This is a genomic window from Polaribacter staleyi (genome assembly GCF_038024045.1).
Taxonomy (GTDB): domain Bacteria; phylum Bacteroidota; class Bacteroidia; order Flavobacteriales; family Flavobacteriaceae; genus Polaribacter; species Polaribacter butkevichii.
Genome location: NZ_CP150665.1, coordinates 1,441,787 through 1,672,472, shown reverse-complemented (window position 1 = coordinate 1,672,472; position 230,686 = coordinate 1,441,787). Strand labels below are relative to the sequence as shown.

The following is a 230,686-nucleotide window of genomic DNA, read 5'->3' as shown; positions in this document are numbered from 1 at the left end:
AGAAGATAATTCAATCTTCGCTTTTTCTGCAGCTTCTTTTAAACGTTGTAAAGACATTGGGTCTTTACGTAAATCTAAATCTTCGTCAGCTTTAAACTCTTCTGCTAACCAGTTAATGATTCTTTCATCAACATCATCACCACCTAAATGTGTATCACCGTCTGTTGCTAATACTTCAAAAACACCATCTCCTAATTCTAAGATAGAAACATCATGTGTTCCACCACCAAAATCAAAAACAACAATTTTTTTATCGTCGTTAGACTTATCTAAACCATAAGCTAATGCAGCAGCAGTAGGCTCGTTTATAATTCTTTTTACTTGTAAACCTGCAATTTCACCAGCTTCTTTTGTAGCTTGTCTTTGCGCATCGTTAAAATATGCTGGTACAGTAATAACTGCTTCAGAAACTTCAGTTCCTAAGTAATCTTCAGCGGTTTTTTTCATTTTTTGTAACACCATTGCAGAAATTTCTTGAGGCGTATATAAACGACCATCAATATCTACTCTAGGTGTATCATTATCTCCTTTTACTACTTTATAAGGAACTCTTGTTGCTTCTTGGGTAGATTCAGAAAATTTGTTACCCATAAAACGTTTAATAGAATAAACTGTTTTTGTAGGGTTTGTTACAGCTTGTCTTTTAGCTGGGTCACCAATTTTACGTTCTCCTCCTTCTACAAAGGCAACGATAGATGGGGTAGTTCTTTTTCCTTCTGCGTTAGGAATTACAACTGGCTCATTACCTTCCATTACAGAAACACAAGAGTTTGTTGTACCTAAATCAATTCCAATTATTTTACTCATAATAATCTATTTATATTAGTATTTTAAATTCAATTTTACATTTTACTACTAGTCAAATGGTGTGCCAACTCCTTTTTGACTAGGAAATGTCAGTTATTTTTTTTATTTTTTTTAAATTGATGTGACATTATGACATAAAATGTATCTAATATATTGAATAGGAAGAATATTAGAAATGATTTTTTATTTTCTTATATTTGGATAGTTCTATTCTAAATGAAATAAATCTAATATATTTAAAAAAAAAATCATGAGTAAATTTGACGAGAAAGTAGCACAGTATTCTAAGTTTATGGACGAGAAAGGTTTAAAATACGATTCAGACTTATTAAAAGCGGTAACAAAAGGATTGGGACCGTCTATTTATAAAAAAGATGCAGAAACAGTATCTGGTTCAGATGCTAAAGAATTGGCAACAGTTAAAAATAATTTTTTAATTAAAAAATTAGGTTTAGCAGACGGACCAAAATTAGATGAAGCAATAGATAAAGTGGTTACTGCAATAGGTAAATCTGAAAGAAATAAATATAGAGCTGTAGTATATTATATGCTTGCAGTTGAATTTGGTAAAGAATCTATATACAAATAAGATATCTATTATATTTTTCATAAAAAATCCAGCTCATTGAGTTGGATTTTTTACATTTACAGCGATTTTTACTTTAAACCTTACGGATGTCGCAATTTATTAGTGTTTTTGATATGCTTAAAATAGGTGTTGGACCTTCAAGTTCTCATACACTAGGTCCTTGGCGCGCAGCCGAACAATGGATTTGTCAATTAAAAGAAAATAAAAAATTTCATTTAGTTGATGGTATTCAGGTAGATTTATATGGTTCTCTTTCTTTAACAGGAAAAGGACACGCAACCGATTTGGCTATTCAGTTAGGTTTAACTGGGGCAGATCCAGAATATGTGCCTATTGAAACTATTGGAGATGTTATTAATGACATTAAAAATAATGAACTTATCTCTTTTAATGGCGAAAAAAATGTGCCGTTTTATAAAACATCTATAGTTTTTAATAGAGAGTTTTTGCCTTTTCATGCAAACGGAATTACTTTTCGTGGTTATTTTAAAGGAGACGAAATTTCTACTCAAACGTATTTTTCTATTGGAGGTGGTTTTATTGTACAAGAAAATGATCATTTAGTAGAAGAAATAGAAATCAATAAAAAGAATTTTCCTTTTCCTATTAATAGAGCTATTCAATTAGAGGAATATTGTGAAAAAGAAAATTTATTAATTTCGGACATTGTGTATTTAAATGAGTTAGAACTTAATTCTGCTGAATTTATTGATAAAGAAATTCATAGAATTTGGGATACTATGTTAGAATGCATGTATACAGGCTGTCATACCAAAGGGATTCTTCCTGGAGGTTTAAATGTAAAAAGACGTGCTTTTGATACACATCAAAAATTAATAAAAGATACTAGTTATACAAACCCGAAAGAGTGGATTACTGCTATTAGAAGTACAGAAGTAAAATTTAGAGAAATTTTAAAATGGGTAAGTTGTTTTGCCTTGTCTGTTAACGAAGTAAATGCAGCTTTGGGTAGAGTAGTGACTGCGCCTACAAACGGAAGTGCAGGTGTAATACCGGCTGTTTTAATGTATTATATGGTGATAGAAAATCACGATGCGGATTTTAATCAGGTTAAAAAATTCTTATTAACGGCTGGTGAAATTGGTAGTATTTTTAAGAAAAATGCCACAATATCTGCAGCAATGGGAGGATGTCAGGCAGAAATAGGAGTGTCTTCTGCAATGGCAGCAGCTGCTTTAACTGAGTTGTTAGGTGGTACAGCAGCCCAAGCTTTATCTGCAGCAGAAATAGCCATGGAACATCACTTAGGTTTAACTTGCGATCCTATTGGTGGTTTGGTACAAGTACCTTGTATTGAGCGTAATTCTATGGGAGCTATAAAAGCGATTCATGCCGCAGAAATGGCGTTAGAAACAAATCCAAAAGAAGCCTTGGTACATTTAGATAGCGTAATTGATACCATGTGGGAAACCGCTAAAGACATGAATAAAAATTATAAAGAAACTTCTGAAGGTGGTTTAGCAGTTACAGTTAGAATTGTAGATTGTTAGTATTCAGTATTCAGTATTCAGTGGCAGTGGCAGTGGCAGTGGGCAGTAGCAGTTAGTTTGTAACTGAAGACAGCCAACTGCTATTGCTAACTGCCAACTTTTTTAACGTGTAAAAACCAAATCATTTCCAGAAGATAATTCTTCAGAAAAACGATATTTATCAACATTAAAGCCTTTTAAGTCTTCAATCGTTTTTACGTTATTGTCTATAATATAACGTACCATTAGGCCACGAGCTATTTTAGCATAGGTCATAACAATTTTATATTCTCCGTTTTTAAAATCTTTAAAAATAGGAGTAATCATTGGTACTTTTAAAACCTTTTTAGGAATCACTTTAAAGTATTCTGTACTCGCTAAATTAACTAGTAATTCGCCATCTTCTAATTCTTCGTTTAACGCATTTGCAACCGTATTGTCCCAGAATTTGTATAGATTTTCTGTTTTACCAACTTTTAATTTGGTTCCCATTTCTAATCGATAAGGCTGAATTAAATCTAAAGGTTTTAAAATACCATAAAGGCCAGATAAAATTCTTAAGTTATTTTGCAATAATGGTAATTTCTCCTCAGCGATAGAGTTTATGTCAATTCCTTTAAAAACAGCACCTGTAAATGCGTAAATTGCTTGTTTTGCGTTTTCGGTAGTAAACGGTGTTTGCCACGTTTGATTTCTATCATAATTTAAGGCAGACAAATCATCAGAAATTTTCATTAAATCAGATAAATTCTTCTTAGAAAGTGTTTTTAGTTTTTTATTTAGTTTTTCCGACTGGTCTAAAAATCGAGGTTGTGTATGTAAACTTGTAGGTACTTTACTTTCAAAATCTAAAGATTTTGCTGGAGATATAATGATTTTCATGTCTTGTTATTCAGAAATAATTAAAGTATAAATGTACAAATCATTTAGGCTGTTTAAAATATATTTTAAAAGTTATAAGTAATACTGCTATAAAAAATTATAATAGAATTTATGTGATTGACAATGCGTTTTAGAGATTTGTTAAAAAAGGTTGCATCTGTTTTTATAAAAAAGATATAGGTTAACAGCGGTTATTTAACCTTATTTTTTATTAAAAGAGATATTATTTTTTCTACACCAAAATTATCGTTACTCTCTGTAGTATAATTGGCTATTTCTATAATGTCTTTATGTGCATTTTTCATAGCAAAACTATAGGTTGCTTCTTTTAGCATTTCAATATCATTATGATAATCTCCAAAAACAAGTGTTTGTTCTTTTGTTATGTTTAATAGCTTTTGTACCTCTCTTAAAGCAGTACCTTTATTTGCTTTTTGATCTGAAATATCTAACCAGTTTTTACCAGAGATTTTAACTAACATTTCGTTTTCAAAAGATTTTACTTTTGGGTAAATAAAGTCTTCGGAAGAGGTAAAATGATAAATAGCTATTTTTAAATATTCTTCAGAATCTGCAATGGCCATTAAATCGTCTACAATTTTATAACTGCTATAGTATTCTTGAAATAGAGTTATAAACTCGTTATTGTTAGACTCTATAAAGGCACAATTTTTTCCGCACAAAACAATATGTGCATCCTTAATAGTTCTTAAAACAGGAATTAGAGTTTTTATTTTCTCGGCAGCAAGTGAGTTTAAAACTAATACTTTGTCTCCTTTTTTTGCGATGCCTCCGTTTTCTGCAATTACAAAAATTTCATCTTTTATAGGGGCTAGTTTGTGTACAATACTATTGTATTGCCTTCCGCTTGCCGCACAAAAAATAATGTCTTGTTTTTTTAATTGTTCAAATAAATCAAAGAATAAGTTACTTACTTTTCCTTCAGAATTTAGTAGCGTTCCGTCCATGTCAGAAACAACTAATTTTACATTAGATAAATTCATTGTAATCTAAATGGTTAAAAAATTATAAGATTTTTTTAGTAGAATTTCTTTCCACCAAATCAGTTTTAACTACTATGGTTTCGTGTTTTTTCTTAACTTTAGATTTGTCTTCTAATCGGTTAATTAGCATTTCTGCAGCTGTTGCTCCCATAATTTCTCCATGCTGACTAACAGTTGTCATTCTAGGGCTAGAGTGTCTTGCTAAAATTCCGTTAGAAAAAGAAATTACAGAAAAGTTTTCAGGTATTCTATGTCCTTTTTTAATGGCTATTTTCATAGCTGCAATGGCAGAAGATTCATCTGTAGCAATAACGCTATCTATGGTGTTGTTTTTAAAAATTGGTTCTAAAATTTTTTCATAATTTTTATAGTTGTCATCTATGTTTATGATTAGATTTTTTTCAACTTTAATATTAAAATCTTCTAAACCTTTTAAGTATCCTAATTGTCTTCTTCGTCCAATTTCTAAATTATTCATGGTAGATATAAAGGCAATGTTTTCATGACCAGATTTTACTAAATAAGAAACGGTGCTTCTGGCACTATCAAAATTATCAGTAACTACTTTGTCGCACTTTAATTTATCGGCAACTCTATCAAACATAACAATTGGCGTATCGTTATCTAGAACTTCTTGAAAATGTTTAAAATCTCCTTTAGAAATTGTTTCTTCTGCAAGCGATAAAATAAAACCATCTATACTTCCATTAGAAAGCATTTCAATAGTTTCTACTTCTTTTTTAAAAGACTCATTAGAAATGCACGAAATAATTTTATAACCTCTATCGTTTGCTACTTTTTCGATACCGTTAAAAACTTGGGCAAAGAAATAGTTTAACATATTCGGTATGATAATTCCGATGGTTTTTGTTTGTCTGTTTTTTAAGCTAAGTGCATTAAAATTAGGTTTGTAATTTTTTTCTTTAGCGTATTTTTGAATTTTTTCTTTTGTACTTACACTGATTTCATAACTGTCATTAAGAGCTTTAGAAACAGTAGAAATAGAAACATTAAATTCTTTAGCAATGTCTTTTATGGTAAGTCTTTTCATATATAAGTCAAAAAAATTAATGTCTAAAATACAAAATTCTCGGAATATAATAGCGAAAATTGATTATTTTACAATTTTATAATATTGATAGTTTTTTTTGAGCTCATAAATAAGAACTCCATAAAGTATAAAGTACTCTAAAGCAACAAACCACAAGTTTTCTTGCCAAGGATTGTTTGCATACGCTTGGTAGCTAAAAATAATAACAAGTGTCCAAATAACAGGAAAACGGTATTTTGTAAAGACAGATAAAATTAAAGGAGTTGCCAAATACCAAGGATGTATTGTGGTTGATGTAAAATAATAAAAACACAAACCAAATAATAATGCTGTAATTAATTGAACCATCGATTTATTTTTTCTAAAAAAGGTAATACTCAATAAAAATAAAATGGTTAAAATTGGTGCTATTTTTCCGATAATAGCAATTTCATTATAACCTCTAAATAGGTAACCGATTTCTCTAAAAATATAATAAAAACTCGCATTAAATTCAAAGTTTCTAAACCATAATCCCACAGAATTGGCATAGTTATCTATAAATTCTGATGAATAAAAAGGAAGAAATAAAATGATTATGGTTGCTAAAGTAATTGCATAAAAAGAAATTAATTTAATAATTTTTTTAGGCTCTAATTTTAAACCGATCCATGTAACTTTATGGGTATTGCTATTACTAATTGGTTGAACAAACCACTGAAAAAATAAGGGCAAAAACAATAAGGGAATTAACTTTACAGAAACGGAACAGGCTAATAAAATAGCTGCCCAAACCCATTTTTGTTGATGTAGCTTGTAAAGACTCCAAATTAAGAAAAATAACATTACAGGTTCAAAGTGTAGATTGCCTGTCATTTCTATAATTATAAAAGGATTTAGAGCATACCAAAAAATATTTTTTATAGGTAAGTTTAATCGCTCTAATAATTTTTTTCCAAAATAAAGAATACCGATGTCTGCTAAAATAATAATGCTTCTTAAAACTATTACAGATCCAAAAATACTTTTGCTAGCAAACAATGCTGCAATTAAAAAACAAAGCTGATTTATTGGTGGGTAATTGGTATAATGACTTCCGTTCATTTCTCCCATACCGTTATACAAGTTATTGGCATCTGCTATAGGATGAAGCCCTTGTTGAATAAAAGTTTCTGGTAATGATAAATAGGGGTTGAGGCCTTCTAGAATCATGCGTCCATCCCAAATAAATCTATAAAAATCTTGAGATAAATTAGGAATTGCGAAAAGGAAAATCAACCTAAAAAGAATAGCCAAACCAATTAAAGTAGAGGTTTGTATGGTTTTACTTTTTATCAAAAAATAAGCACAACCAAAAAGAGCAAACCATAAAAACAGTAGTTTATTAAATTCTGTTCTCTCTAAAAAATAAGCAAAAATAAAATAAGCTATTGTACCAAATAAAATTAGTAAAGCGTCTTTATATTTTTTAAAAAATAACATTAGGCTTTAGAAAATATTGATTTAAAAAACACATAACTAAAACCAATAAAAAGCATAAAATGGAAAGGAAATAGACCAAAATCGCCACCTTGGTTACCAACAATAAACGCACTGTACATTCCAAATACAAAGTAAATAGCCAATAAACCTTCTAAAACTACGTGGATAGATGGTTTTTTCTTGATGTATTTATTGCTTTTCCATCCATCTTTTAAACCATTAATGTTAAATTTTGGTGTACGAATAAATTCACTTTTTTTTCCTAAATGTCCTTCTAAAACAGCAATTGTATTGTGTAAAGAAAAGCCCATTGCTATAGAAAAGAAGGTGAAAAAGGATCCAATATATTTTATAAATCGTACAAATCCACCGCCATAAATATTTTTAAACATGTACCAATAACACACAAAAAATATTAATGAACTAATTACAAAAAAGCTCATTACATAAAAGTATATTTTTAGGTGTTCGTACTCATTTTTAATGTATAACATAGGTACGCTTAAAACTGCTACCAAAAATATACATGTAAACATAGAACTATTTAATAGATGCAGTAAACTATGAATTTTTGTTTTAAAAGAAACGTTTTTGCTTGTAATAACACGTTTCATCATTTTCTGAAAATTCTCAGCACCTCCTTTGTTCCATCTAAATTGTTGAGATCTAGCAGCACTAATTACTACCGGTAACTCTGCAGGAGTAACTACTTTTTCTAAGTATTTAAATTTCCAGTTTTTTAGTTGGGCTCTATAACTTAAATCTAAATCTTCTGTAAGTGTATCACCTTCCCAATTACCAGCATCATAAATACACTCTTTTCTCCAAACCCCTGCGGTACCATTAAAATTGATAAAATGACCTTGACTATTTCTACCTACTTGTTCTAATGTAAAGTGTGCGTCTAAAGCAAAAGCTTGAATTTTTGTAAGTGTAGAATAATTTCTGTTGATATGTCCCCAGCGAGTCTGAACCACACCAATTTCTGGATCTTTAAAATACGGTACAGTTTGGTATAACCAATCTTTTTGAGGTAAAAAATCGGCATCAAAAATAGCTATAAACTCGCCTTTTGCAATTTTTAAACCTTCTTTTAAGGCGCCTGCTTTAAAGCCTTGTCTGTTAGTTCTTCTGATATGTTGAATATCGATACCTTGCTCTTGAATTTTTTGAACCAAGTTTGCCGTAATTTCTACAGACTCATCTGTAGAATCATCTAACACCTGAATTTCTAATTTTTCTCTTGGATACTCTAATTTAGCAATGTTTTTTAACAAACGATCCATCACATACAATTCGTTATAAACGGGTAATTGTATGGTTACAAAAGGAATTTCTTTTATAATTGAGAAATCAAATTTTTCTGAATCATCGATTTTTTTTCTTGCTTTTAAATAATTGAAAAGCAAGTTTAATTGCGCTAATGCATACATAAAAATAAGCACTAACGATATTGAGTAAATTAATATAACTATGTATTCTATAACCACTACTTAAAACTGTATTTAAAAATCCAACCTAATATTTTTATACCTGCAAAGATACTGCCTTTTACTGTGCCAGATACTTTAGAAATACCAATTCTGTTTCTGTATTTAACAGGAATTTCTATATAGCTCAACTTTTGTTTTAATGCTTTTAATTGCATTTCTACAGTCCAACCATACGTTTTGTCTTCCATATTTAAGGCTAACAATTTATTGTATTTGATAGCTCTAAACGGACCTAAATCTGTAAATTTTGCTCCAAAAAAAAGTTTCATCAAAAAGGTAGCTAACCAATTACCAAAAACTTGTTGCGGAGTCATAGAACCATTTTCTCTTAATTCCTTAACACGAGCACCGATTACAAAATCGGTATTGTTATTTAAAATAGGATGAACAAGTTCAGTTAATTGTTCTGGATAATCAGAATAATCACCATCTAAAAAAACAATAATTTCTGGTTTTGTTTTTTGTTTGCTGATGTAATCCATTCCTTTTAAACAAGCGTAACCATATCCTTTACGATGTTCTTTTAAAACGGTAGCACCTGCATTTTTTGCATTAATTTCTGTATTATCGGTAGAGTTGTTGCTAATTACAATAACTTCATCAACAATTTTAGGAATATCATTAATAACATTGCCTATAGAGTCTTGCTCATTATAAGCAGGAATAATAACTTTTATAATTGGTTTTGTCATCTTAAATCATTGAGACTGTTTTCACTTCTAAACGATGAAAAGTCTGTCCATTCTTTTATTTTTTTGCCCTCTTTATATTTAGAAGCTTTTATTAACTTTTTATTCTTGTAGATTAAACAATATCCATTTTTTTTATTGTTCTCTAATTGACATTTATGGTTTATAATACCTTTGTTATCATAAAATAACCACCAATCATTTTTAATTCCGCTTTTAAAATGACCTTCTTTCTCTTTAATTGAATTTGGGCTGTAAAAATACCAATATTTAGTCTCTAAACCATCTTTAAAATAACCTTCTTTTTTAATGTTTCCATTTTTATAATAGAATTTCCAAAAGGCTGTTTTTTGTTTATTTAAAATCCATCCTTCTTCTTTAAGTAGCCCGTTTTTATAATATTCTTTATGATATTTTTTTTGACTGAATGATATCAAAGAAAGAAAAAGGAAAGAAATAAGAAGGAGTTTTTTCATGGTTTTATTTTATGCTTTAACAAGCTCAGTAAGATATTTATATTTTAACTTGTATTAAGTTTTAAATTGCCAACTGAAATTGTAAACAGAATATTACTTCTTGTTCACTAAATCCATTAAATCAACATCGTTACCTAATAAAATTTCTGTTGGATTGATTCGTCCGTCTTCTGGTCCGTTTTCTAATTTTAAAACTCCTCTTGGGCAAACTGCAGAACAAACTCCACAACCTACACAACTAGAACGTACAATGTTTTCTCCTTTCTGAGCGTAAGCTCTAACGTCAATTCCTTGTTCACAATAGGTAGAGCAGTTTCCACAAGAAATACATTGTCCTCCATTTGTAGTAATTCTAAATCTAGATTTAAATCTTTGTACAAAACCTAAATATGCAGCCAACGGACAACCGAATCTACACCAAACTCTGTTACCAAAAATTGGGTAAAATCCTGTACCAATTACACCTGCAAAAATAGAACCGATTAAGAAACCATAAATATCTTGTATGGTTTGGGTTTTAATACCAATTACTTGGTCTGCGCCAGAAAAGAAAGTGTATAAAGCAAAACCTGTCATCATTAATACAAAAACCAAAACAGAGTGAATGATAATACGTTCTGCTCTCCAAGAAAGTAACGTTTTACTAGAATTTTGCCTGTATGGATCACCTAAAGTTTCTGCTAAACCACCACAACCACAAACCCAAGAGCAGTACCATCTTTTTCCGAAGAAATAAACCATTACAGGCACCACAACAATTGTTAAAACAATTCCCCAAACTAAAATAAACAGTCCAAAAGCACCACTAGCAAGTAGTTCCTCTAGATTCCATCTAAAGAAAAAATCATAGTCTAACGGAAAAGCATTTTTAAAATCGTACCAAGGTTTTTCGAAACGAACTAAAATTTCTGGAATTAAAAAAGCAAATACTATTTGAAAAAATAAAACAGAAGTTGTTCTTAAAATTTGATATTTATTATGACGGTATTTTATATACATTCTAATTGCCATTACAGTCATAACTGTACAATATAAAAATCCATATAAAAACCATTGACTTGCAGGGTTTCCGCTAAGAGATAAACTAATAGGTTCTACCAAATACACCCAATTTACTATGTAATCTGGATAAAAATAAAGCAGAATGTAAAAAGTAACTAAAAAGATAAAAGTAAACCAACCAATCCACCCACGGTTTGTTGCGGCACTTAAAAAGATTCCATCATTTTTAATACCTGGTTTACCAAGTAAAATTACATCTGGTACAATAAACATTAGTGCACCAATTATACCTAAACCAAAGGTTAAAAACCAAGCCAAACCAGTATTGTCTGCAGCAAATCCTTTAGCAGCTTTTTTAGCAAGTGTAAAACTTAAACTGTGTGGTTTTCCAAAGATTTTATACTGAAATTGTTTTCCTTTTGCGTCCCAATTTTTTTCTGAATCATATTTAGCAATTAATGCATCATAATGATTATTAGAGGCTTCATAGGCGCCTATAACTGCACTAGAAAATTGAAAAATATTTAAAGCCTCATCAGTAACGACTGCTTTAGAAAGTTCATCTTTTATAATTTCGCTTTTGTATCCTTTTTCTTTAATAAAAGTATCTAATTCTGGTTGTGTTAAATTAAAAGAGCCTGTAAAAATGGTTCCTATAAAGAACGTTAATCCTAATAGAAAGATAATTAATCCTGTTTGTTTTATAAGTTTCAAAATAATGATGGGTATTATATGTTTTTATTGAAAGTTTTTTATGAATGTGAAAGCTTAATTAGTGACTAAAAATCCTTTTCCAGCTTTTCTTTTTTAATTGAATATTTGTATTATTCTCTTGATTGAATTTTGCTACAATTTCAGCTTCATGTAATTTAAAAAACTCTGGATCAAAATTAGCATCAGACAAAAACTCTAAAACATGTTCTATAGATTTATTTTCTGTTAACCATTTATCAAAAATTTCGTGGCGCATTCTAATTCCGAAGGTATTTATCCCCAAGAATAGCTTTGTGTTTTTATCAAAAGAAATGGTAATACATTTATGCTCGTTAGGGTGTTTCCACTGAAAATAAGCTTCGTTTTCTTTCATGCCTTTTTTACTAAAAACCCAACCATAAGTTTGGTATTCTATATCTAAAAACTTTGCAGAATTAAACCAATGTCCTGGTTTGTATGCTGTTTTATTACCGCAAATTGTTTGTGCCAAAGTTTCGCCCATCATTCTTCCCGTGTACCAAACAGCTTCAATATTTCTACGTTGTCCAATAGCTTCATGTTGCTCTGCACAATCACCAATAGCATAAATATTAGGGATGTTGGTTTCTAAAAAACGATTTACTTTTACACCACGACCTAATTCTATACCAGATTCTTTTAGAAAGTCTATATTTGGAGCAACACCAGCTGTTAAACCAACAACATTACACGGAATTTCTTCGCCTGTTTCTTCTATAATTATAGATTTTACGCGACCATTTTCATCAGATTTAATTTCTTTTAAATTGGTACTTAATCGTAAATCTATATGATGTTCCTTAATATGGTCATTAATCATTGCAGATTCTTGTGCTGGTAAAACCCCATTCCAAAAACTATCTTCACGTACTAAAAAAGTAACAGGTATTTTTCTGCTTCTTAACATTTCTGCTAATTCTATACCTATTAATCCACCACCAATAATTACAGCTCTGTTACAAGCTTTATTATTTGGAGCATATTTTTCTAACTTTTCTAAATCTTGTTTATGGTACATGCCCATAACGCCCTCTAAATCTTGCCCTGGCCATCCAAATTTATTTGGTTTAGAACCCGTTGCAATAATTAAACGATCAAAAGAAAGTGTTTCTCCATTTGTAAAATCTAATTGCTTTTTATCGGTATTTACATTTGATACCAAACCTTCTTTTAAAGAGATTCTGTTTTTCTCCCAAAACCAATTTTCATAAGGTTGCGTATGTTCAAACTTCATGTGCCCCATGTACACATACATAAGAGCAGTTCTAGAAAAGAAGTATTTAGTTTCTGCAGAAACAATGGTTATTTTGTTATCAGAATTTTTTCTGATATGTCTTGCAGCTGTAACGCCAGATATTCCGTTACCGATAATTACAATATGTTCCATAGTTGATTGATTGTTGAGATTCTGTCGAAGCTAAAGTTAAGAACTTAATTAATAACCTTGAATTTAATTGAATTTAGAATCATTATAAATAAAAAAGAGATTAGTAAGTATCTATCAATAGATTAGACTTATCTAAAAATTTTTATCAATAAATAGAATCAACCAAGTAATGAAGAAAAAAATATCAAAAGCTATTTTAGCAGCAGTTTTAGTTTTAAATTTAAGTGCCTTTGCTCAAGAAGAAGACACTTCTAAAAGTAATATTCAAACCTACACACCTTCTAAATTATTAAATAAAGGACAGTGGGATATTAAGTTTTTTAATGGTTTGTATACCCAAACAAGATCTGCCAATTCTAGTGGAAAAAGTTCTTTAGATGCAAGCGGACGCTCTAACTTTTTTACAAGTACTTTAGATATTTTTACAGGAGTATCAGACAACAATCGTTTAAATGTTGGTTTGTTATTAGAGTATAGATCTAATACAAGAAACGGTAAAAGTGCTACATCTGTTTTTAGTTTAGGAAACGATGTTAACTCTAGAAAAGGACTTTCTTCTTTTGCTCCTGCAATAAAATGGCAGCCAATTGAAAGTGTAGGTAATTTCTCTATACAAAGTGCTTTTCATATCCCTATTAATAAAGAAGAATCTGATGGAAATGGTGTTTATTTAGATCAAACGGCTTATATGTTTCAAAATAGATTTTTCTACGATTATACTTTACCAAGCGGAAAATGGCAATTGTTTACAGAATTAGCAACAGAGTATAACTTTGGGTCAGAAGATAGTTTTGCTAATAATACTTTTGTAGTTGCTCCGGGTGTTTTTATGAGTTATTTTCCGTCAGATAAGTCTACCGTTTTAGGTTTTGTACAACATTCTCAACGTTTTGGAGATTTTACACAAGATTATACCGCGTTAGGTTTTGGAGGAAAATATCAATTAAATAACACTTTAAATATTGAAGCTTTGTATAGTAAATTTGTTAGAGGAAATGATACCGGATTAGGACAAAGTTTTAACATTGGTTTAAGAGCTTTGTTTTAATAAAAAACTATTTTAGGGGCTTTATGAAAACATCTAAACTCCTTTTTTTATTGCTGATATTCATACAGTTATCGTGCAATAGTCAACAGAAAAAAATAAACGGATTAAGTTTTGTGGCATCTAGAGATAAAATTGATACCACACATACCAATTCGGTTTTAAAGGCACAAGGCAATTATGTTGCATTGATGCCTTTTGGCTTTATAAGAGATTTATCATCACCAAAAGTACAGCACAATACAAGTAGGCAATGGTTTGGTGAAACCAGAAGTGGTTTATTACAATATGCCAGCGAATTTCAGAAAAATGGTGTAAAAATCATGGTAAAACCTCAAATTTGGGTTGGTCATGGACAATTTACTGGGCATATAGAAATGGATTCTGAAGAAAAATGGGCTGTTTTAGAAAAATCATATTCAGAATTTATACTGGCCTACGCAAAATCTGCCGAACAAATTAATGCAAGCATCCTTTGTATTGGTACAGAATTAGAAAAGTTTGTGATGAACAGACCTCAATATTGGTTAAATCTTATTAAAGAAATCAGAAAAATATATAAAGGAAAATTAACCTATGCTGCAAATTGGGACGAATACAAACGTGTACCTTTTTGGGATACCATAGATTTTATAGGTATTGATGCGTATTTTCCCTTAAGCGATAAAAAATCACCAACTTTAAAGGATTTAGAAAATGGCTGGAAGCCTCATAAAGAAGAAGTTAAAAGTGTTCAAAAAAAATATAACAAACCCGTTTTATTTACAGAATTTGGGTACAGAAGTGTAGATTTTACAGGAAAAGAACCTTGGGATGCCAATAGGGTAGAAGGTAATGTAAATTTACAAGCACAAGTAAATGGTTTACAAGCAATACATAACCAATTTTGGAAAGAAGATTGGTTTGCTGGAGGTTTTGTTTGGAAATGGTTTCATAGACATGATAAAGTTGGTGGAGTAAATGACAATAGATTTACACCTCAAAATAAGCCAGCAGAATTAGTACTTAGAAAGTTATATCAGCAAAAATAGATTTTTAAAAATATGACGAATATCCTATGTAATTCTATATTTAGCCTTTAAATTTGTATTCATAACCTAAAAATTCACCATTATGAAAAATATAATTGTACCAGTAGACTTCTCAATTCACTCTGAATATGCCCTAAAAACAGCTTCGTTATTAGCTAAAAAGCATAATGCTACTTTGTACGCCTTGCACATGTTAGATTTGCAAGATGTATATTTATCAGAAAGTGAAAATTACCAACAAGAACAAGCTATCTTTTTTTTAAAGCTTGCAGAAAAGAAATTTAAAGATTTTTTAAAGAAAGATTATTTAGCAGAGGTAAAAGTGGTACCCATCATCAAACGTTTTAAAGTTTTTAGCGAGGTAAATGTTATTGCGGAAGAAATAAAAGCAGATTTAGTGGTAATAGGTTCTCATGGAGCAACGGGGTTAAAAGATTTCTTTGTAGGATCTAATACAGAAAAGGTTGTAAGATATTCTAAAGCACCGGTTTTGGTGGTTAAAAACGAATTGCTAAACGTTGATTTTGAAGATATTGTAGTGGCTACAGATTTTTCTGAAGAAAGTATTCCTGCTTTTAAAGACTTGTTAAAAGCGTTAGATTTTTTAAATGCACGTAAGCATATTTTATATGTAAACTTGCCTAATGAAGAATTTAAAACAACCTCGGAAATGGCTTTATTGGCCAATAATTTTTTAATGAAGGCAGAAGGGAATGTAGATAGAATGATAAATGTAAATTATGTTTGTGATAGAACGATAGAAAAAGGAATTCTCAATTTTTCGAATGCTGTTGGTGCAGATTTAATTTCTGTAATTACACATGGCAGAAAAGGATTATCTCATATTTTTGCAGGAAGTATTACAGAAGATATCGCAAATCATTCTACCTTGCCAATTATGACTATTAAAATTTAAGAATACATGACCATTAAAAATTTGTTGCTTACCATTTTTATTGCTTTTTGTCTTTTTTCTTGTACACAAGATACAGATATTACCGTACCTAGAAATTTACAAGAATATATAGAGGCCTCATCAAATAATTTAGGAGAAACTTTTGCCTATGCAGCCAGTGCTGATGGTGATGCAAGTACTACTTATATTTATGTAGCGCCAGAAGAAGGAGCAACAGATATTAGATATTATGAAGCAGATAGTTTAAATATAGATGATGTGCTAGATTTTGTTAATTATAGAAGGGAAAACGTAACATTAACAGAGGTTTTTGATGGAAAATTACAACGATTTACCAGAACAGGAGAAGATGAAAACTGGTGTTTGGTTACGTATTTGTTAGATGGAGAATTGTATAAATCGAACCCAATTCGTTTAAAGAATGCAACAAATCCAACAAGTTGGACAGACGAAGTAACGATTAAATTTCCAGAGACATTAAAACCAACATTCACTTGGTCTGATTTTGGTGTTACCGATAATGCCATTTATTTTGAAGCAATTTCTAAAGAAGAAGATGATGCATTTGTTTCTGGCACGTATACTTTAGATGCAACATTTCAATACTTTGATATTTCTAATGTAGAAATTAATATCAACACACCATTAACTCCAGATGATTTAGTAGAAGATACCGAGTATCTTTTTACCATGATGGCAATTAGTGCCGACAATTGGGTAAATACTGTAATCGAAGAAACATTTATTCCAAGAAATTTACAAGAATATTTAGATTTTAATTCAGAAAAAACGTTAGAAAAAGCAACGGCCTTTGCAGCAAGTGCTAGTGAATCTGAAAGTCTTTCATATATATATTATGATCATTTAGTGGGAGCTTCTGATATGCGATATTATGAAACCGATGATTTAGATGTAGATGAAAACGATTTTTCTCAGTATCGAAGAAAAAACTTATCAGACGGAGCTGTTTATGGTGGTGAGCTTAGAAGGTACTCTAGAACAGATACAAAAGAAAGTTGGTGTATTGTTACTTTTGTTGTTGGTGATAAATTATACAAATCTGCTCCTGTAAAAATTAAAATTGTAAACAGACCTACAGAATGGTTAACAGATATTACTATCGATTTTCCGGAAACCTTAAAACCGAAGTTTACTTGGGTAGACGGAAAGTATAAAGAAAGCACCAATTATTTACAGGTCATTACAGATAGTGGAAGTACCTTTTTGTCTGGAACATTTACAGAAGAAAATACATTTCAATATTATATAGATACTAATGTAATTGCTAAAATAAACCTAGAAACTCCGGCAGATTTAATTTTTGATGACGAATATAATGTAACTGTAATGGGGATAAGTGAAGATAATTGGGTAAATTTGGTTATTCAAGAATCTTTTATAGTAGAATAGTGAATTTTAAGAACAGCTTTTTTTTTCTTTTTTTATCCATTTCATCATTGTTGTTCTCACAAGAGAATACAATTGTTGATGTTGAAATTAAAGGAATAAAGAGGATCAATGAATCATTTATTCATAAGCTGATACAAACAAAAAAAGGAATTGTTTTAGATTCTGCATCTATAGAAAAAGACATTATTCTTTTAAAAAGATTACCCGCTGTTAGTCATGCTTATTATAAAGTGGTTCCTGAAACAGAGAATCTTTATAATGTTCGTATATATATCGAAGAAAACTTTACAATTATTCCAGCAGTTAATTTTTGGACTACAACAAATCAGCAGTTTTCTTATAAATTAGGATTGTATGATTATAATTTTTTAGGAAGAAATATCACCTTTGGTGGATTTTATCAAAACAACGGTTTCGATTCTTATGCCATTAATTTTAAGGCCCCAAATTTATTTTCTAGAAAATGGGGTTTAGCATTAAATCATCAAAACTGGAAAAGTGAAGAGCCTTTGTATTTTGGAGAAAAATCGGCAAACTATTTATATAATAATATTTCTTTTGAAGTCTTAGGGTTGTATCAAATCAATTTAAAAAACGAATTAAATTTCGGTGTTAATTTCTTTAATGAAAAATATCAATATTTATCTGGTGATACAGATGCATCAATACCTACAATTCCTATAGATTTAGATAAAGCATTGTTTAAATTGGTCTATAATTATGATGCTTTAGATTATTATTATTATCAATATGTTAGTGGTTTTAAAAGTACATTGTATGCACAATATGTTGCTACCAAAAATAATTATCAGAATAGTTTTTTTATTGCTTGGAATGATTTTTTCTACTATAAAAGAATCGCAGAAAAAGGAAATTGGGCAAACAGATTGCGTTTTGGTTTATCATCAAATCAAAAAACACCATTTGCACCTTTTGCTTTAGATAATAATGTGAATTTACGTGGAGTAGGGATTTTAGTAGATAGAGGTACAGGTAGTTTTGTATGGAATACAGAATATAGACATAGTATTTATGATAAAAAATGGTTAACAATTCAGACCAATGTTTTTACAGATTTTGGTTCTTGGAGAAATCCAGGAGGGCAATTAAATGATTTTTTAAAAAGTGAAAATGTAAGGGTTTATTCTGGTTTGGGTTTGCGTTTTATCAGTAAAAAAATATACAACGCTACTTTTAGAATAGATTATGGTTTTCGGGTTTCTAACAATCCGGGGCAATCTAAAGGAGGTTTGGTTTTTGGTATTGGTCAATATTTTTAATCTAAAATTAATATAACTTTCCTGCATCTTAAAGATAAAGACTTAATTTTGCAAAAAACATAAAATTAAGATGAGAACTTTTGCAATTGGTGATATTCATGGTGGATTAAAAGCGTTAATTCAGGTTTTAAACAAACTAGAATTAAAAGAAGGAGATAAAATTATTTTCATGGGAGACTATGTAGATGGTTGGAGTGAATCTGCTCAGGTTGTTCAGTTTTTAATCAATTTATCAGAAAAATTCAATTGTGTTTTTATCAAAGGAAATCATGATGTTTGGTGTGAAAATTGGTTAAAAGATTCCAACGATGTAAATCCTTCTTGGTTTTTACACGGAGGTAAAGAAACTATAGAGAGTTATGAGGGCTTCTCTGCAGATGAAAAACAACAACATATTCTCTTTTTCGATAATTTACCATTATACCATATAGATACAGAAAATAGATTGTTTTTACATGCTGGTTTTACTTCTATGCATGGAGTAGAAAGAGAGCAATTTGAAGCATTATTTTATTTAGATAGATCTTTGTGGGAAATGTTATTGGCAATGGACAAAAACATAGGGAAAGATTCTATCTTTTATCCTAAAAGAATACAACACTATAAAGAAATTTACATTGGGCATACGCCAACAACCAATTATAATGAGCCTTATCCAATGAATATTGATAATGTTTGGAATGTTGATACAGGTGCTGCTTTTAAAGGAAGAGTTACTGGAATTAATATTGATACAAAAGCATATTTTCAAAGTGATAATTTACCAAGTTTATATCCTAATGAATTAGGTAGAAATAAGTAAGACAACGCTTATTGTTAGTATCTCATAAATATAAATCCCGAAACAATCAACAGATTATTTCGGGATTTAAAACATTGAATTTTTAAATAAAATATTTTATTTACTTTTCTTAGGATGTACTAAGGTCATTTCATCAATTAAGTGAGTTGCACCAGCATATTTATCAACAATAAATAATACATATCTTACATCTACCATAATATTTCTACAAATTTCTGGATCGTAGTTCATATCACTCATGGTTCCTTCCCAAACTCTATCAAAATTTAAACCTATTAAGTTTCCTTCTGCATCTATTGCAGGGCTTCCTGAGTTACCACCTGTGGTGTGATTTGTGCCTAAAAAGCAAACAGGAACTTTACCGTTTTTATCTGCATATTGTCCGTAATTTTTTGTTTTGTATAATTCACGTAATTTTACTGGAACATCAAACTCATAATCACCAGGAATGTATTTTTCTATAACTCCATCTAAATAACTAACAGGATTATAATAGACAGCATCTCTTGGTGAATATCCTCTAACTTGACCATAAGTTACACGTAATGTACTATTTGCATCCGGAAAATAACGTGCATTTGGCAACACTTCCATTAAAGCTTTCATATAGGTTTTTTGTAAAGCTACAATGGGTTCGTTTTTTAGTTGATACTCTTTGTTAATAGCATTGTAAAATGCTTCAATCATTGGTTTTGCATATTGATATGCAGCATCTTTATTTAACTTTTTAAGCACTTTTTTTGCATTGCCATCAAATAAATTTAAAGCAGCATCTAGGTGTGTAAAAGCTGTTTTATCGTAAATATTTGCATCAGCATTTTTATTAAAAAAAGGCATTACGTTTTTAAAGACACCTTTATCTACACCAACATCATAATTTTTATGAATCCCTTTTAAAGTGTTTACAATAGACGCTTTTGCTTTATCAAAAGAGGTTGGGTTTTTAGTAATGGCTTGTTCAAATTGATAGGCTCTAAATGTCATAGACATTAACTCATTTGTAACTAAAAAGACTTCAATAAAATTTCTCCTTTTAATATTTATAGGAGCAAAATCTTTATACAATCTATCAAATTCAGGAAGAATAGTACCATATTTCTCTAGTAAGTTTTTTTCTGCTAAAGCTTTTGTAAATGAAGCTTCAAAGGCTTGCCTTTTTTCAAAAGCATCACTTTTTTTGATACCTAAGTTTTCTCCAATCCATTTTTTCCAAGCATTTGCAATTCTCGCCTGTTTAGATGCATATTTAATACGAATAGCATCACTCGATTTCATTTTAGCATCAATTACCTTTAAAGCAGCTTCTCTAATAGCAATGTTTGTTGGGTTGTATTCTTCTGTAATGTGTTTTATAGCAACAGCAGGTAAGTATTCATTTGTTGTTCCTGGAAAACCAAAAACCATTGTAAAATCTCCTTCTTCTACACCATCTAAAGAAATAGGTAAAAAATGTTTAGGTGTATAAGGGACATTGTCTTTACTGTATTTTGCAGGACGATTATTGGCATCAGCATAAATTCTGAACATCGAAAAATCTCCTGTATGTCTAGGAAAAACCCAATTGTCTGTGTCGCTACCAAATTTACCAATATTTGTTGGAGGTGCACCAACTAAACGAATGTCTTCGAAGCGTTCTGTAACAAATAAAAAGAATTGATTTCCTTGAAAAAATGATTTTACTTTGGTTTGTTGCCAAGCTTCTTTGCTGATAGTTTTTTGTAAAGCATTACTGTTTTTTGTAATGATAGATTGTTTTTCTTTTTCAGTTAAAGAATCATTGATGTCTTTAAGAACCTTATCTGTTACATCTTCTATACGCACAATAAACTCAACATATAAACCTGGGTTTGGTAGTTCTTCTTTTAGGTTCATAGCCCAAAAACCATCTTTTAAATAATCGTTTTCTAAAGTAGAATGAGCTTGAATTTGACCAAAACCACAATGATGATTTGTTAATATTAATCCTTTAGGAGAAATAATTTCACTTGTACAACCTCCATTAAAATGCCCAATAGCATCTTTTAAACTAGAATTGTTAACATCGTAAATGTCTTTAGCACTTAATTTACTTCCTAAAGAAGTCATTTCTTGTTCATTCATTCCTTCTAAAAGCGAGGGAATCCACATACCACCTTGTTGTGCAAAAACTTGTACAGAAAGGAGTAAAAATAGTATTCTTAGATATTTCATATTTATGATTTTAAAAGGGGATAAAAATACAAAAAGGGTTACTTTTTACCTAAAGGATATGCTTCTTGTTCAATAAAGTTTTTCGGAAATTTTTCATCACCCTCAAAACCCAATTCGATGTCTCTACCAGAATACGGAATGTAATTTGTTTTAAAAATATAATCCCAAATACTTAATGTAATTCCGAAGTTTACACCATTTTTTCTGTCTTCTGGCAATTCTTTTACGTGATGCCAAATGTGCATTTTGGGGTTATTTAAAATATATTTTAACCAGCCATAATCCCAATTAATATTTGCGTGGTTTAAATGCCCTATAAAAATGTTAAAAAAGTGAACAAAGGCTACATCTTGTGCAGAAAAACCACCAATAATTGCTAACGGAATGTATTTTAAAGAGTTGTAAACTACAGGCTCCATCCAGTGATAACGCAAGTGTGCGGCAAAGCCCATTTCTTTTACTGAGTGATGTACTTTGTGGAAATTCCAAAGAAATTCAAAAGTATGAAGCAATCTATGTGTCCACCATTGTACAAAATCAACCACAATAAAAAAGATAAAAATACGAGCAAAAAATGGTAGCTTATTAATTTCTAACAATTGAAAATTAGCAATAGATAAACCTACCAAGCCTAAAATGTCATTAAACAATTGGGCTGCCGAATTAGACAACGCAATAAGTACAATTAAATTTAATAAAAAGAAATTAAAAAACATGTAAAACGTGTCTAACCAAAAGTCTTTTCTAAATAAAGATTGATTTTTTCGCCAAGGGAAAATAGCCTCTAAGCCCCAAACAACCAATGAAATAATAATTAATCCGTAGAAATAATTCTCCCAATTCAATTCCATTAAAACGGACTGTTTTACGTAATTCCAATAATCGGAATAAGAGTTTTTTATAATGTCTAGGTATTTGTTCATTTTACTTTATGTTGATGAGAAATCTTCTTCAGGTTTTAAAAACCTGAAGGGTCTGAACTTTATAATTAAGCTTACAACACCTTAATGACCTCTTTAAATAATGCAATCATTTTAGGTTCTGCTTTACCCGCAATGGCAATAATTTCTGAAATATCTACAGGTTGTAAATTTTTTGGGTCACATTCATCCGTTAAAACAGAAATAGCAGCACAAGGTAAGTTTAATTGTTTGGCAACAATAACTTCTGGTACAGTACTCATGCCTACAGCATCGGTTTCTAAAATTTGCAACATTCTATATTCTGCTCTGGTTTCTAGTTGAGGTCCTAAAACACTCGTGTAAACACCCTCGTGTAATAAAATACCTTGTTCTTTGGCAATTGCACTAATTTTAGCGTTCATTTCTTTAGAATAGGGTTCTAACATATCTGCAAAAATATTACCAAAATTATTGGCTCCTTTAAATGCTAAAGGAGAACTTCCTTGTAAATTAATATGATCGTTTATCAGCATTAAATCTCCTTTTTTATAAGTAAGATTAATGGCTCCTGCGGCATTAGAAACTAATAAGTTTTTAATACCTAAACCGTGCATAGTTCTAATTCCGTAGGTAACTTCCCAAGCATTGTAACCTTCATATAAATGAAAACGGCCTGCCATAACCACTACTTTTTTTCCGGATAATTCTCCGTAAATTAATTTACCAGAATGAAACTCTACCGTTGCCACAGGGAAATTTGGAATATCAGAATACGAAATTTCTTTTTCAATTGAAATTTCATCAACTAATTTACCTAATCCTGTTCCTAAAACAATTCCTATTTCTGGATTTGTAACTCCGTTTGATTTTAAAAAATCGATGGTTTCTTGTAATTGTTGTTGCTTCATGTTTATTTTTTTGTCATTACGAAAGAGGTACGAATGAAGTAATCTCACTATTAATCATAAGATTGCTTCGTGTCCTTGCAATAAGGTTTTTTACTGTATGACTAATTTTTGTGTTTTAGATTTTCCATCAATATCAATTTTAACCAGATAAATTCCTTTGTTAAAAGAAGATACATCAATGGTTTTTTCTGATATTTTAGCTTGATGAAATACTTGTTTTCCTAAAACATTAAAAATACGAATTTCAGTAGAATTACCATCAATATTTGAAACCTGAATTTTATCTTTTGTAGGGTTTGGATAAACTTTAATTCTATCAATAGCAAAAGAATCAACATCTAAAACACTACAACTAGAAGTTGTAAAATTATTAAAAGTACCTAAATCCCAAAAGTGATCAAATTGTAAACAGTAAAAGAAAACTTTATCAAATTTTGTGATGTCCTTTCCAGCAGGAATAGCAACGGTAAAGGTTTGTTGACCATTTGATTGTGTCAAACCAATTTCAAAATGATTTAAATTTGAAATTAATGTTGTCGCTAAATCGGCATCAGAAATTCCATTAGATGCTACTAAAAAAGCTCTAACATCTGGTCCGGAAGCAGTATTATAGTTGCTCGCTAAGTTTAAGGTAATGGTGTTGTTTGTGTTTAATATAAGTGAAACATCTCCAGAGATATTATAAGCAGGAGTAGATGGATTGTTTCCAAAACCGCTAAGATACTCATTACATTGAGCGTAGGTTTGTGAAAATATTAAAGCAAAAAATAAAGAAAGTAATGTTGTTTTCATATAAAACTATTTAGGATTAATAAACGTTGACATAATTTCTGGAATATCTAAGATATCCTCATATACATCTATGTCGTTTTTTAGTTCTAATAATTTCACAGATTGCTTCTTTAAATCGTTTAAAGTATCTTGTCTAACGGTTTCTGTACCCCATTTTTTATTTTTAAAAACGGACGAATGCAAAGAATTCATGCCTAAAAGATAATAACCACCATCTATTGCAGGTCCAATTACAACCTCATTTTTATCTAATGCTGTAAATGCTTTTTCTATGTTTTCTGATGATAAATCGTACAAATCACTACCAATAATCATTACTTTTTCATAACCAGCATCAAATCCATTTTTAAACGCATTTAGCATTCTAATACCTAAATCCTCTCCAACTTGTTGGTGTTTTTGAAAAATATTTGCATCCCAGATATCATTTTCTCTAATTTTTACGGAATAATAAACCGCTTTGTCAGAAGAAACTTCTGATGAAACATTTTTGGTTCTTTCTAGTAAGAATTTGTAAATTTCTAAAGCAGTTTCATCTCCAACAGTTTTGGCTAAACGTGTTTTTGCTTTTCCTAATTCAGGATTTCTAGTAAAGATTAATAATAGGTTTTTATTCATTTTTTTTAATTTTGTCATTCCGAAATGAGGAACGATTGAGGAGTCTTTGAATTGAAAATAGATTTCTCCTATTGTCGAAATGATATTTGTGCTTTTTAATTGAGTTGGTATTGAATACTTCAACTGCTTACTGTCACTCTTTTAATAAACTTTTTCTCCTCTTTTCAACCATTTACCCCATTCTTTATTAAAAGCGTGGACTCTTTCTGTCGTATTACCCAAGGTATCCATTACTTTAAAATTGTTGTTTTTCCACTCGAAAATTCCACCGTATAGATTAAAAACATTGGTGTAACCTTCTTTAATCAATTTGTCTGCAACAATTTCAGAACGAATTCCAAGAGAGCAATACACTACAATTTTAGCATTCTTATCTGTTGGTAATTTCTCTAAAGTTTCATTGATATTAAAATCATCGAAACCAACAAGAATTGCATTTTTTAAATGACTAACGTTATATTCTTGTTCTTCTCTAGCATCCAATAAAATAGCTTTTGTTGCTGTTAAAGTATCTACAGAAATGTATGGAACATTATTTTTGTTGAATTTATTCAGTAATTTATCTAGTTTCTTTTGTGCAGAAACGGTAGAAGATATCAGTAAAAAAAGGATGCATATTTTCTTCATTTAAGTTTGTTTTTTTTAATTTTCACAGAAGTCGATCAAACACTTCAAGTTAATATTCCACTTTTATAATTGAATTCCGAAGCCTTGTAAACCACTTTCTATAGGTGGTAAAATTTCGGTATTATCCCAGATTCCTGTAATAATGGTTCTAGAATATTCTTCGGGTAGTAAACCGTTTTGCATTAATTTACTGGTTAATTTATAATTGTAATCTAACGTGTAATGTGTAAAGTTAAAGTTTTCTTTAGAATCATCTAAAATAGCATACCAAACAGATGGAGTTCCGTTATTTGCTGGCATTCCTATAACTCCAGGATTTAACCAAAGTTGTTCTTTTTCTTGTTGATAAAAAGGCAATCCACAATGGCCAGCAACAATTACATCGCTATTTGTCGCTTCAAAATTTGGTTGTTTTATTGCCCAATCTGTAGACTTAAAAATAAATTCTGACACATTAAAATAAGAACCATGTACTACAGTTACTTGCTGTTTAGCATATTCAAAACGGATATTATTAGGTAATGTTTTTAGAAAATCTAAAGAGTTTTCAGACAATTTACTTTGTGCATACGGATACCAAAGTTGAGAAAAACCATCGCAACGAGAACCTTCTCTAAAATCGCAACCACAGTCTTCTGCATTTTCTCTTAACTGAATTTCTACATTACCAACAATGCTTTTTGCGCCCCACAATTTAAATAATTGTACGGTTTCTTCTGGTTGTGCACAGTAACCCACAATATCTCCAGTACAAAAACAATTTTCTGGACTGATATTTTCTTTTTCGGCAATTTGTTTTAAAGTTTCTAAAGCTTGTAAATTGCTGTAAACTCCACCAAAAAGTAAAGTTTTACCTGATATTTTACCTAAATCGGCTATTTTTTGATCCATGTTGGTATAAAGTATAAAATGATACAACTTAAAATTCCCCAAATATTTACCCACAATAAAGAGGCGTATTTTCCTTCTGTAAAGATGAATGCTTCTGGGAAAATATCAAAAATGAGAAAAAATCCGAAAACTAATCCGCAGAAAACACTTAAATAGAAACTGATTCTTGGCACTTTTACTTTCCAAAATATAAAAATAGGAGTGAGGCCAATAACCATGGTTCCAGAGATTGTAGTTGCCGATAAAATTTCAGCATTTAAAAACACCGGAATTGTTCCTAATACAGCAACGATAATCATGGTAATTCTTCCGAAGGAAACCGTTTTTTTGATGTTTAAATCAATAGCGATTAGCTTAGAAAAAGACGAGAATGTAGAATCTAGAGTAGAGGCTGCAGAGGTTATCATAATAAAGTTAATGACTAATAAAATAACCACTCCAAACGCTTTACCAACTTCTACAGCTGCTTGTCCAGACATTCCCTTTGTTTGCGCATACACACCAATTAAACTGAATAACACGATACAAATTGCGCCTAAACCACTTGCCCATAAAAAGCTTTTCCTTGTTACTTTTGGGGATGAAATAAAACCTCTGTCGGTTAAAACAGGATCGTGAAAAGGGTAACTAAAAGATTGTATAATTGCAGCAAAAAAGAGGTTTAATCCGAGTTCGAAACTCCAAGTTCCTGAACTAACAATTTGTGCAGTAGAAAAATCATCCGTAGTAAAAATTGTTCCTAAAATAATGAGCAATAAAACAGAAAATAATACCATTTGTATGACGTCTGTAAAAATAGAACTACTCAATCCGCCTTTTAAGGCGTAGGATAATGTTAGTAAAGTAAAAACGATAATTGCCCAATAATAACCGCTAGTTCCTTGCGCTCCAAAGTAACTACCAATAACCATGGTGTTGCTCCAAACTTCATTAAAAAGACGAAAAGCAATCAATACCGAAAAGATTGCCATGGCGTTTTTACCAAACTTAGTTGTTAAAAAATGATGAATACTTTTAAAATTTCCTTTGGTTCTTAATTGATAAATAATAATACCTGCAACGGCAAATGATAGGTAATAACCAGCGTACGCTACACCACCAACCAACCCAAAAGACAAACCTAAATTTGCTGCATTGGTAATGCTTTTCGCAAAAATCCAAGAGATAATTAAGCTCCCGGTTAATACCAAAGTATTGGGCGCTTTCTTTTTGTGTACAGCTTTAAAAAACTGATCTGTGGTTTTTGCGAGCGGCGATAAAAAGTACAAGGTTACACTTGAACAAATTATTAAAACCCATTGCCAATTAATTACATCCATATTTTTCTATTCGTTCCACCAAACTTTTACGTCTAGACTGTTTCCGTTTGTTGCTGTTTCTGCTACTTTATAATTCTCTATATTTAAGGATGCTGCTTCCGCAGGATACGGCATTCTAACAGGAATTACACCGTTATTTAAACTTGCAGATATTGATTTTAAAGCAGGAAAACCTGTTCTTCTATATTCTACCCAACCTTCATATCCGTTAATAAGAGAAGCGATCCATTTTTGAGTGATAATTTGTTCTAAATGTGATTTTCCTACAGTATTGTAATTCGCATTTAGAGTTAAATACGTTGCAGGTAAATTGGTGTTCCAATATTCAAAAGCTTGTGTAACGGCAGTATTGTATAATGTTTCTGCATTTGCTGTAATAAAGCCTTTTTGGGCAGCTTCTGCTAACAAGAAATTCGTTTCCCAAGCGGTCATGAAATTAGCATCTAATGTAGAGGTGTCTTCTCTAAAAATGGTTCCTGCTAAAGAATAATCAGACAAAGCAACTGATGTTGATGATGCGTCAATTCCGTTTAATAAACCATTAAATTCATTAGAAGTAGCATTAGAAAAAGGTCTGAAAAAGGTTTCAAATCTAGAGTCATTTAAATCAGACAGAATTTCATCCATAGTTTCAGAAAGTACAAAATTATTAAAATCACCAACTCTTAATTGTGCCAATCTAAAACTGTTTGGTTCTGAGTTTGTAAAATCGAAAACTGCATTTTCGCTATTATTTTTAATGTAATTACCTTCTGTAAAAATCGTTTGTAATTGAGCAGCAACATCTACTTTACCAGAAATACGCACTAAATATTTAATTTTTAAAGAGTTTGCAAATTGTATCCATGAGTCTAAATTTCCATTATATAAAATATCGCCCTCTAAAGGAATAGAACCAGCATAGGCATTTATAGCAGCAATTCCTTTGTCTAGATTATCTAAAATTCCGTTTTCATTTTGATAAATGTCTTCTTGTAAATCATATTTAGGAGTAACCGTTCCTTCAATTCCGTTAAAGGCTTCAAAGTAGGGAACATCACCAAATAAATCTGTTAAACCAGCAGCCATATAGGCTTTTAAAATTAACGCAGGACCTTCATAAACTGCAAAAGCAGGTGTTTCTTGAGCTTGCTTTAAGATGATTTCATTATCACGCAAATTTGTGTAAAATATTGGCCAAGGATTTCCGCCCAATTGCGGACTTTTTAAATCGTGTCTGTCAAATAAATTAAAATCTAAAGCGGTTCTGTGTTGTGCTAATAAATCTCCAGCAACAAAACCTTCATAACTCATATTTTCGCCAAAGTCGTAAATAACTTGTCTTAACAACAAACTTGGTTGCACAGCAACAGGTGCGTTTGGGTTGGTATTTAAATCTTCAAAACCATTGGTGCAACTTGTAGCTATAAAAACAAAAATTGCAATTGTATATATAATTTTTTTCATTGTCTTTTTTTTAAAAATCAAAACCTATTTTAAAACCTAAACTTCTGCTAGAAGCATAACTTAAATCTTCAACTCCACTAACAAAACCATTTCCTTGAACGGCTAGTTGTTCAGGGTCAAAATGTGGATTTTCGGTAATTACAAATAAGTTGTTTCCAATAAAAGAAAAGTTCATTGTAGAGGTGTTTCTTAAGCCTAAAAAACCTTCGTCCAAATTTAATGTGTAGCCAATAGAGAACTGACGTAACTTTAAATAAGAAGCATCATAAATATTATTTTCTTCGTGATTTCTGTCGTAAAATTGTCTGTAATAACTTTCTGCAGAAACAGCAACAGCGTTTGGTTGCCCGGTATTTACATTTACACCTTGTGCAATAATTCCTTCAGTTGGTCTGTTTGCCGTTTCTGCTAATTGACCGCCAACGTTACCTAAAGCACGTGTTCTAGAAACAATTTCACCACCTTGTCTCCAATCGAATAAGAAGCTTGCGTTCCAATCTTTATATTTAAATGAGTTGTTCCATCCTAAAGTAAAATCTGGATTGTAATTACCAATTTTAATCAAATCATTATCGGCAATAAAACGGCCATCATCATCTAAAAGAAATTGACCTTCTTCATTTTTTTGATATCCTGTTCCGTATAAATCTCCAATTTGTCCGCCTTCTTCTACTTGAAACCAAACAGTTTGGTTTGCGCTATCGTAAATTCTACTATAGGCCAAGGTTAAACGTCCATCATCTTGAGGTAAATTATGAATAACAGATTTGTTGGTTGCAAAGTTAAAAGTAGTATTCCATTTAAAATTAGACGTTTTAATAGGTGTTCCTCCTAAAATAATTTCAACACCGGTTGTATTTACTTCTCCGCCATTTACAACTTGTTGGTTGTAACCAGATGAAATAGGAATTGGTAATGAAATAATTTGATCTTTAGTCGTTGCATTATAATAGGTGAAATCGATATTTAAACGGTCTTTAAAGAAGCGTATATCTGTACCAAACTCATACGAAGTAGTTAATTCTGGTTTTAGATTTGCATTCGGAATAAAATTTTGATTACTAAAAGTTGGTTGTCCGTCAAAGGTTGTTTGTGATACAAAAGCACCCGATGTTTGATACGGATTGGTGTCATTACCAACCTGAGCAATACTTGCTCTTATCTTAGCAAAAGAAATAATTGATGGTAATTTTGTGTAGTTTGATACAATAAAACTTGAAGAAATAGATGGGTAAAAGAAGGATGTGCCGTCTACAGAAAAAGGAGTTGCCAATGCACTAGACCAATCATTTCTTCCTGTAATATCTACATATAAATAGTTTTTATATCCCAGTTTTGCAATTCCGTATAAAGAATTAATTCTCTTTTTAGAATCGAACTGAAAAGCTTCGATAGGAGATGCAGCGTTGTTTAAACTAAAAATTCCAGGTTGTGCTAAATTGGTAGTTTGTAATTGTTTTGTGGATGCTGTTTGGTCTAATCTATTTCCTCCAAAAGAAGCATCAAAAGAAAAATCGCCAAAATTGTCTTTATAATTAATTAAGAAATCGGTATTTATTTCTCTGTAAAAAACATCGTGTTCTGCATAAGCTCCGTTTTGAAAACGATTAGAACTAAAATTCCGTTTAAAGATTCTTTTTTCTGATGAATAATCCATTCCGGAACGTAAAGAAACACTTAGTCTATCTGTGAATTTGTGGTTGATAGCAATATTACCAAAAAGACGATCTCTGTTAAAAGAGTTGGTGTTTTCATTTAATATAAAATACGGATTATCGAAAAAAGTATAATTAAAAGAATATTGTTGTACACCTTCTAAACCTGGTTGCCAATAGTTTTTTAAGTTATTAATATCTAAAGATCTTGGTCCCCAAGCAACCAAAGAATAGTTTACATTTTCGCTTCCATAACCATTTGCGGGTCTATTATCGCTACTAGAATTTACATAGTTTAAAGAAGTAGCAATTTTTGTTTTTTCAGTCGGATTAAAATTCATTTTTAAAGCCGCTGTTTTTCTGTCTAGATTTACACCCGGAATGATAGATTCGCTATCTAAATTGGTTAATGATAACCTGTAAGAACCTCCAGAAAAAGTATCTGTAATAGATATATTATTAATAGTGGTAACACCTGTTTGATAAAAATCTTTTAAATTATTTGGGTTCGATTTAAATAAAGTTGGAGTAATCGATAGGTCATTATATAAAGCAGTATCTCCACCACGAACAACTGTTCCGTCTGGTAAAGTTACAGGAGAATCAAATTGCGGAATTAAGTTTCCAGCATCTAATTTTGGTCCCCAAGAATAGGTAATATTATCACTTGTTCCGCCACCTAAACCATCTACATATTCAAAAACACCGCCTTGTCCTTGTCCGTATGTATTTTGGAATTCTGGCAAACGAAAAGCAGTATCAAACGTAATCGAAGAATTGATGCTAATTCCCAATCCTTTTTTCTTGCTACCGTCTTTTGTTTTAATCACAATAACTCCGTTAGAAGCTCTTGTACCATACAATGCAGCAGCACTTGGTCCTTTTAAAACAGTTACAGACTCAATATCATCTGGGTTTACTTCCATAGCGCCGTTTCCAAAATCTATTTCTTGAAAACCAGCTGCAGCTTCATTTGTAAAGTTAAAAACAGTGTTGTTGTTTATCGGAGTTCCATCAACCACAAAAAGCGGATTGTTGTTAGAGAAAGAAGCTTCTCCTCGAATGGTTATTTTTGATGATGAGCCCACTCCGGTTGCTCCCTGAGAAATAGTAACTCCGGCTAATTTACCAGATAAATTATCTAAAAAGTTAGGCGTTTTTACTTCTGATAACTCTTTGGCTTTTATTTCTTGAACCACATAACCTAATTCTTTTGTCTTTCTATTTACACCTAAAGCAGTAACAACAATTTCATTTAAACTAGTTTCTAATTCAGTAAGTTGAATGTCAATTTTTGTTTTATTTTCTATTTTTATTCTTTGAGTTTTATAGCCTAAAGAACTAAAAGTTAAAAACTGATCATCCTTTAAAATAGTAATAGAATAAAACCCGTCTAAATTAGAAGTTGTACCATTTTTGGTTGATGAAGAGATACTTACGTAAGGTATTTCTTTTCCTGTATTTTTATCTGTAATGGTACCTGTAATTGTTGTTTGCGAAAAACTGATGCTTGTAAACAGCAACAAAATCCACATGTAAATGTGTTTCATTTAGTGATAATTTTTGTGTAAAAATATTTTTAGCCTAAACTGTTGTCAGTTCGAGCGGAGTCGAGAATCATTTTATTTAATAACGAAATCTTATAACTGTGTTAAAAGAGATCTGTGTTATTAATAATAATTCTGAAAATTTATTACGCAAAAATAATTGGCGAACCTTTATTAAAGTTCTTAGAAAATGAAGTTTGTAGTGTAGAAAAATCAACTTTAAAAAAAGCGATTTTAATTGAGAAGAATACTTTTTGTAAAAGTTTTAAGATTGATAAAGGAATCGCTTTAAAACTATCTAAGATAAATTGAATATCTTCCTTTGAATCAATATCATTTAGCAATTCTAAAAACTGAATTTCTAAATTTTTACTAGTTGCTATGCTAGCAATACTTTTGTGCAAACGATTGGTTTGCCAAGGTAATTTGATGAAACTTTCTTTATCAAAATGAGCTTTTTGAATTCCCATTAAATAAAAACCTCCATCTCTAGAAGGGCCTAAAATTAACTCTTTGGTTTCTAGTTGTTGTAAAGTATCAATTAAATGATGTGTTTTTAAATGTGGCGTGTCATTACCAATGGTAATTACGTTATCAAAACCTTTGTTAAAAACACCTTGAATAGCATTGGAAAAACGGTCTCCAAAGGAAGTTCCTGTTTGTTGTTTTTCTGAAATAAGAAAATATGCTATTCCAGATTTTTCTACCAATTTTAAGGTTTGTGCATTTAGTGCAGAAAAAACATCCGCAGAAAGAAACGATTTTCTTTCTACTTCTTTTTCTGCAGAATTTGCAAAAATTAATATGGCAGTTTTTTTATTCATAAATTACGCAACAACTCCTTGACAGCTACTTCCTGCGCCCGCAGTACATCCGTAACAATGTTGGTTGATAATAATATTTCTGTCTTGTAATAACTCTTCATTATAGTCAGAAACATGTTTTACTTTACTTGCAACTTTTAAGTTTAGCATCTGGTTAAAATCGCAATCGAATAACCAACCATCCCAACTAATTGAAATTGTGTTTGTACACATTACGTTTTCTACAGCTGTCGGATTGTATGCATCTAATAAAGAATGCATGTAATCTTCATAATTCTCTGAAGCGATTAAATAATCTAAGAAACGACTAATTGGTAAGTTTGTAATTGCAAACAATTGATGGAAGTCGATGTCGAATTCAGATTTTAAAGCCTTTTTAAAATCGTTCTGTAAAGCCATTTGATCTCCAGGTAAAAATGCCCCTGAAGGATTATAAACTAAATCTAATTTTAAGTCAGAACCTTCTAAACCATAACCAATAGCATTTAATTCTTGCAATGCTTTTATCGATTTATCGAAAACACCATTTCCACGTTGTTTGTCTGTTTTTCCACGCGTCCAGTGAGGCATAGAAGAAACCATATGAACTCCGTGTTTTTTAAAGAACTCTGGTAAATCGTAATATTTTTTGTTGGCTCTAATAATTGTTAAATTAGAACGTACAATAAAATCTTTAATTCCTGCTTTGGCAGCTTCTTCTACAAACCATCTAAAATTAGGGTTCATTTCTGGTGCTCCACCAGTTAAATCTAACGTATGCGCTTCTGTTTTTTTTATAACATCTAAACATTGTTGCATGGTTTCTTTGGTCATAATTTCTTTACGATCTGGACCCGCATCTACATGACAATGTTCACAAACTTGGTTACACATGTAGCCTAAGTTTATTTGTAGAATTTCTAATTTTTTAGGACGTAAAGGAAAATGACCTGTTTCTTTTATTTTTGCTGCAAATGTTGGTAATTCTCCGTTTGCGAAAATTCCGCTAGAAAGAATTTCCATTTGACGAGACGTATTTGCAATATCGTTATTTCTTGCTTTTAATGATTTTGTAGCCATATATTAATTCTGTCAGGTCGAGCGCAGTCGAGACCTAAATATTACCTCTCGACTGCGCTCGATGAGACATTTATTTTATTAAAGAGCTTTTCTCAGTAAAGGCGATTCACTCCAATTTTATTCATGAGATCCTTCGTAAAAAACTCAGGATAAGCGATCTCTAAAATTTTGCTAAAAAGCAAAATTCACTTAAACTTATAGATACCCACTTTCGTGGGTATAAGCGATTCACATAATTTTTGCTGAAGAGCAAAAATTGGTTCTCTGCTTACATTTCTAATTTATTTACTTTATTCATCATTTGAACTCCATGAACTAAAGTTGCGCCACTTTTAATTGCAGCTCCAACATGAATTGCTTCCATCATTTGTTCTTTGGTTACACCACGTTGTAAAGTGTCTTTTGTATAAGCGTCTATACAGTAAGGACATTGTTCTGTGTGGGCTACGGCTAAAGCGATTAAAGATTTTTCGCGAGCCGTTAAAGCGCCTTCTTCAAAAACTTTTCCATAATAGTCAAAGAATTTGTTTCCAAGTTCTTCGTTCCATTCTGTAATTTTACCGAATTTTCTTAAATCGGATGCGTCATAATAGTTTTTAGACATTGTTTTGTTTTATTTTAAATGAAAAATAAAAGTACTATTTTCCGTTTAAAGTCCAATCGTATTTTAAGTAACTAATTTTAGCTTTTGGACTAATTTTAGTTTCTGAGTATTTATTTAAAAAGTCGATAACAGACCCTTTTTTGGTGAAGTCTACTTTAAACCAATCGAAAATTGAAGAAATTTGAACTTTCTTTTCAGAGATTTTATTTCTAGAACTGTCGTTCACAAAATCTTTCATTAATTGCTCTAAAGTTGCTTCTACATTTTGTTCTGTAAAAGCTACATTTCCTAATTTAGGACAAGAACCAGAAGCACAATTTACACCTACATGAATTCTTGCATCAAATAAGTTTTTACGTAAAATTTCATGTTCAATATGATCTAGCGTATATGTTTTTCCACCCACTTTTGCAAAAGGAATTTTCCAAGCAGTTTTTCCACCTTGTTTGATATCTGTAATGCTTTTTAGCGGATAATTTTCTAAAATAATTTTGATAGTATATGCGTTGTAAGCATTGATCCAAAATGCTTTTTGTTTATTTTCTGACCAAGAACTCGCTGGTATCGTTTTTTCTAAATAAGAAAGGTAGTTGTCTAGTTTAGCTTCATCGCTTTTTAATGATTTGTAATCTACAACGCCGCTTTTGGTAACGTGTTTTTGTAATAAGCTGTTAAAAATGGATGTTTGTGCATTTACTTGCGATAAAGTAAAAATAGCCACTAAAGTTAAAAGTATTTTTTTCATTGTATGTAATTTCTATAGGTATAGACGAAACCTTTTTAAGTTGATTACAAAAAAGAGTTCGAAATTAGTTAAATTAGAGTTAAAGGAGGTTTTTGTTGCTTTAAAATGGTGTAAGTTATGTTGTTGTTTTTAGTTTTAAAGGAAGTTTCTTAACAAGTTTAGCCCCGATTGAAGCAATTGTTTGAGCTCTTTTTGTTTTTACAAAAAAGCGAGTGTGTAAAGCGGGATTAGCTTCCAATAAAAATGATTATTTTTGCCAATAATTAAAAGAATAAATAGTTACAAAAATACATATTTTATGAAAGCATATATTTTTCCGGGTCAAGGAGCGCAATTTACAGGAATGGGATTGGATTTATACGAAAAGTCTGCATTAGCGCAAGAATACTTTGAAAAAGCAAACAAAATTTTAGGATTCTCGATTACAGATATTATGTTTGAAGGAACTGCTGAGCAATTAAAAGAAACGAAAGTTACGCAGCCAGCAATCTTTTTACATTCTGTAATTTTAGCGAAAGTTTTAGGAGATTCTTTTCAACCAGAAATGGTTGCAGGACACTCTTTAGGAGAATTATCTGCTTTGGTTGCTAACGGAGTTTTAACTTTTGAAGATGGATTAAAATTGGTTTCTAAACGTGCTTTGGCAATGCAAAAAGCGTGTGAATTTGCACCTTCTACCATGGCAGCGGTTTTAGGATTGGCAGATCATATTGTGGAAGAAACCTGTGCAGAAATTGATGGAGTAGTGGTTGCAGCAAATTACAATTGTCCTGGACAATTAGTTATTTCTGGTGAAATTGCTGCTGTTGAAAAAGCGTGTGAAGGTTTAACTGAAAAAGGAGCAAGAAGAGCCTTGTTATTACCTGTTGGTGGTGCATTTCATTCGCCAATGATGGAGCCTGCAAGAGCTGAATTAGCTGCTGCAATTGAGGCAACTGAATTTAGCAAGCCTATATGTGCTATTTATCAGAATGTGGTAGCAAAAGCGGTTACAAGTCCAGATGAAATAAAAGAAAATTTAATTGCTCAATTAACTGCGCCAGTAAAATGGACGCAATGTGTACAAGCAATGATTGCAGATGGTGGAACTGAATTTATTGAAGTTGGACCAGGTAAAGTATTACAAGGTTTAATGCGTAAAATTGATAGATCTGTTGCTGCTAGTGGAGCAAGTTTACCTGAATAGGTTTTAATAGATTACTTATAAATTAAAAAACGAACTCGTGAGAGTTCGTTTTTTTTATGTGTTATTTTGAGGTTTCGTTAACGGTTTAGCTATGAAAAGTTGCGATTAAAATGAACGGCTATTTTCCGAAGGAAAATAGGAGTTTACAAAAATGCAACAAACTTTGGTTAAGCTAAAATTAAGCAATTTTTTTACACGGTGTTACAAACAGTTTATATTTCATATTCAATTCCTAAACTGAAAATTGAAGGTTTAATTGCATTGTCTCTTTCAATAAGTCCAAGAAAAAATTTCGTATTTATTCTCACTTTTTCAAGTATTTTATAGCCTAAACCCAAATTAAGCCCAAAATCAAATTTGTCATAATTCGTGTTATTATTTTGGGAATTATTTCCTTGGTTTAGCTCAAAAGGATCCTTTGTAGTTTCTTGTTTTCTATTTACCACATAACCTAATTGAATTCCTCCTTCTAAATTAAATTTATCATTAATAAAGTATTGTAAAATAATAGGTAAAGAAATTACAGATTCATTTATTGTTTCCTCAATATCACTAACACCTATATGAATTCCATTTGAGTCAGATACTGAAATATCTTCGAATACTCTTTTTGTTCCTTGGTTAGAAAAAAGTAATTCAGGTTGTATTCTAAATTTTTCAGAAATTTTTATATTTGTATAACCTCCAATATAAAATCCGATTTTTCCTTGATATTCTACAATTCTGGAATTCCCAACATACACATCTGGTGTATATTTTGACATATTAATTCCTGATTTTAAACCAAAATTTATTTCAGTCGTTTGAGCATTTATTGAAATATTAGCTAATAATATTAAAATAATCAAAAAGTTTTTTTTCATTTATGATTTTCGTTTTTAATTGTTTGTAACTATATGAATATACAATCGTTTCAATGTTTTATATTCGAAGTAGTTTAGCCCCTTAATAGTTCGGAGTGATATTTTAAATTTCAAAACTAATATATTTGAGATATGAAATACAAGAAATGGACATTAGAACAGAAGTTAGAAATTCTATCAGTTTCAGAAGAAATAGGTATTGTAGAAGCCTGCCGAAAATACAGTGTAAGCACTGGAACATTTTACAGTTGGCGAAAGAAGTTTGAGCACAAAGGAGAAGCAGGTTTGAAGGTAACTTATGATACCAAGAGTAAAGAACTTAAAGAGGCAGAAGAAGAGAATCGAGTTTTAAGAAAATTATTAAGTGATAGAGAAATTGAGCTTGAAGTACAACGAGAACTTTTAAAAAAAAAGTTTGGAACGTCCGATCCAAGAAAGATTTAGTCAATGCAATTTATAAAAAATATAAGTGTAGCAAAACAAAAATCCTAAAAATGGTAGGTATTGTAGAGAGTAGTTACTACAGAGAACCTAGTGGTGGTAAAAAAGGAAATAAGCCAACTAAAGAAACTTTTCATAAGACCAAAGGCTTTGTATTACAAAACGATGTAGTTGCAGCTATAAAAGAAATTTTACAGCATGAGTTTATAGATTGTGGTTATCGATTAATGACCAGCTATTTAAAAAGAGAGGGGTACACTATAAATCATAAAAAACTATATAGAATTATGAAAGAAGAAGGCTTACTCAAACTAGATAATAGGATAGATAGAAGTGGTTCAGGACGCAAGTTTGTAAAGTTCAGAAAAGTTCACACTTCTAAGCCCTTAGAATGCCTGGAAATGGATATAAAAATGGTTTGGATACCAAGTGTAGGAAAGAATGCTTATTTACTCTCGGTCATAGACGTTCATACTCGTAGAATACTAAAAGACTATTTTTCTTTTACCATTAAACAGCATCACGTTATTACATTACTATCTGAGTTGTTTCAAGATTATGATTACCCCAATAATGTAGTTATTAGAAGTGATAATGGAAGCCAATTTATAGCTAAAAGAGTACGTGAATACTTAGGTTTAATCGGAGTACAACAAGAATTTACACACATTGCAACACCTGAGGAAAATGCACATAAAGAAGCGTATCACGGAATATTAAAAAAAGAAGTTTTTAAAAGGTTCGACTATCAATATTTTGGTGAAATAGAGCAAATATTAAAACGATACGTGAAATTTTATAACAATAGAAGACTTCACGGATTGTTGGGACGTATAACCCCAATGGAAAAATTGAATACAGATAAACATCTAATTATGATGAAAAATTTAACAGCTTAATTAATAATCGAAATTTAAAAGATTACTCTTGTTTTATAGGGGTCAAAACACGAAGTTAACGAAGTTAGGTTTTTAAAAATTTAGAAACAAACTAATTTTTTTGTTGCTGATGTTTCTAAGGATCTGTTTCTTTATTTTAAAACTATTTATTAATTGAAATGGATTTATACTTCTTTCCTTGCCAAGTATTTATCGCTTCCATTTTTTTGTCAATTTTAGCAACCATTTCAAAGTTTTTTAGTCCGTTCCATTTTGGTGCTATTAATAAGTCAATAGGGGCTTGACTGATAAAACGTTCTATCACAATATCGGGTCTTAATAATGCTACGAATTCTGTGATGAATTGAATATAGCTCTCTTGAGTAAAAAGCTGAAAATCTTCTGGGTTTCGATTGTATTGAGAAGCCATAATCGATTTTTTCACAATTTGTAAATGGTGTAATTTTAAGGTGTCAATAGGTAGTTTAGAAATTTCAATAGCGTGGTTTAATAAGTCTTCTTTGGTTTCTCCTGGTAAACCCATAATTAAATGGGCACCTAAATGAAAACCTCTGTTTTTACATTTGTTAAAAGTAGCAACTGTGTCATTATACGTATGGCATCTGTTTACTTTTTTTAATGTTTTATTTAAGGTGCTTTCCACACCGAATTCTAGAGAAAAAAAATGCTTTTTTGATAGAAAAGATAGGTAATCGATAACTTCATCAGAAATGCAATCGGGTCTTGTGCCAATAACCAAACCAATTACATTTGGCACGCTTAAAGCCTCGTCATACATTTGTTTTAACGATTCAAAATCTGAATAGGTATTTGTGTATGCCTGAAAATACGCTAAGTATTGTTGTGTTTTGTATTTGGTAGCAAATCTAGAAATTCCTTCTTCTAACTGTTGTTTTATACCTTTGGTAGGTTGGCAATAATCTGGGTTAAAGGTGTTGTTATTGCAATAGGTGCAGCCTCCGTAGCCTTTAGATCCATCTCTATTAGGACAAGAAAACCCAATGTCTAATGATATTTTTTGAACTCTTTCGCCGAAAGTTAATTTAATAAATGATGAATAATCTAAATAGCGTTTCCCTGAAAATTTCATAAAAAATACCTTTAAGAAATAATATAAATAATAAGGTTATTGAAAGAAAGTATGCTAAAAAAAAACTCCAATTTTAATAATTGGAGTTTTTTAGTTTTGAATTTATTTTTGAGCTAATTGCCATTTCCATGAAGACGCTAATGCTTCTTCTAGAGTTTGTTCTGTTTTCCAGTTTAATTCTTTGTTTGCTATGGTAGTATCTGCATAGGCAGCAGTAATATCACCTTCTCTTCTTGGAACAATTTTATAGTTTAATGGTTTTCCAGAAGCTTTTTCAAAAGCTTTAATTACTTCTAAAACAGAACTTCCTTTTCCTGTACCTACATTAAAATACTCAAATGCTTTTTTGTTATTCTTTTTAATTAGACGTTGTAAAGCTGCAATATGTGCTTTTGCTAAATCTACTACGTGAATATAATCACGAACTGCAGTACCGTCTACAGTATCATAATCATCACCAAAAACAGATAATTCTGCACGCATTCCTGCAGCTGTTTGTGTAATATAAGGTATTAAGTTTTGAGGAACCCCTAAAGGTAATTCTCCAATTTTAATTGATGGATGCGCTCCAATTGGGTTAAAGTATCTTAAGGCAATAATATTTAAACCGTGTGCTTTACTAGCATCTCTTAAAATTTCTTCACCAATTTGTTTTGTGTTTCCGTAGGTAGATTCTGCAGCTTTTACAGGTGCGTTTTCTGTAATAGGCAACTCATCTGCTTGCCCATAAACGGTACAAGAAGAAGAGAAAATAAAATTGTCTAATTTTCTGTCTCTCATTTCTTGCAATAAATAGATAAGAGAACCTAAATTGTTTTCATAATAATCTAAAGGTTTGTGCATACTTTCACCTACAGCTTTAAATGCAGCAAAGTGAATAATTCCATCTACTTTGTTATTATCAAAAAAGTTTTTTACATCACTTTTAATTCTTAAATCAATTTGATGAAAATCTGGTTTAACACCTGTTATAGAAGTAATGTTATCTAGTACATTGATAGATGTATTAGATAAATCATCAATAATTACTACTTCAAAGCCTTCATTTTGTAACTCTACTACTGTGTGAGAACCAATAAAACCTAATCCTCCTGTTACTAATATTCTTTTCATTATGTTGTTTTAGTTAACGAAATCTAAAATCGTTTTTGTTATAAATGTTAGTTGTTCTTTATCTAGTTCTGTATGCATTGGTAAAGAAATTACAGTCTTTATCAATTCGTTTGTTACAGGGAAATCACTTTCTTTATAACGGGCGTCAGCATACGCTTTTTGAGAATGCAGTGCAACTGGATAATAGATTGCATTCGGAATTCCTTGTTCTAACAAATGTTTGTGTAAATCATCTCTTTTGCCATTTGTAATTTGTAATGTATATTGATGAAAAACATGGCAATCACAAGTGTCACAGATTTCTCCACAAGCACTTGTTGTTGGCGTAATAATATGTTCTGAAACAGAAAGTGCTTCGTTGTAAAAACGAGCTGCATTTCTTCTTGCTTCACAATAAGTGTCTAAAAGTGGTAATTTTGCTTTTAGTACTCCAGCTTGTATAGAATCTAAACGAGAGTTTACACCTACTACATCATGATAATAACGTGTGTACATACCGTGATTTACAATTCCACGAATGGTATGTGCTAATTCATCATCATTGGTAAAAATGGCTCCACCATCACCATAACAACCTAAGTTTTTAGAAGGGAAAAAAGAGGTTGTACCTACGTTTCCGATAGTTCCTGCTTTCTTTTTGGTTCCGTCTTTAAAGGTGTAATTAGCACCAATTGCTTGTGCATTATCTTCAATTACAAAAAGATTATGCTCTTTTGCAATTTCTAAAACAGCATCCATATTTGCTACTTGTCCGAATAAATGAACAGGTACAATGGCTTTAGTTTTTGGAGTGATGGCTCTTTTTAAAGCTTCAATATCTATGTTGTATGTTTCTGCATCTACATCTACCAAAACTGGTGTTAATTTTAACAAAGCAATTACTTCTACAGTTGCAGCAAAAGTAAAATCAGCGGTAATCACTTCATCACCTTGTTCTAAACCTAAACCCATCATTGCAATTTGCAATGCATCGGTTCCGTTTGCACAAGGAATTACGTGTTTTACGCCTAAATATTTTTCTAAATCTGCTTGAAACTCATGAACCAAGGGTCCGTTGATATATGCTGAAGTATTTAAAACTTGTTCTATAGAAGTATTTACAGCTTCTTTTATTTGTTGATATTGACCTTGTAGGTCAACCATTTGAATTTTTTTCATATAAAAAATTTTGCACCTCAAAAATACAAAATGTCTTTCATTTTCTTTGTAGTTATCCGTAAATAATAATTCTGTTATCTTTGATAAAAATCAATTTTATGAAGTTTTTAAGACGTTTTTTAAGAATTCTGTTAATTCTAGTTGTATTGCTCGCAGTTTCTGTTTGGTTGTACTCTAAAACATATCATCCAAATTATTCAGGAGAATTAGAATTGAAAAACCTTTCTAATGAAGTAACCGTCTATTTTGATGCTATTGGAGTGCCGCATATTAACGCTCAAAATCAAAAAGATGCCTATGTTGCTTTAGGGTATTTGCATGCGCAAGATAGATTATGGCAAATGGAATTAATGCGAAGAATTGCTGCCGGAAGATTGTCTGAAATTTTTGGAAAAGATTTGGTAAGGGTAGATCAATTTTTTGGAGGATTAGGAATTGAGGAAGCTGCAGAAAAAACCATTGCTGGTTTAGATAAAACGGCCGATTCTTATATTTTAACGCAATCTTATTTAGATGGTGTAAATCAATTTATAGAAGAAGGAAAAACGCCTTTAGAATTTACTTTAGTAGGAGTAGAGAAAGAAAAATATACTATAAAAGATATTTACAATGTTTTTGGATACATGTCTTTTAGTTTTGCGGTTGCGCATAAAACAGATCCTTTATTAACGGAAATAAAAGAAAAATTAGGAAGCTCTTATTTAGATGAAATTTTAAGTGCTAATAGTGAGTATTTAACCATTAACAGAACAAGTGTACCTACAAAAATAGAAGCGACAATTTCTAATTCTGTAGCTTCTATTATGGACGATTTACCTGTGTCTCCTTTTATAGGAAGTAATTCTTGGGTACTTGGGGCAGAAAAAACAAAAAACGGAAAAGTGATTTTTGAAAATGATCCGCATATTGCGTATTCACAACCTTCGGTTTGGTATCAGAATCATATTAAAACACCCGATTTTGAGATTTATGGATTCAATATTGCCTTGATGCCGTTTCCTTTGTTGGGACATAATAGAGACTATGCGTACGGATTGACCATGTTAGCGAATGACGATTTAAATTTTTATGTGGAGGAAAATAGCCCTGATAATGCTTTAGAGTATAAAACAGTTGATGGTTTTAAAGCGTATGAATTAAGGAGTAAAACCATTTCTGTAAAAAATGAGAGAGACACTACTTTTCAAGTAAAAGTAAGTCAGCATGGTCCTGTAATGAATGGTTTAATAGAGCATGTAATAGATAAAAGACCTATTGCTATGAATTGGATTTATACACAGTTGCCAAATGAGATGCTAGATGTTTCTTATGGTTTGGCTCATGCAAGTTCTATGAATGATTTTAAAAAATCGGTTTCTAGAATTCATGCGCCTGGTTTAAATGTAATGTATGGAGATGCTAAAGATAATATTGCTTGGTTTTCTTCTGCTAAATTGTATGCGTTAAGAGAGGGTTTGTCTTCTAAAACATATTTAAATGGAGCTTCTGGAGAAGATGAAATTCTTGAGTATTTACCCTTTGAAGAGAATCCGAAAGCAATTAACCCGAGTTGGAATTACGTGTATTCTGCCAATAATCAAGTAGATTCTGTGCGAGGTAAATTGTATCCAGGTTATTATCAACCTCAAGATAGAGCTAGAAGAATTGTAGAATTATTAGATAAAAAAGATGATTTTACAAAAGAAGATATTGCGAATATGACGTATGATGTAACATCGGCTACGGTGCCAGAAATTATTTATAGTTTGTTAAAAAGTATCGATAAGTCTATTTTAACAGTATCAGAGAAAAAAGCTTTTTCAGTTTTAGAGAAATGGGATGGAACGTATGTAAAAACGGCAGTTGCACCAACAATTTACAATCGATTTTTATATGAATTTTTAAAAGAAACCTATCAAGATGAATTAGGTGGTAGTTTCGAGTTGTTTATCAATTCTCAATTGCAAGATCAGGTTTTACCAAATCAAGTAAATAGAGAGAATTCTGTTTGGTGGGATAATATTGCTACAAAGAATAAAGTTGAAACTAAAAATGAAATTGTTCTAACATCCTTTAAAAAATCTTTTGCTTTTTTACAAAATCAGTTAGGAGAAAATGTAGATGATTGGACTTGGAATCGTGTTATTTCTGTAGAATATGAACATGCAATTGGTAAAGCAGGTGGATTGTTGCGTACCTTTTTTAATGTTGGTCCGTTTGAAACTATTGGAGGGAATGAGGTAATTAACAATCAGATTTTTAAACTAGATAGCACAGGGTATTATAAGGTAACTGCGGGGCCATCAACAAGAAGAGTTGTCGATTTTTCTGATATCGAAAATAGTTTGGCAATTATTCCTACGGGTCAATCTGGAAATAGATTTAGTGAGTATTATAAAGATCAAACTCAAAAGTATTTAGATGGAAAGTTTGTGAAGATGAGACTGAATCAATCTGAAATTGAAGCAAGTGAAAATGTGTTGATTTTGAAGCCTAAGGAATAATGATTATAACTTTGTTCTTTGTGGGTAAAGCGTTTTTATGCTTTTGTATGTCCGTTTAATATTTTCTTTAAATCATTTATTGATTTTTCTTTTTGACTATTGAATCCGTAATTAATCAATCCAATTCCGAAACCAATCATAATTAAGGGAACAATTAAAAATAAAGGGTTAATTCCTTGGTTTATGACTCCAATGATTCCTGTAATGAATGCAAAACCAACAAAAGTCAACCAAAATAGCATAAATACAATTACAGAAGAGTGAATTTTTAAATCTGCAACCAATCTAGTTCCGTTGATACTCGGTAGAATTTGTCCTTTAATTTGAGGTAGAAAAGAATTTCGCTCAGTTATAATTCGCTGTATTTTAAAATTATCTTGTTCAAAGTTTCCTTCAAACAATTCCTTTTTTTGAGGTTGGTTAAAACTAAATTTAAATATTTTTTTTGGTCTAATGTTTTCTGATAATATTTTTCTAGCTTCTTGCATTGAAAGAGTCGTTACTATTTCAATTTTATCAGATGGAATGATCTTCATTTCTGTTAAATGTTTACCAATGTTTATTATCTAAAGGTTTAGACGTTGTTTTACACTTTTAATAATTCTGGTTGTATAAAATTTAAGTCCACTTTAATAATGCCTGTAGTTTTTTTAATTTATCAGTGTATGGAGCATATCTAATTGTTAGGTCTAGCCAATTACCTTTGGTAACCACACCTTTGCTATGAGAAAAGGTTTCGAAAGTTAGTTTACCATGATAACTACCAATTCCACTTTCTCCTACACCACCAAATGGCAATCTGTGATTTACAAAATGTACAGTTGTGTCATTAATTGTTCCTCCACCAAAAGAATATTTTGCAATCATTTTTTTAGTGATTTTTTTATCCGTAGAAAAAAAATAGAATGCAAGTGGTTTATCGTATTTAGAAATAATTTTGTCTATTTCTTCTTCAGATTCATAAGAAATTACAGGGAGTATTGGGCCGAAAATTTCGCCTTTCATTACCTCGCTATTTAGAGAAGGTTCGTTAATTAAAGTAGGAGCAATAAATAGATTTTCTTTGTTGGTTGTTCCTCCTGTTAAAAAACTTTCATTTTCTAACATTAAGGCAAGTCTATGAAAGTTTTTTAGGTTTACAATTCTTGGGAAGTCTGTTGAGGTTTCGGGGTTTTCTCCATAAGCTTTTATCAATTCGTTTTTAAAGTAATTAACAAATTCTTCTTTTTTTGATGTGTGTATTAATAAATAATCTGGCGCAATACAAGTTTGTCCTCCGTTAATAAATTTACCCCAAACAATTCTTTTAGCAGCTAATTTAATGTTAGCTGTTTTGTCTACAATACAAGGGCTTTTACCTCCTAATTCTAAGGTAATAGGAGTTAGGAACTCTGCAGCAGCCTTTGCTACAATTTTCCCTACAAAAACACTTCCTGTAAAGAAAATATAATCCCAACGTTGTGCTAATAATTTTGTAGAAACTTCAACGCCACCCTCAATAACTGCAACTTGTTTTTTATCAAAAACGGCTTCAATTATTTCTTTGGTAATTGCACTTGTGTTTGGTGTAAGTTCAGAGGGTTTTAAAACAACGGTGTTTCCTGCTGCAATTGCGCCTATTAATGGGGCAAAAGCTAATTGATGTGGATAGTTCCAGGGAGCAATTACTAAAACGGCTCCATAAGGTTCTTTGTGTATTTTTGCCGAAGACGGGAAGTTTAAAAGGGATGGTAAAACACTTTTTGGTTTTGCCCAAGAGGTAAGTTTATCGATTGTCATTTTTAATTCAGACAATACAATAGAGGTTTCTGTTAAAACGGCTTCATATTCAGATTTTTTAAAATCATCGTACAATGCTTTTATAATAGCAGGTTCTCTTTTTATAAGTTCTTTTTGTAGTTTTTTTAAACACTCTTTTCTAAAAGAAATATCTTTTGTTTGTTGTGCTGCAAACTAATTTCTTTGCGCTTGTAAAATATTAATTATATCCATAAATTATATTTCTTTTATTTATTACTAAAAACTAACAAGAAGAGCAGAATGCAGGTAAAACCTGATAAATGTATAAAGTGTAAGTAGTTATGGGTAAAGAATTGGTTAATAAATGCTTTAGCTCCTTCATAAAGAAAAATTAATTCTTTAAAGATAGCAATTAGTTACAAGCGTTCCAAATAACTTCTTTAGGTGTTGGAGCTGTAATGTTGACTTGTTCTTTGGTTACAGGGTGTATAAACTGAATTCTACGGGCATGTAAGTGAATACTTCCGTCTTTATTGCTTCTGTCAAATCCGTATTTTAAATCTCCTTTTATAGGGCTACCAATATTAGCTAATTGAGATCTAATTTGGTGGTGTCTTCCTGTTTCTAAATCTACTTCTATTAAAGAGTAGTTGTCTAGTTTTTTAAGAACAGTATAATGTAGAATGGCTTTTTTACTTCCTTCAATTTCTTTAGGATATGCGGTAGACTTATTATTCTTTGGGTTTTTTCTTAAGAAATTAATTAAGGTAGCCTTTTCTTTCTTCGGATGATTTTTTACAACAGCCCAATAAGTTTTGTGAATGGTTTTCTCTCGTAGCATCTTGTTAAGGCGCTCTAAAGATTTAGATGTTTTGGCAAAAATAATAATACCAGAAGTGGGTCTGTCTAATCTGTGTACAACACCTAAATACACGTTGCCTGGTTTGTTGTATTTGTCTTTAATATATTCTTTTACAACATCACTTAAAGGTTTGTCTCCTGTTTTATCACCTTGTGTAATATCGCCTGCGCGTTTATTTACAATGATAATATGGTTGTCTTCAAATAAAATTTGTAGATTTTCTTTAGTAGAATGCATTCAAATTTTATTTAAAATCTTTAGCAACATCTTGATTTACCCCATCAATAAATTTTAAAAATTCTTCTCTACCTAATCCTGTATTAGAAGAGGTGATAAAAGAAGTAGGAAGCGTTTCCCAAGAGTTTAGTAATTTCTTTTTATAAGAAGTAATTTGTTTGTTTATTTTAGAGCTTCCTAATTTGTCTGCTTTTGTAAAAACAATGCAAAACGGAATTTGGTTTTCTCCTAAAAATTTCATGAATTCTAAATCGATTTTCTGAGGATCGTGTCTAGAGTCAATTAAAACAAAAGTACATACCAATTGCTCTCTTTCTTTAAAGTAGTTTTCTATAAAAAACTGAAAAATAGTTCTTTTCTTTTTAGAAACTTTGGCGTATCCATAGCCAGGTAAATCTACTAAAAACCATTCGTCATTTATTTTAAAATGGTTAATAAGTTGTGTTTTACCAGGTTTTCCAGAAATTTTAGCCAAATCTTTACGTTCCATTAACATATTAATTAATGAAGATTTACCAACGTTAGAACGTCCAATAAACGCATATTCTGGCATTCTTTCTTTAGGAGCATTTGTAACATTACTGTTGCTCATTACAAACTCTGCAGATCTAATTTTCATAAAATTTATATATTTCTAGCAATAAACCATTTGTGAAGGACTTTGTTAAATTCTTCTGGTTTTTCCATCATTGCTGCGTGTCCACATTTATCTAACCAAAATAAGTCTGAGTTCGGTAAAAGTTTGTGAAAATCTTCTGCCGCTTCAGGAGGTGTAACTCCGTCTTGTTTACCCCAAATTAAACATGTTGGATGTTTCATGGTTGGTAAATCATTTGCCATATTATGTCTAATTGCACTTTTGGCAATAGATAAGGTTTTTAAAGCTTTCATTCTGTCGTTTACAGTACTGTAAACATCGTCTACTAATTCTTTGGTGGCAATTGCTGGGTCGTAAAAAACTTCTCTAGCTTTTTGCTCTATGTATTCGTAGTTTCCTCTTTTAGGAAAACTATCTCCCATTGCTTTTTCATACAAACCAGAACTACCTGTAAGTACTAAAGCACTTACTTTTTCTGGGTATTGTTTTGTAAAATATAAAGCAATATGTCCTCCTAAAGAATTTCCTAAAAGGATGGCGTTATTTATGTTTTTATGTTCTAAAAACTCCTTTAAAAACTTTGCTAAGTTTTTAACATTGGTTTTTAAAAGGGGTAAGGAGTATAAAGGTAGCTGAGGGATTAAAACCTTGTATCCATTATTAGAAAAATGATCAAATGTTGAGTCAAAATTACTTAAAGCTCCCATCAATCCATGTAAAATAATGATTGCAGGTCCTTCTCCGGCTTCTGCATATGTAAATTTCCCCTCCGTTGTTAACTTGTCAGTCATTAATTTTTTTCAATTGGCTTAAAAGCAAATGTAATCCTTTTTTGTGAAATAGGTATCGTTTTCGTAGACTACTATTTTTAAAATAAACAGTTTTTAAATGCAATGATTTGTTAACAAATACGTTATTTATTAACAATGTGGTAAAAAGTGGTAAAAAGTGGTAAAATTTACATATTTTTGATGTCAATTAACAATATACTAGAGTGATAAACCTAATTGGGACATATGAGTGTAAATCAGATGCTAAGGGGAGATTGATGTTTTCATCAGCCTTTAAAAAGCAACTGAGTTCTGTGTTACAAGATGGTTTTGTGGTAAAGAGAGCTGTTTTTCAGCCGTGTTTAGAGTTGTATCCGATGCAAGAATGGAATTTGATGATGCAAAAGATTAACAAGTTAAATAGGTTTAATAAAAAGAATAATGATTTTATTAGAAGATTTACGGCGGGAGTAAAAATGGTAGAGCTAGATGCGACTGGAAGAATTCTAATTCCGAAAGATTTGTTTGAGTTTGCAGGTATTAAGAAACAGGTTGTTATGTCGTCATCTGTCAACATTATTGAAATTTGGGACAAAGACAAATATGAGAAAGCCATTGATGATGCTGCGGATGATTTTGCAGATTTGGCAGAGGAAGTAATGGGAAATACAGAATTAGATGAATTATCATAATCCGGTTTTATTGCAAGAAAGTGTAGATGCGTTAGCTATTAAAGAAGATGGTATCTATGTAGATGTTACGTTTGGTGGTGGAGGTCATTCAAGGGAAATTTTGAAGAGATTGGGAGAGAACGGAAAGTTGTTTGGTTTTGATCAGGATCCAGATGCTTTGGCTAATGTTATTGATGATGAGCGTTTTGTTTTGATTCCAGAGAATTTTAGATACATCTCAAGGTTTTTAAGATTTCATGGTGTTAGAAAGGTAGATGGTGTTTTGGCTGATTTAGGGGTTTCTTCTCATCAGTTTGATGAGGCGGAAAGAGGTTTTTCTACGCGATTTGATGGTGACTTGGATATGAGGATGAATCAAAAATCTAAAACATCAGCAAAAGAAATTGTTAATAAATATTCTGAAGAGAAGTTAGCGGAAATATTGTTTTTGTATGGAGAGTTGAGAAATTCTAGGAATATAGCAAAAACGATAGTTGAAAAAAGACAAGAAGAAAAAATTGATACTAGTTTTCAGTTAAGACAAGTTTTGCAAAAATATTTGCCAAAAGCAAAAGAACATAAAATTATAGCGCAAATATTTCAAGCAATTAGAATAGAGGTAAATGAGGAGTTAGATGTTTTAAAAGAGTTTTTAGAGCAAATGCCTAATTTATTAAAAGAAGATGGTAGGTTAAGTGTTATTTCTTATCATTCTTTAGAAGATAGATTGGTAAAACGATTTATAAGAACGGGTTTGTTTCAGGGCGAGTTAGAGAAAGATGTTTTTGGGCGAAGTAATGAGCCAATGCAGAAAGTAGGGAAATTGATAGTGCCTACTCTGCAAGAAATTAAGCTGAATAATAGGGCTCGTAGCGCTAAGTTAAGGATAGCAACTTTAAAGAAATAGGATGTCTAAAGTTAAAAAAGGGGTGTATGATTTTCTGAGAGGAAGTTTTCTTACAGATGATGCAGCTTTTAGAAATTGGCGAATTATTCTTTTTGTGGTTGGTTTGTTGTTGATTATGATAACAAGTGCGCATAAAGCGGATAAAAAAGTTATTCAGATATCAAAATTGAATAAAAAGAAAAGAGAGTTAAGGGCAGTGTATGTAGATACTGGTACTATTTTGATGAGAATGAAAATGGAATCGAGTATCAGAGAAAAAGCAAAAGCAAGAGGTTTGGCGCCTTTAAAGTCTCCTCCAAATAAAATTAAAGTAACCATTAAAGACTAATAAAATTGGCAACTCATAAAAAAAGCATTCTTACAAAATTCTACCTGGTGGCTGCTTTTATGACGCTTTTTTTGTTGGCGATTGTGTTTCGTGTATTTACAATTCAGCATTCAGAAGGAGATAAATATAGAAAGCTTTCTACAGAGTTAACTATTAGGCAAGATACTGTATATGCAAATAAGGGAAATGTGTATGCGGCAGATGGAAACTTGTTGGCGACATCGATGTCTAAGTTTACTATTAGAATGGATGTGGTTGCGGTAGATAGTCATGTGTTTGAAAAAAACATTGTAGCGTTGTCTAAAAAGCTTTCTGAAATGTTGGGGAAAACTCCAGGTTATTATCAGCGTAAGTTAAGAAGTGCAAAAAAGAGGAGAAATAGGTATTTGCTAATTGCAAGAAATATAGGGTATACAGATTATTTAAAAATAAAGCAATTTCCAATTTTTAATAAAGGAGTTTATAAAGGTGGTTTTATTGCAGAGCATAAAACGGTAAGAGCGCATCCGATAGGTAAAATTGCAGAGCGTACTATTGGGTATGATGATTTTAGGGGAGAAGCAGGTATAGAAGGTGCTTTTGCTGATTATATGCAAGGTGAAAATGGGTTGAGGTGGAAGCAGAAAATTGCTAAAAATCAATGGAAACCTATAAATGATGTTAATGAAAAAGAACCTATAGATGGTCATGATATTATTACGACTATAGATGTTAATATTCAGGATATAACGCATCATGCGTTGTTAGATAACTTAGCATATTTTGAGGCAGAACATGGTTGTGCAGTGGTTATGGAAACGGCAACAGGAGAAATTAAAGCAATTTCTAATTTAGGAAGAACGTCTAAAGGAACCTATTACGAAAAAAGAAATTATGCGGTTTGGGAGAGTCATGAGCCGGGTTCTACTTTTAAGTTGGCAAGTTTAATGGTGGCTTTAGATGATAAAGTTATCGATACTTCTACAGTGGTAGATACGGAGAAAGGTAGAATCTATGTTAATAATAGAAAGGTAGAGGATTCTCATAGAGGAGGTTACGGTAAGATTTCTGCGGCAAGGGTTTTAGAGGTTTCATCGAATGTTGGAGTGGTAAAGATTATAAAAAAGTTTTATGATAAAAACCCAGAGAAATATTATAATAAAATAGCTGAATATGGTTTTACAAAGCCTATTGGTTTTCAAATAAAAGGAGAAGGGAAGCCTTATGTTCCGAATCCTAAAGATAAGGAATGGAGTAAAATTTCTTTAGAGTGGATGGCTTGGGGTTATGGGGTTTCTGTTACGCCAATGCAAACATTAATGTTTTACAATGCGGTTGCAAATAATGGGGTTATGGTAAAACCAAGATTTGTTAAAGAATTAAGAAGAGAGGATAAAACAGAGAAACTTTTTGAAACAGAGATTGTAAATCCTAAAATAGCTTCAGATGAAACTTTAGCGAAGTTGAAAAAAGTGTTAGAAAACGTTGTAACTAAAGGTACGGCACATAATATTTATTCTCCTAACTTTTCTATGGCAGGTAAAACAGGGACGGCAAAAAAGTACATTCCAAAGCATGTAGATGAGAAAGGTAAAACAGTATTTGGACATTATTCTACCAAGCATTATGTAGCGTCGTTTGCAGGTTTTTTTCCTGCGGATAAACCAAAATATTCTTGCATTGTGGTAATTCATGATCCAAAGAAAGAGAAAGGATATTATGGTGCAACTGTTGCGGGGCCTGTGTTTAAAGAGATTGCACAAAAAATTTATACAACTACACCTATAGATAATCAGTCTGTAGATGATAAAATAGAATTTGCGTCGATTGAAAAGCAGTATTTAAGTTTTGATAAAAAATTAAATAAAGAATATCATGAAATTCCGGATGTTAGAGGGATGTCTGGTATGGATGCTTTGGCGTTGTTAGAAAATATTGGATTAAAAGTGCAGGTTTCTGGAGCGGGAAAAGTGAAGTCTCAATCACTGCGAAAAGGAGAGAAGTTAATAAAAGGACAAACAATTATTTTAAAACTTTCATAAGCTGAAAAATTTAAAAGACATATTATATCAGGTTGCTATTCATCAAGTATTTGGACTTACAGATATTAAGGTGAATTCTATTGTTTTCGATTCTAGAAAGATTGAAAAGAATGCTGTTTTTGTTGCTCAAAAAGGAGTTTCAGTAGATGGGCATTTATATATAGATAAAGCAATTTCTTTAGGAGCAATCGCAATTATTTGCGAAGATTTTCCTGCGGATAAAAAAGAAGGAATTACTTATGTTCAGGTGGCGGATGCAAATGTAGCATTGGCTATTATGGCGTCTAATTTTTATGACAATCCATCAAAAAAACTTCCTTTAGTGGGGGTTACAGGTACTAATGGTAAAACAACAATAGCGTCACTTTTATATCAATTATTTAAAAAAGCGGGTTATAAAGTTGGTTTACTTTCTACTGTTAAAATTTTGGTTGATGAAACGGAGTTTAAGGCAACGCATACAACACCAGATTCTGTAACTATCAATAGTTATTTGGATAAAATGATTGAAGCTGGAGTAGATTACTGTTTTATGGAAGTGAGTTCTCATGGAATTCATCAAAAAAGAACAGAAGGATTAACTTTTGCAGGTGGAATTTTTACCAACTTATCGCACGATCATTTAGATTATCACAACACGTTTGCAGAGTATAGAGATGTAAAAAAATCATTTTTCGATTCATTGCCAAAATCAGCTTTTGCGTTGACAAATATTGATGATAAAAATGGCGACTTTATGTTGCAAAACACCAAGGCTAAAAAGAAAACATACGCGTTAAAAACAATAGCAGATTATAAAGCGAAGATTTTAGAAAAACAATTTTCTGGTACACTTTTAAAGTTAAATGATACTGAGGTTTGGACAAAGTTAATTGGTCAGTTTAATGCTTCTAATTTATTGGCAATTTATGCCACGGCAGAATTATTAGGTTTAGAAAAGTTAGAAATTTTAACAATTATAAGTCAGCTAGAAAATGTAAGCGGACGTTTTGAATATGTTGTTTCCGAAGACGGAGTTACGGCAATTGTAGATTATGCGCATACGCCAGATGCTTTAAAAAATGTATTAGAAACCATTAATGATATTAGAACTGGTAACGAAAAATTAATTACAGTTGTTGGTTGTGGTGGTGATAGAGATAAAACAAAAAGACCTAAAATGGCGCACATTGCTTCGCAATTAAGTAATCAAGCAATTTTTACGTCAGACAATCCAAGAACAGAAAATGCGCAAACTATTTTAGATGAAATGGAAGTTGGTGTTGCTGCAGAAAATTATAAAAAAACATTGTCAATTTTAGATAGAAGACAAGCCATAAAAACAGCTTGTAAGTTTTCTGAAAATGGAGATATCATATTAATTGCCGGAAAAGGGCATGAAAATTATCAAGAAATAAACGGAGTTAGAACTCATTTTGATGATTTAGAAGAAGTAAGAAATTGTTTCAACCAATTAAAAAATAATTAAGAATGCTGTATTATTTATTTCAATATTTAGAAAGTGTAATGGATTTTCCTGGTGCAGGATTGTTCCATTTTATCACATTTAGAGCTGCAGCAGCTTTTATTTTATCCTTGTTAATTTCTACCATTTATGGTAAGCGAATTATAGATTTTTTAAGAAATCAACAAGTTGGTGAAACAGTAAGAGATTTAGGTTTAGATGGTCAAAAACAAAAAACAGGAACGCCTACAATGGGTGGTGTTATTATCATTTTAGCAACATTAATTCCGGTTTTATTGTTAGCCAAATTAGATAATATCTATGTCATTATTTTAATTATCACCACAGTTTGGATGGGGTTAATTGGTTTTTTAGATGATTATATAAAAGTTTTTAAGAAAGATAAAGGAGGTTTAAGCGGTAAGTTTAAAGTTTTAGGTCAGATTGGTTTAGGTCTTATTGTGGGGTCTATGCTTTATTTTAACGATGGAGTTACTATTAAAGAACAATTGCCAAAAGACCAACAAATAGTAAATAAAGAAGGCAGAAAAATTGTTTTTGGAGAAGCTCATAAATCAACAAAAACAACAGTTCCTTTTTTAAAGGATAACGAATTAGATTACTCTAAAGCATTCAGTTTTTTAGGGGATGGTTATGAAAAATACGGTTGGATTATTTTTATTTTTATTACTGTTTTTATTGTAACAGGGGTTTCTAATGGAGCAAATTTAACAGATGGAATAGATGGTTTGGCCGCTGGTTCTTCTGCTATTATTGTAATAACGTTAGCTGTTTTTGCGTGGGTTTCTGGTAATATCATTTTTGCAGATTATTTAGACATTATGTTTATACCAAATTCGGGAGAAATGACAGTTTTTATATTGGCTTTTGCTGGGGCTTTAATTGGTTTTCTTTGGTACAATACATATCCTGCTCAAGTTTTTATGGGAGATACAGGAAGTTTAACTATCGGTGGAATTATAGCTGTTATTGCTATTGCAATTCGAAAAGAATTATTACTGCCAATTTTAGCTGGAATATTTGTAGTAGAAAACCTATCGGTAATTATGCAAGTTTCTTGGTTTAAGTATACTAGAAAAAAATACGGAGAAGGAAGAAGGATTTTTAAAATGTCTCCGCTACATCACCATTATCAGAAATTAAGTTATCACGAAAGTAAAATAGTTGTCCGTTTTTGGATTGTTGGAATTTTACTGGCAGTATTTACAATTGTAACCTTAAAATTAAGATAAATGAAACGATTGGTAGTTCTTGGTGGAGGAGAAAGTGGTGTTGGTGCAGCTCTTTTAGGAAAACAAAAAGGCTATGAAGTCTTTGTGTCTGACAAGGGTGCTATATCAAAAAAATATAAAGAAGTTCTTTTAAATAATAAGATTGATTTTGAGGAAAATCAACATACAGAAAGCAAAATTTTAAATGCAGATGTCGTTGTAAAAAGTCCTGGAATTCCGGATACCGTTGCGTTGATTGTAAAGTTGAAAAAAAATTTGATTCCTGTTATTTCAGAAATTGAATTTGCAGCTAAATATACCAGTGCAAATATTATAAGTATTACGGGGTCTAACGGTAAAACAACCACCACATTATTATTGCATCATATTTTAAAAAATGCAGGTTTAGATGTTGGTATTGCAGGGAATATTGGGGATAGTTTTGCACAACAAGTTGCAGAACAATCGTATGAAAATTATGTGTTAGAATTAAGTAGTTTTCAATTAGATGGTATTGAAGATTTTAATAGTCATATTGCTATTTTAACCAATATTACACCAGATCATTTGGATAGATATGAGTATGATTTTAATAAATATGTAGCCTCAAAATTTAGAATAACAAAGAATCAAAAAGAAACCGATTATTTAATTTTTGATGCTGATGATGAAGCAATCAATAATTGGTTAAAAGAGAATAAAACAAGCGCAAAATTAGTTCCGTTTTCGCTTGAAAAAGAATTAGAGTACGGAGCTTATGTCAAAGACAACAATATGATTATCAATATAAATAAAGAAAAAATTAACATGCCGTTATCAACTTTATCAGTAAAAGGAAAACACAATACTAAAAACGCAATGGCGGCAACAATGGCTGCACAATTGTTAAAAGTAAGAAGACAAGCAATTAAAGAAAGCTTAGAAGATTTTGAAGGTGTAGAGCATCGTTTAGAAAATGTTGCAAAAGTTAAAGGAGTAGCATTTATAAATGATTCTAAGGCAACCAATGTAAACGCAACTTATTATGCCTTAGAATGCATGGATAAAACAACTATTTGGATTGTTGGTGGTGTAGATAAAGGAAATGATTATAATGATTTATTGCCTTTGGTTAGAGAAAAGGTAAAAGCAATTGTGTGTTTAGGTCTTGATAATGAGAAAATAAAAAACACTTTTGAAAACGTTGTTGATATTATTGTAGAAACTGCCGGAGCAGAAGAAGCTGTAAAAGTTTCTCAGAAATTAGCAGAAAGAGGAGAAGCTGTTTTGTTATCTCCATGTTGTGCAAGTTTTGATTTATTTGAAAATTATGAAGACAGAGGGCGTCAATTTAAAAACGCTGTAAGAAGTCTTTAAAAAGTGTAATTGTTTATTCGTTTAATTGTGTAAATGTTGGTAATTAATTTTTGAAATGATTATTCAAATCTTTCTAAAAACTAAAAACTAAAAACTAAAAGTTATAAAGTGAAAACCATTTTTAAATACATAAAAGGAGATCGAACCATTTGGGCAATTGTTGCTATTTTGGCTATATTCTCATTTATGCCGGTATATAGCGCAAGTACAAACTTGGTTTATGTAGTTGGGTCTGGTTCTTCTTTAGGATATTTGATGAAGCATATTCTGTTATTAATTATGGGGTTTGCTATTATTTATGGAGTACACAAAGTACCTTATAGATATTTTTCTGGTGGTTCTGTAATTATGCTTCCTGTAATTATCTTTTTATTGATTTACACATTGTCTCAAGGAACAACTATTGGGGGGGCAAATGCAAGTAGATGGATTAGAATTGGTGGTATTGGTTTTCAAACATCTACCTTGGCAGGTTTGGTTTTAATGGTCTATGTAGCAAGATATTTATCTAGAAACAAGGATAAAATAATAAGTTTTAAAGAAAGTTTATGGCAGTTGTGGTTGCCTGTTGCAGCTATTTTAATGTTAATTTTACCAGCAAACTTTTCCACATCAGCCATTATTTTTGTAATGATTTTAATCTTAACTTTTCTAGGAGGATATCCGGTTAAGTATTTAGGTTTTATAATGGGAGCGGGAGTTGGTTTGTTGTTGCTTTTTATTTTAGCAGCAAAAGCTTTTCCGGATGCCATGCCAAATAGGGTGCAAACTTGGCAAAATAGAATTGAGAGTTTTTCTGATAATGAAGGTAAAGAAGCGTATCAGGTAGAAAAAGCAAAAATAGCTATTGCTATGGGGCAAACCTTTGGTGTAGGACCTGGTAAGAGCATTCAAAAAAACTTTTTACCTCAGTCTACATCCGATTTTATTTATGCAATTATTGTAGAAGAATACGGTTTGGTTGGTGGTTTTTTAATTGTGTCTATCTATTTTATTCTGTTGTTCAGAATTTTTGTAGTCATTAGAAAAACAACTACAATTTTTGGCACGTTATTAGTGTTAGGAGTTGGGTTGCCTATTATTTTTCAGGCATCCATAAATATGGCGGTTGCAACCAATTTATTTCCTGTAACAGGGCAAACTTTACCATTAATAAGTAGTGGTGGTACTTCTATTTGGATGACGTGTTTTGCTTTAGGAATGATTTTAAGTGTAAGCGCATCAAAAGAAGAAACAGAAGAAGATATTTTAGATGATAACCCTTTAGACATACTTCATGAAGCACTCGATTAACATACTAATTTCAGGAGGAGGAACAGGAGGACACATCTATCCTGCAATTGCAATTGCAAACGAATTAAAGTTGCGTTATCCAGATGCAAAATTTTTGTTTGTAGGTGCAAAAGATAAAATGGAGATGGAAAAGGTGCCGCAAGCGGGGTATGAAATTAAAGGATTGTGGATTTCTGGTATTCAAAGAAAGTTAACTATAGCTAATTTATCGTTTCCTTTTAAGTTGATGAGTAGTTTGTGGAATGCATCAAAGATTATTAGAAAATTTAAACCAGATATTGCTATTGGTACTGGTGGTTTTGCTAGCGGACCAACATTGATAATGGCAAATAGAAAAGGAATTCCGACGTTGATACAAGAACAGAATTCTTTTCCTGGAATTACGAATAAATTATTAAGCAAAAAGGCAAATAAAATTTGTGTTGCTTACGATCATTTAGAACGCTTTTTTCCTGCGGATAAAATTGTAAAAACAGGAAACCCTGTTCGGCAAGATTTGCTGTCAATTCATGCCAAAACAGCAGAGGGTAAAGCTTTTTTTAAATTAGATGAAAGTAAGAAAACGATTTTAGTTTTAGGAGGGAGTTTAGGAGCTAGAAAAATAAATCAACTGGTAGAAACAAACTTAGATTTCTTTAAAAAACAAGGAATTCAGGTTATTTGGCAATGTGGTAAATTGTATTTTGAAGAATACAAAAAGTACAATGCAATAGATGGTGTACAAGTATATCAGTTTTTAAATAGAATGGATTTTGCGTATGCCGCATCTGATATTATTATTTCTAGAGCAGGTGCAAGTTCGGTTTCAGAATTATGTATTGTTGGTAAGCCAGTTATATTTATTCCATCGCCTAATGTGTCGGAAGATCATCAAACTAAAAACGCAAAGTCAATTGCAGATAAACATGGTGCAATTTTGTTAAAAGAGAGTGAGTTAGAAACGTTTCCAATCGTTTTTGAAACATTGATAAAAGATCAAGGAAAACAAGATCATTTAGCAGAAAATATAAACGAATTAGCGCTTCCGGGTGCAACAACAGATATTGTTAACGAAGTAGAAAAATTATTAAAAAAGTGAATTTAAACAATATACATAACGTCTTTTTTGTCGGTATTGGTGGCATAGGAATGAGCGCAATTGCCCGTTACTTTGCTACGAATGGAAAAAAAGTGGCTGGTTATGATAAAACTCCTTCTCAAATCACTTTAGATTTAGAGGAATTAGGAGTTGAAATTCATTTTGAAGATGCTGTAAAAAATATTCCTATTTCATTTTTAAATACCAAAAAAACATTGGTGGTTTATACGCCTGCAATCTCTAAAACTAATGTAGAATTAAATTATTTTTTAGAGAATGATTTTTCGGTTTTAAAAAGATCAGAAATTTTAGGAAGAATCACAGAAACTACCTTTTGTTTAGCTGTGGCAGGTACGCACGGTAAAACAACTACTTCTGCTATTTTAGGTCATATTATGGCAGAAGTAAATGCAACTTCTTTTTTAGGAGGAATTGCAGAAAATTATAATTCTAACCTAATTTTAGGTGAAGATAAAATTAGTGTTGTGGAGGCAGATGAGTTTGATCGATCTTTCTTAAAATTGAGTCCAAATATTGCTTGTGTAACTTCTATGGATGCAGATCATTTAGATATTTATGGAGATGCAGAAGCATTGAATGAGTCTTTTGTAGAGTTTGCAAACAAAGTTTCCGGAACCTTAATTGTTGCAAAAGGGTTGCCTTTAAAAGGATTAACGTATGCAGTTAATAAAGCGGCAGATTATGCGGCTTTAAATTTAAAAATTGAAAGCGGAACATATGTTTTTGATGTGAAAACACCATTATCAGAAATTAAAAATATTGAATTTCATTTACCAGGGCAGCATAATGTTATGAATGCTTTAGCGGCTTTGGCAATGGCAGATGTTTATGGGATATCATTAGAAAACATCAAACAACGTTTGTCTAGTTTTAAAGGGGTTAAGCGTAGGTTTTCTTATAAAATTAAAATAAATGATTTTGTGCTGATTGATGATTATGCACATCACCCAACGGCAATAAATGCTGTAGAAAGTTCTGTAAGAGAAATGTATCCGGATGAAAAAGTGTTGGTTGTTTTTCAGCCTCATTTATTTTCTAGAACAAAAGATTTTATTGAAGATTTTGCCTTGGCGTTATCTAAATTTGATGAAGTGTTGTTGTTAGACATTTATCCTGCAAGAGAAGAACCGATCACTGGAGTAGACTCTGAATGGTTATTAAATAAAATTGATTGTAAGAATAAAAATTTAACTAAAAAAAATAATTTAGTAAAAGATATTAAGAATTCATCGGCAAAAGTAGTGGTAATGTTAGGGGCAGGAGACATAGGTGTGATGGTTAATGAGGTAACAAATGAACTTTTAAAAACCACCAATAGTTATGATTAATAAGTTTTTAAAATATATCTCTTTCCTTTTATTGATAGTGGTTTTGGGGATTTTATATAGTTTTTCTTCTGCAAGAAATTCTAAGAAAAAGGTAAAAGATATTGTGGTAGAATTTGAAGCTGGAGAGAACCATTTTTTAACACATGCTATGGTTAATAAATTGTTAATACAAAATGATTCAACTGTGAAAAACCAAGCAAAATCTGTGATAAATTTATACAGTTTGGAAAAAATGGTTTCTAAAAATCCATATGTAGCACATGCAGCTGTATTTTTAACCATTGGGGGTACCTTAAAAACAATCATAAAACAGCGAGCACCTGTTGCAAGAATTATGAATAAAAGTGATTCTTATTATATTGATAAACAAGGAGTAAAAATACCTTTGTCTGCTAATTATTCGGCAAGAGTACTGTTGGTTTCTGGGGTTAAAAAAGAAGAAGAAATTAAATGGATATTACCATTAATATCCTTTATTTTGCAAGATAGTTTTTTGCAAAAAGAAGTGGTAGGAATTGAGAAATTTGATGATGATGATTATCAATTGGCCGTGAGAAGTGGAGATTATAAAATCGATTTAGGTAAATTAACCGAAATGGATGTAAAATTTAAGAAGTTAAAGGCGTTTTATAACAAAGCATTTAAAGATAAAACGATTCAGAATTATAAAACGATTAATTTAAAATATCACAACCAAGTTGTGTGCGCAAAATAAATCAAAATGGAGAACAATAAAATAGCAATTGGTTTAGATATTGGTACAACCAAAATCGCTGCAATGATTGGTCGCAAGAACGAATATGGTAAGATTGAGGTTATTGGTATTGGTAAAGCAAAAAGCTTAGGTGTAAAACGTGGTGTTGTAAGTAACATTACACAAACCATACAATCTATTCAGCAAGCGGTAGAAGAGGCAGAAAGTGTTTCTGGTGTTAAGATTGAAGAAGTTGTTGTGGGTATAGCTGGTCAGCACATTCGTAGTTTACATCATAGTGATTATATCACTAGAAATAATGCAGATGAAGTAATTGATGAAAACGATATTGAAGATTTAGTAAATCAAGTTCATAAATTGGTAATGTTACCTGGAGAAGAAATTATTCATGTATTACCACAAGAATTTAAAGTAGATTCTCAAGCAGACATCAAAGAGCCAATTGGTATGTATGGCGGTCGTTTAGAGGCTAATTTTCATGTAGTGGTTGGGCAAGTTTCATCCATTAGAAATATTGGGCGTTGTGTTAAAAGTGCAGGTTTAGGTTTAAGTGAAATTACGTTAGAACCTTTAGCATCTGCCTCTGCAGTGTTAAGTCAAGAAGAAAAAGAAGCAGGTGTAGCGTTGATTGATATAGGTGGTGGAACAACAGATTTGGCTATTTTTAAAGACGGAATTATTAGACACACAGCTGTAATTCCTTTTGGCGGAAACGTAATTACTGATGATATAAAAGAAGGTTGTTCTATTATAGAAAAACAAGCAGAATTATTAAAAATAAAATTTGGTTCTGCATGGCCAGGAGAAAATAAAGAAACAGAAATAGTTTCTATACCTGGGTTAAGAGGCAGAGAACCAAAAGAAATTACGCTTAAAAATTTATCTAAAATTATACATGCAAGAGTACAAGAAATTATAGAGCATGTGTATTTAGAAATTAAAAATTACGGTCATGAAACTGCAAAAGGAAAATTAATTGCAGGAATTGTATTAACCGGTGGAGGTGCACAATTAAAGCATTTACGTCAGTTGGTAGAATACATAACAGGCATGGATGCAAGAATTGGATATCCAAATGAGCATTTGGCAGGGGAGTCCGATGAAATATTATCGAGTCCAGCTTTTGCTACAACAGTTGGATTATTGATGGAAGGCTTAGAAAAACAAAAGGCCAAAGAAGAAAAAGAAGTGGTAGAAGAGGTTATAGAGGAAGTTGTAGATGAAAGCCTAGAACAAATAATAGAAGAAAAACCACCGGTTGTTGAGGTAAAACCAACACCAAAACCAAAAAAGAAGTCGTTTTTTGAAAAGTTTACAGAAGGATTAAAAGATTTCTTAGACAACGCAGAGTAAGATTAAGAAAAAAAGAGAGAACAAAAATTAAAAAATAATAATAAACAATATATCGGTTATTATGAGCGCAGAATTCGATAACATTTCATTTGACATGCCTAAAACGCAATCTAACACAATTAAAGTAATTGGTGTTGGTGGTGGTGGTAGCAACGCAGTAAACCACATGTTTACGCAACAGATTAAAGGAGTAGACTTTGTAATTTGTAACACAGATGCACAGGCTTTAGAAAATAGCCCTGTTCCTAATAAAATTCAATTAGGAGTAAGCTTAACATCTGGTTTAGGTGCAGGAGCAAATCCAGAAGTTGGAGAGAAAGCTGCTAAAGAAAGCATGCAAGAAATACAGCAAATGCTAAATACCCAAACAAAAATGGTGTTTATTACTGCTGGTATGGGAGGTGGTACAGGTACAGGAGCCGCTCCAATAATAGCCAAAATAGCAAAGGATATGGATATCCTTACTGTAGGTATTGTTACCATGCCTTTTGCTTTTGAAGGTAGAAGACGTTCTAAACAAGCTCAAACAGGAATCGATCAATTGCGCCAAAATGTTGATTCTTTAATTGTTATTAATAATAATAAACTTCGTGAAGTCTATGGAAATCTTGGTTTTAAAGCCGGTTTTTCTAAAGCAGATGAGGTATTATCTACTGCTTCTCGTGGTATTGCAGAAGTAATTACGCATCACTATAAGCAAAATATTGACTTGCATGATGCTAAAACGGTACTTTCTAACAGTGGAACTGCAATTATGGGTTCTGCAAAAGAAGAAGGCCAAACGAGAGCTAAAACCGCTATTGTTAAAGCTTTAGACTCTCCGTTATTAAACGATAATAAAATTACAGGAGCAAAGAACGTGTTGTTGTTAATTGTATCGGGTACAAATGAAGTAACGTTAGATGAGATTGGAGAAATCAATGATCATATCCAAGATGAAGCAGGTTATGACGCTAACATTATTATGGGGATTGGTGAAGACGAAGAATTAGGAGATGCTATTGCTGTAACAATTGTTGCAACAGGTTTTGCTGCAGATCAGCAAAGTACCATTACCAATACAGAAGTTAAAAAAATTGTACACACTTTAGAAGACGAACAAAAAGCAACGTACGATTTTAGTGAAAAAACAGTTATAAAAGCACCATCATTAAACGAACCTTTAACAAATAATGTAGAGCAAAAAATTGTTCATACATTAGAGGAAGAGGTTGTAGAGCCAAAACCAAGCTTGGTTAGAACAACTAATGAAATAGCAAATATGTCTGTTGTTTATGATGAGATTCCATTAGAAACTATTTCTGAAGAAGATTTTGTTATTACAGATGTAACTCCGGTTCAAGAAAAACAAGTAACTGAAGAGCCTAAAGCAATGCAACCTAATTTGTTATTTGATTTGCCTTTAAATCCAAAAGCAGAAGTAAAGGATACAAAGGTAAATGAGATTGAGGTTTTTGAAGAGGAAGAAGTTGTTTTTGAGAGAAAAGAAGTAGAAAAACGTTATGTTTTAGAAGATTTTGATGCAAAGCCAACTATTGGTAAAAGTTCTGGAATTGTAGAGAGAAAAGTTGTTGAAGAAGAAATTAAGTTTGAATTAAAAACGAGAACTCCACAAGCAGAAATTAATCAAATAGATACGCAAAGTGAAGAGGTTTCTCCTTTAGATTTAACAATTACAGAATTGCAAAAGAGAGCCGAAGAACGACGCAAAAAAATGAAAGGTTTCAACTATAAGTTCAATGATCAAATGAACAAAAATATAGATGAAATTGAACGTCAACCTGCATATAAAAGATTAGGTGTTAATTTAGATATAAATAGTCCTATTAGTAATACAAAAACATCTATTAAGCAAGATGCAGATGAAATTGGTTTAAAATCGAACAATTCATTTTTACATGATAATGTAGATTAATCACTATATAAAATACCCTTTTATAGATTTACAGCCACACCCTTTATAGGTGTGGCTTTTTTGTTTTTTATGTAAAATGAATTCGTCATTTTAAAACACCAATTCATCTACACTTTTAAGTTAATAGTCTTAGTTTGTGATGTTAAAAAGTTGTATCTTAATACCTTTACATAAAAATACGAATTATGATAAAACAATTACATCCCTCAATTGCCAGAGTTTTATTCTTTTTAGTGGTTATTTTAAGCATGTCTATAAGTGTACAAAATGAACCCTTTAATTGTGATTATAATGCATACTTGTTTCAAAGAAATGATATTTATGCTTTAGATTTAGCTTCAGGAAGCTCTTATCTTGTAAGAGAAGATATTACAGAAGGTTCGGTTAACGCGGTAGGGTATAATCCTGCGGATGGCTACATCTGGGGCTCATTAAGTTCTCCTGCAAAAACAATTGTAAGAATTGGTAAAAATTTTAATGTAGAAACGTTTTATATTGATCAGTTGCCGAGTTCTAATAGATATGTTGGAGATGTTAGTTCGGAAGGAATTTACTATTTAAAAGGTGGTGGAACTAGTTTTTTTTAAATAGATTTAAATCCAGAATCTGCTACTTACACAAAGTATGTAAGCACCAATACATTATCTAAAAATATTTCTGTACACGATTGGGCTTTTAATGCCGTAGATGGTTTTTTATATACCGTAGAAAAAAACACCAACATATTGTATAGAGTAAATGCGGTTACAGGTGAAGTTATAGATTTAGGAGAAGTTCCTATTTTAGCAGGTTTAAGTTATACGTATGGAGCCGTTTATTTTGATGCATCAGGACGTTTTTATGTTTCTGCTAATCAAACAGGAACGGTGTATGTAATTCAAAGCGTACAAACATTACAACCAGGAAGTACTCTAGATTCTAACCTTTTTGCTTACGGACCTTCTAGTAGTTCTAATGATGGAGCAAGATGTCCTACAGCACCAGTACCGCAAGAAGATTGTGCAAATGGAGTTGATGATGATGGAGATGGTTTGGTAGATTGTGATGATCCGGCTTGTTCTGGGGTAGCAGCGTGTCCTATACTTGCTCCACAAGTTTCTAGTGGAAATGATGGCGGTTTAGAAAGTAACGATCGTCTTTCTCAGCAAATAAATCAAAGAAACTATTTAAGGAAAAAAGGAAACTATAAGTTTGATAAATCAAAGGCTAAAAGAGTTATAAAAACTAAGAGTTATAAAAAGTCTGCATCAAAAAGTACCAATTTTGAATTAAAAGATTTAATTCCTTTAGATGTTATTCCAGGAACTACAACTGTAGAGTCTTCTCCGTCAGATTTAATAGCAATAACCAACGCAACAGAATTGTATTCTGTAGATTATGTAAAAGATGGAGAAACAGTGGCAGTTGTTTTAGCAACAAAAACAGAAAACGGTGTATATGAGCACACTAAGTTTATTTGTGATCGATTATTAGGAGCAGAATTATTGTCTGTTTCTACTATAGAGTTGTTTCAAGAAGAGATTGAAGAAGGTGAAGAAGGAGAAGAAAAAGAAGGGGTGCATTTTATTAAATCAATTATAAAGAATAGCAACGGATCAAAGGAATTTGTTTTAAGTTTTTCTGGAAGATTGATTAATGATGATGTAAATTTTGAAATAGATAGTCATTGGAATATTGATAAATATGAAGCAGACGCTACTTACTATAACTTTCAAATTTGGACAAATAGTGTAGATGATTTGTTAACTTTAGGAGAAGAGGCTTTGGCTTTATTTGAAATACAAAAGCCTATTTCAGGTTATGTTACATCAACACCACCACCTGTATTTGTTAAAAAAGGAGAATATGTAAACGGTACTTTAGAATTAGAGTTGATTAATATTAGAAGAAGTAAAAGTGTAGTTATAGATGCAGGTTTTAAAAGAACAGAAACTTCTACAACAGAATATTTTAATAATACAATCGATTTAACTGGTAATTATATTGAAACTCTAGTTATTGAAACTGGAAACATCTTTGACATCGGTTTTAGAATTGAAAATGAATATAATTTAACTCCAGATGATTTATTTATGTCGGATGGTGTTTGGGGAAAAGACGATTCTCCTGCAGGAACCACTGTGAACGAATTTGTAATTACCCAAAATGATAATATTTATGCTGGTAGTGGTTATAGAGTAGAAAGAAATATTTCTTTAAAAGCAACTACAAACTCGTATGTTTCTGCATTTAGATCGTTTACACCAAGAAGTACCGCTGTAGATTTATCTGAGTTTGATACGTTTGAGTTAGATGCAAGCGGAACAGGTGATTTAGAAATTACGATTTTAAAAGAAGGTATTGATGCGTGGGAAAATCAATTTAGAACCACTATAAAGTTAAATGAAACAGAAACGCATTATGCAATTCCTTTGGCGCATTTTGTTTCTGCGGCAGGCGGTAATATTAGTTTAACAGATGCTATAAATATCACATTTACAATGTCTTCTGATGGAACAACTGTTTTAGAGAAAGAAATGAATTTAAAAGACATACAGTTTACACAAAAATCACTTGGAGTAAATACAGATGTTGTTGCAGAAAATGAAGCGATATTAATGCCAAATCCAATGAGTTATAATGCCGAATTAAGTTTTTATTCAGAAACAAATGCAACCTTAAAAATTGAAGTATATAATGTAACAGGTGCTTTGGTTAGAAAAATGGAAGAAAATACTACGATAGGAAATAATAGTATATCTATGTTAAGAGAAGGATTAAAATCGGGTATTTATTTTGTACAAATTAGAAATGATTTTAGAAAGTATAAAACAATTAAATTAGTTGTAAATTAAATTGATTGTACTTTTTATCTATTTAAATGTCCGGTAATTAAGAATTAATTACCGGACATTTTTTTTAGCTTGATTTATTCTGATATACGCTTTCGGTGTTATAATTGGTGTTTTTGTTGCTTTTTTTAGAGAAAGTAAAATTTATGACTAGAATTAGATCTTTGGTTTTAACTCAGCAAGTAAAAATGGAAAGTCAAGCAGTATCTATTTTTAGGTTGATTTATAGGGTTTTGTTATTATTATGATGATTGTTTCATAATGATATAAAGAATCAATTAAAAAATAAATTTAGTTAAATACAACTCTTTCTTTATCAATAAAACTTGCTAATTATAAGTTGTGTTTTTTTTAATGTTCTTTAAATCAGTGAGATAAAATTAATGTTTTTAGGTTTAAAAAAAAACGCTTATCGTGTAAAACTAGCTTTTTATCTATAGTTGTATGTTAATGGTCTGAAATTTAGTTTTTTAGGATGTATTAATAATATCTTTGATGTATAAGAATAAAATTTAATAAAAAAGTAAAGATATTTCCCCTTATTTGGTCCCCTAAGTTTCTCAAAACCATGTCTAATTTATGTAGGCGTGGTTTTATTATTTTAATTAATATTGCACCTTTTAGGCTGTAAAATTATTAGCTTAAAGTCTTCGTTGATTTCATTTGCTTTTACAAAAATAGAAAGTCTTTCTGTTTTATATCACGAACAAAATCTACTATTATTTTCTTAATAAGGTATTGTTAGAACAAAAAAAATCCATCTAAAAAAGATGGATTTTAATATTTAGTGAGATTTAAAGTTTAGCTTAATGCTTCTTTAATTCTTTTAATTGCTTCTCTAATTTGTAATTCTGATGCTGCATAAGATATTCTAATACAGTTTGGCGTACCAAAAGCTTCACCAGTTACTGTAGCAACATTTGCTCTTTCTAAGATGAATAAAGAAAAATCACTAGCAGTTTCAATTTTAAATCCGTTGATAGTTTTACCAAAGAATGCAGAAACATCTGGAAAAACATAAAAAGCTCCTTCAGGTACGTTTACTTTAAAACCATCAATTTCTCTTAACAAACCAATAATGATATCTCTACGAGTTTTAAACTCGTCTACCATATATTGAATTTTAGAAACTGGCGCTAAAACAGCTGTAATTGCTGCTCTTTGAGCAATACAGTTTGTACCAGAAGTAATTTGACCTTGCATTTTTGTACATGCTTTCGCAATCCATTCTGGAGCACCAATATAACCAATTCTCCAACCTGTCATAGCAAATGCTTTAGCTAAACCGTTTACTGTAATGGTTCTGTCGTACATGCTTTCAATGGCAGCAAAACTAAATGGTTTTGTTTCGTAATTGATATGTTCATAGATTTCATCTGATAAGATAAAAATCTGTGGGTGTTTTTCTAAAACAGCTGCCAACGCTCTGTATTCTGCTTCACTATAAATAGTTCCACTTGGGTTGTTTGGCGAGTTAAAGAAAATCATTTTTGTTTTAGGCGTAATAGAAGCTTCTAATTGTTCTGGAGTGATTTTAAAATCATTCTCTATAGAAGAAGGAATTTCTACATACGTTGCTTCGCATAATATTGCAATTGCAGAGTAACTTACCCAATAAGGAGCTGGTAATAACACTTCGTCTCCTGGGTTTAAAAGAACTTGAGCAATGTTTGCTATAGATTGTTTTGCTCCGGTAGAAACCACAATTTGACTTGGTTTATACTCTAAATCATTGTCTCGTTTAAACTTGGTGCAAATAGCTTCTTTTAAATCTGCGTATCCATCTACTGGAGAATACGAATTATAATTTTGATTGATAGCTTCGATAGCAGCGTCTTTAATAAAATCTGGCGTATTAAAATCTGGTTCACCCAAACTTAAACCAATAATATCTTTTCCTTCTGCTCTTAGTTCTCTCGCTTTAGCAGCCATTGCTAAAGTTTGAGAGACAGGTAAACTGTTAATTCTGTCCGATAATGGATTTTTCATTTTACTGTTAGTTGTTGTTGTTCTACTTATGCTATTTCAGGGTTATTACCCAAAACGCCCAAATGTCTAAAATGTTCTATAACAGCTTTACGCATGGTTTCGTATTCGTTATATGGCAAATTAAATTCCTTGGCGGTTTCTTTTACAATTTTAGCTAATTTATCATAATGTACATGAGAAATATGCGGAAAAATATGATGTTCAACTTGATGATTTAATCCTCCTGTATAGAAGTTTACCAACCAATTACTAGGCGCAAAGTTAGATGTAGTGTATAATTGATGGACTGCCCAAGTGTGTTCTAAATTTCCTTCTTTGTCTGGAATTGGCATTTCTGTATTAGGTACAATGTGTGCCAATTGAAAAACCAAACTTAAAATCATACCTGCTGTATAATGCATGACAAAAAAGCCTATTAAAATTTTCCACCAAGCTACATCTAGTACCAGTAGCGGTAAAAGAATCCAAAGAGAATAATACGCAATTTTAGAAATTATTAATTTGGTCCATTCTGTAGCAGGGTTTGGAAACTCTCCATAAGATAATTTGCGTTTTAAATAACGATGCATTTGCTTAATATCTGTAGTAATAGCCCAGTTAATAGTTAATAATCCATATAAAAATATTGAATAATATTTTTGAATTTTATGAATTGGTAACCATTTAGAATGCTGAGAAAAACGAATAATTCTACCTGCATCAATATCTTCATCATGTCCTTCTACGTTTGTAAATGTATGGTGTAAAACGTTGTGTTGTACTTTCCAATTATAAACATTACCTGCAAGGATATAAATACTGCTTCCCATTAATTTATTAACCCATTTTCTCTTAGAAAAAGAATCGTGATTGGCATCATGCATTACATTCATACCAACACCAGCCATTCCTATTCCTGTAACCACCATTAAAAGTGCCATTACCCATTGCGGCATAGAAACGGTTAGGATTAAAATAAATGGAACTAAGAAAAGAGAAAACATAATAATTGCTTTTGTATACAATTTCCAGTTTCCTGTTCTTTTTAATTCATTTTCTTTAAAATATGTATTTACTCTTTTATTAAGAGTTCTAAAGAATTTAGCTTTATCTACTCTCGAAAAATTTATTGTTTTCATGTACTGTTTTAAATAATTAACAAAAATATGCTTTTTGAAATAGCTTTTTATGATAAACGTCAGTTATTGTTAAGAATTGTTCCAATTCAAATGGCTATTTTTGCAATATAAATAAATTTATTGATGGAAATTATACTCAAATACTTTAAAGACCTAACGGCAACTCAAATTGATCAGTTCTCTAAACTTCAAGAATTATACCAAGATTGGAATTTAAAAATAAACGTTGTTTCTAGAAAAGATATAGACGAATTGTATTTGCGCCATGTATTGCATTCTTTGGCTATAGCAAAAGTAATACAGTTTAAACCAGGTTCTAAAGTAATGGATGTTGGTACCGGTGGAGGTTTTCCAGGTATTCCGTTGGCAATTTTATTTCCAGAAACCCAGTTTCATTTGGTAGACTCTATAGGTAAAAAGATAAAAGTTGTAAATGAAGTTGTAGCAGGGTTAGGTTTAGAAAACGTAAAAACTACAAATGGTAGAGTAGAAGAAGTAAAAGATACGTATGATTTTATTGTAAGTAGAGCAGTAGCACAAATGGAAACTTTTGTAGGTTGGACTAAAGGTAGAATTTCTAAAAAGCAAAATCACGACTTAAAAAACGGAATTTTATACTTAAAAGGAGGTGATTTAACAGAGGAATTAAAATTATACACCTCTGCAACAATTTATAATTTACCAGATTATTTTGATGAAGATTTTTACGAAACCAAAAAAGTGGTGCATTTAGCCATGAAATTTAAAGGCTAATTTTTTAAGGATACTTATAGTTTTTTCTAAAAAAAATAAAGAACAATAAAATATAAAAGACGCATCATATGGTGCGTCTTTTATATTTAACAAATCATCATTAATCTAGTTTCTCCCTTTTTTTCCTTTGGAGCTCTATGAAGGCAAGGAAGTACTTTGCTTTCTGGATGATCGATGGCTAGTTTCCATAAATGACCAATGCCTAAATTAATTATTTGTGCCTCTGGTTTTGCTTGATAATGTAAGTCGAAGAAAAATTCACTTAAAAAGGATTCAAAACCAGCATCATCTCCATCATAAAATTTTTTGAGTTCTGCTCTTATTTCTGGAATAAGAATTTTTTGTATGCCTTGTGCATTGGGTAAAATATCACTTGCTGCACCATGATACGTGCATAAAAAAGTATCGGTTGGTATTGGTGATCGATCTACATGAAAAGAATATACATCGGTTGGTAAAAACGGAAAAGCATCATCTCTTTCATAGCATTTAATAAGATTAATTGTAGGAGATGCACCATGACTTTTTAACAACTGAAAGTCGTTTAAAAGAATAGTACGTGCCAATTGGCCTTCTTTACTCAATTGAAGTTCTAAAAGTGCTTCTGGAGTAAGTTCTGCCATGTTTTCTGAGATTGGTGCTTTTTTAACAATCTCAGAAAAATCACCTATTAAGTTACGACTCCAACACATTGCATTTATTTGTCCTTGAAAAGGAATAGAAGCAAGGTCTTTAAAATTGCTAACCTGCTGAATTTGATTTTCTGGTAGATCCAAATGAATCATATTATTTTAGAGCTTTGTGTTGATGTATAATTGTTTTAATTGATAAATTTTTACTTTAGAAATAAATTAACCTTGATACCTCTTTTAAAAAGAATAACAAATATTTTTCTAAAGCAGCATTTTCTTTAGATTGAACGGTCATTAAAAAAGAAGATTTAAGTTCGATGGTATTATTATAAAGCGCTTCTTTTTCGTTTAAATCATTCCATAGATTATCCCAAAAAGCAATAACATCATTAGAGTTAGATTCAATTTTAGAAGCAGCATAAGCAGCTTTTAACCTTTCTTCGCAATTTATAAATCTACTTCTAGCATCACCAGTTTCAATAAAAAGTTTTTCTACCAAACCTAAAAGTTTTTCTTTATAGTATATTTCTTTGGCATTCATTTTTTTCTGAAACAAAACCATCATAGAAATAGCAGGAACAGTTACAGTGTCGCTAACACTTTCTTTGCCTTCAAAATCAAAAGAATCTTTAATTACAGCAACTTTATAAGATTGGTTTAGCTCATAATTTATATCTCGATTTTGTCCGTTAAAAATTACCAATATTTTAGACCAAGAATCATTATTTGCATTGTTTTTTAGCAGATAAGAAACCAAACCATCGTCTATTTTTTTAAATTTTAAATTGTCTTGAACCTCCTTAGCTGTTGGCATTCTAAAAGCAGGATGCAGTTTTCTTAATTTAATAAGGTTTTTGTAGTAAGATAAAACATCGGCATTTACAATCTTTAAATTCCAATCAATTTCATTAATAGCATCAGGAGATTTGTATGAATTATGATCTCCTTTTTTAGTGCTCATTATTTCCGAACCCTCGTGTAAAAAAGGCGTGCCCTGAGAAGTCATTACAATGGCGGTAGACAATTTATGCATTGCCTTAATTTCTTCTGCAGAAGCATCTGGTCTAGATATTTTTAATTTATCGAATAAGGTGAAATTATCATGACAAGAAACATAATTAATTGCTTGCCAAGGTTGTTGAGCCCAAGGAGCTTTCGAATAATTTACGTATTCATAATTTACTTGTGGATGCTCTATGGCACCTACAATTCCGCATTTAATAGATTCTTCGGTAAATTTTGCACCACTAACAAAACCTGTACTTTCATCTTCAAAAACGGCTCCTTTTATAGCATCTCTAATATCATCAGAAAAAGCCGCAATTTGTGGCATTTGCGAAATGTGTTTTTTTAAAGCACGCTTTTCTTCTGGTAGCGGAGAGCTACCACCAACCCAACCTTCACCATAGATAAGTGCATTGGGGTTTATTTTTTTTACTTCATTGGCAATTAAATTCATAGTTTCTATGTCGTGAATTGCCATTAAATCGAAACGAAAACCATCTAAATGATATTCCTCAGTCCAATATTTTACAGACTCAACCATAAATTTTTGAGTCATTTTTCTTTCAGAGGCAGTTTCATTACCACAACCCGACGCATTAGAGTAAGTACCATCACTATTAAATCGATAATAATAACCTGGGTTTTCTAAGTTAAAATTAGAGGTTTCTTTTACACCAGTATGATTATAGACAACATCTAAAACAACTCCGATACCTGCATCATGAAAAGCCTGTACCATAGTTTTAAATTCGTTAATACGTACTTCTGCTTTAAAAGGATTTGTAGAAAAAGAACCTTCTGGAACATTGTAATTTTGAGGATCGTAGCCCCAATTAAATTGTGGGGTTTCTAAATGGGTTTCATCAATAGAATATTGATCAAAAGTAGGTAATAAGTGCACATGTGTAATTCCTAATCTTTTTATATGATCTATAGCGGTAGGTACATCTTGCGTACTTTTTACGCCTTTTTCAATCAAACCTAAATATTTACCTGGGTAGGATGAATTGGCTTCTTTTTGAATGGTTATATTTCGGATATGAAGTTCGTAAATAACCGCATGGTTTGGCACGTCTAATAACACATATTTGTCTTTCTCCCAATTTTTAGGGTTCGTTTTATCAGCATTTAAAACCATGGCTCTGTTTCCGTTTACACCAACTGCTTTAGCGTAAATTCCGGGAGTTTCATTTAACCAAGATCCATCAATGTAGGTTTGATACGTATAATAGGTTCCGTCTAAATCTCCGTCTATAGTTTTTAGCCAAATACCATTTTCTTGCTCAATTAAATCTACAGTGTCAAAAGCATCAGAATCATTACCTGTTTTATATAAATTTAGTTTTACAGCAGTTGCTTTAGGAGACCAAATTTTAAAAGTAGTTTTTTCTTTAGAGTAGTCTAACCAAAGACTTTTATCTGTTGTAGGGTATTCTTCAAAAGAAGAAAATTTTATAGAAGCTTGTTCCATTTCATATAAGATTGAAAGTAGAAAGTTCCTCTTTTTTTTTGAAACCTACAACAGAATCTGGATAAATATTTTAAAGGAATTTTTAAACTTTTTAAGTCTTATTTAAAAAATTGAAGAAGTAGTTTTAGAGGTAAATTTCTCTAAAAACAACATTCCTTTATAAGAGTTTCCTTTGATGTTTAACTTCGGACTCCAAACGGCAATACAATATTCATCTGGATGAATGGCTACAATCCCCCCACCAACACCACTTTTACCTGGTAAACCAACCCGAAAAGCAAACTCGCCAGATTCATCATAAAAACCACAAGTAAGTAAAATAGCGTTTATTCTTTTTGCTTGACTCATCGTAAGAACGCGCTCTCCTTTATGTGTTACAAAATGATCATCAGCTAAAAAAAGTACAGTTTTAGAAAGTTCTTTACAAGTCATTTCTAAAGAACACATATTAAAGTAAAAATCTAAGACCTCTTCTACATCATTTTTAATGTTGCCAAAAGATTTTATAAAATTGCAAAGTGCCACATTTCTATATCCAGAACCTTTTTCTGAGAGTGCTACTTTCTCGTTATATTTTAAAGTAGAAATGTTAGAAATTTCTTTACAGAAGTCTAAAAAGTCTTCTTTTGGGTTTTTAAGGTGACTTACCAATACATCGCAAATTACAATTGCACCAGCGTTTATAAAAGGGTTTCTAGGTTTACCTAAATCGGCTTCTAATTGTAGTAAGGAGTTAAACGGGTTTCCAGAAGGTTCTACATCTACTCTGTCCCATAATTTTCCGCCCTCAAATTTATACGCTAAGGTTAATGATAAGATTTTAGTAATACTTTGTACCGAAAATTTTTTGTTAAAATCGCCAACACCAAAAGATTCTTTATCAATAGTTGTAATATTTACACCAAAATTTTCAGGATCTACAAAGGCTAATTCAGGAATATAATTGGCTACTTTACCACTATGAGGTGTATTTTTTACTTCTAAATAAACGTCCTCAATTATTTTTTGATACTTCTTCATTCTTATTGATGTTCTTAGTAATCACAAACCTATTCTAAAATTATGTAAGAAACAACATAAAAAGACATCATAAAAAAAGGAACTACATTGCTGTAATTCCTTTTGTAATTTATGAGATTCCTCAATCGCCTAAAAAAAGCTTATTTCGGAATGACAATTCGTAATAATATTGTTACACAAGCTCTACAAACAAACCTTCATCTGTTTTAGACACCTTTGCAACTTTATGTTTTGTTAAACCTTTAATGGTTTTATCCCATTTTTTGTTAGACAAACCAGACTTTACTTTTAAGTCGTTTAAATCTATTTTTTCTGCTTTGGTAACAATCGCTAAAACAGCTTTTTCATCGCTATTTAATTCTACTGCAGCCGCTTTTTTCTCTGGTCTCATTTGAGGGAAGAAAAGAACTTCTTGTATCGATTGGTTGTTTGTTAAGAACATAATTAAACGGTCCATTCCAATTCCCATTCCAGACGTTGGTGGCATACCGTATTCTAAAGCTCTTAAGAAATCTTCATCAATAAATTCAGTTGCTTCATCATCTCCTTTTTGAGCTAATTTTAATTGATGCTCAAAACGCTCACGTTGGTCAATTGGGTCATTTAATTCAGAATATGCATTGGCAATTTCTTTACCACAAACCATTAACTCAAAACGCTCTGTTAACTCTGGGTTGTCTCTATGTTCTTTACAAAGCGGAGACATTTCTTTAGGATAATCGGTAATAAAAGTTGGCTGAATGTAGTTTCCTTCACATTTCTCACCAAAAATCTCATCAATTAATTTTCCTTTTCCCATTGTTTCATCCACAGGAATATTCATGCCTTTAGCAGCTTCTCTAATTTCAGCTTCTGTTTTACCAGTAATATCAAAACCAGTAAAATGTTTAATAGAATCTGCCATTGTTACTCTTGCATAAGGCGCTTTAAAGTCTATTTTGTGTTCACCAAAATTAGCTTCAGAAGTTCCGTTTACAGCAATAGCACAATGCTCTAAAAGTTGCTCAGCAAAATCCATCATCCAATTGTAATCTTTGTATGATACATAGATTTCCATGGCTGTAAATTCAGGGTTATGAGTTCTGTCCATTCCTTCATTTCTAAAGTTTTTAGAGAATTCATACACACCATCAAAACCACCAACAATTAATCTTTTTAAATACAATTCATTAGCAATTCTCATGTATAATGGAATGTCTAATGAGTTATGATGTGTTATAAAAGGTCTTGCTGCTGCACCTCCAGGAATTGGTTGTAAAACCGGAGTTTCAACTTCAAAATAACCAGCATCATTAAAGAAAGAACGCATTGCGTTAAACAATTTAGTTCTTTTTATAAATACCTCTTTTACGTGTGGGTTTACCACTAAATCTGCATAACGTTGTCTGTAACGTAATTCAGGATCTGTAAAAGCATCATAAGTAACACCGTCTTTTACTTTTGGTAAAGGCAATGGTTTTAAAGACTTACTTAACAATGTAAAGTTCTTAACACGCACTGTTTTTTCACCTACTTTAGTAGTAAACAACTCCCCTTCTATACCTACAAAATCACCTAAATCTATTAATTTTTTAAAAACATCATTGTATAACGTTTTATCCTCACCAGTACAAATTTCATCTCGGTTAAAATACACTTGTATTCTACCTTCTCCATCTTGCAATTGTGCAAAAGAAGCTTTTCCTTGTATGTTAATAGACATTAGTCTACCAGCAATAATTACCTTTTTTCCTTCAGCATAATCTTGCTTTATCTTTGCCGAATTTGAATCTATAGGATATAAATCTGCAGGATAAGGATTGATGCCTAAAGCGCGTAATTTTACGAGCTTTTCTCTACGTACAACTTCTTGTTCTGATAATTGCATTTGCTGTTTAGTTTTCTGATGTTTATTTAAGATTGCAAAGATACAATCAAATGAATTAATAGACAATTGAGAATAAAATTAAAAACAACATCTTTATTTGAGAATATTTAAAAACATCGTATATTTGTCGGCTGCTTTTTGTTAGGGCAGCATTAGTTGTGTTGTTTTGGCGCTTTAGTAAAAGCGTCGTGGTTTTGTTAACCAATGGAAAGCTTCCCTGAAACGGGACGCTTTTTTTTATGCCTTTTTGTGAACAGAAAGCACGTTTTTTTGTATAAATTACCAATTTCTCTTTTAAACGCTGTTTTTTTTAATAGCTATTTCCAACTTGGAATTTATATTGAGCGAAGTTGAAAGGCTATATCTTTTATGCTACCATTGCGAAGTTTACTTTTTTGTAAACTGTAGCAATCTCTTTTTGATTAGCAGATTGCTTCGTGCCTCGCAATGACAATTTTAAAAAAGGTATAAAAAGGATGCCACTTTAAATGCGAAGCATTCAACGACTCAAAAAAATATTAAATTGGAGTTAATCTTGGCTAGACTTTTTTGCAGACTTATATTAATCTTTAAATTATATGTAATAATAGATAAGGAATTGTATCGTAATTGCGAAGAATGAAGCAATCTCTAAATATAGAAAACGGTAATTTTAATAAACAGATTACTTCGTCGTTCCTCCTCGTAATGACGCTTCTCATGAATTATTGAGAATAAAAATAGTATTTAAAAAAATGCTTCTTTAAACTCCCAAAACTGAATTATAAATAACACAAAATAGATTGCGGCTATAGAAAACTTAATAGTAGCTGAAGCTAAAAAACCAAGAAACGCTCCAAAAGAAGCTTTTAAAGCTCGGTTTGTGTCTTTACTATCATAAAGTAATTCTCCTATAAAGGCACCCAAAAAAGCACCAATTAACATTCCGAATGGAATAGGAGAGAACAAACCGACAAATAAACCAATTGTAGTGCCATAAACTCCATATTTGGTGCCGCCAAAACGTTTTGTGCCCATTCCGGGTATAAAGTAATCGAGAATCCAAATTAGAATGGCAACGGCTAAAGTAATTCCTAAAAAAGTCCAATCCATCGGAATTATTTTAGTGGAATGTAATAAAAGTAAGCCTACCCAACTTGTTAAAGGTCCGGGTAAAACGGGTAAAAAAGCCCCAATAATGCCTAAGCAAACAAAAAGGAATCCTAATAGTAATAAAAATATATCCATAAAAATTTTAATAATTATACAGGTTTAAAGTCAATAGACATCTACAGTTTTCTAATTATAAGACGATTATAGTTAACTTATGTTACAAACATTATTAACTAAAAAATTAGTTCAAACTAAATATTTAGTTATATTTGCATTATTGAACTAAAAACTTAGTTATAATTATGAGCAAACAATTAACAAAAGCAGAAGAGCAGATTATGCAAGTCTTATGGGATTTACAAGAAGCATCTGTAAAAGAAGTGATAGATAAATTACCTGAACCAAAACCTGCATATAATACCGTTTCTACCATTGTTAGAATTTTAGAAACCAAAGAATTTGTTGGTCATAAACCTGTAGGGAGAGGTTTTATTTATTACCCAATAATAGAAAAAGAAGCATATAGCAACCAGAGTTTACACAAATTAATGAACGGTTATTTTGATGGTTCTTTTAAAAGTATGGTTTCCTTTTTTGTGAAAGAAAATAAAATGGATGTTGCGGAACTAGAAGCTATTTTAAAAGAAGTGAATAAGAAAGAGTAGGCAGTAATTCAGTCTTCAGTTGGCGGTATTTCGTCACAGTTTGCAGTTTACAAAACCTGTCATTCCGATGAGATACGAAGAGGAATCTCATTTTAGATTTCTCAATCGTCTAAAAAGACTCATTCGAAATGACAGAAAAAGGAAAATAAGTAAGCAGTAATTCAGTAATAAGTTGGCAGTCTCAGTTTTCAGTTCCTGTCAGTTCGAGTGATTTTGACTTTTGTTAAAATTGTATCGAGAACATTTAAAAATAAAAAAGCGATGATAAATTATATTCTACAAGTCATATTATTTCAAGTATTGTTTTTGGCTATTTATGATTTCTTTCTAAGTAAAGAAACCTTTTTTACAAAAAACAGATGGTATTTAATTAGTACACCAATTGTATCTTTTATTTTACCCTTTATTAAAATTCCTACGTTTCAAAAAGCGGTTCCAGAAGAGTTTATTATTTATTTACCAGAAATTGTTTTATCACCAGAAAAAGTAATTCAGGATGTTATTCAAGAAACGAGTTTGTATCAATCTATAAATTATGTACACCTTTTATTTTGGTTTGGATTCAGTCTTTTTTTGATGCTTTTTTTAGTAAAACTGTTTAAAATAACAAACCTAATTAGAAGAAGCGAAGTTGTAAAAAAAGCTGATTACACTATAGTTTTAATACCGAATCAAACCAAAGCATTTTCATTTTTCAACTTTATCTTTTTGGGAAAAGAAATTCCAGAATCTCAACAAGCACAAATTATAGCACATGAATTGGTGCACAGTAAACAAAAGCATTCTTTAGATTTAATATTCTTCGAATTTTTAAAAATCATAATGTGGTTTAACCCAATGATTTTTATGTATCAAAAGAGAATAACACTATTACATGAATATATTTCTGACGAAGTCGCAGTAAAATCAGCCACAAAAGAAATGTATATCAATAATTTACTATCCAACTTTTTTCAAGTTGAAAACATAGCGTTTGTCAATCAATTTTATAAAAAAAACTTAATTAAAAAAAGAATTATTATGATGAAAAAAACACAATCAAAAAAAATGAATCAGTTAAAGTATTTGGTGTTAATTCCGGTATTGGCGAGTATGTTATTTTACACTTCTTGTGTAGAAAATGAAGTAAAGGAAGATGTTGTTGCAAAAAAAGAGTTGCAAACTAGATATTTTGAAATGAAGGATGGTGTAACTGCTACTAAGGGTAAAAATGAAACTTATTTAGATTCTTATTTTGGATCTGGAATTCCTGAAGGAGTAGAAGTTAGTCTGAGTGATCTAACTGTTGAAGAAAAAGAGGAATATGATAAGATTGCGAATAGATTTAATTCTGTAAAGAATGAAAAATATTCTTCCATGTATAAACATAAGATTTATAAAAAGAAAAATGGAAGAAAAACTTTAGCAACCATTCTTGATTTTTCTAAAATGCCAAGAAATAGTGAAGAACAATTGGTAGAAACGGAAGAAGTTTCATTTATGGCTATAGATAAAGTACCAACTTTTCCAGGTTGTGAATCAGGTGATAAAGATTGTTTTTCTATAATGGTTAGAAAACATTTTACAAGAAATTTTAATGCAGATTTACCAAATCAATTGGGTTTAAAAGCAGGGAAGAAAAGGATTTTTATAGGTTTTAAAATTGATAAAGAAGGAAATGTAGTAGATGTAAATGTAAGAGCACCACATAAAGATCTTAAGGAAGAAGTTATTGCGGTAATGAATTCGTTGCCTAAAATGATTCCTGGTGAACATGAAGGTAAAAGAGTGGGGGTAAAATATTCAATTCCGGTTTCAATAATAGTAAATTAATACATCTATGAAAAGGAAAAATTAAGTGTAATAATTATTTGAAATAGTTAAAGTCGAGGTGTAAGCTTCGGCTTTTTCATTTTTAAATATAAGTTGTTTTTATACCTAAAATTGGCTTTTTTTTAAGGCTTAAAAAGTTTAAAGTACAAGTCAACAAAATTTAGTAAATTCACACTCTAAATATAAGTATGTTTTTAAGGGGTTTATCTTTTTTAATAATGTTGGTTTTTATCACTTCGTGTGATTTATTTTGCCCTCCAAAGGATAAAAATACATCCGATTTAGATACGATTGTAGATTTTTCTTCTGTAGATACTTTTCCATCTTTTAAGGTTTGTGATGCTATTATTGATAAACAAGAAAAAATGGATTGTTTTAGAACAACCATTCATCAGAAAATAGGAGCGGAGTTGCAAAAAAATTCATTGTCTATTAAGGACTCTATTGATGAAATTATTTATGTTGATTTAGTTATAAATGCAGAAGGAATTTTTTTGTTAGGTGCTATTCAGTCTTCAGATACCATAAAAAGAGAATTGCCCAAACTAGATAGTTTACTTAAGGCGTGTGTAGATAAATTGCCCAAAATTTATCCTGCAAACAAAAGAGGTATCCCCGTTACTACAAAATATAGGTTGCCCATTAGAATTCAATTAAAAGAATAAAAAAAGTTTATTTGGCCAATTTATTAATTTACTCTTTATAATTTTTTTAAACCGGATAATAAGGCTATTTTAAGGTTAGTGTTTTTTTGTAGAAATGCTTTTTTTTCTGTGTATAATTTACTTTTTAAGTTATTTTGATGCATTAAATGTAACGGTTTCGTAATAATCTTCTTTAAAAATGAGAATTATAGTAACATTAAATTAATTTATATTTAATGTTTTATATTTACGGCTAACAAAAATACTTATAACCTTCTTTGTCCTTTAAAATAAGAATACAAGCTTGTTTTATAGGACAAAAGTATTTTTAGAAAAAAGCTAATTAGTATATTTTTTATGAATAACCATCTTTTAATAGCGCAAATAAAAAAGAAAGATACCGTTGCTTTTAAAAAATGTTATGATTTATTTTTTCAAGATTTAGTAATTTTTGCTAATAGATATGTATCAGATTTTTTAGTTAGTGAAGATATTGTACAAGAAGTGTTTGTTTATGTTTGGGAACATTCAGAAAAAATAGAAATAAAAACATCATTTAAAGCTTACTTATTTGTAATGGTTAAAAATAGATGCCTTAATCATTTAAAATCTATAAAAATTACAGATAACCAAGATTACATTGAGTATAGTAGATCTTTAATAGACCGTGTAGAATTACCTAATTTTACAGAAGATAACAATACTCTTTATTTAAAGGTTTTAGCAATTGTTGATGAGATGCCTTTAAAAATGCAAAAAATTTTTAAATTAAAATTTATAGAAGATTACAAGTATAATGAAATTGCAGAAGAACTAAATATTTCTTTAAATACGGTTAAAACACAGTTGAAAAGAGTTAAAATTAGGATTAATGATTCTTTAGTGATTTTGCTTTTTTGGTTAATATTTATCAATGTTTTTGCTTTGATGTTGGTTTAATTTGAATTTTTTTTAAAATTTATTGATTTTTTTGTCACCCTTTTTTAGTTTTACGTTGTCTTTAGTGTATAGTATTTAATTACAAATTATAATTACACTTAAAAAAAGACATTTTTAAAATGGAATTTTTCTTAATAATAAAAAAGATAAACAATACGCTTTCTGAAGAAGAAAACGTAGAATTTAATAAATGGTATTCAGAATCTGAAAAACATAGAGCGTATTTTAAAAGTGTACTAGAAAACAAGAATTCTGAAAAATACCTTTTTGATAAAGAAAAGAATTGGAATGCAATAAAGGGTAAAGTAAAAATTACAAAAAATACCACTTGGAAATATTATGCAGCAGCAGCTTCAATTGCATTATTGTTTTCAATATCTTATTTATTTAACCCACTAAATAAAAAAGTAAACACTTCAGAAATAAGTACTCCTACAGGTTATAGTAATAAAGCAATACTAACTTTAGAAGATGGTGAGGAAATACTTCTTTCTAAAGATCATAAAATAGAAAACGCTCTTTTTAAAAGTGAAGATAAAAGTATTGCATATAAAAAGCACTCTACAAAGCAATTAGAAGAAGTTGCAACGCAACCTAAAATTATCTACAACTATCTAACAACCAAAAAAGGAGGAGAATTTTCTTTAACCTTGGCAGATGGAACTAAAGTGTGGTTAAATTCAGAATCTAAGCTTAAATATCCGGTAAGCTTTATAAAAGGACAGCCAAGAACTGTAGAGTTAATTTATGGAGAAGCTTATTTTGAAGTTTCACCAAGCAAAATTAATTCTGGAGATGGCTTTAGTGTTTTAAATTCTTTACAGAAAGTATCTGTTTTAGGTACCCATTTTAATGTAAAAGCTTATCCGGAAGATCATCTAATAACAACAACCTTATTAGAAGGTAAAGTTTTGGTTGAAAATAACGAAAAAGTAAAAATGTATTTAGAACCTAATGAAGAGACCATTTTAAATGTTTTAACATTAGAAATGAAAAAGAGAGAGGTAGATGCTAAAGAAAAAATTTCTTGGGTAAAGGGTTATTTTAGTTTTGACAATACTTCTTTGTTAGAAATTACAAAAATACTTTCTAGGTGTTATGATGTTGATATCTCTTTTGAAGATGAAAAAATAAAAGATTTAAGATTTAATGGAGTTTTAAGTAAAAAACAAGATATAAAATTTGTCTTAGATGCAATTATAAATACAACAGATATTACTTATGAAATAAAGAATACAAAAATTAAATTTAGAAAATAAAAAGGAACGTGGTTTACCTATCTCTCACAATATTAAAACCACAATTCCTTAGGTTCATGCTTATTAATAATTAAACACTTAACAAATTTATGGAAATTAAATTTATTGGAGACTTTTTTCTGTTTCGAAAAAAGCTATTAACAACTATTATGAAAACGTTCATATACCTATTCTGCGCAATCTCGTTTGCATTTGTGCCCAGCGAGGGAGTTTCTCAAAACGCAAAAATTAAAATAGACACAGATAAAACCATATCTGTAGAGGAAGTTTTTGACTTAATTAAAAAGCAAACAGATTATACATTTGTTTACGAAAATAGTATTTTCAAAAAACTTCCAAAAGTTAGTTTACACAAGGGGATTATCATTGTAAAAGATCTTTTAGATAAAAGTTTAGAAGCAAGTAATGTTATTTATCAATTTAATAATAATGGCTCAATATTATTAAAGAAAAAACCGGTGCAACAAAAAGTTACAGGTGTTTTAGTTGATGAAAAAGACATGCCTGTAATGGGGGCATCTGTTCGTGTAAAGGGAACAGGAGTTGGTACAGCTACAGATTTTAATGGAGCGTTTTCTATACCAGCTTCTAAAGGAGATATATTGGTTTTTCAATCATTAGGTTTCGAATCTAAAGAAGTTGTAGTTGGTAGTTTGTTTGTTATAAAGGTAGTCTTACAAGAATCATCAGAAAACTTAGCAGGAATTGTAATCACAACAGGTTACGATAAAATTAACAAGAAAAGTTTTACTGGAGCAGCAACAACCATTAAAGCAGCAGATTTAAAAATTGATGGTATTAATGATGTAAGTAGAATGTTAGAAGGTAAAGTAGCCGGAGTTATTGTACAAAACATTACCGGAACTTTTGGTGCGGCGCCACAGATAACTATTAGAGGTTCTTCTTCTGTATTTGGTAACAATAACCCATTGTACGTTATAGATGGTGTGGTGCAAGAAGATATTGTAGAGCAAGATTTAGATGCCTTAACTTCTGGTGATGCTTCTACTTTAATTAGTTCTTCTATAGCAGGTGTAAATGCTACGGATATAGAAAAAATAGATATTTTAAAAGATGCTTCGGCAACTTCTATCTATGGTGCAAGAGCAAGAAACGGAGTTGTAGTTATAACTACTAAAAGTGGTAAAAGAGAGAGCCCTTTAAAAGTAAGTTATACTTTAGAGCAAACAGTAAGAGATATTCCATCGTATTCTCAATACGATATTTTAGACTCTAAAGAGACTATTGGTATTTTAGAAGGTTTAAGAAGTCAGGGGTATTTAAGGTTACCAGATGTTGGTAATTCTAGATTTTCTGGAGTTTATGGTATTTTAGAAAAGAAAATTAACAGCTATTCTAATGGAGGTTTTGGGGTGCCAAATACAGCAGAAGGTAGAAGTGCTTTTTTAAAGGATTATGAATTAGCAAATACCAATTGGTTTAAAAAATTGTTTAGACAGTCTTTAATGCAAAACCACACGCTAAACTTTACAGGAGGTGGAGAAAATAATTCTTTTTATGCATCTATTGGTTTTTTACACGACCCAGGTTGGTCTGTTGCAGATAAAGTATCTAGAATTACAACGAACTTAAAGAATACATTTTACTTTTCAGATAAGTTTAATATTTCAATTGCTACAGTTGCATCTGTTAGAAAACAAAAAGCACCAGGTTCTTTTAATAGAGAAGCAAATGTTGTAGACGGTCAGTTTAGTAGAGATTTTGATATCAATCCGTTTAGTTACGCATTAAATACTTCTAGAGCGTTAAGACCAAGAGATAACGATGGCAATTTAGAATATTACACCAATAATTGGGCTGATTTTAATATTTTAGAAGAATTAGAAAACAATACATTAGATTTAGATGTAAAAGATATTCGTTTTCAATTAGATGCATCTTATAAGATTTCTGATAATATTACGTACGATTTAAATGCATCTGCAAGATATGTAAATAGTGTTAGAGAACATCAAATTAGAGAAAACTCTAATGTTGTTAGAGCCTATAATGCAGACGAAACCACTGTAATAGCAAATGCAAATATCTTTTTATATACAGACCCAAATAATCCAGATGCGATACCTATTTCTGTTTTTCCAGAGGGTGGTTTGTACCGTAAATTCGATAACAGTTTAACTTCTTATTATGTTAGAAATAGTTTTCAATTAAAGAAAGATTTTAATCAAAAACATAACTTTAATGCTTTATTAGGTCAAGAATTAAGATATGTAGATAGAAATAACGAGAATTTTACGGGTTATGGTTTACAATATGAAAACGGTTTTGTACCATTTACAGATGCTAGATTATTAGAAAAAGTAGTTGCAGAAGGAGGAAACTATTTTGGGTTGGGTAGAGAAAGAGAAAGAACGGTTGCTTTCTTTGGTAGAACTACTTATACGTATAATGATAAATATGTTTTTTCTTTAACAGGAAGGTATGATGGTTCTAACAGACAAGGTAGAAGTTCTAAATCTAGATGGTTGCCTACAGGTACTGTTAGTGCTAAATGGAATGCAAGTGAAGAAAACTTTATACAAAAATCTGATGTTATTAATAACCTACAATTTAGAGCGTCTTATGGTTTAAGTGCTTCACCTGGTCCTGCTACCAATTCTTTGGCAATTTTTAGAAGTGAAATTACAGATAGATTAACGCCATCTGAAAGAGAAACGTATTTAGATATTCAAGATTTAGAAAATTCTGAATTAACGTGGGAAAAACAACACGAATTAAACATTGGTGTAGATTTAGGTTTATTTAATAATAGAATTCAATTTACAGCAGATGTCTACCAAAGAGATATTTTTGATAATATAGATTTTGTGAGAACTTCTGGTATTGGAGGAGAATTTTTTAAAACAGGAAATAATTCTGATACCACTCAAAAAGGAATCGAGTTTGCTTTAACATCAACCAACGTAAAGACAGATAATTTTAGTTGGACAACTTCTTTAAACTTCTCTTTTTTCGATCAAGAAATAACGAAATTACAGAACAAACCAAGAGTAATTGATGTTGTTGGACTTCAAGGAGGAAAATTAGAAGGGTATCCAAACAATTCTTTATTCTCTTTTCAGTTTGATGGATTAAATTCAGACGGTATACCAACATTTATTTTACCAGAAGGAGATAATCCAGTTACCGATGTAGATTTTCAAGACAGTTCTAATATTACAGATTATTTAGTGTACAACGGTTCTGTGTTGCCAAATATAGCGGGTGGTTTTTCTAATTCATTTAAATATAAAAATTGGGATTTGAATATGCTAATCACAGGTTCTGGAGGTAATGTTGTAAGGTTAAACCCTGCGTTAGATAACTTTTATTCTGGTACAAATGTATTTACAAAAAGTAGTATTAATAGATGGGTTTTACCTGGAGATGAAAACATTACCAATATTCCTAAAGTTATAGATGTTAGAGATAATAATATTTATAACAGTAGCGATTTGTCTAGAGCCTACAACGCTTATAATTTTTCCGATGCAAGAGTAGCTAATGGAGACTTTTTAAGAATGAAAAGCATCTCTTTAGGGTACAGTTTTAATAAAGATGTATTAGATAAATTAAGTCTTTCTCATTTAAAATTAAAATTACAAGGTACCAACTTGTTTTTATTGTATTCGGATGATAGATTAAACGGACAAGATCCAGAATTTTATGGCACAGGTGGTGTTGCTTTACCTATAACTAGACAATTTACAATGTCTTTAAATATTGGACTATAAAATATATTACAATGAAAAAAATACAGAAAAATATTTTAAAAATAACCACAATTATATCTTTATTCTTATTAATTAGTTGTGATGATTATTTATCTGAATTACCAGATAATAGAGCAGAAATAGATTCTCCAGAAAAAATAAGCGCCTTAGTTACTGGAGCCTATTCAGAAGGAAACTATCAGTTAATGGCAGAAATAATGTCAGATAATGCTACTTCTAGATCAAATATAAGAAGTTACATAAATGTTTTACTTGGAGAGCAAATGTTTACTTGGGAAACTAGTTTGGCAGAAGACCAAGATTCACCTACATTTTTTTGGTCTAACTCATACGAAGCAATTGCACAAGCTAATCAAGCGTTAGCTTCTATAGAAGAATTAGGAGGGCAATTTAATTTAGATGCACAAAAAGGAGAAGCCTTAATAGCAAGAGCATATGCACATTTTATGTTGGTTAATTTTTGGGGTAAACATTATAATCCTGCTACTTCAGAATCAGATTTAGGGGTGCCTTATGTAACAGAACCAGAAACGGCTTTAATACAAAGTTATACAAGAAATACGGTTGCAGAAGTATATGATTTTATAGAAAAAGATCTATTAGAAGGTATCGATTTAATAGAAGACAGAGAAAAAAATGCCAAATTCCATTTTTCTAAAGCAGCAGCAAATGCTTTTGCTGCTAGGTTTTATCAATACAAAGGTGCATGGGATGAGGTTATTTCTTACACCAACAAAATTTTAACCAATCCGCAAGCGCAAATAAGAGATTTACTTGCATATCAAAATTTATCGTATTCACAGAGAGCGCTTCAGTACAGTAGTTCTTTAGAAGATTCTAACATCCTTATTAGTTCTACATCATCGTGGTGGGGAAGAAATTTTTGGAGAACCAATTATGGTTTGTCAAATATAAATTCTGATGCAATTTTTCAGGCAGATAATCCTTTTGGTAAAGGTTGGGCTTATGATATTTTTGGTTCTAGTGAAGGTTTTAATAACCCTAAGTTTGATGAGTATTTTAAAGTAACAAATCAATCTGCAGGAACCGGTAGAGGGTATACTGGTTTGGTGTTATTTGGTAATGATGAAGCTCTTTTAAATAGAGCAGAAGCTTATGCAATGCAAGAAGATTATGCCAACTGTTTAAAAGATTTAAATGTTTTTTTATCAAAGAAAACAGAAGGTTATAACAGTGGTACAGATGTTTTAACGGAAGAAATGGTAATTAATTTGTTTCCAGTAACTCCAGATGAATTAACACCGTTTTATACGTTTAAAGATGATAAACAAATTTCTTTTATCAATGCTATTTTAAAATTCAGACAAAAAGAATTTTATCACGAAGGGGTAAGATGGTTTGATGTAAGAAGATTTAACATTGCTATTAAAAGATATTATAGAAAAGATGATATAGATGTAGAATTGCCTAAAGATGATTTAAGAAGACAATTACAAGTTCCAGAATCTGCAATAAACTTCGGACTAACTCCAAATCCTAGATAATTATGAAAAAGATATATATATATGTAGCAGTTTTAATTTTCGGAATTATTTCAGCATGTACTCAAGATAATGATAAGTTAACAGAAAGTAACTTAAACACAGAAACACCAGATTTAAATTCTACAGATCTGTGGTTAAGAGAAAATATTACCAATCCATATAATATTGATGTAAACTATCAATGGGATGAAGGTAGAGTAGATTTAGATAGGTATTTATTTCCTCCTACTTTAAAGAAAGTGGTGCCTATTATGAAAGTTGTTAAAAAAGTTTGGATTGATACTTATACAGAATTAGGAGGAGAAGATTTTGTAAAAATAATTGCACCAAGAGAAATGGTATTGGTAGGTGGTACAAATCTAAATCCTAGTGGAACTAGAACTTTAGGTTTTGCAGAAGGTGGAAAGAATATTGTGTTGTTTGAAACAGATTTAATAGATGTTAAAAATAAGAGTCAAGTAACAAGGTTTATACAAACAATTCAGCATGAATATACACACATTTTAAATCAACAAGTTCGTTATGATGAAGAGGCTTTTAAACAAATTACACCTAGTGGTTATACAGCACAATGGTTTAATCCAGCTAATGAAGAAGAGCGTTTTGATATAGCTAATAGTCTTGGTTTTATAACAGATTATGCAAGATTAAATGAAGGAGAAGATTTCGCAGAAATGGTAGAAACCATTCTTACGAACAATGCAGCAGAGTATCAGCAAATTTTAGATAATATTAAAGCTAAAATTATAAGTAATGCAGTTTCTACTGCCTTGTCTAATTTAGATTCTGATGCTACACAAGCAGAAATAGATGCTGCAACCCAAGGAGCAACAATTACAGCAACTCCACAAGCAGAAAATGCTATTGCTCTTATAAAAGCAAAAGAAGCAATTGTGGCAGAATATTTTAAGAAATCTTTTGATATAGATTTATATGAGTTACAGCAATTAGCTACAGATAATATTTTAGAAGCAATTAAATAAAACAAAGAACATGAAAAAATTTAAAATAAATAAATACCAATTAATTTTAGCTTTTTGTCTTGTAGTGTTTAACAGCTGTCAAGATAATAGTGATCCAGAACTGTTGTTTGAAGATGTACCAACAGTTAGAATTGAAAAGAGCATATCCGAGTTAAAAACATCTCTACAAAGCTCAGAAAATGGTTGGAAAACAACTTATTTTACAGATGATACAGAACTAGGTGGTTTTACTTTTTTATTTGATTTTATAAGTGATTCAGAAGTTATTATGGATTCTGATTTTGGAACACCAGACGTTTCTACAGCTAGTTTGTATGATATTACATTGGGGTCTACCATTAAGCTTACTTTTACAACAAAAAATGTAATTCATGAGCTATCAGATTCAAATAATTATCCTGATGATGATCTTAGAGGACAGGGATATAAAGGTAGTTTTGAGTTTTTATACTTTAAAACAGACGGAGAAGATATTCTTTTTAAATCTAATAGAGACAGAGATATTATCATCCGTTTCTCTAAAGCGTCTAAAGAAGATTGGGCTAGTTTAACAAGTTTAAATAAGACAATGTTAGAAACATATATTCCAAAAGATCCATTAAAATCTGTTTTTAGAAATTTAACTTTAGAAAGCGGAGGTAAAACTACTTTATATGGTTTTTCTCTTAATGATGCTAGAAGATTTGCTACGGTTACAGCAATAAGTAAAGATGCTACAATTACAGATTTTAAATTTGGTATTGCACCTACACCTACTGGTTTTATTGTTAGTCCTGCAATAGAAATAGATAATGTAATTTTAAATGAGTTTATTTATAGTGTAGATAATGATGAGTTTGTAGCTGAGTTTGATGGTGTTAAAATGACTTTAAATTATGCTGATGAATTAAATTTTTTATTACCTTTTTATGATTTTGGAAATGAGCCGAGTGGTAACAATAGTATTAGAGTTTTAAGAACAAATAGTGACTTTACATCTATAGACCAATCTAGTGAGCCTTTTGTAAATTTCTTTAATGATTTTGTACAACATTTTATAGATACTCAGTCTGGGCGTAGAATCTCTAGAGTTTATATTCGGAATTTAGATACAGCTCCTTATGTACACATTTATTATTTTTCTGGGGCTAAAGAATTCTCTTTGAGATTTCCTTGTACATATACTATTACAGAAACAGCTATTGGTAATAAAATAGTCAAACTTTTAGAAACAGTACCTGTTAATACCAGTAGAAGAAGCGGAGCATTGCCATTGTTAGAGTTCTTATTTAGAGATAGTGGTTTTTATATACAGAAAAAAGAAAATTTAAATGCAAATCAAAATACATTAGGTCTAATTCCTGTTGATGACACTACAATGCTTGCTCAGTGGTATGATTTTTAAATATTTAGTTTCCCCAATTTTTTTCAAGTAATAAAAAAGAACCTTTTTAAATTTAAAAAGGTTCTTTTTGGTTTCTGTAAGTATTAAGTAATCTATTATTCTTTTTTAATTTTACCATGAAAAAAAAAGGTTATAATTAATGCTAAATGCATAAATTATAACCTTTTAATCTATAGGTAGATTCTAAGTTTAACTTCTTAAAAAAGAATTTTTACTATGACACTGTTTGGTTTAACATTGCCCAAAGTTTATCTTTTAATTCTTGTAAACCTATTTCAGCTACAGATGATATAAAGATGGTTTCTACACCTTTAGGTAAATCTGCTTTTATTTCTGCCTTTAATTCTTCATCTAACATATCCGTTTTAGAAATAGCCAGTAACCTGTCTTTGTCTAATAATTCTGGATTGTGTTTTTTAAGCTCATTTAAAAGAATTTCGTATTCTTTATTAATATCATCACTATCTGCAGGAACTAAGAATAACAAAGCAGAATTACGTTCTATATGACGTAAAAAACGATGTCCTAAACCTTTTCCTTCTGCAGCACCTTCTATAATTCCAGGAATATCTGCAATTACAAATGTTTGATGATTTCTATGTTCTACAATTCCTAAGTTAGGTTTTAGCGTTGTAAATGCATAATCTGCAATTTTTGGTTTTGCAGAAGTCAAAACAGATAATAAAGTAGATTTTCCAGCATTTGGGAAACCAACTAAACCAACATCTGCTAATAACTTTAACTCCATTCTAAACCAACCATCAAAACCATCCATACCAGGTTGTGCGTATCTTGGTGTTTGATTGGTAGATGATTTAAAGTTCCAGTTTCCTAGACCTCCTTTTCCTCCACGTAATAAAATTATTTCTTTTTGGTGTTCTGTAACTTCAACAATTACTTCATCTGTATCTGCATCTTTTATAATAGTCCCTAAAGGAACATCAATATAAATATCTTCTGCATCTGCACCAGAACTTCTACTAGCGCTTCCGCCACCACCACTTGCTGCTCTAAAATGACGTTTAAACTTTAAGTGAAACAAGGTCCACATATTTTTATCACCGCGTAAAATAATGTGTCCTCCACGTCCACCATCTCCACCATCGGGTCCACCTTTGGTAATATACTTCTCTCTATGCAAGTGCATAGAACCTTGGCCTCCTTTACCAGAAGAAGCATAGATTTTTATGTAATCGACAAAATTTCCTTCAGTCATAATTGTTGTTTAAGCGTGTAATTAATTTTAGTTTACCTATTAAACTTTTACACAATTTAACAGTTAAACGGTTTATAAAGTATCAAATACTTTAGCAATACGTTGTGTAATTTCATCAATAGAACCTACACCGTTAATTCCGTAGTATTTATCTTGAGCGTCAAAATAATCCTTTAAAATAGCTGTTTTTGTATTGTATTCGTTAAAACGATTTCTAATTTTACTTTCATCAGTATCGTCTGTTCTACCACTTGTTTTTCCTCTTTCTAATAAACGAGTTACCAAAGCATCTTCTGGCACTTCTAAAGCAACCATACCGTTTATTTGTTCTCCTTTTTCAGCTAAAAAAGTATCTAAAGCTTTTGCTTGAGACTCTGTTCTAGGAAAACCATCAAAAATAAAACCATTAGCATCTGCATTTTTTTCTACTTCTGCTTTTAGCATATTAATAGTTACTTCATCCGGAACTAAATCTCCTTCATCCATATATTTTTTAGCTAATAACCCTAATTCTGTTTGGTTTTTAATATTAAAACGGAATACATCTCCTGTAGAGATATGTACCAAGTTGTACATGTCTTTTAAAAATTCTGCTTGTGTTCCTTTTCCTGCTCCTGGAGGGCCAAATAATACGATGTTTTTCATTTTGGGTTGTGTTGATAATTGATAAATTGCTGGGTAATTTCTACCCAAACCATTGTAATCTAATCCGTAACCAACAATAAATTTATCTTCAATACTTTTTCCGATATAATCTATTGGTAATTCTTTTTTAAATACGTCTGGTTTAAAAAATAACGTTACAACTTTTAGTTGTTTTACATTTTTATCTCTAAAGATATTATAAATTTCTTGAAGTGTATTTCCGGTATCTATAATATCTTCTAATATAATTACAGTTCTTCCTGTTAAGTCTTCATTAATACCAACTAGCTCTTTTACGTTATCTGTAGATGAGGTTCCGTTATAGGAAGCTAATTTTACAAATGAAACCTCACAGTTTCCGTTAAATTCTCTAATAAAATCTGCAGCAAATAGAAAGCAACCATTTAAGATTCCTACAAAAAGAGGAATTTCGCCTTTAGGCAAATCTGCTTTTACTTGTATTGCTAAATATTTTACAATAGCAGCAATTTCTTCCTCATCTATATAAGGTTTAAAGTGTAAGTCTTGAAGTTTAATAATACTCATTGGATTGCAAATTTAATAACTATATGTTGAATGAAAAAACCGTTTTTAATCTGATAGTTACAAATTAAAAACGGTTTTAATATATCTTAAAATAATTTTAATTATTTTTTTCTTCTTTTTTAGAAGTATCAAACATTACTGGTGTTGCCACAAATAATGATGAATATGTACCAACTACTACACCAACAATTAATGCGAACATAAATCCTTTAATAGAATCTCCTCCAAATAAGAAGATTGCTAACATTACTAATAATGTTGTTAAAGAAGTGTTTATGGTTCTACCTAATGTAGAGCTTAATGCTTTGTCTACAACCTCACTATATTTCCAGTTAGGATGTGTACCAGTAAATTCTCTAATTCTATCAAAAATTACCACCGTATCATTTAGGGAGTAACCGACCACCGTTAGAATTGCTGCAATAAAAGATTGTCCAACTTCCATATCAAAAGGCATAAAGTTGTAAGTAATAGAGAATACACCTAATACAATTAAAACATCATGGAAAACTGCAACTACAGCACCAATAGAGAAAGATACCTTTCTAAAACGTAATAATATGTATAAGAAAACTACTAATAAAGATCCTAGAACGGCATACAATGCTGATGTTTTAATATCATCTGCAATGGTTGGTTCTACTTTCATGTAGCTCATTACACCAGAACCTTCTTTTTCAAAACCTGGTTTAAAGTCTTCGTAAGAAGTGTTTCCTAAATAAGATTTTAATCCTGTAAATAATGCATTTTGAACTTGGTCATCTACATCTTGTCCTTCTTCGTCAATTTTATAAACCGTTGTTATTTTTAATTGATGATCAGAACCATATGTTTTTACTTCTGGAGCAGTACCAAAAGCGTCTTTTAAGGTAGATGCAACTTCCGTTGCGTTCATTGTTTGGTCGAAACGAACAACATAAGAACGTCCTCCTTTAAAATCGACACCTTGTTTTAATCCGATAGAGAATATAGAAATAATTCCGGCAAGAATTACAGCACCAGAAATGAAGTATGCAATTTTACGTTTCTTTAAGAACTCTACATTTATGTTTTGGAACCATCCTTTAGAGATAGAAGTGTTAAATGTTAAGTTACCACCTTTATCAACAGCTCTGTCAATTAATAAACGTGTAATAAATACAGCTGTAAATAAAGAAGTAGCAATACCAATCATTAATGTTAAGGCAAAACCTTTAATTGGTCCTGTACCAAAAACATATAAAATTACACCTGTTAAAAGAGTAGTAATATTTGCATCTATAATTGCAGATAAAGCTCCTTTAATAGAGAAACCTTCTTCTACAGATTGTTTTAATCCTTTTTTAATAGACAAACTTTCTTTAATCCTCTCAAAGATAATAACGTTTGCATCAACAGACATACCAATGGTTAAGATAATACCAGCAATACCAGGTAATGTTAATACTGCGTTGAAAGAAGCTAATATTCCGAAAATAAATAAGATGTTTACTGCTAAGGCAATATCTGCGTATAAACCAGCTTTACCGTAGTATAAAATCATCCAAACTAATACTAAGAAAATAGCCAAACCAAATGACTGAATACTGTGATCTATAGATTCTTGACCTAAAGATGGTCCTACAACCTCTGCTTGAATAATTCTTGCAGCTGCAGGTAATTTACCAGCTTTTAAAACGGTAGCAATATCTTCTGCTTCAGAAATTGTCATACTTCCACCAGAAATAGAAGTTCTACCACCAGTAATAGGTGTGTTTACAGAAGGCGCTGTATATACATAGTTATCTAAAACAACAGCTACAAATTTACCTTGGTTATCAGTAGTCATTTTAGCCCATTGTTTAGTACCAGAACTATTCATAGTCATACTAACCTCTGGTTTGTTTAATTGGTCAAATACTTGAGAAGCATCTAAAATTACATCACCTTCAATTGTAGCTCTATCGTTACGGTTTCCTTTAATAGCATATAATCCTATTAATTCTGTTCCGTCTGTACTTTTATTGGCTTTATAGTCCCATAAGAATTTAACGTATTTTAATTCGTTAGGTAATAAAGCTCTAACTTCTTTTCTTTTTAATAAACTATTTACAGTAGCAGTATCTAAAACTCTAGCCTGAGCAACTAAAGAGCTCATTTGTTGTTGAGATTGTGCTACATTAGGATATAAATACGTAAAAAGGTTTTTTTGATTTACGTCTGTAGAATCTTTTGTTTCACCTAATAAATCATCAATATCATCTTTTTTAGTAGAATCGATTGCTTTTTCTAAAACGGTGTTGTCTTTTAAAATTTCTGCAACTTTACTATTTGCTGTAAAAAAGAAATTTTGAATTTCTGCATTGGTATATACTTCCCAAAATTGTAATTCTGCTTTACTAGTAATTAATCTAGTTACACGCTCAATATCTTTTGCTCCTGGTAATTCAATTTGAATTCTTCCAGAATTTCCAATTCTTTGAATGTTAGGTTGTGTAACACCAAATTTATCAATTCTACTTCTTAATACTTCAAAAGCAGTACCAATAGAACTGTTAATTTCTTCTTGTAATGTTGCTTTAACAGTAGCATTACCTTCATTAAAAGTAATTTTCTCACTTAAAGCTTTGGTTCCAAAAATAGATGGATCACTTAATTTAGTGTCTCCTGCAACTTTTTCAAATTCTTGAAAAAATAAGTCTAAGTATGTAGCATTACTGTTTTTTTGAGCTTCATCTGCCGCTTCTAAAGCCTGGTTAAAAACTACGTTTTTAGAATCGTTAGATAAACTTTTTAAAACTTCTTTTACAGATACTTGTAAAATAGCATTAATACCACCTTTTAAATCAAGACCAAGATTCATTTCTTTGTCTTTTACATCATTGTAAGAGTATTGTGTAATACCTAAGTTTATGATGTCTTTGTTGGCAACACTATCTAAGTACTTTCTTTCAAAAGTAGCTCTTTGTCTTGCATCTGTATCAGCTCCTTTACTTTCTGCATAACTAACTGCATCATCTTCAACCTTATTGGCTAAAAACGTAAATGATAATTGATATAAACTCACTAATCCAAAAAGGATTGCGAATAACTTAATAAGTCCTTTGTTTTGCATGTTCTTTATTTTATTGTCGACTTTTTTTTAAAACGAGCAAATATATAGTTTCTCGTATAACCTGACAATTATTTTTGTTGATTGTTTTTGTGTGATTATGAGTATGATACTCATTAATTTAAAGGGGATGAAAAAAACATAAGTCAATACGTTTTTTAGCTGGTATAGTTTTTGGGTCCCGCTCTAACTTCAGGTTCTTTGTATGAAGTTCTATCCTTAGAAAATGGATGGTTTTTACTGATTTTGTAGGCTGTTTTAAAAAGTTGATCTGTTTTGTATGGATCAACATTTTTGGCAAGAGCATAATAATCTAAAGTTGTAAATCTGTCTGAATTATACTTAATTTCAAAAACAAATTTATCATCTAAATTAGAAATATCCGTTTGATTTTTTAATTCATAGATATCAATATTGTAATTAGAAGAGTTTTCACTTTGTTCTTCGTTGTCAGAATCTTTATTTAAAACGAATTGAGTGTCCTTTACAAGTTCTTTTTTAACAGCATCAATAGTAATAGTACTATAATAAGAAATTTTTAAAGTACCTTTTTGGGTTTTGTTGATGGTTATATTTGCAACACCTACTTTTAATAGTTTTTCTTTTACGTTTGCAATAGTGTTTTCTATATCCTTATCGTTTGTTTTAGAGTCAACAAATTCTAAAGCAATTTCTTGATTAGGTATAGAAACCTGATCTTGGAATGCTCCGAAGTAAATGAATAATAAAAATAAAGTACCAAAGTACCATTTTGCTTGCATGTGTCAAATATATAAAAAAGATTGCTTTCTACTTCTCAAATAAAGCATCTTATTTTAACATAAAAATTTTTTAGTTAATTGTGTTATCTGTAATTTTTTAATATAAAAACATTCTATTTTTATAAAGTTTTAAAATTGATTATATTTAATCACTGAAATTGATAATGTAACGAGGCGTAAATTATAAATATGACACATTTAACCGATATTCAAATTGCACAAGCAAATACCATTCAACATATTACAAAAATTGCTCAAAAATTAAGTGTAGATGATGATGAATTGGAAATGTATGGGAAATATAAAGCAAAACTACCTTTATCTTTAATTGATGATGAAAAAGTGGCTCATAATAATTTAGTATTGGTGACGGCTTTAACACCAACTCCTGCTGGTGAGGGAAAAACAACGGTTTCTATTGGTTTAACCGAAGGGTTGAATAAAATAGGAAAACAAGCAACAGTGGTTTTAAGAGAGCCTTCTTTAGGGCCTGTTTTTGGTATGAAAGGTGGGGCTGCTGGTGGAGGATATTCTCAGGTAATACCTATGGAAGATATCAATTTGCATTTTACAGGTGATTTTAATGCGGTAGAAAAAGCAAATAACTTATTGTCTGCTTTAATTGATAATAATATACAGAGTAAAACCAATAACTTAAATATAGATCCTAGAACTATTCTTTGGAAAAGGGTTATTGATATGAATGATAGGGCACTGCGAGATATAACGATAGGGCTTGGAGGAACTTCTAATGGGGTGCCGAGACAAGATGGTTTTAATATTACACCTGCCTCTGAAGTGATGGCTATTTTATGTATGGCGTCTGATTTAGAAAATCTAAAAAAACGTTTGGGCGATATTTTTATAGGATTTACTTTTGATAATAAACCCGTTTTTGCACGTGATTTAAAAGCAGAAAATGCCATGGCTATTTTGCTTAAAGAGGCTATTAAACCTAACCTTGTACAAACGTTAGAAGGGAATCCAGCAATTATTCATGGCGGACCTTTTGCAAACATTGCGCAAGGAACCAATACAATAATAGCTACAAAAATGGGGTTGTCTTTGTCTAATTATGTGGTAACAGAAGCTGGTTTTGGTGCAGATTTGGGTGCGGAAAAGTTTTTAAATATTAAATCTACTTTTGCAAAATTGAATCCTAAATGTGTGGTTTTGGTTGCAACAATTAGAGCTTTACGTCATCATGGAGGTGCTAAAAAAGAAGCATACAATACGCCAGATTTAGAAAAGGTGATAGAAGGATTTAAGAATCTAGAAAAGCACATAGAAAATATTAGAAAGTTCCATATAGAACCTGTAGTGGCAATTAATTCGTTTACTTCCGATACTAACGAGGAGGTTAATTTTGTAATAGATAAATGTGCAAGTTTAGGTGTTGAAGCTGTTTTGTTTGAAGGATGGGCAAAAGGAGGAAAGGGGACAGCCAATTTAGCAAAAGCTGTTGTAAATATTGTTGAAAATAAAGCAAGTCAATTTAAACCTTTATATGATTGGAAAAGCCCTATAAAGGATAAAATAGAAATCATAGCTAAAGAAATTTATGGAGCAGTAGCGGTGGAGTATAGTAAGTTGGCGCAATTAAATTTAAGAAGAATTGATAGATTAGGGTTTAATGATTTTGCTATTTGTATGGCTAAAACACAAAAATCATTTTCAGACAATCAAGCGTTAATTGGTAGGCCAGAAGGTTTTACGGTAACTGTTAGAGAAATTGAAATTGCGGCAGGAGCACAGTTTGTTATTCCTGTTTTAGGAAAAATGATGAGAATGCCTGGGTTGCCAACTATTCCAGCATCAGAAAATATGACAATTGATAATGATGGTGTTATTTCTGGATTGTCTTAAATAGAGTTTTCTCTTTTTTTGTTTTTAGAGAGTCTATTGTTTTAATCAGATCTATTCATTCTTTAGGATGAGTGTAATGCTAAGTCTTATTTCTCCGTAAGAAACTTCTTCGTTTAGTTTGTCGTAAATTGGTTTCAGTTCTATTTTTCTGTCTAATTCATTAAAAGCAACTCGTACTTTGTCTACCACTTTTTTATCTACAAGTTTTTCTAAATTCACATTTTTTCCTTCCATGTATAGCTGAGATAAATGTGAAAATATAGTGGTTATAGATAAACTTCTTTCTTCTGCAATTTCTGCAGGATTTAATCCCGAATTATATAAATTAAAGGTTTTTTGTATGGTGGTAATTTTTCTGGGTTTGGCTACGTTTTTAAATTTACGAATTACAGTCATAAACTCCTCACCATATTTTTCCATTTTATTCATTCCTACACCAGAAATTGCTAAAAATTCATTTTCTGTTGTTGGAAGCTCACTTGCCATTAATTTTAATGTTTTATCGTTAAAAATGATGTAAGCGGGCATTTTTTCTTCCTTAGAAATGGCGTATCTTATTTTTTTAAGTCCTGTAAATAAATCTTTATTTGTTTCTCCTTCAGTGGTAATCTTTGTTGCTTTTTCTTTTTTCTGTTTATCATCAATTTTTACAGGGGTAGTTAAGCGTATTTTTTTTTCTCCTTTTAAAACTTCCCACCCGATGGGTGATATTTTTAAAGCAGAATTTTCGCTATACATAATTTCTATAAGACCTTGATTTGCCATTTGAATTACATAATCTCGCCAATCAAAAAAGCTAACATCTTTACCAATTCCGTAGGTTTTTAAATTGTAATACTGTTTTGTGTGAATGTCTGCATTATTACTGCCTCGTAATACATTTATCAGCATCGTAATTCCGTCTTTTTCTTTCATTCTAGCAATTCCAGAAAGTGCCTTTTGAGTTAAAACAGTACCGTCAAAATCTTGAGGTGGATTTTCGCAAACATCACAATTGCCGCAATTTTCAGTAAGGTGTTCTCCAAAATAGGATAATAATATTTTTCTTCTGCATGATTTTGCTTCTGCAAACTGAAGCATCCTATTTAGTTTTTCTTTTTGCATGGCACTGTTTGCGCCGCCATCTGCAAATTGGCTGTACAACACAAAATCTCTCATGTTGTAGTATAAAATGGTTTCTGATGGTAATCCATCTCTTCCTGCTCTTCCTATTTCTTGATAATAACCTTCTAGGTTTTTTGGTAAATTATAATGAATTACAAAACGAACATTCGATTTGTCAATTCCCATCCCAAAGGCGATAGTGGCAACCACTATTTTTACATCGTCATTTATAAAATCGGTTTGCGTGCTTTCTCTTTCTTCATGATTCATTCCTGCGTGATAAAACGCTACAGAATGCCCTTCTTTTTTAAGGTAGTTTGCTACTTCCTCTGTATTTTTTCTGCTTAAACAATAAATAATACCGCTTTCGTTTTTTCTTCGTTTTATAAAACTGGTAATTTCTTGTAGTTTTTTCTTTTTCTGTACTTGTCCTCTTACTTCTATACTTAAGTTTTTTCTGTCAAAAGAAGAAATAAATAATTTTGAATTTTTTAAACCTAGTTGAGTTTCTATATCTTTTCTAGCAGATTTATCCGCCGTGGCGGTTAATGCCATAAAAGGTACGTGTGGTATAGAATTTCTAAATACTTTTAGTTGTGTATATTCAGGTCTAAAATCATGTCCCCACATACTTACACAATGGGCTTCGTCAATAGCAACTAATTTTATGTTGAGTTCTTTTAACCAGGTATTGCTTACTGATATTAATTTTTCAGGTGATAAATATAATAGCTGTATTTCTCCGTTAATGGCTTTGTTAATAACTTCGTTTTCTTCTTGTGTAGAGTTAGAGCTGTTAAAAAAATCCGCTTTTATTCCGTTTGCCTTTAAAGCTTGTACTTGGTCTTTCATTAATGAAATAAGTGGGGAAACTACAATGGTAATTCCATCAAAAATTAATGCGGGGATTTGAAAACAGATAGATTTTCCTCCTCCAGTTGGCATTAATACAAAACTGTCTTTTCCTTCTAGGGTTCTGTCTATAATTTCTTCTTGTAAAGGACGAAAATTCTCGTAACCGTATATGTTTTTTAAAAGAGTATGTGTTTGCTTTTTCACTTTTTCAATAATTAGAATGCTAAGATACATGTTATCTGTAAATCTATAAGAAGATTGATTATTGATGTTTTAAGTACAGTATAAATCTTTGAAATTATTATGGTTTTAGAAAAAGTATACGGACTAAGTTTAATGTAATAGGAGTGGAGCTTTTTATTTTGATAAACGCTGTTTCTAACAAATAGTGAAGTATAAAAAAACCTCAAAGAAAATGTCTTTGAGGCTTTTAAATATTAAATGCGGTGTTAGATAAAATCTATTAATAGATTTATAATTCTAATAAACCGTTAGTTGCTTTTACACCAGCTGCAGATTCTACTAATTTTGCTTTTTCAGCATCTGTTAAGCTAATTTCAACAATTTTTTCAATTCCGTTAGCACCTAATACACAAGGTACACCAATTGATAAATCGCTTAAACCAAATTCACCTTCTAATAAAGCAGAACAAGGGAATATTTTTTTAGTATCACAAGCAATTGCTTGCACCATTGCAGAAACTGCTGCACCTGGAGCGTACCAAGCAGAAGTACCTAATAAACCAGTAAGGGTTGCACCACCAACTTTAGTATCTTGCACAACTTGATCCATACGTTCTTCAGATAAAAACTCTGAAACAACAACACTATTTCTAGCTGCTTTTCCAATTAATGGTACCATTCCTTTATCTGAGTGACCACCAATAACCATACCGTCAACATCAGAAATAGGAGCTCCTAAAGCTTCAGCTAATCTGTATTTAAAACGAGCAGAATCTAAAGCACCACCCATTCCAATAATTTTATTTTTTGGTAAGCCAGTAGTTTTATGAACTAAATATGTCATCGTATCCATTGGATTTGATACTACAATAATAATTGTATTTGGAGAATGTTCTATTAAGTTTGCTGAAACTGTTTTTACAATTCCTGCATTAATTCCAATTAATTCTTCACGTGTCATTCCTGGTTTACGAGGAATACCAGAGGTAATTATACAAACATCAGAATTTGCTGTTTTAGAATAATCACTTGTGCTTCCTGTTATTTTTGTATCAAAACCATTTAAAGAGGCAGTTTGCATTAAGTCCATTGCTTTACCCTCGGCAAAACCTTCTTTAATGTCTAAAATAACTACTTCTGCTGCGAAGTTTTTAATTGCGATGTATTCTGCACAACTTGCTCCTACTGCACCTGCTCCTACTACTGAAACTTTCATATATATAATTTTAAGATTTATAATAAATTTTAACTCTAACAAAAATACGAAATTTACTTAAGATTTTAGTTTTTTAAAAGCAAAAAGACACCTTAAAAAGGTGTCTTTTTGCGAAAAGGATTTCGAGCTTTTCTATCTAATACTAAATGCAATACCTGCCGAAACTGTATTGTATTCTTGTAGAGTGTAATCTGCAAATATTTTAAAGAAACCTAAGCTTAATCTTGCTCCAAGAGTTGTTTTAAAACTTGCTGCAGAAAACTTTAAATCTGGTGGAGTTAATTCTTCTTCATTAGAACCTCCTTTATCGTAAGTATACGTTCCGGTCATTTTAAAGTCGCTGTTTCCAGAACCATAACCAATACCTCCGTAAACATTTATAATTGGAAAGTTTAAAGAAGCCAATGCTTGTACGTTAAATGCTTTTAAATCAAATTCTGCAGCTCCGTTATCTATGGTGAGTTCTTCATTGTCAGTGTTTTCAAAACCATATATTACGTTTAAAGTAGTGTAAGATGCAAGTAAAGATACGTGTAGGGGTAGTTTGTCTAAAGGTCCAAACCAACTGGTAATTTCTTTCTTTAAACCTAATCCTATCATTTTTGCGCTTCCTCCATCATCACCAAAATCTGTTTCAGGGAAATAACGAACCATTGCTTCAAATTTGTAAGGTAAACCTACGTTTAATTGTAGTGTTGGTGCGGGTACAGCGCTTACGGGTAAGTCTTCTGCAATACCTCCTGGCATTTCTACAGAGATTGTTTCTCCATCTTTTGTTACAGTATAGGTGTTTCCTTCACCTTCTCCCATTAAAGTAGGTCCTTCATAAGAACCTCCGTTATGTGTTAGTCCTGTAACTCTAAAAATTTCTTTAGATGAAGGAACTAAAGCTCCGCTTGCTCCGATAGTTAAATCGAATCCTAAAACTTTATGTACTTTGGCAGTGTGTGCCCATCCATTATTCATAGAGTAGATAAAACCTTCCATTGCTGGAGCAAAATAGCCTTCAAGAATTTTTTTAGAATCCTCTTGTCCTCCTAATATAATTTCCTCAAAACCATCTTGAGCTTTGGTGTTAAATGCTAAGGTGAATACACCTATAAATATTAAAATTCCTTTTTTCATTTGTAATATGGTTTAGTTTGTTATTGGTTAAAATTTACTGGCTTTACTGGCTAAAATATAAAAATATATCAATAAGTAAAGTTTAATGAGGTTATAAACGGTTAAAAACGGGTGTTTTTCATTAGTAGTAAGTAGGCTTTTATTTTTTAACTGTATCTTTTTAAAGAAATAGCTGTCTAAGAAACTTGATAAAAGTATCAAAAAAAAACACACACTTCTACGAGTAGAAATGTGTGTTAAATAAAATTATTTAGGTTGAAATTTTATACGTCTATATTAGCGTATTTTGCATTTCTTTCTATAAAATCTCTACGAGGCGGAACATCGTCTCCCATTAGCATAGAGAAAACTCTATCTGCTTCTGTAGGACTGTCGATTACCACTTTACGTAAGGTTCTAAATTCAGGATTCATGGTAGTGTCCCAAAGTTGCTCTGCGTTCATCTCTCCAAGACCTTTATATCTTTGAATAGCAACATTACCACCCATTTGCTGTGCAATAACATCACGTTGATTATCGTCCCAAGCGTATTCTCTTTTTTGACCTTTTTTAACTAAGTATAATGGTGGTGTTGCAATGTAAATATAACCTTGCTCAACCATTTCTCTCATGTATCTAAAAAAGAACGTTAATATTAAGGTAGCAATATGCGATCCATCTACATCGGCATCACACATAATAACTACTTTATGATAACGTACTTTAGATAAGTTTAAGGCTCTTGGGTCTTCTTCTGTACCAATAGAAACACCTAAAGCGGTAAACATGTTTTTGATTTCTTCGTTTTCAAAAACTTTATGTTGCATTGCTTTTTCTACATTCAAAATCTTACCACGTAATGGTAAAATGGCTTGAAAGTTTCTATCTCTACCTTGTTTTGCTGTTCCACCTGCCGAATCTCCCTCAACTAAGAAAATTTCACATTGTGCTGGGTCAGTTTCAGAACAGTCAGATAATTTACCAGGTAAACCACCAATAGACATTACTGTTTTACGTTGTACCATTTCTCTGGCCTTACGTGCTGCATGTCTTGCGGTTGCTGCTAATATTACTTTTTGAACGATGATTTTTGCATCATTCGGGTTTTCTTCTAAGTAATCAGCTAACATTTCTGATACTGCTTGCGAAACTGCAGAAGTTACCTCTCTGTTACCTAATTTTGTTTTTGTTTGCCCTTCAAACTGTGGTTCTTGTACTTTTACAGAAACAATAGCGGTTAATCCTTCACGGAAATCGTCTCCAGCAATATCAAATTTTACATTTTTAAGTAAGCCAGATTCGTCAGCATACTTTTTTAAAGTTCCTGTTAAACCACGTCTAAAACCAGATAAGTGTGTTCCACCTTCGTGTGTGTTAATGTTGTTTACATAAGAATGTAGGTTTTCTGCATAAGAGGTGTTGTATACCATGGCAACTTCTACAGGAATCCCGTTTTTCTCACCTTCCATAGAAATTACAGAACCAATTAATTGCTCACGTGTAGAATCTAAATATTTAATAAATTCTGGTAAACCTTCATCAGAATGAAAAACTTCTGATATAAAGTTTCCTTCATCATCTGTATTTCTTCTGTCTGTTAATGTAATGGTAATACCTTTATTTAAAAAAGATAATTCGCGCATACGAGTAGACAAAGTCTCGTAGTTGAATTCTGTTGTTTGCTTAAAGATAGATTTGTCTGGTAAAAAAGTAACAATTGTACCTGTAAAATCTGTTTCTCCAATAGTTTTAACAGGATATAAAGCTTTACCTTTTTCGTATTCTTGTTCCCAAACTTTTCCTTCTTTGTGTACAGTTGCTCTTAAATGATCTGATAATGCATTTACACAAGAAACACCAACACCGTGTAAACCACCAGAAACTTTATAAGAATCTTTGTCGAATTTACCACCGGCACCAATTTTTGTCATTACAACTTGTAGTGCAGAAACGCCTTCTTTTTTATGGATTCCTACAGGAATACCACGACCGTTATCTTTGGTTGTAATTGAGTTGTCTTCATTTATGGTAACATCAATTGTATCACAATAACCACCCATTGCTTCATCAATAGAGTTATCTACAACTTCGTATACTAAGTGGTGTAAACCACGTATTCCTACGTCTCCAATATACATGGAAGGACGCATTCTTACGTGTTCCATTCCTTCCAGTGCCTGAATACTGGAAGCGTCATAATTATTTTTATTCTCTTCGCTCATTATATAAAGTGAATTATTAATTTTTTAGATTGCTGAAATTCGTTTTAAAAAAAAAAAAATTTCAGTAATCTCAAATTTACGGTTTTTAAAGTGCTTTTAAAGTGTTTTTAGCAATTTTGTTTAAAAATTATCAACATTTGTTGATTTCTTAAAAGTGGCTTAAATGGCTTAAAAATGGTTTTAAAATTAATTTTAATATTTTTTACTTCTTCTTAAAAATCAGAATGATTAAAAGTGGCTTAAATCTTTTGTTTTTATATTGTAAAATAGGGGTTGTTTTTTGTTTAATGGAATAATAGCGTATTATTTAGATTGTATTTATTGCCATAGAGTGAGTTCGTATCGTTTTGTTATAACCAGATTTCTGCCTCGGTAAAATGATTAAGTAGGTGTTATTCAGCTGTACATATTTAGTTTTTTTCTGATAAAAACAAACACCATTAATGTGCTTAATTTTTTGTGTTATTGTTTTGTAAATTATTTGTAAAAAATAGGGTCTAACTATTTAAAAAGTAACTATTGTATGATTTTAAGTTAACAAGAGTCTTGCTTCACAAAGATAAATTTGCATTCTAATTAATTTTAAACTCAATAAAATGCATTTTAAATTTTTATTTACTTTTTTAACACTCTTTAGTTTAATTAGTATAAACGCACAAGATGTTAGCGTATTAAAAGGAACTATAACCACAGAGCAAGGAGAACCTATTATGGGGGCAAATGTTTATATAAAAAAATTGTCTTTAGGTGCAACTTCTAATGAAAATGGAGAATTTATATTAGAGAAAATTGCAAATGCGTCTTATATTGTTGAAGTTTCATATTTAGGATATAATACAATTATAAAGAAAGTATTAATTAGTAATTCAGAAACAATTGAAAACTTTAGTTTAAAAGAAAGTTCATATATGTTAGAAGGTGTTGTGGTAACATCTCAGAAAAGAGAGCAAAAGAATAAAGATGTTCCAATTGCTATTACTTCTTACGGAACAGATTTTATAGAAAATCAAGGAACTTTTGAGTATGATGCTTTATCAGAATATGTACCTGGTTTTCAAGTGCAGATTCAAAGTGTTAATAATCCCGGAATTGTTATTAGAGGAATTACAAGTGATAGTGGAGATTCTAGAGTAGAGCCAAGAGTTTCTATCTTTCAAGACGGAGTTTCAATTAGTAAGTCTAGAGGTTCTGTTGTAGAATTGTATGACATAGAACGTGTAGAGGTTTTAAAAGGTCCGCAAGGAACCTTGTTTGGTAGAGGTGCGCAAATTGGTGCCATGCATATTATACAAAATAAAGCAAAAAACGAAACATCTGGAGCCGTAAAAGTTGGTTATGGTAATTATAATCAGGTTTTAACTACAGGGTATTATAATACACCTTTGGTGAATGATAAATTATTTTTTAGAGCTGCGGCAATTTATAATTCTAGAGATGGTTTTATAGAAAATGTTTCTGGCGGAGATTTAAACGGAAAAGAAACACTTGCTTTTAGAACATCATTTAAATATCTAATAAATGATAATACAACTTTAGATGTTATTGCAAACTGGCAAAAAGATACGCCTCCAGGTACTTCTTTTAAAAGTGGAACTTATGCGCCAATTGGTGGTGATACAAACCCAAATACTTTTGCTGATTTAGAAAGAGGAGAAGAATTAGGTTTAGATAGAACTGTTTACGGTGTTACAGGTATTTTAAAACATGAGCTGAATGATGTTTGGGATGTTACTTCTACAACCGCTTATAGACAATTTGATTCTAATGAAGCTTTTGATGCTGATGGAACTGCGGCTCCTGCTCTTTATTTTAGAGAAATTGCTAAAGGAAAACAATTTAGTCAAGAGGTTCGATTTAATTTTGATACAGATGAGAAGTTTAGAGGTTTCTTTGGTGGAAATTTTTTCTTTGAAGATGGTTCGCAAGAAGTACCATGGGAATTGGATGAGAGAAGTTTTGGTGTGTTACTTTTAAATCCTACTGCTTTTGTTGTGAATGGTGTGCCAACTTTGTTGTCAAATATACCTAATGATTCTGCAACATTTGGTGCAATAGCAGGTGCTCCTTTAAGTTCTTATAATAAAGAAACGTATACTAATTTTGGTAAAAATTATTCTGGCGATGTTTTTGCGGATGCTTCTTATGATGTTACAGATAAATTATCGATTACTTTAGGGTTAAGAGCTACTTGGGAAAACATTAATGCGGCTTATCAAGTAGAAGATGCTGCTACTCCTTCTAATTTAGGGTATTTAACAGGAAATCATCCAAATGTATTATTTGCAAGTACCAACGGAGAAAAGATAGAAGCAAGTGATAATTTTTTATCTGCGGTTGGTCGTTTCGCGGTAAATTATGATGTGAATGATAATATTACTTTTTTCGGAACAGCTGCAAGAGGAAGAAGACCTAACGTTATTAGTGTTACAGCAACGGAAACAAATATATTATCTGATGAAACAGTAATGTCTTATGAGATTGGTGCAAAATCGTTGTTCTTAAATAATAGATTACAGTTTGATATCAATGGGTATATGTATGATTATTCTAATTTTCAAACAACAATTACCAAGTTTGAAGAAGGAAAGCTTGTGTCTACACCAGAAGATAGTGGAAATGCAAGTACATTTGGTTTTGAAGCAGCTACGCAATTTGCTTTTACAAAAAGTAGCAGTTTCTTTGCAAACTATGGGTATATAGATGCTTCTTTTGATGATAAAGATTCTAATGGAAATGAACAAGCTTTAGCTGGAAATACATTTAGATTAACCCCTAAGCACTCATTCTCTTTAGGTTTTAATATCAACCCAAAAATCAACAAAAATTTAGATTTCTTTTTTAGGCCAACATATACCTATAAGTCTAAAGTGTTTTTTGAAGAAACCAATTTACCTAATATTTCACAAGAGGGTTATGGAATCTTAAATTATAAAGTAGGGCTTACTATAAACAAAATGTATGAGCTAGGTTTTTATATGAACAATGCTTTGGATAAACAATACATTATTGATGCAGGTAATACAGGTGGTGCTTTCGGAATTCCGACTTTTATTGCTGGTCCACCAAGGTTCTTTGGAGCGCAATTAAAAATAAAATTTTAAGGTTTAAAAATAAATAAGAAAGACTGCTAAAAATGTATTTACAATTTTAGTGGTCTTTTTTTTAATTATAATAACAATGAAAAAAAATATTTTATCGTTTCTTTTTTTTATACTATTTATTACTGTTGTTAAAGGACAAGAAGTTGTAAATTTAGCTGCTTTAGAAAAAAGTATAAATTATAAAGAAGCTCATGTTAAAGGAATGAAATCAGGAAATGAAGCCAGAATTATTTGGTCAGAAAATTATAAGGAAAAACAATCTCCTATAGCGTTTGTGTATTTACATGGTTTTGGTGCAAGTGGTAGAGAAGGGGAGCCGGTAATGAGCATGCTTTCTAAGAAATACAATGCAAATGTTTATCTATCTCGTTTAAAAGAACATGGTTTGGGTAGAGATGATAACTTTATAAATTTAACACCAGAAAATTATATCGCTTCTGCTAAAGAAGCTTTAGAAATAGGAAAAAAGATTGGTAAGAAAGTTATTTTAGTAAGTACATCAACAGGTGGAACTTTAAGTTTAAAATTAGCATCAGAAGATGCTTCTATTTTAGGATTGGTAATGTATTCTCCGTTTATCGGACTTAAAAATCCTGCATTTGCAGCCATTGTAACTCCAGAAGGAAAAGCCGGATTTATAAAAATGAATCACGGTGAAATTATCAAGCAAAAAAGACCTGAAGAAGAAGCTAAATATTGGTCTACTTCTTATCATGTTAATGGGTATGAAGCTTTAATAAAAATGTTAATCAGCAACATGACTCCGCAAACATTCTCTAAAGTTAAGATTCCTGTTTTTGTAGGGTATTATTATAAGAATGAAGAAGAACAAGATCAGGTAGTTTCTGTGGATGCAATTCTAAAAATGTATGAGGGTATAGGTACTTCTGTTGATAAAAAAAAGAAAGTAGCTTTTCCGAAAGCCGGAAATCATGTAATTGCGTGTGATTTAAGATCGAATGATTGGGAGAGTGTGTACAATGAAACTGTAGCTTTTATTGATGCAACTATTTTAGAGAAAAAAAAGCATTATGATTTTGAATTGCAAGGGCATAGAGGAGCAAGAGGTTTATCACCAGAAAATACAATGCAAGCTTTTGAAAAAGCATTAAATTTAGGTGTAAATACCATAGAGTTAGATGTGGTTATTAGTAAAGACAACAAAGTAGTGGTTTCTCATGAGCCTTGGTTGAATGATGAAATTACGTTAGATGCCAAAGGAAATCGTATTACAAAAAAAGATGCTGCTGCTTTTAATATGTATAAAAATAAGTATCAAGAAATAAAGAAATATGATGTTGGTTCATTAGGGAATCCTAAGTTCCCTGAGCAAGAAAAAGTTGCTGCTTACAAACCCTTGTTGTCTGAAGTAATTGCTTTTGCTGAAACTAAAAACACTAAAATTCTTTATAATATAGAAATTAAAAGTACGCCTACGGATGAAAAAAATGGGTTTCAACCTACTGTAGCTGAATTTTCAGATCTTGTAATAGCGCAATTAAAAAAAGCAAAATTACCTGTAAAAAGAATCGTTATTCAAAGTTTTGATCCTAGGGTTTTAGAATATATTCATAAAACGTATCCAGAATTTATTTTGGCATTTTTAACGTATCAGAATGATTTTAAAACAAACATGCAGATGTTAAGTTTTGTGCCAGCAATTTATAGTCCATATTTTGTGTTGTTAAATAAAGAGGAGGTTGCTAATATTCAGAAAAATAATATGAGAGTTATTCCTTGGACAGTAAATAAGAAAGAAGATATGATTAACTTGTTAAATATGGGGGTAGATGGTTTAATTACAGATTATCCTAATATTGCAATTCCTTTAAGAAAGTAAGTTTTTTTTATTATAAATAGTGAAGTCCCCCAATTTTGCCGTTGTATTTATAAGGAACCTACTATTTAATTAGTAGATTTCTTGTAAATAAACTTTAATATTTTGTTATATCAATAAATAAACAAGGATATATTAGAAATATTGTAAAGGTTGTATAAAATCTTAAAAAAGAAGATTGTAAACGACATTTTCTCTATATATTTGACGTCAATAACGTTACAATGATAAATAATAATAACAATCGTAATTTCAATAATCCTAATTGTTAGGGTAGGGAGGTTGTTGTTTATAGATATATACATAAAGCCTTCCTAATCGGAAGGCTTTTTTCATGTTCTGAACTTGTTTCAGAATCTTAATTAAAAAATAAAGAAATGAGCAAAATAATGACGGTAGACATTTTGTCTAGTATTAAGGGAGCAGAGCCATCGGAATCGGTGAATCAATTGTTTGAGGTAATTAAAAATGCAAATACATCAGATAATAACGTTAATACCAATCATAACAATGCTGTAACTTTAGATGATTTAAGAGAAGATATTGTTATTGATAGTCCGCAGGCAGAAAAACAAATAATTATTGAAAACTTTCCGAAAGAAAAGAATGGTTTTTTAGTAGTTTCTAAAGTGATAGAAGAATAATTATGGAATCGCAAATACATAAAATTCATCAGCAATTGGTGAACAAAGAAATTTCGTGTACAAAACTGGTACAAGAAAGATTAGATTTATTAAAATCGAACACACACAATACTGTCAATTCACTTTTAGATACCTTGGCGCTAGAATTAGCTGCTAAAGTAGATGCTAAAATTGCAAACGGACAAGAAATTGGTTTGTTAGAGGGAATTCCGTTCGGAATTAAAGATGTGTACATGGTACAAGGAACTTTAACAACGGCGAGTTCAGATTTATTAAAAAAATACAAAAGTCCTTACACGGCTACTGCTATTCAGAAATTATTTGATGCAGGCGCAATACCTTTAGTAAAAGAAAATTGTGATTCTTTTGGTCACGGTTCTTCTTCTGAAAACACCATTTTCGGAGCCGTTAAAAACGCAATCAATACAGATTTAGTTTCTGGAGGTTCTAGTGGAGGTTCTGCAGTAAATGTTGCAAAAGACTTTACGGTGTTTTCAATTGGTGGAGATACAGGAGGTTCTGTTCGTCAACCGGCAGGTTATAATAATGTCTACGGATTAAAACCAACGTACGGAAGAATTTCTAGATACGGATTAATGGCGTACGCATCGTCTACAGATTGTGTTGGCCCAATTGCAAAATCTATTGAAGATATAAGAATTGTTTTAAATGTAATGAGTGGTAAGGATAGTAAAGATCAAACCACGTATCAATCGGAAGCAATCTCTGAAGCAACTATTTTAAATGCTGATGAAATAAAAACTGTTGGATACTTTAAAAATTTCATTGAAAATGATGCGATTGATGCAAAAGTAAAAGCGGATTTTTTAGCAATCATAGAAAAAATAAAAGCCAAAGGAATTGAAGTTAAAGAATTAGATTTCTTTGAATCTGATACCTTAGTTTCTACCTACTATACTTTAGCAATGGCAGAAACGGCATCGAATTTATCTCGATTAGATGGAACTAATTACGGAAATAGAATAGAAGGCGATACTTTAAAAGAGACGTATTCTATTACAAGATCAGAAAATTTCTCTGAAGAGTCTAAACGTAGAATTGTTGGTGGAAACCAAGTGTTATCTCAAGGTTTTTCTGATGAAATCTATTTAAAAGGATTAAATGTAAGAGATCAAATTGCCGCTAATTTTGAAAAAGATTTTAAAGAAGTTGCTATTATTTTATCACCAGTAACACCAAATTCGCCACCAAAAATTGGCGATAGTTTAAAAGATCCTTTAGCAATGTATTTGTCGGATGCGTATACGGTTGGTTTTAGTTTAGGGCAATTACCAACGTTAACCGTGCCACAAGGAACAGAAACAGGATTACAAATTACGGCAGCAAAAAATAATGACGAACTTGTTTTGAAGTTTGCTAACTTCTTAAAAGATACGATATAATGGAACTGGAACAATTAAATGAGCTTATAAAAAAGCACGACTTAGAGTTAGTAATCGGTATTGAAACGCACGTTCGATTAAATACAAAAACAAAGTTATTCTGCTCTTGTGCAAATCAAGAAATAGAACAACCAAACCAAAATATCTGTTCAGTTTGTACAGGGCAAATGGGGGTTTTACCTTCTATAAATAAAGAGGCAATTACAAAAGCTATTTATTTTGGAAAAGCAGTAAAATCTACTTTTTCTAATGAAGTTATTTCTTGGGATCGTAAACATTATGAATACCCAGATAACCCAAAGAATATTCAAATTACACAGTTTCATAATCCTGTAATTCCAGACGGAGAAGTTTCTTGTTATAGAAATGACGGTTCGCAATTTACAGTGAGTTTAACACAAACTCATATAGAGGAAGATGCTGCAAAATTAATGCACGAAAAGAAAGTTTCTTTAGTCGATTTTAACAAAGCGGGTGTTCCGTTAATAGAAATTGTAACAGACCCTTGTATTCGTCACATAGGAGATGCATCTACGTATGCACAATACATTCAACGTATTGTTCAGAATTTAAAAATATCTGAAGCAAATCTTGAAAAAGGAGAGTTTAAATCGGATGTTTCTGTATCGCTTCGTAAAAAACACACGTATGATTTAAACCCAAGAACAGAAATCAAAAACTTAAATTCTTTTAAGTTTATGGTAGATGCTCTAAAGGAAGAAATTGAAAAGCAATTAAGTTATTACGTAGAAAATAAAGCGTTTAGACCAGACCAAACAACGGTTTTATGGGATGCAGATTTAAAGCAGACTAAAACAATGCGTAAAAAGGAATTTGAAGCAGATTATCGTTTTATTTCTGAGCCAGATTTACCTTTTGTAAACATTAAAAAAGTTGTAGATAGTATACATGTTGATATTAGTTCTTTGCCTTTTGCAGTAGAATCTATTTTGATAAAAGGTGGCGTTTTACCACAAGATGCTAAGTTTTTTACAGCAGATTCTTTAAGATCAGAAGTTTTTGTTGCCATCAATAATAAAATTAACGATGCTTCTTTCGTTGCCAAAACATTGGTAAATAATATTGGAGCAGATGAGTATGAGAATATTCATAGTGTAGATCAGTTAATTGAGATTTTTCAATTATTTAAAGACGATAAAATAACGTCTGTTTTAGTGCAAAACGGAATTACATCGTATTTAAAAGATAGAACTTTCGATTATAATAAATACTTTGAAGACAATACCATTTCTGAAGATAAAATTAAAGATGCTGTTGCAAAGGTAGTTTCTGAAAATGAAGCAATTGCAAACGATATTAAAGCAGGAAACCAAGGTAAAGCAGGTATTCTTGTTGGTAAAGTAATTGGTATTATTGGTAAAGGAGCTTCAGGGAAAGTAATTCGTCAAGAAATATTAAATGCTTGTTCTGCGGATGTTAAAACGACTAAGAGTGCAGCTGTAGCTGATGAGTCAAAAGCAACTAGCGATCAGCCAAAAGCAAAGATAGAAGAAGAAACGTTACCTCAAGTACCTATTATCATAAAAGAGGAATACAGAACTCATAAAATTTCTCAGTTATCAGAAGACTCAATTAATGATGAGGTTACTTTATCGGGTTGGGTTTCTAGTGTTAGAGATCATGGTGAATTAATTTTTATTGATTTACGCGATTCTAGCAATCAAGTTTTTCAAGTACGTTTAAGTAGAGAAACATTTCCTAATTTAGATGAGCTTGTAAAGTTAAAATCAGAATCTGTTATTTCTGTAACCGGAGTTGTAGTTCAAAGGAATGAAGACGATTATAATGCGGGTTTAAGAACTGGTAAATTAGAATTAGAAACAGCTGCTTTAGATATTTTAAACTTATCTAAAACGCTTCCTTTTGAAATAAAAAGAGCAATGAAATCGAACGAGAATGTTCGTTTTCAATATAAGTTTTTAGATCATAGAAATGATGAGGTTCGTAAAGCTATTGTGAACCGTCATAGAGTAATCAAGCTAATGCGTGATATCTTAGACGAAGAAGAGTTTTTAGAAATTGAAACGCCTATTTTAACGGCTGGTACAGACGAAGGAGCAAGAGAATTTATTGTGCCTACAAGAAAACAAGCGGGTTCTTTTTACACGCTTCCGCAAGCGCCACAACAATTTAAACAAATGTTAATGGTGGGTGGTTTTGAAAAATATTTTCAAATAGCACGTTGCTTTAGAGATGAAGATTCTCGTGGAGACAGACAACCAGAGTTTACACAATTAGATATAGAAATGGCATACGCAAGTATGCAGCAAATTATCGATTTAAATACCAAAATGTTTAATGAGATTGTGAAGAAAATCTATGGTAAAAAATGGGTTTTACATCCTTTTGAAGTAATTACGTATAAAGAAGCAATGGATAAATATGGTTGTGATAGACCAGATTTACGTTACGGATTGCAAATGCAAGACATTACGGATATTGTAAAAGATACCACATTCCAAGTTTTTAGCAAACCAATTGAAGAAGGCGGAATTGTAAAATGTATTAAAGTTTCTGCAGCAGAGCAAGGAAATAAAAGAGCTTCTAAAGGACAGATTGAAAACCTAACTGCCATAGCACAACAAAATGGATTAGGTGGTTTGGCATATATTATTGTAAATGAAAATGATTTACAGTCGCCAATTATTAAGTTTTTAGGAGAAGAAATTGCCGCAAATATTATAAAAGCTACCGATGCTAAAGTTGGTGATATTGTATTTTTCTCAGCAGCAGATTATGCAACAGCAAACAAAGCATTAGATGCTGTTCGTCAAGAAATGGGACGCATTTTTAAATTGATAAATCCTAAAGAATTAAGACCAGCGTGGGTGGTAGATTTTCCAATGTTTGAAAAAACAGATGAAGGAAGATGGACATTTACACACAATCCTTTTTCTATGCCAGCAATCTATGACTTAGAAAAGCACATGACTGGAGAAGGAGAAGAAATAGGAACCATAATCGCGCAACAATATGATTTAATCTTAAACGGTTATGAGATTGGTGGAGGTTCTGTGCGTGCACATAAGGCAGAAATTTTAGAAGCAACCTATAAAAATATGGGTTATAATAAAGAAGAAATGATGAAAAGTGTGGGTACAATGTACAAAGCTTTTCAATATGGAGCGCCTCCTCACGGAGGAATTGCTTGGGGGGTAGACAGATTAATGATGATTTTAGAAAAGAAAGCTTCTATTAGAGAAGTAATGGCTTTTCCTAAAACAGGTTCATCAGAAGATTTATTGTTTAATGCACCTTCAATTTTATCTGATAAAAAGGTAGAAGAAATGAATGTTAGAATTATAAGGAAATAGTTTTTTAAGAATTCTTGAAAATATTAAAATCTCGCGAAAGCGAGATTTTTTTGTTGTTTATTTATTTTAAGGGTAATTACCCTCGAATTTAATTTATTGTTTATTTTTGTTGTATATTTGTAGCGTAAATACTCTTTTTTTTATGAATGATTCAGATATAGATGACTTATTGAAATCAATTTTTTCAAATGATAATCCTTTAGATATAAGAGGAATGTTTGAAGATAAATTAGAATCTTATAAGATTAGTAAAACTAAGGCTTTAAAATTATTAAAAATAGATAAAGATGTTTTTGAACAAATAATAAATGGAAGTGCTAAACAGCCTAACTTGATACATATCGTGAAAATTGCAGAATTTTTAGGTATATCTATTAATAAATTTATTGAAGTTGTTTTAAGTAATCAAAGTCCGGAAAATATACGTTCTATTGAAAATGCAAGGAAAGCTACATTTTTATTAGACAATTTTGATGTAAAAACTTTGACGAAATTTGGTTTTTTTAATGTCAAAGATGAATCAGATAAATTAGTACATAAAATTCTATCTTTTTTTGGGTTTAATTCTATTGAAGATTATCAGCTAGAACTTAACAAGCCTTTGTATAGTAGTGCTAAAAGGAATTTTTCAGATAAGATGAAAGATTTTTGGGTTAAGTCAGCATATCAGACTTTCAAGGTTATTGATAATCCTAATCATTATGATAGAAATCGATTAAAAGATTTAATTATAAAGATAAAACCATATTCTCAAGATATAAAAAATGGTTTATTCACTGTTTGTAAAGCATTATACAATATTGGTGTAACTGTTGTTTTTCAAGATTATCTAGCGACAACACAAGTAAGGGGAGGAACGTTTATTATTAAGGAAAAACCTTGTATTGTTCTTACTGATTTTAATAAAAGCTATCCTACAATTTGGTTTACTCTTCTACATGAGTTGCATCATGTGTTGTTTGATTTTGATTTGATTAAAACAAATAGTTTTCATTTAACTGGTGATGCTGATTTATTTTTAATAGAAGAAAAAGCTGATTCTTTCGCTAGAGATTTTTTTATGCCAAAAGAAAAATTTATATACATAAAAAATTATATAAACAATCCTTATTTAGTTTCCAAATTTGCAATTGAAAATGAAATACACGTTTCTATTGTATATTCATTTTTTATTTGGTATCAGAACAATTTATATGATAAAAAGTATTATGGTGCTTTTAATAAATTCTATCCAGACTATAAAGAAGCTCTAAATAAATTAAGTCCATTATCATGGAATGATGAAAGTATAAAATCAGTAGGGGAAAGAATAAAGCACATTTTAGAAATTAATTAAAATTAGAATATGTCAGAGAATAAAAAAGTAAAAAAACAAATAGAGCTTTCTGAAGCAGATATAGAGAGATTAGAGTTATTGCAAAAAGCAAATGAAAAAGTTGGTAAACAATTATCTATAGATTCAGAGCATGGAAACCTTGTTGAGGTGGATGAATTAAGAGAGTTAATTGGAAAAGAATTTGAAAACCCTGAAGAGAAGTATAATATATATTATAAAGGAATTAGAAATTTATTAATAGCTTATTTGCCTAAAGGAAAAGAATTTAAGGAGGTTAGAGATATTATCTATGATGAAAAAAATATTTTTCTAAATTTAGGTAAACGTAAATCTGATAATAATGGTATTCGAGGAGGAGATGGTAGAATGACTTTTCAGCCTGTTATGAATGAAATTCTTGATATCATTGTTACATGGGTTGCTAAATCACAGAATCCATTTGATATTTATCGATCATTTTATGAGTTAAATGAAAAACATAATTATGGTCATGAGCAATATGATAAATCTGCTTTAAGTGTTGCTAATGCAATGTTTAAGTTAAGTGAAAAATAGTTTATATACCTAATGATTATCGATAGAGGTTTATGTTTTTTTACAAAAAACTTTGCGACCTTTTGCATTTTATTTCTTAGTGTTTTTGAGGTTAATTTCAAAATAAATCTATCTAAACATTGCCTATTTTAAAAATCTATCTTATTTTTGTTTCAGAATGAAAAACAATACAAAAAATACTTGGTGGTGGAACTCTCTTAATTCATAAGTGAGAAGAATCCTATATGTATATATAACATAAATTAAAAAAGGCTTATCTCACGATAAGCCTTTTTTTTATGATGATTTTTTAAATCATCCAAAGTAAAAAAGAATAGACAAATGTTCCCTCGAGCATTACTAAAACCAAAATATATTTTGGTTGAAAGTATCGAACGCAGTTCTCGAGAGGTTCTAAAAAGGTCTCGACTGCGCTAGACCAAACAAAAAGTAACATGAAAAAATTACAGTTTAAAACAATTCACAAAACAAAGATTGCAGATACCGTTACACCGGTTGGTTTGTACTTGCGTTTTAGAGACAAATACGCTAACACTTTGTTGTTAGAAAGTTCAGATTATCATAGTAAAGAAGAAAGTTTTTCATTTATTGCGGTAGAGCCCATTTTAACGATGAAAGTGGACGATTATCAGTTTTCTGTTTCTCATAAAGGAACACAACTAGATCAGCAACCTATCAACAAAAACTTTTATGAATTGTTTGATAAGTTTACCAATGCTATAGATTTAGAGTGTCCAGCCGAATTAAAATCGTTCAACGGATTGTACGGGTATACAACCTTTGATTCTGTTCAGTATTTTGAGAATATTCAATTTAAAAACAAAAAAGCACCCTCTGCAATTCCAGAAATGCAATACAGTTTTTACCGTTTTATTATTGCCATCAATCATTTTAATGATGAAATGACATTGATAGAAAATGTAGAAGAAGGTACAGCATCTCGTATTAAAGAAGTTCAAACTATTATAGATGCACAATCTTTTAATACACAAAAATTCGAAATTGTAGGCGAAGAAACTTCAAATACAACAGGCGAAGAATTTATCGATTATGTTAGAAAAGCAAAATCACATTGTAAAAGAGGTGATGTTTTTCAATTGGTTTTGTCACGCCAATTTCAACAAAAATTTAAAGGAGACGAATTCAATGTTTATAGAGCATTACGTTCTATCAATCCGTCGCCATATTTATTTTATTTCGATTACGGTTCATTCAAATTAATGGGATCTTCACCAGAAGCACAAATTAAAATTTCTGCAGGTAAAGCCACTATCAATCCTATTGCAGGTACGTTTAGAAGAACGGGCGATATGGCAGAAGACATTAAGCTGGGTAAAAAATTATCCGAAGATAAAAAGGAAACGGCAGAACACGTAATGTTGGTAGATTTAGCCCGTAACGATTTAAGCAAACATGCCGATAAAGTTACCGTTGAAGTATTTAAAGAAGTACAGTATTTTAGCCACGTAATTCACTTGGTTTCTACGGTTAGAGGTAAGATTAAAGGAAACCCAATAGAAATTGTTGGAGACACTTTTCCTGCCGGAACCTTAAGTGGAGCGCCAAAGTACAAAGCAATGGAGTTGATCGATAAATATGAAAACCAAACCCGTGGTTTTTACGGAGGAGCAGTCGGAATTATCGGTTTAGATGGTTCTGTAAATTTGGCCATTGCCATTCGTTCTTTTGTTAGTAAAAACAATGTTTTATATTCGCAAGCAGGTGCAGGAATCGTTATTCATTCTAATGAAGAAAAAGAATTACAAGAAGTAAATAATAAGTTAGCAGCTTTAAAGAAAGCATTAATTTTAGCAGAAAATATTTAGGGCGTTTTAACAGGCTTTCCACTATATCTTTTTTCCGAAAAAGAAAAAAAGGATGCCGTTTCAATCCCTAACGCGAATTGATAAATGAAAAAAATATTTACAATTAAAAATGTAATTTTAGGAATATTATTTATTCTATTAGATTTAGTTGTTTATATTTTTTTAGGGATAGCAATGATGGATTACGATGATTTCTATGAGGAATCAAAAGGTGAATATATGAGTTTAGAAAGTATGGATACTTTTCAAAAATCAATTTTCATCAGTATGAATATTTGGAATATTATTAATATATTATTAGTGATTTTTATAATTTATAAAGTGTATAAACACTTTACAACAATTAAACAAATCCACGATTAAACGATTACACAACAAAAGAACATGAAAATATTAATTTTAGATAATTACGATTCGTTTACCTATAACTTAGTTCATATGGTAGAAAAAATTACAGGAAATTTCCCTGCAGTTTTTAGAAACGACGAAATCAGTATTGCAGATGTAGGTACGTATGATATCATTATGTTATCTCCAGGTCCAGGAATTCCGGATGAAGCAGGAATCTTAAAGGAAGTCATTAAAACATACGCCGGTGTAAAACCAATATTCGGAGTTTGTTTAGGCTTACAAGCAATTACAGAAGTTTTCGGAGGAAAAATCATCAATTTAGACGATGTTTTTCACGGAGTTGCCACAGAGATGAGGGTCTCAGACCCTTCAGCTACAATTTTTAAAGATGTTCCAGAAACATTTATGGCGGCACGTTACCATTCTTGGGCAGCAACAGACGAAGGTTTTCCAGAAGAAATACAAGTAACTGCAAGAGATGAAGATGGTTTAATTCAGGCAATTGAGCACAAAATATTTCCAATTTCTGCAGTTCAGTTTCATCCAGAATCTATCTTAACAGATGTTGGTGAGCAGTTGGTTACTAATTTTATTAATAGTGTAAAAAAGTAATGTCATTACGAGAGAAACGAAGTAATCTCATTTTTAATTAAAAGATTGCCACATCAAATTATCATTTGATTCGCAATGACAAGTAAGAATTATGAAAGCAATTTTAAACAAATTATATAATCACGAAAGATTGTCTAAATCTGAAGCAACACAAATCTTAAAAGATATTGCTGCAGAGAAATACAATGATGCGCATTTAGCATCATTTATGACCGTTTTTATGATGCGTCCAATAACAGCAGATGAACTTGCTGGTTTTAGAGATGCGTTGGTAGAATTGGCTATAAAAGTAGATTTATCAGATTATAATACCATAGATATTGTTGGTACAGGTGGCGATGGAAAAGATACGTTTAACATATCAACACTAACTTCTTTTGTAGTTGCAGGAACAGGACAAAAAGTAGCTAAACACGGTAATTATTCGGTGTCTTCTCAGTCTGGTTCTTCCGATATGTTAGAAAGTTTTGGGTACAATTTTACCAATGATGAAAACATTTTAAGAGCACATTTAGAGAAAGCAAACATTTGCTTTTTACATGCACCAAAATTTCATCCAGCAATGAAAGCTGTAAGTCCAACAAGAAAAGCGTTGGCATTAAAAACGTTTTTTAATATGTTAGGTCCTTTGGTAAACCCAAGTTCACCTAAAAACCATATGTTAGGGACATTCAATTTAGAAATTGCACGTTTGTATAATTACATTTTACAAGAAGAAGATATCAATTACGGAATTATTCACGCGTTAGATGGTTATGATGAAATTTCACTAACAAGCGGATTTAAATTCTTTACTAAAAACGGAGAACAAATTATAAATCCAGAAGATTTAGGACAAAAAAGAATTCAGCAATCAGAAATATTTGGAGGAAATTCAGTGGCAGATGCAGCAAAAATTTTCAAAGCTATTTTAGAAGGAAAAGGAACAGAAGCACAAAACAATGTGGTGTTAACAAATGCTGCTTTTGCATTAACTATTGTTGATGAAACCAAACCTTTTGATGCTGCTTTTAATGAAGCAAAAGATTCGCTTTTTGGATTGAAAGCAAAACAAACATTAGAAAAATTAGTAAGTTTATAATTAGAACGTCATTACGAACGAGGTTACGAGTGAAGTAATCTGTTTATAAAAAAAGGTTGCTTCGTTCCTCGCAATGACAAACAAGATAAAATGGCAAAAAAAAAAAATATAATTCTAGTAATTCCTGCTTTTTTAATAATGGGAGCAGCAGTAGGACTTCAAACAAAAGAGGTTATAAAACAGACTTTGGTTGGTTTGATTGTTGGAGTTGTAATTTACTTTTTCTTGATGTACAGAAATAGACGAATAAATAGTAAATAATGTCATTTCGAGCACAATCGAGAGGTTATATTTAGTTCTCGACTGTGCTTGACCTGACAGAAGTAAAATAATTAGTAATAAATAAAAAAGTTCTCGATACAATTTTCTCAAAAAATCGAAAATCACTCGAACTGACAATATGTGCTGTCACATCGAGTGAATTTGAGAAGAATGAACAAATTTGTATCGAGATGATATTAGAAGAGAAATGACAATACTTGATAAAATAATCGCATTTAAAAAGAAGGAAATAGCTAAGATAAAGGCAGAAGTTCCTGTTCAGAAATTAGTACAAAGTCCTAGTTTTGGAAGAACAACTTTTTCACTAAAAAAATCGTTGTTAGAAGTTGGTTCTACTGGAATTATTGCAGAATTTAAACGTCAATCTCCTTCTAAAGGAATTATTAATGACACAGCAACCATTGCAGAAGTTACTAATGGCTATTTAGATGCAAATGTGGCGGCACAATCTATCTTAACAGATACTTCTTTTTTTGGAGGTTCTATGGCAGATTTGATGGAAGCAAGAATCATCAACCAACAAAAACCAATTTTAAGAAAAGATTTTATTGTTGATGGATTTCAGATTGTAGAAGCAAAAGCAATTGGCGCAGATGTTATTTTATTAATTGCGTCTTGTTTAACAGCAACCGAATTAAAAAACTACGGAAACTTAGCAACAGATTTAGGTTTAGAAGTTTTATATGAAATTCATACGCAAGAAGATTTAGATAAGATTAACGATTTAGACAATAAAATTATCGGAATCAACAATAGAAATTTAAATACTTTTGAAGTCGATTTGGAGCATTCAATTAAGTTGGCAGGTCAAATTCCGGATACATGTTTAAAAGTTTCTGAAAGCGGAATTTCTGATCCTAAAATTATTACAGGATTAAAAGAGTTTGGTTTTCAAGGATTTTTAATTGGAGAAAATTTTATGAAAACGGATAATCCAGGAGAAGCTTGTTTAGATTTTATCAATCAAATTAGATAGTTATGTCAGTTCGAGTGAATTTTGAGGAACGAAAAATTTGTATCGAGAACAAATATCTTCTCGATACAATTTTCTCCTAAAGTCGAAAATTACTCGAAGTGACAACAATAAAATAAAAATATGAAACTGAAAGTTTGCGGAATGAAATATGTAGAGAATATCCAACAAGTTGCGGATTTGCAACCTGATTATTTGGGCTTTATTTTCTATGAAAAATCAAAAAGAAATTTTGAAGGTATTATTCCAGAGTTTTCAAAATCAATCAAAAAAATGGGTGTTTTTGTAAATGAATATCCAGAGATTGTAATTTCTTTAGTAGAAGAATATTATTTGGATGCAATTCAGTTACACGGAGATGAATCTGTGGAATATGTTACCGATTTAAAAAATCAGTTAACAGAAAGAAGAGCCTTGTTTATTGAAGAAAATAAAAGTATCAAGAAGAAAAAGAATCAACATTATATTTCTAAAAATGAAGTAGAAATTATTAAAGTTTTCGGAATTAAAGACGAGTTTAATTTTGATGTTTTAAAACCTTATTTAGAAGTTGTAGATTTCTTTTTATTTGATACAAAAGGAAAGGAAAGAGGAGGAAACGGAACAAAATTCGATTGGTCTGTTTTAGAGAAATATCCTTTTGATGTACCTTTCTTTTTAAGTGGAGGTATTGGATTGGAAGATGTAGAAGAGGTGCAAAAAATAATGAAATCAGATTTACCTATTTATGCATTAGATGTAAACAGTCAGTTTGAAAGTAAACCAGGAGTTAAGAAAATAGAAGAATTAAAGGAATTTAAAAAGAACGTCATTACGAACGTAGTGAAGTAATCTGCTTATTAATTAAGAGATTGCTTCGTTCCTCGCAATGACAGAATATTATAAAATATGAAATCAAAATTTCACCCAGACAAAAACGGTTATTACGGACAATTTGGAGGCGCATTCATTCCGGAATTGTTATATCCAAATGTGAAAGAATTAGAAGATAATTACATTCAAATATTAGAATCTAAGGAGTTTCAAGAAGAATACAAATCGTTATTAAAAGATTACGTTGGTCGCCCAAGTCCGTTGTATTTGGCAAAACGTTTGTCAGAAAAATATGGCGCTTTTATTTATTTAAAACGAGAAGATTTAAACCATACAGGCGCACATAAAGTAAACAATACTATAGGTCAGATTTTAGTTGCTAAGAAATTAGGTAAGACTAAAATTATTGCAGAAACAGGCGCAGGGCAACACGGAGTTGCTACCGCTACCGTTTGTGCTTTAATGGGCTTAGAGTGTACTGTTTTTATGGGAGAAAAAGATATTGAGCGTCAGGCGCCAAATGTTGCTCGTATGAAAATGTTGGGTGCAAAAGTCGTACCTGCTTTAAGCGGAAGTAGAACTTTAAAAGATGCAACAAACGAGGCAATAAGATATTGGATTCAGCATCCAGAAACCTTTTATTTAATTGGTTCTGTTGTTGGTCCACATCCATATCCAGATATGGTGGCCCGTTTACAAGCCGTAATATCCGAAGAAATTAAATGGCAATTAAAAGAGAAAACAGGAAAAGAAAATCCGGATACAATAATTGCTTGTGTAGGTGGAGGATCTAATGCTGCTGGTGCTTTTTATCATTATATGGATGATGAAGATGTAGAATTAATTGCTGTTGAAGCTTCTGGTTTGGGAGTGAATTCTGGAGAAAGTGCTGCCACTTCTCAATTAGGAGAAGTTGGAATTATTCATGGTTCTAAAACCATTTTAATGCAAGATGAATACGGACAAATTATTGAACCTTATTCTATTTCTGCAGGTTTAGATTATCCTGGAGTTGGCCCTTTACATGCTTTTTTATATGAAAGTAAAAGAGCCAAATTTATGGATGCAACCGATAAAGAAGCGTTGGCTGCTGCTTACGAATTAACTAGAATAGAAGGAATTATTCCTGCTTTAGAAAGCGCGCATGCTTTGGCTGTTTTACCAAAAATTAAATTTACAAAAGACCAAGTTGTGGTGGTAAATTTATCGGGTAGAGGAGATAAAGATTTAGAAACGTATATCAATCATTTAGAAGATTAGAAACGTCATTCCGAACAAAGTGAAGGAATCTGCTAATTAATTATGAGATTGCTTCGTTCCTCGCAATGACAGAATGAAACAAAAATTATGAATTCAATTCAAGAATTATTTCAGAGAAAAGATAAAAATTTATTATCTATTTATTTTACTTGTGGATATCCAAAATTAGATGATACCACTAAAGTGATATCAGAACTAGAAAAAAGTGGTGTAGACTTTATAGAAGTTGGTTTGCCATATTCAGATCCTTTAGCAGACGGACCAACCATACAAGATAGTAGCCAAAAGGCATTAGAAAACGGTATTAATTTAGATCTTATTTTTGATCAATTAATGACCATTAAAGAAACCAATAAAACGCCTTTAGTTTTAATGGGATATTTAAATCAGATGCTTAAATATGGCGAAGATAAATTTTGTCAGAAAGTAGTAGATTGTGGTATCGAAACTGTTATTTTACCAGATTTACCAATGGTGGAATATGAAAATCATTACAAAGATTTATTTGAAAAATACGGACTTACAAATGTGTTTTTAATAACTCCGCACACATCCGAAGAAAGAATTAGAAAGATAGATGCTTATTCTAAAGCTTTTATTTATGTGGTGGCTTCTGCGTCTATTACGGGTGCTAAAGGTGATATTTCTAACAATCAGGTAGCTTATTTTGAGAGAATTAAAAATATGAATCTAAAGAGTAATTTAATTATAGGTTTTGGTATTTCTGATAAAGAAACATTTACTACTGCTTGTAAATATGCAAACGGAACTATAATTGGTTCTGCATTTATAAAGAATTTAGGTTTAAACGGAATTGATAAGATTGATGATTTTATAAAACCAATTATTTCATAAATCAAACCTCATACATGTCACAAAAAAAGCGAAACTTATTAAGTTTCGCTTTTTATTATGAGTTTTAAATTGGCTTAGTTTACACTAATTAATTTTACATCGAAAATTAAAACAGCTCCTCCAGGAATTGTACCACGTCCATTTGCTCCATAACCTAAACTATAAGGAACTAACAAGATTCCATCTCCACCTTCCTTAAAAAGTTGAATTCCTTCTGTCCAACCAGAAATTACTTGATTCAATCCAAAAGAAATACCATTAGAACTACTTTCGTCAAAAACATTTCCGTCTAAGAAATATCCTTTGTAAGCTACGGTAACATTTGAAGAACTTGTTGGTCTAGTTCCTGTACCTTCATTATTAATTACATAATATAAGCCAGAATTAGTTTTTGTAGCAGCTAAGTTGTTATCTGTAATGTATTCTAGGATGTCTGCTTCTGTTTGAGGCTCAAAATTAGGTGAATCATCACTAGAGCAAGAAGTAAAAAGAATTAAAGAGAAAAATAGATATACGTATGATTTCATTTTATGATTTTATAAATTATTGGCGAATATAATAGAATTACAAATCATTCTATAACTTCAAAATAGAAATTAATCATAAAATTACTTATATTGATACTCTAAAATAAAAAATATGGAATTACCAAAAAGAGCAGGAAATGCATCTATTGTAGTAGCTTTAGAAGAAGGGAAAAACTACGCTTGGTGTACTTGCGGATTGTCGGAAAAACAACCGTTATGTGATGGAAAGCATAAAGGAACAGGAATGAGCCCAAATGTGTTTACTGCAGAAAAAACAGAAACAAGAAATTTATGTGCTTGTAAAGCCACTAAAAATGAACCCTTTTGTGATGGTTCTCATAGATAGCAAAAAATAGTATTTTAGAGAAAATTGGTGTTATGTGTTACTTAATGAGGTGTTTTCTTTCCATAACCAGGGGAAGAAAATTCGCCTTTTTTCTCTTTAATAATATTGTAATTAGTATATAAAAACATTCTTTTATTTATCAATTTAAAATGATTAAATAAATAGACTTACCTAGAAAAAACTTCTTAAATTTGAGTATTAATTTTATGTATGATTAAAAATTTAATTAGATATTTTAAAGGGGTGTATTTTATTAAAGCACTGGTGGTTGCTTTAGCAATGGTAATTCCTGTACTAATATCTATTTATTTTTTTGATAGCTTTGAGATAGGGTTTAGTATTGCCTTAGGAGCCATTTTTTGTGCTCCATCTGATATTTCTGGAAGTTTAAAACATAAGTTTTTTGGTATTGTTGCTTCCATTTTTTTAACTTTTGTAGTAACGCTATTAATAGGGAGTTTTACGAGTTACTTTGTTTTAATTCCTTTATTAATTATTCTCGTATTTTCTATTTCATATCTTTCTGTTTTTAGTTTTAGAGCATCTTTAATTTCATTTGCAGGGTTAATTTCACTGGTTTTGGCTTTGGCACCCAATAGTACAGAAATTTCTGTTTTTGAGCATTCGTTACTTATTGCTTTGGGGGGTATTTGGTATTTATTTTTAACCACCTTAACAGAGTTAGTGTTACCAAAATTACAAGTAGATTATTTGTTTGTTCAATTAATTGAAAAAACGGCAGAGTTTGTAAAAATTCGTGGAAAGTTATTGGTAGATACAGAAAATAGAACAGCCCTTTTAGAAGAAAATTTTAAACTTCAAGTAGATATTAATGAACTGCATGAAACGATAAGAGAAGTTGTTTTAGAAAAAAGGTTTAGCTTGGTTTTTAGTAATAGAACAAGACGTCAACAGCTAATCTTTTCTAAAATTATAGAAATATATGAATTAGCTATTTCAAACACGGTTGATTATGACAAGTTTGATGCTTTGTTTAAAGAACATCAAGAAAAAGTAGATGAGTTTAAACTATTAATTTTTGAAGTTTCAAAGAGGTTAAATCACATTTCAAAAGTTATTTTAAAAGAAGAAAAACTTACTTTTCATAATAATTTTAAAATTCTACTTAAAAAAATACAAAATCATATAGAAATCTATAAAGTTACTGTTGGCTTGCCCGAATCTAGAGAAGGAGTAATCTTTTTACTAAATTATAAAGCGTATCAAGAAAAGCAAATTGGTAATTTAATGGATATTTTTAGAGTATTAGATAATTATTCTAAAAACGATAAAATTAGAGCCATAAAAGATGCCGAACAATTTTTAACTCCTCAAGATTATGACCTTAAAAAACTAAAAGCAAACTTTAGTTTAAAGTCGCCCATATTTAGGCATTCGTTAAGATTAACACTTACCATGCTTATTGGTTTAATGATTGGTTTTGCAATTGATATGCAACAGCCTTATTGGATTCTATTAACCATTGTGGTTATTATGAGACCTAGTTATGGCTTAACCAAAGAAAGAACAAAACATAGAGTATTAGGTACGTTAATAGGCGCTACGGTAGGTGTTGGAATTGTTTTTTTAACGCAAAATCCAATTATTTATGGTCTGATATCTGTATCGTCTTTAATTATAGGTTTTTCTTTAGTGAAACAAAACTATAGAAACGGAGCTGCATTTATTACCCTCTATGTTATTTTTATTTATGCTTTAATGAATCCTAATATTTTAACAGTTATAAAGTTTAGAGTTTTTGATACCTTAATAGGTTCTCTTTTGGCTTATGTAGCTAATTACTTTTTTTGGCCAGCGTGGGAAGCTAAGAATATTAAGGAGTTTTTCTTAAATTCTATAGAAGGTTTTTCTAAACTATTGATACAAATAGATTTGTTTTATCATAAAAAAGGAGAAGTCCCTACCGAGTATGCTCTGGCAAGAAAAGAAGCTTTTTTACAAGTAGGGAACTTAAATGCAGCTTATCAAAGATTGGCACAAGAACCAAAATCTAAACAAGAAAATATTGTAATATTTTACGAGTTAATGACTATTTTTAATACCTATTTATCCTCTCTATCTTCATTAGGCATGTATATAAGAACTAATGAAACCGGTAAGGTGCCAAAACAATTTGAAATTTATATAAAGCATATTTTATTTCAGTTAAATAAAGCAATAGCCATTTTAAATAATGCAGAAACTGCTGCTAATTTAGATAGTGAAGAGCTTACTATGGCAACAAAAAATTATGAAGATTATTTTCATAATTTATCAGCTCTAAGAGATGCCGAAATAAAAAAAGGATTGCCTATTTCTAAAGAAATGAGGTCGCAATTACATGAAACACAATTAATTTCTGAACAAGTTAGGTGGTTGTTTAGTTTGTCTGAAAGTTTGGTGAAAAACATTAAAAAAGTTTAGCTCTAAGATTGTTTAATTTCGCTTTTTTATAAAAACACCTAAAACTTTAAAATAAGTTTTAGGTGTGTAAATTGTTGAAAAATTGCATTGTTATTAATACACTTTTTCTCCATTTAAGTATGTTTCAACTGCTTTTGTTTTAGGAATTTTATCACCTTCTACTTTCATAATGTCTTGATTTAGAATTACAAAATCAGCAAACTTGCCTATTTCAATAGAACCTTTTTCTTGTTCTTCAAAATTAGAATATGCAGCCCAAATAGTCATCCCTTTTAAGGTTTCTTCTCTAGTTAGAGCATTTTCCATCTGAAATCCGTTTTCAGGGTAATTATTGATGTCTTTTCTAATGGTTGCTGCGTAGAAAGTTAAAAAAGGATTTACTTGTTCTACAGGGAAATCTGTACCTAAAGCTATTTTTCCGTATTTTTTTAATAAATCTTTATAGGCATAAGCCCCTTGCATTCGTTTGGTTCCAATTCTGTCTTTTGCCCAATACATGTCAGAAGTTGCGTGTGTTGGTTGTACAGACGGAATAATATTATCGAAAAAATCAAAATCTTCTAGAGCAATAATTTGAGCATGTTCTATGCGCCAACGTCTGTTTTTGGCATCTTTTAAAACCTCTTTATACGTTTTTAACAACCAAGTATTTGCAGAATCGCCAATGGCATGTGTGTTCATTTGAAAGTCTGAAGCTGCAATTTGTTTGGCAATTTCTTGATATCTCTCTGGTGAGTAGATTAATGCTCCAAAATGGTTATCTCTATCAGTATACGGTGTACGCATTGCAGCACCTCTAGAGCCTAAAGCACCATCACCATACACTTTAAAAGAACAGACGTTTAATCGATCTGTTTTTAATTTTCCTTTTTTTATGTAATAATCTATTTGTGCTTGTTTGTCAGCAGAAACCATTGCGTAAATACGCATTTTTAAACTTCCAACCTGTTGTAAGCTATCAATTAATTCAATTGTATTTTGATCAATTCCGGCATCATCTACAGTGGTTAATCCGTAAGAAAAAGAAATTTTCTGAGCATCTAATAAACCTAGAATAGCTTCTTCTTTTGTGGTTTCTGGAAAAGGAATAAAATCCATAGCAGCATCAATTAGCACACCTGTTAACTCTCCGTCTTTGAGTATAATTTCTCCACCAGAAACTTTTGTGTCTTTTGTTATTTTAGATAGGTTTATAGCAGCCTGATTAACCAATAAAGCATGACCATCAACTCTACCAATAGCAACGGGAATTGTAGGGAATAAAGAGTCTAACTTTTTCTTTGTAGGAAACTCTTTTACTACCCAATCATTTTGATCCCAACCTCTTCCTGTAATAAAAGTTGAATTTTTTTCTTTTTGAAAAGCTATCAGTTTTTGTAGAACTTCATCGTAGCTTTTTGTACCCATTAAATCTACTTTTTGTTGCTGTAAACCCATTCTGTAAAAATGACAATGTGCATCAATTAAACCAGGGATAATTGTTTTGTTTTTTGCATCAACAATAGTTAAAGCATCGTAGTTTTTTTTGATTTCTTCGGATGTTCCTACAGCAATAAATTTTCCGTCTTTAATGGCAAAAGCACTTGCTTTTTCAAAATGATCATTTACTGTATAAATATTAGCGTTAATGATAATTGTATCTGCTTTTTGTTGTTTTTTGCAACAAGTAAGAGCTATTGATAAGCTAAATAAGAAAATAATTTTTTTCATATTGTATTTGGATTATAGGATATAAATTTACAAAAATGAAATGACTATTTATTTAATTTGAAAATGAATATGATCATCATGCCTTACAGCTGCACAACCATGAAATCTTATTTTAGCATGGTTAAGTTTTAATCTAGCTGTAAGATGAGGTTCTATAAATAATTTACTTACTGCATTATTTTTTAAAATATGAGTAATAAGACTTCTGGTAGCTTTTTCTGAGAGTTTTAAGTTTGTATTAAAATTACCTAGCGTAATATATTTGGTAAAATCATATTGCCAAAACCCTTTTTCTTTACAAATTTTAGCTTGATGTATTTCATTTTTTGATGGTGCTACAAAAACACCATAACCACTATTTGATGGTTTTAAATTTGTTAGAGTTCCTTTTTTAGTTTGATAGATAAAAGAAATATCAATTTTTTTTCCATCATTATGACTTAAGTGCGGAAGCAGAGGAAAACCGTTTATAAAAGGGAAGTTTGCATCTAAATAAATAACTTTAAGGGTTGGGTATTCTTTTTTTAGATTTAAAGAAATAGTTGTTAAAACAGTAGCCATTTTTGGAGTAACATAATTTCTGTTAAAGAGTTTTGTTATAAAATTATGTGCTTGTAATTGGTTGTTATTTTCTATTGGAACACGCCCAAATATTGGGGCAACTTTAGGGATTATTAAAAAAGTACTTGTTGCATATATAAAGATGAAAAGTAGTATTCTTTTAAGCTTGTATTTTGTGCTTTTATGAGAAACAATAAGTAAAGAAATAAAATAAATAACCCCACCAATTTGAGTTAACATTGTTAGAGTGAAGAAGATGAATAGGTGCAGAAATCCTTTAATAAAAACTTTAATGAGCATTTAATATTTTTTCTGCCTCAGAAATTACGTTTCTATGTTTTCTGGAATTTACCTTACTCATTGCACCGATTTCTGATATAATTTCCTTTAAAACCTCTTTGGCAGCTGCTTTTTTATCTCTTCTAATTAAAAATTTAGAAAACTCTAACCTTTCATAGTAATTAGAATATCTTTTATCAATTTTTTTCAATTGAATTTCTGCTTCTTCAAATTTGCCTTTTTGTTCTAAAGCCAAACCATAAAAATAGATAGTGTCTTTAAAGTCTTTTTCTAAATTTATTTTTTGTGAATATTCAACAACCTTATCAAAATTTTTGATTTCAAAATAACAACGTATCAATTTATTTAAAGTGTATGGTTCGTCTTTAAAATTACTATCTAAAGCTTTTTCATACTGTATTATTGCATTTTTAAAATCTTTAATTTCGGCATAACCATCAGCCAAATTAATCTTATTTTGAAATGTGTTAGAAAACTCTAACGCTTTTTCTAAGTCTTTTATCTTTTTAGATGGGTTGATAATTGTAGTAAGTTCTTCCGTGATATTGCTAACATCCTTTTTGTTAATTACTTGTGTTAAGAGGTAAATAATACAATCAAGTAACGGGATAAAAAAGATAATAAAATACCAATAGAAATTATTTTTATTCTTGTAAGCATGATACACACAAAAAACTTGAAAGGCAATAATAAAATAGTAATAGAACATGATGTAAATGTAATAATATTTTACGTTTTTTTGTGCTCTTAGGTCTTAAAAATCAAACTTGTAAGTAATTCCTCCTAATATTTGAAAACCTTGTGTATCGTAATTAGCAAAACGTTGATATTCTGTGTTTAAAACATTATTTAGTTTTAAAAAGGCAGAAAATTTATCACTAAAATGATAGCCTCCGTTTAAATTTACATCTACAAAAGAAGCAATGGTTTCTATCCCTTTAAAACTAGAAGGGTATATGTTGTTATAAAGTCCATCTTTTCTTTCACTTACATAAAAAATATCCGAAGAAGCAAACCATTTATTTCTTTTATATTTTGCAGAAACACTCCCTTCAAAAGAAGGCAAGTTCCATGCTTCTAATGCATTTTCTAAAGTGTAATTATTGTAAGCACCCTGAAGGCTAAAAGATAAGTTTTTAGAATATTCGTAAGCAAACTCTGCAAGTATAGAAGCCGTTTTAACATCATCATAATAAACATTAAAAGAGTTACCGTATTCATAGCCACTTAAAGTATATCCGTTTAAGGAATTATTAGTTCCGTCAGACTTTGATACATTTCTTAAAAATAGAGGTTTGTCTTCTTCGTTTTTATAACTTCCTTTAATATTAAAACTAATATCTCTGTTTACTTTTCCATTAAACCCAACAAATAAATTTGATTTTTCTAAAGTTTGAGTAATAAAAAGAGTAGGTGAAACATAAGGGTTTTCTTCTGTAAAATTCTTGTACGTATTTGTATGTAAATCACCAGAAAAACCACCGTAAATATTTAAATATTTTTCTATTATTGGACCTTCAATAAATAAGTCTGGTAATAAGAAAATATTATTCGATTTGTTTTCTGTATCTAATGATGCTATTAGTTTTACACCTGCATTTAAAGAAAAATCGTTGTATGTTAATTTGTATTCTGGGTTTATTTTAGCGGTAACAATAGAATAATCGATAGTGTTTTTATCAGCATAACTGTTGCTAAAGTTCCCTTTTAAAATCTCGATACCAGCTTTTACAAGCATATCATCTAATCCTAGGTTTAAAAACTTTAAAGGGAAAGCTAGTTTAGCATCAAAATTTGCAAGAATTTCATGACTGTTAAATTGATCTGTAAAGTAGGCTAGATTTATTTTCCCATAATCGATATACGAGTCATTAAAATCAAACTCACCAATAAGGTTAAAGTAATTATAAGTTTGTTGTGGTGCAATTAAACCAGTTGTAGTTGCTGTGTAGTTGCTTTGATTTGGCAAACCATACCAATTATAAAGGTTTCTTTCTGAGTTTAAGGTTACTTTCCAATCAAAGTAACGATTTTGTTGCTTGTAAAAAGCCCCAATGTTTAAGTTAGAAAAGTTACTGTTAAGTACAGAGCTTCTAACATCGTCTAGAGACGCTAAATATTTTGCATTAAAGCCAAACTCACTTTCAAAACGAGTGCTATAATGTAAATTTGTTTCTAAATAAGGCGTTGTATAATTACCAAAACCAGCAGCCAAATAATTCTGATAAACACGTTCTTTTACACCAACATCAATTCCTTTTACAACACCACTTTTAGGAATAAAAGTAGAAGCAACGGGAGCAGAAAAAATAGTGTATTCTAGTTTTTTCTTTTCACTGTTTTTAAGCAATTTAATTTTGGGTTGCTTGTTAATTTTTTTAGCATCAGCAATTTTAGGGTTGTATTTTGTAACAATATTTACAACCTCTGTTTTTACGGTGTCTATAGCCTGTTGCTTCTTTTGAGCGTTTAAACTTAAAAAAGCAAAATATACTAGAAATAATGTGAAACCTTTTTTCATTAATTTTTATTCTTTTTAGAGTCTTTTGGAGCTGTAATCTCTTCTTTAATAGGAGTTACAGAATTATTAGTTTTGGCTTCGTTTTCTTTAATTTTTTTTAATTCTTGCTTAGCTTCTTCAACAATATCTTCAAATTGTGTAAAGTTTTTAATAATGTTTTCTAAAACAAAAGTAGCTTGATAAACATCTTTTAATCCATAATAATTTTTACCCATTATTACATAACTTTTTACAGCCCAATATTTGTAAGAAGAAAAATTAGCAATTAATTCTTGTACAACTTTGTTAGAGTCTTCATATTCTTTTTGCAGATTTTTAAAGTAAGCATTGTAGTACAAAGATTCCGCTTTTACTTCTCCTGTAGCTGTTTTTTCTACCTCGTTATAATATTCTTCTGCGGTATAAAAATCTTCGTTTTTAAAGGAAGCACGAGCTATAATTATTTTAGCATCGTTTTCTAATGTACTATCTAATTTATTTCTTAATAATATTTTTTTCGCATAATCTACAGCTTGCTCGTAAGAAGCGGTTTCATAATACCCTTTCATTAAATTACTTTGTGCAAATAAAACATTTTCTGTTGTATAAGCTTCTTGCTCTAATCTGTCTAATACGGGTATTGCATTATTAAATTGGTCTTTTTCTAAGAATATTTGTGCTAATTTAGCAAGAGAATCTTCGCTATATTCGTTTTGTTCTTCTTCTAAAACATTTTGATAATATTGAATTGCTTTGTCGAATTCTTTTTTCTTAAATAAAGTACTTGCTAAGTAATAATTAGCTTTTAATTTGTGTATTCCTTCAGGAAATTTAATGGTGTATTTAGCTAGTGCTTTTATAATTTCATTGCCATCGTTAGCTTCAAAATACTTTTTTTCAGCAACAGCAAAAGTGGTATTGTCTATATCAGAATCTGTAACATTAATAAATTTTAACTCTGTAATCCAAGTTACATAGTCGTTTAATTTACCATTATCAATATAAATATTTCTAGCATTTGCAACAGCTTCAAAAGCATCTGGAGAATTTGGAAATTGACTTGCTGTTTTTTTGAATTTCTCTAAAGCTTTTTCGTTCTGATTTTCATTGTAATATAATAAACCTTGTCTTACCAATGCTTTCGGTATAAATACACTATTTGGGTGTTTTTCTATTAATCGATCATAAGCAAAATGAGCTTGTTGGTTATCTTTTATGATGGTGTAGGTATTTGCTAATTGAAATAAAGCATCGTCCTTTAACGTAGATACCTCATACTCATTAACAACCTTTTTTAAAGCATTTATTTTAGCTTGATTATTTTCTGTAAAACCATAACTCATCCCTATTTGGTATTGAGCATAATCTGCTTCTGCGCCAAAAGTTTTCACAACATTATCGTAAGTTTTTATTGCTTTTTGATAATTTCTAAGGGCAAAATAAGAATCACCTAAACGAATATAAGCATCGTCTATTATTTCCTTTTCTATAGAATCTTTTTTTATGAGGTTTTCAAAAGAAACTACAGCATTACTATAATCTTTTAGCTTAAAATTACTGTAACCAATATTGTAATCAAGTAATAAAAACTCTTCACTATTAGATTTTAGATTCTTTTTTAAAGTTGTGAATATATTTAGTGCTTCTTTTGGTTTATCTAATCGATATAATGTTTCTGCTTCCCAATATTTAGCTCTTTCGTTGATAGATACATCTGTTGCTTTTTTACTTTCTATAAAGTAAGGAAGTGCTTCTTCTAACTTTTGATCATTAAATAATTGAATACCTTTATATAGAGAGATTTCAGAAATTAAAGAAACATTTTTTACAGATTTATTTTTCTTTAAAAATGCCAAAGCACCCGTAAAATCTTGTTGATGTAAAAAAGAAGAAACCACTAAATCATTAATTTCTTCGTAGGCTTTAGATTTTGGATAGGCTTTTAAATAATCTTGTAAAACTTCTGCAACACTTTTAAAAGGGTTGCCCGTTTCATAACTTAATTTGGCATAATTTAACGCAGCATCTTGTTTAATAGTGGTGTCAAAATCCATTTCAGAAGCCGTTTTAAAAGCATTTAAAGCTTCTGTTTTTTTACCTAAATTAAGGTAACATTCACCTAAATGATAATAGGCATTTTGTGCAACAAAGTTTTTTTCATCAATAATTTTATTAAAATTACTAATGGCATTTTCAAAATCATTCTGTTTATAGTAAGCAAAACCAAGTTGATAAAAATCGGTATTATTCCATTTGCCTCTTTTACCTGTGTAGCCTTTTAAATAAGGAATCGCTTCGCTGTATTTTTCTAAATTAAAATAGCTTTCTCCAATTATTTTAGAAATTTCAGATCTATCTTTTCTTTTAAAGGTATCAATAAGTTTTTTACCAACTGAAATACAGCGCTCAAATTTACCTGCCTGAAAACTTATATCTAATAAATAGTAAGAAATTTCTACTCTATAAGTCTCATTATCAGCAATTTCTTTTAGGGTAGATTCTGCAATACCGTAATCTTCTAATTTATACGCAATGTAGCCGTAATAATATCTAGAGTCGTTACCATACTTAGCATCGTTAATTAAAGGAAGAAACTTTTCTTTAGCTAAAGGTAGGTTTTTGGCAATTATATATGCGTATCCCATTTTAAAGTTAAGCTCTTTTTGATCTTCTTTAGAAAGAGTATCAGCATTAACTTTTTGATACCATTTAAGGGCGTATGCTGCTTTTTTATTTGCAAAATAGTAATTAGCAACGGTAAAAAAGGCGGTGTTTTTTTTACTACTATTGGGGTTCTCTTCAATAAAAGAAAGTACTTTTTTATCTGCTTCTGGTTGGTTTAATCGTATAGCACACATGGCATCATAATAGGCTGCATCTGCTTTTAAGTTAGAACCTTTAGAGGCCTTTTTACTGATTTTAACAAAATTAGTTTGTGCTGCAGCATATGCCTTGTCATTAAATAATTTTATGGCATCATTATATTTTGTAAAAATATTAGTATCTACAATTGTTTGCTGACTATAAGCAACAACAGAGACTAGGAACATGAAAAAAATAAGCAAACGTTTTTTTAAAAAAACAAACTTCATATAATTATTTTTGATACTTAAAATGGATAACGAACATATTTTTGTTTTGTTTGATGAACAAAGAAAAAATGTGAAATATTTTACATCAAAAATAAGAATTGTTTATAATTCATAGTATAAAACCGATAGAAACTTTTAAGTTTGTAAAAACAAGTTTTTTATGGAAAAACCAGTCTTATTTTTAGAAAACGCAGAAATTTACCAAAGAGAAAATTTGGTATTATCTAATGTAAATTTATCGATACAAAAAGGAGAGTTTTATTATTTAATTGGTAAAACCGGAAGTGGAAAAAGTAGCTTGTTAAAAACGTTGTATGGCGATTTAAAGCTGCAAAAAGGAGCAGGTAGTATTGTAGATTTTGATTTAAAAACAATGAAAGAAAAGGAAATTCCTTTTTTAAGAAGAAAAATAGGAATTGTTTTTCAGGATTTTAAATTACTAAGTGATAGAAATGTTTTTGGTAACTTAGAATTTGTTTTAAAAGCAACAGGTTGGAAAGATAAAGTTAAGATTAAAGATAAAATTGACGAGGTTTTAGATAAAGTAGGAATGAAGGCGCAAGCTTACAAGAAAACCTACGAACTTTCTGGAGGAGAACAACAAAGAATTGCTATTGCAAGGGCTTTGTTAAACGATCCTGAATTAATTTTAGCGGATGAGCCTACCGGAAATTTAGACCCAAAAACTTCTTTAGAGGTGATGGAACTTTTAAACGATATTCATAAAAGTGGGAAAACCATTTTAATGGCAACGCACGATTATCAATTAATTGTAAAATTTAAACAAAAAACACTGAAATGCGAAGGCGGAGAATTGTTTGAGGTTGCTCAAAAAGCAACTGTGTAATGCTGTCTGTTTTAATTGCGTCTTACAATACAAATGTTGTAGATTTAATAAAAGAACTTCATTTTCAGTTGAATGAAGTACAGATTTCTTTTGAAATTATTTGTTTAGATGATGCTTCTAAAAGTAATTTAAACAAAAAAAATTTAATGGTTAATGAGCTTTCTTTTTGTAGTTTTCTAGAATTAGAAAGTAATATTGGTAGAAGTGCCATTAGAAATTTATTAGCTTCTAAGGCTTCTTATGATTGGTTTTTGTTTTTAGATTCTGATGTTTTGCCAACTTCATCTAATTTTATTTCCAATTATATAAAAGAAATAAAACGCAATAGTGCCGCAGTTTTTTTAGGCGGAATTAAATATAGAGATTGTGATTCTAAAAACTTACTTCGTTGGAAATTTGGTAAACAAAGTGAAGAGGTTTCTGTTTCCGTAAGAACTAAAAATTGTTACAAGTATTTTTTTACGGCCAATTTTTTAATAAAAAAAGAAATTTTTAAGGCTATAAAGTTTAATGAAAACTTAGTAAATTATGGTTATGAGGATTTATTATTTTCTAAAGAATTAGAGGCTAAAAGTATAAAAATAATACATTTAGAAAATGCAGTTTTTCATTTAGGCATTGACAAAAACGAAGTGTTTATAGGAAAAACTAAAAAGGCTATTGAGAATTTAGGTTACCTGATTAAAACAAATCATCTTCAAAAAGGGGATACTAAAGTCTCTGAATTGTATTTTAAAATAGCTCCATATGGCATTGTTAGTTTTTTAAGCCTATTTGCTGTGTTTTTTGAAAAAATAGCAAATAGAAAAGCATCTGTAATTTTTTTTAATTTGTTTAGAATTACGTATTTAAACGGCGTTATTAAAAATGGTAAGTAGTTGCATTTCTTGATGTTCCCAAACTAATTCTTGTTTTGCTTTTTTTAGCTGTGTAGAAAAATCTTTATCTAATAACGTTTTAATTTGTAATGCTAGCTCTTTTGGATTTCTATTAGCAATTACTTCTCCCACTTTATAAGCTATTGCAATATGTTTCATTTCAGGTAAATCCGATACTAAAATAGGGACTTCTGCTTGTATATAATCAAATATTTTATTAGGCAAAGCAAATCTGTAATTTAAACCAAAATCTTCTTCTACGCTAATACCTAAATTGGCTAATGGTGTTATTTTTTGTAATTTTTTTGGTGTAAGTTTACCTAAAAAATGTATGTTATTGTTTAAATCTAGAACGGTTACTTTTTGTTTTAAGGTATCAGAAATATCTCCATCACCAACAATTACTAAGATTGTATTTTCTAAATATAACATGGTGTCGATCATCAATTCTAGTCCTCTACCTATATTTAGTGCACCCTGATATAAAATAATTTTTTGATTATGATAATGAAATGGAAATTTGCCTACTTGTATTTCTTTTTGTGTAGGTAAATTCATAATTGTGGTAAAGCTAGTATTGTATTTTTTAGTATAAAAATTAGCAATACTATTACAAACGGTATAGTTGTTTTTAAGTTTAGGAAGTATCCAGGCTTCTAAATTAGTCCAACCTTTTTTTACAAAAGGTTTGTGTATTAATTCTGGAATTTCAGGAAAAAGCTCATGACTGTCATAAACTATTTTTTTACGCTGTAAGAAGCTTACTAAGTAGTTGGGTAATAAGGTATCTAGATCATTAGAAAGAAGGATGTCTTTTTTTGAGAAAAGTAAGACAAAAAATAAGCGAAAATTATATTCAGCATAAAATAAGAAACCTTTGTTAAAAATTAATCGGATTCTTTTTGTGGTATAACTTCTATTTAATGAAGTGCTATTCTTTAGCTTTCGTCCTATTAAAATAATTTCGAAACCATTTTTTTGTAACGTACAACAAACTTTATCAACACGTTGGTCTGTTGATAGATCATTAGTAACAGAAACAATTATTCTTTTCAATTTGTTTTATGATATAACACAAAAATAGGGTTTTAATTTATTAAATTAATAAAAATAGATTAAGGTTCTTGTTTCTTCTAGCTACAAATTTTTTCTAAAAAAAAATAAATGTAAATTTGTTTAATTGCAATGAGAAAGATTAATTATAACCAAACTAACCATGATTTAATCACTCAAAAAGTATGCCTAAATGTCCCTCATGTAAGTCTAGTTTCAGAAAGAGACTAGCTCGTAATTTCGTTTTAAGATTAATTCCTAACTCTAAACTTTATAGCTGCCATAGTTGTAAAACTAGATTTATAAAAGTTCCTTACTTTTTTAAATCAATAGTTGTAAAAAGAGTAAAATCAAAACATGTAGAACTAACTGCAAATTAGAAACAAAAAAACCTCCAAATTTGGAGGTTTTTTATTTTTATACTAATATAATTGATAAACTCATAGCTCCTTGCGCACCTACAACTAAACATTGTTCTATATCTGCCGTTTTAGAAGGACCAGAAATAAATACACCAAAAGTTCTTTCTCTTTCTGAAATTAAACCAAATCCTTCGTGCATGTGTTGACACAGTTTTTCTTTTTCTAAGATAATGACCAAATCATTAGTAATAAAAGGTAAAACTCTAATAGGGAACACATTTTCAGAAATCCAAACAGAGCCGTTTTCAGCAACTCCAAATTCACCATTTATAATTGCTAAATCGATGTTTTGTAAATCTTTTGGGTTTGTATCTTCAGAAATTGGTACTGTTTTTAAAGAAGTTAATTTCTTACTACAGTCCACAATACCCTTTGCATTTGGATATTGTTTTTTTATTACAACTTCAAGCGTTTCAGAAGATGATAATTCTTTAATGGTGCCACCAACTAGTTGTACTTTTTCTTTAAACTCTGCTAATAGATTGATGTCTTCAACAAAATTATTTAAATCTACTTCAGGTAAAGGAATATCTGTTGGTTTATTCTCTTTAATTGATTTTAATATTGCTTCTCTACCCATTATTTTTTTCTTTTAACTTTATACCATTCATCAAAATTTTGACCTTTTACTTCTGGTAAATCACGTGCTTTACCCCAGGCGTTTAATTTAGAATAGATTACTGCTCTAGGAGCATTTTTTAGCATGAATCGCGTCATTTTACCGGTAAAATTATATAGTCTTCTATTGGCTAAAACGCTTCCAGCCACTTTTAGTATAGATTTCTTAACAATGGGTTGTTTTACATCTTTTACAATTATTTGTCTCCATTTGTACAATTGCTCATGAATGTTAATCTTTACCGGACAAACATTAGAACAAGATCCGCATAAGGTAGATGCAAATGGTAAAGAACTGTGTTTTGTTAAATCTTTTCCTGGTGATAAAATTGAGCCAATGGGTCCTGGAATGGTAGCATCATAACTATGCCCACCACTTCTTCTGTAAATTGGGCAAGTGTTCATACAAGCACCACAACGAATACAATGTAAAGAAGCTCTAAAATCTTCTCTACTTAATTGTTCTGTTCTTCCATTGTCAACAATAACAATGTGCATTTCTTTGCCTTTTGCTGGTTTGTTAAAAAGAGAAGAGTAGGTGGTTATTGGTTGTCCGGTAGCACTTCTTGCAAGTAAGCGTAAAAAGATACCTAAATTTTCTTCTTTTGGAATGATTTTTTCAATTCCCATAGAAGCAATATGAACGTTGGCTAAATGAGAACCCATATCTGCATTTCCTTCATTGGTACAAACTACAATTCCGCCAGTATTTGCAATGGCAAAATTAACGCCTGTGATAGCTACATCAGCCTGTAAGAATTTATTTCTAAGATGTTTTCTTGCGGCGTTTGTTAAGTATTCAGGATTACCACCACTTGGTTTTGTGCCTAAGTGTTCTTGAAACAATTCATCTACTTCTTCTTTTGTTTTATGAATTGCGGGTAAAACAATATGACTTGGGGTTTCTTTTGCAATTTGTACAATATATTCACCTAAATCGGTATCCACAACTTCGATACCTTGCGCTTCTAGATGCGGATTTAAATGGCATTCTTCAGTAAGCATCGACTTGCTTTTTACTACTTTTTTAGCATTGTTGTCTGCTAATATTTTAGAAATAATTTCATTATGTTCTTTTGCGTCAGAAGCCCAATGAATTTTTATGCCGTTATTCTGAGCATTTTTTTCAAATTCTATTAAGTAGTTGTCTAAATTAGATAAAACATTGGCTTTGATACCAGAAGCAACATCTCTTAAATGTTCCCAACCTACAACACCATGTGCGGATTTATCTCTCTTTTCTCTAACATACCACAAAGCTTTGTCATGCCAATTTACTTTAGCTTCGTCTTTATTAAATTCTGTTGCTTTATCTGCGTGAGCCATAGTGTTCTATATGCTTTTGTTTAAAATTTCTGCAATATGCATTACTTTTAAAGGCTGTTTTTGTCTGTTGATTAAACCTTCTAAATGCATTAAACAAGAATGATCTGCTCCTGTAATTACTTCTACATCACTATCTATATGATCTTGAATTCTGTCTTTTCCCATTTTTACTGAAATAGCTTCTTCAAAAACAGAAAACGTTCCTCCAAAACCACAACATTCATCTTTTCTATTTAAAGACATTAGTTCTAAACCTTCTACAGCATTTAATAAATCTTCTTCTGTAGAAAAATGAGGATCCATTCTTTCTGAACAAGAACCTAAATGCAAACCACGCAAACCATGACAGCTTTTGTGTAGGCCTACTTTGTGTGGAAATTTTGCTCCTAAATTAGTTTTTCCTAAAATTTTGGTGATAAACTCACACAGTTCATAGGCATTATTTCTAACTTTTATAACCTCTGGAGTTTGTTCTAAAATATCAAAATGTTTTTTTACGTGATAAATGCAACTTCCAGAAGGACCAACGATATAGTCATATTCTTTAAAATTTTCTACAAATAATTGACAAGCTCCTTTTGAGTCGTCTTCATATCCTGAATTTCCTAAAGGTTGTCCGCAACAAGTTTGTGTTGATGGATAATAAACATCAACATTTAGCTTTTCTAACAACTCTAAAGTTGCTATTGCTACTTGTGGATATAATTGATTTACGTAACAAGGGATGAATAATCCTACTTTCATTGAGGGGTTATTTTAAATTATAAATTTGATCCATTAATATCCATTTTTCACCTTCTTTTGCAAAAGGTAATTTCTGTTGATATTTCCACATTTGGTTTTCCCATTCTTGTACTTTTGGGTTTGCTAAGTCCATGGCTGTTTTCTTTTCAAAAGAAAAAGTGTCGTTTACTTCCATGATCATAAATAACCTGTTACCTGCTAAATAAATATCTAAGTTTTCGATACCTGTAGTTTCTATACTCTGGGTAATTTCGGGCCAAATTTTTTCGTGATATTTTTTATATTCTGAAATTAATTTGGCATCGTCTACAAGGTCTAAAGCAAAACAATGTCTTTTCATAAAGCTTACTATTATTTATGTATTTTAAAGGTTCTATACCCGTAAATAGCAATAAAACAGAAACAAATAAAAGGAAGGATAAAAGAAAAATTTACTCCAGAAAAAGGACCTATTTTTTCCATATCTATCATTGTTCCTTGTAAGATAGGCATTAAAGCACCTCCTACAATTGCCATTACCAATCCGGCAGCTCCTAGCGCAGTATCTTCTTTACTTAATCCATCTAATGCAATTCCGTAAATTGTTGGAAACATTAAAGACATAAATGCAGATGTTGCAACTAATAAATAAAGTCCCATCATACCTTCTATTAAAATAACTCCAGATACAGTAACCATCGCACATAGTGCGAAAATCATTAATAATTTTTTTGAGTTTATGTACTTCATTAAAAAAGTACTAACAAATCTACTTCCTAAAAATATAGACATGGCAATAATGTTATAGTTTTGAGCTTCTGCTTTAGAAATTCCCAAATTACCAGCGTACTGAATAATAAATGTCCAACACATAATTTGTGCGGCTACATAAAATAGTTGTGCTAAAACACCTTCTTTATACTTACTATTTTTAAATAATCTTTGAAAAGAGGATATTGCGCTAGTTGGGTTTTCAATATTTTTTCTTTTAGGCATTTTTATTAAACTAATAATAACAAACATTGCTATTACTACAAAGCCTAATATTACATAAGGGTTTCTTATGATAGACAAATCGTGTGTTCTTACAACGGCCTTTTCAACTTCAGAAAGTGTACTAAAAATGATTTCGCCAGCTTCATTTCTTTTATCAGAATCTAAAGCGACTAAAATAAATTTTGATGCCACAAACATTCCAAATAAAGAACCTATTGGGTTAAATGCTTGGGCTAAATTTAAACGTTGTGTAGCCGTTTTTTCATCTCCCATTGATAATATAAAAGGATTTGCTGTGGTTTCTAAAAAAGCCAATCCGAATGTTAGGATGTATAAAGATCCTAAAAAGAAACCAAAAACTTCAAATTCTGCTGCAGGATAAAATAATAATGCACCTATAGCGTATAATGTTAAACCTAAAAGGATACCGCTTTTGTAGCTGTATTTTCTAACAAAAAGAGCAGCCGGTATTGCCATTGTAGCATATCCGCCATAAAAAGCTAATTGAACTAAAGCAGCTTTTGCAGAAGAAATTTCCATAACAGTTGCAAAGGCCGCAACCATAGGGTTGGTAATATCATTAGCAAAACCCCATAAAGAAAATAATGAAGTGATAACTATAAATGGAAGTAAGTATTCTTTTGAAACTACTGGTATTTTTTTTATGGTAGACATAATTTATTTTAGGTTAAAAAAATTAAAGAAATAAGAAGTACTACTAATTTTGTTTTTGGGGGAAACATTAGTAGTACTTGTTAACTAATTTTTATAAATTTTATTGATACTGAGCGTATACTACTTTTGTCTGTAAGTACTCTTCCATACCATGTTTACCATCTGCACCACCTAAGCCAGATTTTTTCCAACCAGCATGGAATCCTTGAATTGCTTCAAAATGTTCTCTATTGATGTAAGTTTCACCAAACTGTAATTCTTCGGCAGCGTGCATTACTTTATTAAAGTTTTCAGAGAAAATAGAAGAGGTTAATCCAAATTCACAATCATTAGCTAATGCAATAGCTTCATCAAGAGTACTAAATTTCATTACTGGTAAGACAGGACCAAAAACTTCTTCTTGTATAATTTGCATATCTTGTTTTACATTGGTTAATAATGTTGGCAGATAAAAATAACCTTTATTGAATTGTGGAGCTCTAGATCCGCCAACAATTACTTCTGCGCCTTCTTTTTTAGCATATTCTACCATTTCAGTAACCTTGTCTAACTGATCTTTAGATACCAAAGCACTCATATCTGGGTTGTTATCAGAAAAAGCATCTTCTACTTTTATTGATTTCATTTTTTGGGTAACCATATCTAAAAATTGGTCATGTATCGAATCTTCTATATAAAGACGTTCTGCACAGTTACATACTTGTCCGCTAAATATAATTCTAGAAGAAACTACGGCATTTACAGCCAATTCTAAATTAGCATCAGCACATACAATAGCAGGAGCTTTACCACCTAATTCTAAAGATACTTTTGTAATGTTTTGAGAAGCAGCCTCCATTACTTTTTGTCCTGCACCAACACTACCTGTTAAGCTAATGATACCTGTTATAGGGCTTTTAGAAAGTGCGTTTCCAACAATACTACCTTTACCACAAACATAATTTAGTACACCAGCCGGAATATTTATTTTTTCAATAAGTTCTGCAAATTCCATAACGGTATTAGGAGCAATAGAACTTGGGTTAATTATACAGGTATTACCTGTAATTAAAGAAGCAGCAACTTTTCTTGCCATTACAAAGAATGGAAAATTCCAAGGTAAAATACCTACCGCTACACCAATGGGAGCCTTGTGTAAAAAGATATGTTCTTTTTTACGATCACTCTGAATAATTTCTCCTTCAATTCTTCTTGCAAAACCAGCATAATAATCAAAATAATCTGCAGTTACATCAATTTCAACTTGTGCCAATCCCAAAACTTTTGCTTGTTCAGCTGCTAAAGTTTCTGCTAAAAAAATTCTGTTGTCACGAATCACATTAGCCATTTTATGTAAATAAGCAGCTCTTTCTATGGCTGTTAAAGATTTCCATGCATGTTGAGAGGCCTGTGCTGCTTCTAATGCTAAATTAGCATCTGTAACACTACCTGTTGGCATTAGAGATAAAACCTCTTCTGTACAAGGATTTAAAATTTCAATGACATCTGTAGACGTTGATTTAACAAATTTGCCGTTTATAAATTGATTAAATTGTTTCATTTTTAAATAGGTTTTTATGATTAATTATACTCTTGTTCTTGTAAAAATGATTGGAGTATTTTTACAAAGCGAATAAGAAATTTAAAATATTGGTTGTCAACAAATTTATATATAGAAAACTCTAATCTATTTATCCATTACAATCAATAATATGTATAATTTAAACATTTACCTTTTTACTGATAAATTTTATCAATTATTGTTAATGATTTAAGTATATTTTCCAGATTTGTATACGGCGGGTGTTAAGCCGGTTACGAGTTTGAATACTCTAGAAAAATGATAACGGTCTGAAAAACCTAAGTTAAAAGAAACTTCTTCAATTGTATTATTTGAATGTTTAAACAAATCACATGCTTTTGCAATTTTTCTATTCTGAATAAAATTATGTACAGAAATATTCATTTCTTGTTTAAATAACCTTGCAAAAGAATTTGCTGCCATATGAACTACGGCGGCAATATCTGCATTGCTCAATTTTTTATCCACATTCATTTCTATAAACCGAATCACTTTTAAAACTCTGTCGTCCATATTTATAGTCTTCCATAATTCAGGACCTATATTTGTAAGTGTTTCTTTTATAAAGGCTTGTAACTTTAAATTAAAGGTTAATTTAAAGTCAGTGTTTTCTATTTTTAACCTTTCTGTTAAATAGGTTAATCTTTCTTTTAAATAATCCGTTAGTTCTATTTCTATAATACTAGGATACACATTATCAAAAGGTACTCCTAAATTAAAATGGATAAAAAAATGTATTAACGATTTTTCTTTATAATCGTTTTCATCAATGTTATTGGTTAAATGTTTTCCAGAGACATGGATACCTGTTTTGTGGATATGGTTTTTTGTAAATCGAGATGAAAAAGAGGTAAAGGGAGGTATGATGTATAAAATATCTGGTGTCATTCGGGTAACTTTATCATTATGTATTAATTCGCCACCTTCATTTTTATTCCAATAAATTCTCCAATAAGGAAAAACCATATCATGACAATCCCACAAATCTAATAACCAATACCTACAACAAAGTAATTTTAATTTTAATTCTATAAAGTTCTGATTATTAGTGGATGGGTCTCCTAGTCCTCTGTTTTTAGAAAATTTCATTTTTTTAAACAATGTTTAAATTAGATACAAAAATACGGATTTTGAATATTTTTTAAACCTAATATTCTAATAGTTTTGTAATCTAAATTATCTATAAATTATGAAGACTTTAAAACTTCCAATAGAAGTACAAACAGAATTAAAAAAAGTATCTACAGTTGCTGGATATTTATGGCAAAGAGAATGGGCAGAGAGAAATGCAGGAAACATTTCTATGAACTTAACATCTTTCTTTAAAAAAGAAGATGTACAAGGAATTGGAGAAGAGGTTGCTTTCGATTTTCCTAAAGAATGTGCTGGTTTTGTAATTTATATTACAGGAACCGGATGTTATTTAAGGGATTTAGTAGACATGTTAGACGAGGTGTCTTGTATTTTATATATTAATGAAGATGCAACAGCATATTCTATTATTTGGGGAGGAAAGAGACCAAATTTTGGGCCTACTTGTGAGTTAATTTCTCATGCAAGTATTCATTTGTTTAACTCTAAGCATAATCCAGAAAACTTAGCGGTTGTACATACCCACCCATTAGAGTTAATCTGTATGAGTCATCATGATTTGTTTGATAATGAAGAAGAATTAAATAGACAAATATGGATGATGTGTCCTGAGGTAAAAGTTTTTGTGCCTAAAGGGATTCACTGTACTCCTTATGCTTTATCTAGTACTGCCGATTTAGCAAAAGTAACCATGGAAGCTTTTAAAACAAGAAATGTATCCTTATGGGAAAAGCACGGAGCAACTGCAACTGCACCAGATGTAATGAAAGCATGGGACTTTTTAGATGTAGCAAATAAAGGAGCTAAACTGTTAATGATGTGTTGGGCAGCAGGTTTTAAACCAGCAGGATTGTCAGACGAACAGTTAACAGAATTAGAACAATTTACATAAACCGAAAAACATTATAAATCATGAGTAGATTAATTGGTAGATTACCAAAAGTAGGAATTCGTCCTGTGATTGATGGACGTGAATTAGGTGTTAGAGAGTCTTTAGAGGTTCAAACAATGGACATGGCTAAAGCGGCAGCGAAACTAATTGAGGAAACATTGCGTTTTCCTAGTGGAGAAAAAGTAGAGGTTGTTATTGCAGATACTACTATTGGTGGTGTTGCAGATGCAGCAGCTTGTGCAGATAAATTTAAAAGAGAAGGAGTAGAAGTTTCTTTAACAGTAACGCCATGTTGGTGTTATGGTACAGAAGTTATGGATACAGATCCGTTAACGCCTAAAGCAGTTTGGGGGTTTAACGGAACAGAAAGACCAGGAGCGGTGTATTTAGCAGCTGCATTGGCAGGGTATTCTCAAAAGGGATTACCAGCTTTTGGAATCTATGGTAAAGAAGTGCAAGATGGAGGAGATCAATCGATACCGAATGATGTTTCTGAAAAAATCTTACGTTTTGTAAAAGGTGCTTTGGCAGTAGCTCAAATGAAAGGGAAATCTTATTTATCTATTGGGTATAGTTCTATGGGGATTGCAGGGTCTATGGTTGATGTAAATTTTTTACAAGACTATTTAGGTGTTAGAGCAGAGTTTGTTGAGTCTGTAGAGCTTTTAAGACGTATGGATGAAGGTATTTATGATCATGATGAATTTGAGAAAGCATTAGCTTGGACCAAAGAAAATTGTGAAGAAGGAGAAGATCGTAATGCTCCTGAAAGTCAGAAATCGCGTGAGCAAAAAGATGCCGAATGGGAGAAAGTTGTAAAAATGACTTTGATTTGTAAAGATTTAATGAACGGAAATCCTAAGTTGAAAGACATGGGATTTGGAGAAGAATCTAAGGGTAGAAATGCTATTATGGGAGGATTCCAAGGACAACGTCAGTGGACAGATTACCAACCAAATGCAGATTTTACAGAGTCTATTTTAAACTCTTCTTTTGATTGGAATGGAATTCGTCAAGCATATACATTTGCAACAGAAAACGATTGTTTAAATGCAATTTCTATGTTATTTGGTCACTTATTGACAAATAAAGCACAATTATTCTCTGATGTAAGAACTTATTGGAGTCCTGAGTCTGTAGAAAGGGTAACAGGTAAAAAATTAACAGGATTGGCAGAAAACGGAATTATTCACTTAATCAATTCTGGTTCTACAACTTTAGATGCTACAGCACAACAAAAAGATGCTGGTGGAAACCCAACAATGAAACCATTTTGGGACATTACAGAAGACGATGTTAAACGTTGTTTAGACAACACAAAATGGCCACCTGCTACTACAGAATACTTTAGAGGTGGAGGGTTTTCTTCTCAATTTTTAACAAAAGGAACCATGCCTTTAACAATGTGTAGAATCAATTTGGTAAAAGGATTAGGACCTGTTTTACAAATTGTAGAAGGGTGGAGTGTTGAGTTACCAGAAGATATTCATACAGTTTTAGATGAAAGAACAGATCCTACGTGGCCAACAACTTGGTTTGTGCCAAGAACAACAGGTACAGGTTTCTTTAAAGATGTGTATACAGTAATGGCTAAATGGGGTGCAAACCACGGAGCAATTTCTCACGGACATATTGGTGCAGATTTAATTTCTTTAGCGGCAATGTTACGTATACCTGTAAACATGCACAATGTTTCTGAAGACAGCGTGTTTAGACCAAGTGCTTGGTCTGCTTTTGGAGAAGGTTTAGAAGGAGCTGATTATAGAGCGTGTAAAAATTATGGTCCGTTATACGGATTTAAAGAATAACTAGAACAACTAAAAAGGTGTTTGGCAGTGTCTGTTAAACACCTTTTTTTAATTTTAATTTTTGATGATGAAAGTAATTGCTGTAATTGATATCGGAAAAACCAATAAAAAAATTCTCCTTTTTAACGAAAACTTTGAGGTAGTTTACCAAAATTCAAAAAGATTTGATGAAGTTTCTGATGAAGATGGTTATCCTTGTGATGATATAAAATCTATCGAAAATTGGATTCAGAATGAAGTAAAAAGGTTACAACAAGAAAGTAAATATGCTATTAAGGCAATCAATTTTTCTACCCATGGAGCCAGTCTTATTTATTTAGATAAACAGGGAGAAAGAGTAACACCTTTATACAACTATTTAAAGCCATTAGATTTAGAAGCGTATAATGAGTTGTATGATGCGTATGGAGGAAAAGAAGAATTTTCTAGAAAAACAGCATCTCCAGCCTATGGAATGTTAAATACTGGCCTTCAAATATTAAAGTTACAAAAAGAAAAACCAGCCTTTTGGAGCAAGGTAGCAACCATTTTACATTACCCACAATACTTAAGTTATCTTTTTACAAAAAAAATAGCAGCAGATTTTACTTCTGTAGGTGCACATACCGCTACTTGGGATTTTGATAAAATGGATTACCATCAATGGGTAACCGATTATAAATTAAATTTACCAACTCCTCAAAACGGTGAAGAAGCAGTAAAAATTAATTTAAATGGCCAAGAAATAGCTATTGGTACAGGATTACATGATAGCTCTTCATCTATTATCCCAATATTAGAAAAAGAAAAAAACAACGACTTTGTATTGCTTTCTACAGGAACTTGGATTATAGCCATGAATCCTTTTAGCAAAGAGACATTAACACAACATCAGTTACAAAATAATTGTTTATGTTTTATGACACCTCAAAAACAGCAAATTAAATCTTCAATGCAGTTTTTAGGTAAAATTCATGAAGTTTATATTGAGGCTTTAAGTAACTATTTTAAAGTTGATGTAAACAAACATCTACATCTTCATTTAAATGAAAAGTTGTGTCAAGAATTAATCTACGAAAATTCACGTGTATTTTTATCCGAAGGCATTGATGAAGATTTTGAAGCACATCCAAGTTTATTAGCAAACTATGCTAATTACGAAACAGCATATTATCAGTTAATTTTTGAAATTAGCAAAAAAGTAATTAACGGTATAAAATTAATTTCTGATGAAAATAGTGCTATTAAAGACGTATATATTTCTGGTGGATTTAATAAAAACTTAATCTTTATCAATTTTCTAAAATTACTAAAGAGCGATATTATCGTAAAAATTTCTGATTGTAAAAACGAAAGTGCTTTAGGAGCTGCTTTAATGATGAAATCGTATTTATAAGTATAAAAATAAATAATTAAAAAATACAGAAATCTTCAAAAGTTTACTTTTATCAAAGCCGAAATGTGGTTTAAAAATGAAAAAAATGTAGATAGGGGAGCGTATTATATAAAAGTAACAAGATTATTTAAAAAGTTTACCTTATTGGAATAGCGATTTTTAAGTAAATTAAAACAAAAACACCTCAACTAATTAATTAGTTGAGGTGTTTTTGTTGTGGAGATAGTTGGTATTGTATTTACGAAATAGAGGGTGTCTGTTGGTAGTAGATATAAACACTTTTATAACTTAGGCGTTATATATTTAGATCTATTGAAGGTTCTGTATAATACTTGTATAGTTGATAATGTGTGCTGTTTATGAAATGTAAAGTCCGGTTTTATTAAAAATTTTCTTGTTTAATCTAATTTTGAATCTATTATTTAAAAGAATTATATGGTTAAAAGAATCGGAATGATATTGTTACTTTTTAGTTTTAGCATCAATGCGAAAACAATAAATTTTGACAAAGAATATGGGATAGGTTTAAGTGGCTCAAAATTAGTCAATGCCATTAAGGAAGTGATAGAGGAAGCTCATAAAAACGACATCATTTTTTTTGATAGTGAAATCTATGATTTAAAAAGTGAAAAGTTAACTATTAATAAGCCGATATCTTTTGTTGGTCGTTTTGTTGACATAGAGGAGGTTGCTGTTGCTGGAGCAGTTAAGATATTTACTAGGTTTATCAATGTTTCTATTATTAGCGTTGAAAACAGTAATATTTCTTTTAAGAATATAGAACTGGGGTCTAATAACAAGAGTTCGTATATGGTAAGACTTCGCCGTAAGGCAAGTAAAGAAAACCCTCATCAGTTTTATAAAAATATATTATTTCAAAATGTAATTTTTAGAAATGGTATGACTCATATTTTGGGAGGTAATGGAGCTGGAGTAACTTTTTTACATGTTTCTTTTCTTAATTTTTCTAAATTAGGTTTTTCCTTAAATAGAAATGGCCATGTGAATTATCATCCACAAATGTTCTTTAAAAAATGCTTGTGGAGACCCAATTTTAATGATATGGATTTTAATACAAGAGCAGTTGGTTTTGATGCAGGTAACACGGAATATATGCAACTTTGGGATCATAAAAATACCACAATAGAAGATTGTAAATTAGATGGTGTGGGTTTGGGAGCTTCATCAAAAGGAAAAAATGTAATCATAAAAAACAATCACTTTTTAGGTTACAAACTTTATATAGATATGATTCATCTAGAAGAATTTTCGTCTAACTTTTTAATAGAAAATAATTTATTTGAACATGTAAAACCCGCTAGAGGAATTTATATTGATAGAGAAGGGCAGACTTGTAAGAACATAACAATTCGTAATAATGTTTTTAAAGGAAAATATGGTTGGATAATTTCTGCTTATTCTCCGAAGAATTTAGTCTTCGAAAACAATGATTTTACACAGGCCGAAGCTAAGGATAAGAATAAGATTACGATGGATTTTTCGTATCTCCATGGGCATGAATCAGAATTGCCTTTTCCTTTACCGATGCATAACGTACGTATTCGTAACAATCCTGGTTTAGATAATAATTTACAAGGCAAACTAAGGTACAATCAACTAAAAGGTGATGACTCTAATGTTATAGAATATGCAAAAGATAAAATTGAAGTAATTATTTTAGAAAGTCGTCCGGTTTCATTGGTTGATACCCGAAAACAATATCGATTAATAAATAAAAAAACCAAGACTTATTTAACGACAAGTAAACAAGAAGGAATCGTTTTAGAAAATAAAATAAGTAAGAAAGAAAAGGATGTATGGATTGTGAATTTTAGATATCCATACAATTACACCTTTCAAAATAAGAACACTAAAAATTACTTAGAAGTTAAAAGAGGGTATACTTTGGGTGATATTTATAACCCCTCAAAAATGACAACAATTCCTGCCGAACAAGTATCTTCTTATGAGGATACAGATGCGCAACCACGTTTTCACTTGATTAAACAGATAGTGGATGGGAAAGTCTATTTTGAAATGTATCCAGGAAGCAATGAGCGGAAATCTAGATTAACCTTAAAAAATGATAAAGCAGTATTGGAGCTTACTAGAGGACGAAAGGAATTAAAGAATAAAGCGGTTCTAAAGGATGAAAGTTTGTGGGAACTGGTAGAGGTTAAATAAAACTTGAAACGATTTAATAATTAAAATTAATTAAGATGAAACAAAAAAATATTTTAGGATTACTCTTTTTAGCACTAATGAGTATGAGTCCAACAGTTAAAGGGCAGGGGAAACGGCCAAATCTTATTATTATTCAAACCGATGAGCATAATTTTAGAACACTTGGTTGTTATAGAGATCAATTGAGGAAGGAGCAAGCATATGTTTGGGGAGAAGGTGTTGAGGTTAAAACGCCTAATATAGACAGAATTGCAAATGAAGGCGCAATTTGTAATAATTATTATGCTTCTTCGCCAGTGTGTACACCATCAAGAGCTTCTTTTGTTTCTGGTTTGTATCCTGTGGCTACAGCATCTTACAAAAATGATATTCCTATGTATGATGATGTTGTAACTTTTGCAGAAGCACTTAGAAAGGAAGGTTATGCAACATCATATTTAGGAAAATGGCATTTAGATGGAGACTCAAAACCTGGTTTTGCTCCCAAAAGAAAATTTGGTTTTGATGATAATCGTTATATGTTTAATCGTGGGCATTGGAAAGCATTGGGAGAAAAAGATGGTGTTTTGTATTTGCCTGGTAAATTCGATGAAAAAAAACAAGCTCAGTTTGTGAACCTTAAGAAAATTAAAGAAGAGAATTTTACTACAGATTTTCTTGTAGATAGAACTCTTGAAACTTTAGAGAGAGATAAGGATAAGCCATTTTGTGTAATGGTTTCTATTCCAGATCCTCATGGTCCAAATAAGGTTCGTTCTCCTTATGATACCATGTTTAAAGATGTGTTTTTTAAAAATCCTAAAACCTTAAATACTCCGATAGCTGATTTGCCAAAATGGGCACAAGTGAAAGGGAAAATGGTTAATGAGTTGAATCAGAAACAGATGCAGATTTATTTTGGAATGGTAAAATGTGTCGATGATAATGTTGGTCGGATTTTAGATTTTCTTGATGAAAATAACTTAACAGAAAACACCATTGTAGTTTTTACTTCAGATCATGGAGATTTGATGGGAGAACATCATAAGCATAATAAAAGTGTGCCTTATGAAACTTCAGCAAAAATACCATTTGTTCTTCGCTATCCTGCAAAAGTAAAAGCAGGAAAGGTGATTAAAAAGGCGTATACCACTGCCGATTTTTCTCCAACAATACTAGGTTTAATGAATGCTTCTCCTAATAAAAAAGTACATGGTATTGATGCTTCATCTGATTTTACATCAAAAGAAAAAGAAGTTGTAGACAATCGTATTACTTATATAACAGCACACAATCAAGCTTGGGTAGCTGCTTTAGATAATCGTTATAAGTTGGTTATTTCAGAATCCGATGAACCTTGGCTTATTGATTTAGAAAAAGATCCGAACGAACAAATAAATTATTACAGCAACCCAGAGTACAGTAAAATTGTGCAAAAACTTACTGCTGAACTTAAAAGTAGTTTGGTTAAATTTAAAGACCCTATTTTAAAAACATCAAAAGAATTGAGGTATTAGTGATGCTTGCTTCTATTGTTTTATAATGCTACTGTTTGTAACAAGTTAATAACGTATTAAAAAGATATTCTTTAACTTGTTTCAATAGTAGCATCATTTATTATAAACTACTTACATAATCTTCTAAGCTTTCAGAGCGTTCTAATCCTATTTTTTTTCGAATTCTAGATCTAGACATATGTACACTATGTGGTTCTATATTTAATATTCTTGCCATTTCTTTTGTTGAAAATTTCAATTTAACTAGGGCGAGATGTTTTTGTTCTGTAGAAGTACAATTAGGGTGTTTACTCTTTAACCTGTTATAGAAATCTGAGTTTACTTCTGTGAAACGTAAGTTAAACTGGTCCCATAAATCTTTAGCTCCTTTTTTGTGTTTATTATTTAATGATTTGTAAGAGGAAGGAGATTTTTCTTTTAAAACTTTAAGAAGTTCATCAATAGCACTATCCTTGTCTATTAATTGAAGAGCGTATGAGGTAAGTTCCTTACTTTTAAGTTCTATTTTTGCTTTACTTCGTTCTCTTTGGGCTTTGGATTGTAATTCTGTTTCCGTTTTATCTAATAAAGTCTTTTTTAATTTTAATCGCATTCTAGAAATTAAAACCAAACCAATAGCCAGTAATATAACTAAGAATATAATTATTTTTAACCAAAATTGAGTTTGCTCATTTTCTTCTATAATAGTATTTTTTTGCTGTAAAAGCGAATCTTTTTTTCTAATAGACTCTAAATAAGTATTTTTTATTTCGAACAACTCATTGTATACAATATTTTTAGTTTCTGTTAAACTGTCTTTTATTTTGTTTTTTGCCAATAGTAATTTATAGGCTTTTTTAGTTTTATTTTTCTTGTAGTAGATGTTCGAGAGGTTTGCAAGTATAAAAGGAGAAAGTGATTTGTTTATATTTAAGCTATCTATTAGTTTTAAGCTGTTTTCAAAATAATAAATGGCACTATCATTGGCTTTCATGTTCATTTTTAATTCACCTAAAGAATAGTAAATTCGAGATTTGTATTTAAAATCTTTTTTACCAGCCTTATTTTTTACATTTTGCAATAATTTAGCGGCTTCCTTTGTTTTGCCTAACTTCATTAGTAAATAACCTCGCTCTACCTCTGCTCCAAATAAAGTGTAACTGTTGTTTTTAAGCATAGTGGGGGTAAAAACACAGGAGTCTATATATTTTAAAGCGATATCGTAATTACCAGATTGTCGCTCTCTAGTTGCAAGCTTTAAATAGTTCGCATTTAATTGTTGATTGTCTTTGTTAGAAGGTGTAATTTTTTTAGAAAAATTTAATGCTTGTTGTAAATGAAATAAAGATTCTTTATTCTTATTAAAGTCGCTATATAGATAGGATAGTTTTCTGTGGATAATTGCTTTGTAAGAGTTGTTTTCTGTTTCTTTAACTAAGTATAAAGCGTGCCATAAATGTTCAAAAGATAAGCTCAACTTTCCTAATTCTTTTTGAAGATCAGATAACGTTATTAAACATTGTAGCGTTTTTTCTAATTTGTCTTTTTGTTTAAAATAGTGATAACATTTTGTTAGTCTTTGGTATGATTTTTCTGGAAATAGAGATCGCTCTTCATTTGCTAATTTATACTCCATTGTATAATAGTTTAGAGAGTCTGTATTTTTGTTATTTAATTTTTTTTGAGAATATGTTAAATTACATAATAGACATAAGGTTATTAAAATCAATTTTAAACCTCTTATTTTTAGGTGTTTATATTTATTTTTGTGCATATGGGTAATTTTAAAGCAATATACTTTTTTTGTTTTATAAACACATGTAATATACCATGTTGTATAATGTTTGTATAGCTAAAAAGGAGTTGTTTAAATCTTAATGTTAGTATTTTTGAAAGGAATGATACTAGTTATTTGTAATGGACTCTATTTTTTACCCAGAATAACATCTATCAAATTTTATCATATAAAACAATTAACTAAACACGTTAAATACCATGAATAAATTTTTAATAGTAACAATGCTTATTGGAGTATTGTTTTCTTGTGAAGGAAAAAAGAAAACCGAAATAATTGAAGCTGCATTAAAACCTCACAAAGTGTTTCCTTATCAATTACCAATGCAGAAACCAAAGATGGAATTAAGTGCTGCTTTAAATAGGTTGTATGATAATTATTTAGCACCAAAACCGCAAGAGAATGAGTTGTTTTCTCAATTTAAATATACTAATATAAAAGGTTTCGATTATCATAATCATGATGGAACCATAAGCCGTAGAGATCCATCTAAAGTTATTAAATATAATGGTAAATATTATGTTTGGTACACCTATAGAAATACACCAACACCACCTCGTGGAGCAAAAGAAAGTACAGATGTAATTCCGTCATCAGATTGGGATTTAGCAGAAATATGGTATGCAACAAGTGTTGATGGTTTTAATTGGGAAGAACAAGGTGTTGCTATAAAAAGACCAGAGAAACCAACTGTTGGTTGGAGAGCGGTTACTACAACAGATATTTTAGAATGGAAAGGGAAATACTATCTGTATTACCAAGGGTTTATGGAAGCTAGTGGAAAACGTGGAGATGATTGTCCTGTGGCTGTATCTTATGCAGATTCTCCAAATGGCCCATGGACTGCATACAATAAAATTGTAATACCTAATGGTCCAGAAGGCGCATGGGATCAATATTCTATTCACGATCCTTATCCTTTAGTTTATAAAGGGAAGATTTATTTATACTACAAATCAGATTTTGGTAAAAAAGGAGATTGGATACGAATGCAAGGATTGGCAACTGCAGATAATCCTTTAGGTCCTTTTACAAAACATCCATTAAACCCTGTAATTTCAGCAGGTCATGAAACATCTCTTTTTCCATTCAAATCGGGAATTGCTGCCATGGTTTATAAAGATGGAAATGAGCACAATACTATTCAGTATGCTAAAGATGGTGTGAATTTTGAAATTGCTTCAATTACAGAAATGATGCCCTATGCAGGTGCGCCGTATGTTGAAGATGCTTTTACAGATACCAAAGATGGTAGAGGTATAACATGGGGAATGGCACATTTTATAGCCTTAGGAGGTAAAGGTCAGTTTCACTCTATGTTAACACGTTTTGATTGTGATTTAAGTCAAGATTTGCACGACCCAGAAATGAAAGAACCTAGAGTAAACTACAAACCAGAAGATTATTTTAAAAGAAGTTTAAGTAAAAAACAACTAAAACGTATAAAGGAAGAAAGTATTAAATAGATAAGAACATGGTATTTTACTAGACGTTCTAAGGTACATCTTTTTTAACAACTTAAAGAAATAAACCCTGTATCTATAAAAGGTACAGGGTTTATTTGTGGAGACGCCGAGTATACTTTATATTAATTTGCATTAGTCATTAATTCTTTATAAGTTGTTTATTTATAAGGGTTTGGTGGCTTTTTTTATGTCTTGTTAATAAGTTTTTACATAATAAGATATAACAAAATTATCAACGATTTTATGAACGCATATTAATCTGATAATATTTTACAAATTATGAAACAATCTTTTTATTTAAGAAAACCAAAAGGAAACAAAGAGACTTTAATTTTATTTTCTTGCTATTTTAAAAATGAGCAAAAGCAGTTTGTTTATTCAACGAGAGAAACTATCAACCCAAATCATTGGGATTCCGAAAATAAGAAACCTAAAAATAGGGGAAAACAAATTTCATCTAGTCAACGTCAAATTTCAAAAACCCTAAATAAATTTATTGATGAGTTCTATTTGTTTCAATCTCGATGCGAAATGAGTAAAATGAAATTTACAAGCCAATTATTGAAAAAACATTTCGACCAGGAGTTTGGAAATGTAACAACTAAAAAAACTACTTTTTTTGAAGTCTATGATCTTTTTATGGAGGAGAAGATTAAAAGGAAATTGTGGAAAAAATCTACGGTAAAAAGATACAATAATATTAAGAACTTATTATTAGAGTTTGAGAAAGTAAAAAAATACAAATTAACTTTTACTAAAATTAATAATTCATTTTATACTGAATTTTTGGATTTTTTCTTTGAAGATAAAGATCACTTTTCTAACACTGTTCATAGAAACGTTGGCTTATTTTTTACTTTTTTGAATTGGTCAGTAGAAAATAAGTATACTTATACTTTAGATTATAAAAAATTTATTAAGCCTATTAAAGTTTTAACTAGGCAAGAAGCTTTCACTTTAGATGAATTAATGATGCTCTTTAATTTTGAAATTGAGAATGATTCCCATAGAGAGGGAAAAGATATGTTTATTTTACAATGTTTAACTGGTTTAAGGTATGGTGAAATGACAAACATTAATAAAAGAAATGTTTATGATAATTATTTTATTCTAAAAGAAATTAAAGATGGAAAAAAAGTTGAGAGAGAAATTCCTTTAATTCCTATTTCAAAAGCTATTTTAGAAAAGTATTCTTATGATTTACCATTGATTTCTAATCAAAAACAAAATGATAGAATTAAAGAGATCTTAAAGGAAGTTGGTTTTGATAGGGAGGTAGAATTTACCAGAGCAAAAGGAGTGGATCAAAAGTTGTTTGTAAAAAAGTTTTATGAACGTATTTCTACACACACTGCTAGAAGAACTTTTATAACCATTATGAGAAATAAAGGGATTGCAGATAAAACAATAATGAGTATTAGTGGTCACACAGATATTAAGACTTTTAATATGTATCATCAAGTAAATAATGATGCCAAGGTAAGTGCTGTACAGTCGGTATTTGAGAATTTTTAATTTTATCAGATATACCTATTAATAGGTATATCTGATTAGATTTTATTACTTAGTTTTAAGTTTAATTAAACAAACGAAATGTATTATGAAAAATTATTTACTCTTTTTAGCTTTCTTGTTTTTTTTGACAGCTAATTCCCAATCAAAGAATAACCAAGAAAAAGATACTTTAAAGCAAAATAAAGAAAGGTTATTTCAGAAACAAGTAACAGAGATTATAAATGCATATCAAAAAGATTCTATAATAGTCCAAAGTGAATTATTAAATACACGTTTATCAAAAGCATTTAATCAGGTTATTTTTAGTAGTTCAGATCTTGTGGATAATGCTTCTGCATTTGGTGTTTCTCAAAATGAAGAAAAAACTACAGTATCTGTTAGTACTAATTTCCTTTTGCCTGATAAGAGTATAAATCAGTTATTTTTAAAGGCCGGTATTAATTCTAGCGGAAGTGGTTCTGTTTTTAATATTTACTCTAGAAACGAGTGGCAAAATAGTGTAGGAGCGAATATTGGTTTTATATATAAATTTTCAGGTACTGGTATTTCAAATGAAAATGATGTTAAGCTGAAGTATGATAAAGTCTTACGAGAAATTTTTATCAGGGATAGTATTATGAAAGAAGTTGTAGCGCTTAATTTTGAAGAATATATCAAAATTAGAAAAGAATATATTTCATCTATTAATAATTCTGAAGATTTAATTAAACCTAGATATGATGAGGGGAAAGATACTATCTATAGAAATGAATTAAAGGAAAATTATAAGAAATTAGCTAGAGTTGAATTACTTTTAAAAAAAATAGAAAAGCAAATTCCTGATTATAAAAACTCAAAAGAGAATAATAAGCATGAAATCCTAAATTTTTCAAATTATGATACTTCAACTAACAATAAAAATGATAAAATTATTCAATATTTACTTACTGAACTTTGGAAAGAAGAAAGCAAAGGGAAATTTGCTTTAAGGGATCTTGTAAATGATGTTGCTTATGTGTATGATGAAAAAAACATAAAAAATACAGGATATAGTTTTTGGTGGTTAGATGGAAATTTTAAACTAAATAATGACACCTTTAATTTTTCAGAGAAAGCAGAAAATGTTGAAAGTGAAGTTTTATCGGAATTTAATAATTTAGATGCAGGAGAAAGAACTGGACTTAATAAGTTAAGTAAAGAGGTTTCATTAAATATTAATTACTCACGTAATTCTCTTTATGGAGCTTTGTATTTAAAGGGAGGAGTAAAATTTAATTCAGGTTCGTTTTTAAATAGTAACCTAATTAATGGAACGGCAAATATCTATGAGCTTAATGGTGATCAAGAGTTCTTGATTCAAGATAAAGATAACGTGCTTTTAGGTAAACTTAACTCAATTGATGAAGATTTATCTTATGGCTCTCTAAATATATATGGTGCTTATTTCTTTGGAAAGAAAAAAGTTTTTGGTTTAAACTTAGCACTAACACACAGATATAGGATAGAAACACCTGAAAGTTCTTTTTATAAAAATAATTATTCCGTTTTATTTGGTCCCGTTTTCAGGAAACCCAAAAAAGATGATGATACTGGCCTAACATTTGGAATTGATATTGGATTTGATAACGCGATATATGCTTATAACGCAAATGATAATTTTGTTGCAAGAATAAGAGTAGGTATTCCTTTTAATTTATATACTATGAAAAAGTAATAAACGGTATTACTTTAAAAGTGTTTGGTTTTCATATAAAAAAAACTCAGGATTGATTAAATCCTGAGTTTTTTACTTTATTTATCATGAATCCCTTTCAAAATATTGGAAATTATAAAATTAATTTCTTCTATAGATTTATCCATAGATTGAGCAAATATTATTTCTGGATTTTCTGCTTTATCTTTTTTTTCGTTGCTTTTTTTAAGAATATTTATAATTGTTTTTTTTAAGGTTTCGTTTTTATTTATAATAGGTTTCATCTTTCTACCAATAATTCTTGCAGCTACAATTTGTGTGTCAAAATCATCGTCATCAAATAAATCTAGATGATTTGTATAAGCCTCATCTTCGTATAAATCCCAGGCATGTTTTAGCATAAAGGAAATATCTTCTAAGTCCTTAGTTCTTAATTCTGGTTTGTTTTCCCAAGAAATCAACTTTAAGATAATAATTCCTTCTACTGGTGATACAGGTAGTGTATAGTTTTCTTCCTTAATGTTTACTTTTTCAATATGCTGTCCTACTTCTTTAAAACCTAATACTGTTAAAGTTATATCTCTTTCTGTGAAATTTACAGTATATTCTTGCTCTATTTTTCCATATGGCATTAAGTCTAAAACGGTATTCGTTTCATTAAATATTAATCGGTATGCTTCTTTTGTAGTATTAAAACCATTATTACATAATTCTTTAAAAATAGATTGATAAGCATCAAAATCTGGTACCATTACGGCGAAATCAATATCTGCTGTACCTCTTGTAGGTTTTATGCCTTGTTTATATAATTGTACGTCTCTTGCATTAGCACCAATAAGATAATAAGATATACCATGTTTATAAAATACCTTTTCTAGAATAGAGTACACTTTGGCATGATGTGCAAATGAATACTGCTTATAAGTTTGGTTTGATGTATTCATTATATATTATTTGTGCTGTTTCTATGTTTCTGTTGTTGTTACTATATACTAATTGTGCATATATTATTAAAGGGTGAACAGTATTTTTACTCATATTTAGAGTTTTTTCGATTTGGTTGCTCTCTATCCAAAAAGGCTTATAAATGCTTATTTCCCCATTTATATCTGGTATAAGTTTTAGCTGAATTATAATTTCTTTCTTGGTTTTATCAGTGAATAAAGTAAAATGTTCTGGATTAAGATAACTTGTAATTAATGATGCAGCTGGTTCACCCGCCCAAAGTGCTTCGCTATTTTCTAACTGTGTCTTCCAATTATTGTTTTGTTTAGAAAAAGTAAAGCGACCAACCTTATTTGAAGGCATAATTTTTTCATTACATAATGTTACCCATTTTTCTAATAATTCTTCTCTTTTTACTAATTGATATTTTTTTTCATCATTCCATTTAATAACAAAACCTTCGTCTAGAAGAGCTTTTATACATTTACTAACGCTACCCAATGATACTTTACTTATGTTGGCTAAATACCGTTGAGTTTCATTAATATTATTATGGTTTTTTAATAATTGAAAAATAACTTGTGCAGAAGATTGTGTTAGTATATTAGAGTGGTTACTTACGGCTGGTTTTGCATTACCTTGCTCTACATATAGTTTTAACTTTTTTAAATTTATAAAGGCATTTCCAAAACTATCTATATAGTTTATGTTGTTTTCTTTTAATAGATCTTTTGCTTTAGGTGTTATATATTTTGACGCAATAAGCAGTGGTAATTCTTTGTTTTTTTGTTTTGTAAAATTGGGTATATTTTGTGGTCTTACCTCTTTTTTTACTTCTACACAGACTTCTTCATTATCTAAAAAATAATTATTTTTAGTTAATGAATTATTGTTTGGTTTTAATTTGATATCAAAACTTAAAGTATCAAAAAACTCTTGGATGTATATAAAACTTGTCATTAACGTTCATTTAATTACTTTGTTCATGTTACATGAACATTCAAATATACTAAACAAATTTAAGTTATTGAAAATTTATCATGTTTTGTTCAAATAATAGGAGTGTTCATGTTTTGTGAACATGTTTTTTTTATGGACAAGTGTTCTGTACTTTGTCGATTATATAGTAATTCTTATTTGTTTTATTATTGACTTAACGAAGTGAAACAAGCAAAGATTTGAGATAAGGAAGTATAACGACTTAGTGAGAATTTTGCGTAATTGAATGAGGTAAGATTTTTAATTCGAAATAGTTAAGATTACAAAGGTTTTAGGACTGTGCCCCAAATACCTTTATAATCTTAATGTAATTATATAAGGTTAAAGAATACCCAAAAAGAAGTCTTTTTTAATAATACTCTTTTATATACCCATAAGCACGTTCAAATAAAATTTGATCCTTATGTAATTTATATTTCAATAAAGCCTTACGTAAAGATTTTTGGACCTCACGTTCACCAGAACTTGTTTTTTGCCAACCAGGAAAACGAACAATTCTTACTATAGCATCAATATCGGTAACGATACGTTCAACTACTGCAGGTGTTTCTTCATTTTTTAATTCCATAAATAAGTCAGTAAGTGCTGCTTTTGGTGTTTTTTCGACCAATAGTGTTTCTAACTCTTTTTCGGCTTCTACTGTTTCTTTAGCCAACTTACATAGTTCCTTAATAAATTCAATTGAAGTAATTAATCCTTGCTCAGCTTTATCTCTTAAAGCTTCTAAGCGTTCACTTAAAGATTTGAATTTAGGATCACCCGCATGTTTCTTAAAACGTTTTATTAAAAGTTTTTCTAATTTTTTAGCACCTGCAGGATCTGGGTTATTAAAAATATCTTCAATAACATCTGCATCTAAAATAAATTCATCTAGGTGATGTACTTCACCTACGTGAATATTTTCGTGAATTAATTTGGTAGTTTCTGCTCCTAAAGAAAACCATAATAACTTACCAATATTATCTGCAGCTGGCCTTACCGATTCGAATACTTGAGATAACCATTTATAATCTTCTTGATATAAATTTAAGATTGTGTCTGGAGATAAAGATTCCCATATTTTAGATAAAAACTTGTAGTCTTTAGCAAAAGCATCCTTTTTATCATTATTCCCAATAGCGTTTTGTGCGGCTTCTAGACCTTCAAATCCTTTTATAGTTCTATCAACTCCTTCAAAATGAGATAACGCTTCTTTCATGGCATCTGGAAGCTTCTCTCTTAATTCAGAGAGATTAGAAATAACCGTTTTAATACTTTCTTCATCAAACTGCAATGCTTTTGCTGCATCGTCAAATACACCAAAATAATCTACAATTCTACCAAAAGACTTATTAGGAAACAATCTATTGGTTCTACAAATGGCTTGCAATAAAGTATGATCTTTAATCGATTTGTCTAGATACATTGTTTGTAAAATAGGCGCATCAAAACCTGTTAAAAGTTTCGCTGTAACGATGATAAATTGTAAATCTGATTGTGCATCGTTAAACTCGTCTACAATTTTTTCTTGCTGACTTTTATCAACTCCCCATTTTTGTTTAAATTCTATGTTGTCATTCGCTGATGTTGAAAACACAACACGACTCGCTTCTTCTGGAAAGTACCTGTCCAACTCTTCTTTGTATTGCACACAAGCATATCTGTCTGGAGTAACAATCATCGCTTTAAAACCATGAGGAGCTACTTTTTCTTTAAAGTGTGTTGCTATATCTTCTACTATTTTGGCAACTCGTTCTGGAGATTTTAAGAAAGCCGACATTTTAGCGGATTTCTTATTTAATGCATCAGCTTCTTCATCTGTTAAGGCAGTATTTTCTTTAAACTCTTCAAAAGCTTTATCTATAGTGTCTTTATCTACATGTACATCTACTAAACGTGGCTCAAAATGGAGTGGGAGTGTAGCGTTATCTCTAATAGAATCATGAAAGGTATAACGAGACATATAACCGCCTTCATCTTCTTCGGCTCCAAAGGCCCAAAACGTGTTTTTATCTGCCTTGTTAACAGGTGTTCCTGTTAATCCAAAAAGAAATGCATTTGGCAATGCTGCTCGCATTTGTCGTCCTAAATCCCCTTCTTGTGTTCTGTGTGCTTCATCTACCAAAACAATAATATTATCTCTTGTATTCATATTTGGTTTCGCATCTCGAAACTTAAATATCATAGAAATGATAATCTTTCTAGTATCGTTTTCTAATAGTTTTTGAAGTTGTTTTATATTGTCTGTCGTTTCTACATTAGAAATATCGGCAGCATTAAAAGTACCTGTTATTTGAGTATCTAAATCCGTTCTATCTACTAATACAATAACGGTTGGACTTTTTAAATCTTTTTCTTTTCTAAGCTTTTGAGCCGCAAAAACCATCAATAAAGATTTACCTGATCCTTGAAAATGCCAGATCAATCCTTTTTTGATTTTACCTTCTTTTACACGTGCTACTATTTTATTGGCTCCTTCGTATTGTTGAAATCTTGGAATTACTTTAATACGTTGTTTCTTTTTATTTGTGGTAAACAACGAGAAATTTTGTAAAATATCTAACAAGCGTTTTGGATGTAATAAATCGGATAATTCTTTACCAACTTCTCCTAAACCTAATCGTTTCGCAATAGCATCATCATCATTTTCTAAACGCCAAGGAGCCCAAAACTCTAAAGGTGTTCTTATGGCACCATAATAGAGTTCTTTTCCTTCAGTAGCAAAAGATAATATGTTGGGTACAAATAATTGTGATACTGAGTTTTCATAAATATCATGTACCTCATGTGCGCCATCTAACCAACTTATTGCGGTTCGAATCGGTGTTTTTGCTTCACCAATAACTACTGGTAATCCATTAATAAATAAAACTACATCTGGTATTTTAGTTTCTCTATGACGAATTCGAAACTGAGTGGTAGCAATAAAAGTATTATTATTTAACTTCTCAAAATCTATTAAACGAATAGGAACGTGTCTGTTATTTTCTCCAAAAGGCATCGTTTTATCACCTTGTAACCATTTAAAAAATTCTTCATTGGCACGAACCAAACCTACTTGATGTACAGACAATAATATAGCACGGAGTTTATAAATAACTTCATCTGCTAAATCTTGATTTTTTGTTATTTCTGGATTTAGACGAATTAAAGATTGTTTTAATTCTGTTTCTAACAAAACCTCGTTTACAGAACGATTTAATTCTTGTGGCGATTTGTATTGCCAAAAATCACCATAAAGAATGGCGTCTTCAGATGCTTCATTCGTATTTAAGTTAACTCCTGTAAGTTGTTTAATGATGTAGTTTTCTACACTGTTTAGTTCGTTGAATGACATTAATTTTCTTTTTCAATTATTTTTTCAATTTTCTCAATCACAATTGGTATACGTTCTTCAACCATTAAGGGGTGAACATGTGCCATTAAAATTTCTTCTAATAAGCCCATATCTATGATAAGCAATAGTTGTTCTATTAGAAATTCTTTAATTTCTTTTTCGGTATCCTGTATTTCTCTTACAATAGTTGTTCTGTTATCTAATACATATACAATATCTTCTATATCATGACTTGTTCTATAATCTGAACCTCTATTACTATATGCTTCAAATTTGGTCGCTAAAAAACAAGGGGCTGATAATATTTTTACTTCTTGCTCATGTGCATTTACGGTCCATAAATCTTGAAACCCTATTTTATACCATCTGTTTGCTGGTCCCATCGGGCCATCTTCTGCAGACATAATATCTACAGGAATATCCTTGTACTTATAACTACAAATTGCATGTCCTTGTGGATCTGGATGAAAACCTAAAGTTGATAATCTTTCTTGAAGTGCTACCCAGTGCCCTAAATTGATCACATTTATGGTCATATCTACATCTTGTGTAGGCCTAATTTCATCTGCAGCAGGATCATCTGTATACAAACTAACTACAGCTCCACCAACAAAAACAATTTGTTCTTCTATGGTTTTTAAAGCAGCGGCAATTTCTGCTACTACAGCAATATTTATGATTCTATTTGCCAAAACCCAAACGTGATTTAATTTCAATAATTGCTAATTCTTTTTCTCTTGCTCTTCCTACTCGTAAAGCATCTACCAAAGCTAATAGCTCATATAGCTTTGCGTCTTTTAAAGCGGCTTCGGGAACAGATGGATACAATGGAATTATACTCTGCCCTCTAACAGTTCCTTTTGCATAGGGCCAAACATAATGTTCTGTACTCTCTATTTTGTCTTTTAAAGGTGCTGCGGAATGCGATGTTGGAATACCTCGAACTACTGCCCCTGGTTTTTGTGGAAATACGTAACGCAAACCAAATTGTAAAAACTCTAACAAGGCCAGTTTCATTACTTTTTTTCCTTTTGGATCTATCAATCCTGCATATTTAGAGCGGTTTAAAGATTTACTTATTTCAGACTGACTGATACCTAAATCTTCTGCCATAGATTTTTGAAACCATTGCTCACTGCCATAACTTGCTATTTTTAATAAAATAACAATATCATGTGGACTCATTATTTGTTGTTTACTTTGCATGATATTCCATATTCGAATATGCAATATTAGTTATTTATTATTTAAATAACAGGTATTTACGTTAAATTATTCCGTATCGGAATATGGAATAATTAATTTAATACACTTTTTATATCAACTAACAATTCATTAAAACCAGAATTTCCAATCTCATTTAAAACCCATTTATAATCTAAAGCTCCTTTAAATTCGGCAAAATCCATTTTTAAATCTACATTACTATTTGTATTTGAGCTACTTTCAATTGCATCAAAATTCTCTCCTATTAGAGCTAGGTGTTTTCCTGGGTTTTTAAAATATTTAGTATTTAATTTTATGTAATCTTCATTCATTACATTATTACTTGAGCGTTCAATAATCACTATAGAAAAATTTTCGTTTTCAAGTTCTTTGACTGCTCTTTTAGCTTGTGAGACAGCAATATTTATCGGGTCTGGGTTTTGATAACGACAAGATTTTAATTCTATATAAAATGATTTTTTAGTATCTGGATTATAAATTCGAATATCATATGCTCCTCCACCTGCATGAATAATTTCATTTGTTATTTGGTACCTTTCTAAAGTTTTCTTAAATAAGACTTCTACTTTAGATCCAATTTCTAATAAATTGTTAAAATCTTTCTTTTTTCTAGCATCTTCTTTTGCAAATTCGATTACGTTTGGAGGAACACCTTCTGGAAAAAGTGCTATAAGCTGGTTTAGGCTTTCTTTAGATATTCCTGAATCTTGAATAACTTCCAACATTTCAAGAGCCTCTTCATTTCTTAATAATGAAAACATTTTGTCTGTCATAGAAAATTTAACCCATAAATCATTCTTACGCTGCAAGAAATGAGCTAAGTACTTAGATAATGAATTATTAAGATTACACCAGTTAATTAACTCAATTATTGTTTCTTTATAACTGTTGATATATCCCAAATTTACTGCCTCCTCCTTTTCAATTTCTCTAATCGCACTATCAACAGCGCTACCTAACTCATCAAATGTTTTTGGAGTACATTTAATTTCAATTCCATCTAGAACTAATTCATTTTTCCAATTTTTAGTTTTATCTAATTTAAATAGAATATCTATTAATTCATCATTTAGAGAAGTCTCAACAGTTCCAAAATTATTTAAACTGTCAAATGCGCAAAATACTTCATTTCTATTAGGTACAATATTTCCATAAAAAATTTGACTTGAGAAGTCTTTTGCACTTTTTATCTTATTTAAATAAGTGTTAAGCCATTTTATAGTTACAAATCTATCGCAATTTAATTGTTCCGATAAACCATTGATATCTTTACATTTTTGAATTTTAGTATTAACAGTTTCTATAAAAATATCTAATGCATTTTTAAATCTAAAATCTTTGATATTTGAAACTACTCGAATACCTTCATCAAATGAAAACAATTCTTTACCTTTTAAATATACTTCACATCGAAAATTCTCAATATTTTCTATGGATGTAACATTTCTTAATATATCCTTTACAATCTTAAAAGAATTTGAGTTTCTCCTAAAAGTATCTTTTGTAATTAATTCATTAATCTTATTTGAAGCCAATGGCAATCCTTTTTTCTCAATATTCTGACCAGGTAATTTTACTTCCCTATGAATTAGTTTAGTTCTCCAATTATCCCCTAAATCAAATAAAATATCAAGAAATTCATCTGGAATATTTGCTTCCTTATCTTCTAAATGAAGTGTATTTGGACTTAATTTTTTAAAATCACCGTTTTGGTTGGGTATTATTGCATAGGTAGAAAATGAATCTGTTTCCTTAAAATTAATTAAAAAACTATAGAACTTATTAAGCCAAGTTAAAGGTTCTTCTTTTTCATTTAATTTATTTGAAAGGGACTTTAAACTGCCAACCACCTCTAATTCAGATAATAATATTTCAAGTGTATATCGTAACTCTCTATCCCAATTTTTAAGTTCATCTTTAGGACCAGTAGCTTTTATCCAACTAATTAAAATATCTTTTTTAGGTAGTTTTTCAACACCAATAAAGGGCTTCACAATTTCATAAAATGATATTTTATCTGTATCCGTTTCTCCATAGATTGGAATAAAGGCGGTATTTAATTTTACACAACTGGGTATATCTGTTTCAATAATATCTTTTTCATTAATAAATGCTCTATAATTTTTCTGTAATTTTTCAAACCAACTCTTAGAAAAAGTTTGCCATTTTTCATCGGGTAACCTTGAAAAGGCACAAACGAATAAATTTTTAGATTTAATTTCAATCAGGTAATCTGTGAATTTTTTAGCAGCTTCGAACCCTTTCTCAACTAACGCTCTATTTTCAATATGATCTGGTGCGCTTTCACTATGAATTGGAATACCATCTCTATCTTCCGTTGGGTGTAATTTATACCCATTAAAAATAAATGGAAAATAGAATTTATCTGAGCCTATTAAAGGGAAATCTCTGTATAAATTTGGAGTTTTACCAAAGTTTTCAATTAATTTTAGTTCTTCAAAGTTGTTAACTTCAATAGATAGTGAAAGTTCTTTAGTGTAATAAGTTATAAAGCAATGAGTATCGTCTTGACTTAATTTTATTTTGGTTTTTCTGATTTTTCCATCATTAAAAACTTCTTCACTCTTATAGATATTTTTTGTGGAAGAAATATGATCTACAATCCTAACATTTTTAATTTTTGGAATATTAACTAATGTTAAGGGCAGTGTGTTTTTTAAATCACTCAATCCATCCTTAGCTGCATCCAGTTTTTCTTTATTTACAAGAGGGTATTCAAATGATGTATCAAAGTCTGCTTCAACTCTATCAACTTCATAATCTTCTTTAACTGAAAAAATAGGATCTGTTTCTATTTTTCTAATCTTCTCAAGTGCAGACTCAATTTTAGGTAACAATTCTTCAGAAGTTCTCCCACTTCTGTCTAATACAACTTCAAAATCTTTATAATGATTTTTATGATTTACAATACCTTTTACTGTAATTATCTCTGACAGCAAATGTGTGGCAATAAAACCTGTTCCAAATTTACCCGTTACGGACTCATCTGAGTTCCCAGAATCTTTTGAACTAACCTGCTGTATTAATCCTGTTATATTAGATACTCTAAAAGGGTTACCATTGTGCCTAAACACAAGTTTATCTGTTGAAAGTTCAATTTCTACAGAAACCTTCTCAAATTTATTTTTTAAATCTTTTGCATTCTGCATTAATTCCCATATCCAACGTTTAGAAGATTGTGATGGGTCATTTAATACTTTACTTAATTTTTCACGTATTTTATCTGCTGTTAATTTATAATTATTATTTCTAATTATAGCATCAACATCATCGACGTCAATTTTACTTACTTCCTGATTTTGTTTTTCTTTCATAACTTTTTTTTTGGCAATTTCATTTTTAAAAACTAATTTCCTCTCTCACAAACCGACTAAAATCAAAACCAGTACCACCAGATTTTACATCTTTTAGATACTTGAAATGTTTATCTGCTGAAATCTCTAAATCCACAGCATTTTTATCTTCTCTAATTTTAAAAGGTAGACCATTAGTAAAACTTTTTGGTACTACAATCCATAATACTTGATTTTCTGTATTAAGTAAAAGGTTTACACTTTCTAAAAATTTTGACACTGACACATTAAACCACCATACATTTTTAGATTTATTAACCTTAGAATAACTCGTATTTTTAGAACTTAAATCGGCCTTATAATTTTGGTTTATATGCTCAATAATCTCTTTTTCGATTTCATACGCAATGCTTTAATATTCCTTCTTACTATTACAATTGTTTATCTTTCAATTTCCACTTATAGTAAAGTTTGTTTATAATCAAATTTCTCCTAATGTATAATTATTATCAAAATTTTGCTCTTTTGCAGTATATATTTTAATCCTTTCTATTTGTTCTTTTGCAAAGTTTTGAACTTTAATTTTTTGATGAGTTAACAAACTTTCCATTAGCTTCATTCGTGCTTTAAAAATTGGAACTGCTGACCCTACAACAGAGTAATTACCTAACCTAGAACTTAATGCTGAAAGAAAATCATCATTATCTCCATAATGTTGTATCAATAAACTTGCTTGTTTTGTCCATTCGAATTCTCCTATATCATTTTTCTCTTCTATTGGGATTATTCCAATCATCTCTATTGCTCCTTGAGGCTTATTAGCTTCGCACCAAGTTAAAAGTTTCTTACTTTCAAATTTATAATATTGTAGTATATTCTTTAATTCATAATTGGTGTAATAAGACCTATCTAGTAGTTTTTCTCCTATTAAAGGCCAAACAATATCGAATTTATTTTCAAGGAAGTGAAGCAATAGAATGTTAAGCATACTCTCATTATCTACATTAAACTCTGAGTAGTCATTTAAAATTTCGTTTATGAAAAACTGAACCTCTTTTCTTTCTATTCCATCAGAGGTCAGTTTTTTAATAAAGTCATCAATATGCAAGGATGTACCAAGAATTGTTTTATACCTTAATATGCCTTTCACAAATAAACGAGGTCTTACAGTTGATTTTAAACCGCTCCATCGATCTTCATTTCTGCAAACTTCCCAAAGCAATTCAAGAGCAAATGGCCCTCCAACTTCAGGAAGAACTGAAATATCATTTATTATTTTAATGATTTCTTCATCTGTTAAATTATTGAGCTTTATGTATTGTAAATCTGCCACAAACGTTGGGTTAGTATTTAATACAGGAAGTAATTTCTTAATATCGCCAATTTTTAACTGTAACATATGTGTTAATCGAAAAGCGTGAAACTTTAAATTATCATGTTTTAAAAAATTATCAATAACGTTTCTTGTAAAATCATCATCTTTTTTTCCTGAAATAAAACCTGCAATGAAACTTATATTTTGCTCTTCAAAAGATATACTGTTCAAAGCTTCAATTATTCTCAGAATAAAATTTTCGTCCTCCTGATATATTTCTCCTAGCCTTTCTCCAAAAGCAAAAGAATGACTTTGCTTTCCTTTAAATAAAAGCGATAAATTATCAATCCAAAATGTATTATTTATATCGAACCACTCTTGAGCAAGTAATTGCGCTTCTTCTTTTGCTAAATCCTTCCATCCACTATCGATTCGCACACTTTTATAAATCGCATTAATAACAATAATTTTTAATTTATCTATATCTTCAACGGGTTTATATTTATCTAAAAGCCTCTCTATTTCGATAAGTTTCGCACTTTCAAGACCGAATGTTAATAAGACCATTTTCTCCAATAAATGTCTAATTTCGGCAGATAATTCTTGTTCTTTCTCTATTATTTTTTGAATAGCTTCAATTATAATGTCTGAAGCTCCTAGTTTATATTGCTCAGGAAAACGTTTTATTATTATTTCTTTACAATTCTGACTAAAGCCATCACCCTTATTTATTAAGACTTCTAGTATTTCTATTATATTTTTAAAATATTTTTCCTTTTCTATTTGTATAATTTCATGCTCTTGATCATAAGATTTTAATTCATTCTTATCAACGCTCCAAGTTATAGGTCCATAAAAATTAGAAGCTTGAAGCCCTTTGTTAAGAGCTGATAAAATAACTGGATTTACTCCAAAAGTGTTTAACAATTCCTTCAAAACATCTAGTCTTTCTTCAAGGCTCATTATTGTTCCTGATATTTGCAACTGAAATATTTGAACAAAAGCATTTGTAGCATTATTTGCAAAAGATTCATTCTCGGCAATTGCTAGTTTATATAATAATTTGGTGGCTTCTTTAGCTGTTTCTTTAATTAATGATAATTTTTCTAAACACCAAACTATATTTCTTCTACCTTCATCAAACCCTTTAAGTTCCTCAGTACTTTTTTCATTAATCTCTTCAAACAGTAGGCTTCCTATTTCTTCCGGAAAAATTTCTGAAATTTTTAAAATTAATTGAGAACCTTGATCTGAATTTATAAATTGATAATCACTGAATAATCCATTTTCGCCGGTAAGCTGTTCGATTAAGTCTACATTTGGTTCTTTATTTATTTCTATTAATCGTTGACCAAATTGCTTAGAAAGATTGTATTTAGAAACCTCTAATAAATATTCTGAAAATTGCTCTCCAGTAAATTTACTTATTCTCTGAAAAGCTAACTCTTCAACAAATGAATCTAAAACGATAAAATCACCAACTATCCTAATTACCCCTCTATTTGCTAATTTTAATATAATACCTCTATACTTATCTAAATTAATTATATTAGGTAAATTTGATACGATAAAGCGAGAATGTTCTTCAAAACTATTATTGAATCCTACATGTGTAAAAAGTGACAATTCTTCTAAAATGTAAAGAGCACCAGCATCAAGTAACTCTATTCCTAATAATTGCTTCCATCTATCAGAATAATCTGGTGCAATTATATCTTGATCACCAATGCTTGAGGAAATATAAGTGATTGCTTTTTCAATATTATTTCCAGATTTTTGGATAATTTCAAATGCTAACGGGGTATTAAACCTTTTCTCCACCCCGGTTTTTATAATATCACTAGCATAACTTTCATTCAGCTTAATGGTTCCTTGATCATCAATATTTGTCTGATCAGAATTCGCTATAGTTAATATTCTTACGTTTGTACCATGTAATTCATCACATAAACTTTTATGATTTTTTATGGAACAGTTGTCTACAATCACTATATAATCTTGATTTAAATCCCTAATATCTTGCAATTTAACTTGTATATTTCCGTAACCAGAAGTGCTTAAATCATAATACAGTACTTTTTCTAAAGATTCTTCATCCCTCTTTAATGTTATATCTATTTTTCTGTATAATTCTCTAGCAATACGTGTTTTTCCTGATTTGTTTGGTCCTAACAATCTCTGAGGATTATCAGAATTTAATAAACCATTTCTAAGATTATTAACTACATCTTTTAACTCTGTTGTTACGATTAGTTTTTTTTCAAAGTCAGAACTATTCCATACATCATGCTGTTTAAATGGTTTAAATCTATTTTTATGATGTATTCTAGTTGTTTTTAAAGCAGCAACGATTGCATCTTTTAATTTTGTTAATAATTGATTATATTCTCTGTCATAAACTTCCTGACTATGAGTTTCAGGTAAATTGTAGGTTATTGGCCAACGTAAATGTCCCATATCTACAGGTAATTCGCTAGGTATGCCATAAGCCTCATTCATAACCAAAATAGTTCTATCGTACTCTTTTTTAGCCCAAGAGTACCCCGTTTCTATTAGAACATTACCATTAGGATATTTCTTTACCTTACCTGTAACGTCAATCTTTTTATAAGATTTAGAACACCAATGCTCCTTAAACACGTGATCATTAAATTCAGCAGTTAATGTAACATCTCCAATAAAAATGTCTGATGATTCAGATTGTAGAAGCATTGTTTCTACCAATGGCAATTGACCTGAAGTTCCTCTAAAACCTTTTATAAGTTTTATTTTTGCTCCTTTAACTCTTTTAATAGCCTCCTTAGTGGCATTTTCAATAAATAGCTCATTTACCTTTTTTGGTGAATCTGTCTGATATGAATAAAATAATCTATACTCCATTTTTTAAAACACCTGATTAATTAAACTCTTTTGTAAGGCTTTGGAACTTTGGATTTTTGAATCCAACACACCAATATTTGAATCTAAAACATCAAGTTCTATTAATACTTCTTCCATTTTAGATTTATCTTCTTCTAATCTGAGAAAAAGGCTCTCAATATCCGAAGGCTTTAAATTATTGATTGCAGAACCTGTTAATATCCGTTTGATAGCATATCTATAACTTTCACTAGAAAATAAATGTTTTAAAATTCTTTGTGACAGAAGATCATTAGGCCTGAATCCAGCGCAAAATGAGCCAATAGAAACATTTTTTCCTTCATCAACGTATAAAGCACTTTTACCTACCAAATCTTTTGAACCATTTGACATACAAATAGCAAAATCTCCTTGTTTTAAAATTTGCTTTGATTTTACTCCTTCAAGATTTAGTATTTTAATATCATCATAATTTATTCTTGATTCAAAAATGTTATTAGACCTTAGTATAATGCAATTATTATCTGAATAAGAATCCAATAAATCATTCGGCTTATATCCAACTCCCCTTATTACTTCACCTAAATCTTCAAAATGAACTTTCTGATTCTTTCTATTGATTAACTCTCTTTCTATCTTAACCAAATATGTTTCTTTTACAGCTTTCGAGGTTTCTAATTCCCTCTCAACAACATCATCCATAGCCCAAAGTAATTCAGCAAGTTTAACTTGTTGGTCTTTTGGAGGTAGTAGGAATTCTTGTTGTTTTAAATCTCCCCAATTTATAGTAGGTGATAACCCTCCAACAGAAATATCTATCATGCGATGCATAAACTGATCGGAATGTAAAAAGAATGGAAAAAGTTTTGAATCTATAATTTCTTCGTTTGCTCTAAATACAAAAGCGTGTGCAGAACAAATACCATCAAAATCTACAATAGCTGCTTTACGTTGGTAAGCACGTCGTTTTCCAAAAATAACATCACCAGGATAACATCTTAATTTACCACCTTTAACATCCGCAGGCACTCCTTTTCTACGAATGTGAATATCGTTTGCATCTATATGTTCTAAACCAATATAAATATCAACTTTAGCTTCGTCTGGTTTTATTGTTTTCGATATCTTTTGAGCAATATCTTCAAACTTAAAAGTTTCCCAAGTCGATTTGTCTAAATTATTCAAATCTATTTTTTGTATCATAGTTTCCATTTAATCTAAGATTTCAAATAATTCATTCATACTCTTTTCAAGTGTTTTAGATTGTTTTTTCCAATCAGAAATCGCATCATTAACAGACAAAACAGGTTTACTAGTGTCTACATTACTTAAAAACTGCGCAATATTTAAACTTCCTTTATTTTCTAATATTTCTTCAATAGAAACAATTTTAGCAAAGTCATCAATATTCTTAAAGTCTTTGTATGCATTAAAAATAGTATCAATATGTTTTTGCTCTAAAAAAGCAATGTTTTTTTCTTGTTTTACTTCTTTTAAGGCATTTATAATTAAAACCTTGCCTTGTTTTTCTTTACTCTTGTTGGTTTTAGTAATTAACAAACAAGCTTCCATTGGAGAATTGTAAAACAAATTTGGTCCTAAACCAATTACACATTCTACCAAATCTTCTTCAATCATTTTCTTCCGCATCTCACTTTCAGAATCTCTAAATAAAATACCATGAGGCCATAAGGAAATAGAGCGTCCATTTTTAGCATCTAAACTTTTTTGTATGTGCTGCTGAAACGCATAATCTGCACAACCTTGTGGTGGTGTTCCCCAAAGATTACGTCCAAAAGGATCGTTTGTAAATGCTTTTTGGTCCCACGCTTTTATAGAGTATGGTGGGTTTGCTAATATGACATTAAAGGTTTTTAAAGTGTCGTTTTCTAAAAAGGCAGGTTGCGCCAAGGTATCGCCACGTACAATACTAAACTCTTCTATACCATGCATAAACATATTCATACGTGCTATGGCAGAAGTAATCAGGTTTATTTCTTGTCCGTATAATTTTAGTGTTCTGTATTCTTTGCCTTCATCACGTAAATGCAACGCACAGTTTAATAGTAAACCACCAGAACCACAAGTTGGGTCGTATACAGATTCTCCTGGTTGTGGATCCATAATCATGGTCATCAGTTTTACAACCGTTCTATTGGTATAAAACTCTGCTGCTGTATGGCCCGAATCGTCTGCAAACTCTTTAATTAGGTATTCGTAAGCGTTTCCTAATTGGTCGTCTGGTACGTTTTTTAAATTTAGCTTGTGTTGCGAGTAATGTTCTATAAGGTTGGTCAATGTTTCATCACTCAACCTATTTTTATTAGTCCAAGAAGCATCGCCAAAAATACCATATAAGGTTTCTGGATTTGCTTTTTCAATAGCTCGCATGGCATCTTGTATAGCAATACCCACATTTGTTGTGGTTTCTCGTACAGTGTTCCAATGTGCATTTTCTGGCACTATAAAATGGTGATTTTCTGCAAATGCAGCGTATTCTAAATCGCCTTCTCCTTCTTCTAAAGCTTTTTCAAACTCTTCATCGTACACATCGCAAATACGTTTAAAAAACAATAATGGAAATATGTATTGCTTATAATCGCCAGCATCTATGGTACCACGCAATGCGGTTGCTGCTCCCCAAAGGTATTTTTCTAGGTTTTGTTGGGTCATGTTAGTCTTGTGGTTGTTTTTCTTTAATAATATTTCTTAAAACAGAATTAAACCAAGAAATAGCAGCTTCTCCATCTTTTAAAGTTGCTTCTGTAATATCTCTACTATGACGAATTCCATTTCTTAACTCTCCTAATTGGCTAAACCTATTCATTAATACTCCTTTGGTACCAAAATTGTCTTCAAATAAATTCCATGTAATTTTACTAGTAATAACATCTTTATATTCTTGTAAATCAAAGAAATCTAACTTTCGCCTAATTTTTGTAAACTGAGCATTATCTTCTCCTGGATTTTTCTTTAACCAACTTAAAATTCTGCCATTTGCTTTATCTAAAATGTGTCTTGGAATAAATTCAGAATAAGAATCTTCTTCTGCTGCATCTTCTAATTTTTGACTAATAAGATCTCTTAAAGCAAACTCAACAATTTCAATTTCATTATTATAAGTTGTTAAATCTTCTGGTATCTCATTTTTATCTTTACTAACATAATATTGCTCCAAAAACTTATTTAAGCCTTTGCATAAAAGTTTTCGTCTTTCTTCTAAAAAGAGTTCATAGTTATCGATTGTATACAATTTTTCATTCGTGGGTACAAATTGTTTACGTAACTGAATTTGATCTATTTTAGGTAAATATTTAGCAGGATCTGATGCTAATATTTCAATATTTGATTGTTGTGTAATAAAGGACATATTAGAGATCTCATTAACTAATGCTTTATGTATTGAATTCGACGAGTTTAATTTTTTATATAAAAATGCTTTAGGAAATATATGGTGTTTTTGAAGCTTATTGTTATACCCTATGTTTTTTGAATATAAACTTACTGCAGGGTTAGTCCAATCTTTTGCATTTTGAGCTCTAACTGCACAATAAAACAAATTATAAATTTTACTTCTTATTCCTTGTAAAGCAAGGTCATCTGGTCTTAATGATAAATTACTTCCTCTATATAAATGCATTTCATTAATTAATCCATCAATAGAGTTTGATTCTTTGATAACATTCATATCCTTTTCTAGAAAAGATTCTGAAGAACCACTAAAGCGTCCCCAAAGCAAAGCAGTGAATAACCAATATATTGCCTTATTTGCTTCATCTTCACTTTCAAAATTTAAATTGTTTTTTGATAAATAATAAACTAGCACGTATAGAACGTAAAGTGAGTTATAATTATCTGAAGAATCTATATAGGCATTATCTCTAAGAACATTAATAACATGAGGTAATATCTTATTTAGTTTCTCCCAAGCAGCTTCAAATTCTCCCTCTGTTACATTAGCAATATCAGAAGTAAACTTACCTCTTTCAGTAGTTAATATATTAATACAACGTGTAAAGAAATTAAAAGAAAAATTATAATTGTGAAGTTTGTATTTTTCAATCGCTTCTCTATATTTATCTTTTACATTTGGCCAATTTGAGGTGATAATTGCTAAAGCTAAATCAGATTCATTTAAAGTTGTTCCTGTTTTATTAACTAAATTGAATATTTCAACAACTTTTTCAATATTCGTGAGTGTAATTTCTTTAATATAATATCCATAATCTTGTATAGCTCCTAATTTATTTAGAATAACTATTTTACTTAAATAATAATTTTTAGCATCATCATCAAGAGATTGAATATAAGTGATGAATGTACTCACTCCTCCCTTTCTTAAAAAATCTGAAACATTTATCCATTCTGGATTATTGGCCATTTTTTTGGGCATAAAATACTCAAACTCTTCATTTTCTAGATCAAAGTACAAATCTGTTCTTAAAGATACGCCTTCATACCATTCTGGAGTTTCCCCTTTAAAAATAGTATAAATTGTAGTTAATCTTTGCTGTCCATCTAAAATTAATTGATGAAAGATTGAATTACTGTCTTTTTGTTCTCCTCTAATTTTAGAAGGTTCTTTTGTTTTCCATATTAAAAAACTTCCGGAAGGATAGCCTAAATATAAAGACCTAAAAAAACCTTTTACCTGTTTACTATTCCAAACATATCCTCTTTGAAATTCTGGAATTGTATATTCGCCATTATCTATGGATAATAATATCTCACTAATCTTTTTTTCTCCAGCCATATTAAATAAATTCTTTTAATATTGTTTTAAACTTCTTTTCTGCTTTTTGGCTTTCTGCCCAAGCCGTTTTTAAGTCTGATAATGCTTCTTCTACACTAGGTAAATTATCCTCTATAATTTTCTCCACATATAAAGGAATATTGAGGTTAAAATCGTTTTCCTCAATATCTTTCATTGAAGCTACTTTTACATAGTTTTCCACATCTTTATTCTCTGTGTACCAATCGAATAATTGGTTAATATGTTCAGTCTCTAAATAATTTTGAGCACGACCAACACGAACTTGATCTGATCCATCAATAAATAATACTTTATCTTTTTTAGAAGCATCTTTATTTTGTTTAAAAACCATAGCACAAGCGGCTAATTGGGTGCCGTAAAATATATTTGGACCTAAACCAATAACGGCTTCCAATAAATCATCTTCTAAAAGTTTTTTACGAATTTTACCTTCAGCACCTTTTCTGAATAGTGCACCATGAGGTAAAACAACCGTCATACGCCCAGTACTATTCATAGATTTTATCATGTGTTGTACCCAAGCCATATCTCCATTTCCTTTTGGTGGTACACCAGCAATGTTTCTTCCAAAAGGATCATTCGCCCAATTTTCTGCACCCCATTCTTTTAATGAAAATGGTGGATTTGCAATCACACAATCAAAAGTTTTTAAACCATCGGCAGCAAAAAAGGCCGGCTGTCTTAAGGTATCTCCTCTAGATATTTGAAAGTCTTCAATGCCATGTAAAAACATGTTCATTCTAGCAATAGAGCTAGAGGTTAAGTTTTTTTCTTGTCCGAATAATTTAAGCGTTCTATAATCTTCGTTGTTTTCTTTTAAATGATCTACACATTCCAATAACATTCCACCTGTACCACAAGCAGGATCGTAAATGGTTTCTCCTTCGTGAGGATCTAATATGAGACCTAATAAATGAACAACAGAACGCGGTGTATAAAATTCACCTGCTTTTTTATTCGTTAAATCTGCAAAGTGTTTAATTAAATACTCGTAAGCATTACCTAGAATATCTGGTTCTACTAGCGAGTTGGATAAACTGTATTGAGAGAAATGCTCTATTAAATCGATTAATAAACGATCTGATAATTTGTTTTTATTACTCCATTGAGCATCACCAAAAATGCCATACAACAATTCCTGATTGGCTTGTTCAATACCTCTGAGTGCTTTTTCAATGGCTAGTCCAACATTAGTAGTCGTTTCTCTAACGTCTTTCCAATGACAACCTTCTGGTATCTCAAATCTATGAAATTCGGGTAGCGATGCGTATTCGATATCTCCTTCAGATTCCTCCAATGCTTGTTGGTATTCTTCATCATAAACATCGGACAGACGTTTAAAAAATAATAAAGGAAAGATATATATTTTAAAATCTGAAGCATCTACTGGTCCTTTAAGAATCCAGGCTGCTTTAGATAAATACTGTTCTAGTTGTGATAAAGTTAGTTTTTCTTTATTCATATTTTATGAAATACTTTGTGTAGTTTCTTTTTATTAAAGAATTTGATAATTACGCTTATCTACCATTTGCATAATACCTGCATGTTCAAATAATTTACCAACGGAATGCACATTGCATGGTTTTGCATTGAGCTCTCTTGGAAAATTTGTCTCAAAAATGGCTCTATTGTAAGTGTTGTTATTTAGTTTTGTAGCTTCAAAAATTGTTTCTAACATGTGTAGAGGAATATTCACAGAAGTATTTGTACCTACTTGAACTTTAAATCCTTCTGAATTATTATAGTTTTTACACTTATAAGGCGGAATTTCTCTTACTATTTTGAAGTTTTTTTCTGGCGTTAAGTGTAAGTCTAATTGAATATTAGATTTTAGTAATTGTTCTGCTTCATTCCATTCCATGCTAGCTGATTTTTCTTTTCTTTAAAATACGACTTCATTTTTTATAGTGATTCTTTTCAGAAGCGTTTTTAAGTATTCTTACAACAAATTTTCTTTAAAAATAATACTTTGAATTGATATATAATTACGGAAATCCATAAAACTATAAAACTAGATTTGTATAAATATATAAGGGTTTGATTTACAGTCTCGGGTTACCTGTAATACTGACTTTTTAAGACTAAATTATATTTAGACAATAAGATACAAAACATACTTTAGTATTATTCAAATATTTAATGGGTTAGGAGTGGGGTTAGAGGCTTTAAAGAAGTCTTTAGTTTGATGTAATCATACAAATGTCTAAATATACTTTTGTACAAAAATAGATTTGTATAAAAGTTTATTTATATCTATAAATAAACGAAGGTAAATTTTTGTGAAATTTACCTTCGTTTGTGTTTTAAGGGTAAAATACACCCACGTAGTTTTTCCGTTTTCAAAATCAGTTAATTATTTTTATCATTTAACTAGAAATTATTAACTGATTTTGAAAATGAGCCCAAGCGGCAGGCTGACATATTAAATATATAAACATTAGTTCCTTAATTAAAAGTCAAATTCACAAGAATTAAAGAAATCTTGTATTACATCTTTTAAATGCTTGGGTTGACTTGATATTGACTGTTGTTTAGGTGCTTTGTAGATACTGTCAGTCGGAACTAAAGTAAAATACAAATTATCGAATTCACGTTTCCAAACTCCAAAAGTATATTGTGTACCTTTTTCTATATGCACATCTTCTTCAAAATTAAGAATCCCGCTATAAATCGGACTATCTCCATCTTTGGAGTTATTGTTTTTGGTGAGTCTTATTTTTAATTCTTTTGAAATACTATTATATGTTGCTTTTGGCTCGTTTTTTACTAGATTATTAACTGTTGGTAATAAAGATTCGAGTTCAGGCAAAAAAGATACCTGTTTAACATAGTTGGTATCTTCTTTATAGTATAGAATAATTAAGTTTAAATCTCTTAAGGTATAGATGGCACTCCAGATAGTATTATTAGGGGTGTTCTTAAATTTAGAATACAATTTAGAAATACCCTTATTTTGAATAATACAATGCAATACGTTTATTTGAAAAGGATTAAGAGCTAACCATGCTTGGTTTTTAATTGCAAATTTTTGTTTTTCAAATCGTATTTCATTTTGTCTTTCTAACTCTTCTAACCTTTGCTTTTCTATTTGATCTTTACATTTTAAGCAATTAATCAACCTTGTTTTAGTGTTATGCAAATTACTTTTAACTGTTGTCAAATCTGATTGGGACTTTACTTGTATGCATTCAATATTTGTGCATGTATCACATTTTACTTTAATAAAAAATTTAGATTCTGTTTTTACCATGTTACCAAATTCATAAGGGGAAAAGCCAAAAGGTTTTCCCAACTTTGTTGGTTTGTTTATAAATTTATTGTTTTCTAGAACCCAGTATTTTTTGATTGCTTCTTCATAATCAGGATGGCATGTTTCGTTAATTTCTAATGTGTGGCTGATAATTTTCATAAATGAATTTTATAAAAAAAGCGTGGAACTCAAACTTTGGAATCAGAAGTATAGCTAACCCTTTATCAACTAAAAGTAAGATCTCACGCGAACGTGGGTGTCTTAACTTTGAATCCAAGGCTGGGTTTAAAAATGATGGTTTTCTGATTCTAAATCAAAAAGCAAACGCTTTAAATGTGTATTTTATAGTTGTATTTTTTTTTATAATCGTATTTCTTTAAAATTTAAGTAAACTTTTTAAAAAGCAGATTATTTATATTTAAAATGATTTTAGAGAGTTTTTAATAGCATTGTTCACAAGTTGTTTCATACTAGTATCTTCTTGCACAGCTTTTAGCTTTAATTTTTTTAAAAGTGATTTCTCAATATAAAACGAAAACTGAATTTCTTCTATTTCTTTTATTGCTATTGGAACAATTTTTTGAATTGTTTTATTCTGATTACTAGATTTCGCTTTATTAATAAGTTCGTTGATGTTCTGTTTTTCCATAATGATAGATTTGTGTTTTTATAGATTTATAGAGATGTAGAAATCTATATTTATATCAATTTTGTTAATATTTCTTTAGTGAGATTGTCTAATTGTTTTTGAGCATTTTTATCATTTTTAACTCCTTTAACTAAAACAGATCTGGTAAAAGCAACTAGGTCACTTATATGCGTATTTGCTATTTTTACATTGTATTCTTCCAAACCAATTAAGATATCTATGGTTAAAGTGGTGTTGGCTTTTATCATATTAAACACAACCAATGTATCTGCTGTTTTATTTGCATCTTCTATAAGTTCTAAAGTTCCTTTTATAGCTAATAGATCTAAGATTCCTGCTTTAGTAGGTATAATTACTAAATCTGTTATTTCAATCAATTTTGGTAAGTGATTGGATAGGTAAGGAGGTGTGTCTATAAAGATAAAATCATAATCTAGCTTTGGAATATCATCTATTTCATCCTTAAAAGGAATAATCTCAAAATCTGTAACTAATTCTTTTAATTGAGATAAACTTCCTTGTAAATCAAAGTCTAAAACTGCCACTTTAGCATTTTTAGAAATATTTTGAGCAAGGTTAAAGGTAAGTGTACTTTTACCAACTCCTCCCTTTTGATGTGTTACGAGTATTATTTTTGACATAATTTTGAGTATTTTCGATTGCTTGTTCTTTAGTTTCTATTTCTTTTAAAAGTGCTTCTTTTTCTTTAGGAGAACCATTTTTTAAAATATATTGATTGATAAATTTCTCTCGTTCTTTTCGTTTGTATTGAAAAAAATCATCAAAACTTTTTTCATTCATATTAATCCATTTCATTCTATCAAAACCAACATGATACGTGTTTCCTCCAATAGTTCTTGTTGTAGAACGCTCTTTGGTTGTAGGTGTTAATTTTAATCGTTGAGTTTTGTCTTTTCTACTGACAATTAAATGCACGTGAGAGTTAATTCCTGGTTTTAAATCTCCTGTTTTATAAATACCTTTTAGAACTTCATCATCTGTTCCTTTAAATTTTCTGAAATGTTCGATTTTTGCGAAATAAACCAAATCATCACCAGATTTTAGTCCTTTGTTTTCTCGGTTAAAATTCTTTGCATAATTGTTCATTATTAATTTTGTGTATTCTTTAATTTTATCATTGAACAATTCATATTCTCTAGCATTGAGTTTCCAGACATTTTCAACTTCTTTTTTATCTGTAACCGATTGTATAATATGTTTTAATTCTTGTTGACTAAAGTTGATTGTTGGAGCAAAGTATTTAGCATCTTTTTTTCCTAATTTCTTAATATTCTTATCAATGCTAGAGATTACTTCATTGGTGCTAATGTTGTTTTTAGAATGAGAGAAAAAGAATTGTTTTCTGCTTTCAATTTCTCTTTTTTCATCAATTGAGTTCGTCTTTTGTAAAAGCTTATCTAAATCATTATTTTCTTTTTCTAGATACATTGCTAAATCAATGCAGCTAGAAGTATTTGTAGCGCCAAGTGTACTATGTGGTTTACTAATTGGCATTATTCAAAAAGAGATTTAAGGGTTCCTTTAATTCCAGATTTATTTTTTGCATCTATTAATTGAGCTATCTCGATAAAAGCTTCTTGTTGTTTGTATATTTTTCTTTCAACTTTATTTAATTCTTCTTTAAGTTTGCCGAGCTCTTTTGTAATGTCTTTTGTTCTATTACTATCAAAATCATTTATTTTTATTATAGCATCTTTTACCCATTTTGATAGATTTAAAAAATGTTCTTTTTGTTCTTTAGAATTTTGATAAACTTCATTTCTTAAAGGCTTTAAAATGTCACGTTCTTGTACTTTTAAAAACGATACAATTCTCTTATCTAAAACCTTAACCATTGCAGCAGGATTTTCATTTATAGCTTCTACGGGATTGATACCTGTTTTCTTAAAATAAAGAATCATAGATTCAATTAAATCACCATATTGTGACCCAAAAGTTTTAGAAATCTTCACCAATTCTTTATGATGAAATTCTTTAATTAAGATGCTTTTTTTCTTCATATTTATATTTTTTGTAACTGATAATCAGTGTGTTGGTTGTTTTTTTATAATTCTATTATAAAATGTTATATTCTTTGTTGTTGACCTAAAGTCAATAAAATCAGTGTTTTAAACCCCGTAGGGCAAGTTGATAATAGGGGCGAAGTGCAACAAAGCTCCTGTTCAACTTGCTTCTTTATAAGAACACATGTTAGCACGTTTCGCTCTGTATTTAAAATGTAATCGGTTTACCATTTAGATTCGTTAAGTCAAAAACCTCAATCAAAGTTTTAATTTTTTTGTTTTTCATGTACATTTTTAGAATTTTTTGATTTGAATTTGAAATGATTTTAGTTGGCTTTTTAGTAAGATTTTTCAAAAAATAATCAGCTATATCAAATCCTTTTTCACGCTCAATTTTAGTTCCTTTTTTTTCTAGTAAATCCGAGGTTTTTATATCATATCCATTTGATCTAAGAACTTCTGAAATAGTTTTCCATTTTGTAAAAGGAGATCCATTTTTACCTTCAATTCCTAAATCTGGATAGAGTATAATTGTCCTGTTTTTTAATACTTCAATTTTTTTATAATTTAAGCCTTGAAGTGAACCCGTAGCTAACCATAAATATTTTTCAAACATTATATTCATAATACAAGCTGTTTTTTCAGACTCTACAATTGCTATGGGTTTATCATATTTTGATAACAGATGCTCACCAAAAAAACATTGAGAAAGATTAAACGAGCTGATTTCTCCTTTTTTGATTTTTAAAGAATGTTTCCAATTGATGTATTTGGTTCTCTTTCCATTTTTATCATATAGAATAACTTTTCCTGCTCTAATTTTCTGATGAAAATCTATTTGCCAGAATATGGTTCCATTATACCAAGAATTAGAAGTTCCAATTTTATACTCATTTAATAAATTTGTAACCTTGTCTGAGTCAAATTTTGAATACAAGAATTGAGTAAAATTATTTTTATCATAATTATTTAATGAATTATTAAGTTCGCTCTCTGTATGGTAATTTGTCTCTTTTAATTTCTCTTTTACATTGTAATTAGTGTATGGGGTAAATGGTTTGTTTTCATTGTTAAAATATGTTTTTGGTGTTAAGTGATAGCCGCAATTAACTTCTCTATCACATCTGCCAACATCTGGAGATAAATAATCACCAGTTTCATTATCAACATAAAGAACAAATCTGTTCTTTTTGCATTGAGGACATTTATGTTTTACTGTTTTTTTATGTAGTGAATATTTATACATAGTGTATGGTTTTACTTCATTTTCTGCACTTTCAATCTATAGTTGACTTTTAGGACTTTTTTGACTGCATTTTCGGTGCATTTTACTTCATTTTGATTGCACTTTAGATTTTTGATTGTGCACAAAGTGCACAGCCATTGCACTAATTTTGCACTAATTTTAAGGTTTAGTATGTTGATTAACAATGCTTAAGGTGTTAAAGTGAAGAAAGTGCAGTTTTTTCTATAGATTTAACTTTTCATATTTCCCGTGAGCTATTTTTTTAAAGAGTTTTCTGTCTGCTAGATAAGTTTTAAACTGCCTTTGACTAATTCTAGGTTTATCATTTATTTTTTTACAAGCAATTTTTAAACCTTCTGCTGTTGTAAAAGTATCTGGTAAATCTTTAAGAATAGTTTTCTGCAAAACAGTTAATGTTTCTAAGTAGGCTTTTTTAATAGTCTCTTGTCTAACTTTTATGGCGTTACTATAGAAATAGTGGAAAAGTTTAATAGCTCCCTTAATTGCAAACATTTCTATCTTGTTTATAGGGCTTTCGTTGGCTGTATCATGAATTGACTGTAAAATCAATGCAAATCGAATTACATATTGTTGAAGTTTAATTTCGATACTTCTTTCATATTCAAATAGATAGTCCTCTGGTCTATTATTCTGCCAGTCAAATAAGTACTTTTTAGCGCTTTCTTCAATTGGAATTAAATGAGGCTCTTCTTGTTGTATTGATGTTTCAATTAGATTTGAGATAATAGAAAAATAATTTTCAAGTATTCTCTCATCAACTTTATTAAGGTTCCATTTTAGCGTTTTTTGAGTATCTGGATAAACAAAAAGTAAGCGATCCATAAAACCGTTAGAACTTCTTCCGTCTTTGGCAAATGATTTTAGTACTGATATTTGAGTACTTCCAATAACTCCAATAAAAGGGTCTTCTATTCTTAAACTTTTTCCAGAAGCTCTGTCTATTGAAATTGTAGTTCCACTCCATAAACTTAAATAAGTTTCTGCTTCTCCAGAGCTGTTATAGCGATTGAAGTTCTTAATCCATCCATTTAGCTCATCTACATAAATATAAAGTCCACGCTTATTGTTTGAGTGATGTAGGATTAATGCTTCAGGAGTGAAATCGCTTATTAAGTATTTACTTAATAAAGGTTTATTTAATTTAGTTTTAACATCTGTCTTTAATTCATCTTCATATTCAATTAGTAATTTTGAATATTCAGAAAACAATAAATTTTCTTTAATATGAATTGGTTTAAAGCAAAAGTTTAAGGCATGAGATTTTGAATCTCCAGGTCTACCCACAATTACTATAAACAGATTTGCTTTTTCATTCCAACCATTTTTTACTTCAACTTTTAAAGAATTTCCAATTGCTGAAGAGATTGCTGCTAAAATCGCAGCACCTAAATAGTCTAAAGGGAATTTAAATTTATTGTAAGCTTCATATGCAACTTCTTGAATTACTTTTGGATAAACGCTAATAGGAAAAGGATTGCTGTATTTGTTTGTTAATTGAAAAAAATCATTTTCTAAATCAATGCTATCTAACGAGAATATTTTTGGTTCTCCCATTTTTGAGAATAAATTTTATAACGTACCTTTGATTGCACGTTAGTTTATAATGTGTTTTGTAGAAAATATTTAAAAATCTTAGAGCGGTCACTCTAAGATTTTCTTTTGTATTTGAAGTTTTTTAATGTTCCGTCTTCATTGAAAATTTGGAAGTGGTGTATTAGTAGTTTTTTTGGTCCAAATCCCTCAACCTCTATCCAGCCTTTATCAATATAATTATCGATTGTTTGGATTGATGATTTTGTTAAAATTGAAACTTCTTTTCTTGTGTAGTATTTTGTTGAAAGACTTTCTTTAGGAGCATTTTTGATTTGTAAGACAATCTTTTTAAGGGATGCTAATTCATTTAAAACATCCTCATAAGGATGACTTCTGTGATTTTGATAAGATGTATTCATTGCTATTATTTTAGTGTTAATAGCAACAAAATTAGATTTTTGACTATATGATTAACTCGGAAGAGTCGGGATGTCGAGTTATTTTTTTATATAAAGGTTTAATTGACTATATAATTCTTCGTTCTCTACATCTGTTAGATGTTTTCTTAATTTATATTCCTTCCAGTTTCCTTTATTCATAATTGTTATATCATCTTTTTTTATATCTGTTAGGTTCCCAAAATATTTATTAAAAAGTGAGTAAATTATTTCGTTTGTATTTTTAGTGTTAAAATTATATTTGTTTTGAAAAAATAAGAGTAGTATTTGGTATGTTTGAAGGGCAGTTAGTTTATCCTTTTTATATGATAGAACTTTTTGTTTGCTGTCATAGTTTGGGAATTTATTAAGATCTGAAATTAAAATATTAAACTCTGATTCAATTCTATTTATATTTTCACGTCTTTTAAGAGTATCTCTTTCTTTTGGTTTTGCCTTATCTTTTATTTTAGATATTTCATTATTAGTCTCTTTAAAATTTTTATTAGAGTCAGCTTTATTTTGATTTATTTTTTCTTTGACCTCATTAAGCCCTTTGTTAAAATCAGATTTATTTTTTTTAGTTTCTTTTGTAACCTCTATTATGTTTTGACTAGTCTTTATGACTGTTTTTTTCAAATTTATGATTTCTTGATTAGAATTATCTATTTTACTATTTATATTAATTGTTTTACGTTCTAATTTGTTGCTTGTCAATTTTAAACTTTCTAGTTTTTTTTCAAGTAGATTATTTTTAGATGAGTTATTATTTAATTTACCAATTGTGTCTGTTGATGTTTTTTCTAGCTCAATTTGTTTAATCTTAAATTGATTTAATTTCTCATTTGTTTTTCTGTTATCATGATCGACTTTGTTGATTGTATTAGTAGAAATGTCTTTTAGTTTATTATCTGTCAATTTTAAATTTTCTAAATCTGCTTTAATTTCCTTATCAGGATAAACAAATTTACTGAGTGAATTATTCTCTTTTAATTTGGTTATTTTCTTAGCATTAAACCAAAAAGAGAATATCATAAGAAGATTAATAATAATTAGACTAGTGTAATTAAAATAATCATCATGATGATTTAATTTTATTAATTGGTTAATTAAGAAAATTGGAGATATTAATAATATACAAGAAATTAAAAGTTTTAATCTATCAATTTTAGGATTCCATTCGGTTTCACCACTCCATAGTGAAGGAATTAGTTTTATAACGTATCTTTTATAAATAAAAACTATATGTAATAGAGTAACGAATAGACCAAGAAGTAGAAGTGTAATATATCCAGTCATAATTTTATAGTCAATTAGTATTAATAAGATTAAAAATACTAAATTTGAAGTGAACAACAAAAGATTGATGACGATAGCAATTATCAACGTTATTATCAACGCAAATAAAAAACCCTTACAAACACTGGGTTTATAAGGGTATTCTGTGGAGACGCCGAGAATCGAACTCGGGTCCAAACGAGCAGCCAAAAAGCTTTCTACATACTTAGTTCTTTCTTAATTTTCGACTAAAAGTTGATTAAGAACAATCTGCCTTTAGCTTATCTTCTTTAGTTTCAAAAATTTGCCGAAGCTTCAAATTTTCTATATTTACTTTTACGATGCCCAAAAGTGAATCGCCGTAAATCAAGGCTATTCGTGGACATAAAGCTTGCACACCTAGTGTGCCGAGGCCAATCCTACTGTGATTCGGATTAAGCAGCTAAAGCGTAGTTATCTTCGCCGTTTAAAAAGTTGAAATTAGGTTTTACGAGTGTTATTTCATAACTCGGTATGCTTACAAATTCACTGTCCTCGCTGTCAAAACCAGTCGTCCCCGTTTTAATAGTTTGGGCGTTACCACACAAAAAAGTGTGGTCAGGCTTTCCGTTATATCTTTTTAATGAAAAATTAAAAAGGATGTCACTTCAATCCTTAACGCGGTCTGCAAAAGTATAAAAAATACAGTTGCTTATCACCATAAATTCTAATATCTTCGAGCAAATATTATACCAATCCTACAGAACTTGTTTCAAGGTCTCTAAAAACACTAAAATTATGAAGTTTGGCATTATCAAAGAACGCAAAAACCCACCAGATAGAAGAGTTGTTTTTTCACCAGAAAAGCTACAAGAATTTAAGAAAAACTATCCGGAAGCGGTTATTAAAGTAGAATCTTCAAATATTAGAGTGTTTTCTAACGAAGCTTATAAAGCTGCAGGATTAGAGGTAACTGAAAATGTGTCAGACTGCGATGTTTTATTTGGTGTCAAAGAAGTGCCAATTGAAGCTTTAATCAACAATAAAAAATATTTTTTCTTTAGTCATACAATTAAAAAACAACCTTATAACAGAAAATTGTTATTAGCTATTCTAGAAAAAAATATAGAATTATACGATCATGAAACGATTGTAGGTGAAAACGGAATGCGTTTAATTGGTTTTGGGCGTTATGCAGGTATAGTAGGTGCTTACAATGGTTTTAGAGCAATTGGTTTAACAAACGAAACCTTTAATTTACCAAAAGCAGAAACTTTAGAGAGTCAACAAGAACTAATTTCTGAATTAAAGAAAATAAAATTACCAAACATCAAAATTCTTTTAACCGGAAACGGAAAAGTAGCTTACGGAGCAAAAGAAATGTTAGATGCAATGTCTATTAAAGAAGTTTCTGTAGATGAATATTTAAAAAACTCGTTTAACGAGCCTGTTTATTGTTTGGTAGATGTGTTAGATTATAACAAGCGTATAGACGGACAAATACTAGATAATTTTGATTTTTATGATCATCCAGAAAAGTATGAATCTGATTTTATGCGTTTTGCTAAAGTAACAGATTTTTTCATCGCTGGTCATTTTTACGGCAACGGAGCACCTTATTTGTTTACAAGAGAAGATGCAAAAGCCAAAGACTTTCATATAAAATTTGTGGCAGATATTTCTTGTGATGTAGATGGGCCGGTAGCATCTACCATAAAAGCATCAACCATTGCAGACCCTATTTATGGTTACAATCCACAAACAGAATCTGAAGTTAATTTTAAAGCCAAAGATGCTATTGTTGTAATGGCAGTAGACAATTTACCTTGTGAATTGCCAAAAGATGCCAGTGAAGGTTTTGGAGAAATGTTTTTACAAAATGTAATTCCTGCTTTTTTTAATAATGACAAAGAGGGCGTTTTACAACGAGCAAAAATGACGGAAAACGGAAAATTGACCCCACGTTTTTCTTATTTACAAGATTATATTGAAGGAAAAGAATAATGACTGAAGACAGACAATTTTTGATAGATTTAGCAAACATGAAAATGCCATTTGGTAAATACAAAGGCAAATACCTTATAGATTTACCAGAACATTACATTGTTTGGTATAAAAACAAAGGTTTTCCTAACGGAAAATTAGGGAAACAAATGGAGTTAGTCTATGAGCTTCAATTAAATGGATTAGAAGATATTATAAGAAAAATTAGACGTCAGTTTTAGTTTTTATTAGATGTTTTTCTACTAAAATTATACTGATAATTCCTAAAGTATACGCAACCAAATCTCCAATACTAAAAGAGGTGCCTAATATTATTTTTAATGTTTTAGAATAGGCTATTGGAAAGTTGTTTTGTAAATCTGATAATTGAAGAAATTCAATACTAAAAGCGATTATAAAGGTTATTAAAATAGCTTTCTCTATCGATATTTTAACGATACTTTTTATCAAAGTATAGACCAACATAACGGCTAAATAATCACCAATTGTAAATCTTAGAAAACCAGTAGCAAATCTTTCTATCAGTACTTCTATTATCAACAGTAAAATAAATGCTGTAAAATATTTTAAATTAAATTGTATCATCATTTTTATTTTATAAAAGAGGCTATCTTAAAAGTTTTCTATTTTTTAGACAGCCTTTTTTAATATTTAAACTTCTAACTATTTTCCCAATCTATTTTTCTTGAAGCAAACATAACCGCTGCCAGAATTACAAATAAACCAATACTGCCTACTAATAATGCATAATTTTCTAACTGAATAATGACAAAAATAAAGGTGTATAATGCCGTTAATGAAATTCCAATAAAAATTGGAAACTTGATGTTTTTCAAGATTGATTTAGAGTATAAAGTGATTAAAGAAACCACGGAAGCTCCTGCAATTAAATATGCTTTTAGGTAACTACTATGTTCCGAAATAGATATTAATAAGGTGTAAAACATGGTTAATGCAATACCAATCATTAAATATTGAAACGGATGGATGTTTATTTTACTCATAGATTGTATCAAAAAGAAAATTAAGAACGTAAGTCCAATTACTAAAAACCCATATTTGGCAGAGCGTTCACTTTTTTGATATTCATCTACAGGAATTAAAAAATTAACTCCAAAAGCATAATTTTTTAAATTAGGAATTCCGTTAAAATATTGCTGAGAAAAAGGTCGGTTGATATCTAAAATTTTCCATTTTGCATTAAAACCTTCTTCTGTAATTTTATCTGAATTATGTGGTAAGTATTCTCCAATAAAATTCGCTGTTTTCCAATCAGAATTGATGCTAACATCGGTTTCTTGTCCTATGGGTATAAAACGAATTTGTTTGCTTCCTTTCATTTTTATGGTCATAGAAAATGAAGTTTCTTTTCCGTTTGGGACATCTAATAGTCGTAAATTATTACTTTCTAATTCGTTTAAATCTACATAATTGGTGTTGTACGTTTTATGAGCATCTATGTTTTTAAAGTTCTTAGAAGTTAGTTGGTATTTGTTTTTATTAAAGTTGATTTCAAACAAACTAGCAGCTCCTTTTAAATTTGAAGACTGTACAATGACTCTTGTTTTATCCCAAAGAATATCTTCGTCGTTAATTTCTATTTCAGAAAAATTGGGTTTAGAGAAGTTTCCATTTAGTTCAATACTGCTTTTGTAAACGGCAGTTTTATAGATTCCTCTGGTTTTTTCTTCTGGGTTTATGGTTGAATTTATTGTCAATTTTTTAGGAAAAAAGTATGCATATTTTATGCTGGTAATGGTTTCTTTTTGCACCTCTTTGGTTGTAGGGTTTGTTATTGTTTTTTCTGAATATCTTTTATAAGGTACTTTTAAAATTGGCCCATAAATGAGTACTTCTTCCCCCCACTTTTGATTGATTTCATTAACAACTTCTTGTTGGCGTATCATTCTTTCGTAAATTAAACTTTTAATATAGGAGAGTGGAATCATTAAAACCACAATTAAAACTCCTACCATTAACATTCTTGCAGTAATTGATGTTTTTGCCCATTTACCAAATTTTCCTTGATCTTGCTTGTTCGTTTCCATAGTTATTGAATATTTATAATTTGTTGTTTTATTTATTAATTTTTATTCCTATTACATAAACAATAGCTGCTATTATGCTAGAAAATATAAGTCCAGTTATAAACGAGAAATTTCTGCCAGTATCTGAAATGACATTTTTCATGGCAATATGAAATTCTGGGGTTATTTCTGCATTGTTAAAAGTTCCATTCTTATCTAAATCAAATTGTTGTAAAATTAAATTTGAGGAGTAGTGAGCGTAAGTTGCGCTACCAACGATAAATAAATAGCTAAAAAAAATGCAGTTATGCTTATCCAAAACCATTTATTTTCATTGTTTTTAAAGATGGTTTTCCTTTTAGATATTAGTATCCCTAAGATAATTATGGAAATTACTGTAGGAATAATTAAATGGTATGGTACATTTATTTCTTTCATAAGTCGCATTTAAAGTACTTTGAAATTCAAAGTAGGTGTGTAAAAAAATAGTTTATTTATTTTTAATTAATTTTTCGAGTGCTTCAATGTGTTTTTTAAACTCCATTTTACCTAATTCGGTTGCTAAATATTTTGTGTTTGGTTTTCTGCCAATAAACTGTTTTTCTACTTTTATAAAATCTACTTTTTCTAATGCTTTTGTATGACTTGCTAAGTTGCCATCGGTTGCGCCTAATAATTCTTTTAAGGTATTAAAATCTGCATATTCATTTACCATCAAAACAGACATAATACCAAGTCGTATTCGATGATCAAATGCTTTGTTTATATTTAGAATTATATTTTTCAACTTAGGTCTATTTATTATTAAACAGGTTATTTTCTATCGTATTTAAAATACATAACAGCACCATATAAAATGTGCATTATACCAAAACCAAGCACCCAAAACCAAAAACCATAACCAGGAAAAATAGCAGATAACAAGCCTAAAACAATCTGAGTAAGGCCTAAATATTTTACATCGCCTAAAGTATATTTAGAGGCATTAAACAATGCCAAACCATAAAATAATAACATAAGGCCACCTGTTTGTCCGTAACGTTGTTGGTTTAAAATGATGATGATATAAATAGCACCTGCTACTAAAGGAATCATAAAGTTTAATAATAATCTTCTCGTTAAAGGATCCCAAATCTTTTCATTATTTCTTTTTGCTTTTCTAGTGGTTAAAAAAATAGCAGTTGCTACACTAAGTGCTCCCACCAAAAGTAAATCTATAATTGCCAAACGAAAAATGTCTCCGTCTAAAGTAAGAATACCATTTCCTTTTTGTGTTACCAACCAATAGGCAAACCCAGCACCAATTAAAGCGTAAATTCCTGCTAAAATACCAGACAGACCACTCAATGAAATAAATTTTGATGATTTACTCATTAAGTTTTTAATTTCTGATATGTCTTTTAAATAATCTTCTTGACTCATTTCTTAAAGAACTTTGAATTACAAAGTAAATGTAAATTTTTGAATTGTACAAAAAAATTTAAAAATTAATTTTGATGGATTATGGAAAGGTTTTAAATAAGAAATTACTCTTTAATAACAACTCCGTAAGTAGCTTGTGCAATGCCTAAAATAGAAAGAGAAGAAGCCCAATAAGAAGGGATTAAGAAACACATAACTGCCAAAAGAACACTTACTCCTGATAAAATTAATAGGTTTTTTCGTTCTTTATTTTTGAATACAAATAATAAAAGTCCGTATAAAGTTAAAAAAGTAGGAGCGAGGTAGTTGATAAAACCTAGATTAAATAATAGAAGTAAAGCAGCAAAGATTATAATAATTAATAGAAAATATTTTTTGGTTGCCGCTTTTGTTTTAGCATTAAAAAGTGGAGTTTCTATTTTTTTTGCATGTCTTTTTCCTGTAATAAATAACGTTGCAGTAGCAATTAGAAAAACAAAAAAAGCAATGGCAATAATTAATATTTCTGGAGATAAATTACTGACAGAACTTTTATCTGCTAAAAAATTGTTTAAGATAATTTCTATGAGGTAACCTGCAGCAAAAATTGCGATACCAATTATAATACTTGCAATTCCTTTTAAAGAGAAATTAATTTTAAAATTATCGGTCATATAACTTTTATTTAGCTGTAATTTTTTAACTTCCGCGAATATACAAAAATGAAACCAGCAGAAACCTATATTCTAGATCAACCAGAACCATTCAGGTCGATTTTAATGCAATTGCAAATTTTAATTGAAACCAATTTTGCTGAGGTTGATTTACAGTTTAAATGGAAAATTCCTTTTTATTATTTACACAACAAACCACTTTGTTATTTAAATCCGTCTAAAAAGAAAGGATATGTAGATGTTGGGTTTTATACCAATAGCGAATTGCAAAAATTTAATGAATTTGTAATTTCTGATAAAAGAAAAGTAGTGAAATCGTTACGGTATACAAAGGTAAGTGATATTGATGCAGAGGTGCTAATTTCTGTTTTAGAAGAAGCATATCAACAAACTACAAAAGGGTTTTTTGGGAAGTGATTTTTATAAGATTTTAATGTCTTTTTTAGTTTTATAAGATAAAAAAAATCCTACAAGATCTAAAGAAAGACCTAGTAGGATTTATGTAATTAATTCATCAAATAAGCGCGTTAAGGATTGAACGGCTTGTTTGAGCTCTTTTTTCTTTTTCAGAAAAAAAGCGAGTAGTGAAAGCCTGTTAAAACGCCCTAAAAATGTATGTTTTATAAACTATTAATCGTTTTTCTAATAGCAACTAAGTTGGTTAATAAACCTTCTAAATTGTCTAAATGCAACATATTTGCACCGTCAGATTTTGCATTTGCAGGATCGAAATGAGTTTCTATAAATAAACCATCTACGTTGTTTACAATTCCGGCTCTTGCAATGGTTTCAATCATATCTGGTCTACCACCTGTAACACCTGCAACCTGATTTGGCTGTTGTAAGGAATGTGTAACATCTAAAATTGTTGGTGCAAATTTGCGCATTTCTGGGATTCCCCTAAAGTCTACAATCATGTCTTGGTAGCCAAACATGGTTCCTCTATCTGTGATCCACGCTTTTTCTGAACCCGCATCTTTTACTTTTTGTACGGCGTGTTTCATGGCACCCGGACTCATAAATTGTCCTTTTTTTAAGTTGACAACCTTACCTGTTTTTGCTGCTGCAACCACTAAGTCTGTTTGGCGTACTAAAAATGCAGGGATCTGTAAAACATCTACATATTCTGCGGCTTTTATGGCATCTGAAACTTCGTGAATGTCTGTAACTGTTGGTACATTAAAAGTTTCTGAAACTTTACGTAAAATTTTTAAGGCTTTTTCATCTCCAATTCCTGTAAAACTATCAATTCTACTTCTGTTTGCTTTTTTAAAACTTCCTTTAAAAATATAAGGAATTTCTAATTTATCTGTAATTGTAATTACTTTTTCTGCAATTCTCATTGCCATTTCTTCACTTTCTATGGCACAAGGACCTGCAAGTAAAAAAAAGTTGTTAGACTTTGTGTGTTTTATGTTTGGTATAAGAGATAAATCCATTTTATAAATTTTCAACAAAAATACGAAATAAAATTAGCTATATTTATCCTTTTAAAAATCAATTTATATGAAGAAAATCAACCTAGTTTATATCCTTTTAGTAGCAACAATCTTTTCTTGTAAAGAGAGTGCAAAAGTTATTAAATCAGAAAAAATAGTAGCTAAAATAGATTCTGTTACTGTTAAAAAACACCTTTACACACTAGCTTCTGATGACATGGAAGGAAGAAAAACAGGAACTCCAGGAATTGAAAAAGCGGCTAAATACATAGAAAATGAGTTTAAAAGAATAGGGTTAACTACGTATGATACTTTACAAAACTACAGACAGACTTTTACGTTTACAGACAAACGATCTAAAAAAGAACTTACAACAAGTAATATTATTGGTGTGTTAGAAGGAAAGTCTAAGAAAAATGAAATTGTAGTTGTTTCTGCACATTATGATCATTTAGGAATTAAGCATAAAGAAGGGCAGTTAGATAGTATTTATAATGGTGCAAATGATGATGCTTCTGGTGTAACTGGTGTTTTAGCCTTGGCAGAATATTTTAAAGTGAAAGGGACTAATGAAAGAACGATTCTCTTTGTTGCTTTTACCGGAGAGGAAATGGGGTTAATTGGTTCTACTCATTTTGGTAAAGGAATTGATGCTACTAAATTTGTTGCTGGTATTAACTTAGAGATGATTGGTAAAACACCTAGTTTTGGACCAAATACAGCTTGGTTAACAGGTTTTGAAAGATCTGATTTTGGTAAAATAATTCAGAAAAACTTAGTGGGTTCAGGATATCAATTGTTTCCGGATCCGTATAAAAAGTTTAATTTATTTTTTAGATCAGACAATGCTTCTTTGGCAAGATTAGGGGTGCCTTCGCATACTTTTTCTACCACACCAATTGATGTTGATAAAGATTATCATCAGGCTTCTGATGAAGTAGAAACGTTAAATATCACCGTAATTACACAAACCATACAAGCGGTTGCAAAAGGAACAGAGAGTATTATTAATGGTAAGGATACACCAACGAGAGTTGTACTTAAAGAGGGTAAATAATGGTTGTTGATGAAAAATAGTAAATACTTGTTTTTGTTTTTATTGATGGCATGTTCATCATCTAAAGTAGTTACAGATTATGATGATAATACCAATTTTGCGCCATATAAAACCTATGCTTTTTTTGATGATATTGGAGTAGGTTTAAATCAATTTGATATAAATAGAGCTGCAGATGCTATCTTTTTAGCAATGGAAACACTAGGATTTAAAGAAGTTGAAAATCCTGATTTTTATATCAATTTTAAAGTAAAATTATCATCACCTAAAATAACCAATACAATTGCAATTGGTTTAGGAAGCGGAGGTAGAAATGGTGGTTTAAATGTAGCGGGAGGAATTCCGATTGGAGGAAAAAAAGTGGACGAAGCACTTACTTTAGAGTTTGTAGATGCTAAAACCAATGAGTTATTTTGGCAAGGTATTTTAATATCAACCATTAAAGAAAAAAGAAAACCCGCAGAAAGAGAGCTGTATTTTAAAAAAGTTATTCATAAAATATTGGAAGCTTATCCTCTAAAAAAAAATAACGAATAATGGCATATAGTGAGTATTTGGCTGATAGAATTTCTCAATTTTTGAATGAAAAAAGTGTTTCTTTTATGACCAAAAAGATGATGGGTGGTTTATTATTTATGGTAGACAATAAAATGTATGTTGCAGTAATTAAAGAAGAAATTATGGCACGTATTCATCCTGATATTTATGATGAATCTCTAGAAAAAGAAGGTTGTAATAAAATGAATTTTACAGGAAAACCTATGAAAGGATTCGTTTTTTTATCTGAAGAAGCAATAGATCTAGATGACGATTTAAATTATTGGTTGCAGTTGGCTTTAGATTTTAATCCGTTTGCAAAAGCGAGTAAAAAAAGAAAATCCTCTAAAAATTAATTTAGAGGATTTAGTATATATCACTTTTTTTTTTAGAATTGGTATCTAACACTCAGAGCAATATCATTATCAAAATCATTATAGGTATTTCCAAAACCAAATTCTGGTCTTAAATCTAAAGCTAGTAATATTGGTGCATCTGTAAAATTATATTCAATTCCAATATCTCCGGCTGCAAAAGCAAATGTTTCAGAAAAATCATCTTTGTTGTCTTTTCCGCTATAGTTTCCTAAACCACCACCAACACCTGCGTACCAGTTAAAACCACCTTCTATATTCCAAACCCATTGGTAAATACCTGTGGCTTTAAAACCATCGTAGTTTTTGTTGTTTCTTAAACCTAAATCAATTTCTAATCTGTTATTATCTCCTAAAGCTTTTTGGTAAGATACTTCTGCTCCAAATCCATCATTATCACCTAAACGCAAACCTATGGCGTTTTCAGAAATACTTTGTGCGTTAACCGTAAATGCTCCAGCAATTAAAAGACCAATAATTAAAAATGTTTTCTTCATAATTTTATATGTTTTTGATTATAGTTCAAATTTATGCTTATGATTCGGTCTTAATGAGCTTTATCCAATGAAATGTTAGTGCAAACGAATAATTTATCACATAAAAAAACCTTCTAATTGTTTAATTAGAAGGTTTTATAAAAAGGTTAAATAGGTTTAAAATTGATATCTTACAGACAAACCGACATTAGACGCTAATCCATTTAAACTACCTGTAAAACCAAGTTCTGGCCTATAGTCTAAAGAAATTAAAATAGGAACATCAAAGTTATATTCAATTCCAACTACACCAGCACCATAAATTCCTAATCCATCAGCAGAAACAAGACCACCACCAGCACCAGCGTACCAGTTAAGGCGTTCTTCTAAATTCCATATCCATTGGTATAAACCGGTTGCTTTAAAATCGTTAAATTCATTAGCTAAACCTAAATCGACTTCTAAACGATTGTTTTGTCCTAAGTCCTTTTGGTAAGATATTTCACCTCCAGTACCATTTCCACCACCAATACGCACACCAATTGCATGATCAGAAATATCTTGAGCATTCATAGATAAACTAGCTGTTAATGCAAACCCAAATACTAATAATAGTTTCTTCATTATCTTTTCTTTATTATTAAATAGTTTGCAAAAATACAACTATTCAATACTTGCTACAAGGTATAAAATGTAATGTTTTGTTAATGCAATCGCTTATTTGTTTAAAATATGAATTTTGACACCTTTAGAATGACTACTAAATTCAGGAGCATACATGCTTTGTATAGTTGTAATTCCGTTACTAAATTCTCCGGCATTATTTACACGAACATCATATTCAAAAACATAAATACCTTTAGGTAATCTGTCAAAAAAGAAATTTGTTGCAGCGTCTTTGGTGCTCTCATAATAACCTAAATTATCTTGCCATTTGTATTGAGATAATACATTGATTGGTTCTACTCCAGAGGCTCTCATATCTTTCATGTGGATAAATTCCATATCTCTATCGCTTCTTAATTCTATACGAACCGTAATTAAATCGCCAACGTTTAGTTTGGTGTCTTTTGTAATTTCTTTCAACTCTTTACCAGTGTCAGAATTTACTTTTAAGAATAGTTTCTTATTTAATTTTAACGGAGTTTCTGCCGCAGTAATTTTATCTAAATCTTCAAAATATTGCCAATACAAACCACCCCAAGCAATTCCGTTTCCTTTTTTAGTGATGGTAACATTTGCCATTTCTTTTTTGATGTCACTAGTACTCCAAGAGGTTTTAAAATAACCTGTTCCTGCTTCCACTTTTATATCTTCCAACTTTGTTGGATTAATTTCTTTGTCACCAACTTTTATATCGACCATTTCTGTAATAGAAACCCAATCGTTACCATTTAATAATAAAGCATATACCGCTTCTGTTGTTGCTTTTGTGGTTTTCCATCTATTGGTTTGCTTGTTTTTAAGCAACCAAATTTTTAGATTGTCTATATCATTGATATTTCTCTTAGCACTTTCAGGCTTATCCGAAATGACACTAACTTCAGAGAATACTTCAATCATTAAAGCTTGCGTTTCTACCGGAGCCTGATAATAGTAGTAACCAGATGTATTTTCTTTCCAATACATACCTAATTCATCCGATGTAATCGAGTTTTCTTTTAATGATTTTAGGATTTTATTTGCGGTTGTTTTGTCATCATTTCTAAACAATGATAAAGCAATTTGTCCTTTTGCATATAAATTATAATCATTCCAATATGTTTTTGCTTGGTTTCTATAATAATCAACTGCTTTTTGTAAATTATCATCCAAAGAAGTTGAAGCATAAAAACTACGCATATACAAATACTGAATGGTAAAATAGCCTAAATTATTTTTTGATAAATAATCTTTGTACGCTTGTTCTCCTTTCTTTTTAGTTTTTGCTTTGTCTCTAATTTCCTCTGCTCTTTCCAACAGTTTTTCATATTGTTCTAACAATTCTCCATCTAAATAATGCACAGATTTCTCAATCATATTTTTTGTTGATGCTTCAAAATCAGTAACTCCTAATTTTGATAAATGTCCAAAACCTGTTGCAATATGTTGGGTGATAAAATTGCTTTCATAGCGTCCGCCTTTAAACCAAGAAAATCCACCAGAATTCATTTGCATATCTTTTAGTTTGTTGATGGCTTTTTCTTGCTCATTTTTCATCTTATTTAAGTCGAATAATAAAGCAATTCTTTTCTTTTGCTCGGTTTCTGATTGTGCATCTCGCAACCAAGGAGTTTCTTGAATAATCAACGATTTTAATTCTTGATTCTTTTCTAAATTAGATAACAAAGCATCAGATGTTTTCCAAGCGTTAAACACTTCTTGAATTCTAGGGTTTGAATTAGCAACAAAACTAGCCAATGTATTTGCGTAATATCTAGAGAAGGTTTGCTCTGCACATTCATACGGATATTCCATTAAATACGGTAATGCTTGAATGGCATACCAAACAGGATTAGACGTCATTTCTAAAGTCAGTTTGTGGTTTTTTAAAGTTGATGACGTATTGTTTTTTAACTTATCTAACGTAAACGTTTTGGTTTGGTTAGAACGAACCCACATTGGTAAGGTTTCTGTAACCAACATTCTGTTGGATAAAACTGGTAAAACATTTTGTTCTCCATCAGAAAAATCACCTGCTTTTGCTACAATTTTATATTGAACCGCTTGTACAGTTTCCGGAATTGATAAATTCCAAGAAACGCTTGTATTTCCATCTTTATCAACAGTAAAGTTTTTGTTAGAATTTAAGTTCTCTAATTCAGTGTCAATTTCTTTTCCTGTAATGGCATCCGTTAAAATTAGTTTTGCAAAACCACTTAATTGATTATTTGTCAGATTTGTAATTTTAGCACTCAAGGTAATTTTATCACCCTCACGTAAAAAACGAGGCGCATTTGGCACAACCATTAACTCTTTTTGAGTAACTGTTTGTAATGTTTTTGTTGCCGATTTTAGCCCAGTTGTATGTGCTAATAGTTGCAGTTTCCAACGTGTTAATGCTTCTGGCATTGTAAAAGAAAAACTAACTTGACCGTTTTTGTTGGTTCTTAATTGTGGAAAAAAGAAAGCCGTTTCATTAAAGTTTTTACGGGCTTTTACTTGTAATAATTGCTTGTCTATTCCTTTTTTTGTTGTGATAATTATTACTCCATTGGCACCTCTTGCTCCATAAACAGAAGTGGCAGCTGCGTCTTTTAAAACAGATATTTCTGCAATCTGATCTGGACTTAAACTCATCTCATCTACTATAACACCATCAACAATGTATAACGGTTTATTAGTACCTGTTATAGAACTCATTCCTCTAATTAGGGTATTTTCTGAATCATCAGAAATACTTACTCCAGCAACGCTACCTTCTAAAACGTTACTGATATCTGCTTCTTCATTTTCAGGGTTTAAATGACTAACCGCTCCGGTTATATGCCTTTTCATTTGGGTTCCATAACCAACCACAACAACTTCATCTAAATTAGAAGAATCTTCTTCTAATTTTACATTAATATTTGTTTGATTGCTAATTGTTTGTTCTTTAGAAGTAAAGCCTAAATAACTAAAAATTAAAACATCTCCTTTTTTTATTTTGATGGAATAATTTCCATCAAAATCTGTTTCTGTACCAAAAGAAGTTCCTTTTATTATAACAGAAACTCCAGGTAAAGGTTCGCCATTTTCATCAGCAATAAAACCAGTTATTGTTCCATCAAAATCGATTCTAGTACTTTCTATTTTTCTTTTGATGTTTCTTAAATATTGTTGATTTTGCCATCTGTTTCCATTTAAACTAAAGCCAAACCAATTGTAAGAATCGTAAGAATTAGTGGCAAAATTATAATATCTTTTTTGGTTATTTCTGATGCTAAAATTAACAGTACCAAAACTATGATTGGCGTTACTATTTGTATAAGAATAATATTTTGGTTTTGGGGTAATAGGATTAAAATTCCAATTATGAGGTTTAAACTCATCTAAAGAAGCATCGTACATAGATGCTAAAATTTCTGCTGTAACCGTATTTTTTTTATCATCCTTAATGGTAAAACTCCAAGTTTCATCTTGTCCTGGTTGTAATTTATCTCTAAAAATATTGGTTTCAATATCTATCGATTCTTGCTTTTCAGGAACGTTTATCAATAAACTACCACTTTTAAAATAATTGTAATTTACAAAGTGATATTTTACAGCAAAACCACCAACATCTTCTTTGTTAACAGGAATTTTAATGGTTTTTATAGTGTTACTCAATTTTATTAAATGAGTAGCTATTGTTTTATAATTCTTTTCAATTTGAATAATTACGGTAATGTTTTCTGAAGCAGAACCTATTTTAAGGCTAACGTCATCACCTATATTGTAAAAAGTTTTATCTGTATTTATCTCAAATAATTTATTGTCTGCAACTTGTTTTTCTTTTGATGAAAAAAGAGCAAACCGTTGTTCGTCTTTTACTTCTTGTCCGAATTTGTCTTTACTTTCTAAGATGGCAATATATTGTCCAGAAACCCAATTTTTAATGTTTTTAAGTTCAAATTCTTTTGCTTTATCTGTGTCGAAATTAAGGGTATGAACGAGTGCTCCTTTTTTCCAATTTCTTTCATCAGTTTCATTTTCTAAATACGGATCATTAGGAAACAAGGTTCTAAATGTATTTTCTGAAATATCTTGATAATCTGGTGCAGCCCAAGGTCTTTGTCTTAAAGCATTTTTAGGTGCTTGTAATTTATAAATTTTAATACTTCCTTTTGCAGGAATAAACTCGTCATTTAAATTTTTTGTATCAACCTTTAAAGAATTTTTTGTTGAATTTTTATCAATATTATCATCCATAGAAATCGATGCAATTAAACTGTGATAACCAACTTTTACAACGCTTGTTGCGCTGTGAGTCTCACCATTTATGTCGGTAACATCGGCAGTAATTTCATAACTAAAAACAGGTAGGTTTTCTTTAGAAACACTTTCGTCTGGAATTGCTTTAAAGATAATTTCAAATTCTCCTTTATTATTGGTAACACTTTCTCCATGAGTAATTTCTTGCGAACTAGAAGTTGGGTTTGGTCTTCGCCAATAATACCAACTTGGGTATTGCACTTTTCTATGTACGCGATAAACTACAGTTGCATCTGTAATATTTGCACCAGAAAATGCTTTTGCAAATCCATTTATAGTAATAGAATCGTTAATTTTATAACTTTCGGTTACCGATTTAAAATCAGTCTCAAATTTTGGTCTTTTGTATTCTTCTACAGAAATTGTTGTTGAATTGTTGTAGTCATATTTATAATACTCATTACTATCTTCCTCTAAACTTTCATTAACTTTAATGGTATAATTGCCTGTTAAACCATTATTAGGTAAAATAAACTCGCCAGCAACAGAACCAAATTCATTCAGTTTTAAATCTAACGATTTTACTTCTTGATTATTAACATCGTACAAAAAAACTTCTACATATTCATTTTTTAAAATATCAGATGTATTGCCTTGTTTTTTTATAACAATTGCTTTAAAAAATACCGTTTGTCCGGGTCTGTAAATACTTCTATCCGTAAAAATAAAAGGTTTAATTATTGCTTGTTGATTGCCCTCATCTCTATAGTTTTTTCTATCATCATCAGAAATATAATAATCACCAAAAGAAGCTTTATCATTTTTTGTTTTTACTGTAATTTTTACATTATTGTAAAATTCACTGCATTTAAAAGAAGCAAACCCATTTTTATCTGTTATTAGGTTTTTGTTGATAAAAGAACCTCTATTTCTCTTTTCATTTTTTATATGAATCTTGGCATTTTTAATAGGTTTTCCCGTTTCTCTATCTACTATTTGATAGTTATGAGTATCGTTAAAATTATTTTCTACTAAACTTAAATTTGTTGCTTGTAAAGCTGCAGAGCCAAAAACTTCATCTTCTTTTAAAACTTCATTTTCAGAAGTAATAATAAGGTAAGTTCCGTTTTTAAACTTCGTTACAATTACCTCTGTTTGATGCTGTAAAAAATCTTTTTCATTTCTTAGTTTGGCATTCCAATTAATTACTTTTTCTAAAGAGTTTATCAATTTTATTTTTTCTTCTAATTGATATGTTTTATTAAATTGAAGTAATTGGTCGTCTGTAATTTTATAAGCAGTAAAAAAGAGTTTGTTAATATTTTTATAGTTCACTAATAACCTTGAGTTTGTCTCTGTAGAGATGTATTTCTCTGCAGTAATAGAAAGTGACTTCTGTAAAATTTGATTTTTAAGCACTGTACAGTTTTTAGCGCCTAAACTGTTAGGAAATTGTTTAATTACGGTATTGCAAATATCGATAGCTTCTTTATTTTTAAATCTATCTTTTTCATTTTTATTAGTAGTGTAAGCGTTGGCTTGGTCTCTATATATTTTTGCAGTTTCAAAAGCATACAAACCACTAACTTCTTTCTTATTAAAAATATTTTTAGATGATTTTAAAGTTGATAAAAAAATAGGCTCTTTATTCTGAAAAGTAGCATGCTCATTTACAAAGTTTAAACGATGAATATCCGCATCAACCAAAGCATCTAAATTATTTTCTTTAGCATGAAATTGAATTAATTTCTGATAAATTTTTAGTGCATTAAACTGTAATGAGAAGGTGTCTTTAGATGTTAGTTTTAATTTTGAAAATGTTTTATAATCACTTAAAAAACTGGAGTCATCTAAAATAAATTTATATGCAGGCGATGCAATTGATGTTTCGTTAGATTTATAAAATTCTAATGCATTGTGTGCAAGAAAATCATAGACTGTTGGTCTGTATTTTTTAGAGTCTTTTTCAATTTGTAAGATATCTACATATTTATAAATAGCTGTTTTTTGTAATGCTTCTGCATTTTCTAAAGAAGCTTCAAAATGACAGTGAATTTCCTTAAACAATGTATTTAAATCCCAGGTTCTAAAATCATTAACATTTACTTTGTCCTTAGTTTTTGTTCTGTTGTAAAATTTATATCTGTTCTGTGTAAAATATTGCCAATACAGATTTGCTAAGATGTTTTCTAACACATTTTTTGTTGGAAATTTACTGGTAGCAATATGTTTTTTAAAACTTTCTATCACTTCTAATTGTGCGTTTTCTTCTAAGGTTAAAGAAAATTTACTTTTATAAAATAGCGTTTTTATTAACTGAGCAGAATTGTTTTCTGTGGTTGCCTTGGTATAGATTTTATCTACAGTTTCTAAGGCAGATTTAGGTAAATTGTCTATCTCTAACTTTTCTACTTGTAACCAAAGGTTCTCAAAGGTAGTTTGTGCGTTAGAAATGGAAGAGAATGCTATAATCATTAATAATGTTGATGTAATTTTTTTCATAATCATAAGATTTAATGCTGTCAAAGCACGTGTAAATCGGTCTATAAAACAATTTAAAATTAGTTAACGGGTTGTTTCACTGCGTAAAACCATTTTTTAATTGAGTTTCGTTATAAAGATACTTTATATTGTGTAAAGCTTTTGTATTTTTACTTTTCTAAATTTTGTTCGATGAAAATTCATTTTATTGCTATTGGCGGAAGTGCAATGCACAACTTAGCAATTGCTTTACACCAAAAAGGATACCAAATTTCTGGTTCTGATGATACAATTCACAATCCTTCTAAATCTCGTTTAGAAAAATACGGATTGTTGCCTAAAGAGTTTGGATGGTTTCCAGAAAAAATAGCCTCAGAGTTGGATGTAATCATTTTAGGGATGCACGCTAAAAAAGATAATCCAGAATTATTAAAAGCCCAAGAATTAGGTTTAAAAATATATTCTTATCCAGAGTTTTTATACGAACAATCTAAAGACAAAACGCGTGTTGTAATTGGTGGTTCTCACGGAAAAACAACCATTACTTCTATGGTTTTACATGTGTTAAATTATCATGAAAAAGAAGTAGATTACATGGTGGGTGCACAATTAGATGGGTTTGAAACCATGGTACATTTAACAGAGGAAAACGATTTTATTGTTTTAGAAGGAGATGAATATTTGAGTTCACCTATAGATATGCGCCCTAAATTTCACTTATATAAGCCAAATATTGCATTATTAAGTGGTATCGCTTGGGATCATATTAATGTGTTTCCTACATTTGAAGGCTATGTAGAGCAGTTTAAAATATTTACAGACTCTATGGTAAATGGAGGAAGTATGGTGTATAATGAAGAGGACCCTATTGTAAAAGAAGTCGTAGAATCTTCAGAAAATCATATTAAGAAATATCCATATGTTACGCCTAAACATTTTATTGAAAATGGAATAACATATTTAGAAACAGAAGAGGGGAATTTACCTTTAGAAATTTTTGGAAAACACAACCTTCAGAATTTAGCAGGAGCAAAGTGGATTTGTCAACACATGGGTGTTGATGAAGATTATTTCTATGAAGCAATCGCTAGTTTTAGTGGTGCAAGCAAACGTTTAGAAAAAATAGTTGAAAATAACTCCACTGTTATTTTTAAAGATTTTGCACATTCACCAAGTAAAGTGGAAGCAACAACAAAAGCCGTTAAAGAACAATATGCCGAAAGAACTGTTTTGGCTTGTTTAGAATTGCACACGTATTCTAGTTTAAATGCAGAATTTTTAGCAGAATATAAAGGAGCATTAGATGCTGCGGATAAAGCGGTGGTTTTCTATTCTCCACATGCCGTAAAAATTAAACAACTAGAAGAAGTTACAGCGCAACAAATAGCAAATGCTTTTGAAAGAGAGGACTTAGTTATTTATACAAATCCCACTGAATTTAAAACATTTTTGTTCAATCAGAATTTAGAGAAAACAGCAGTTGTTTTAATGAGTTCTGGTAATTATGGAGGTTTAGATTTTGAAGAAGTTAAGAGTTTGGTTTAGTTTCTAAAAATTCTTCGCTTATACCATTCTAAGCTGGTTACTCGAGATAGTACAAACATAAAGTTGCTCTTTTTATAAAAGGCTTTTATGAATATTGAAGATCTAGTCAGTAGATATATTTTTAGATCTTTTAATTTATTGTAGATACTAGACAATTTTGGATTATTTAAAATCCATAAAACTTTGTTTATTTGTTTTCTTTCAATTTTATTATATGGTATTTCTTGAGTGGTATTGCCTTTTACTAGTAATGAATTTACTGCCCAATACGAAATGATTATATTTTTGTACTCAGGATATTTTATTGATACCTCATTTGAAATACAGTTTTGTGAAAGTAATATAAAATCATAGTAATTTCTTAGTAGTATACTTGCTTTTTCATAACCATCATCTGTTATTTGATTCGAGAAAATATTCATAGCCATTTTGTCTACAGCACTTAAAAAGCTGTAATTTTGTTCTGTTGTTACAACTGAATCTTTTATCGAAGAATAGTTAAAATTGTTTCTATATGGAATTTCAAGAAAGTCTTTATGTAATTCAATTGCTGCTATTTTATTTACCTTTGTTAATCTAGGTAAATGTCTATGATCGTCAAACATTATAGAGCTAGAAGTGTAATTGTTATTTTGAAGTATTTTATTTGCTTCTAAAACATTTTCCTTAGTTAATATTATATCAATATCACCCACCATTCTCTCTCCAATATCTTCATATAAACCTTCAAGTAGGTTTCCTGTACCTTTTAAAAAGATAGGTGTAATGTTATTCTTTAAAAGAAGCTCGTTAATTTCTTTAGCTTGATCAATAATTTGCTGATTTCTTTCTCTATTTAAGTCGGTAATATGAATCATATAATTTACCAATTCTTCAGGTACATAGTGAAGGAAGTTAGCTCTTTTTAGATTGCAATATAACGCAGGAAAAACAAAATGCCCTGTACTAACCTTTACAACAGAGTCCCAATCTGTGTTGCCTGATTTTAATACTTTTTCAATTAAAACCTTATTTTTTTCTTCATGATTTATAGTTAAACACTTCGCTACAAAAAACAGCGTTTCTTTATAATTCATCATTAAATATTTTTGAAACCGTTTTAATCATTTCATCGTTTTTAGAATACGTTAAACGATAACAATTTAGAGAACTGAACCAATCTAAGAATATTTGGGCATTTTCTATTTTTGGAGAAATCCAAGAATCAGGAATTAATTGCTGAAACGCATCAATCTTAGAAATCTTTTCACAAGTTAATTCAGCGTCTTTTTCATACTTAATAAAAACCAAGTCATTACAAGGTAAGTGGCTGAAGTAATTGGTGTTATTGGGCTTTAAATAACGTACAATTTTATTTAATCTCTTAAAATTATATTCAGCTGTCGTTGCTAATTCTGGATAAATAGGAAGCAAGGTTTCTAGGCTGCTTTTTTTGATTGATATGGATGCAGGAAAACTATAAACCTCTTGTTTATCAACATCTATAGGTACAAAGTCATCAGCCAAACAAGTAAAACCATTTGCTTGTAAAAGTGCCAAAGAAGTACTTTTTCCGTTACCGGAATCACCTAAAAAAAGAATTGATTTTTTTTCATTACTAACGGCAGATGCATGAAAAACTCCCATCCATTCATTTTCTTCCTTTTGATGAATTTTCTGAATAAATTGCATAGAAAATTTTCCTTGAAAATAGTGAATCTCATTTCGATTCCATGATCCTATTAATTCTTTATCAACAAGAAGAAAGATAAATCTATTATTTATAAACACGTCAAATTCATAGTCAAATTTGATGGTGTCATCAATAACTAAATGTGCAAATTTTGGATGTACAAAAGAAAGTTCAGTTTCACTTAAATATGATACTTTAAAAATAACGTTATTAACTTTGTAATACTTTATATAACCGAATGATTCTGGAGTTTTAAGGTCTCTATAATCGTGTATTATTTCAGATCTGTTATCTTTTTTTTGTTTGTAAAATTTTTCTTCTAAATCGAGTATAAAATCGATGGTTTTATCTGCAGGTACGGATAATTTTTTAGATAAAGCTTGAGCAATTTCGTCTACGGATTTGCCTTCACTTAATCGTTTTAAAATATCTGCTGTAGTGTTTTCTAAAATTAGATATTCATTATTGTTTTCAAACCAAACAATAGTTTTATCTTCTGCTGTTTTATATAAGAAATTTGATTGTTTTTTCATAAAGAATAAATGTAGCTATTTTATTATTTATATAAAATAAAAACGCCTCAAAATTGAGGCGAATAAATAAAAAATATTTTAGTAAATTTTTGTTAAGTAGCTGACTTAATTTTTTCTCCAAAAGAACGGAGTAAATAAAATAAGGACAGTAAAAAGTTCTAAACGCCCAATTAGCATTAAAAAAGAACAAAACCATTTTCCTGCATCAGATAAATGAGCATAACTATCAACAGGACTTACAGATCCTATTGCCGGACCAATATTCCCTAAAGAAGATGCTGCGGCACCTAAAGCAGACATAAAATCTAATCCCAAAAGGGTTAGTATTACAGAGGCTAAAATAAATATAAGCATGTAAATAATAAAAAAAGATAGGATGTTAAATACAATAGTATGTGGTACAGCTTTGCCGTCTAATCTTACGGGGATTATAGCATTTGGGTGTAAGGCTTTTTTAAACTCTAGAAAACTATTTTTAAGCATTACAATATGTCTTACTATTTTAATTCCTCCACTAGTTGAACCAGCAGAGCCACCTGTAAAAAATAACGCAAAGAAAATACCTGTGGCAAAGAAATTCCACATGGTAAAATCGGCACTTACAAAGCCCGTTGTAGTTACTACAGATATAACCATAAAAAGAGAATGTCTAATAGCGCTTTCTGCTTTACCAAAAACCATGGGATGAGTAATGGTTGTTTGTAAATTAGGGTCTTGAAAAAATATAATTATAAGTGCTATTATTGTAGAAACTCCTATAGTTCCCCAAAAATAATATTTAAACTCTTCGCTTTCAAAAACTTTCTTAATCTTCCCTTTTAATGCAAAGTAGGTTAGTACAAAATTTGTTCCTGCTACAAACATAAAAAAGATAATAATGTATTGTACCAGCGGTAAATTATTATAAAAAGCAACACTATTATTTTTTGTTGAAAAACCACCTGTACTCATCGTTGCCATTGCGTGGTTTATAGCATCAAACCAAGTCATACCTGCTACTTTTAATAAAAAGAATTGAGCAAATGTTAAAGTTATATATATTAAATACAAGCGCTTTGCTGTATCTGTAATTCTTGGATGCAATTTATCTGCAGAGGGTCCTGGAGCTTCTGCCATAAAAAGTTGCATTCCGCCAATACCTAAAAGAGGAAGAATGGCAATGGTAAGAACAATGATTCCCATACCACCAATCCAATGCGTTGCACTGCGCCAAAATAAAATTCCTTTTGGCATGGCTTCTATATCTGTTAGGATAGATGATCCGGTGGTAGAATAGCCAGAAATTGTTTCAAAAAATGCATCTGCAATACTGGGTATTGCACCAGAGAATAAGTAAGGTAACATACCTGTAAAAGAAAGAATCAACCATCCAAGGGTTACAATTAAGTAGCCTTCTTTTTTATGAATATTTGTAGTTTTAGGCTTGTTTAAAAAGTAAAGTAGAAGTCCAATTGTTACTGTAGCAATTCCTGCATTTAAAATTCCCCATTTTGCATCTTCATGATGATAAACGCTAAAAGGATATGCAATAAACATAAAGCAACCATTTAGAATTGCAGTGATACCTAAAAAGCGAAATATTATTTTGGTATTTAAAGATCCCATACTGTTATTTAAATAATCTTTCTACACCACTTATTGCTTCGGGTAAACAAAATACAATTACTTTATCACCAATTTGAAACTGTACATTTCCTGTTGGCATAATTGCTTTTTCGTTTCTAATTAATCCACCAAAAACAGCTTCTCTAGGAAAACGTAAATCTTTAATAGGGTGTTCTGCTACTTTAGCGCCTTTTTGAACCTCAAATTCAAAAACTTCTGCATCTACATTATGTAAATTGGCTAAATCTAAAATTTCACCTTTTCTAATATGTCTAAAAATATTACTCGCAGCAAGTAGTTTTTTATTAATTAAGGATTGAATACCAATGGTTTGAGAAATATCAATATAATCCATATTTTCAACCAAAGCCACTGTTTTTTTTACTCCTTTAGATTTTGCTACTAAACAAGACATAATATTGGTTTCAGAATTTCCTGTAACAGCAATAAAAGCATCTGTTTCTCTAATATTTTCTTCTTCTAATAATTCTAAATCTCTACCATCACCATTAATAACTAGGGTATCACTTAGTTGCTCTGCTAATAATTCTGCTTTATCTTTTTTCTTTTCAATTAATTTTACTCTAAAGTTATCTTTACAAAGTTTTCTAGCAGTTTTTTCTCCAATACTACCACCTCCAAGAATCATTACATTTTTAATATTGAGTCGTTTCTTACCGGTTATAGGGTAAAGGTCTTTCATGCTATAGTTAGGAACACAGAAATATACTTGATCTCCTATTTCATATACCGTATTCCCTCTAGGAATAATGGTTTGAGATTCACCTTGTCTTTTAATGGCAATTGTAATAAAATCTACATCAGCAAATTTTTGTTTTGCTTCTTTTACTGTTAGATCTACAATGGGTGATTTGTAAGTTAATGGCGTTCCTAGAACATTAAAAATTCCGCTTTCAAATGCAACTGTGTCATTAAAAGAAGATTGGTTTAGCAGCATTTTTATTTCATTAGCCGCTAATTCTTGCGGAGAAATCATAAAATCTAGACCAAATTTTGTAAAATCTACTTCGCAATTATTTAAAAACTCTGGATTATCTATTCGTGCAATTGTCTTTTTGACTCCTAAAGATTTTCCTATTACAGATATTGTGAAATTGGTATTTTGGCTATCTGTAACAGCAATTAATAAATCTGCAGAATCAATACCTATTTCTTTTAATAACTTAATGGAAGTAGCATCTCCTTTTTTAGTAATTACATCTAAATGACTATTTAGATAATCTAATTTTGCACCATCAAAATCTATGATATAGGTGTCTTGAGATTCGTAGGAAAGAAGTTTAGCTAAGTGGAAACCTACGTCTCCTGCACCAGCTATGATAATTTTCATATGTTAAATATAGCGATAATTGGCAAAGATAGAAAGAGTTTTGCTGTAAATGAGAAAATTAATAAAGTTTTCAATTTTATTAAGGATTAAAAAAAATATTTATTTCTATAAAAAAATGATAATTATCTTTTTTTTTGGCAAATAGAAACTTTAGTTTTACTGCTATAATATCTAAAATATCTTTCGTGAAATTAAGACACATTTACACACCTGTTTTTTTTAAAATAAGTTTATTTTTTATGTATTCAATTTTTATACTTGCTATTATTTCTTGTGATAAAAAGGTAGAATATAAAGAAGTTGAAAAGGATAAAGGCGTTTTTCTTTCCGGTGAAATGATTCCAGATAGCCATTTTTTAGGAGATCAAAAATGTAAAGAATGCCATCAAGATCAATTTGATAAATGGAAAGGTTCTGACCATGACAAGGCTATGGATCTGGCCGATAGTGTTTCTGTTTTAGGTGATTTTAACAATAAAAAATTTACAAGTCAGGGGGTAACTTCTCATTTTTATAAAAAAGGAAAAGATTTTTATGTAAATACAGAAGGTAGAGATGGAAAATATCACGATTATAAAATTATTTACACTTTTGGGGTAACACCTTTACAGCAATATATTGTTCAATTTCCAAATGGTCATTATCAATGTTTAAGAACCGCTTGGGATTCTGTTAAAAATAAATGGTTCGATTTATATCCAGATTTTAAAGTGGTACATTCAGAGTGGTTGCATTGGTCTAGAGGTGGTTTAAATTGGAATAATATGTGTTCTGATTGCCATTCTACCAATGTTCGTAAAAATTATGATCAAAAAACAGATAGTTACAATACTAAATTTGCAATTATCAATGTAAATTGTGAAGCCTGTCATGGCCCAGGAAAACAACATGTTTCTGATGTAGAGAAGCTTGGCGAAAAATATGTTGCAAGTGGAACTTTTCAAATGACAACAGATACTGCACCTAGAGAATTGGTAGATGAATGTGCTCGATGCCACATGAGAAGAGAGCAGTTTTCTGAGTTTTTTAATTTTGAAGGTACTGTTTTGGATCATTATTATCCACAACTTTTAGAAGAAAGACTGTACCAAGCAGACGGACAAATTTTAGATGAAGATTATGTGTATGGTTCTTTTTTACAAAGTAAAATGTATCAAAATGATGTTACTTGTACCAATTGCCATGATGCACATACATTAAAATTAAAGTTTGATGGAAATAAATTGTGTGCCCAATGCCATGTTCCAGAAAAGTTTGATACACCAGAACATCACTTTCATCAACCAAATACAGAGGGAGCAAAATGTATAAATTGTCATATGCCAGGTAGATTTTATATGGGGAATGATTTTAGAAGAGATCATAGTTTTAGAATTCCAAGACCAGATTTAAGTGTAAAATACGGTACTCCAAATGCTTGTGCAGGTTGTCATAAAGATAAAGATGATGTTTGGGCAGCAAAAAGCTTTAAAAAACTATTTGGAGAAGTAGATTCTATTCATTTTTCAGAAAAGTTGGCGCCAGGAATTACCATGCAACCTAATGGACATGTAGGATTAATTGAATTGATGCATGATAAACATCAACCTGAAATTGTAAGAGCATCAGCAACAAAAGTGCTTTCAAATTATAATGCACAAAATTTTGTACAAGATTATATATCTCTTCTAAATGATGATTCTGCTTTAGTAAGAGGAGCAAGTGTAGATGTTTTAAGTAGTATGAATACAACAGACTATACGTCTTATTTTTTACCGTTATTAGAAGATCCTAAAAGAAGTATTCGAATAAAAACTTTTTATGGATTAGGAGGTGTTGCTGAAACTGATATTCCTGAAGTTTACAAAGAAAGTTATGCAAAAGTAAAGAAAGAGTTTTATCTACATTTAAAAACAAATGCAGATTTTGTAGGCACAAGGATGAAAAAAGGAGATTATTATTTAAAACAAGGAAACATAACAAAAGCAATAGAAAGTTTTGAAAGTGCCTTGGCTATTGATAATATTAACAATCAAATTCGTTTAAATTTAGCAACCTTATATTATAATAATAAAGAATATAAAAAAGCAGAAGAAGCATTTACAACTGTTATTGAACAAGAACCTACTTATGGACCTGTTTATTATTCATTAGCTCTAATGTATGCAGAGTTAAATAGAGTAGACGAAGCCATTGTTCAACTTAAAAAAGCAATGAAAATAATGCCAGAAAACATTCGTGTTTATTATAATTTGGGGTTATTGTATGATAAAAAACAAGATTATAAAAACGGTGAAAAAACATTGATTTCTGGTCTTAAAGTAGAAGCTACAAATGAAGGTTTATTGTATGCGTTAGCTTATTTATATTCTAAATCTAATCAAAAAGAAAAAGCAAAAAATATTGTAAAGAGATTAATTGAATTGTACCCAAACAACCAACAGTATCCAAATTTCTTAAATCAATTATAATTACACTAAGATGGTTTAGGGTATTAAACGTTAAAGCACTCTAAGATGCCTAAAAGTTAAGTTAATTTCATTTTTGTATTTTTATAAAAAAAGAAAATGGAAAAGTTAACTATTAAATCTTGGGCTTTAGATGATCGGCCAAGAGAAAAACTGTTAGCAAAAGGAAAGTCTGTACTTTCTGATGCAGAATTAATAGCTATTCTTATTGGTTCTGGCAATAGACAAGAAAGTGCCGTTGCATTATCAAAAAGAATTTTACAATCTGTTGATGGAAACATTAATGAGTTAGCAAAACTAACTGTAGAAAAACTGACTACGTTTAAAGGTATTGGAGAAGCCAAGGCAATTGCTATTATTACTGCTTTAGAGTTAGGAAAAAGAAGACAGTTAGAAATAGCTTTAGAGAAACCAAAGATTACTTGTAGCAAAGATGGTTTTAGTTTAATGCAACCCGTTATTGGAGATTTAGAACACGAAGAATTTTGGGTGCTGTTTTTAAATAATTCTAACAAAGTTTTGGCTAAAAGCCAGATAAGTAAAGGAGGTTTAACCGCTACAGTGGTAGATGTAAGGTTATTGTTTAAAAGAGCTTTAGAATTGGCATCTGTGGCAATGATTGTATGTCATAATCATCCGTCAGGAAAATTACAACCTAGTAATGCTGATAAGCAACTCACTCAAAAAATAAAAGAAGCCGGAAACACTTTAGATATAAAATTGTTAGATCATTTAATAATTACCGAAAAAGCGTATTTTAGCTTTGCAGATGAAGGGCAATTGTAGTCCTTAGTCTTGAGTAGGTAGAATTCAGTTAATAGTTTACTGAATATTGCCAACTTAGTACTGCTAACTAAACAAAAAATGATATTAATTTATACACATAAAATAACACCAAGAGTTCGTTATATTTTTAAGCATATTCTTACAAGAACTTTATTAATTCCCGTAGATTTTACTTCTAAAATAGAAGAATTTGTAGCTTTTAATGGTCCAAAAATGAGCTATACAAAAACACCTTTAGGAAATGAGTTTTTTGTTAAAAGCAACAGCTTGTTATTTGAACAAGGAGTAAATGATATGGAAATTTCTATTCAAAAATGGGATGAAGTTCCTTGTTTCTTTAAAACTGGGCCAAAATCTTCTATTCCGTTTGATGTTTTTGCAGCTAGTTTTTATTTAGTATCTAGATACGAAGAATATTTGCCACACGTTAAAGATGTTCATGGGCGTTATACAGCAGATCAAAGTTTGGCGTATAAATATCGATTTTTAGAAAAGCCAGTAGTAGATATTTGGGCGTATAAACTGTCAGCTGCCTTAAAAGAAAAATTTCCAGACTATGCTTATAAAGAAAGAAAATATGAGTTTATCTCTACAGTAGATATAGACAATGCTTATGCATATAAGTATAAAAGTTTAGTAAGAAGTGTAGGAGGTTTTTTTAATGATTTAGTACAATTTAAACTATTTAATGTTTGGAATCGTTTTGCGGTTACCTTTAATATTAAAAGAGATCCTTTTGATACTTTTCAGCGAATTTTAAAAATTAGAAAGGAACAAAATATTAAAACTATTTTTTTCTTTTTAATTGGAGATTATACAACTTTTGATACCAACGTTTCTGCTTCAAAAAGGAAATATAGATTGCTCATAAAAGAAATGGTAGATTATGCTAAAGTAGGTTTGCATCCGTCTTATTTTACGTTGAATAATGCTTCATTATTAAAAAAAGAGAAGCTTAGATTAGAAGAAATAATCAATTCTCCAATTCAAAGATCTAGACAGCATTATTTGCGTATAAGTTTACCCGAAACCTATCAGAATTTAATAGACTTAGAAGTAGAAGAAGACTATTCTATGGGCTATGCAAGCAATGTAGGTTTTAGAGCAAGTACTTGTACACCATTCTATTTCTATGATTTAGATTTTGAAATTCAGACACCTTTAAAGGTTTTTCCTTTTGCTTTAATGGATACTACTTTAAATGATTATATGAAACTAACACCCAAACAATCTTTGGGTAGAATTAGAGACATTAAAAATGAAGTAAAAGCCGTTAACGGAACTTTTATCACTTTATTTCATAATGAGAGTTTAAGTGATTATTTACGATGGAAAGGTTGGAAAAGATTGTATGAATCTATGATTAAAATAGCCGTTTCATAATGATCCGGTATATTAAAAGAAAGAATTTAGATGTTCTTAAGTATGACAACTGTATTGAGAATTCTTTACAATCTAGAGTGTATGCTTTTTCATGGTATTTAGATATTGTTTCCGAAAATTGGGATGTTTTAGTTGTAGATGATTATGATGCTGTAATGCCAATTCCTTGGAAGAAAAAATATTTTCTTAAATACGTAGCACAACCTTTTTTTTGTCAACAATTGGGTATCTTTTCTAAAGGAAATATTTCTAGAGAGCTACAAGAAAAAATGTTGAAAAACATTCCTAAGAAGTTTGTGAAAGTTTCTATAAACTTTAATTCATGTAATGTATTGAATGATAAAGTGAAATTAAATAACAATTACCTTTTAAAAATTGAAAAATTATACGAAGGCAATTATAAGAAGTTTAATAAAAATAGAAAAAGAGATTTAAAGAAAGCTAGATTATTAAACTTAATTTTCGAAGAAAATTTAGCAGCAAAAGATTTTTATGATTTTTATTTATTAAATGATAAAAATTACAGTAATCATATTTCAATGAAAGAAGTTCTTCAAAATATTTTAACGTTAAAAACAAATGGAGTAAGATGTTTTGGTATTAGAAGTGAACAAAAATTAATTGCATGTGTTTTACTACTAGATGATGGTAAAAGAATTACTTATTTAGTACCTGTTAGCAATCATTTAGGGAAAAAAAATGGAGCGGCTACTTTGCTTATTTCAGAAATAATAAAAAAATATAAAAACAAAGATTATTTTTTAGATTTTGAAGGGTCTATGATTAGTGGTGTAGCTAAATTTTATGAAAGTTTTGGGTCAGAAAAAGAGAATTATAGTGTTTTCTCTAAAAGTGTTTTTTTTAGCTTATTTGGTATCTTTTTATTGTAATTTATTTTTATTAACGATTCGTTATAAGGTAGGTTTTCTTTTATAACTTTACATGGGTTTCCTACGGCTATTGAATTTGATGGAATATTTTTAGAAACAATAGAACCTGCTCCAATGATTACATTATTTCCAATATTTACATTAGATAGTATAACACTGTTTGCACCAATAAAAACATTGTTTCCAATAACTATTGGTGGTGTTTTAGTGTGTTTAGAGTGGTTTGTATGTGAATGATTAGCAGAAATAACTTTAGAACCAGTTCCAAAACCTACATTATTACCAATAATTATTCCATTGTTAGCTTGTATGTATACATTTGGGTTGTCTCCAGGATCACATAAAATGCCTTTTTTAATATTTTCTGCGGCTAAAATTTTTGATGTAAAATGAACAGGCCAATTTGCTTTTGGGTTTAATCTAAATAATTTTTGTGGAATCCAAAAATGAAAAAAAAGAAGGTAATATTTTTGATAACCATATTTAGGTCTATAGTATCCTGGATATAAAAAGTTTATTAAATGTCCAAAGATTAAAAAATCTAACTTTTCAAAGAATGATATTTTTTTCATATAATTGATTGTTTTTTTATGGTTTTTAAAAAGTAAAAAGCAAGAGTTAAATAACCTATTCCACCTAAAAAGGAAAGTATATAAATAGTATATGTTAAATCATTTTTAACAAAACCAATATAAAAAGCTATGATATTTACTATTAAAAGGTATATATTAAAAAGTAAACTTATATTGTTTTTATCTAAAACAACCATAATATTACTAATAGGACTAAAAGAAGATCTGCATAAAACTAAAAAAGATAATATTAAAAAATATAATCTTAAATTTATCCAACTTTCGGTTAAAAGGATTTCTAATATATAGATTCCAACCGTGTTTATTAGTACTAAAAAAACAAACATTATTAACACATTAAAAGTTATAATTTTTTTTGTAGCTATAAAAAGCTCCTTTTTAGAAGTTTGCATTAGACTTGTTGCTTTTTCAAAATATACCGTAGATATTGAAGATGATATAATAAAAAGTGGCATTGTTAATATTTTTTGACTAAAAAAATAAACACCAGCATCTTGTAAACTAAAAAAAGCATAAATAAATAAAGGAATTGATTGTGATGCTAGATTATTTATAAATCGGGAGGGCAGCAAATAGGTTAAAATAGATTTGTTTTTTGTAATATTCTCTTTAACAATATTAAAATTGATTTTTTTAAAATAAACTCTGTTCTTAAAACTATAATATAGAGTAACAATAAATACAGAAATAAACGAGCTGTAAACTAATCCATAAATTTTAAATTTCAGATAAAAAGTAAATTGAAAAAAAACATTTATTAAAACTAAAAGTATTTTAGAAAAAGAAATTGGTGAGAATTTTTTATAACTGGTTAAGAAAAATTCATGCGTTTTATTATAGCTAAGAAAAATAGAACTTAAAATAGCTAGTATTAAAATACTATTTTCTATTTTTTTATCAAAAAAAAACACATAAAAAGGTAGTAGAATTACTGTTCCAATTATGGCTATTATAGGTATCAGTAAGAAAAGAAAATTAAACCAATGATTACGAGTTAATCGGTCTCTACAAATAACAATATAATTATCTAACTGTAAAGAATTGAAAATAGAGGCTATCGAAGAAAGACTTATAAAAACACTTAAAACACCATAGGCTTCACTACCATATATTTTAGCAATAAAAATAGAACTGATTGCTGCAATAATTTGTGCAATTAAGGTTCCTTTAAACATTACAAAAATGTTTTTCACAAAAATAGATAAAGGTTTTTTGTTTATTTTTGGTGTCAATTAAAAAGTTTTTTCAAATATAATGTAAATGAAAAATATACAACACGTCTTTTTTGATTTAGATCACACTTTATGGGATTTCGAGAAAAACTCTGACTTAGCGTTTCAGAAAGTTTTTATCAAACACAGTATCTCTTTAAGTTTAGAAGACTTTTTAACTGTTTATAAGCCTTTAAATTTTAATTATTGGAAATTATATAGAGAAGAAAAGGTAACTAAAGAGCAACTAAGATATGGTAGATTAAAAGACAGCTTTGAATCCTTAAATTATAGAGTTTCAGATGATTTAATAAATGAAATTGCTGTTAATTATTTAGAGTTTTTACCTGACTTTAATTATCTTTTTGATGGTACTTTCGAAATTTTAGAATATTTAAAAAGTAAATATCAATTACATATTATTACAAACGGTTTTGAAGAGGTACAAACTCAAAAAATGTTGAGCTCTAATATTCATCACTATTTTGATAAAATAATAACATCAGAATCTGTAGGAGTTAAAAAACCAAATCCAAAAGTTTTTAATTATGCTTTAGACCTTGCAAAGGCAGATAAAGGTAACTCTATTATGATTGGTGATAATTTGGAAGCAGATATAGAAGGGGCTATAAATGTGGGGATGCGAGCAATCTATTGTAATTTTGAAAATAATACATCAAGTAATAATTCTGTTACATCTGTTACTTCTCTTATAGAAATAAAAGAATACCTTTAAATTTAAATAATTTGTGGATTCAATTATAAAAAAGTTAATTGTTGTATAATAATTGATAATATTACTCAATTTAACGATATTGCGTTTACAAATAATATTTCTTTATAATTAGAAATTAATTTAATATTCAATTAAAATGATTAAAAAAATAGCATTCAGTTTTTTGTTTTTTATAGCCTTGTCCGCTTTCGGTCAGCAGGTTAATATCAATAATTATAAATATGTAATTGTACCAGATCGTTTCGATTTTTTAAAGACTGTAGATCAGTACCAAACAAGTTCTCTAACTAAATTTCTTCTAGAAAAAAAAGGGTTTGTAGTATATCTTAGTAATGAGAAATTACCAGAAGATCTAGTGCAAAACAGATGCAATGGATTAACTGCAACTGTTATTGATGACTCTAGCATGTTTACAGTAAAAAGTAAAATAGAATTAAAAGATTGTTATGGAACTGTAGTGTATGTTTCAGAAACAGGTAAGAGTAAAGAAAAAGAGTATAAAAAATCGTATCATGAGGCAATTAGAAATGCTTTTGAAACCATGGAAGATTTAACTTACAAATATGTGCCGTTAAAAAAAGTTGCAGAAGTAAAAAAAGTTACAGCACCAGAGGTGGTTAAAGAAGTAATCTCTGCACCTATTAAAGAAACTATTTCTCAAGAAAAAGTTGTAGTTAGTAATCATCTAGAAACATTATATAGCCAAGAAATAAATAATGGTTTTCAGTTAGTAAATACTACTCCAGCGGTGGTTTACCAGCTTTTAAAAACAAAAGTTAAAGATGTTTTTATTTTAAAAGATAAAAATGGAATTCTTTATAAAAATGGTGATAGCTGGATTGCAGAATATTATGAAAATGACGTTTTGGTTGTAAAACAATATGCAATTAAATTTTAAAAGCTTTTAAGTAATATTATTAAGAAGCCCTAAATTATATTTAGGGCTTCTTTGTGTTAAATAGTTTAATATTGTTTAAAGATCTTAATAATCATAGTTATTTTTCCATCTATTTTTTAAGAGTTCTCTAAACTGATTTTCTCTAGCATTATTACCTGGGTCATATAATTTTGTTCCAGAAATTTCATCAGGTAAAAATTCTTGCTCTATAAAATTATTAGGATAATTATGAGAATATTTATAGTCCTTACCATAATCTAGGTCTTTCATCAATTTCGTTGGCGCATTTCTTAAATGAAAAGGAACCGATAAATCTCCTGTTTTTTGTACTAAACTTTGTGCTTCATTAATAGCCATGTAAGAGGCATTACTTTTAGCGGAATTTGCTAAATAAATGGCACATTGACTTAATATGATTCTAGATTCTGGGTAACCAACAACAGAAACTGCTTGAAACGTGTTATTTGCTAAAATTAACGCAGTAGGATTTGCATTTCCAATATCTTCAGAAGCCGAAATTAGTAATCTTCTAGCTATAAATTTTACATCTTCACCACCTTCAATCATTCTTGCTAACCAGTATACAGCTCCGTTTGGATCACTTCCTCTTATCGATTTTATAAACGCAGAAATTATATCATAATGTTGTTCTCCTGTTTTATCATATCTAACCGTATTTTTTTGAATTTTTGATAAAACTAAATCGTTCGTAATTTCAATTTCATCATCAGCAGAAACCAGTAGTTCAAAAATATTTAACAATTTTCTAGCATCACCACCAGAAACTTGTAGCAAAGCATCGGTTTCTTTTAGTGTAATTTTTTTGGTTGATAAAAGAGCATCTTCTTTCATTGCTCTATGTAAAAGTGCAACTAAATCGGTTTTGTCAAAAGAGTTTAATATATAGACTTGACAACGAGAGAGTAGGGCAGGTATCACTTCAAAACTTGGGTTTTCTGTAGTTGCGCCAATTAAAGTTACCCATCCTTTTTCTACAGCTCCTAAAAGAGAATCTTGTTGAGATTTACTAAATCGATGAATTTCATCAATAAATAAAATGGGGTTTTTAACGGTAAATAAACCGCCACTTTTTTTAGCTTTTTCTATAACATCTCTAACATCTTTTACACCAGAACTAATGGCGCTTAATGTATAAAAAGGGCGTTTAGATTCGGTAGCAATAATGTTGGCAAGGGTTGTTTTTCCGATACCAGGAGGTCCCCACAAAATTAATGAAGGTATGATGCCTTTTTTTATTAAATTAGTTAATACACCCGTTTTACCTACCAAATGTTGCTGACTAATATAATCTTCAAGCGTTTTAGGTCTAATTCTTTCTGCCAAAGGTTCATTCATTCTGTAAAAATAATAAAGATTTCTGACAGAAAATGTAAAAATCGATATTGGTTAGATTTTTGTTATTTTTATGACTGATGAAAGAAGATACTCAATTAAAAATATCGAAATCAATTTTCTTAATTCCGGTTGCTTATGTTTTTGCAATTTGGTTTATTTATTGGATTGAAATTAAGTTTGATTTCAATTTTAATAAATATGGAGTTTTACCTAGAAATTTAGTGGGTTTTAGAGGTGTTTTTTTAACCCATTTTATACATAGTAATACAAGTCATCTTTTTAATAATTCTGTGCCCTTATTTGTGCTTTTAAGCAGTGTTTTTTATTTTTATAATGATGTAGCGTATAAAGTATTGCTATTTGGAGGCTTTTTTACCGGATTTTTAACTTGGTGTTTTGCAAGAGAATCTTATCATATAGGAGCTAGTGGAATTGTTTACTTGCTTTTTAGTTTTGTGTTTTTTAGTGGAATCATAAAAAGACACTATAGATTAGTGGCTTTATCTTTAATGATTATTTTTCTTTATGGAAGTATGATTTGGTATGTGTTTCCTATAAAAGAAAGTATCTCTTGGGAAGGGCATTTATCTGGCTTTGTAATTGGTCTTATTTTTGCAATTGCTTATAGAAATAAAGGAATTGTAAAAGAAGAACATCAATTTATAGAAACAGAATTCGATACTTTATTTGATGAACATGGTAATTTTGCTCCACCAAAAATAGAGGAGGAGCAAGATTAATATAAGTAAGTTCTACTAATTTATCTGTTAAGAGGTATTCTTTGTCTTACTACTTCATAAAGTAACACACCACAGGCTACAGAAACATTTAAAGAAGCAATGTCACCCAATAAAGGTAATTTGGCTTTGTAATCTACCATTTTTAATATAGACGGATTTACACCTCTATGTTCAGACCCCATAATAATGGCAATGGGTTGATTAAAATTGATATCATAAACAGAGTCTTCTGTTTTTTCTGTTGCAGCCACAGTTTTAATGTCTGATGCTTGTAATAAGAATAAAGCATCTTTTATGTGATCTACTTTACAAATAGGAATTTTAAAAGCTGCACCAGCTGATGTTTTTATTGTTTCGGCATTTACCGGGGCACTACCATTTTTTTGAATGATAATTCCATTTACACCTGTACATTCTGCGGTTCTAATAATTGCTCCAAAATTACGAACATCAGATACTTGATCTAATAGTAAAAACAACGGAGTTTTACCACTTTCTACTGTTTTTTCAATGAGTTCTTCTAGATCGTAAAATGCTACGGGAGAAATTTGAGCAACAGCACCTTGATGATTGTTGTTTTTAGATAATCTGTCTAATTTTTCAACAGGCACCATACTTGTAGTTAGGTTATTTGTTTTAATTAACTTATTAAGTTCGTAAAACAATTCTCCTCTTAATCCTTTTTGTAAGTATATTTTATTTATAGATGAACCACTTTCTATGGCTTCTATAATTGCTCTAATACCAAAAATATTGGTAGTTGGTGTTGTTTCTGTTGTCATAGTGCAAAGGTATGTTAATTATTGAAAATATCAGACAAAAAAAAACCACCTCAATTGAGGTGGTTTTAATATTATTGAAAATATATTATTTTAGTAGAGGGTTTGAGTCTACTGCTCTTGTAGGATAAGGTAGTACATAACTAGACTTTCCTTCTAATTTTAAATCACTCCATCTAACCCATTCAAAAGATAATTCTAAACGTCTCTCCTCCTTTAAAGTTAAAGAAGATTTTCTTGCTGTTTGCAATTCTGTAAGTCTACTTGAGTTACCAGCTTCTGCAGAAATTATATACATTTCAGCAATTCTCGATACTAACAAATCAGAGTTGTCTTCTGTTTTATATTTTTTTGAGTAAACATAACCATCATTTGCTATTTTATTGTCAAAATCAAACAAGATTTTACGAGTGTCGTTTCCTTTTACTAAATCTAAAAGATCATCAGCAGCTGCAAAACAATTCCATGATTTTGCTTCTGGACTCATTATCCAACCCCATGATCCAACTCCTTCTGCTTTATTTCCTTTAAACATAAAGATTACTTCTGAATCTCTTTCCAAAGGATTTGGAGATAATGAGAATTTATTAGATTTTATTACTAGTTCAGCTTCAGCTCCGGCTAAACTTAAATCCCCTTTAATTCTATACATTCTTGCTAATAAAGCAGAAGCAGCTTCTTTGGTTGGCGTTTTTTGGCTGTCTAATAAGTTTAACGTAGAAAAAGAAATTGCGTTTTCTTTAACATCTTTTAAGTCAGCTATAATGTAGTCTACTACTTCTTCTTTTGATGATGGTGCTAAAGGTTCTCCATCATAATTTTCATCTATTAAAGGTAATCTTTCAAACATATCATATAGCCTTAAATAACTTAGTGCTCTTCCGTATTTTGCAGCAGCTATTTGACTTGGATTAGCTGTTGGTACCTTAATAATAGTATTTGCTCTATCAATACTGGCATAATAATCTGCGTAAAAGTAACTTAATAGGATATCACTTGCTGGTACTGTATTTTCATAAAAGTTTTGAACCTGAAACCATTGAAATTTAACTGGTTTATAGTTGTCACCCATAATTTCGGTGTTCATTATTGAAAAATAACCATATTGATTCGGGTGTCGTAATTTTTTATACAATCCAGTTAATAGCTTATCAACATCCTTTTCTGCTAAGTTACCATTCGCTGAAAGAGATGCTTCTGATGGTATTTCTAATTCGCTAGAACAAGAGGTTGTTAGTAGTACGACAAAAATGCTTAGACATACTGTTTTTAAAATATTGTTTATTTTCATCTTTTTAAAATTTAATATTAATACCTACTAAAAATGATTTTGTATTAGGAATTCCTCCTAAATCTACACCTGCTCCTATTTTAGCTCCATCTGTTTGATCTTGGCTATTTCGTTCAGTTTGATCTACATAGCTTGTTTCTGGGTCTCCAGAATATTTAGTAAATGTAAAAGGATTTCTTAATTGAGCATAAATTCTTAAGCTTTTAATAAACTTTAAGTTCATGTCTTCTAAAATATCAAAATTGTATCCTAAAGTTATGTCAGATATTCTTAAGTAATCTGCATTTTCTAAAAAACGTGTAGAATGTTCTGTGTTCCAAGAAGATATTGTTGAAGCTAAGTGTGGTCTTGGGATTGATGTGTTTTTATTGTTTTCTGTCCAATAATTTAACATTTCTGTTGACATGTTTTGAGAGTAAGAAGGTGCTCCAATTGATCCTCCATTTAAAAGGTCTCTTTTATAAAAGGCATATACCCTTTTTCCAATAGAGTATTGACCAGATATATTCAAATCTAAACCTTTATATTCTAGTTTAGTATTAAAACCACCATAATAAGGTGCATTACCTCCACTAAAAGCTTTTTTATCATCATCATTTATAAGACCATCTTTATTTTGATCAATATAAAGCATGTCACCGGCAGCAACAGTTTGTCCATCATTACCATCTTGATCTTTATAAGTGAAATCTTCACTTGCTACTCCATTAGCTTCATACACATAAAATGAACCTAAACTTTCTCCTTCCTTAACAATTGAAACAAAACCTGTAGTGTATTGACCTGTTTCAGAACCAACTTTTAATACTTCGTTTTTATTATAAGAAAAATTTGTACTAAAATTCCACTTAAAATCAGTATTATCAAAAATCTGAGTGCTTAAATTTACTTCATACCCTTTATTAGAGATGTTACCAACGTTAGCTAACATTGTTCGAAAACCGCTTTCTTGTGGAACATTTATTCTACTTAATAAGTCTTGTGTTTCTTTTTGATAGTAATCAAGATTTACATCAATTATATTAAATAATCCGAAATCTAAACCAATATTTAAAGCTTCTCCTTTTTCCCATTTCAGGTTTTTGTTAAATATAGTTGTTGAAGCTAATCCAGGATCATTATCGTAATTTTCTCCAGCAGAAATTAAGTTTTGTCCAGAGGTATAAGCAATACCACTTTGGTTACCTGTATATCCGAAAGAAGCTCTGGCTTTTAAGAAGTCTACTGCAGGGATGTTAAAAAACTCTTCATTTGAAATTACCCAACCTGTAGAAACAGCAGAGAAATTTCCCCATCGATTATCTTCTGTAAATTTTGATGATCCATCGTACCTAGAAGATATCATAAGATAATATTTAGATTCCCAATTTAAGTCTAATCTAGCAAAGTAAGATTCTAGTGACATTTCTTTAATATAACTACGACCTTGATTTATTTCACCTGCGGAAACTAACCACTTTAAGTCGTTTGAAGGGAAATTTTCTCCTGAAAGATAAGAATCTTCGTAACTCCATTTTTGAAATGAGTGTCCACCCAATAATGTTGTTTTTAATTTATCATTAAAAAAGTTATGGTTATAAGTTAAAGTATTTTCAATTATATAGTCTCTATTGTTTTGTGTTGAGTAATATCCGTACCCGGTAGGTATCCCGTCTCCATTTAAACCTCTTCTTGTGTCTGGAGCATCAAATCTGTTATATCTATTACTATAAATATTACCACTTACAGAAGGTCTCCAAGTTAAGCCTTCTAAAAGTTCCGCCTCTAAATAGATTCGAGCTCCTACATTTTGCCATATATCAGTTACTTTTCTTTCAAAAGCATATAAAGGATTGTTACTAGTTATTTCAGCAACATTACCTTCACTATCATAAGGGCTAAGATCTGGTCTTGCTTCTAATGCTTTAGAGTATGGTTGATATGTATTATTGTCATCTACTATAGGATTAGATTGTGAATAAGAAAAATATGAATTAATACCATATTTTATTTTATCGT

The 230,686-nt window shown here is 30.4% G+C and carries 184 protein-coding genes, 1 other RNA gene and 1 pseudogene (2 of these 186 cut by a window edge); 80 read left to right on the top strand and 106 right to left on the bottom strand.

The features are described 5' to 3' along the window. On the bottom strand, positions 1 to 807 hold the beginning of the coding sequence (dnaK, locus tag WHD07_RS07300) for a molecular chaperone DnaK (protein ID WP_105047670.1). 1,095 nt of this gene lie to the left of the window's left edge; 807 of the gene's 1,902 nt are visible here — the first part of the coding sequence; it begins with the start codon at positions 805 to 807; the stop codon falls past the left edge of the window. A gap of 250 nt (positions 808 to 1,057) precedes the next feature. Between dnaK and WHD07_RS07295 the strand changes: the two genes are divergently transcribed. Beyond that, complete coding sequence (locus WHD07_RS07295; protein ID WP_105047671.1) at positions 1,058 to 1,396, top strand: DUF2853 family protein; 339 nt, start codon at positions 1,058 to 1,060, stop codon at positions 1,394 to 1,396. 86 nt (positions 1,397 to 1,482) lie between these two features. After that, positions 1,483 to 2,907, top strand: a complete 1,425-nt coding sequence (locus WHD07_RS07290; RefSeq protein WP_343330633.1) for an L-serine ammonia-lyase — start codon at positions 1,483 to 1,485, stop codon at positions 2,905 to 2,907. A gap of 102 nt (positions 2,908 to 3,009) precedes the next feature. On the opposite strand, the gene yaaA is transcribed toward WHD07_RS07290, so the two are convergent. The 9 genes from yaaA to WHD07_RS07245 all read right to left on the bottom strand — a co-directional run bounded on the left by yaaA (position 3,010) and on the right by WHD07_RS07245 (position 13,063). Next, positions 3,010 to 3,768, bottom strand: a complete 759-nt coding sequence (gene yaaA, locus WHD07_RS07285; RefSeq protein WP_343330632.1) for a peroxide stress protein YaaA — start codon at positions 3,766 to 3,768, stop codon at positions 3,010 to 3,012. Positions 3,769 to 3,959: 191 nt separating this feature from the next. Continuing rightward, on the bottom strand, positions 3,960 to 4,772 hold the full coding sequence (locus WHD07_RS07280; protein WP_343330631.1) for an HAD family hydrolase: 813 nt from the start codon (positions 4,770 to 4,772) through the stop codon (positions 3,960 to 3,962). Between the two features lie 22 nt (positions 4,773 to 4,794). Continuing rightward, complete coding sequence (locus WHD07_RS07275) at positions 4,795 to 5,823, bottom strand: LacI family DNA-binding transcriptional regulator (protein WP_105047674.1); 1,029 nt, start codon at positions 5,821 to 5,823, stop codon at positions 4,795 to 4,797. 63 nt (positions 5,824 to 5,886) lie between these two features. Next, positions 5,887 to 7,284, bottom strand: coding sequence for a mannosyltransferase (locus tag WHD07_RS07270; RefSeq protein WP_105047675.1), 1,398 nt, complete (start codon positions 7,282 to 7,284; stop codon positions 5,887 to 5,889). After that, positions 7,284 to 8,717, bottom strand: coding sequence for a cellulose synthase family protein (locus WHD07_RS07265; RefSeq protein ID WP_422897653.1), 1,434 nt, complete (start codon positions 8,715 to 8,717; stop codon positions 7,284 to 7,286). The genes WHD07_RS07270 and WHD07_RS07265 overlap by 1 nt, the downstream gene beginning before the upstream one ends. 56 nt (positions 8,718 to 8,773) lie before the next feature. Next, on the bottom strand, positions 8,774 to 9,469 hold the full coding sequence (locus WHD07_RS07260) for a glycosyltransferase family 2 protein (protein ID WP_343330629.1): 696 nt from the start codon (positions 9,467 to 9,469) through the stop codon (positions 8,774 to 8,776). Beyond that, positions 9,466 to 9,942 (bottom strand): hypothetical protein, encoded by a 477-nt coding sequence (locus tag WHD07_RS07255; protein ID WP_343330628.1) that lies wholly within the window; start codon positions 9,940 to 9,942, stop codon positions 9,466 to 9,468. Before WHD07_RS07255 ends, WHD07_RS07260 begins: the two co-directional genes overlap by 4 nt. 93 nt (positions 9,943 to 10,035) lie before the next feature. Further along, positions 10,036 to 11,658, bottom strand: a complete 1,623-nt coding sequence (locus WHD07_RS07250; RefSeq protein ID WP_343330627.1) for a 4Fe-4S binding protein — start codon at positions 11,656 to 11,658, stop codon at positions 10,036 to 10,038. 58 nt (positions 11,659 to 11,716) lie between these two features. Next, positions 11,717 to 13,063, bottom strand: coding sequence for an FAD/NAD(P)-binding oxidoreductase (locus WHD07_RS07245; RefSeq protein WP_343330626.1), 1,347 nt, complete (start codon positions 13,061 to 13,063; stop codon positions 11,717 to 11,719). A gap of 169 nt (positions 13,064 to 13,232) precedes the next feature. Between WHD07_RS07245 and WHD07_RS07240 the strand changes: the two genes are divergently transcribed. From WHD07_RS07240 to WHD07_RS07215, 6 genes are all read left to right on the top strand, one after another. Continuing rightward, complete coding sequence (locus tag WHD07_RS07240) at positions 13,233 to 14,111, top strand: hypothetical protein (RefSeq protein WP_343330625.1); 879 nt, start codon at positions 13,233 to 13,235, stop codon at positions 14,109 to 14,111. 23 nt (positions 14,112 to 14,134) lie between these two features. Continuing rightward, entirely contained in the window at positions 14,135 to 15,139 is a 1,005-nt protein-coding gene (locus WHD07_RS07235; protein ID WP_343330624.1) for a glycoside hydrolase family 113, read from the top strand. An 82-nt stretch (positions 15,140 to 15,221) separates the two neighbouring features. Further along, complete coding sequence (locus tag WHD07_RS07230) at positions 15,222 to 16,055, top strand: universal stress protein (protein ID WP_343330623.1); 834 nt, start codon at positions 15,222 to 15,224, stop codon at positions 16,053 to 16,055. A 6-nt stretch (positions 16,056 to 16,061) separates the two neighbouring features. Continuing rightward, positions 16,062 to 17,465: a hypothetical protein gene (locus WHD07_RS07225; RefSeq protein WP_343330622.1), complete on the top strand. Its 1,404-nt coding sequence runs from the start codon at positions 16,062 to 16,064 to the stop codon at positions 17,463 to 17,465. A gap of 50 nt (positions 17,466 to 17,515) precedes the next feature. Beyond that, a complete protein-coding gene (locus tag WHD07_RS07220) occupies positions 17,516 to 18,745 on the top strand; it encodes an outer membrane protein assembly factor (RefSeq protein ID WP_343330621.1) in 1,230 nt (409 codons plus the stop codon). Between the two features lie 70 nt (positions 18,746 to 18,815). After that, a complete protein-coding gene (locus WHD07_RS07215; protein ID WP_343330620.1) occupies positions 18,816 to 19,547 on the top strand; it encodes a metallophosphoesterase family protein in 732 nt (243 codons plus the stop codon). Positions 19,548 to 19,643: 96 nt separating this feature from the next. Here WHD07_RS07215 and WHD07_RS07210 read toward each other — a convergent pair whose 3' ends face one another. From WHD07_RS07210 to WHD07_RS07145, 14 genes are all read right to left on the bottom strand, one after another. Then, entirely contained in the window at positions 19,644 to 21,737 is a 2,094-nt protein-coding gene (locus WHD07_RS07210; RefSeq protein WP_343330619.1) for a S46 family peptidase, read from the bottom strand. Positions 21,738 to 21,775: 38 nt separating this feature from the next. Then, complete coding sequence (locus WHD07_RS07205; RefSeq protein ID WP_343330618.1) at positions 21,776 to 22,660, bottom strand: sterol desaturase family protein; 885 nt, start codon at positions 22,658 to 22,660, stop codon at positions 21,776 to 21,778. Between the two features lie 71 nt (positions 22,661 to 22,731). Continuing rightward, positions 22,732 to 23,547 (bottom strand): purine-nucleoside phosphorylase, encoded by an 816-nt coding sequence (locus WHD07_RS07200; protein ID WP_343330617.1) that lies wholly within the window; start codon positions 23,545 to 23,547, stop codon positions 22,732 to 22,734. A gap of 90 nt (positions 23,548 to 23,637) precedes the next feature. Beyond that, the gene (locus WHD07_RS07195) at positions 23,638 to 24,339 is read right to left on the bottom strand and encodes a DM13 domain-containing protein (RefSeq protein ID WP_343330616.1); all 702 of its coding nucleotides are present in this window, start codon (positions 24,337 to 24,339) and stop codon (positions 23,638 to 23,640) included. 6 nt (positions 24,340 to 24,345) lie between these two features. Then, a complete protein-coding gene (locus tag WHD07_RS07190) occupies positions 24,346 to 24,957 on the bottom strand; it encodes a TIGR04282 family arsenosugar biosynthesis glycosyltransferase (protein ID WP_343330615.1) in 612 nt (203 codons plus the stop codon). A gap of 141 nt (positions 24,958 to 25,098) precedes the next feature. Then, complete coding sequence (locus WHD07_RS07185; RefSeq protein WP_343330614.1) at positions 25,099 to 25,584, bottom strand: rhodanese-like domain-containing protein; 486 nt, start codon at positions 25,582 to 25,584, stop codon at positions 25,099 to 25,101. A 63-nt stretch (positions 25,585 to 25,647) separates the two neighbouring features. After that, the gene (locus WHD07_RS07180; protein WP_343330613.1) at positions 25,648 to 26,475 is read right to left on the bottom strand and encodes a metallophosphoesterase family protein; all 828 of its coding nucleotides are present in this window, start codon (positions 26,473 to 26,475) and stop codon (positions 25,648 to 25,650) included. Beyond that, positions 26,460 to 27,794, bottom strand: a complete 1,335-nt coding sequence (locus WHD07_RS07175; protein ID WP_343330612.1) for a sodium:solute symporter — start codon at positions 27,792 to 27,794, stop codon at positions 26,460 to 26,462. The genes WHD07_RS07180 and WHD07_RS07175 overlap by 16 nt, the downstream gene beginning before the upstream one ends. A gap of 6 nt (positions 27,795 to 27,800) precedes the next feature. Next, complete coding sequence (locus tag WHD07_RS07170; protein ID WP_343330611.1) at positions 27,801 to 29,240, bottom strand: SusD/RagB family nutrient-binding outer membrane lipoprotein; 1,440 nt, start codon at positions 29,238 to 29,240, stop codon at positions 27,801 to 27,803. A 10-nt stretch (positions 29,241 to 29,250) separates the two neighbouring features. Further along, positions 29,251 to 32,445 (bottom strand): SusC/RagA family TonB-linked outer membrane protein, encoded by a 3,195-nt coding sequence (locus WHD07_RS07165; RefSeq protein WP_343330610.1) that lies wholly within the window; start codon positions 32,443 to 32,445, stop codon positions 29,251 to 29,253. Positions 32,446 to 32,588: 143 nt separating this feature from the next. After that, positions 32,589 to 33,266, bottom strand: a complete 678-nt coding sequence (locus WHD07_RS07160) for a DUF2064 domain-containing protein (RefSeq protein WP_343330609.1) — start codon at positions 33,264 to 33,266, stop codon at positions 32,589 to 32,591. A 3-nt stretch (positions 33,267 to 33,269) separates the two neighbouring features. Then, positions 33,270 to 34,325 carry an arsenosugar biosynthesis radical SAM (seleno)protein ArsS gene (arsS, locus tag WHD07_RS07155; RefSeq protein WP_343330608.1) on the bottom strand — a complete coding sequence of 352 codons (1,056 nt, stop codon included), beginning with the start codon at positions 34,323 to 34,325 and terminating at the stop codon, positions 33,270 to 33,272. Between the two features lie 268 nt (positions 34,326 to 34,593). Then, entirely contained in the window at positions 34,594 to 34,929 is a 336-nt protein-coding gene (locus WHD07_RS07150; protein ID WP_343330607.1) for an arsenosugar biosynthesis-associated peroxidase-like protein, read from the bottom strand. A gap of 34 nt (positions 34,930 to 34,963) precedes the next feature. Beyond that, entirely contained in the window at positions 34,964 to 35,674 is a 711-nt protein-coding gene (locus tag WHD07_RS07145) for a DUF547 domain-containing protein (protein ID WP_343330606.1), read from the bottom strand. A 298-nt stretch (positions 35,675 to 35,972) separates the two neighbouring features. On the opposite strand from WHD07_RS07145, the gene fabD reads away from it, so the two are divergent. Further along, the gene (gene fabD / locus WHD07_RS07140; protein WP_343330605.1) at positions 35,973 to 36,860 is read left to right on the top strand and encodes an ACP S-malonyltransferase; all 888 of its coding nucleotides are present in this window, start codon (positions 35,973 to 35,975) and stop codon (positions 36,858 to 36,860) included. A 212-nt stretch (positions 36,861 to 37,072) separates the two neighbouring features. Here fabD and WHD07_RS07135 read toward each other — a convergent pair whose 3' ends face one another. Next, positions 37,073 to 37,723, bottom strand: a complete 651-nt coding sequence (locus WHD07_RS07135) for a porin family protein (protein WP_343330604.1) — start codon at positions 37,721 to 37,723, stop codon at positions 37,073 to 37,075. A gap of 132 nt (positions 37,724 to 37,855) precedes the next feature. Here WHD07_RS07135 and WHD07_RS07130 point away from each other — a divergent pair, with 132 nt between their 5' ends. Together WHD07_RS07130 and WHD07_RS07125 are read left to right on the top strand one after the other, a co-directional pair. Further along, the gene (locus tag WHD07_RS07130) at positions 37,856 to 38,167 is read left to right on the top strand and encodes a transposase (protein WP_343328339.1); all 312 of its coding nucleotides are present in this window, start codon (positions 37,856 to 37,858) and stop codon (positions 38,165 to 38,167) included. 8 nt (positions 38,168 to 38,175) lie between these two features. Then, a complete protein-coding gene (locus WHD07_RS07125) occupies positions 38,176 to 39,063 on the top strand; it encodes an IS3 family transposase (protein WP_343330988.1) in 888 nt (295 codons plus the stop codon). 142 nt (positions 39,064 to 39,205) lie between these two features. Here WHD07_RS07125 and WHD07_RS07120 read toward each other — a convergent pair whose 3' ends face one another. The 3 genes from WHD07_RS07120 to WHD07_RS07110 form a co-directional block, all read right to left on the bottom strand. Next, complete coding sequence (locus WHD07_RS07120; protein ID WP_343330603.1) at positions 39,206 to 40,153, bottom strand: TIGR01212 family radical SAM protein; 948 nt, start codon at positions 40,151 to 40,153, stop codon at positions 39,206 to 39,208. Positions 40,154 to 40,255: 102 nt separating this feature from the next. Then, positions 40,256 to 41,266 carry a UDP-glucose 4-epimerase GalE gene (galE, locus tag WHD07_RS07115; protein ID WP_105047700.1) on the bottom strand — a complete coding sequence of 337 codons (1,011 nt, stop codon included), beginning with the start codon at positions 41,264 to 41,266 and terminating at the stop codon, positions 40,256 to 40,258. A 9-nt stretch (positions 41,267 to 41,275) separates the two neighbouring features. Beyond that, on the bottom strand, positions 41,276 to 42,424 hold the full coding sequence (locus WHD07_RS07110) for a DegT/DnrJ/EryC1/StrS family aminotransferase (protein ID WP_105047701.1): 1,149 nt from the start codon (positions 42,422 to 42,424) through the stop codon (positions 41,276 to 41,278). A gap of 98 nt (positions 42,425 to 42,522) precedes the next feature. On the opposite strand from WHD07_RS07110, the gene WHD07_RS07105 reads away from it, so the two are divergent. Next, complete coding sequence (locus tag WHD07_RS07105; protein ID WP_343330602.1) at positions 42,523 to 44,907, top strand: penicillin acylase family protein; 2,385 nt, start codon at positions 42,523 to 42,525, stop codon at positions 44,905 to 44,907. A 35-nt stretch (positions 44,908 to 44,942) separates the two neighbouring features. On the opposite strand, the gene WHD07_RS07100 is transcribed toward WHD07_RS07105, so the two are convergent. From WHD07_RS07100 to WHD07_RS07080, 5 genes are all read right to left on the bottom strand, one after another. Continuing rightward, positions 44,943 to 45,443: a hypothetical protein gene (locus tag WHD07_RS07100; protein WP_343330601.1), complete on the bottom strand. Its 501-nt coding sequence runs from the start codon at positions 45,441 to 45,443 to the stop codon at positions 44,943 to 44,945. Positions 45,444 to 45,525: 82 nt separating this feature from the next. After that, positions 45,526 to 46,836: an aldehyde dehydrogenase gene (locus WHD07_RS07095; RefSeq protein ID WP_343330987.1), complete on the bottom strand. Its 1,311-nt coding sequence runs from the start codon at positions 46,834 to 46,836 to the stop codon at positions 45,526 to 45,528. Positions 46,837 to 47,059: 223 nt separating this feature from the next. Then, positions 47,060 to 47,746 (bottom strand): RluA family pseudouridine synthase, encoded by a 687-nt coding sequence (locus tag WHD07_RS07090; protein WP_343330600.1) that lies wholly within the window; start codon positions 47,744 to 47,746, stop codon positions 47,060 to 47,062. A gap of 7 nt (positions 47,747 to 47,753) precedes the next feature. After that, entirely contained in the window at positions 47,754 to 48,365 is a 612-nt protein-coding gene (yihA, locus tag WHD07_RS07085) for a ribosome biogenesis GTP-binding protein YihA/YsxC (RefSeq protein WP_105047706.1), read from the bottom strand. A gap of 5 nt (positions 48,366 to 48,370) precedes the next feature. Then, positions 48,371 to 49,135, bottom strand: coding sequence for an alpha/beta fold hydrolase (locus WHD07_RS07080; protein ID WP_105047707.1), 765 nt, complete (start codon positions 49,133 to 49,135; stop codon positions 48,371 to 48,373). Positions 49,136 to 49,338: 203 nt separating this feature from the next. Here WHD07_RS07080 and mraZ point away from each other — a divergent pair, with 203 nt between their 5' ends. The 15 genes and pseudogenes from mraZ to WHD07_RS18265 all read left to right on the top strand — a co-directional run bounded on the left by mraZ (position 49,339) and on the right by WHD07_RS18265 (position 67,610). Beyond that, positions 49,339 to 49,806, top strand: a complete 468-nt coding sequence (gene mraZ / locus WHD07_RS07075; RefSeq protein WP_105047708.1) for a division/cell wall cluster transcriptional repressor MraZ — start codon at positions 49,339 to 49,341, stop codon at positions 49,804 to 49,806. Continuing rightward, positions 49,793 to 50,692: a 16S rRNA (cytosine(1402)-N(4))-methyltransferase RsmH gene (rsmH, locus tag WHD07_RS07070; protein ID WP_343330599.1), complete on the top strand. Its 900-nt coding sequence runs from the start codon at positions 49,793 to 49,795 to the stop codon at positions 50,690 to 50,692. The genes mraZ and rsmH overlap by 14 nt, the downstream gene beginning before the upstream one ends. A gap of 1 nt (position 50,693) precedes the next feature. Then, positions 50,694 to 51,020: an FtsL-like putative cell division protein gene (locus WHD07_RS07065; protein ID WP_105047710.1), complete on the top strand. Its 327-nt coding sequence runs from the start codon at positions 50,694 to 50,696 to the stop codon at positions 51,018 to 51,020. A 59-nt stretch (positions 51,021 to 51,079) separates the two neighbouring features. After that, the gene (locus WHD07_RS07060) at positions 51,080 to 53,041 is read left to right on the top strand and encodes a penicillin-binding protein (RefSeq protein ID WP_343330986.1); all 1,962 of its coding nucleotides are present in this window, start codon (positions 51,080 to 51,082) and stop codon (positions 53,039 to 53,041) included. A gap of 1 nt (position 53,042) precedes the next feature. Then, a complete protein-coding gene (locus WHD07_RS07055) occupies positions 53,043 to 54,509 on the top strand; it encodes a UDP-N-acetylmuramoyl-L-alanyl-D-glutamate--2,6-diaminopimelate ligase (RefSeq protein WP_343330985.1) in 1,467 nt (488 codons plus the stop codon). 2 nt (positions 54,510 to 54,511) lie between these two features. Beyond that, entirely contained in the window at positions 54,512 to 55,738 is a 1,227-nt protein-coding gene (mraY, locus tag WHD07_RS07050) for a phospho-N-acetylmuramoyl-pentapeptide-transferase (protein WP_105047713.1), read from the top strand. Beyond that, complete coding sequence (gene murD, locus WHD07_RS07045) at positions 55,739 to 57,073, top strand: UDP-N-acetylmuramoyl-L-alanine--D-glutamate ligase (RefSeq protein ID WP_343330598.1); 1,335 nt, start codon at positions 55,739 to 55,741, stop codon at positions 57,071 to 57,073. Between the two features lie 108 nt (positions 57,074 to 57,181). After that, positions 57,182 to 58,366, top strand: coding sequence for an FtsW/RodA/SpoVE family cell cycle protein (locus tag WHD07_RS07040; protein ID WP_105047715.1), 1,185 nt, complete (start codon positions 57,182 to 57,184; stop codon positions 58,364 to 58,366). Next, the gene (gene murG / locus WHD07_RS07035; RefSeq protein WP_343330597.1) at positions 58,350 to 59,444 is read left to right on the top strand and encodes an undecaprenyldiphospho-muramoylpentapeptide beta-N-acetylglucosaminyltransferase; all 1,095 of its coding nucleotides are present in this window, start codon (positions 58,350 to 58,352) and stop codon (positions 59,442 to 59,444) included. Before WHD07_RS07040 ends, murG begins: the two co-directional genes overlap by 17 nt. Then, the gene (murC, locus tag WHD07_RS07030; protein ID WP_343330596.1) at positions 59,441 to 60,793 is read left to right on the top strand and encodes a UDP-N-acetylmuramate--L-alanine ligase; all 1,353 of its coding nucleotides are present in this window, start codon (positions 59,441 to 59,443) and stop codon (positions 60,791 to 60,793) included. The genes murG and murC overlap by 4 nt, the downstream gene beginning before the upstream one ends. Continuing rightward, on the top strand, positions 60,786 to 61,508 hold the full coding sequence (locus WHD07_RS07025; RefSeq protein ID WP_343330595.1) for a cell division protein FtsQ: 723 nt from the start codon (positions 60,786 to 60,788) through the stop codon (positions 61,506 to 61,508). The genes murC and WHD07_RS07025 overlap by 8 nt, the downstream gene beginning before the upstream one ends. 6 nt (positions 61,509 to 61,514) lie before the next feature. Further along, positions 61,515 to 62,861 (top strand): cell division protein FtsA, encoded by a 1,347-nt coding sequence (ftsA, locus tag WHD07_RS07020; RefSeq protein ID WP_105047719.1) that lies wholly within the window; start codon positions 61,515 to 61,517, stop codon positions 62,859 to 62,861. 61 nt (positions 62,862 to 62,922) lie between these two features. Then, on the top strand, positions 62,923 to 64,776 hold the full coding sequence (gene ftsZ, locus WHD07_RS07015; protein ID WP_343330594.1) for a cell division protein FtsZ: 1,854 nt from the start codon (positions 62,923 to 62,925) through the stop codon (positions 64,774 to 64,776). A gap of 185 nt (positions 64,777 to 64,961) precedes the next feature. Further along, a pseudogene (locus WHD07_RS18270) lies at positions 64,962 to 65,741 on the top strand (DUF6923 family protein); the annotation flags it as partial. Positions 65,742 to 66,848: 1,107 nt separating this feature from the next. Beyond that, positions 66,849 to 67,610, top strand: coding sequence for a T9SS type A sorting domain-containing protein (locus tag WHD07_RS18265; RefSeq protein ID WP_422897658.1), 762 nt, complete (start codon positions 66,849 to 66,851; stop codon positions 67,608 to 67,610). A 798-nt stretch (positions 67,611 to 68,408) separates the two neighbouring features. On the opposite strand, the gene WHD07_RS07000 is transcribed toward WHD07_RS18265, so the two are convergent. Both WHD07_RS07000 and WHD07_RS06995 read right to left on the bottom strand, forming a co-directional pair. Beyond that, positions 68,409 to 69,596, bottom strand: coding sequence for a pyridoxal phosphate-dependent aminotransferase (locus WHD07_RS07000; RefSeq protein ID WP_343330591.1), 1,188 nt, complete (start codon positions 69,594 to 69,596; stop codon positions 68,409 to 68,411). Between the two features lie 26 nt (positions 69,597 to 69,622). Further along, positions 69,623 to 70,714: a fatty acid desaturase family protein gene (locus tag WHD07_RS06995; protein WP_105047722.1), complete on the bottom strand. Its 1,092-nt coding sequence runs from the start codon at positions 70,712 to 70,714 to the stop codon at positions 69,623 to 69,625. 123 nt (positions 70,715 to 70,837) lie between these two features. On the opposite strand from WHD07_RS06995, the gene rsmG reads away from it, so the two are divergent. Further along, complete coding sequence (rsmG, locus tag WHD07_RS06990; RefSeq protein ID WP_343330590.1) at positions 70,838 to 71,467, top strand: 16S rRNA (guanine(527)-N(7))-methyltransferase RsmG; 630 nt, start codon at positions 70,838 to 70,840, stop codon at positions 71,465 to 71,467. 86 nt (positions 71,468 to 71,553) lie between these two features. Here the strand turns inward: rsmG and WHD07_RS06985 are convergent, their stop codons facing one another. From WHD07_RS06985 to WHD07_RS06965, 5 genes are all read right to left on the bottom strand, one after another. Continuing rightward, a complete protein-coding gene (locus WHD07_RS06985) occupies positions 71,554 to 72,252 on the bottom strand; it encodes a hypothetical protein (RefSeq protein WP_343330589.1) in 699 nt (232 codons plus the stop codon). Between the two features lie 55 nt (positions 72,253 to 72,307). After that, positions 72,308 to 74,575 (bottom strand): type I pullulanase, encoded by a 2,268-nt coding sequence (gene pulA, locus WHD07_RS06980; RefSeq protein ID WP_343330588.1) that lies wholly within the window; start codon positions 74,573 to 74,575, stop codon positions 72,308 to 72,310. 102 nt (positions 74,576 to 74,677) lie between these two features. Beyond that, positions 74,678 to 75,595: a glutaminase gene (locus WHD07_RS06975; RefSeq protein ID WP_343330587.1), complete on the bottom strand. Its 918-nt coding sequence runs from the start codon at positions 75,593 to 75,595 to the stop codon at positions 74,678 to 74,680. 172 nt (positions 75,596 to 75,767) lie between these two features. Beyond that, positions 75,768 to 77,462, bottom strand: a complete 1,695-nt coding sequence (lysS, locus tag WHD07_RS06970) for a lysine--tRNA ligase (protein ID WP_343330586.1) — start codon at positions 77,460 to 77,462, stop codon at positions 75,768 to 75,770. Between the two features lie 726 nt (positions 77,463 to 78,188). Continuing rightward, positions 78,189 to 78,689, bottom strand: a complete 501-nt coding sequence (locus WHD07_RS06965; RefSeq protein ID WP_343330585.1) for a DUF456 domain-containing protein — start codon at positions 78,687 to 78,689, stop codon at positions 78,189 to 78,191. A 167-nt stretch (positions 78,690 to 78,856) separates the two neighbouring features. Here WHD07_RS06965 and WHD07_RS06960 point away from each other — a divergent pair, with 167 nt between their 5' ends. The 9 genes from WHD07_RS06960 (at position 78,857) to WHD07_RS06920 (ending at position 91,479) form a co-directional block, all read left to right on the top strand. Further along, a complete protein-coding gene (locus WHD07_RS06960) occupies positions 78,857 to 79,219 on the top strand; it encodes a BlaI/MecI/CopY family transcriptional regulator (protein ID WP_343330584.1) in 363 nt (120 codons plus the stop codon). 261 nt (positions 79,220 to 79,480) lie between these two features. Then, a complete protein-coding gene (locus WHD07_RS06955; RefSeq protein ID WP_343330583.1) occupies positions 79,481 to 81,031 on the top strand; it encodes a M56 family metallopeptidase in 1,551 nt (516 codons plus the stop codon). Positions 81,032 to 81,219: 188 nt separating this feature from the next. After that, entirely contained in the window at positions 81,220 to 81,696 is a 477-nt protein-coding gene (locus tag WHD07_RS06950) for a hypothetical protein (protein ID WP_343330582.1), read from the top strand. 336 nt (positions 81,697 to 82,032) lie between these two features. Beyond that, on the top strand, positions 82,033 to 82,614 hold the full coding sequence (locus tag WHD07_RS06945; protein ID WP_343330581.1) for an RNA polymerase sigma-70 factor: 582 nt from the start codon (positions 82,033 to 82,035) through the stop codon (positions 82,612 to 82,614). Between the two features lie 119 nt (positions 82,615 to 82,733). Further along, complete coding sequence (locus WHD07_RS06940; RefSeq protein ID WP_343330580.1) at positions 82,734 to 83,873, top strand: FecR family protein; 1,140 nt, start codon at positions 82,734 to 82,736, stop codon at positions 83,871 to 83,873. A 149-nt stretch (positions 83,874 to 84,022) separates the two neighbouring features. Further along, complete coding sequence (locus tag WHD07_RS06935) at positions 84,023 to 87,607, top strand: SusC/RagA family TonB-linked outer membrane protein (RefSeq protein ID WP_343330579.1); 3,585 nt, start codon at positions 84,023 to 84,025, stop codon at positions 87,605 to 87,607. 11 nt (positions 87,608 to 87,618) lie between these two features. Then, positions 87,619 to 89,112 carry a RagB/SusD family nutrient uptake outer membrane protein gene (locus tag WHD07_RS06930; RefSeq protein ID WP_343330578.1) on the top strand — a complete coding sequence of 498 codons (1,494 nt, stop codon included), beginning with the start codon at positions 87,619 to 87,621 and terminating at the stop codon, positions 89,110 to 89,112. Positions 89,113 to 89,114: 2 nt separating this feature from the next. Further along, complete coding sequence (locus WHD07_RS06925; protein WP_343330577.1) at positions 89,115 to 90,095, top strand: substrate import-associated zinc metallohydrolase lipoprotein; 981 nt, start codon at positions 89,115 to 89,117, stop codon at positions 90,093 to 90,095. Positions 90,096 to 90,105: 10 nt separating this feature from the next. After that, the gene (locus WHD07_RS06920) at positions 90,106 to 91,479 is read left to right on the top strand and encodes a DUF4302 domain-containing protein (protein ID WP_343330576.1); all 1,374 of its coding nucleotides are present in this window, start codon (positions 90,106 to 90,108) and stop codon (positions 91,477 to 91,479) included. 214 nt (positions 91,480 to 91,693) lie between these two features. On the opposite strand, the gene obgE is transcribed toward WHD07_RS06920, so the two are convergent. From obgE to WHD07_RS06900, 4 genes are all read right to left on the bottom strand, one after another. Further along, positions 91,694 to 92,695: a GTPase ObgE gene (gene obgE / locus WHD07_RS06915; RefSeq protein WP_105050371.1), complete on the bottom strand. Its 1,002-nt coding sequence runs from the start codon at positions 92,693 to 92,695 to the stop codon at positions 91,694 to 91,696. A gap of 72 nt (positions 92,696 to 92,767) precedes the next feature. Beyond that, positions 92,768 to 93,886: an adenylate kinase gene (locus tag WHD07_RS06910; protein ID WP_343330575.1), complete on the bottom strand. Its 1,119-nt coding sequence runs from the start codon at positions 93,884 to 93,886 to the stop codon at positions 92,768 to 92,770. 97 nt (positions 93,887 to 93,983) lie between these two features. Beyond that, positions 93,984 to 96,959, bottom strand: coding sequence for a protein translocase subunit SecDF (gene secDF / locus WHD07_RS06905; protein WP_343330574.1), 2,976 nt, complete (start codon positions 96,957 to 96,959; stop codon positions 93,984 to 93,986). A gap of 155 nt (positions 96,960 to 97,114) precedes the next feature. Beyond that, positions 97,115 to 97,717: a hypothetical protein gene (locus WHD07_RS06900; protein WP_105050374.1), complete on the bottom strand. Its 603-nt coding sequence runs from the start codon at positions 97,715 to 97,717 to the stop codon at positions 97,115 to 97,117. 189 nt (positions 97,718 to 97,906) lie between these two features. On the opposite strand from WHD07_RS06900, the gene WHD07_RS06895 reads away from it, so the two are divergent. Continuing rightward, a complete protein-coding gene (locus WHD07_RS06895; protein WP_343330573.1) occupies positions 97,907 to 99,583 on the top strand; it encodes a formate--tetrahydrofolate ligase in 1,677 nt (558 codons plus the stop codon). 51 nt (positions 99,584 to 99,634) lie between these two features. On the opposite strand, the gene recQ is transcribed toward WHD07_RS06895, so the two are convergent. The 4 genes from recQ to gyrB all read right to left on the bottom strand — a co-directional run bounded on the left by recQ (position 99,635) and on the right by gyrB (position 106,267). Beyond that, on the bottom strand, positions 99,635 to 101,746 hold the full coding sequence (gene recQ, locus WHD07_RS06890; RefSeq protein ID WP_343330572.1) for a DNA helicase RecQ: 2,112 nt from the start codon (positions 101,744 to 101,746) through the stop codon (positions 99,635 to 99,637). 268 nt (positions 101,747 to 102,014) lie between these two features. After that, complete coding sequence (locus tag WHD07_RS06885; protein WP_105050376.1) at positions 102,015 to 102,941, bottom strand: malate dehydrogenase; 927 nt, start codon at positions 102,939 to 102,941, stop codon at positions 102,015 to 102,017. A 132-nt stretch (positions 102,942 to 103,073) separates the two neighbouring features. Beyond that, a complete protein-coding gene (locus tag WHD07_RS06880; RefSeq protein ID WP_343330571.1) occupies positions 103,074 to 104,066 on the bottom strand; it encodes a DUF6588 family protein in 993 nt (330 codons plus the stop codon). Between the two features lie 263 nt (positions 104,067 to 104,329). Further along, a complete protein-coding gene (gene gyrB / locus WHD07_RS06875; protein WP_105050378.1) occupies positions 104,330 to 106,267 on the bottom strand; it encodes a DNA topoisomerase (ATP-hydrolyzing) subunit B in 1,938 nt (645 codons plus the stop codon). A 596-nt stretch (positions 106,268 to 106,863) separates the two neighbouring features. Between gyrB and WHD07_RS06870 the strand changes: the two genes are divergently transcribed. The 16 genes from WHD07_RS06870 to trpA all read left to right on the top strand — a co-directional run bounded on the left by WHD07_RS06870 (position 106,864) and on the right by trpA (position 126,531). Next, positions 106,864 to 109,368 carry a TonB-dependent receptor gene (locus WHD07_RS06870; protein WP_343330570.1) on the top strand — a complete coding sequence of 835 codons (2,505 nt, stop codon included), beginning with the start codon at positions 106,864 to 106,866 and terminating at the stop codon, positions 109,366 to 109,368. Positions 109,369 to 109,444: 76 nt separating this feature from the next. Further along, positions 109,445 to 111,208, top strand: a complete 1,764-nt coding sequence (locus WHD07_RS06865; RefSeq protein WP_343330569.1) for a glycerophosphodiester phosphodiesterase family protein — start codon at positions 109,445 to 109,447, stop codon at positions 111,206 to 111,208. A 374-nt stretch (positions 111,209 to 111,582) separates the two neighbouring features. Continuing rightward, positions 111,583 to 111,849, top strand: coding sequence for a hypothetical protein (locus WHD07_RS06860; protein ID WP_211296753.1), 267 nt, complete (start codon positions 111,583 to 111,585; stop codon positions 111,847 to 111,849). A 2-nt stretch (positions 111,850 to 111,851) separates the two neighbouring features. Continuing rightward, entirely contained in the window at positions 111,852 to 113,252 is a 1,401-nt protein-coding gene (locus WHD07_RS06855) for an amidase family protein (RefSeq protein WP_343330568.1), read from the top strand. Further along, positions 113,252 to 116,587, top strand: a complete 3,336-nt coding sequence (gene gatB/aspS, locus WHD07_RS06850) for a bifunctional amidotransferase subunit GatB/aspartate--tRNA ligase AspS (RefSeq protein WP_343330567.1) — start codon at positions 113,252 to 113,254, stop codon at positions 116,585 to 116,587. The genes WHD07_RS06855 and gatB/aspS overlap by 1 nt, the downstream gene beginning before the upstream one ends. Positions 116,588 to 116,729: 142 nt before the next feature. After that, on the top strand, positions 116,730 to 117,923 hold the full coding sequence (locus tag WHD07_RS06845) for an ImmA/IrrE family metallo-endopeptidase (RefSeq protein ID WP_343330566.1): 1,194 nt from the start codon (positions 116,730 to 116,732) through the stop codon (positions 117,921 to 117,923). Between the two features lie 9 nt (positions 117,924 to 117,932). Beyond that, positions 117,933 to 118,478, top strand: coding sequence for a hypothetical protein (locus WHD07_RS06840; RefSeq protein ID WP_343330565.1), 546 nt, complete (start codon positions 117,933 to 117,935; stop codon positions 118,476 to 118,478). 434 nt (positions 118,479 to 118,912) lie between these two features. After that, the gene (locus WHD07_RS06835; RefSeq protein ID WP_343330564.1) at positions 118,913 to 120,304 is read left to right on the top strand and encodes an anthranilate synthase component I family protein; all 1,392 of its coding nucleotides are present in this window, start codon (positions 118,913 to 118,915) and stop codon (positions 120,302 to 120,304) included. An 84-nt stretch (positions 120,305 to 120,388) separates the two neighbouring features. After that, the gene (locus WHD07_RS06830) at positions 120,389 to 120,667 is read left to right on the top strand and encodes a hypothetical protein (protein WP_343330563.1); all 279 of its coding nucleotides are present in this window, start codon (positions 120,389 to 120,391) and stop codon (positions 120,665 to 120,667) included. A gap of 21 nt (positions 120,668 to 120,688) precedes the next feature. Beyond that, positions 120,689 to 121,267, top strand: a complete 579-nt coding sequence (locus WHD07_RS06825) for an aminodeoxychorismate/anthranilate synthase component II (protein ID WP_343330562.1) — start codon at positions 120,689 to 120,691, stop codon at positions 121,265 to 121,267. A 91-nt stretch (positions 121,268 to 121,358) separates the two neighbouring features. Beyond that, positions 121,359 to 122,348, top strand: coding sequence for an anthranilate phosphoribosyltransferase (gene trpD / locus WHD07_RS06820; RefSeq protein WP_343330561.1), 990 nt, complete (start codon positions 121,359 to 121,361; stop codon positions 122,346 to 122,348). A 90-nt stretch (positions 122,349 to 122,438) separates the two neighbouring features. Then, positions 122,439 to 122,609 (top strand): hypothetical protein, encoded by a 171-nt coding sequence (locus WHD07_RS06815; RefSeq protein WP_343330560.1) that lies wholly within the window; start codon positions 122,439 to 122,441, stop codon positions 122,607 to 122,609. 208 nt (positions 122,610 to 122,817) lie between these two features. Then, complete coding sequence (gene trpC / locus WHD07_RS06810) at positions 122,818 to 123,606, top strand: indole-3-glycerol phosphate synthase TrpC (RefSeq protein ID WP_343330559.1); 789 nt, start codon at positions 122,818 to 122,820, stop codon at positions 123,604 to 123,606. Between the two features lie 120 nt (positions 123,607 to 123,726). Continuing rightward, on the top strand, positions 123,727 to 124,434 hold the full coding sequence (locus WHD07_RS06805) for a phosphoribosylanthranilate isomerase (protein WP_343330558.1): 708 nt from the start codon (positions 123,727 to 123,729) through the stop codon (positions 124,432 to 124,434). 57 nt (positions 124,435 to 124,491) lie between these two features. Next, positions 124,492 to 125,676 (top strand): tryptophan synthase subunit beta, encoded by a 1,185-nt coding sequence (gene trpB, locus WHD07_RS06800; protein WP_343330557.1) that lies wholly within the window; start codon positions 124,492 to 124,494, stop codon positions 125,674 to 125,676. A gap of 87 nt (positions 125,677 to 125,763) precedes the next feature. Beyond that, positions 125,764 to 126,531 (top strand): tryptophan synthase subunit alpha, encoded by a 768-nt coding sequence (gene trpA, locus WHD07_RS06795; RefSeq protein WP_343330556.1) that lies wholly within the window; start codon positions 125,764 to 125,766, stop codon positions 126,529 to 126,531. Between the two features lie 74 nt (positions 126,532 to 126,605). On the opposite strand, the gene WHD07_RS06790 is transcribed toward trpA, so the two are convergent. Then, positions 126,606 to 127,058, bottom strand: coding sequence for an FKBP-type peptidyl-prolyl cis-trans isomerase (locus WHD07_RS06790; protein WP_343330555.1), 453 nt, complete (start codon positions 127,056 to 127,058; stop codon positions 126,606 to 126,608). Between the two features lie 112 nt (positions 127,059 to 127,170). Here WHD07_RS06790 and WHD07_RS06785 point away from each other — a divergent pair, with 112 nt between their 5' ends. Then, on the top strand, positions 127,171 to 127,404 hold the full coding sequence (locus WHD07_RS06785) for a CDGSH iron-sulfur domain-containing protein (RefSeq protein ID WP_343330554.1): 234 nt from the start codon (positions 127,171 to 127,173) through the stop codon (positions 127,402 to 127,404). 210 nt (positions 127,405 to 127,614) lie between these two features. After that, positions 127,615 to 129,828: an FUSC family protein gene (locus WHD07_RS06780; RefSeq protein ID WP_343330553.1), complete on the top strand. Its 2,214-nt coding sequence runs from the start codon at positions 127,615 to 127,617 to the stop codon at positions 129,826 to 129,828. Positions 129,829 to 129,921: 93 nt separating this feature from the next. On the opposite strand, the gene WHD07_RS06775 is transcribed toward WHD07_RS06780, so the two are convergent. From WHD07_RS06775 to WHD07_RS06755, 5 genes are read right to left on the bottom strand one after another with little or no spacing between them, the layout of a single operon-like run. Continuing rightward, complete coding sequence (locus WHD07_RS06775; RefSeq protein ID WP_343330552.1) at positions 129,922 to 131,538, bottom strand: amidohydrolase; 1,617 nt, start codon at positions 131,536 to 131,538, stop codon at positions 129,922 to 129,924. A gap of 48 nt (positions 131,539 to 131,586) precedes the next feature. Next, a complete protein-coding gene (locus tag WHD07_RS06770; protein WP_343330551.1) occupies positions 131,587 to 132,339 on the bottom strand; it encodes a hypothetical protein in 753 nt (250 codons plus the stop codon). 49 nt (positions 132,340 to 132,388) lie between these two features. Then, complete coding sequence (locus WHD07_RS06765; protein WP_343330550.1) at positions 132,389 to 133,108, bottom strand: hypothetical protein; 720 nt, start codon at positions 133,106 to 133,108, stop codon at positions 132,389 to 132,391. A 45-nt stretch (positions 133,109 to 133,153) separates the two neighbouring features. Then, positions 133,154 to 134,920, bottom strand: a complete 1,767-nt coding sequence (locus WHD07_RS06760; protein ID WP_343330549.1) for a hypothetical protein — start codon at positions 134,918 to 134,920, stop codon at positions 133,154 to 133,156. Next, positions 134,920 to 137,949 carry a tetratricopeptide repeat protein gene (locus WHD07_RS06755; RefSeq protein ID WP_343330548.1) on the bottom strand — a complete coding sequence of 1,010 codons (3,030 nt, stop codon included), beginning with the start codon at positions 137,947 to 137,949 and terminating at the stop codon, positions 134,920 to 134,922. The genes WHD07_RS06760 and WHD07_RS06755 overlap by 1 nt, the downstream gene beginning before the upstream one ends. Positions 137,950 to 138,151: 202 nt before the next feature. Between WHD07_RS06755 and WHD07_RS06750 the strand changes: the two genes are divergently transcribed. Further along, positions 138,152 to 138,838 carry a cell division ATP-binding protein FtsE gene (locus WHD07_RS06750; RefSeq protein ID WP_105050398.1) on the top strand — a complete coding sequence of 229 codons (687 nt, stop codon included), beginning with the start codon at positions 138,152 to 138,154 and terminating at the stop codon, positions 138,836 to 138,838. Next, positions 138,838 to 139,716, top strand: a complete 879-nt coding sequence (locus tag WHD07_RS06745) for a glycosyltransferase family 2 protein (RefSeq protein WP_343330547.1) — start codon at positions 138,838 to 138,840, stop codon at positions 139,714 to 139,716. The genes WHD07_RS06750 and WHD07_RS06745 overlap by 1 nt, the downstream gene beginning before the upstream one ends. Here the strand turns inward: WHD07_RS06745 and WHD07_RS06740 are convergent. The 8 genes from WHD07_RS06740 to WHD07_RS06705 all read right to left on the bottom strand — a co-directional run bounded on the left by WHD07_RS06740 (position 139,687) and on the right by WHD07_RS06705 (position 148,179). Further along, the gene (locus WHD07_RS06740; RefSeq protein WP_343330546.1) at positions 139,687 to 140,772 is read right to left on the bottom strand and encodes a glycosyltransferase; all 1,086 of its coding nucleotides are present in this window, start codon (positions 140,770 to 140,772) and stop codon (positions 139,687 to 139,689) included. The genes WHD07_RS06745 and WHD07_RS06740 overlap by 30 nt on opposite strands. Before the next feature lie 414 nt (positions 140,773 to 141,186). After that, on the bottom strand, positions 141,187 to 141,771 hold the full coding sequence (locus tag WHD07_RS06735; RefSeq protein ID WP_343330545.1) for a LutC/YkgG family protein: 585 nt from the start codon (positions 141,769 to 141,771) through the stop codon (positions 141,187 to 141,189). Next, positions 141,771 to 143,135 carry a LutB/LldF family L-lactate oxidation iron-sulfur protein gene (locus WHD07_RS06730; protein WP_343330544.1) on the bottom strand — a complete coding sequence of 455 codons (1,365 nt, stop codon included), beginning with the start codon at positions 143,133 to 143,135 and terminating at the stop codon, positions 141,771 to 141,773. Before WHD07_RS06730 ends, WHD07_RS06735 begins: the two co-directional genes overlap by 1 nt. 6 nt (positions 143,136 to 143,141) lie before the next feature. Continuing rightward, a complete protein-coding gene (locus WHD07_RS06725; protein WP_343330543.1) occupies positions 143,142 to 143,879 on the bottom strand; it encodes a (Fe-S)-binding protein in 738 nt (245 codons plus the stop codon). 7 nt (positions 143,880 to 143,886) lie between these two features. Further along, positions 143,887 to 144,219 carry an L-rhamnose mutarotase gene (locus WHD07_RS06720; RefSeq protein WP_343330542.1) on the bottom strand — a complete coding sequence of 111 codons (333 nt, stop codon included), beginning with the start codon at positions 144,217 to 144,219 and terminating at the stop codon, positions 143,887 to 143,889. Between the two features lie 11 nt (positions 144,220 to 144,230). Continuing rightward, positions 144,231 to 145,529, bottom strand: coding sequence for an L-fucose:H+ symporter permease (gene fucP, locus WHD07_RS06715; protein ID WP_343330541.1), 1,299 nt, complete (start codon positions 145,527 to 145,529; stop codon positions 144,231 to 144,233). A 100-nt stretch (positions 145,530 to 145,629) separates the two neighbouring features. Next, positions 145,630 to 147,069, bottom strand: a complete 1,440-nt coding sequence (aldA, locus tag WHD07_RS06710) for an aldehyde dehydrogenase (RefSeq protein ID WP_343330540.1) — start codon at positions 147,067 to 147,069, stop codon at positions 145,630 to 145,632. A 210-nt stretch (positions 147,070 to 147,279) separates the two neighbouring features. Next, positions 147,280 to 148,179 carry an AraC family transcriptional regulator gene (locus tag WHD07_RS06705; protein WP_343330539.1) on the bottom strand — a complete coding sequence of 300 codons (900 nt, stop codon included), beginning with the start codon at positions 148,177 to 148,179 and terminating at the stop codon, positions 147,280 to 147,282. 100 nt (positions 148,180 to 148,279) lie between these two features. Between WHD07_RS06705 and rhaD the strand changes: the two genes are divergently transcribed. From rhaD to WHD07_RS06680, 5 genes are all read left to right on the top strand, one after another. Then, positions 148,280 to 149,074, top strand: a complete 795-nt coding sequence (gene rhaD, locus WHD07_RS06700) for a rhamnulose-1-phosphate aldolase (RefSeq protein ID WP_343330538.1) — start codon at positions 148,280 to 148,282, stop codon at positions 149,072 to 149,074. Positions 149,075 to 149,094: 20 nt separating this feature from the next. After that, positions 149,095 to 150,882, top strand: a complete 1,788-nt coding sequence (locus WHD07_RS06695; RefSeq protein ID WP_343330537.1) for an L-fucose isomerase — start codon at positions 149,095 to 149,097, stop codon at positions 150,880 to 150,882. Between the two features lie 64 nt (positions 150,883 to 150,946). Next, a complete protein-coding gene (locus WHD07_RS06690; RefSeq protein WP_343330536.1) occupies positions 150,947 to 152,257 on the top strand; it encodes an FGGY family carbohydrate kinase in 1,311 nt (436 codons plus the stop codon). A gap of 435 nt (positions 152,258 to 152,692) precedes the next feature. After that, a complete protein-coding gene (locus WHD07_RS06685) occupies positions 152,693 to 154,441 on the top strand; it encodes a right-handed parallel beta-helix repeat-containing protein (protein ID WP_343330535.1) in 1,749 nt (582 codons plus the stop codon). A gap of 35 nt (positions 154,442 to 154,476) precedes the next feature. After that, entirely contained in the window at positions 154,477 to 155,937 is a 1,461-nt protein-coding gene (locus WHD07_RS06680) for a sulfatase (protein ID WP_343330534.1), read from the top strand. Between the two features lie 100 nt (positions 155,938 to 156,037). Here WHD07_RS06680 and WHD07_RS06675 read toward each other — a convergent pair whose 3' ends face one another. Then, a complete protein-coding gene (locus WHD07_RS06675) occupies positions 156,038 to 157,552 on the bottom strand; it encodes a hypothetical protein (protein WP_343330533.1) in 1,515 nt (504 codons plus the stop codon). A gap of 359 nt (positions 157,553 to 157,911) precedes the next feature. Here WHD07_RS06675 and WHD07_RS06670 point away from each other — a divergent pair, with 359 nt between their 5' ends. The 3 genes from WHD07_RS06670 to WHD07_RS06660 all read left to right on the top strand — a co-directional run bounded on the left by WHD07_RS06670 (position 157,912) and on the right by WHD07_RS06660 (position 162,385). After that, positions 157,912 to 159,177 (top strand): glycoside hydrolase family 117 protein, encoded by a 1,266-nt coding sequence (locus WHD07_RS06670; RefSeq protein WP_343330532.1) that lies wholly within the window; start codon positions 157,912 to 157,914, stop codon positions 159,175 to 159,177. Between the two features lie 279 nt (positions 159,178 to 159,456). Then, positions 159,457 to 160,692, top strand: a complete 1,236-nt coding sequence (locus WHD07_RS06665; RefSeq protein WP_343330531.1) for a tyrosine-type recombinase/integrase — start codon at positions 159,457 to 159,459, stop codon at positions 160,690 to 160,692. A gap of 85 nt (positions 160,693 to 160,777) precedes the next feature. Continuing rightward, positions 160,778 to 162,385, top strand: coding sequence for a hypothetical protein (locus tag WHD07_RS06660; RefSeq protein WP_343330530.1), 1,608 nt, complete (start codon positions 160,778 to 160,780; stop codon positions 162,383 to 162,385). A gap of 77 nt (positions 162,386 to 162,462) precedes the next feature. On the opposite strand, the gene WHD07_RS06655 is transcribed toward WHD07_RS06660, so the two are convergent. The 23 genes from WHD07_RS06655 to ssrA form a co-directional block, all read right to left on the bottom strand. Beyond that, complete coding sequence (locus WHD07_RS06655; protein ID WP_343330529.1) at positions 162,463 to 163,308, bottom strand: nucleotidyl transferase AbiEii/AbiGii toxin family protein; 846 nt, start codon at positions 163,306 to 163,308, stop codon at positions 162,463 to 162,465. After that, the gene (locus WHD07_RS06650; RefSeq protein ID WP_343330528.1) at positions 163,283 to 164,269 is read right to left on the bottom strand and encodes a type IV toxin-antitoxin system AbiEi family antitoxin; all 987 of its coding nucleotides are present in this window, start codon (positions 164,267 to 164,269) and stop codon (positions 163,283 to 163,285) included. Before WHD07_RS06650 ends, WHD07_RS06655 begins: the two co-directional genes overlap by 26 nt. Before the next feature lie 388 nt (positions 164,270 to 164,657). Next, entirely contained in the window at positions 164,658 to 167,624 is a 2,967-nt protein-coding gene (locus WHD07_RS06645; RefSeq protein WP_343330527.1) for an HsdR family type I site-specific deoxyribonuclease, read from the bottom strand. Then, a complete protein-coding gene (locus tag WHD07_RS06640) occupies positions 167,624 to 168,340 on the bottom strand; it encodes a nucleotidyl transferase AbiEii/AbiGii toxin family protein (RefSeq protein ID WP_343330526.1) in 717 nt (238 codons plus the stop codon). Before WHD07_RS06640 ends, WHD07_RS06645 begins: the two co-directional genes overlap by 1 nt. Beyond that, on the bottom strand, positions 168,306 to 168,830 hold the full coding sequence (locus tag WHD07_RS06635; protein WP_343330525.1) for a hypothetical protein: 525 nt from the start codon (positions 168,828 to 168,830) through the stop codon (positions 168,306 to 168,308). The genes WHD07_RS06640 and WHD07_RS06635 overlap by 35 nt, the downstream gene beginning before the upstream one ends. Positions 168,831 to 168,922: 92 nt before the next feature. Then, entirely contained in the window at positions 168,923 to 172,186 is a 3,264-nt protein-coding gene (locus tag WHD07_RS06630) for a sacsin N-terminal ATP-binding-like domain-containing protein (protein ID WP_343330524.1), read from the bottom strand. 25 nt (positions 172,187 to 172,211) lie between these two features. Next, entirely contained in the window at positions 172,212 to 172,445 is a 234-nt protein-coding gene (locus WHD07_RS06625; RefSeq protein ID WP_343330523.1) for a hypothetical protein, read from the bottom strand. Positions 172,446 to 172,646: 201 nt separating this feature from the next. After that, complete coding sequence (locus tag WHD07_RS06620; RefSeq protein ID WP_343330522.1) at positions 172,647 to 176,360, bottom strand: hypothetical protein; 3,714 nt, start codon at positions 176,358 to 176,360, stop codon at positions 172,647 to 172,649. Positions 176,361 to 176,363: 3 nt separating this feature from the next. Then, positions 176,364 to 177,542 (bottom strand): restriction endonuclease subunit S, encoded by a 1,179-nt coding sequence (locus tag WHD07_RS06615; RefSeq protein ID WP_343330521.1) that lies wholly within the window; start codon positions 177,540 to 177,542, stop codon positions 176,364 to 176,366. Positions 177,543 to 177,551: 9 nt separating this feature from the next. Next, entirely contained in the window at positions 177,552 to 179,012 is a 1,461-nt protein-coding gene (locus WHD07_RS06610) for a class I SAM-dependent DNA methyltransferase (RefSeq protein WP_343330520.1), read from the bottom strand. Between the two features lies 1 nt (position 179,013). Then, positions 179,014 to 181,092: a GmrSD restriction endonuclease domain-containing protein gene (locus tag WHD07_RS06605; RefSeq protein ID WP_343330519.1), complete on the bottom strand. Its 2,079-nt coding sequence runs from the start codon at positions 181,090 to 181,092 to the stop codon at positions 179,014 to 179,016. A 1-nt stretch (position 181,093) separates the two neighbouring features. After that, entirely contained in the window at positions 181,094 to 182,575 is a 1,482-nt protein-coding gene (locus tag WHD07_RS06600; RefSeq protein WP_343330518.1) for a class I SAM-dependent DNA methyltransferase, read from the bottom strand. Between the two features lie 33 nt (positions 182,576 to 182,608). Next, complete coding sequence (locus WHD07_RS06595) at positions 182,609 to 182,974, bottom strand: hypothetical protein (RefSeq protein ID WP_343330517.1); 366 nt, start codon at positions 182,972 to 182,974, stop codon at positions 182,609 to 182,611. Positions 182,975 to 183,562: 588 nt separating this feature from the next. Then, entirely contained in the window at positions 183,563 to 184,522 is a 960-nt protein-coding gene (locus tag WHD07_RS06590) for a hypothetical protein (protein ID WP_343330516.1), read from the bottom strand. 259 nt (positions 184,523 to 184,781) lie between these two features. Beyond that, positions 184,782 to 185,012 (bottom strand): hypothetical protein, encoded by a 231-nt coding sequence (locus WHD07_RS06585; protein ID WP_343330515.1) that lies wholly within the window; start codon positions 185,010 to 185,012, stop codon positions 184,782 to 184,784. 50 nt (positions 185,013 to 185,062) lie between these two features. Beyond that, the gene (locus WHD07_RS06580; RefSeq protein WP_343330514.1) at positions 185,063 to 185,653 is read right to left on the bottom strand and encodes a ParA family protein; all 591 of its coding nucleotides are present in this window, start codon (positions 185,651 to 185,653) and stop codon (positions 185,063 to 185,065) included. Beyond that, entirely contained in the window at positions 185,607 to 186,527 is a 921-nt protein-coding gene (locus WHD07_RS06575; RefSeq protein WP_343330513.1) for a DUF5712 family protein, read from the bottom strand. Before WHD07_RS06575 ends, WHD07_RS06580 begins: the two co-directional genes overlap by 47 nt. Then, a complete protein-coding gene (locus WHD07_RS06570) occupies positions 186,527 to 187,033 on the bottom strand; it encodes a BfmA/BtgA family mobilization protein (RefSeq protein WP_343330512.1) in 507 nt (168 codons plus the stop codon). Before WHD07_RS06570 ends, WHD07_RS06575 begins: the two co-directional genes overlap by 1 nt. A gap of 211 nt (positions 187,034 to 187,244) precedes the next feature. Beyond that, the gene (locus WHD07_RS06565) at positions 187,245 to 188,282 is read right to left on the bottom strand and encodes a DUF6371 domain-containing protein (protein WP_343330511.1); all 1,038 of its coding nucleotides are present in this window, start codon (positions 188,280 to 188,282) and stop codon (positions 187,245 to 187,247) included. Between the two features lie 222 nt (positions 188,283 to 188,504). Continuing rightward, entirely contained in the window at positions 188,505 to 189,857 is a 1,353-nt protein-coding gene (locus tag WHD07_RS06560) for a DUF3987 domain-containing protein (protein ID WP_343330510.1), read from the bottom strand. Positions 189,858 to 189,949: 92 nt separating this feature from the next. Continuing rightward, positions 189,950 to 190,255 carry a hypothetical protein gene (locus WHD07_RS06555; protein ID WP_343330509.1) on the bottom strand — a complete coding sequence of 102 codons (306 nt, stop codon included), beginning with the start codon at positions 190,253 to 190,255 and terminating at the stop codon, positions 189,950 to 189,952. Between the two features lie 78 nt (positions 190,256 to 190,333). Next, a complete protein-coding gene (locus WHD07_RS06550; protein WP_343330508.1) occupies positions 190,334 to 191,572 on the bottom strand; it encodes a hypothetical protein in 1,239 nt (412 codons plus the stop codon). Positions 191,573 to 191,715: 143 nt separating this feature from the next. Continuing rightward, positions 191,716 to 192,109, bottom strand: a transfer-messenger RNA (tmRNA) gene (gene ssrA, locus WHD07_RS06545). A 219-nt stretch (positions 192,110 to 192,328) separates the two neighbouring features. On the opposite strand from ssrA, the gene WHD07_RS06540 reads away from it, so the two are divergent. Both WHD07_RS06540 and WHD07_RS06535 read left to right on the top strand, forming a co-directional pair. Then, entirely contained in the window at positions 192,329 to 193,534 is a 1,206-nt protein-coding gene (locus tag WHD07_RS06540) for an NAD(P)-dependent oxidoreductase (RefSeq protein ID WP_343330507.1), read from the top strand. Continuing rightward, positions 193,534 to 193,755, top strand: coding sequence for a DUF3820 family protein (locus tag WHD07_RS06535; protein WP_068451402.1), 222 nt, complete (start codon positions 193,534 to 193,536; stop codon positions 193,753 to 193,755). The genes WHD07_RS06540 and WHD07_RS06535 overlap by 1 nt, the downstream gene beginning before the upstream one ends. Here WHD07_RS06535 and WHD07_RS06530 read toward each other — a convergent pair. From WHD07_RS06530 to WHD07_RS06505, 6 genes are all read right to left on the bottom strand, one after another. Then, the gene (locus WHD07_RS06530; protein ID WP_343330506.1) at positions 193,739 to 194,122 is read right to left on the bottom strand and encodes a DUF2809 domain-containing protein; all 384 of its coding nucleotides are present in this window, start codon (positions 194,120 to 194,122) and stop codon (positions 193,739 to 193,741) included. The two genes, WHD07_RS06535 and WHD07_RS06530, sit on opposite strands and share 17 nt — an antisense overlap. A 71-nt stretch (positions 194,123 to 194,193) precedes the next feature. Beyond that, entirely contained in the window at positions 194,194 to 195,582 is a 1,389-nt protein-coding gene (gene creD, locus WHD07_RS06525; protein ID WP_343330505.1) for a cell envelope integrity protein CreD, read from the bottom strand. A 28-nt stretch (positions 195,583 to 195,610) separates the two neighbouring features. Continuing rightward, a complete protein-coding gene (locus tag WHD07_RS06520) occupies positions 195,611 to 195,880 on the bottom strand; it encodes a hypothetical protein (protein WP_343330504.1) in 270 nt (89 codons plus the stop codon). 171 nt (positions 195,881 to 196,051) lie between these two features. Continuing rightward, positions 196,052 to 196,348: a winged helix-turn-helix domain-containing protein gene (locus WHD07_RS06515; RefSeq protein WP_082864288.1), complete on the bottom strand. Its 297-nt coding sequence runs from the start codon at positions 196,346 to 196,348 to the stop codon at positions 196,052 to 196,054. Between the two features lie 26 nt (positions 196,349 to 196,374). Next, positions 196,375 to 196,983, bottom strand: coding sequence for a hypothetical protein (locus WHD07_RS06510; RefSeq protein ID WP_343330503.1), 609 nt, complete (start codon positions 196,981 to 196,983; stop codon positions 196,375 to 196,377). A 104-nt stretch (positions 196,984 to 197,087) separates the two neighbouring features. Next, on the bottom strand, positions 197,088 to 197,636 hold the full coding sequence (locus WHD07_RS06505) for a hypothetical protein (protein WP_343330502.1): 549 nt from the start codon (positions 197,634 to 197,636) through the stop codon (positions 197,088 to 197,090). Positions 197,637 to 197,684: 48 nt separating this feature from the next. Here WHD07_RS06505 and WHD07_RS06500 point away from each other — a divergent pair, with 48 nt between their 5' ends. After that, positions 197,685 to 198,053 (top strand): DUF5655 domain-containing protein, encoded by a 369-nt coding sequence (locus tag WHD07_RS06500; RefSeq protein ID WP_343330501.1) that lies wholly within the window; start codon positions 197,685 to 197,687, stop codon positions 198,051 to 198,053. 203 nt (positions 198,054 to 198,256) lie between these two features. On the opposite strand, the gene kdsA is transcribed toward WHD07_RS06500, so the two are convergent. Continuing rightward, the gene (gene kdsA / locus WHD07_RS06495) at positions 198,257 to 199,075 is read right to left on the bottom strand and encodes a 3-deoxy-8-phosphooctulonate synthase (RefSeq protein ID WP_343330500.1); all 819 of its coding nucleotides are present in this window, start codon (positions 199,073 to 199,075) and stop codon (positions 198,257 to 198,259) included. Positions 199,076 to 199,142: 67 nt separating this feature from the next. Here kdsA and WHD07_RS06490 point away from each other — a divergent pair, with 67 nt between their 5' ends. From WHD07_RS06490 to WHD07_RS06480, 3 genes are read left to right on the top strand one after another with little or no spacing between them, the layout of a single operon-like run. Next, the gene (locus tag WHD07_RS06490) at positions 199,143 to 200,132 is read left to right on the top strand and encodes a M28 family peptidase (protein WP_343330499.1); all 990 of its coding nucleotides are present in this window, start codon (positions 199,143 to 199,145) and stop codon (positions 200,130 to 200,132) included. A 9-nt stretch (positions 200,133 to 200,141) separates the two neighbouring features. Further along, positions 200,142 to 200,669 carry a DUF4136 domain-containing protein gene (locus tag WHD07_RS06485; RefSeq protein WP_343330498.1) on the top strand — a complete coding sequence of 176 codons (528 nt, stop codon included), beginning with the start codon at positions 200,142 to 200,144 and terminating at the stop codon, positions 200,667 to 200,669. Then, entirely contained in the window at positions 200,669 to 201,025 is a 357-nt protein-coding gene (locus WHD07_RS06480; RefSeq protein ID WP_343330497.1) for a TfoX/Sxy family protein, read from the top strand. The genes WHD07_RS06485 and WHD07_RS06480 overlap by 1 nt, the downstream gene beginning before the upstream one ends. A 32-nt stretch (positions 201,026 to 201,057) precedes the next feature. Here the strand turns inward: WHD07_RS06480 and WHD07_RS06475 are convergent, their stop codons facing one another. The 3 genes from WHD07_RS06475 to WHD07_RS06465 all read right to left on the bottom strand — a co-directional run bounded on the left by WHD07_RS06475 (position 201,058) and on the right by WHD07_RS06465 (position 208,893). Then, the gene (locus tag WHD07_RS06475) at positions 201,058 to 201,540 is read right to left on the bottom strand and encodes a hypothetical protein (RefSeq protein WP_343330496.1); all 483 of its coding nucleotides are present in this window, start codon (positions 201,538 to 201,540) and stop codon (positions 201,058 to 201,060) included. A 156-nt stretch (positions 201,541 to 201,696) separates the two neighbouring features. Continuing rightward, positions 201,697 to 202,143 carry a hypothetical protein gene (locus tag WHD07_RS06470; RefSeq protein WP_343330495.1) on the bottom strand — a complete coding sequence of 149 codons (447 nt, stop codon included), beginning with the start codon at positions 202,141 to 202,143 and terminating at the stop codon, positions 201,697 to 201,699. A gap of 93 nt (positions 202,144 to 202,236) precedes the next feature. After that, positions 202,237 to 208,893, bottom strand: coding sequence for an alpha-2-macroglobulin family protein (locus tag WHD07_RS06465; protein ID WP_343330494.1), 6,657 nt, complete (start codon positions 208,891 to 208,893; stop codon positions 202,237 to 202,239). Between the two features lie 171 nt (positions 208,894 to 209,064). On the opposite strand from WHD07_RS06465, the gene WHD07_RS06460 reads away from it, so the two are divergent. Then, positions 209,065 to 210,417, top strand: coding sequence for a UDP-N-acetylmuramate--L-alanine ligase (locus WHD07_RS06460; RefSeq protein WP_343330493.1), 1,353 nt, complete (start codon positions 209,065 to 209,067; stop codon positions 210,415 to 210,417). On the opposite strand, the gene WHD07_RS06455 is transcribed toward WHD07_RS06460, so the two are convergent. From WHD07_RS06455 to trkA, 4 genes are all read right to left on the bottom strand, one after another. Further along, a complete protein-coding gene (locus WHD07_RS06455) occupies positions 210,414 to 211,496 on the bottom strand; it encodes a nucleotidyltransferase family protein (protein WP_343330492.1) in 1,083 nt (360 codons plus the stop codon). The two genes, WHD07_RS06460 and WHD07_RS06455, sit on opposite strands and share 4 nt — an antisense overlap. Next, complete coding sequence (locus WHD07_RS06450; protein ID WP_343330491.1) at positions 211,483 to 212,622, bottom strand: hypothetical protein; 1,140 nt, start codon at positions 212,620 to 212,622, stop codon at positions 211,483 to 211,485. Before WHD07_RS06450 ends, WHD07_RS06455 begins: the two co-directional genes overlap by 14 nt. 105 nt (positions 212,623 to 212,727) lie before the next feature. Further along, positions 212,728 to 214,227, bottom strand: a complete 1,500-nt coding sequence (locus WHD07_RS06445; protein WP_343330490.1) for a TrkH family potassium uptake protein — start codon at positions 214,225 to 214,227, stop codon at positions 212,728 to 212,730. Between the two features lie 4 nt (positions 214,228 to 214,231). Continuing rightward, entirely contained in the window at positions 214,232 to 215,578 is a 1,347-nt protein-coding gene (gene trkA, locus WHD07_RS06440; RefSeq protein ID WP_105050429.1) for a Trk system potassium transporter TrkA, read from the bottom strand. 239 nt (positions 215,579 to 215,817) lie between these two features. On the opposite strand from trkA, the gene WHD07_RS06435 reads away from it, so the two are divergent. The 4 genes from WHD07_RS06435 to WHD07_RS06420 all read left to right on the top strand — a co-directional run bounded on the left by WHD07_RS06435 (position 215,818) and on the right by WHD07_RS06420 (position 221,084). Further along, entirely contained in the window at positions 215,818 to 218,028 is a 2,211-nt protein-coding gene (locus WHD07_RS06435) for a tetratricopeptide repeat protein (protein WP_343330489.1), read from the top strand. A gap of 96 nt (positions 218,029 to 218,124) precedes the next feature. Continuing rightward, the gene (gene radC, locus WHD07_RS06430; protein ID WP_343330488.1) at positions 218,125 to 218,811 is read left to right on the top strand and encodes a RadC family protein; all 687 of its coding nucleotides are present in this window, start codon (positions 218,125 to 218,127) and stop codon (positions 218,809 to 218,811) included. A gap of 78 nt (positions 218,812 to 218,889) precedes the next feature. Then, positions 218,890 to 220,194: a polysaccharide deacetylase family protein gene (locus tag WHD07_RS06425; RefSeq protein WP_343330487.1), complete on the top strand. Its 1,305-nt coding sequence runs from the start codon at positions 218,890 to 218,892 to the stop codon at positions 220,192 to 220,194. Further along, positions 220,194 to 221,084: a hypothetical protein gene (locus tag WHD07_RS06420; RefSeq protein ID WP_343330486.1), complete on the top strand. Its 891-nt coding sequence runs from the start codon at positions 220,194 to 220,196 to the stop codon at positions 221,082 to 221,084. The genes WHD07_RS06425 and WHD07_RS06420 overlap by 1 nt, the downstream gene beginning before the upstream one ends. On the opposite strand, the gene WHD07_RS06415 is transcribed toward WHD07_RS06420, so the two are convergent. Together WHD07_RS06415 and WHD07_RS06410 are read right to left on the bottom strand one after the other, a co-directional pair. Then, positions 221,027 to 221,656 (bottom strand): acyltransferase, encoded by a 630-nt coding sequence (locus WHD07_RS06415; protein WP_105050434.1) that lies wholly within the window; start codon positions 221,654 to 221,656, stop codon positions 221,027 to 221,029. The two genes, WHD07_RS06420 and WHD07_RS06415, sit on opposite strands and share 58 nt — an antisense overlap. After that, positions 221,653 to 222,909 (bottom strand): lipopolysaccharide biosynthesis protein, encoded by a 1,257-nt coding sequence (locus WHD07_RS06410; protein WP_343330485.1) that lies wholly within the window; start codon positions 222,907 to 222,909, stop codon positions 221,653 to 221,655. Before WHD07_RS06410 ends, WHD07_RS06415 begins: the two co-directional genes overlap by 4 nt. A 28-nt stretch (positions 222,910 to 222,937) precedes the next feature. Here WHD07_RS06410 and WHD07_RS06405 point away from each other — a divergent pair, with 28 nt between their 5' ends. Both WHD07_RS06405 and WHD07_RS06400 read left to right on the top strand, forming a co-directional pair. After that, positions 222,938 to 223,624 carry a YjjG family noncanonical pyrimidine nucleotidase gene (locus WHD07_RS06405; RefSeq protein WP_343330484.1) on the top strand — a complete coding sequence of 229 codons (687 nt, stop codon included), beginning with the start codon at positions 222,938 to 222,940 and terminating at the stop codon, positions 223,622 to 223,624. A gap of 136 nt (positions 223,625 to 223,760) precedes the next feature. Continuing rightward, complete coding sequence (locus WHD07_RS06400) at positions 223,761 to 224,522, top strand: hypothetical protein (RefSeq protein ID WP_343330483.1); 762 nt, start codon at positions 223,761 to 223,763, stop codon at positions 224,520 to 224,522. Positions 224,523 to 224,606: 84 nt separating this feature from the next. On the opposite strand, the gene WHD07_RS06395 is transcribed toward WHD07_RS06400, so the two are convergent. Then, positions 224,607 to 225,878: a replication-associated recombination protein A gene (locus tag WHD07_RS06395; protein ID WP_343330482.1), complete on the bottom strand. Its 1,272-nt coding sequence runs from the start codon at positions 225,876 to 225,878 to the stop codon at positions 224,607 to 224,609. A gap of 77 nt (positions 225,879 to 225,955) precedes the next feature. Between WHD07_RS06395 and WHD07_RS06390 the strand changes: the two genes are divergently transcribed. Continuing rightward, complete coding sequence (locus WHD07_RS06390; RefSeq protein WP_105050439.1) at positions 225,956 to 226,618, top strand: rhomboid family intramembrane serine protease; 663 nt, start codon at positions 225,956 to 225,958, stop codon at positions 226,616 to 226,618. Between the two features lie 20 nt (positions 226,619 to 226,638). Here WHD07_RS06390 and rlmB read toward each other — a convergent pair whose 3' ends face one another. The 3 genes from rlmB to WHD07_RS06375 form a co-directional block, all read right to left on the bottom strand. Then, the gene (gene rlmB / locus WHD07_RS06385) at positions 226,639 to 227,400 is read right to left on the bottom strand and encodes a 23S rRNA (guanosine(2251)-2'-O)-methyltransferase RlmB (protein WP_343330481.1); all 762 of its coding nucleotides are present in this window, start codon (positions 227,398 to 227,400) and stop codon (positions 226,639 to 226,641) included. A gap of 85 nt (positions 227,401 to 227,485) precedes the next feature. Further along, positions 227,486 to 228,688: a RagB/SusD family nutrient uptake outer membrane protein gene (locus tag WHD07_RS06380; protein WP_343330480.1), complete on the bottom strand. Its 1,203-nt coding sequence runs from the start codon at positions 228,686 to 228,688 to the stop codon at positions 227,486 to 227,488. Between the two features lie 4 nt (positions 228,689 to 228,692). Beyond that, a protein-coding gene (locus WHD07_RS06375) for a TonB-dependent receptor (RefSeq protein WP_343330479.1) crosses the window boundary here: on the bottom strand, positions 228,693 to 230,686 show its 3' portion. Its footprint extends 1,075 nt past the window's final position; only the last 1,994 of its 3,069 coding nucleotides appear in the window; its start codon lies off the right edge, out of view; it ends in the stop codon at positions 228,693 to 228,695.

Excerpts from the sequence above, each read along its gene's own strand:
- rlmB (WP_343330481.1), bottom strand. The coding sequence starts at position 227,400 with ATGACAACAGAAACAACACCAACTACCAATATTTTTGGTATTAGAGCA.
- fucP (WP_343330541.1), bottom strand. The coding sequence starts at position 145,529 with ATGTCTACCATAAAAAAAATACCAGTAGTTTCAAAAGAATACTTACTT.
- obgE (WP_105050371.1), bottom strand. The coding sequence starts at position 92,695 with ATGACTGAAGGAAATTTTGTCGATTACATAAAAATCTATGCTTCTTCT.
- WHD07_RS06535 (WP_068451402.1), top strand. The coding sequence starts at position 193,534 with ATGACTGAAGACAGACAATTTTTGATAGATTTAGCAAACATGAAAATG.
- WHD07_RS06455 (WP_343330492.1), bottom strand. The coding sequence starts at position 211,496 with ATGATGAATTATAAAGAAACGCTGTTTTTTGTAGCGAAGTGTTTAACT.
- WHD07_RS07090 (WP_343330600.1), bottom strand. The coding sequence starts at position 47,746 with ATGCATTCTACTAAAGAAAATCTACAAATTTTATTTGAAGACAACCAT.
- WHD07_RS06940 (WP_343330580.1), top strand. The coding sequence starts at position 82,734 with ATGGAATTTTTCTTAATAATAAAAAAGATAAACAATACGCTTTCTGAA.
- WHD07_RS06830 (WP_343330563.1), top strand. The coding sequence starts at position 120,389 with ATGAAAAAAATATTTACAATTAAAAATGTAATTTTAGGAATATTATTT.
- WHD07_RS07215 (WP_343330620.1), top strand. The coding sequence starts at position 18,816 with ATGAGAACTTTTGCAATTGGTGATATTCATGGTGGATTAAAAGCGTTA.
- WHD07_RS06865 (WP_343330569.1), top strand. The coding sequence starts at position 109,445 with ATGAAAAAAAATATTTTATCGTTTCTTTTTTTTATACTATTTATTACT.
- radC (WP_343330488.1), top strand. The coding sequence starts at position 218,125 with ATGGAAAAGTTAACTATTAAATCTTGGGCTTTAGATGATCGGCCAAGA.
- WHD07_RS06675 (WP_343330533.1), bottom strand. The coding sequence starts at position 157,552 with ATGGAGTATAAATTAGCAAATGAAGAGCGATCTCTATTTCCAGAAAAA.
- WHD07_RS06790 (WP_343330555.1), bottom strand. The coding sequence starts at position 127,058 with ATGAAATCATACGTATATCTATTTTTCTCTTTAATTCTTTTTACTTCT.
- WHD07_RS06950 (WP_343330582.1), top strand. The coding sequence starts at position 81,220 with ATGTTTTTAAGGGGTTTATCTTTTTTAATAATGTTGGTTTTTATCACT.
- WHD07_RS06780 (WP_343330553.1), top strand. The coding sequence starts at position 127,615 with ATGATTAAAAATTTAATTAGATATTTTAAAGGGGTGTATTTTATTAAA.
- WHD07_RS07255 (WP_343330628.1), bottom strand. The coding sequence starts at position 9,942 with ATGAAAAAACTCCTTCTTATTTCTTTCCTTTTTCTTTCTTTGATATCA.
- WHD07_RS06490 (WP_343330499.1), top strand. The coding sequence starts at position 199,143 with ATGAAGAAAATCAACCTAGTTTATATCCTTTTAGTAGCAACAATCTTT.
- WHD07_RS06755 (WP_343330548.1), bottom strand. The coding sequence starts at position 137,949 with ATGTTCCTAGTCTCTGTTGTTGCTTATAGTCAGCAAACAATTGTAGAT.
- WHD07_RS06650 (WP_343330528.1), bottom strand. The coding sequence starts at position 164,269 with ATGACAAGTTTTATATACATCCAAGAGTTTTTTGATACTTTAAGTTTT.
- WHD07_RS07260 (WP_343330629.1), bottom strand. The coding sequence starts at position 9,469 with ATGACAAAACCAATTATAAAAGTTATTATTCCTGCTTATAATGAGCAA.
- WHD07_RS06445 (WP_343330490.1), bottom strand. The coding sequence starts at position 214,227 with ATGGGATCTTTAAATACCAAAATAATATTTCGCTTTTTAGGTATCACT.
- mraY (WP_105047713.1), top strand. The coding sequence starts at position 54,512 with ATGCTGTATTATTTATTTCAATATTTAGAAAGTGTAATGGATTTTCCT.
- gyrB (WP_105050378.1), bottom strand. The coding sequence starts at position 106,267 with ATGAGCGAAGAGAATAAAAATAATTATGACGCTTCCAGTATTCAGGCA.
- WHD07_RS06435 (WP_343330489.1), top strand. The coding sequence starts at position 215,818 with ATGTATTCAATTTTTATACTTGCTATTATTTCTTGTGATAAAAAGGTA.
- WHD07_RS06745 (WP_343330547.1), top strand. The coding sequence starts at position 138,838 with ATGCTGTCTGTTTTAATTGCGTCTTACAATACAAATGTTGTAGATTTA.
- WHD07_RS06860 (WP_211296753.1), top strand. The coding sequence starts at position 111,583 with ATGAGCAAAATAATGACGGTAGACATTTTGTCTAGTATTAAGGGAGCA.
- WHD07_RS07135 (WP_343330604.1), bottom strand. The coding sequence starts at position 37,723 with ATGAAAAAAAACTTTTTGATTATTTTAATATTATTAGCTAATATTTCA.
- WHD07_RS07105 (WP_343330602.1), top strand. The coding sequence starts at position 42,523 with ATGAAGTTTTTAAGACGTTTTTTAAGAATTCTGTTAATTCTAGTTGTA.
- WHD07_RS07210 (WP_343330619.1), bottom strand. The coding sequence starts at position 21,737 with ATGAAATATCTAAGAATACTATTTTTACTCCTTTCTGTACAAGTTTTT.
- WHD07_RS06630 (WP_343330524.1), bottom strand. The coding sequence starts at position 172,186 with ATGAAAGAAAAACAAAATCAGGAAGTAAGTAAAATTGACGTCGATGAT.
- trkA (WP_105050429.1), bottom strand. The coding sequence starts at position 215,578 with ATGAAAATTATCATAGCTGGTGCAGGAGACGTAGGTTTCCACTTAGCT.
- ftsZ (WP_343330594.1), top strand. The coding sequence starts at position 62,923 with ATGAGCGCAGAATTCGATAACATTTCATTTGACATGCCTAAAACGCAA.
- WHD07_RS06825 (WP_343330562.1), top strand. The coding sequence starts at position 120,689 with ATGAAAATATTAATTTTAGATAATTACGATTCGTTTACCTATAACTTA.
- WHD07_RS07150 (WP_343330607.1), bottom strand. The coding sequence starts at position 34,929 with ATGTCTAAAAACTATTATGACGCATCCGATTTAAGAAAATTCGGTAAA.
- WHD07_RS06405 (WP_343330484.1), top strand. The coding sequence starts at position 222,938 with ATGAAAAATATACAACACGTCTTTTTTGATTTAGATCACACTTTATGG.
- WHD07_RS06920 (WP_343330576.1), top strand. The coding sequence starts at position 90,106 with ATGAAAAAATTTAAAATAAATAAATACCAATTAATTTTAGCTTTTTGT.
- WHD07_RS07280 (WP_343330631.1), bottom strand. The coding sequence starts at position 4,772 with ATGAATTTATCTAATGTAAAATTAGTTGTTTCTGACATGGACGGAACG.
- aldA (WP_343330540.1), bottom strand. The coding sequence starts at position 147,069 with ATGAAACAATTTAATCAATTTATAAACGGCAAATTTGTTAAATCAACG.
- WHD07_RS07240 (WP_343330625.1), top strand. The coding sequence starts at position 13,233 with ATGAAGAAAAAAATATCAAAAGCTATTTTAGCAGCAGTTTTAGTTTTA.
- WHD07_RS06760 (WP_343330549.1), bottom strand. The coding sequence starts at position 134,920 with ATGAAAAAAGGTTTCACATTATTTCTAGTATATTTTGCTTTTTTAAGT.
- WHD07_RS06595 (WP_343330517.1), bottom strand. The coding sequence starts at position 182,974 with ATGGAATGGAATGAAGCAGAACAATTACTAAAATCTAATATTCAATTA.
- WHD07_RS07065 (WP_105047710.1), top strand. The coding sequence starts at position 50,694 with ATGTCTAAAGTTAAAAAAGGGGTGTATGATTTTCTGAGAGGAAGTTTT.
- WHD07_RS06510 (WP_343330503.1), bottom strand. The coding sequence starts at position 196,983 with ATGAGTCAAGAAGATTATTTAAAAGACATATCAGAAATTAAAAACTTA.
- WHD07_RS06480 (WP_343330497.1), top strand. The coding sequence starts at position 200,669 with ATGGCATATAGTGAGTATTTGGCTGATAGAATTTCTCAATTTTTGAAT.
- WHD07_RS06730 (WP_343330544.1), bottom strand. The coding sequence starts at position 143,135 with ATGGCTCACGCAGATAAAGCAACAGAATTTAATAAAGACGAAGCTAAA.
- lysS (WP_343330586.1), bottom strand. The coding sequence starts at position 77,462 with ATGCAATTATCAGAACAAGAAGTTGTACGTAGAGAAAAGCTCGTAAAA.
- WHD07_RS06685 (WP_343330535.1), top strand. The coding sequence starts at position 152,693 with ATGGTTAAAAGAATCGGAATGATATTGTTACTTTTTAGTTTTAGCATC.
- WHD07_RS06605 (WP_343330519.1), bottom strand. The coding sequence starts at position 181,092 with ATGGCTGGAGAAAAAAAGATTAGTGAGATATTATTATCCATAGATAAT.
- WHD07_RS06805 (WP_343330558.1), top strand. The coding sequence starts at position 123,727 with ATGAAACTGAAAGTTTGCGGAATGAAATATGTAGAGAATATCCAACAA.
- WHD07_RS06770 (WP_343330551.1), bottom strand. The coding sequence starts at position 132,339 with ATGTTAACTCAAATTGGTGGGGTTATTTATTTTATTTCTTTACTTATT.
- WHD07_RS06395 (WP_343330482.1), bottom strand. The coding sequence starts at position 225,878 with ATGAATGAACCTTTGGCAGAAAGAATTAGACCTAAAACGCTTGAAGAT.
- WHD07_RS06975 (WP_343330587.1), bottom strand. The coding sequence starts at position 75,595 with ATGAAGAAGTATCAAAAAATAATTGAGGACGTTTATTTAGAAGTAAAA.
- WHD07_RS06985 (WP_343330589.1), bottom strand. The coding sequence starts at position 72,252 with ATGATTCATTTGGATCTACCAGAAAATCAAATTCAGCAGGTTAGCAAT.
- WHD07_RS06945 (WP_343330581.1), top strand. The coding sequence starts at position 82,033 with ATGAATAACCATCTTTTAATAGCGCAAATAAAAAAGAAAGATACCGTT.
- WHD07_RS06550 (WP_343330508.1), bottom strand. The coding sequence starts at position 191,572 with ATGACTGGATATATTACACTTCTACTTCTTGGTCTATTCGTTACTCTA.
- WHD07_RS06695 (WP_343330537.1), top strand. The coding sequence starts at position 149,095 with ATGAGTAGATTAATTGGTAGATTACCAAAAGTAGGAATTCGTCCTGTG.
- gatB/aspS (WP_343330567.1), top strand. The coding sequence starts at position 113,252 with ATGGAACTGGAACAATTAAATGAGCTTATAAAAAAGCACGACTTAGAG.
- WHD07_RS06555 (WP_343330509.1), bottom strand. The coding sequence starts at position 190,255 with ATGAATACATCTTATCAAAATCACAGAAGTCATCCTTATGAGGATGTT.
- WHD07_RS06530 (WP_343330506.1), bottom strand. The coding sequence starts at position 194,122 with ATGATGATACAATTTAATTTAAAATATTTTACAGCATTTATTTTACTG.
- WHD07_RS06570 (WP_343330512.1), bottom strand. The coding sequence starts at position 187,033 with ATGAAGAAAAAAAGCATCTTAATTAAAGAATTTCATCATAAAGAATTG.
- WHD07_RS07120 (WP_343330603.1), bottom strand. The coding sequence starts at position 40,153 with ATGAAATTTTCAGGGAAACGCTATTTAGATTATTCATCATTTATTAAA.
- WHD07_RS06420 (WP_343330486.1), top strand. The coding sequence starts at position 220,194 with ATGATCCGGTATATTAAAAGAAAGAATTTAGATGTTCTTAAGTATGAC.
- secDF (WP_343330574.1), bottom strand. The coding sequence starts at position 96,959 with ATGCAAAACAAAGGACTTATTAAGTTATTCGCAATCCTTTTTGGATTA.
- pulA (WP_343330588.1), bottom strand. The coding sequence starts at position 74,575 with ATGGAACAAGCTTCTATAAAATTTTCTTCTTTTGAAGAATACCCTACA.
- WHD07_RS06655 (WP_343330529.1), bottom strand. The coding sequence starts at position 163,308 with ATGAATACATCAAACCAAACTTATAAGCAGTATTCATTTGCACATCAT.
- WHD07_RS07195 (WP_343330616.1), bottom strand. The coding sequence starts at position 24,339 with ATGAAAACAACATTACTTTCTTTATTTTTTGCTTTAATATTTTCACAA.
- WHD07_RS06785 (WP_343330554.1), top strand. The coding sequence starts at position 127,171 with ATGGAATTACCAAAAAGAGCAGGAAATGCATCTATTGTAGTAGCTTTA.
- WHD07_RS06885 (WP_105050376.1), bottom strand. The coding sequence starts at position 102,941 with ATGAAAGTTTCAGTAGTAGGAGCAGGTGCAGTAGGAGCAAGTTGTGCA.
- murG (WP_343330597.1), top strand. The coding sequence starts at position 58,350 with ATGAAGCACTCGATTAACATACTAATTTCAGGAGGAGGAACAGGAGGA.
- WHD07_RS06505 (WP_343330502.1), bottom strand. The coding sequence starts at position 197,636 with ATGACCGATAATTTTAAAATTAATTTCTCTTTAAAAGGAATTGCAAGT.
- WHD07_RS06450 (WP_343330491.1), bottom strand. The coding sequence starts at position 212,622 with ATGAAAAAACAATCAAATTTCTTATATAAAACAGCAGAAGATAAAACT.
- trpC (WP_343330559.1), top strand. The coding sequence starts at position 122,818 with ATGACAATACTTGATAAAATAATCGCATTTAAAAAGAAGGAAATAGCT.
- WHD07_RS07080 (WP_105047707.1), bottom strand. The coding sequence starts at position 49,135 with ATGACTGACAAGTTAACAACGGAGGGGAAATTTACATATGCAGAAGCC.
- WHD07_RS07200 (WP_343330617.1), bottom strand. The coding sequence starts at position 23,547 with ATGAAGCAACAACAATTACAAGAAACCATCGATTTTTTAAAATCAAAC.
- WHD07_RS07110 (WP_105047701.1), bottom strand. The coding sequence starts at position 42,424 with ATGAAAAAAATTCAAATGGTTGACCTACAAGGTCAATATCAACAAATA.
- WHD07_RS06910 (WP_343330575.1), bottom strand. The coding sequence starts at position 93,886 with ATGAGTATTATTAAACTTCAAGACTTACACTTTAAACCTTATATAGAT.
- WHD07_RS06855 (WP_343330568.1), top strand. The coding sequence starts at position 111,852 with ATGGAATCGCAAATACATAAAATTCATCAGCAATTGGTGAACAAAGAA.
- kdsA (WP_343330500.1), bottom strand. The coding sequence starts at position 199,075 with ATGGATTTATCTCTTATACCAAACATAAAACACACAAAGTCTAACAAC.
- arsS (WP_343330608.1), bottom strand. The coding sequence starts at position 34,325 with ATGGCTACAAAATCATTAAAAGCAAGAAATAACGATATTGCAAATACG.
- WHD07_RS06415 (WP_105050434.1), bottom strand. The coding sequence starts at position 221,656 with ATGAAAAAAATATCATTCTTTGAAAAGTTAGATTTTTTAATCTTTGGA.
- WHD07_RS06935 (WP_343330579.1), top strand. The coding sequence starts at position 84,023 with ATGAAAACGTTCATATACCTATTCTGCGCAATCTCGTTTGCATTTGTG.
- WHD07_RS06900 (WP_105050374.1), bottom strand. The coding sequence starts at position 97,717 with ATGCAAGCAAAATGGTACTTTGGTACTTTATTTTTATTATTCATTTAC.
- WHD07_RS07190 (WP_343330615.1), bottom strand. The coding sequence starts at position 24,957 with ATGAATAAAAACCTATTATTAATCTTTACTAGAAATCCTGAATTAGGA.
- WHD07_RS07245 (WP_343330626.1), bottom strand. The coding sequence starts at position 13,063 with ATGGAACATATTGTAATTATCGGTAACGGAATATCTGGCGTTACAGCT.
- WHD07_RS06485 (WP_343330498.1), top strand. The coding sequence starts at position 200,142 with ATGAAAAATAGTAAATACTTGTTTTTGTTTTTATTGATGGCATGTTCA.
- WHD07_RS07130 (WP_343328339.1), top strand. The coding sequence starts at position 37,856 with ATGAAATACAAGAAATGGACATTAGAACAGAAGTTAGAAATTCTATCA.
- rsmH (WP_343330599.1), top strand. The coding sequence starts at position 49,793 with ATGAATTATCATAATCCGGTTTTATTGCAAGAAAGTGTAGATGCGTTA.
- WHD07_RS07100 (WP_343330601.1), bottom strand. The coding sequence starts at position 45,443 with ATGAAGATCATTCCATCTGATAAAATTGAAATAGTAACGACTCTTTCA.
- WHD07_RS07060 (WP_343330986.1), top strand. The coding sequence starts at position 51,080 with ATGACGCTTTTTTTGTTGGCGATTGTGTTTCGTGTATTTACAATTCAG.
- WHD07_RS06425 (WP_343330487.1), top strand. The coding sequence starts at position 218,890 with ATGATATTAATTTATACACATAAAATAACACCAAGAGTTCGTTATATT.
- WHD07_RS06565 (WP_343330511.1), bottom strand. The coding sequence starts at position 188,282 with ATGTATAAATATTCACTACATAAAAAAACAGTAAAACATAAATGTCCT.
- WHD07_RS06560 (WP_343330510.1), bottom strand. The coding sequence starts at position 189,857 with ATGGGAGAACCAAAAATATTCTCGTTAGATAGCATTGATTTAGAAAAT.
- WHD07_RS06835 (WP_343330564.1), top strand. The coding sequence starts at position 118,913 with ATGAAAAAATTACAGTTTAAAACAATTCACAAAACAAAGATTGCAGAT.
- WHD07_RS07185 (WP_343330614.1), bottom strand. The coding sequence starts at position 25,584 with ATGAAGAAAATATGCATCCTTTTTTTACTGATATCTTCTACCGTTTCT.
- WHD07_RS06645 (WP_343330527.1), bottom strand. The coding sequence starts at position 167,624 with ATGTCATTCAACGAACTAAACAGTGTAGAAAACTACATCATTAAACAA.
- WHD07_RS06765 (WP_343330550.1), bottom strand. The coding sequence starts at position 133,108 with ATGTTCTATTACTATTTTATTATTGCCTTTCAAGTTTTTTGTGTGTAT.
- WHD07_RS07000 (WP_343330591.1), bottom strand. The coding sequence starts at position 69,596 with ATGAAAAATCCATTATCGGACAGAATTAACAGTTTACCTGTCTCTCAA.
- murD (WP_343330598.1), top strand. The coding sequence starts at position 55,739 with ATGAAACGATTGGTAGTTCTTGGTGGAGGAGAAAGTGGTGTTGGTGCA.
- WHD07_RS07270 (WP_105047675.1), bottom strand. The coding sequence starts at position 7,284 with ATGTTATTTTTTAAAAAATATAAAGACGCTTTACTAATTTTATTTGGT.
- trpB (WP_343330557.1), top strand. The coding sequence starts at position 124,492 with ATGAAATCAAAATTTCACCCAGACAAAAACGGTTATTACGGACAATTT.
- WHD07_RS06750 (WP_105050398.1), top strand. The coding sequence starts at position 138,152 with ATGGAAAAACCAGTCTTATTTTTAGAAAACGCAGAAATTTACCAAAGA.
- WHD07_RS06670 (WP_343330532.1), top strand. The coding sequence starts at position 157,912 with ATGAATAAATTTTTAATAGTAACAATGCTTATTGGAGTATTGTTTTCT.
- WHD07_RS07275 (WP_105047674.1), bottom strand. The coding sequence starts at position 5,823 with ATGAAAAGACTTACCATAAAAGACATTGCTAAAGAATTTAATGTTTCT.
- rsmG (WP_343330590.1), top strand. The coding sequence starts at position 70,838 with ATGGAAATTATACTCAAATACTTTAAAGACCTAACGGCAACTCAAATT.
- WHD07_RS06590 (WP_343330516.1), bottom strand. The coding sequence starts at position 184,522 with ATGAAAATTATCAGCCACACATTAGAAATTAACGAAACATGCCATCCT.
- WHD07_RS06960 (WP_343330584.1), top strand. The coding sequence starts at position 78,857 with ATGAGCAAACAATTAACAAAAGCAGAAGAGCAGATTATGCAAGTCTTA.
- WHD07_RS06660 (WP_343330530.1), top strand. The coding sequence starts at position 160,778 with ATGAAAAATTATTTACTCTTTTTAGCTTTCTTGTTTTTTTTGACAGCT.
- WHD07_RS06930 (WP_343330578.1), top strand. The coding sequence starts at position 87,619 with ATGAAAAAAATACAGAAAAATATTTTAAAAATAACCACAATTATATCT.
- WHD07_RS06705 (WP_343330539.1), bottom strand. The coding sequence starts at position 148,179 with ATGAAATTTTCTAAAAACAGAGGACTAGGAGACCCATCCACTAATAAT.
- fabD (WP_343330605.1), top strand. The coding sequence starts at position 35,973 with ATGAAAGCATATATTTTTCCGGGTCAAGGAGCGCAATTTACAGGAATG.
- WHD07_RS07265 (WP_422897653.1), bottom strand. The coding sequence starts at position 8,717 with ATGTATGCATTAGCGCAATTAAACTTGCTTTTCAATTATTTAAAAGCA.
- WHD07_RS06600 (WP_343330518.1), bottom strand. The coding sequence starts at position 182,575 with ATGAATAAAGAAAAACTAACTTTATCACAACTAGAACAGTATTTATCT.
- WHD07_RS06400 (WP_343330483.1), top strand. The coding sequence starts at position 223,761 with ATGATTAAAAAAATAGCATTCAGTTTTTTGTTTTTTATAGCCTTGTCC.
- WHD07_RS06460 (WP_343330493.1), top strand. The coding sequence starts at position 209,065 with ATGAAAATTCATTTTATTGCTATTGGCGGAAGTGCAATGCACAACTTA.
- WHD07_RS06615 (WP_343330521.1), bottom strand. The coding sequence starts at position 177,542 with ATGATACAAAAAATAGATTTGAATAATTTAGACAAATCGACTTGGGAA.
- WHD07_RS07225 (WP_343330622.1), top strand. The coding sequence starts at position 16,062 with ATGACCATTAAAAATTTGTTGCTTACCATTTTTATTGCTTTTTGTCTT.
- WHD07_RS06585 (WP_343330515.1), bottom strand. The coding sequence starts at position 185,012 with ATGGAAAAACAGAACATCAACGAACTTATTAATAAAGCGAAATCTAGT.
- yaaA (WP_343330632.1), bottom strand. The coding sequence starts at position 3,768 with ATGAAAATCATTATATCTCCAGCAAAATCTTTAGATTTTGAAAGTAAA.
- WHD07_RS07025 (WP_343330595.1), top strand. The coding sequence starts at position 60,786 with ATGATTAATAAGTTTTTAAAATATATCTCTTTCCTTTTATTGATAGTG.
- WHD07_RS06635 (WP_343330525.1), bottom strand. The coding sequence starts at position 168,830 with ATGCAAAGTAAACAACAAATAATGAGTCCACATGATATTGTTATTTTA.
- rhaD (WP_343330538.1), top strand. The coding sequence starts at position 148,280 with ATGAAGACTTTAAAACTTCCAATAGAAGTACAAACAGAATTAAAAAAA.
- yihA (WP_105047706.1), bottom strand. The coding sequence starts at position 48,365 with ATGAAAATTAGATCTGCAGAGTTTGTAATGAGCAACAGTAATGTTACA.
- WHD07_RS07230 (WP_343330623.1), top strand. The coding sequence starts at position 15,222 with ATGAAAAATATAATTGTACCAGTAGACTTCTCAATTCACTCTGAATAT.
- WHD07_RS06880 (WP_343330571.1), bottom strand. The coding sequence starts at position 104,066 with ATGAAAAAAGGAATTTTAATATTTATAGGTGTATTCACCTTAGCATTT.
- WHD07_RS06955 (WP_343330583.1), top strand. The coding sequence starts at position 79,481 with ATGATAAATTATATTCTACAAGTCATATTATTTCAAGTATTGTTTTTG.
- WHD07_RS06610 (WP_343330520.1), bottom strand. The coding sequence starts at position 179,012 with ATGACCCAACAAAACCTAGAAAAATACCTTTGGGGAGCAGCAACCGCA.
- WHD07_RS06390 (WP_105050439.1), top strand. The coding sequence starts at position 225,956 with ATGAAAGAAGATACTCAATTAAAAATATCGAAATCAATTTTCTTAATT.
- WHD07_RS06575 (WP_343330513.1), bottom strand. The coding sequence starts at position 186,527 with ATGCCAATTAGTAAACCACATAGTACACTTGGCGCTACAAATACTTCT.
- WHD07_RS06475 (WP_343330496.1), bottom strand. The coding sequence starts at position 201,540 with ATGAAGAAAACATTTTTAATTATTGGTCTTTTAATTGCTGGAGCATTT.
- galE (WP_105047700.1), bottom strand. The coding sequence starts at position 41,266 with ATGAAAAGAATATTAGTAACAGGAGGATTAGGTTTTATTGGTTCTCAC.
- WHD07_RS06965 (WP_343330585.1), bottom strand. The coding sequence starts at position 78,689 with ATGGATATATTTTTATTACTATTAGGATTCCTTTTTGTTTGCTTAGGC.
- WHD07_RS06580 (WP_343330514.1), bottom strand. The coding sequence starts at position 185,653 with ATGTCAAAAATAATACTCGTAACACATCAAAAGGGAGGAGTTGGTAAA.
- trpD (WP_343330561.1), top strand. The coding sequence starts at position 121,359 with ATGAAAGCAATTTTAAACAAATTATATAATCACGAAAGATTGTCTAAA.
- WHD07_RS07205 (WP_343330618.1), bottom strand. The coding sequence starts at position 22,660 with ATGAACAAATACCTAGACATTATAAAAAACTCTTATTCCGATTATTGG.
- WHD07_RS06895 (WP_343330573.1), top strand. The coding sequence starts at position 97,907 with ATGACACATTTAACCGATATTCAAATTGCACAAGCAAATACCATTCAA.
- WHD07_RS06540 (WP_343330507.1), top strand. The coding sequence starts at position 192,329 with ATGAAGTTTGGCATTATCAAAGAACGCAAAAACCCACCAGATAGAAGA.
- ftsA (WP_105047719.1), top strand. The coding sequence starts at position 61,515 with ATGGAGAACAATAAAATAGCAATTGGTTTAGATATTGGTACAACCAAA.
- WHD07_RS06995 (WP_105047722.1), bottom strand. The coding sequence starts at position 70,714 with ATGAAAACAATAAATTTTTCGAGAGTAGATAAAGCTAAATTCTTTAGA.
- WHD07_RS06500 (WP_343330501.1), top strand. The coding sequence starts at position 197,685 with ATGAAACCAGCAGAAACCTATATTCTAGATCAACCAGAACCATTCAGG.
- WHD07_RS06720 (WP_343330542.1), bottom strand. The coding sequence starts at position 144,219 with ATGAAAAGACATTGTTTTGCTTTAGACCTTGTAGACGATGCCAAATTA.
- WHD07_RS06665 (WP_343330531.1), top strand. The coding sequence starts at position 159,457 with ATGAAACAATCTTTTTATTTAAGAAAACCAAAAGGAAACAAAGAGACT.
- WHD07_RS06845 (WP_343330566.1), top strand. The coding sequence starts at position 116,730 with ATGAATGATTCAGATATAGATGACTTATTGAAATCAATTTTTTCAAAT.
- WHD07_RS06870 (WP_343330570.1), top strand. The coding sequence starts at position 106,864 with ATGCATTTTAAATTTTTATTTACTTTTTTAACACTCTTTAGTTTAATT.
- WHD07_RS06775 (WP_343330552.1), bottom strand. The coding sequence starts at position 131,538 with ATGAAAAAAATTATTTTCTTATTTAGCTTATCAATAGCTCTTACTTGT.
- WHD07_RS06925 (WP_343330577.1), top strand. The coding sequence starts at position 89,115 with ATGAAAAAGATATATATATATGTAGCAGTTTTAATTTTCGGAATTATT.
- WHD07_RS06840 (WP_343330565.1), top strand. The coding sequence starts at position 117,933 with ATGTCAGAGAATAAAAAAGTAAAAAAACAAATAGAGCTTTCTGAAGCA.
- WHD07_RS07145 (WP_343330606.1), bottom strand. The coding sequence starts at position 35,674 with ATGAAAAAAATACTTTTAACTTTAGTGGCTATTTTTACTTTATCGCAA.
- WHD07_RS06725 (WP_343330543.1), bottom strand. The coding sequence starts at position 143,879 with ATGAAAGTAGGATTATTCATCCCTTGTTACGTAAATCAATTATATCCA.
- WHD07_RS07235 (WP_343330624.1), top strand. The coding sequence starts at position 14,135 with ATGAAAACATCTAAACTCCTTTTTTTATTGCTGATATTCATACAGTTA.
- WHD07_RS07295 (WP_105047671.1), top strand. The coding sequence starts at position 1,058 with ATGAGTAAATTTGACGAGAAAGTAGCACAGTATTCTAAGTTTATGGAC.
- WHD07_RS07160 (WP_343330609.1), bottom strand. The coding sequence starts at position 33,266 with ATGAATAAAAAAACTGCCATATTAATTTTTGCAAATTCTGCAGAAAAA.
- trpA (WP_343330556.1), top strand. The coding sequence starts at position 125,764 with ATGAATTCAATTCAAGAATTATTTCAGAGAAAAGATAAAAATTTATTA.
- WHD07_RS06470 (WP_343330495.1), bottom strand. The coding sequence starts at position 202,143 with ATGAAGAAACTATTATTAGTATTTGGGTTTGCATTAACAGCTAGTTTA.
- WHD07_RS06620 (WP_343330522.1), bottom strand. The coding sequence starts at position 176,360 with ATGGAGTATAGATTATTTTATTCATATCAGACAGATTCACCAAAAAAG.
- WHD07_RS07175 (WP_343330612.1), bottom strand. The coding sequence starts at position 27,794 with ATGGATGTAATTAATTGGCAATGGGTTTTAATAATTTGTTCAAGTGTA.
- creD (WP_343330505.1), bottom strand. The coding sequence starts at position 195,582 with ATGGAAACGAACAAGCAAGATCAAGGAAAATTTGGTAAATGGGCAAAA.
- WHD07_RS07165 (WP_343330610.1), bottom strand. The coding sequence starts at position 32,445 with ATGAAACACATTTACATGTGGATTTTGTTGCTGTTTACAAGCATCAGT.
- WHD07_RS06815 (WP_343330560.1), top strand. The coding sequence starts at position 122,439 with ATGGCAAAAAAAAAAAATATAATTCTAGTAATTCCTGCTTTTTTAATA.
- WHD07_RS06680 (WP_343330534.1), top strand. The coding sequence starts at position 154,477 with ATGAAACAAAAAAATATTTTAGGATTACTCTTTTTAGCACTAATGAGT.
- WHD07_RS07290 (WP_343330633.1), top strand. The coding sequence starts at position 1,483 with ATGTCGCAATTTATTAGTGTTTTTGATATGCTTAAAATAGGTGTTGGA.
- WHD07_RS18265 (WP_422897658.1), top strand. The coding sequence starts at position 66,849 with ATGTCGGATGGTGTTTGGGGAAAAGACGATTCTCCTGCAGGAACCACT.
- WHD07_RS07170 (WP_343330611.1), bottom strand. The coding sequence starts at position 29,240 with ATGAAAAAAATTATATATACAATTGCAATTTTTGTTTTTATAGCTACA.
- WHD07_RS06465 (WP_343330494.1), bottom strand. The coding sequence starts at position 208,893 with ATGAAAAAAATTACATCAACATTATTAATGATTATAGCATTCTCTTCC.
- WHD07_RS06380 (WP_343330480.1), bottom strand. The coding sequence starts at position 228,688 with ATGAAAATAAACAATATTTTAAAAACAGTATGTCTAAGCATTTTTGTC.
- WHD07_RS06735 (WP_343330545.1), bottom strand. The coding sequence starts at position 141,771 with ATGGGTAGAGAAGCAATATTAAAATCAATTAAAGAGAATAAACCAACA.
- WHD07_RS07180 (WP_343330613.1), bottom strand. The coding sequence starts at position 26,475 with ATGGATCAAAAAATAGCCGATTTAGGTAAAATATCAGGTAAAACTTTA.
- WHD07_RS06690 (WP_343330536.1), top strand. The coding sequence starts at position 150,947 with ATGATGAAAGTAATTGCTGTAATTGATATCGGAAAAACCAATAAAAAA.